General features: G+C 61.2%; 231 protein-coding genes, 1 other RNA gene, 3 riboswitches and 2 other annotated features (2 of these 237 running past the window's edge). Of the genes, 55 read left to right on the forward strand and 177 right to left on the reverse strand.

The window, feature by feature from the left end; all coding sequences use genetic code 11:
* The 22 genes from Q4T40_09360 to Q4T40_09465 form a co-directional block, all read right to left on the reverse strand.
* Positions 1 to 147, reverse strand: the 5' portion of a protein-coding gene (locus Q4T40_09360) for a DUF4264 family protein (GenBank protein MDT8901446.1). The gene continues 54 nt to the left of window position 1, outside the view; the window shows 147 of its 201 coding nt (coding positions 1–147); its start codon is at positions 145 to 147; its stop codon lies off the left edge, out of view.
* Between the two features lie 7 nt (positions 148 to 154).
* On the reverse strand, positions 155 to 733 hold the full coding sequence (locus tag Q4T40_09365; protein MDT8901447.1) for a phosphate propanoyltransferase: 579 nt from the start codon (positions 731 to 733) through the stop codon (positions 155 to 157).
* Positions 734 to 762: 29 nt separating this feature from the next.
* Positions 763 to 1,110, reverse strand: coding sequence for an ASCH domain-containing protein (locus Q4T40_09370; protein ID MDT8901448.1), 348 nt, complete (start codon positions 1,108 to 1,110; stop codon positions 763 to 765).
* A gap of 27 nt (positions 1,111 to 1,137) precedes the next feature.
* On the reverse strand, positions 1,138 to 2,301 hold the full coding sequence (locus Q4T40_09375; protein MDT8901449.1) for an LL-diaminopimelate aminotransferase: 1,164 nt from the start codon (positions 2,299 to 2,301) through the stop codon (positions 1,138 to 1,140).
* A gap of 127 nt (positions 2,302 to 2,428) precedes the next feature.
* Complete coding sequence (gene gltA / locus Q4T40_09380) at positions 2,429 to 3,826, reverse strand: NADPH-dependent glutamate synthase (protein MDT8901450.1); 1,398 nt, start codon at positions 3,824 to 3,826, stop codon at positions 2,429 to 2,431.
* Complete coding sequence (locus tag Q4T40_09385) at positions 3,814 to 4,650, reverse strand: sulfide/dihydroorotate dehydrogenase-like FAD/NAD-binding protein (GenBank protein ID MDT8901451.1); 837 nt, start codon at positions 4,648 to 4,650, stop codon at positions 3,814 to 3,816. Before Q4T40_09385 ends, gltA begins: the two co-directional genes overlap by 13 nt.
* 67 nt (positions 4,651 to 4,717) lie before the next feature.
* The gene (locus tag Q4T40_09390; protein ID MDT8901452.1) at positions 4,718 to 6,010 is read right to left on the reverse strand and encodes an amidohydrolase; all 1,293 of its coding nucleotides are present in this window, start codon (positions 6,008 to 6,010) and stop codon (positions 4,718 to 4,720) included.
* Positions 6,010 to 6,675, reverse strand: coding sequence for a class II aldolase/adducin family protein (locus Q4T40_09395; protein MDT8901453.1), 666 nt, complete (start codon positions 6,673 to 6,675; stop codon positions 6,010 to 6,012). Before Q4T40_09395 ends, Q4T40_09390 begins: the two co-directional genes overlap by 1 nt.
* 27 nt (positions 6,676 to 6,702) lie before the next feature.
* Positions 6,703 to 7,944 carry an adenosylhomocysteinase gene (locus Q4T40_09400; protein MDT8901454.1) on the reverse strand — a complete coding sequence of 414 codons (1,242 nt, stop codon included), beginning with the start codon at positions 7,942 to 7,944 and terminating at the stop codon, positions 6,703 to 6,705.
* A 1-nt stretch (position 7,945) separates the two neighbouring features.
* Positions 7,946 to 8,995 (reverse strand): S-methyl-5-thioribose-1-phosphate isomerase, encoded by a 1,050-nt coding sequence (gene mtnA, locus Q4T40_09405; protein ID MDT8901455.1) that lies wholly within the window; start codon positions 8,993 to 8,995, stop codon positions 7,946 to 7,948.
* Between the two features lie 14 nt (positions 8,996 to 9,009).
* Positions 9,010 to 9,804, reverse strand: coding sequence for an S-methyl-5'-thioadenosine phosphorylase (gene mtnP, locus Q4T40_09410; GenBank protein MDT8901456.1), 795 nt, complete (start codon positions 9,802 to 9,804; stop codon positions 9,010 to 9,012).
* 212 nt (positions 9,805 to 10,016) lie between these two features.
* Positions 10,017 to 10,628, reverse strand: coding sequence for an acetate uptake transporter (locus tag Q4T40_09415; protein MDT8901457.1), 612 nt, complete (start codon positions 10,626 to 10,628; stop codon positions 10,017 to 10,019).
* A 145-nt stretch (positions 10,629 to 10,773) separates the two neighbouring features.
* Entirely contained in the window at positions 10,774 to 11,418 is a 645-nt protein-coding gene (locus tag Q4T40_09420) for an HAD-IA family hydrolase (GenBank protein MDT8901458.1), read from the reverse strand.
* Positions 11,419 to 11,538: 120 nt separating this feature from the next.
* The gene (locus Q4T40_09425) at positions 11,539 to 11,955 is read right to left on the reverse strand and encodes a TIGR04086 family membrane protein (GenBank protein ID MDT8901459.1); all 417 of its coding nucleotides are present in this window, start codon (positions 11,953 to 11,955) and stop codon (positions 11,539 to 11,541) included.
* Positions 11,956 to 11,991: 36 nt separating this feature from the next.
* Positions 11,992 to 12,753 carry a 5'/3'-nucleotidase SurE gene (gene surE / locus Q4T40_09430; GenBank protein ID MDT8901460.1) on the reverse strand — a complete coding sequence of 254 codons (762 nt, stop codon included), beginning with the start codon at positions 12,751 to 12,753 and terminating at the stop codon, positions 11,992 to 11,994.
* Between the two features lie 87 nt (positions 12,754 to 12,840).
* Entirely contained in the window at positions 12,841 to 13,563 is a 723-nt protein-coding gene (locus tag Q4T40_09435; protein ID MDT8901461.1) for a 7-carboxy-7-deazaguanine synthase QueE, read from the reverse strand.
* A gap of 7 nt (positions 13,564 to 13,570) precedes the next feature.
* Complete coding sequence (queD, locus tag Q4T40_09440) at positions 13,571 to 13,939, reverse strand: 6-carboxytetrahydropterin synthase QueD (protein ID MDT8901462.1); 369 nt, start codon at positions 13,937 to 13,939, stop codon at positions 13,571 to 13,573.
* 120 nt (positions 13,940 to 14,059) lie between these two features.
* Complete coding sequence (locus Q4T40_09445) at positions 14,060 to 15,343, reverse strand: glycosyltransferase family 2 protein (protein MDT8901463.1); 1,284 nt, start codon at positions 15,341 to 15,343, stop codon at positions 14,060 to 14,062.
* Between the two features lie 290 nt (positions 15,344 to 15,633).
* Complete coding sequence (pssA, locus tag Q4T40_09450) at positions 15,634 to 16,308, reverse strand: CDP-diacylglycerol--serine O-phosphatidyltransferase (GenBank protein ID MDT8901464.1); 675 nt, start codon at positions 16,306 to 16,308, stop codon at positions 15,634 to 15,636.
* The gene (locus tag Q4T40_09455) at positions 16,305 to 16,943 is read right to left on the reverse strand and encodes a phosphatidylserine decarboxylase family protein (GenBank protein MDT8901465.1); all 639 of its coding nucleotides are present in this window, start codon (positions 16,941 to 16,943) and stop codon (positions 16,305 to 16,307) included. Before Q4T40_09455 ends, pssA begins: the two co-directional genes overlap by 4 nt.
* Positions 16,944 to 17,057: 114 nt before the next feature.
* Entirely contained in the window at positions 17,058 to 17,804 is a 747-nt protein-coding gene (locus Q4T40_09460; GenBank protein MDT8901466.1) for a WecB/TagA/CpsF family glycosyltransferase, read from the reverse strand.
* Between the two features lie 57 nt (positions 17,805 to 17,861).
* Entirely contained in the window at positions 17,862 to 19,895 is a 2,034-nt protein-coding gene (locus Q4T40_09465; GenBank protein MDT8901467.1) for a PBP1A family penicillin-binding protein, read from the reverse strand.
* A 120-nt stretch (positions 19,896 to 20,015) separates the two neighbouring features.
* Here Q4T40_09465 and Q4T40_09470 point away from each other — a divergent pair, with 120 nt between their 5' ends.
* Positions 20,016 to 20,930, forward strand: a complete 915-nt coding sequence (locus tag Q4T40_09470) for a polysaccharide deacetylase family protein (protein ID MDT8901468.1) — start codon at positions 20,016 to 20,018, stop codon at positions 20,928 to 20,930.
* Positions 20,931 to 21,009: 79 nt separating this feature from the next.
* Here Q4T40_09470 and Q4T40_09475 read toward each other — a convergent pair whose 3' ends face one another.
* The 9 genes from Q4T40_09475 to guaB all read right to left on the reverse strand — a co-directional run bounded on the left by Q4T40_09475 (position 21,010) and on the right by guaB (position 32,008).
* Entirely contained in the window at positions 21,010 to 22,323 is a 1,314-nt protein-coding gene (locus tag Q4T40_09475) for a Na+/H+ antiporter NhaC family protein (GenBank protein MDT8901469.1), read from the reverse strand.
* 35 nt (positions 22,324 to 22,358) lie between these two features.
* A complete protein-coding gene (locus Q4T40_09480) occupies positions 22,359 to 23,960 on the reverse strand; it encodes a D-aminoacylase (protein MDT8901470.1) in 1,602 nt (533 codons plus the stop codon).
* Between the two features lie 155 nt (positions 23,961 to 24,115).
* Complete coding sequence (locus Q4T40_09485; protein MDT8901471.1) at positions 24,116 to 24,484, reverse strand: DUF3870 domain-containing protein; 369 nt, start codon at positions 24,482 to 24,484, stop codon at positions 24,116 to 24,118.
* 121 nt (positions 24,485 to 24,605) lie between these two features.
* Positions 24,606 to 25,451 (reverse strand): methyl-accepting chemotaxis protein, encoded by an 846-nt coding sequence (locus Q4T40_09490; GenBank protein MDT8901472.1) that lies wholly within the window; start codon positions 25,449 to 25,451, stop codon positions 24,606 to 24,608.
* Positions 25,452 to 25,557: 106 nt separating this feature from the next.
* Positions 25,558 to 26,901, reverse strand: a complete 1,344-nt coding sequence (locus tag Q4T40_09495) for a TIGR00366 family protein (GenBank protein MDT8901473.1) — start codon at positions 26,899 to 26,901, stop codon at positions 25,558 to 25,560.
* Between the two features lie 37 nt (positions 26,902 to 26,938).
* Positions 26,939 to 27,883, reverse strand: a complete 945-nt coding sequence (locus tag Q4T40_09500) for a 3-hydroxyacyl-CoA dehydrogenase family protein (protein ID MDT8901474.1) — start codon at positions 27,881 to 27,883, stop codon at positions 26,939 to 26,941.
* Between the two features lie 10 nt (positions 27,884 to 27,893).
* Positions 27,894 to 28,715: a 3-keto-5-aminohexanoate cleavage protein gene (locus tag Q4T40_09505; GenBank protein MDT8901475.1), complete on the reverse strand. Its 822-nt coding sequence runs from the start codon at positions 28,713 to 28,715 to the stop codon at positions 27,894 to 27,896.
* 206 nt (positions 28,716 to 28,921) lie between these two features.
* Positions 28,922 to 30,460, reverse strand: coding sequence for a sigma 54-interacting transcriptional regulator (locus tag Q4T40_09510; protein ID MDT8901476.1), 1,539 nt, complete (start codon positions 30,458 to 30,460; stop codon positions 28,922 to 28,924).
* 90 nt (positions 30,461 to 30,550) lie between these two features.
* The gene (gene guaB, locus Q4T40_09515; GenBank protein MDT8901477.1) at positions 30,551 to 32,008 is read right to left on the reverse strand and encodes an IMP dehydrogenase; all 1,458 of its coding nucleotides are present in this window, start codon (positions 32,006 to 32,008) and stop codon (positions 30,551 to 30,553) included.
* Positions 32,009 to 32,189: 181 nt separating this feature from the next.
* Here guaB and Q4T40_09520 point away from each other — a divergent pair, with 181 nt between their 5' ends.
* Positions 32,190 to 33,320: an amidohydrolase gene (locus tag Q4T40_09520; GenBank protein ID MDT8901478.1), complete on the forward strand. Its 1,131-nt coding sequence runs from the start codon at positions 32,190 to 32,192 to the stop codon at positions 33,318 to 33,320.
* Between the two features lie 7 nt (positions 33,321 to 33,327).
* On the opposite strand, the gene Q4T40_09525 is transcribed toward Q4T40_09520, so the two are convergent.
* Positions 33,328 to 36,264: an N-6 DNA methylase gene (locus tag Q4T40_09525; GenBank protein MDT8901479.1), complete on the reverse strand. Its 2,937-nt coding sequence runs from the start codon at positions 36,262 to 36,264 to the stop codon at positions 33,328 to 33,330.
* A 118-nt stretch (positions 36,265 to 36,382) separates the two neighbouring features.
* Positions 36,383 to 37,015, reverse strand: coding sequence for a 3D domain-containing protein (locus Q4T40_09530; protein ID MDT8901480.1), 633 nt, complete (start codon positions 37,013 to 37,015; stop codon positions 36,383 to 36,385).
* A gap of 7 nt (positions 37,016 to 37,022) precedes the next feature.
* A riboswitch (cyclic di-AMP (ydaO/yuaA leader) is annotated at positions 37,023 to 37,159 on the reverse strand.
* Positions 37,160 to 37,367: 208 nt separating this feature from the next.
* Here Q4T40_09530 and Q4T40_09535 point away from each other — a divergent pair.
* Positions 37,368 to 38,738, forward strand: coding sequence for an FAD-dependent oxidoreductase (locus Q4T40_09535; GenBank protein MDT8901481.1), 1,371 nt, complete (start codon positions 37,368 to 37,370; stop codon positions 38,736 to 38,738).
* The gene (locus Q4T40_09540) at positions 38,735 to 39,022 is read left to right on the forward strand and encodes a 4Fe-4S dicluster domain-containing protein (protein ID MDT8901482.1); all 288 of its coding nucleotides are present in this window, start codon (positions 38,735 to 38,737) and stop codon (positions 39,020 to 39,022) included. Before Q4T40_09535 ends, Q4T40_09540 begins: the two co-directional genes overlap by 4 nt.
* 5 nt (positions 39,023 to 39,027) lie before the next feature.
* Here the strand turns inward: Q4T40_09540 and Q4T40_09545 are convergent, their stop codons facing one another.
* From Q4T40_09545 to Q4T40_09575, 7 genes are all read right to left on the reverse strand, one after another.
* Positions 39,028 to 39,525: a hypothetical protein gene (locus Q4T40_09545; GenBank protein MDT8901483.1), complete on the reverse strand. Its 498-nt coding sequence runs from the start codon at positions 39,523 to 39,525 to the stop codon at positions 39,028 to 39,030.
* Between the two features lie 59 nt (positions 39,526 to 39,584).
* Positions 39,585 to 39,773, reverse strand: a complete 189-nt coding sequence (locus Q4T40_09550; protein MDT8901484.1) for a 2-hydroxymuconate tautomerase — start codon at positions 39,771 to 39,773, stop codon at positions 39,585 to 39,587.
* A gap of 158 nt (positions 39,774 to 39,931) precedes the next feature.
* Positions 39,932 to 40,579: a hypothetical protein gene (locus Q4T40_09555; protein MDT8901485.1), complete on the reverse strand. Its 648-nt coding sequence runs from the start codon at positions 40,577 to 40,579 to the stop codon at positions 39,932 to 39,934.
* A 132-nt stretch (positions 40,580 to 40,711) separates the two neighbouring features.
* Complete coding sequence (locus tag Q4T40_09560; GenBank protein MDT8901486.1) at positions 40,712 to 41,398, reverse strand: TVP38/TMEM64 family protein; 687 nt, start codon at positions 41,396 to 41,398, stop codon at positions 40,712 to 40,714.
* 116 nt (positions 41,399 to 41,514) lie between these two features.
* Positions 41,515 to 41,721 (reverse strand): hypothetical protein, encoded by a 207-nt coding sequence (locus Q4T40_09565; protein ID MDT8901487.1) that lies wholly within the window; start codon positions 41,719 to 41,721, stop codon positions 41,515 to 41,517.
* Positions 41,722 to 41,994: 273 nt separating this feature from the next.
* Positions 41,995 to 44,046, reverse strand: coding sequence for an ATP-dependent DNA helicase RecG (gene recG, locus Q4T40_09570; GenBank protein ID MDT8901488.1), 2,052 nt, complete (start codon positions 44,044 to 44,046; stop codon positions 41,995 to 41,997).
* Between the two features lie 6 nt (positions 44,047 to 44,052).
* On the reverse strand, positions 44,053 to 44,247 hold the full coding sequence (locus Q4T40_09575; protein MDT8901489.1) for a DUF1858 domain-containing protein: 195 nt from the start codon (positions 44,245 to 44,247) through the stop codon (positions 44,053 to 44,055).
* 183 nt (positions 44,248 to 44,430) lie between these two features.
* On the opposite strand from Q4T40_09575, the gene rpmB reads away from it, so the two are divergent.
* Positions 44,431 to 44,622 (forward strand): 50S ribosomal protein L28, encoded by a 192-nt coding sequence (gene rpmB / locus Q4T40_09580; protein MDT8901490.1) that lies wholly within the window; start codon positions 44,431 to 44,433, stop codon positions 44,620 to 44,622.
* 42 nt (positions 44,623 to 44,664) lie between these two features.
* Here rpmB and hslO read toward each other — a convergent pair whose 3' ends face one another.
* The 28 genes from hslO to Q4T40_09720 form a co-directional block, all read right to left on the reverse strand.
* Positions 44,665 to 45,537, reverse strand: a complete 873-nt coding sequence (hslO, locus tag Q4T40_09585) for an Hsp33 family molecular chaperone HslO (GenBank protein MDT8901491.1) — start codon at positions 45,535 to 45,537, stop codon at positions 44,665 to 44,667.
* Positions 45,538 to 45,590: 53 nt separating this feature from the next.
* Positions 45,591 to 46,145 (reverse strand): phosphodiesterase, encoded by a 555-nt coding sequence (gene yfcE, locus Q4T40_09590; GenBank protein MDT8901492.1) that lies wholly within the window; start codon positions 46,143 to 46,145, stop codon positions 45,591 to 45,593.
* A 30-nt stretch (positions 46,146 to 46,175) separates the two neighbouring features.
* On the reverse strand, positions 46,176 to 46,640 hold the full coding sequence (gene ribE / locus Q4T40_09595) for a 6,7-dimethyl-8-ribityllumazine synthase (GenBank protein MDT8901493.1): 465 nt from the start codon (positions 46,638 to 46,640) through the stop codon (positions 46,176 to 46,178).
* Between the two features lies 1 nt (position 46,641).
* Positions 46,642 to 47,853, reverse strand: a complete 1,212-nt coding sequence (locus tag Q4T40_09600; protein ID MDT8901494.1) for a bifunctional 3,4-dihydroxy-2-butanone-4-phosphate synthase/GTP cyclohydrolase II — start codon at positions 47,851 to 47,853, stop codon at positions 46,642 to 46,644.
* Positions 47,854 to 47,865: 12 nt separating this feature from the next.
* Positions 47,866 to 48,525, reverse strand: a complete 660-nt coding sequence (locus Q4T40_09605; protein ID MDT8901495.1) for a riboflavin synthase — start codon at positions 48,523 to 48,525, stop codon at positions 47,866 to 47,868.
* On the reverse strand, positions 48,488 to 49,639 hold the full coding sequence (ribD, locus tag Q4T40_09610; protein MDT8901496.1) for a bifunctional diaminohydroxyphosphoribosylaminopyrimidine deaminase/5-amino-6-(5-phosphoribosylamino)uracil reductase RibD: 1,152 nt from the start codon (positions 49,637 to 49,639) through the stop codon (positions 48,488 to 48,490). Before ribD ends, Q4T40_09605 begins: the two co-directional genes overlap by 38 nt.
* Before the next feature lie 149 nt (positions 49,640 to 49,788).
* Positions 49,789 to 49,900: riboswitch (FMN riboswitch) on the reverse strand.
* Positions 49,901 to 50,104: 204 nt separating this feature from the next.
* Positions 50,105 to 50,752 carry a ribulose-phosphate 3-epimerase gene (gene rpe / locus Q4T40_09615; protein ID MDT8901497.1) on the reverse strand — a complete coding sequence of 216 codons (648 nt, stop codon included), beginning with the start codon at positions 50,750 to 50,752 and terminating at the stop codon, positions 50,105 to 50,107.
* A 1-nt stretch (position 50,753) separates the two neighbouring features.
* Positions 50,754 to 51,629 carry a ribosome small subunit-dependent GTPase A gene (gene rsgA / locus Q4T40_09620; protein ID MDT8901498.1) on the reverse strand — a complete coding sequence of 292 codons (876 nt, stop codon included), beginning with the start codon at positions 51,627 to 51,629 and terminating at the stop codon, positions 50,754 to 50,756.
* 57 nt (positions 51,630 to 51,686) lie between these two features.
* Positions 51,687 to 53,564, reverse strand: coding sequence for a Stk1 family PASTA domain-containing Ser/Thr kinase (gene pknB, locus Q4T40_09625; GenBank protein MDT8901499.1), 1,878 nt, complete (start codon positions 53,562 to 53,564; stop codon positions 51,687 to 51,689).
* 3 nt (positions 53,565 to 53,567) lie between these two features.
* Complete coding sequence (locus Q4T40_09630) at positions 53,568 to 54,974, reverse strand: penicillin-binding transpeptidase domain-containing protein (protein ID MDT8901500.1); 1,407 nt, start codon at positions 54,972 to 54,974, stop codon at positions 53,568 to 53,570.
* Positions 54,967 to 56,223: an FtsW/RodA/SpoVE family cell cycle protein gene (locus tag Q4T40_09635; GenBank protein ID MDT8901501.1), complete on the reverse strand. Its 1,257-nt coding sequence runs from the start codon at positions 56,221 to 56,223 to the stop codon at positions 54,967 to 54,969. Before Q4T40_09635 ends, Q4T40_09630 begins: the two co-directional genes overlap by 8 nt.
* Before the next feature lies 1 nt (position 56,224).
* A complete protein-coding gene (locus Q4T40_09640) occupies positions 56,225 to 56,935 on the reverse strand; it encodes a Stp1/IreP family PP2C-type Ser/Thr phosphatase (protein ID MDT8901502.1) in 711 nt (236 codons plus the stop codon).
* Between the two features lie 5 nt (positions 56,936 to 56,940).
* On the reverse strand, positions 56,941 to 57,417 hold the full coding sequence (locus Q4T40_09645; GenBank protein MDT8901503.1) for an FHA domain-containing protein: 477 nt from the start codon (positions 57,415 to 57,417) through the stop codon (positions 56,941 to 56,943).
* Between the two features lies 1 nt (position 57,418).
* Complete coding sequence (locus Q4T40_09650; protein MDT8901504.1) at positions 57,419 to 58,177, reverse strand: DUF3662 and FHA domain-containing protein; 759 nt, start codon at positions 58,175 to 58,177, stop codon at positions 57,419 to 57,421.
* Positions 58,178 to 58,306: 129 nt separating this feature from the next.
* Entirely contained in the window at positions 58,307 to 59,368 is a 1,062-nt protein-coding gene (gene rlmN, locus Q4T40_09655) for a 23S rRNA (adenine(2503)-C(2))-methyltransferase RlmN (protein ID MDT8901505.1), read from the reverse strand.
* Entirely contained in the window at positions 59,365 to 60,708 is a 1,344-nt protein-coding gene (rsmB, locus tag Q4T40_09660; GenBank protein MDT8901506.1) for a 16S rRNA (cytosine(967)-C(5))-methyltransferase RsmB, read from the reverse strand. The genes rlmN and rsmB overlap by 4 nt, the downstream gene beginning before the upstream one ends.
* A gap of 174 nt (positions 60,709 to 60,882) precedes the next feature.
* Positions 60,883 to 61,644: a DUF116 domain-containing protein gene (locus Q4T40_09665; protein MDT8901507.1), complete on the reverse strand. Its 762-nt coding sequence runs from the start codon at positions 61,642 to 61,644 to the stop codon at positions 60,883 to 60,885.
* A 13-nt stretch (positions 61,645 to 61,657) separates the two neighbouring features.
* The gene (fmt, locus tag Q4T40_09670) at positions 61,658 to 62,599 is read right to left on the reverse strand and encodes a methionyl-tRNA formyltransferase (protein ID MDT8901508.1); all 942 of its coding nucleotides are present in this window, start codon (positions 62,597 to 62,599) and stop codon (positions 61,658 to 61,660) included.
* Positions 62,596 to 63,057: a peptide deformylase gene (def, locus tag Q4T40_09675; GenBank protein MDT8901509.1), complete on the reverse strand. Its 462-nt coding sequence runs from the start codon at positions 63,055 to 63,057 to the stop codon at positions 62,596 to 62,598. The genes fmt and def overlap by 4 nt, the downstream gene beginning before the upstream one ends.
* 120 nt (positions 63,058 to 63,177) lie before the next feature.
* Complete coding sequence (priA, locus tag Q4T40_09680) at positions 63,178 to 65,589, reverse strand: primosomal protein N' (protein ID MDT8901510.1); 2,412 nt, start codon at positions 65,587 to 65,589, stop codon at positions 63,178 to 63,180.
* Positions 65,590 to 65,806: 217 nt separating this feature from the next.
* A complete protein-coding gene (locus Q4T40_09685; protein ID MDT8901511.1) occupies positions 65,807 to 66,034 on the reverse strand; it encodes a heavy-metal-associated domain-containing protein in 228 nt (75 codons plus the stop codon).
* Positions 66,035 to 66,249: 215 nt separating this feature from the next.
* Positions 66,250 to 67,443, reverse strand: a complete 1,194-nt coding sequence (metK, locus tag Q4T40_09690; GenBank protein ID MDT8901512.1) for a methionine adenosyltransferase — start codon at positions 67,441 to 67,443, stop codon at positions 66,250 to 66,252.
* A 57-nt stretch (positions 67,444 to 67,500) separates the two neighbouring features.
* Positions 67,501 to 67,605, reverse strand: a riboswitch (SAM riboswitch).
* 51 nt (positions 67,606 to 67,656) lie between these two features.
* Positions 67,657 to 68,859 (reverse strand): bifunctional phosphopantothenoylcysteine decarboxylase/phosphopantothenate--cysteine ligase CoaBC, encoded by a 1,203-nt coding sequence (coaBC, locus tag Q4T40_09695; protein ID MDT8901513.1) that lies wholly within the window; start codon positions 68,857 to 68,859, stop codon positions 67,657 to 67,659.
* A 9-nt stretch (positions 68,860 to 68,868) separates the two neighbouring features.
* Positions 68,869 to 69,075, reverse strand: a complete 207-nt coding sequence (rpoZ, locus tag Q4T40_09700) for a DNA-directed RNA polymerase subunit omega (protein MDT8901514.1) — start codon at positions 69,073 to 69,075, stop codon at positions 68,869 to 68,871.
* A gap of 16 nt (positions 69,076 to 69,091) precedes the next feature.
* Entirely contained in the window at positions 69,092 to 69,712 is a 621-nt protein-coding gene (gene gmk, locus Q4T40_09705; GenBank protein ID MDT8901515.1) for a guanylate kinase, read from the reverse strand.
* 24 nt (positions 69,713 to 69,736) lie between these two features.
* Complete coding sequence (locus tag Q4T40_09710; GenBank protein MDT8901516.1) at positions 69,737 to 70,006, reverse strand: DUF370 domain-containing protein; 270 nt, start codon at positions 70,004 to 70,006, stop codon at positions 69,737 to 69,739.
* 68 nt (positions 70,007 to 70,074) lie between these two features.
* Complete coding sequence (locus Q4T40_09715; protein MDT8901517.1) at positions 70,075 to 70,959, reverse strand: YicC/YloC family endoribonuclease; 885 nt, start codon at positions 70,957 to 70,959, stop codon at positions 70,075 to 70,077.
* A gap of 414 nt (positions 70,960 to 71,373) precedes the next feature.
* Complete coding sequence (locus Q4T40_09720; GenBank protein MDT8901518.1) at positions 71,374 to 71,958, reverse strand: hypothetical protein; 585 nt, start codon at positions 71,956 to 71,958, stop codon at positions 71,374 to 71,376.
* Positions 71,959 to 72,184: 226 nt separating this feature from the next.
* Here Q4T40_09720 and Q4T40_09725 point away from each other — a divergent pair, with 226 nt between their 5' ends.
* Positions 72,185 to 73,252, forward strand: a complete 1,068-nt coding sequence (locus Q4T40_09725) for an HD-GYP domain-containing protein (protein ID MDT8901519.1) — start codon at positions 72,185 to 72,187, stop codon at positions 73,250 to 73,252.
* 44 nt (positions 73,253 to 73,296) lie between these two features.
* On the opposite strand, the gene Q4T40_09730 is transcribed toward Q4T40_09725, so the two are convergent.
* The 3 genes from Q4T40_09730 to Q4T40_09740 all read right to left on the reverse strand — a co-directional run bounded on the left by Q4T40_09730 (position 73,297) and on the right by Q4T40_09740 (position 78,386).
* Entirely contained in the window at positions 73,297 to 74,532 is a 1,236-nt protein-coding gene (locus Q4T40_09730) for an LL-diaminopimelate aminotransferase (protein ID MDT8901520.1), read from the reverse strand.
* Positions 74,533 to 74,756: 224 nt separating this feature from the next.
* Entirely contained in the window at positions 74,757 to 75,605 is an 849-nt protein-coding gene (dapF, locus tag Q4T40_09735; protein ID MDT8901521.1) for a diaminopimelate epimerase, read from the reverse strand.
* 39 nt (positions 75,606 to 75,644) lie between these two features.
* The gene (locus tag Q4T40_09740; protein MDT8901522.1) at positions 75,645 to 78,386 is read right to left on the reverse strand and encodes a cation-translocating P-type ATPase; all 2,742 of its coding nucleotides are present in this window, start codon (positions 78,384 to 78,386) and stop codon (positions 75,645 to 75,647) included.
* Between the two features lie 253 nt (positions 78,387 to 78,639).
* On the opposite strand from Q4T40_09740, the gene Q4T40_09745 reads away from it, so the two are divergent.
* Entirely contained in the window at positions 78,640 to 80,394 is a 1,755-nt protein-coding gene (locus tag Q4T40_09745) for an NFACT RNA binding domain-containing protein (protein MDT8901523.1), read from the forward strand.
* Between the two features lie 158 nt (positions 80,395 to 80,552).
* Entirely contained in the window at positions 80,553 to 81,053 is a 501-nt protein-coding gene (locus Q4T40_09750; GenBank protein MDT8901524.1) for a GNAT family N-acetyltransferase, read from the forward strand.
* On the opposite strand, the gene Q4T40_09755 is transcribed toward Q4T40_09750, so the two are convergent.
* The 21 genes from Q4T40_09755 to Q4T40_09855 all read right to left on the reverse strand — a co-directional run bounded on the left by Q4T40_09755 (position 81,050) and on the right by Q4T40_09855 (position 98,517).
* The gene (locus Q4T40_09755; GenBank protein MDT8901525.1) at positions 81,050 to 82,243 is read right to left on the reverse strand and encodes an NADH:flavin oxidoreductase; all 1,194 of its coding nucleotides are present in this window, start codon (positions 82,241 to 82,243) and stop codon (positions 81,050 to 81,052) included. The genes Q4T40_09750 and Q4T40_09755 overlap by 4 nt on opposite strands.
* 197 nt (positions 82,244 to 82,440) lie before the next feature.
* The gene (gene pyrR, locus Q4T40_09760) at positions 82,441 to 82,992 is read right to left on the reverse strand and encodes a bifunctional pyr operon transcriptional regulator/uracil phosphoribosyltransferase PyrR (GenBank protein MDT8901526.1); all 552 of its coding nucleotides are present in this window, start codon (positions 82,990 to 82,992) and stop codon (positions 82,441 to 82,443) included.
* Positions 82,993 to 83,079: 87 nt separating this feature from the next.
* Positions 83,080 to 84,006, reverse strand: a complete 927-nt coding sequence (locus Q4T40_09765) for an RluA family pseudouridine synthase (protein MDT8901527.1) — start codon at positions 84,004 to 84,006, stop codon at positions 83,080 to 83,082.
* Positions 83,981 to 84,454 (reverse strand): signal peptidase II, encoded by a 474-nt coding sequence (gene lspA, locus Q4T40_09770; GenBank protein ID MDT8901528.1) that lies wholly within the window; start codon positions 84,452 to 84,454, stop codon positions 83,981 to 83,983. The genes Q4T40_09765 and lspA overlap by 26 nt, the downstream gene beginning before the upstream one ends.
* Before the next feature lie 28 nt (positions 84,455 to 84,482).
* Entirely contained in the window at positions 84,483 to 84,848 is a 366-nt protein-coding gene (locus tag Q4T40_09775) for a methylglyoxal synthase (GenBank protein ID MDT8901529.1), read from the reverse strand.
* A 102-nt stretch (positions 84,849 to 84,950) separates the two neighbouring features.
* On the reverse strand, positions 84,951 to 85,118 hold the full coding sequence (locus Q4T40_09780) for a 4Fe-4S binding protein (GenBank protein MDT8901530.1): 168 nt from the start codon (positions 85,116 to 85,118) through the stop codon (positions 84,951 to 84,953).
* Between the two features lie 78 nt (positions 85,119 to 85,196).
* Positions 85,197 to 85,898 carry a TVP38/TMEM64 family protein gene (locus tag Q4T40_09785; protein MDT8901531.1) on the reverse strand — a complete coding sequence of 234 codons (702 nt, stop codon included), beginning with the start codon at positions 85,896 to 85,898 and terminating at the stop codon, positions 85,197 to 85,199.
* A 98-nt stretch (positions 85,899 to 85,996) separates the two neighbouring features.
* Positions 85,997 to 86,224 (reverse strand): hypothetical protein, encoded by a 228-nt coding sequence (locus Q4T40_09790; GenBank protein ID MDT8901532.1) that lies wholly within the window; start codon positions 86,222 to 86,224, stop codon positions 85,997 to 85,999.
* A 192-nt stretch (positions 86,225 to 86,416) separates the two neighbouring features.
* Positions 86,417 to 86,770 carry a TraR/DksA C4-type zinc finger protein gene (locus Q4T40_09795; protein ID MDT8901533.1) on the reverse strand — a complete coding sequence of 118 codons (354 nt, stop codon included), beginning with the start codon at positions 86,768 to 86,770 and terminating at the stop codon, positions 86,417 to 86,419.
* Between the two features lie 11 nt (positions 86,771 to 86,781).
* Positions 86,782 to 87,312: a nitroreductase family protein gene (locus Q4T40_09800; GenBank protein ID MDT8901534.1), complete on the reverse strand. Its 531-nt coding sequence runs from the start codon at positions 87,310 to 87,312 to the stop codon at positions 86,782 to 86,784.
* Between the two features lie 16 nt (positions 87,313 to 87,328).
* Positions 87,329 to 87,634, reverse strand: coding sequence for a DUF5665 domain-containing protein (locus Q4T40_09805; protein MDT8901535.1), 306 nt, complete (start codon positions 87,632 to 87,634; stop codon positions 87,329 to 87,331).
* A 333-nt stretch (positions 87,635 to 87,967) separates the two neighbouring features.
* Entirely contained in the window at positions 87,968 to 89,092 is a 1,125-nt protein-coding gene (locus tag Q4T40_09810) for an MFS transporter (GenBank protein MDT8901536.1), read from the reverse strand.
* Between the two features lie 189 nt (positions 89,093 to 89,281).
* Complete coding sequence (locus Q4T40_09815) at positions 89,282 to 90,133, reverse strand: methyl-accepting chemotaxis protein (GenBank protein MDT8901537.1); 852 nt, start codon at positions 90,131 to 90,133, stop codon at positions 89,282 to 89,284.
* Between the two features lie 116 nt (positions 90,134 to 90,249).
* On the reverse strand, positions 90,250 to 93,042 hold the full coding sequence (gene ileS / locus Q4T40_09820) for an isoleucine--tRNA ligase (protein MDT8901538.1): 2,793 nt from the start codon (positions 93,040 to 93,042) through the stop codon (positions 90,250 to 90,252).
* A 281-nt stretch (positions 93,043 to 93,323) separates the two neighbouring features.
* Positions 93,324 to 93,524: a binding site (T-box leader), on the reverse strand.
* 48 nt (positions 93,525 to 93,572) lie between these two features.
* The gene (locus Q4T40_09825; GenBank protein ID MDT8901539.1) at positions 93,573 to 93,884 is read right to left on the reverse strand and encodes a DUF167 domain-containing protein; all 312 of its coding nucleotides are present in this window, start codon (positions 93,882 to 93,884) and stop codon (positions 93,573 to 93,575) included.
* Between the two features lie 2 nt (positions 93,885 to 93,886).
* On the reverse strand, positions 93,887 to 94,339 hold the full coding sequence (locus Q4T40_09830; protein ID MDT8901540.1) for a DivIVA domain-containing protein: 453 nt from the start codon (positions 94,337 to 94,339) through the stop codon (positions 93,887 to 93,889).
* Between the two features lie 298 nt (positions 94,340 to 94,637).
* Positions 94,638 to 95,423, reverse strand: a complete 786-nt coding sequence (locus Q4T40_09835; GenBank protein MDT8901541.1) for a YlmH/Sll1252 family protein — start codon at positions 95,421 to 95,423, stop codon at positions 94,638 to 94,640.
* Positions 95,420 to 96,241 carry a pyrroline-5-carboxylate reductase gene (gene proC / locus Q4T40_09840; protein MDT8901542.1) on the reverse strand — a complete coding sequence of 274 codons (822 nt, stop codon included), beginning with the start codon at positions 96,239 to 96,241 and terminating at the stop codon, positions 95,420 to 95,422. Before proC ends, Q4T40_09835 begins: the two co-directional genes overlap by 4 nt.
* Positions 96,242 to 96,274: 33 nt before the next feature.
* Positions 96,275 to 96,724 carry a cell division protein SepF gene (locus tag Q4T40_09845; GenBank protein MDT8901543.1) on the reverse strand — a complete coding sequence of 150 codons (450 nt, stop codon included), beginning with the start codon at positions 96,722 to 96,724 and terminating at the stop codon, positions 96,275 to 96,277.
* A gap of 14 nt (positions 96,725 to 96,738) precedes the next feature.
* Entirely contained in the window at positions 96,739 to 97,434 is a 696-nt protein-coding gene (locus tag Q4T40_09850; protein MDT8901544.1) for a YggS family pyridoxal phosphate-dependent enzyme, read from the reverse strand.
* Positions 97,435 to 97,686: 252 nt separating this feature from the next.
* The gene (locus Q4T40_09855) at positions 97,687 to 98,517 is read right to left on the reverse strand and encodes a hypothetical protein (protein ID MDT8901545.1); all 831 of its coding nucleotides are present in this window, start codon (positions 98,515 to 98,517) and stop codon (positions 97,687 to 97,689) included.
* A 473-nt stretch (positions 98,518 to 98,990) separates the two neighbouring features.
* Between Q4T40_09855 and Q4T40_09860 the strand changes: the two genes are divergently transcribed.
* The 11 genes from Q4T40_09860 (at position 98,991) to Q4T40_09910 (ending at position 107,777) form a co-directional block, all read left to right on the forward strand.
* Entirely contained in the window at positions 98,991 to 99,344 is a 354-nt protein-coding gene (locus Q4T40_09860; protein ID MDT8901546.1) for a carboxymuconolactone decarboxylase family protein, read from the forward strand.
* A gap of 195 nt (positions 99,345 to 99,539) precedes the next feature.
* The gene (locus Q4T40_09865; protein ID MDT8901547.1) at positions 99,540 to 101,360 is read left to right on the forward strand and encodes a PAS domain-containing protein; all 1,821 of its coding nucleotides are present in this window, start codon (positions 99,540 to 99,542) and stop codon (positions 101,358 to 101,360) included.
* A gap of 81 nt (positions 101,361 to 101,441) precedes the next feature.
* Positions 101,442 to 101,606, forward strand: a complete 165-nt coding sequence (locus Q4T40_09870; GenBank protein MDT8901548.1) for a hypothetical protein — start codon at positions 101,442 to 101,444, stop codon at positions 101,604 to 101,606.
* A gap of 71 nt (positions 101,607 to 101,677) precedes the next feature.
* Positions 101,678 to 102,166, forward strand: a complete 489-nt coding sequence (locus tag Q4T40_09875) for a CBO0543 family protein (GenBank protein ID MDT8901549.1) — start codon at positions 101,678 to 101,680, stop codon at positions 102,164 to 102,166.
* 179 nt (positions 102,167 to 102,345) lie between these two features.
* Complete coding sequence (locus tag Q4T40_09880; GenBank protein ID MDT8901550.1) at positions 102,346 to 103,203, forward strand: hypothetical protein; 858 nt, start codon at positions 102,346 to 102,348, stop codon at positions 103,201 to 103,203.
* Between the two features lie 214 nt (positions 103,204 to 103,417).
* Complete coding sequence (locus Q4T40_09885) at positions 103,418 to 104,797, forward strand: NAD(P)H-dependent oxidoreductase (protein ID MDT8901551.1); 1,380 nt, start codon at positions 103,418 to 103,420, stop codon at positions 104,795 to 104,797.
* The gene (locus tag Q4T40_09890; protein MDT8901552.1) at positions 104,794 to 105,465 is read left to right on the forward strand and encodes a TetR/AcrR family transcriptional regulator; all 672 of its coding nucleotides are present in this window, start codon (positions 104,794 to 104,796) and stop codon (positions 105,463 to 105,465) included. Before Q4T40_09885 ends, Q4T40_09890 begins: the two co-directional genes overlap by 4 nt.
* Positions 105,466 to 105,481: 16 nt before the next feature.
* Positions 105,482 to 105,904, forward strand: a complete 423-nt coding sequence (locus Q4T40_09895) for a hypothetical protein (GenBank protein ID MDT8901553.1) — start codon at positions 105,482 to 105,484, stop codon at positions 105,902 to 105,904.
* A complete protein-coding gene (locus Q4T40_09900) occupies positions 105,868 to 106,536 on the forward strand; it encodes a 4Fe-4S binding protein (protein ID MDT8901554.1) in 669 nt (222 codons plus the stop codon). The genes Q4T40_09895 and Q4T40_09900 overlap by 37 nt, the downstream gene beginning before the upstream one ends.
* A gap of 185 nt (positions 106,537 to 106,721) precedes the next feature.
* Positions 106,722 to 107,204 (forward strand): hypothetical protein, encoded by a 483-nt coding sequence (locus Q4T40_09905; protein MDT8901555.1) that lies wholly within the window; start codon positions 106,722 to 106,724, stop codon positions 107,202 to 107,204.
* A 12-nt stretch (positions 107,205 to 107,216) separates the two neighbouring features.
* The gene (locus tag Q4T40_09910; GenBank protein MDT8901556.1) at positions 107,217 to 107,777 is read left to right on the forward strand and encodes a MerR family transcriptional regulator; all 561 of its coding nucleotides are present in this window, start codon (positions 107,217 to 107,219) and stop codon (positions 107,775 to 107,777) included.
* Here Q4T40_09910 and Q4T40_09915 read toward each other — a convergent pair.
* Positions 107,743 to 108,399 carry a DNA alkylation repair protein gene (locus Q4T40_09915; GenBank protein ID MDT8901557.1) on the reverse strand — a complete coding sequence of 219 codons (657 nt, stop codon included), beginning with the start codon at positions 108,397 to 108,399 and terminating at the stop codon, positions 107,743 to 107,745. The genes Q4T40_09910 and Q4T40_09915 overlap by 35 nt on opposite strands.
* Before the next feature lie 29 nt (positions 108,400 to 108,428).
* Positions 108,429 to 109,319 carry a LysR family transcriptional regulator gene (locus tag Q4T40_09920; GenBank protein ID MDT8901558.1) on the reverse strand — a complete coding sequence of 297 codons (891 nt, stop codon included), beginning with the start codon at positions 109,317 to 109,319 and terminating at the stop codon, positions 108,429 to 108,431.
* Positions 109,320 to 109,443: 124 nt separating this feature from the next.
* Between Q4T40_09920 and Q4T40_09925 the strand changes: the two genes are divergently transcribed.
* Both Q4T40_09925 and Q4T40_09930 read left to right on the forward strand, forming a co-directional pair.
* Positions 109,444 to 109,785 carry a cupin domain-containing protein gene (locus tag Q4T40_09925; protein ID MDT8901559.1) on the forward strand — a complete coding sequence of 114 codons (342 nt, stop codon included), beginning with the start codon at positions 109,444 to 109,446 and terminating at the stop codon, positions 109,783 to 109,785.
* Between the two features lie 103 nt (positions 109,786 to 109,888).
* On the forward strand, positions 109,889 to 111,286 hold the full coding sequence (locus Q4T40_09930) for an aminotransferase class V-fold PLP-dependent enzyme (GenBank protein ID MDT8901560.1): 1,398 nt from the start codon (positions 109,889 to 109,891) through the stop codon (positions 111,284 to 111,286).
* 38 nt (positions 111,287 to 111,324) lie between these two features.
* On the opposite strand, the gene Q4T40_09935 is transcribed toward Q4T40_09930, so the two are convergent.
* Positions 111,325 to 112,449: a ParB/RepB/Spo0J family partition protein gene (locus Q4T40_09935; protein ID MDT8901561.1), complete on the reverse strand. Its 1,125-nt coding sequence runs from the start codon at positions 112,447 to 112,449 to the stop codon at positions 111,325 to 111,327.
* Positions 112,450 to 112,617: 168 nt separating this feature from the next.
* Positions 112,618 to 112,862: a binding site (T-box leader), on the forward strand.
* A 55-nt stretch (positions 112,863 to 112,917) separates the two neighbouring features.
* On the opposite strand from Q4T40_09935, the gene Q4T40_09940 reads away from it, so the two are divergent.
* Positions 112,918 to 114,366, forward strand: a complete 1,449-nt coding sequence (locus Q4T40_09940) for a tryptophanase (protein MDT8901562.1) — start codon at positions 112,918 to 112,920, stop codon at positions 114,364 to 114,366.
* Between the two features lie 47 nt (positions 114,367 to 114,413).
* Here the strand turns inward: Q4T40_09940 and Q4T40_09945 are convergent, their stop codons facing one another.
* Positions 114,414 to 114,974, reverse strand: coding sequence for a nitroreductase (locus Q4T40_09945; protein MDT8901563.1), 561 nt, complete (start codon positions 114,972 to 114,974; stop codon positions 114,414 to 114,416).
* Positions 114,975 to 115,111: 137 nt separating this feature from the next.
* On the opposite strand from Q4T40_09945, the gene Q4T40_09950 reads away from it, so the two are divergent.
* From Q4T40_09950 to Q4T40_09975, 6 genes are all read left to right on the forward strand, one after another.
* Positions 115,112 to 115,783, forward strand: a complete 672-nt coding sequence (locus tag Q4T40_09950; GenBank protein ID MDT8901564.1) for a superoxide dismutase — start codon at positions 115,112 to 115,114, stop codon at positions 115,781 to 115,783.
* Between the two features lie 329 nt (positions 115,784 to 116,112).
* Entirely contained in the window at positions 116,113 to 118,104 is a 1,992-nt protein-coding gene (locus Q4T40_09955; GenBank protein ID MDT8901565.1) for a methyl-accepting chemotaxis protein, read from the forward strand.
* A 232-nt stretch (positions 118,105 to 118,336) separates the two neighbouring features.
* Positions 118,337 to 118,543, forward strand: a complete 207-nt coding sequence (locus Q4T40_09960; protein ID MDT8901566.1) for a hypothetical protein — start codon at positions 118,337 to 118,339, stop codon at positions 118,541 to 118,543.
* A gap of 190 nt (positions 118,544 to 118,733) precedes the next feature.
* Positions 118,734 to 119,471: a hypothetical protein gene (locus tag Q4T40_09965; protein MDT8901567.1), complete on the forward strand. Its 738-nt coding sequence runs from the start codon at positions 118,734 to 118,736 to the stop codon at positions 119,469 to 119,471.
* A gap of 38 nt (positions 119,472 to 119,509) precedes the next feature.
* A complete protein-coding gene (locus Q4T40_09970; protein MDT8901568.1) occupies positions 119,510 to 119,944 on the forward strand; it encodes a DUF488 domain-containing protein in 435 nt (144 codons plus the stop codon).
* A gap of 227 nt (positions 119,945 to 120,171) precedes the next feature.
* Positions 120,172 to 121,347 carry an MFS transporter gene (locus Q4T40_09975; GenBank protein MDT8901569.1) on the forward strand — a complete coding sequence of 392 codons (1,176 nt, stop codon included), beginning with the start codon at positions 120,172 to 120,174 and terminating at the stop codon, positions 121,345 to 121,347.
* A 69-nt stretch (positions 121,348 to 121,416) separates the two neighbouring features.
* On the opposite strand, the gene Q4T40_09980 is transcribed toward Q4T40_09975, so the two are convergent.
* Positions 121,417 to 123,324, reverse strand: a complete 1,908-nt coding sequence (locus tag Q4T40_09980) for a sigma 54-interacting transcriptional regulator (GenBank protein ID MDT8901570.1) — start codon at positions 123,322 to 123,324, stop codon at positions 121,417 to 121,419.
* Positions 123,325 to 123,565: 241 nt separating this feature from the next.
* Between Q4T40_09980 and larA the strand changes: the two genes are divergently transcribed.
* Both larA and Q4T40_09990 read left to right on the forward strand, forming a co-directional pair.
* A complete protein-coding gene (gene larA, locus Q4T40_09985; protein MDT8901571.1) occupies positions 123,566 to 124,828 on the forward strand; it encodes a nickel-dependent lactate racemase in 1,263 nt (420 codons plus the stop codon).
* 17 nt (positions 124,829 to 124,845) lie between these two features.
* A complete protein-coding gene (locus Q4T40_09990) occupies positions 124,846 to 125,961 on the forward strand; it encodes a 2-keto-3-deoxygluconate permease (protein ID MDT8901572.1) in 1,116 nt (371 codons plus the stop codon).
* A gap of 66 nt (positions 125,962 to 126,027) precedes the next feature.
* On the opposite strand, the gene Q4T40_09995 is transcribed toward Q4T40_09990, so the two are convergent.
* Together Q4T40_09995 and Q4T40_10000 are read right to left on the reverse strand one after the other, a co-directional pair.
* Positions 126,028 to 127,431 carry a nickel-dependent hydrogenase large subunit gene (locus tag Q4T40_09995; protein ID MDT8901573.1) on the reverse strand — a complete coding sequence of 468 codons (1,404 nt, stop codon included), beginning with the start codon at positions 127,429 to 127,431 and terminating at the stop codon, positions 126,028 to 126,030.
* Complete coding sequence (locus Q4T40_10000) at positions 127,428 to 128,306, reverse strand: hydrogenase small subunit (protein MDT8901574.1); 879 nt, start codon at positions 128,304 to 128,306, stop codon at positions 127,428 to 127,430. The genes Q4T40_09995 and Q4T40_10000 overlap by 4 nt, the downstream gene beginning before the upstream one ends.
* A gap of 185 nt (positions 128,307 to 128,491) precedes the next feature.
* On the opposite strand from Q4T40_10000, the gene Q4T40_10005 reads away from it, so the two are divergent.
* From Q4T40_10005 to Q4T40_10025, 5 genes are all read left to right on the forward strand, one after another.
* Positions 128,492 to 129,535 (forward strand): hypothetical protein, encoded by a 1,044-nt coding sequence (locus Q4T40_10005; GenBank protein ID MDT8901575.1) that lies wholly within the window; start codon positions 128,492 to 128,494, stop codon positions 129,533 to 129,535.
* A gap of 141 nt (positions 129,536 to 129,676) precedes the next feature.
* Complete coding sequence (locus Q4T40_10010) at positions 129,677 to 129,934, forward strand: hypothetical protein (GenBank protein ID MDT8901576.1); 258 nt, start codon at positions 129,677 to 129,679, stop codon at positions 129,932 to 129,934.
* Positions 129,931 to 131,319 carry a spore germination protein gene (locus Q4T40_10015; GenBank protein MDT8901577.1) on the forward strand — a complete coding sequence of 463 codons (1,389 nt, stop codon included), beginning with the start codon at positions 129,931 to 129,933 and terminating at the stop codon, positions 131,317 to 131,319. Before Q4T40_10010 ends, Q4T40_10015 begins: the two co-directional genes overlap by 4 nt.
* On the forward strand, positions 131,306 to 132,391 hold the full coding sequence (locus Q4T40_10020; protein ID MDT8901578.1) for a GerAB/ArcD/ProY family transporter: 1,086 nt from the start codon (positions 131,306 to 131,308) through the stop codon (positions 132,389 to 132,391). The genes Q4T40_10015 and Q4T40_10020 overlap by 14 nt, the downstream gene beginning before the upstream one ends.
* Positions 132,392 to 132,395: 4 nt before the next feature.
* Positions 132,396 to 133,586 (forward strand): Ger(x)C family spore germination protein, encoded by a 1,191-nt coding sequence (locus Q4T40_10025; protein MDT8901579.1) that lies wholly within the window; start codon positions 132,396 to 132,398, stop codon positions 133,584 to 133,586.
* A 2-nt stretch (positions 133,587 to 133,588) separates the two neighbouring features.
* Here the strand turns inward: Q4T40_10025 and Q4T40_10030 are convergent, their stop codons facing one another.
* Together Q4T40_10030 and Q4T40_10035 are read right to left on the reverse strand one after the other, a co-directional pair.
* Positions 133,589 to 133,792 (reverse strand): hypothetical protein, encoded by a 204-nt coding sequence (locus tag Q4T40_10030; GenBank protein ID MDT8901580.1) that lies wholly within the window; start codon positions 133,790 to 133,792, stop codon positions 133,589 to 133,591.
* Between the two features lie 296 nt (positions 133,793 to 134,088).
* Positions 134,089 to 134,283: a DUF378 domain-containing protein gene (locus Q4T40_10035; protein MDT8901581.1), complete on the reverse strand. Its 195-nt coding sequence runs from the start codon at positions 134,281 to 134,283 to the stop codon at positions 134,089 to 134,091.
* A 181-nt stretch (positions 134,284 to 134,464) separates the two neighbouring features.
* Between Q4T40_10035 and Q4T40_10040 the strand changes: the two genes are divergently transcribed.
* Positions 134,465 to 135,001, forward strand: a complete 537-nt coding sequence (locus tag Q4T40_10040; GenBank protein MDT8901582.1) for a hypothetical protein — start codon at positions 134,465 to 134,467, stop codon at positions 134,999 to 135,001.
* On the forward strand, positions 135,001 to 136,491 hold the full coding sequence (locus Q4T40_10045; GenBank protein MDT8901583.1) for an AAA family ATPase: 1,491 nt from the start codon (positions 135,001 to 135,003) through the stop codon (positions 136,489 to 136,491). Before Q4T40_10040 ends, Q4T40_10045 begins: the two co-directional genes overlap by 1 nt.
* 201 nt (positions 136,492 to 136,692) lie before the next feature.
* Here Q4T40_10045 and Q4T40_10050 read toward each other — a convergent pair whose 3' ends face one another.
* From Q4T40_10050 to ssrS, 5 genes are all read right to left on the reverse strand, one after another.
* Positions 136,693 to 137,520 (reverse strand): methyl-accepting chemotaxis protein, encoded by an 828-nt coding sequence (locus tag Q4T40_10050; protein ID MDT8901584.1) that lies wholly within the window; start codon positions 137,518 to 137,520, stop codon positions 136,693 to 136,695.
* 191 nt (positions 137,521 to 137,711) lie between these two features.
* Positions 137,712 to 138,194: a GNAT family N-acetyltransferase gene (locus tag Q4T40_10055; GenBank protein MDT8901585.1), complete on the reverse strand. Its 483-nt coding sequence runs from the start codon at positions 138,192 to 138,194 to the stop codon at positions 137,712 to 137,714.
* A complete protein-coding gene (locus Q4T40_10060; protein MDT8901586.1) occupies positions 138,187 to 138,675 on the reverse strand; it encodes a MarR family transcriptional regulator in 489 nt (162 codons plus the stop codon). The genes Q4T40_10055 and Q4T40_10060 overlap by 8 nt, the downstream gene beginning before the upstream one ends.
* A 133-nt stretch (positions 138,676 to 138,808) precedes the next feature.
* A complete protein-coding gene (locus Q4T40_10065) occupies positions 138,809 to 140,140 on the reverse strand; it encodes a DEAD/DEAH box helicase (GenBank protein MDT8901587.1) in 1,332 nt (443 codons plus the stop codon).
* A 167-nt stretch (positions 140,141 to 140,307) separates the two neighbouring features.
* A non-coding RNA gene (gene ssrS, locus Q4T40_10070) (6S RNA) lies at positions 140,308 to 140,475 on the reverse strand.
* A 166-nt stretch (positions 140,476 to 140,641) separates the two neighbouring features.
* Between ssrS and Q4T40_10075 the strand changes: the two genes are divergently transcribed.
* Positions 140,642 to 140,944 carry a zinc-ribbon domain containing protein gene (locus Q4T40_10075; protein MDT8901588.1) on the forward strand — a complete coding sequence of 101 codons (303 nt, stop codon included), beginning with the start codon at positions 140,642 to 140,644 and terminating at the stop codon, positions 140,942 to 140,944.
* Positions 140,945 to 141,275: 331 nt separating this feature from the next.
* On the opposite strand, the gene Q4T40_10080 is transcribed toward Q4T40_10075, so the two are convergent.
* The 6 genes from Q4T40_10080 to Q4T40_10105 form a co-directional block, all read right to left on the reverse strand.
* Positions 141,276 to 142,472, reverse strand: a complete 1,197-nt coding sequence (locus Q4T40_10080) for an IS256 family transposase (protein ID MDT8901589.1) — start codon at positions 142,470 to 142,472, stop codon at positions 141,276 to 141,278.
* Positions 142,473 to 142,718: 246 nt separating this feature from the next.
* Positions 142,719 to 143,435 carry a hypothetical protein gene (locus Q4T40_10085; GenBank protein ID MDT8901590.1) on the reverse strand — a complete coding sequence of 239 codons (717 nt, stop codon included), beginning with the start codon at positions 143,433 to 143,435 and terminating at the stop codon, positions 142,719 to 142,721.
* A gap of 499 nt (positions 143,436 to 143,934) precedes the next feature.
* Positions 143,935 to 144,351 carry an NAD(+)--rifampin ADP-ribosyltransferase gene (gene arr, locus Q4T40_10090; protein MDT8901591.1) on the reverse strand — a complete coding sequence of 139 codons (417 nt, stop codon included), beginning with the start codon at positions 144,349 to 144,351 and terminating at the stop codon, positions 143,935 to 143,937.
* A gap of 106 nt (positions 144,352 to 144,457) precedes the next feature.
* Positions 144,458 to 146,041: a DHA2 family efflux MFS transporter permease subunit gene (locus Q4T40_10095; protein ID MDT8901592.1), complete on the reverse strand. Its 1,584-nt coding sequence runs from the start codon at positions 146,039 to 146,041 to the stop codon at positions 144,458 to 144,460.
* A 5-nt stretch (positions 146,042 to 146,046) separates the two neighbouring features.
* Entirely contained in the window at positions 146,047 to 147,069 is a 1,023-nt protein-coding gene (locus tag Q4T40_10100) for an HlyD family secretion protein (GenBank protein ID MDT8901593.1), read from the reverse strand.
* A gap of 36 nt (positions 147,070 to 147,105) precedes the next feature.
* Positions 147,106 to 147,462, reverse strand: coding sequence for a PadR family transcriptional regulator (locus Q4T40_10105; protein MDT8901594.1), 357 nt, complete (start codon positions 147,460 to 147,462; stop codon positions 147,106 to 147,108).
* 270 nt (positions 147,463 to 147,732) lie between these two features.
* Between Q4T40_10105 and Q4T40_10110 the strand changes: the two genes are divergently transcribed.
* Positions 147,733 to 147,927 (forward strand): hypothetical protein, encoded by a 195-nt coding sequence (locus tag Q4T40_10110; GenBank protein MDT8901595.1) that lies wholly within the window; start codon positions 147,733 to 147,735, stop codon positions 147,925 to 147,927.
* Positions 147,928 to 148,014: 87 nt separating this feature from the next.
* On the opposite strand, the gene Q4T40_10115 is transcribed toward Q4T40_10110, so the two are convergent.
* The 3 genes from Q4T40_10115 to Q4T40_10125 all read right to left on the reverse strand — a co-directional run bounded on the left by Q4T40_10115 (position 148,015) and on the right by Q4T40_10125 (position 150,560).
* Positions 148,015 to 148,770: a hypothetical protein gene (locus Q4T40_10115; protein MDT8901596.1), complete on the reverse strand. Its 756-nt coding sequence runs from the start codon at positions 148,768 to 148,770 to the stop codon at positions 148,015 to 148,017.
* 235 nt (positions 148,771 to 149,005) lie between these two features.
* Positions 149,006 to 149,620, reverse strand: a complete 615-nt coding sequence (locus Q4T40_10120) for a LysE family translocator (protein MDT8901597.1) — start codon at positions 149,618 to 149,620, stop codon at positions 149,006 to 149,008.
* Between the two features lie 7 nt (positions 149,621 to 149,627).
* Positions 149,628 to 150,560 (reverse strand): DMT family transporter, encoded by a 933-nt coding sequence (locus tag Q4T40_10125; protein ID MDT8901598.1) that lies wholly within the window; start codon positions 150,558 to 150,560, stop codon positions 149,628 to 149,630.
* Between the two features lie 160 nt (positions 150,561 to 150,720).
* On the opposite strand from Q4T40_10125, the gene Q4T40_10130 reads away from it, so the two are divergent.
* Positions 150,721 to 151,239, forward strand: a complete 519-nt coding sequence (locus Q4T40_10130; GenBank protein MDT8901599.1) for a hypothetical protein — start codon at positions 150,721 to 150,723, stop codon at positions 151,237 to 151,239.
* A gap of 45 nt (positions 151,240 to 151,284) precedes the next feature.
* Here Q4T40_10130 and Q4T40_10135 read toward each other — a convergent pair whose 3' ends face one another.
* The 3 genes from Q4T40_10135 to Q4T40_10145 all read right to left on the reverse strand — a co-directional run bounded on the left by Q4T40_10135 (position 151,285) and on the right by Q4T40_10145 (position 154,409).
* Positions 151,285 to 151,419, reverse strand: coding sequence for a hypothetical protein (locus tag Q4T40_10135; protein MDT8901600.1), 135 nt, complete (start codon positions 151,417 to 151,419; stop codon positions 151,285 to 151,287).
* 414 nt (positions 151,420 to 151,833) lie between these two features.
* Entirely contained in the window at positions 151,834 to 152,649 is an 816-nt protein-coding gene (gene pgeF, locus Q4T40_10140) for a peptidoglycan editing factor PgeF (protein ID MDT8901601.1), read from the reverse strand.
* Complete coding sequence (locus Q4T40_10145) at positions 152,646 to 154,409, reverse strand: TIGR03960 family B12-binding radical SAM protein (GenBank protein ID MDT8901602.1); 1,764 nt, start codon at positions 154,407 to 154,409, stop codon at positions 152,646 to 152,648. Before Q4T40_10145 ends, pgeF begins: the two co-directional genes overlap by 4 nt.
* 184 nt (positions 154,410 to 154,593) lie before the next feature.
* Here Q4T40_10145 and Q4T40_10150 point away from each other — a divergent pair, with 184 nt between their 5' ends.
* Both Q4T40_10150 and Q4T40_10155 read left to right on the forward strand, forming a co-directional pair.
* Positions 154,594 to 155,028: a DoxX family protein gene (locus Q4T40_10150; GenBank protein ID MDT8901603.1), complete on the forward strand. Its 435-nt coding sequence runs from the start codon at positions 154,594 to 154,596 to the stop codon at positions 155,026 to 155,028.
* A gap of 100 nt (positions 155,029 to 155,128) precedes the next feature.
* Positions 155,129 to 156,592: an amino acid permease gene (locus Q4T40_10155; GenBank protein MDT8901604.1), complete on the forward strand. Its 1,464-nt coding sequence runs from the start codon at positions 155,129 to 155,131 to the stop codon at positions 156,590 to 156,592.
* A 37-nt stretch (positions 156,593 to 156,629) separates the two neighbouring features.
* Here Q4T40_10155 and Q4T40_10160 read toward each other — a convergent pair whose 3' ends face one another.
* Both Q4T40_10160 and Q4T40_10165 read right to left on the reverse strand, forming a co-directional pair.
* Positions 156,630 to 156,773, reverse strand: coding sequence for a hypothetical protein (locus tag Q4T40_10160; GenBank protein ID MDT8901605.1), 144 nt, complete (start codon positions 156,771 to 156,773; stop codon positions 156,630 to 156,632).
* 233 nt (positions 156,774 to 157,006) lie between these two features.
* Positions 157,007 to 157,633, reverse strand: a complete 627-nt coding sequence (locus Q4T40_10165) for a LysE family transporter (GenBank protein MDT8901606.1) — start codon at positions 157,631 to 157,633, stop codon at positions 157,007 to 157,009.
* A gap of 216 nt (positions 157,634 to 157,849) precedes the next feature.
* On the opposite strand from Q4T40_10165, the gene Q4T40_10170 reads away from it, so the two are divergent.
* On the forward strand, positions 157,850 to 157,999 hold the full coding sequence (locus Q4T40_10170) for a hypothetical protein (protein ID MDT8901607.1): 150 nt from the start codon (positions 157,850 to 157,852) through the stop codon (positions 157,997 to 157,999).
* Between the two features lie 125 nt (positions 158,000 to 158,124).
* On the opposite strand, the gene Q4T40_10175 is transcribed toward Q4T40_10170, so the two are convergent.
* Positions 158,125 to 158,868 (reverse strand): hypothetical protein, encoded by a 744-nt coding sequence (locus Q4T40_10175; GenBank protein ID MDT8901608.1) that lies wholly within the window; start codon positions 158,866 to 158,868, stop codon positions 158,125 to 158,127.
* A gap of 154 nt (positions 158,869 to 159,022) precedes the next feature.
* Here Q4T40_10175 and Q4T40_10180 point away from each other — a divergent pair, with 154 nt between their 5' ends.
* A complete protein-coding gene (locus Q4T40_10180; protein ID MDT8901609.1) occupies positions 159,023 to 159,787 on the forward strand; it encodes a hypothetical protein in 765 nt (254 codons plus the stop codon).
* Between the two features lie 48 nt (positions 159,788 to 159,835).
* Complete coding sequence (locus Q4T40_10185; GenBank protein ID MDT8901610.1) at positions 159,836 to 160,267, forward strand: hypothetical protein; 432 nt, start codon at positions 159,836 to 159,838, stop codon at positions 160,265 to 160,267.
* A 73-nt stretch (positions 160,268 to 160,340) separates the two neighbouring features.
* Here the strand turns inward: Q4T40_10185 and Q4T40_10190 are convergent, their stop codons facing one another.
* Positions 160,341 to 161,567 carry a GGDEF domain-containing protein gene (locus Q4T40_10190; protein MDT8901611.1) on the reverse strand — a complete coding sequence of 409 codons (1,227 nt, stop codon included), beginning with the start codon at positions 161,565 to 161,567 and terminating at the stop codon, positions 160,341 to 160,343.
* 153 nt (positions 161,568 to 161,720) lie between these two features.
* Here Q4T40_10190 and Q4T40_10195 point away from each other — a divergent pair, with 153 nt between their 5' ends.
* Complete coding sequence (locus Q4T40_10195; protein ID MDT8901612.1) at positions 161,721 to 162,245, forward strand: spore coat protein; 525 nt, start codon at positions 161,721 to 161,723, stop codon at positions 162,243 to 162,245.
* A gap of 152 nt (positions 162,246 to 162,397) precedes the next feature.
* Positions 162,398 to 162,757, forward strand: a complete 360-nt coding sequence (locus tag Q4T40_10200; protein ID MDT8901613.1) for a PepSY-associated TM helix domain-containing protein — start codon at positions 162,398 to 162,400, stop codon at positions 162,755 to 162,757.
* A gap of 47 nt (positions 162,758 to 162,804) precedes the next feature.
* Here Q4T40_10200 and Q4T40_10205 read toward each other — a convergent pair whose 3' ends face one another.
* Both Q4T40_10205 and rsgA (Q4T40_10210) read right to left on the reverse strand, forming a co-directional pair.
* Positions 162,805 to 163,068: a hypothetical protein gene (locus tag Q4T40_10205; GenBank protein MDT8901614.1), complete on the reverse strand. Its 264-nt coding sequence runs from the start codon at positions 163,066 to 163,068 to the stop codon at positions 162,805 to 162,807.
* Between the two features lie 241 nt (positions 163,069 to 163,309).
* Entirely contained in the window at positions 163,310 to 164,389 is a 1,080-nt protein-coding gene (gene rsgA / locus Q4T40_10210) for a ribosome small subunit-dependent GTPase A (protein MDT8901615.1), read from the reverse strand.
* Positions 164,390 to 164,837: 448 nt separating this feature from the next.
* Here rsgA (Q4T40_10210) and Q4T40_10215 point away from each other — a divergent pair, with 448 nt between their 5' ends.
* The 4 genes from Q4T40_10215 (at position 164,838) to Q4T40_10230 (ending at position 169,331) form a co-directional block, all read left to right on the forward strand.
* Positions 164,838 to 166,364: a glycosyltransferase family 39 protein gene (locus Q4T40_10215; protein MDT8901616.1), complete on the forward strand. Its 1,527-nt coding sequence runs from the start codon at positions 164,838 to 164,840 to the stop codon at positions 166,362 to 166,364.
* Between the two features lie 843 nt (positions 166,365 to 167,207).
* Positions 167,208 to 167,399 carry a hypothetical protein gene (locus Q4T40_10220; protein ID MDT8901617.1) on the forward strand — a complete coding sequence of 64 codons (192 nt, stop codon included), beginning with the start codon at positions 167,208 to 167,210 and terminating at the stop codon, positions 167,397 to 167,399.
* Positions 167,400 to 167,467: 68 nt separating this feature from the next.
* Entirely contained in the window at positions 167,468 to 168,073 is a 606-nt protein-coding gene (locus Q4T40_10225; GenBank protein ID MDT8901618.1) for a lactate utilization protein, read from the forward strand.
* Between the two features lie 172 nt (positions 168,074 to 168,245).
* Entirely contained in the window at positions 168,246 to 169,331 is a 1,086-nt protein-coding gene (locus tag Q4T40_10230) for a hypothetical protein (protein MDT8901619.1), read from the forward strand.
* Positions 169,332 to 169,433: 102 nt separating this feature from the next.
* Here the strand turns inward: Q4T40_10230 and Q4T40_10235 are convergent, their stop codons facing one another.
* The 8 genes from Q4T40_10235 to nrdR all read right to left on the reverse strand — a co-directional run bounded on the left by Q4T40_10235 (position 169,434) and on the right by nrdR (position 176,275).
* Complete coding sequence (locus Q4T40_10235; protein ID MDT8901620.1) at positions 169,434 to 169,868, reverse strand: DoxX family protein; 435 nt, start codon at positions 169,866 to 169,868, stop codon at positions 169,434 to 169,436.
* 247 nt (positions 169,869 to 170,115) lie between these two features.
* A complete protein-coding gene (locus tag Q4T40_10240) occupies positions 170,116 to 170,778 on the reverse strand; it encodes a hypothetical protein (protein MDT8901621.1) in 663 nt (220 codons plus the stop codon).
* 135 nt (positions 170,779 to 170,913) lie between these two features.
* The gene (locus Q4T40_10245) at positions 170,914 to 171,168 is read right to left on the reverse strand and encodes a hypothetical protein (protein MDT8901622.1); all 255 of its coding nucleotides are present in this window, start codon (positions 171,166 to 171,168) and stop codon (positions 170,914 to 170,916) included.
* A 534-nt stretch (positions 171,169 to 171,702) separates the two neighbouring features.
* On the reverse strand, positions 171,703 to 172,020 hold the full coding sequence (locus Q4T40_10250; protein ID MDT8901623.1) for a hypothetical protein: 318 nt from the start codon (positions 172,018 to 172,020) through the stop codon (positions 171,703 to 171,705).
* A gap of 302 nt (positions 172,021 to 172,322) precedes the next feature.
* Entirely contained in the window at positions 172,323 to 172,607 is a 285-nt protein-coding gene (locus tag Q4T40_10255; GenBank protein ID MDT8901624.1) for a hypothetical protein, read from the reverse strand.
* Between the two features lie 608 nt (positions 172,608 to 173,215).
* Complete coding sequence (nrdG, locus tag Q4T40_10260; GenBank protein ID MDT8901625.1) at positions 173,216 to 173,746, reverse strand: anaerobic ribonucleoside-triphosphate reductase activating protein; 531 nt, start codon at positions 173,744 to 173,746, stop codon at positions 173,216 to 173,218.
* 20 nt (positions 173,747 to 173,766) lie between these two features.
* The gene (gene nrdD / locus Q4T40_10265; protein ID MDT8901626.1) at positions 173,767 to 175,785 is read right to left on the reverse strand and encodes an anaerobic ribonucleoside-triphosphate reductase; all 2,019 of its coding nucleotides are present in this window, start codon (positions 175,783 to 175,785) and stop codon (positions 173,767 to 173,769) included.
* Between the two features lie 13 nt (positions 175,786 to 175,798).
* Positions 175,799 to 176,275, reverse strand: coding sequence for a transcriptional regulator NrdR (gene nrdR / locus Q4T40_10270; GenBank protein ID MDT8901627.1), 477 nt, complete (start codon positions 176,273 to 176,275; stop codon positions 175,799 to 175,801).
* 459 nt (positions 176,276 to 176,734) lie between these two features.
* On the opposite strand from nrdR, the gene gnd reads away from it, so the two are divergent.
* Both gnd and Q4T40_10280 read left to right on the forward strand, forming a co-directional pair.
* Positions 176,735 to 178,150 carry a decarboxylating NADP(+)-dependent phosphogluconate dehydrogenase gene (gene gnd, locus Q4T40_10275; GenBank protein ID MDT8901628.1) on the forward strand — a complete coding sequence of 472 codons (1,416 nt, stop codon included), beginning with the start codon at positions 176,735 to 176,737 and terminating at the stop codon, positions 178,148 to 178,150.
* A gap of 81 nt (positions 178,151 to 178,231) precedes the next feature.
* Entirely contained in the window at positions 178,232 to 179,317 is a 1,086-nt protein-coding gene (locus tag Q4T40_10280) for a sugar kinase (protein MDT8901629.1), read from the forward strand.
* 352 nt (positions 179,318 to 179,669) lie between these two features.
* On the opposite strand, the gene Q4T40_10285 is transcribed toward Q4T40_10280, so the two are convergent.
* The 16 genes from Q4T40_10285 to Q4T40_10360 all read right to left on the reverse strand — a co-directional run bounded on the left by Q4T40_10285 (position 179,670) and on the right by Q4T40_10360 (position 194,693).
* Positions 179,670 to 179,903, reverse strand: coding sequence for a YlmC/YmxH family sporulation protein (locus Q4T40_10285; protein ID MDT8901630.1), 234 nt, complete (start codon positions 179,901 to 179,903; stop codon positions 179,670 to 179,672).
* A gap of 104 nt (positions 179,904 to 180,007) precedes the next feature.
* Positions 180,008 to 180,313 carry a DUF6506 family protein gene (locus tag Q4T40_10290; protein MDT8901631.1) on the reverse strand — a complete coding sequence of 102 codons (306 nt, stop codon included), beginning with the start codon at positions 180,311 to 180,313 and terminating at the stop codon, positions 180,008 to 180,010.
* A gap of 76 nt (positions 180,314 to 180,389) precedes the next feature.
* The gene (locus Q4T40_10295) at positions 180,390 to 181,409 is read right to left on the reverse strand and encodes an NAD(+)/NADH kinase (GenBank protein MDT8901632.1); all 1,020 of its coding nucleotides are present in this window, start codon (positions 181,407 to 181,409) and stop codon (positions 180,390 to 180,392) included.
* A 60-nt stretch (positions 181,410 to 181,469) separates the two neighbouring features.
* Positions 181,470 to 182,438 (reverse strand): alpha-ketoacid dehydrogenase subunit beta, encoded by a 969-nt coding sequence (locus tag Q4T40_10300; protein ID MDT8901633.1) that lies wholly within the window; start codon positions 182,436 to 182,438, stop codon positions 181,470 to 181,472.
* A gap of 27 nt (positions 182,439 to 182,465) precedes the next feature.
* The gene (locus Q4T40_10305) at positions 182,466 to 183,425 is read right to left on the reverse strand and encodes a thiamine pyrophosphate-dependent dehydrogenase E1 component subunit alpha (GenBank protein MDT8901634.1); all 960 of its coding nucleotides are present in this window, start codon (positions 183,423 to 183,425) and stop codon (positions 182,466 to 182,468) included.
* 39 nt (positions 183,426 to 183,464) lie between these two features.
* Positions 183,465 to 183,830 carry a Lin0512 family protein gene (locus Q4T40_10310; GenBank protein ID MDT8901635.1) on the reverse strand — a complete coding sequence of 122 codons (366 nt, stop codon included), beginning with the start codon at positions 183,828 to 183,830 and terminating at the stop codon, positions 183,465 to 183,467.
* 316 nt (positions 183,831 to 184,146) lie between these two features.
* Positions 184,147 to 186,159: a sigma-54-dependent Fis family transcriptional regulator gene (locus Q4T40_10315; protein MDT8901636.1), complete on the reverse strand. Its 2,013-nt coding sequence runs from the start codon at positions 186,157 to 186,159 to the stop codon at positions 184,147 to 184,149.
* A gap of 135 nt (positions 186,160 to 186,294) precedes the next feature.
* Positions 186,295 to 187,155, reverse strand: a complete 861-nt coding sequence (locus Q4T40_10320; protein ID MDT8901637.1) for a DMT family transporter — start codon at positions 187,153 to 187,155, stop codon at positions 186,295 to 186,297.
* 23 nt (positions 187,156 to 187,178) lie between these two features.
* Positions 187,179 to 187,742 (reverse strand): glycerol-3-phosphate responsive antiterminator, encoded by a 564-nt coding sequence (locus tag Q4T40_10325; protein ID MDT8901638.1) that lies wholly within the window; start codon positions 187,740 to 187,742, stop codon positions 187,179 to 187,181.
* Positions 187,743 to 187,761: 19 nt separating this feature from the next.
* On the reverse strand, positions 187,762 to 188,106 hold the full coding sequence (locus Q4T40_10330; GenBank protein ID MDT8901639.1) for a hypothetical protein: 345 nt from the start codon (positions 188,104 to 188,106) through the stop codon (positions 187,762 to 187,764).
* A gap of 17 nt (positions 188,107 to 188,123) precedes the next feature.
* On the reverse strand, positions 188,124 to 188,477 hold the full coding sequence (locus Q4T40_10335) for an EamA family transporter (GenBank protein MDT8901640.1): 354 nt from the start codon (positions 188,475 to 188,477) through the stop codon (positions 188,124 to 188,126).
* Between the two features lie 41 nt (positions 188,478 to 188,518).
* Complete coding sequence (locus Q4T40_10340) at positions 188,519 to 189,625, reverse strand: SDR family oxidoreductase (GenBank protein MDT8901641.1); 1,107 nt, start codon at positions 189,623 to 189,625, stop codon at positions 188,519 to 188,521.
* 86 nt (positions 189,626 to 189,711) lie between these two features.
* Positions 189,712 to 190,755: an ABC transporter ATP-binding protein gene (locus Q4T40_10345; protein MDT8901642.1), complete on the reverse strand. Its 1,044-nt coding sequence runs from the start codon at positions 190,753 to 190,755 to the stop codon at positions 189,712 to 189,714.
* Between the two features lie 31 nt (positions 190,756 to 190,786).
* On the reverse strand, positions 190,787 to 192,469 hold the full coding sequence (locus Q4T40_10350; GenBank protein ID MDT8901643.1) for an iron ABC transporter permease: 1,683 nt from the start codon (positions 192,467 to 192,469) through the stop codon (positions 190,787 to 190,789).
* 309 nt (positions 192,470 to 192,778) lie between these two features.
* Positions 192,779 to 193,825 (reverse strand): extracellular solute-binding protein, encoded by a 1,047-nt coding sequence (locus tag Q4T40_10355; GenBank protein ID MDT8901644.1) that lies wholly within the window; start codon positions 193,823 to 193,825, stop codon positions 192,779 to 192,781.
* A 40-nt stretch (positions 193,826 to 193,865) separates the two neighbouring features.
* A complete protein-coding gene (locus Q4T40_10360) occupies positions 193,866 to 194,693 on the reverse strand; it encodes an HAD-IIA family hydrolase (GenBank protein ID MDT8901645.1) in 828 nt (275 codons plus the stop codon).
* Between the two features lie 197 nt (positions 194,694 to 194,890).
* On the opposite strand from Q4T40_10360, the gene phoU reads away from it, so the two are divergent.
* On the forward strand, positions 194,891 to 195,568 hold the full coding sequence (gene phoU, locus Q4T40_10365; protein ID MDT8901646.1) for a phosphate signaling complex protein PhoU: 678 nt from the start codon (positions 194,891 to 194,893) through the stop codon (positions 195,566 to 195,568).
* A complete protein-coding gene (locus tag Q4T40_10370) occupies positions 195,558 to 196,229 on the forward strand; it encodes an MgtC/SapB family protein (GenBank protein MDT8901647.1) in 672 nt (223 codons plus the stop codon). The genes phoU and Q4T40_10370 overlap by 11 nt, the downstream gene beginning before the upstream one ends.
* A 134-nt stretch (positions 196,230 to 196,363) precedes the next feature.
* Here the strand turns inward: Q4T40_10370 and tnpA are convergent, their stop codons facing one another.
* The 29 genes from tnpA to Q4T40_10515 form a co-directional block, all read right to left on the reverse strand.
* Positions 196,364 to 196,831 (reverse strand): IS200/IS605 family transposase, encoded by a 468-nt coding sequence (gene tnpA / locus Q4T40_10375; protein ID MDT8901648.1) that lies wholly within the window; start codon positions 196,829 to 196,831, stop codon positions 196,364 to 196,366.
* 326 nt (positions 196,832 to 197,157) lie between these two features.
* Positions 197,158 to 198,390 carry an ATP-binding protein gene (locus Q4T40_10380; protein MDT8901649.1) on the reverse strand — a complete coding sequence of 411 codons (1,233 nt, stop codon included), beginning with the start codon at positions 198,388 to 198,390 and terminating at the stop codon, positions 197,158 to 197,160.
* A 55-nt stretch (positions 198,391 to 198,445) separates the two neighbouring features.
* Positions 198,446 to 199,339, reverse strand: coding sequence for a lipoyl synthase (gene lipA, locus Q4T40_10385; protein ID MDT8901650.1), 894 nt, complete (start codon positions 199,337 to 199,339; stop codon positions 198,446 to 198,448).
* Positions 199,336 to 200,025 carry a lipoyl(octanoyl) transferase LipB gene (gene lipB / locus Q4T40_10390; GenBank protein ID MDT8901651.1) on the reverse strand — a complete coding sequence of 230 codons (690 nt, stop codon included), beginning with the start codon at positions 200,023 to 200,025 and terminating at the stop codon, positions 199,336 to 199,338. The genes lipA and lipB overlap by 4 nt, the downstream gene beginning before the upstream one ends.
* Positions 200,001 to 201,395 carry a dihydrolipoyl dehydrogenase gene (lpdA, locus tag Q4T40_10395; protein ID MDT8901652.1) on the reverse strand — a complete coding sequence of 465 codons (1,395 nt, stop codon included), beginning with the start codon at positions 201,393 to 201,395 and terminating at the stop codon, positions 200,001 to 200,003. Before lpdA ends, lipB begins: the two co-directional genes overlap by 25 nt.
* A 25-nt stretch (positions 201,396 to 201,420) precedes the next feature.
* Positions 201,421 to 202,704 (reverse strand): dihydrolipoamide acetyltransferase family protein, encoded by a 1,284-nt coding sequence (locus Q4T40_10400; protein ID MDT8901653.1) that lies wholly within the window; start codon positions 202,702 to 202,704, stop codon positions 201,421 to 201,423.
* Between the two features lie 39 nt (positions 202,705 to 202,743).
* The gene (locus Q4T40_10405; protein MDT8901654.1) at positions 202,744 to 203,721 is read right to left on the reverse strand and encodes an alpha-ketoacid dehydrogenase subunit beta; all 978 of its coding nucleotides are present in this window, start codon (positions 203,719 to 203,721) and stop codon (positions 202,744 to 202,746) included.
* Complete coding sequence (locus Q4T40_10410) at positions 203,718 to 204,719, reverse strand: thiamine pyrophosphate-dependent dehydrogenase E1 component subunit alpha (GenBank protein ID MDT8901655.1); 1,002 nt, start codon at positions 204,717 to 204,719, stop codon at positions 203,718 to 203,720. Before Q4T40_10410 ends, Q4T40_10405 begins: the two co-directional genes overlap by 4 nt.
* Before the next feature lie 279 nt (positions 204,720 to 204,998).
* A complete protein-coding gene (locus Q4T40_10415) occupies positions 204,999 to 206,291 on the reverse strand; it encodes a TRAP transporter large permease (protein ID MDT8901656.1) in 1,293 nt (430 codons plus the stop codon).
* A gap of 2 nt (positions 206,292 to 206,293) precedes the next feature.
* Positions 206,294 to 206,761, reverse strand: coding sequence for a TRAP transporter small permease (locus Q4T40_10420; protein ID MDT8901657.1), 468 nt, complete (start codon positions 206,759 to 206,761; stop codon positions 206,294 to 206,296).
* A gap of 78 nt (positions 206,762 to 206,839) precedes the next feature.
* Positions 206,840 to 207,859: a DctP family TRAP transporter solute-binding subunit gene (locus Q4T40_10425; GenBank protein ID MDT8901658.1), complete on the reverse strand. Its 1,020-nt coding sequence runs from the start codon at positions 207,857 to 207,859 to the stop codon at positions 206,840 to 206,842.
* A gap of 26 nt (positions 207,860 to 207,885) precedes the next feature.
* Positions 207,886 to 208,860 carry an alpha-ketoacid dehydrogenase subunit beta gene (locus Q4T40_10430; GenBank protein ID MDT8901659.1) on the reverse strand — a complete coding sequence of 325 codons (975 nt, stop codon included), beginning with the start codon at positions 208,858 to 208,860 and terminating at the stop codon, positions 207,886 to 207,888.
* Position 208,861: 1 nt separating this feature from the next.
* Entirely contained in the window at positions 208,862 to 209,836 is a 975-nt protein-coding gene (locus Q4T40_10435; protein ID MDT8901660.1) for a thiamine pyrophosphate-dependent dehydrogenase E1 component subunit alpha, read from the reverse strand.
* A 148-nt stretch (positions 209,837 to 209,984) separates the two neighbouring features.
* Positions 209,985 to 211,958: a sigma 54-interacting transcriptional regulator gene (locus tag Q4T40_10440; GenBank protein MDT8901661.1), complete on the reverse strand. Its 1,974-nt coding sequence runs from the start codon at positions 211,956 to 211,958 to the stop codon at positions 209,985 to 209,987.
* 210 nt (positions 211,959 to 212,168) lie between these two features.
* Positions 212,169 to 212,315 (reverse strand): hypothetical protein, encoded by a 147-nt coding sequence (locus tag Q4T40_10445; protein MDT8901662.1) that lies wholly within the window; start codon positions 212,313 to 212,315, stop codon positions 212,169 to 212,171.
* An 88-nt stretch (positions 212,316 to 212,403) separates the two neighbouring features.
* Positions 212,404 to 213,003, reverse strand: a complete 600-nt coding sequence (spoIIR, locus tag Q4T40_10450; GenBank protein ID MDT8901663.1) for a stage II sporulation protein R — start codon at positions 213,001 to 213,003, stop codon at positions 212,404 to 212,406.
* A gap of 184 nt (positions 213,004 to 213,187) precedes the next feature.
* Positions 213,188 to 213,961: an RNA polymerase sporulation sigma factor SigG gene (gene sigG, locus Q4T40_10455; GenBank protein ID MDT8901664.1), complete on the reverse strand. Its 774-nt coding sequence runs from the start codon at positions 213,959 to 213,961 to the stop codon at positions 213,188 to 213,190.
* Between the two features lie 222 nt (positions 213,962 to 214,183).
* Positions 214,184 to 215,077 (reverse strand): glycine betaine ABC transporter substrate-binding protein, encoded by an 894-nt coding sequence (locus Q4T40_10460; GenBank protein ID MDT8901665.1) that lies wholly within the window; start codon positions 215,075 to 215,077, stop codon positions 214,184 to 214,186.
* 15 nt (positions 215,078 to 215,092) lie between these two features.
* A complete protein-coding gene (locus Q4T40_10465; GenBank protein ID MDT8901666.1) occupies positions 215,093 to 215,938 on the reverse strand; it encodes a proline/glycine betaine ABC transporter permease in 846 nt (281 codons plus the stop codon).
* Positions 215,935 to 217,116: a glycine betaine/L-proline ABC transporter ATP-binding protein gene (locus Q4T40_10470; protein MDT8901667.1), complete on the reverse strand. Its 1,182-nt coding sequence runs from the start codon at positions 217,114 to 217,116 to the stop codon at positions 215,935 to 215,937. The genes Q4T40_10465 and Q4T40_10470 overlap by 4 nt, the downstream gene beginning before the upstream one ends.
* A 479-nt stretch (positions 217,117 to 217,595) precedes the next feature.
* Positions 217,596 to 218,315, reverse strand: coding sequence for an RNA polymerase sporulation sigma factor SigE (sigE, locus tag Q4T40_10475; GenBank protein MDT8901668.1), 720 nt, complete (start codon positions 218,313 to 218,315; stop codon positions 217,596 to 217,598).
* An 8-nt stretch (positions 218,316 to 218,323) separates the two neighbouring features.
* Complete coding sequence (locus Q4T40_10480; GenBank protein ID MDT8901669.1) at positions 218,324 to 219,238, reverse strand: sigma-E processing peptidase SpoIIGA; 915 nt, start codon at positions 219,236 to 219,238, stop codon at positions 218,324 to 218,326.
* A gap of 348 nt (positions 219,239 to 219,586) precedes the next feature.
* The gene (gene ftsZ, locus Q4T40_10485; GenBank protein MDT8901670.1) at positions 219,587 to 220,621 is read right to left on the reverse strand and encodes a cell division protein FtsZ; all 1,035 of its coding nucleotides are present in this window, start codon (positions 220,619 to 220,621) and stop codon (positions 219,587 to 219,589) included.
* Between the two features lie 39 nt (positions 220,622 to 220,660).
* Entirely contained in the window at positions 220,661 to 221,830 is a 1,170-nt protein-coding gene (ftsA, locus tag Q4T40_10490; GenBank protein ID MDT8901671.1) for a cell division protein FtsA, read from the reverse strand.
* A 243-nt stretch (positions 221,831 to 222,073) separates the two neighbouring features.
* The gene (locus Q4T40_10495) at positions 222,074 to 222,403 is read right to left on the reverse strand and encodes a small basic family protein (protein MDT8901672.1); all 330 of its coding nucleotides are present in this window, start codon (positions 222,401 to 222,403) and stop codon (positions 222,074 to 222,076) included.
* Positions 222,400 to 223,095 (reverse strand): DUF881 domain-containing protein, encoded by a 696-nt coding sequence (locus Q4T40_10500; GenBank protein MDT8901673.1) that lies wholly within the window; start codon positions 223,093 to 223,095, stop codon positions 222,400 to 222,402. The genes Q4T40_10495 and Q4T40_10500 overlap by 4 nt, the downstream gene beginning before the upstream one ends.
* 6 nt (positions 223,096 to 223,101) lie before the next feature.
* Positions 223,102 to 223,872 carry an FtsQ-type POTRA domain-containing protein gene (locus Q4T40_10505; protein ID MDT8901674.1) on the reverse strand — a complete coding sequence of 257 codons (771 nt, stop codon included), beginning with the start codon at positions 223,870 to 223,872 and terminating at the stop codon, positions 223,102 to 223,104.
* A 429-nt stretch (positions 223,873 to 224,301) separates the two neighbouring features.
* Positions 224,302 to 225,561, reverse strand: coding sequence for an arsenite methyltransferase (gene arsM, locus Q4T40_10510; protein MDT8901675.1), 1,260 nt, complete (start codon positions 225,559 to 225,561; stop codon positions 224,302 to 224,304).
* On the reverse strand, positions 225,558 to 225,647 hold the end of the coding sequence (locus Q4T40_10515; GenBank protein ID MDT8901676.1) for a thioredoxin family protein. It continues 147 nt past the right edge of the window; the window shows 90 of its 237 coding nt (coding positions 148–237); its start codon lies beyond the right edge, outside the window — the gene reads right to left on this strand; it ends in the stop codon at positions 225,558 to 225,560. The genes arsM and Q4T40_10515 overlap by 4 nt, the downstream gene beginning before the upstream one ends.

Here is a 225,647-nt window from a genome sequence, read left to right on the forward strand (position 1 = left end):
GCCGGCTTTACTGACCCCGAAGACATAGCCTTCCCTCTTGAGCGCCTTATTGAGGAAATCGACCACGTCCACCAGTCCGGCGGCGGCGGGAAAGGCTCTGGCGGCGATCATTTCCAGCGTTTTACCGCCGGCGTTCTCCCCGTCCATTTGCGTCTTACCCGACTATTTCCGCAAAATCGCCTGTCTTCGCGCCGCACGCGTTGCCCTCGTCGGTATCGACATGCATTTCCAACGCGAAGTTTTCGTGGACGCGCACCAGTACCTTGTCGAATATCAGGCAGCGCTCGGCGTCGCCAATCTTGACGGAAACGAACTGCTTATCTTTCACGCCGAACTCGGCCGCGTCGGCAGGCGTCATGTGAATATGGCGGCAGGCGGCGATAACGCCGGTACCGAGCTTAACTTCCCCTTTGGGACCGACGAGCGTCAGTCCGGGTGCGTCGCGGTGATCTCCCGAATCCCGCACCGGAACCTTCAGTCCCAGCTTCATGGCGTCGGTGAGCGCCAGTTCCACCTGAGTATTAGGCCGTACCGGCCCGAGGATGCGCACCTGCTTGAAACTGCCTTTCTCGGTCACCAGATCGACCCGTTCCTCACAGGCGTACTGGCCCGGTTGCCCGAGGTCCTTGAACGGGTGAAGCTGGTGGCCTTTACCGAACAGGATGTCGAGATGCTCCTGGCTGATATGGAGATGGCGGGCTGAAATACCTACCGTAATCTTAGGTTTGGCCATTGTTCAGAAACACTCCTTGCAAGATTAATCTATTCGATGATCTCCGAGAAATACACGACCGTGACCGTGTCGGTAAGGGTCAGGGGCTTGTCATAGATCGACCGCAGAAAGACGAGCAGATCGTCGACATTGGCCAGATCCGGATTTTCTCCCTGCAGATCCTCGGCGGTAAGCTGGCAGATCGGCTTTACCAGCACCCGGTCGATGGCGGCGGTGTATATCTTCTTTTTCTGGGCGAAGCGCTTGCCAACCGTCACCCAGACTATATCACCCTCAGCATACTTGTGGGTCTTGTCCCCCAGCCTGATGGTGCAGGTTTTGCGCCGGCACACGAGCTGGCTGTGGTAGTTGGACGAGTAGAAGTTCAGCGCGCGCATATCACTTTTCCTCCCCTGTCGATTATCCTATCCCAGCCACTTGCGGATGCGGTCGACAGCCTCGCGAAGCCTATCCTGCGGCTGCACGAGCGCGATTCGCACATACCCTTCGCCATAGGGGCCGAACCCGACTCCGGGTACAACGACCACCCCGGCGTTTTCTATAAGACTGGCGGCGAAGGAGAACGAATCTTGCTTGGTCGGCACCGGCGCCCATACGTACATCGACGCTTTAGGACGGGTAACCTTCCAGCCCATGCTGTTGAAACCGTCGACGACGATATCGCGGCGACGCGCATACTCGTCCGCCATGGCGGCCACGCAGTCCTGGGGCCCGGTCAGGGCAGCAACCGCGGCCTGCTGAATGGGCAGGAAGATGCCATAGTCGAAATTCGACTTCACGCGGCCGAGAAGCTCGATCGCCTGAGCGTTGCCGACAACAAAACCGACACGGCAGCCGGCCATGCAGAAACTCTTCGACATCGTGTGAAACTCTACCCCGATATCTTTCGCCCCAGGCAGGCTCAGGAAGCTGGGCGGCCGGTAACCGTCGAAGCACAGTTCGCTGTAAGCGAAATCGTGGCATACGAGGAATTTGTACCTTTTGGCCAGTTCCACCACCCGGCCGAAAAACTCCACTGTCGCGGTGGCAGCCAGCGGGTTATTGGGATAGTTGAGAATCATCATCTTGGCCCGCTTCAGGACGCTCTCCGGGATTGCGTCCAGGTCGGGCAGATAGTCGTTCTCAGGCGTCAGCGGCATCAGGTAGAGTTCGGCGTCGGCGGAGACCGGTCCGGCCGTATAGATGGGATAACCGGGGTCAGGCACCAGCACGACGTCGCCGGGATTGGCGAAGCACAGGGAAATATGGGCGAGCCCGTCCTGGGAACCGAGGAGGGAATGAACCTCGGTCGCCGGGTCGAGGGCGACGCCGAACTTGGACCCGTACCAGTCGGTAACCGCCTGCAGGAATTCCGGCGTGCCCTTGGAAAGCGCGTAGCCGTAATTCTTCGGGTCGGCGACGCCTTTCAGGAGCGCCTCCATTACGTGCGGCGCCGGCGGCACGTCCGGGCTGCCAAGGCTGAGGGTAATAACATCCTTGCCGGCGGCGACCGCCTTTTTGCGCATATCGTCCACCTGGGTGAAGATTGCCGACGACATGCCCTGCATACGTTTGGCCTGATCGAGCATAATACCCCTCCCTATCTAGTGCGGTTGCCGAAAATACATCTGCATTATCCTCCGCGAGCGGCAACCTTTTCACGTTCCATACTGAATATCTTCTAAGCGAAATATTCCAGCCGGAGGGGCGGGATTCCTACCTGGCAGCCTTTTTATTTTGCACATATTCATGGATTTTAGCAGCGGCCTTCTTGCCGGCGCCCATCGCCAGAATGACGGTGGCAGCGCCAGTGACGATATCGCCGCCTGCGAACACGCCCGCCTTCGAGGTCGCGCCCGCTTCGTCGGCCACGATGTTACCCCGTTTATTAACCGCCAGGCCGGGAGTGGTGTCCTGTACCAGCGGATTGGGGCCCTGACCGATGGCCATTACCACCGTTTCCACCTCAAGGACGTAGTTCGAGCCTTCGACAGGCACCGGCTTGCGCCGGCCCGACTCGTCCGGCTCGCCCAGCTCCATCTTGATGCACTCGATCCCTTTGACCCAGCCCTTGTCGTCGCCCAGCACCCGGACAGGGGCGGTCAGCAGACGAAACTCGACGCCCTCTTCCTTGGCGTGTTCGAGCTCCTCGTGCCTGGCCGGCATCTCGTCCTCCGAGCGACGGTAAACGATATAGACCTTCTCGGCGCCAAGGCGGAGAGCCGTGCGGGCCGAGTCCATAGCTACATTGCCCGCCCCGATGACGGCGACCCTGTTGCCCACCCGCACCGGCGTGCCGGTCTGCGGGAATTTGTAGGCTTTCATAAGATTGACGCGGGTCAGGAATTCGTTGGCGGAATACACGCCGTTGAGATTTTCGCCGGGAATGTCCATGAAGTGCGGCAAACCGGCCCCCGTGCCGATGAATACGGCGTCGAAGCCTTCCTCGTTCAGGAGTTCGTCGATAGTGTAGCTTTTACCGATGACAGCGTTCACCTGGATATCGACCCCCAGCTTGCGCAGGGCGGCGATTTCCCGCTGAACAATGGCCTTCGGGAGACGGAACTCGGGAATACCGTACATCAGCACCCCGCCGGGAGCATGGAGAGCTTCGAAAACGGTCACCTTGTAGCCGAGACGCGCCAGGTCGCCGGCGGTGGTCAGCCCGGCCGGGCCGGCGCCGATGACCGCCACCTTGCCGAGAACCTCGGCAGGCAGAGCGGCGCTTTCCTCGCGTTCCTTAGCCATAGCGCAGTCGGCGGCAAACCGCTCCAGCCGGCCGATACCGACCGGCTCGCCCTTCTTGCCCATTATACAGAATTTCTCGCACTGGTCTTCCTGCGGGCAGACGCGACCGCAGACCGCCGGCAGGTTGTTTTTGGTCTTGATCTCGTCGATGGCGGCGTCAAAATCGCCGTCTTTGACGTGCTTGATAAATTTCGGAATATCGACCTCCACCGGGCATCCCTGGCGGCAGGGGGCGGTTTTGCACTGCAGGCAGCGGGCGGCTTCGGCCCGCGCGGTCTCCGCCTCGTAGCCGAGAGCCACTTCGTTGAAATTGCGGCGCCGTTCCTCTGCGGCCTGCTCCGGCATCTTATGCTTTACTTGTTGCATTTGCAGCTCCCTCCCCCGCACCGCTCCATCTTTTCGTGGTCGTGGTACATCCGCTGGCGGGCCATCAGCCCGTTGAAGTCGACCTGGTGGGCGTCGAATTCCGGGCCGTCGACACAAGCGAATTTGTTCTTTTCGCCGACGCTGACGCGGCAGCCGCCGCACATGCCGGTGCCGTCAACCATGATCGGGTTTAGGCTGACTACTGTGTGAATATTGTACGGCCGGGTGACGTCGGCGACGCTCCGCATCATAATTACCGGGCCGATGGCCATAACGACGTCGATCTTTTCGCCGGCGTCGATCATCTCCTGCAGGGGGTGGATTACGAGGCCCTTGCGGCCTTTGCTGCCGTCGTCGGTGGTAATGATAAGCTCGTCGCTGACGGCGGCCATTTCCTTTTCAAGGATGAGAAGGTCGGCGTTTCTGGCGCCGATGATGGAAACCACCTTGTTGCCTGCTTGCTTGTAGGCGCGGGCAATCGGGTACACAGGAGCGACGCCGATGCCGCCGCCTACGCACACGACGGTGCCGAATTTATCGATATGGGTGGCTTTACCGAGCGGGCCGACGAGGTCAAGGAGCCCGTCGCCTTTGTTTAGTGTCCCGAGCTGGCGGGTCGTGTGGCCTACCTCCTGGAAAATCAACGTTATGGTTCCGGCCTCGCGGTCAAAATCGGCGATGGTCAGCGGAATGCGTTCGCCGTCCTCGTCAATGCGCAGGATGACGAACTGTCCGGGCTGACATTTCTTGGCGATCAGCGGCGCCGCGACGTCGAACAGCAGAACGCCGGGCGACAGCACCTCTTTCTTGACGATTTCGTACAATTCCCATACCTCCTAAACGTAACAATTTATCCATTAAATTCAATTATAGGTCAATAATTACCAATTCCTACGGTTTCCTACCCGATTCTACAAGCCGCAGGCCACGGGCGCCCGCTTCGCGTTTCACCCGCTCCTCGTCGATGGTCGTCAGGCGGCCGGCATCGAGCAGCACCTTGCCGTCCACCATAACGGTATGAACATCGGCGGCGGCGGCGGAATAAACGAGGAGCGACAGACGGTCGTGGCGCGGATGCCAATGGCTCGCCGCCATGTCGACGATGGTGATGTCGGCCTTGAACCCGGGCGCCAGTTTGCCGGTCACCCCGCCCAGGCCCAGCGCCTCCGCCCCCATGGCGGTCGCCATGTCAACAGCCTGGCCCGCCGGCACCGCCAGCGGGTCGAGGGTGGCGACCTTGCTCAGGAGCGCCGCCAGCCGCATCTCCTCAACCATATCGAGATTGTTGTTGCTGGCCGCGCCATCGGTGCCGATGCCGACCGTCACTCCGGCCGCCAGCAGCGACGGCACCGGCGCCGCCCCGCTGGCCAGCTTCATGTTGCTGCCCGGATTGTGCGCCACCCGCACCTTCTTCTCTTTGAGAATGGCGATATCCTCGGCCGACAGGTGAACGCAATGGGCGGCCAGCACGCCGAGGTCGAACAGCCCCAGCTCGTTCATCAGGGCGATGGGGGACTTGCCGTGCTCCTTGACGCACCCCGCCACCTCGCCGGTAGTCTCCGCCAGGTGGATATGGATCTCGGCCCCCAGCTTGGCGGCCAGGGCCGTAACTTTCTTGATATAATCGGGCGGGCAGGTATAGGGAGCATGCGGTCCCATCATCACCGTTATCCGCCCGTCGGCGCCGCCGTGCCAATCGCGGTAGAACGCCTCGCTCTCCGTCAGCGCCTGCGCGGCGGTCGGCGCCACCCCGGCCATGCCGCGCGACAAAGCCGCCCGGACGCCGCTCTCGGCCACCGCCCTGGCGACATCGTCCATGAAGAAGTACATATCGGCAAAAGCGGTCGTGCCGCTCCGGATCATCTCGGCAATCGCCAACAGCGTCCCCCAGTAGACATCATCGCCGGTCAGTCTGGCCTCGGCCGGCCAGATCTTGGTCTCCAGCCACTCCATCAGCGCCATGTCGTCGGCATAACTGCGGAAGAGGGTCATCGCCGCATGGGTATGGGTATTCACAAACCCTGGCAGAATCAGCTTATCGGTGCAGTCGATCACCCGGTCGGCCTGCCAGCCGGCGGCAACCTCCCCCACCCCGGCGATCACCGAGCCGTCGATAGCCACGTCGGCCTTGGTCACGCTGCCGTCGGCGTAAACCTCGCCGTTTTTCAGCAATATCCTCGCCATCACTCTTCTCCTTCCTGACGCCGCCGGTAATGCTCCACATAAAAGCGGCGCATCGCGGCGACATCCCCGTCGCTGAGTATCTGTGCCCCGCCCAGGAGGTTGGCGTATATGTAAATCTGGGCGCCCTTCTCGACAAGCTCGCAGGCTAAGAGCGCCTCGGCGGACGTCCGGCCGCAGCCTACCGCCCCGTGATTGGCCAGCAGCACCGCCTGCCGGTCGGCCAGCGCGGCCACGGCGTTCGCCGCCAGTTCCTCCGTCCCCGGCAGCGCGTAAGCGGCCACCTCGATCGTCCCGCCGGAAAGCTGCACCAGGTCCTCGATGACCGGCGGCAACGGGCGGCGGGCGGCGGCGCAGGCGCTGGCGAAAATGCTGTGGGTATGGACGATGGCGCCGATATCGGGCCGGGCGGCGTAGATCGCCAGATGGAGGGGCACCTCGGTCGACGGCGTAAGCTCGCCGGCTGTCTGCTTGCCCTGTAGATCGACCACGGCAATGTCTTCGGGGCGCAGGTTCCGGTAGTCGCGGCCCGACGGCGTCACCGCCACCAGTTCCGTCCCCGGCACACGGATGCTCACGTTCCCCCATGTACCGGCCACCAGGCCGCAATCTAGCATCGCCCGTCCCGTCCTCACTACCTCGGCCCTTACCGCCATTAGCTCGTTCATGCGCCGATCCCCTTTCCGTGATAACCCTTACGCTTTGTTAAGATAATCGGTCTGGACCGTCGACAGTTCGTCGATGGCGATGCCCATCGCCTTAAGCTTGAGGGACGCCACCTTGCGGTCCAGCTCGTAAGGCAGCTTGTAAACCTGTTTTTCCAGCTTCGCATGATTTTCGAGGATGTAAAGAACGGACAGCGCCTGGATGGCGAACGACAGGTCCATGATCTCGGTCGGGTGGCCGTCGCCGGCCGCCAGATTGACCAGCCGGCCCTCGCCCAGCAGGTACACCTTCTTGCCGTCCTCGAACACGAACTCCTCGATATTCTTGCGCACTGTGCGACTGCTTACCGTCAGCTCTGCCAGATGCTCCTTGTTGATCTCCACATCGAAATGGCCGGCGTTGGCCATGATCGCCCCCGGCTTCATCGCCTTGAGGTGCTCGCGGCAAACAACGTCGCGGCAGCCGGTTACGGTAACGAAGAAGTCGCCCTTGGCGGCCGCGTCCAACATGTTCATCACCTGATAGCCGTCGAACAGCGCCTCGGCCGCTCTGATGGGGTCGACCTCGGTCACGATGACGTTGGCCCCCAGGCCCCTGGCCCGCATCGCCACGCCCTTGCCGCACCAGCCGTACCCTGCCACCACCACCGTCTTGCCGGCCACCGTCAGGTTGGTCGTGCGCATGATGCCATCCCAGGTCGACTGGCCGGTGCCGTAGCGGTTATCGAACAGATACTTGCAGTACGCGTCGTTGACGGCGATCATCGGAAACTTCAGCTTGCCGGCCGCAGCCAGCGCCTTGAGCCGGTGGACGCCGGTCGTCGTCTCCTCCGAACCGCCGAGGATGTTAGCCGCCAGGTCGGCGCGCTCACCATGCAGCAGCGAAACCAGGTCGCCGCCGTCGTCAATGATGATGTCCGGCTTGGTGTCGAGCGCCTTATGGAGAAAATGCTCGTACTCCTCGGCGGTCGTGTTGTGCCAGGCGAACACCTTGACCCCTTGGCTGGCCAGCGCCGCCGCCACATCGTCCTGGGTCGAGAGCGGATTGGAGCCGGTAACGGCCACGCTCGCCCCCGCGTTCGCCAGCACCATGCCCAGATAAGCCGTCTTGGCCTCAAGGTGCATGGTTATGACCATCCGCTTGCCGGCCAGCGGCTTGGTCGCCGACAGCTCGGCGTTCAGCACGTTCAGCACCGGCATATGTTCTTTTACCCAATTGATCTTATCCATACCCTGGGGAGCGAGCTTGACGTCCCTGATGATCGATTCCATATTAATTGCCACCTTTCTTGTCGCGCAGCGCGGCGATTGCCTCCCGGTAGGGAGCCCGCAGCACGCCGTGTTCGGTTATGATAGCCGTCACCAACCGGTTGGGGGTGACGTCGAACGCCGGGTTGAAAACCTCGATGCCGTCAGGGGCGGTGCGCACGCCGCCGAGGCTGGTAACCTCGGCCGGGCCGCGCTCCTCGATGGGGATGTCCGCTCCGCTGTCGAGGGAAAAGTCAAAAGTGGATACTGGCGCTGCCACATAAAAGGGGATGCCGTGCTCCCTGGCCAGCACCGCCACCGAATAGGTGCCGATCTTATTCGCTACGTCGCCGTTGGCCGTTATCCGGTCGGCGCCTACGATGGCCGCCTGCACCATGCCCCGCTGCATCACCCAGCCGGCCATATTATCGGTGATCAGCGTCACCGGGATGCCCGCCTGGTGCAACTCCCAGGCCGTCAGCCTGGCCCCCTGCAGCAGCGGCCGCGTCTCATCGGCGAATACGCGGCTGATTCTCCCCTGCCGCCAGGCCTCGCCGATAACCCCCAGAGCCGTGCCGAACGCCACCGTCGCCAGTGCGCCGGCGTTGCAGTGGGTCAGAACGGCGCTCCCCGGCGGAAAAAGCGCCGCGCCGTTTTCGGATATGCGGCGGTTGACGGCCTCGTCCTCGCGGGCGATGGCCACCGCCTCTTTCTCCAGCGCAGACATCACGGCCGCCGGCTCGGCGTCGCCGCTGCAGCGGTCTGCCGCCGCCAGCATCCGGTCGATAGCCCAGAAAAGGTTGACCGCCGTCGGCCGCGTACTCCGCAGTTCCTCGGCGACCTTAAGCAACGCGGACCGGAAATCCCCCGGCCGCCCGACCAGTTCCCGCGCCCCGAGCACCAGGCCAAAAGCCGCCGCCGCCCCGATGGCCGGCGCACCCCGCACCTCCAGGCGGCGAATCGCCTCCGCCACCCGGCGCCAGTCGCGGCAGTCGATATACTCCGTGCTTCCCGGCAATGCCGTCTGATTCAGCAGTCTCAGGCAGTCTGTCTGCCACGCCAGCGATCGCACCAAAAACAATCACCTCACTATAATTTGAAGCCGCCGTACTCGGCCAGCGCCCGCCGGCACGCGCAGGGCGCCTCGGGATCGAGCCCCGCTATGGCCGCCATTACCAGCTTCTTGAAATTCTCCACATTGGTTCGCATGGCGTCGAGCACCTCGCCGTGAGTCAACGGCTGGGTAGAGATGCCGGCAGCGAAATTCGTCACCATCGACACCGTCGCATAGCACATCTCCGCCTCCCTGGCCAGTGTCACCTCCGGGACATTCGTCATGCCGACGATGTCGCCTCCCAGCAAGGCGTAAGCCTTAATCTCGGCGGGCGTCTCGAAGCGCGGCCCCTCGGTGCACACATAAGTGCCAAAGTTATGGCACGGGATGCCGTTTTCCGCAGCCGCCGCGTTGAGAACGGCCCTCAGCGCCGGGCAATACGGCTCGGTTACGTCGACATGTACGACCCCGCGGTCGCCGCCCTCATAGAATGTCGACACCCTGTTCTTGGTGAAATCGATGAACTGGTCGGTCAGCACGAAATGGCCCGGCGCCATCTCCCGTTTGAGAGATCCCACCGCCGTCGTGGCAATGATGCTCTGCACGCCGATCTTCTTCATCGCCCAGATATTGGCGCGATAATTGATGAGATGCGGCGGAATCGAGTGCTTGCTGCCGTGGCGGGGGATAAAAGCCACCGCCTTGCCGGCGTACTCCCCCACCTTGTACTCCACCTCGCCGTATGGCGTGACCACCCTTTCCTCACGGACGTTGTCCAGAATGCGCGGGTCATAAAGCCCAGTACCGCCGATAATCGCTATTCTCGCCATTTCTTTACCCCCAGAATTAGCTGCTTTTCTCTCACTATAATATGTACCGAATAATACTGGTCAACAATAGGTTGTCCAAAGTGTTATATATTGGACTTTATGTCCCAATTCTCCTTCCTTTAGTGCGAAGATAAAGCGCAAAAGTCCAGCGCCCGCCGGAAAACGAAAATACGAAAAAGTCCCCGCTGTCGCGGGGACTCCTGAAAACCATTTTATTTGAAAATCCCGAACGGTTTACCCATCGGCATGAACGGCTTGCCGAAGTGCGTGTTCAGCACAACCGCGCAGCAGGCGTAGAAGGTCACGAACGAAATCACCAGCTCGGTCCAGGCGGCGATAGCATGCGAAGCATGGGCGGCGATGCCGAACGCGTTCAGAGCCAGCGCGCCGAGCAACACGTCGATCAGCACCATGATGACGAAGATAACCTTGTTGACTTCCATCGCACCGACGGTCATCAAAACCGAGAAAATGAAATAGCCCGTGAAAGCCCAACCGAGCTGTTGCACATCTGCGGCCCCGGCCAGAACCGTGCCGAAAACGCCCATCTTCATCAGCCAGGCGGTGGCGATCGCGTACCAAAAGAAAGCATACGCGCCAAACACGGTGGCGCCCCAGATATTATTATGGAAGAAATCGAAGATCGACGCCACGAGTTGGGCGGTTGCCCCCAGGAAGATTGCGTACACGATAACGAACGATAACCCCGTGGTCCACCCCAGTTTCTGCGATGCCGCCACCATCGTCACCATTGCCAGCCCGAAAAGTCCCAACCCTGTCGGATTAGCGAGCACCACCTGGGTTTTCTGCGGCCCTTCTGCCATTTTTTACACTCCTCCCCATAAATAAAAACAATACAACAAAATTAAACACTTTATAAAGTAACATATACGGAGAGGCGCGTCAATCGGCCAAGTCGATATTTCAAAAACTTATAACAATATAATTTTTACTTTATATTTTCAAAACCTAATAATCCTTTATACCGCACAGCGCAACCAGCTCCGCCATATCCTCGATTACATGATCGGGGCCGGCGGCCGCCACATCTTTCCAGGGCACATACGTCCAGCGCACCGCCGCCGTTTTCACCGCCGCCGCCCTGGCGCTCATAATATCGTACGGGCTATCTCCCACCATCAGGCAATCGCCCGCAGGCAGGCCGAGAGCCGTCAACGCCCTCAGCACCGGTTCAGGGTGGGGCTTATGCTTCTGGCAATCCTCATGGCCGATCACCACCGGAAAATACTTGTCGAGATCGAACAACCGCAAGCCCCGCACCGACGTAACCCGCGTCTTGGAGGTCACCACCGCCAGCCTTACGCCTTCGTCGTAGAGCTTCCGCACGACCTCGACCACCCCGGTAAACACCTTCGCCAGTTCGTCATGGTAGCGGATGTTGTATTCGCGATAAGTCTTTATCATCGCCTCCGGGTCGTCCCCCATGAGGGCAAGCGCCTCGATCAGCGGCCTGCCGAAGGTCGACTTGACGAGCTCCATATCCGCGTCGCAGCCCCGGTGAGTCATGATGGTATGCTGGAACGATTTGAGGATCAGGTCGGTCGTGTCCAGCAACGTCCCGTCAAGATCAAACAGAATGCCTTTATAGCTCATAGTATCCCCCCGTTATCCTTGGCCTGTCCACATTGACCAGAAATTAACGCCAGCCCTACCAGTCGCCTGATAAAGCTGGCGTGATTCTTTTTCGCCTTCCGGTGCGACAAATCCTCTCGGCTAAAGATTTACCCCCACCAATCCTCCCAAAGCTCCGGCGGCTATCCCCGCGAACGCCTTGTTCGCCAAAACCAGCAACGATACCGGCTCCTGAGTCATTTCAAGCCCAACTCCGACCGAGATCAACACATACATAAAACCCACAGCCATACCGACAAGCAGGCCCGCGCCACCCGCCCGCCGGGCGGCGAATGCGCTGCCGATGAAAATGCTCGTAACCGTGACCGCCACCATGATGTACCGCAAATAACTCTCCACGAACAGGCTTTCCGTGGCCAGACTGACCACCGACAAGAACACTATTGCCACCAGCGACACAATCAAGCTGACCAGCACCCCTGCGCCGATCGCCATCACTGCCCCCGGCAGCCTTTGCGTCGGGACATTAACCCGTGTGCGTCTGGTCACCTTAGCCACAGTTTTCCCCCCTCAAGGGTTTTACTGTAATTTATGCTAAGTGGCCAGATTCCATTCCTCGATAAGCTTAATGATTCCGTAGTTCGTAAGATCGAAATGAATCGGCGTCACCGAAATTTTTCCCTTCTTGAGCGCCATGACGTCGGTGCCTTCCTCATTGCCGCTGTCCTTCAGGCTGCCGCCCATCCAGTAATAAATCCGGCCCCGCGGGTCCTGGCGGCGCTCGAAAGTATTCTCGTACTCGATTACCCCCAGCCTCGTCACCTCTACCCCGGTCAGACTGTCGGCCGGCAGCGGGGGTACGTTGACGTTCAACAGCGTATCCGGCGGCAGCGTCCGCTCAGTCAGCGTCAACACGAGCTTGCGCGCGAACACCGCCGCCGGGCCGAAATCCGCCGGTTTGGAAGTGGCAAGCGACACCGCTATCGAAGGTATGCCATGGAGCGCGCCCTCGATCGCCGCGCTCACCGTCCCCGAATACAGCACATCAGTCCCCATGTTGGCACCCTGATTGATCCCCGAAACGACCACATCCGGCTTCGCCGGCAGCAGCGCCTCGACTGCCATCTTCACACAGTCGGTGGGCGTCCCGCCCACTCTCCATGCGCACAGTGGCGGATCTTCGATGCAAAACTGATCGACACGAATCGGGTGATGGACGGTGATCGACTGGCTGGTGGCGCTCCGCTCGCTGTCAGGAGCCACCACCGTCACGTCGCCGATCGCGGCCAACTCGCGCCACAGCGCCTGGATTCCCGGCGCGTTAATCCCGTCGTCATTGGTCAAAAGAATGCGCAAAAAAATACCTCCCAGTTTCAAGACCTTTTTAAAAGCCAAGCAACAAGACGCGATGAACACCGCCAACTGAACTTTTAAAACGGTCGGCTACAGTTGCCCCATCATCTTATGCGTCTGCGGTATAACCCGCACGTCGTCCACCATCTCCAGCGCCGCCGCCATCAGCCGCAGCGCCGCCTCCGGGGCGATGCCGGCCACATTGTTGACTGGCGATACAGGCTGCAGAACGACCGGAATGCGCCTGTCCACCGCCGCCACCAGGGTCAGAGCCCGGCGGAACTCATCATCGCCCGTCGCCGCTGTCAGAACGACCTTAACGAATACATCCCGCCCCGCCGCCAGCCGGAGGAAACGCTCATGCTCGCCCCACCACTCGCGGCCGCTCGTCGACGGCAGCTTGATATCCATGCTAACGATATCGATATATGGCAGCACCACCGCCAGTTCGTCAGGCATCGTCCCATTCGTCTCCAGATACAGACGGCCGGCCAGTTTAGGCGCCAGCTCGGCAAGTTCCTCCGCCTGGCAAAGCGGTTCGCCGCCTGTCAGGCTGACCGAATGATGCGGCGCGCGGAGCAGACTGTTGACATACCCGGCCAGCGCATCAGCAGCCAAAGGATTGGCGACCGCGAAGAAATCGCGTCCTCCCGGCGTAGCCTCCACTCTTCCCTCCATCGCCGCCTGACGGGAAGCCGGCGTATCGCAATAATCGCAGGCGAGGTTGCAGCCCGCCAGACGCACAAACACCTGACGACAGCCTACATACCTGCCTTCTCCCTGGATCGAGGAAAAAACCTCGACAATCTCCACTATGCCGTCACCCCTCCCGGTACACCGCCGCAGAATGCGGCGACTCCCATACCTTCACCGCCTGCACCGCCACTCCGGCGGGCAGACGGCCGGCAAGCTCGCGGTACACATACGCGGCGATGTTCTCCGCCGTCGGGTTGACGGTGCGGAAAGGCTCGATCTCGTTCAGATAGTAATGATCGAGCGTCTCGATAACCCGCGTCACCTCCTGCTTGAGAATGCGAAAATCGATCAGCATCCCCAGACCGTCCAGACCTGCCCCGGCCACCGTCACCTCCACCCGCCAGTTGTGGCCGTGGAGCCGGCTGCACTTGCCGGGATAATCGGCCAGCCTGTGGGCGGCCTCGAAATCGACGATCGTCGTAAGCTCATACATAGTCAATCCCTCCTTCTCTATGATACGCCCGCGGGCTCGTCCGTACTCGCCGGCAGACAAAAATAGATGAGCCCCAAGACTCATCTATGAAACAGCGCGAACATCCAATTGGCTGACTGGCTACTTCGCCGCGTGCTTGCTCAAATAGTTCTCCTTGGGGAAATCGTCGGCGGTCGCCAGCGCCACGTCGCGGTAGCTCAAGCCGCGGGTATGCTGGGTATGGCTCCATTCGCGGTCGTTGCGGTGCAGAAAACCGATGAAGGTAATGGGAATCCAGCTATATACGAACAGCGGATAAAGGACCATGTACCACCACGCCTTCAGCGGAGCGCGGATTTTCGCCAGAACGACGACCGGGAAAAGGTATTGGCCGATGGCGATCATCTTCCACACCTCCACAGGCATGACCATGAACAGGATGTCGGTGTAGAACGGGATTAAATTGTTTATGTACGTGCAAGCCACAAAGGTTGTCGACAAAATCAGGAAGTGAGGCTGGAAAAGATGCAGCACGCCGTCGAGTATCCGGATGTCCCGTTGTCGTATCCCCTCGTACAGCAGGCGCGGGACGTAGCGGCTGGCAACGTCGAAGTGCCCCTGGGCCCAGCGTTTTCGCTGATTCCACGATTGCTTGAAGGTCAGCGGCTTCTCGTCGTAGACGATCGCATCGTGGCACCAGGTGGTGCGGATGCCGAGCAGCAACGCCTTCATGGTAAACTCCATGTCTTCGGTCAGACAGGTCGCCCCCCAGCCGAATTTATGGAGCACGTCGGTCGAAATGCACATCCCCGTGCCGCCGAGAACGCTGGAGAGGCCGAGGTTATACTTCGCCAGATGCCAGATATGGTTCACCACCCAGAAAGAAAGCGCGAAGGTGCCGGAAATCCAGGTGTCGCACGGATTCTTGGCATCCAGATAGCCCTGGATGACCTTCTCGCCCTTGCACAGGCGGTTGTTCATTTCGAGAAGGAAATTGGGATGTACCAAGTTGTCGGCGTCGAAAACGGCCACCGCGTCGTATTTGCGCGGCAGACGGAACAGCTTGGCGAAAATCCACTCCATCGCGTAGCCCTTGCCGCGCTGCTCAAGATTAAAACGCTCGTACACTATCGCGCCCGCCGCCCTGGCCAACTCGGCCGTCCGGTCCTTGCAGTTGTCGGCCACGACGAAAATATCGTACAGGTGGCGGGGATATTTCAGTACATGCAGGTTTTCGATGAGTTGGACGATTACCTGCTCCTCGTTATGAGCGGCTATTACGACCGCAAACGACTTCTTGGGGGTCATTATCTTGATTTCCCGGCGACGCCAGACGCCGAAGAAAGCAAGCGCGAAGTAATAAAGGGTGAAAAATACGATTATGAGCTGCATCGGAACCATTATGTAGTCAAATAACTGAATCATGGGCCGATCTCCTTTTCCAGGGCAAAGTCCTTTGCCCCACCCGTTTCGGCAACTAGCTGGCTAAACTGCTAAGTCTACGGCAGCGATTACACAAATTACATTTTAAATTTGGCAAATCTTACTGTCAAGCCAAAAAAAACCGCGAAAAACGGCCCTCATTTCCATAATCAGGAATGGCGCCTATTTTCGCCGGCGTGAACCGGTTTTCCTGCTCCTGGCGACAACAGGCTACCATTAATATAACCAAGAAATGACTTCATATCCTGGAAAACCGGAACAGGTCCTAAACGTTACGTCTGATTGCCCTCAAACGCCGCGAAAAGGTTGTTGAGCAATCCGAACACAGCGTACGCGAAGAACGCGGCGAACAACACCCCGGGCGGCGACAGGAAAATAAGATAACCTCCGACCAGCACCGCCAGCACGGCCGGCACCAGTCGAATTTTCTCGCCCTTGCCCTTGAAATCCGGATACTTCACCTTACTGACCATAAGGTACGCGAACACGGCCACCATCAAGGCAAAGAGCCAAGCCGGCGGCTTGAGCCCGGTCATGACGAAAGTCGCCACCGTACAACCCGCGGCCGGTATCGGCAGGCCGAGAAAATAACCCTTCACCACCCCGGTCATGATGTTGAAGCGCGCCAGGCGGAGCGCCCCGCAGGTTGCGAACGCGGCGCAGATCACGGCGCCCGTCCAGCCGAAATCCTTTAACATATATGCGTAGGCCAGAAACGCGGGAGCCACCCCAAACGAGCCGGCGTCGCACAGTGAATCGAGTTCCTTGCCGAATTCGCTGCTCACACCAAAATAACGGGCGACGCGGCCGTCCAGCCCGTCGGCGACCATCGCCACGACAACCAGCATCGCGGCGGCAACGAAGGAGCCCTGGTAAGCCGCCACCATCGCCAAAAAGCCAAAAACCAGATTGGAACACGTGAGCAGATTAGGGATCAAAGTTCTCACTCGCGCAACCTCCCAATAACCGTCTCGCCGCCCCGGACCCTGTCGCCTTTCTTGACCAGTATCTCCACCGACCGGGGAACGACGATCTCCGTGCAAGAACCGAACTTGATCATGCCGTAGCGTTCACCGCGATCAAGAAAAACACCCAACGTCACCCAGGAGACGATCCGGCGAGCCAGTATGCCGGCGATCTGGGTCACCAGCACCTTCATCTTCTCATTCTCCAGGCCGATGGTATGCCGCTCGTTCTCACAACCGGCGGATTCCTTGTAAGCCGGGCGGAACCTCCCGCAGGTATACTGCTGGAATTTGATCTCGCCGGCGATAGGGCTGCGGTTGACATGGACGTCAAAGACAGACAAAAATATCGTAACCTTTATCCCATCCTGCTCGAGGAACTGGTCCTCGTACACCTCGCTGACCCCCATCACCCTTCCGTCGGCCGCCGACACAATCAGCGTATCGTCGCCTGGTATCGCCCGCCGGGGATTTCGGAAAAAAAAGGTGACAAAAGCGGCCAGTACACCGGGGATGATGGCCCAGTAAGGGTCAAGAGTCAAAGCGGTGAGAAAAGTGATAAGCACGAGAATGCCGATATACAGAAAACCTTCTCTAACGATAGGAGTCTGGGTCATCAAGCCACCTCCTTCCGGTCGACCATCGCCTTCCCTCACAAAACAAAAAGCAAGACAGAAATCCGCCCTGCCTTATTTTCCTAAATCATTATAATATACTCGCCAGACGCTTGTCTAATGTTTTTTGGCAGCCAACACCCTCATGACGAAGCGCGGCAAAGCCATCATCCGCCCGATGCGTTTCGGGTCGCAGCCGAGACGGTACAGCCACTCCAGGCCGGCCCGCTGCATCCACAGCGGCGCGCGTCGCGTTACGCCGGCCATCACGTCGAAAGTGCCCCCGACGCCCATCGATACAGGCACCGCCAGCGTCGTGGCTTGTGCTGCCAGCCATTTTTCCTGCTTGGGTACTCCCAAAGCGGCCAGCAGGATGTGTGGCTTGCTCGCCCTGATAGCGGCGGCGATGGACGCGGCCTCCTCCGGAGCGAAATAACCGTCGCGCACGCCGGCGACAGTAAGCCCCGGCCACTTTGCCGCCGCGGCTTCACTGGCCTTGGCGGCGATTCCCGGCGCTCCGCCGAAGAAGAACACCCGCCAACCCTCCGTCGCGGCCCTGGCCAACAGCTCCTCGGCCAGATCGAAGCCGGCCACCCGCTCGGGCACCGGTTGCCCGAGATGGCGCGCCGCCCAGACAACCCCCGCGCCGTCCGGCACCACAAGCGCGGCGTCGGCCAGGATACGGGCCAGCTCGCGGTCCCGTCCGGCCGCCATAACCATCTCGGCATTGGCGGTCGCCACCAAATGCGGCCCTCCCTCGGCGATAAAGCCCTCCACCGTCCGCACCGCCTCAGCCAAGGTCACTGCATCGATTTGGACCCCCAAAACATCCACCCGCACTAGCGTAAACTCCTCGAAACGCATATTTTAGCGGCAAACGACAGTAGCCGCTCCAGCTTCTCACATTATTTTATCACAACCTCAAAATCCCGGCAATCGCAGCCAGGAAGGCAGCTTCCAGCCCGGCTTCCGTTCCTGCTCCTTCTGTCCGCCCTGCCCGGGACGGCCTTCCCGCTCGGGCAGCTTCTGGCCCGGCCTGGTGCGGGGATCGATAGCCGTCGGCTCGCTGCCCCTGACGAATGCGCTATACTCCGTCTCCTCGCAGCCGCCGCTGGCCAGCATGCCCGAATCGGCGCACACCGGCACCCCCGTTACGACCCCCGGCGGCACGGGAAAATCGGTCGCCTTCGTCCCCTCCACCGCCTTAACCATCATCTGGCCCCACAGAGCCGAAACCTCCGTCCCGGAAATACCCACCGGCGTGCGGTTGTCGTTGCCGATGAAAATCCCTGTCAACAGTTCGGGCGTATAGCCAACGAACCAGGCCGTCTCGTAATTGTCGGTCGTCCCCGTCTTACCGGCTGCCGGCCGGCCGAGATTTGCCGGCGTAGCCGTACCGTCCTGCAACACCCCCTTCAGGATATCGGTCATGATATAAGCCACCTCGGGCGACAACACCGACTGCTGAACCACCCTCGATTCCTCCAGTACCTGGTCGTTCTCGTCCAGTACCCTCAGCACGGCCACGGGGCGTGAAACGACGCCCCCGTTCGCGAACGCCGTATAGGCCGTGCAAAGCTCCATCAGGCTCACGCCCTGCGTCAGCCCGCCCAATGCCGACGCCAGGTTATCATCCTCCGGCACCAGCGTCGTGATCCCCAGGCTGCGGGCGAGATTAAGCACGTTCGCCATTCCCACCTGCCGCCCCGTCTTGACCGCCGCCACATTCACCGACCAGCGCACGGCCTTCTTCATCGTTACCGGCCCGCGATACTTTTTGTCGTAATTCTGGGGCGAATAACCGCCGAAATTTATCCGCTCGTCGATAATGATCGAATTGGCCGCCTGGCCCTGCCCCAACGCGGTTGCGTACACGAACGGCTTGAAGGCCGACCCCGGCTGGCGAACCTCTGCCGTCACGCGGTTGATCTGGCTCTCCTCGTAATTCCGCCCCCCCACCATCGCCCGAATATAACCGTTCCTGGGATCGAGCGACAGCACCGCCCCCTGAAACTTGCCCAGCACCGCCTCCGCCGCCTGCTGCAGATTAATGTCGAGCGTCGTATAGACCTTCAGCCCCCCCTTATAGACACGATTGGCCCCATATCGCCCTACAAGCTCCTTGGCGACATAGTCCAAAAAATACGAAGCCTGCACCACCCGCCGTTTCTTGCCTGCCAGGACGATTGGCTCGCGCTGGGCTGCTTCGGCCTGCTCCTGGCTGATATAGCCGGCGTTTGCCATCCCCTGCAGCACCGTGCCCCGGCGCTTGAGCGCCGCCCGCATATCGGCGTACGGCGAGAAAATACCCGGCCCCCGGGGCAGCCCGGCCACCAGCGCGCTCTCAGACAACGAAAGTTCGGCCGCGTGTTTACCGAAATACACCTGTGACGCCGCTTCGACGCCATAAGCGCCCTCGCCGAAATAAACCTGATTAAGATACGCCTGGAGGATCTCCTCCTTGGAAAACTTCCGTTCGATTATCAGCGCCAGCAGCGCTTCGTTGAGCTTGCGACTTAGCGTCTTCTCCTGGGTCAGAAACATCTCCCGCGCCAATTGCTGCGTGATCGTACTGCCCCCCTCCACCAACCCGCCGTAGCGAAGATTGACCCAGACCGCCCGCAAAATACCGATCGGGTCGACGCCGAGATGATGATAAAAGCGGATATCCTCATTAGCGACGATCGCCTGCGGCACATATTGGGAAACATTGCCCAACGTCACCACTATCCGGTTCTCCTCGAACAATTTCGCGATCGGCTGCCCTTTGACATCGAAAACCTGCGTCGCCGCCTTCATTGTCAGATTCTCCAGATTATCGGTGCGCGGCAAGGAAAAAAAGGCACAGCCAGCCGCTGAAAATAGCACCATCGCTGACGCCACGATCAAGGCGTCGACGGCATACTCCCGCCAGACCGCAAATAGCCCGCGGCGCCGGCGGCCATGATCGTTCATGCCTTCATCACTCCTTTACCGTTAGTATGCCCCAGAGCTTAACAGCTAATTGCGCGGCAGGAATCGTCACCGATAGCGCGAAAACTACATAATAAACTACATTGTCGTAAGGAAACTGCCATGACCAAAACTACCGCCCTCCTGCGCACCGCCTGCTACGGCGCCGTTATCCTCCTGCTGCTCCTCCTCTGCGGCCCCCCCGCCCTGCTCGCCTTTCACCGCCCGCCGCCGGCTCCCGTGCAAAAATCCGCCCTTACGCCAGCACCGGACGCCAAGCCGACCAAGCCTGCCAAGCCAGCTACCCGTGCCGCGGCGGACGGCTTTGTCCCCGCCCCGCCCGGCGGCCCCTTGTACGACACCCTTACCGTCAACCGGCGGCGCGCGTCAAACCTCCCCACCGAACTGCCGGCAGCCGTTCCCTACTACGGCGAACGCACCGTCTATCTAACCTTTGACGACGGCCCAGACCCCGACGTAACCCCCGACGTTCTGCGCATCCTACGTCAGGCCGGCGTCCCCGCCACCTTCTTCGTCGTTGGCCTCGAGGCGGAAAAGTCCCCTGACCTCCTTCGCCAGATATACCGCGACGGCCACGCCATCGGAAACCACTCCTACAACCACGTCTACCGCGACCTCTACCGCTCGCCGGCCGCCTATACAGCCCAGCTCCGCCGCACCGACGACATCCTTATGAAGCATCTCGGCGTCCGGCCCCGGATATCGCGCGCTCCCGGCGGCTCAGCCGGCAGCTTCACCGACGCTTACTGGTCGGCCCTCGCCACCGAAGGCTACCGCGATATCGGCTGGAACGTCAGCGCCGAAGACGCCTCCCGGGCAAACGGCGCCGAGATCGCCGCCACCGTCGTCCGGCAAATGGACGACGGCAAATACCTCTGGAGCCACGCCATCGTCCTCATGCACGACGGCCGCGGCCACGAAGAAACCGCCCGCGCCCTTCCCGCCATCATAAAATACTTTAAAGACCGCAACTTCGAATTCAGGGTGGTAAATCTCGAAACCCCGCCGGCCTGGTAACGCAGAAAACCGCCCCGGAAAAATTCCGGGGCGGTTTTTAACGCGTTTTTTCCTATTAAAATAGCTTATAAAAAATAACTTACGCAACAAATAGCGCGTAGATAATCAACAACCCAGTCTGAGCGATCGCCACCGCCCAGCCGTTGCGGATCATCGACCCGAGGTCCTTAGACTGCGCGAAGCCCATCATGGCGACCATGTTGCTCCCCGGAATAATGAAATTCGTAACCCGCGTCGCCACAATCAGCGCCACCGTCCAGGCGATCATCGAAACCCCGTACTGCCCTACCAGCGAAACAAACATCTTGTGGAGCGTCATCAACTCGGCCACCACCGCCCCCGAAATCCCGAAGGCGCCGATGGCGCCGCCGGCGATGACAACCGCCGTCTTGCCGCCGATCTGGATAAGCGGCATGAGCAGATACGTTATCGCCTTAAAACCGCCGGCATGCTCCACGTATTTTATCAGCAGCTCAAGAAGGATAAACAGCAGGAAAAGACCGACATTGCCGGCCATGCCCCGAACGACGCCGCGGCAAATATCATCGAACTTCATCTTGCCGACGAACCCCACCACGAACGCCAGGATCAGCATCACGGAAATAACGTACGGCGTCGCCGCCTTGATGAAAATACCATAGGCGATAAGGGCAATGAAAAGCCAGATGAAAACATTCGTGGCCCGGCGGCTGGTTTCGGTGGGAGTAAACCCAGCGCTGCTGGACTTTATCGTGTCGTCGTACGGCGACTTCTCGGCAGTATCGCGCTGGATGCGCCACATCATCACCCATGCGGCAATCATCGTCACAACGGCGACCGGGATTGCGGCGGTGACAAGCATCGTGCCGTAGTCAAGCTTGGTCAGGCCGAGCAGCGTCACCACCGGCGGCGTAAACGGCCCCAGCGTCAAAGCTTCCTCGCCCACGCTCTGATACATCACCGCCACCATCGCCGGCGACAACCCCACCGCCGCCGCGATCGGATTTACGATCGGCGCGATAATGGCGATCCCGCCGGCCATAGTTCCCAGCAGGCCGACGATGACCAGCGACGCGAGCATTATTCCCAACGCCGCCTTGCGCTGCGAATTAACACCGATGCCGTACATGATTTTATAAACCAGGGTATGGGCGACCTTTGTCTCGGATAATATCTCCCCCAGACCTCGTCCCAGCATGATGATGAGGCCGACCAGCCCGAGGAAAGAGCCCATCGCCTTCGATAGATCCGCCCCCACGCCTACCAGGCTTTTGGCGTTGATAACCGCGCCGATCACCACGCAGATCACCGTTGCCGGCAACGGGTCCATCTCCCGCAGCACCAGCACCATGTAAACCAGAAGCGGGATCAGGCCTACCAGGCCCCACCACAAATTGAAGCTCCCATCAGCCATTGGCTTCCCTCCTTATATTAATTTGGCCTCCCCGATTATCCCCGCCTGCGCAGCACCTCCCCCCGCCCGTCCCCGGTCAGCCGCCCGGCGGCGACCGCCGGCACGCCGTTGACAAACACATGCTCAATCCCCTCGGGATAGCGGTGGGGATCGGCGAAGTCAGCCCGGTCGCGAATGCGCCCGGGGTCAAATGCCACGATATCCGCGTTATACCCCGGCTGCAACAGACCCCGGCCGCGGATGCCGAAAATAGCCGCCGGTAAAGCCGTCATCTTGCGCACCGCCGCTTCGAGAGACAGCAGACCCTGCTCGCGAACATAGCGTCCCAACACCCGCGGGAAAGTGCCGTAATTGCGGGGGTGAACCATCTTTCCGCCGTCCTTGGCGGGGTCCAGACCGCTGCCGTCGCTGCCCACCGCCACGAAATCACTGACTATTATGCCTTCCAGGTCTTCGCTGCTGAGCGAAAAATAAATCGCCTCAACCGCGCCGCCTTCCTCCTTAAGCAGAGCCACCACCGCATCCTCGGGAGCCAGCAGGCGGTCCCAGGCCAGTTCGGCAATCGACCGGCCGACATACTTCCCGTTTGCCCCGGTCCGCAACGAAGCGATTCTGACCCGCTCCGGCCCGCCCCGTACCGTCATCTCCTCACGAACCGCCTGGCGGATACGGGAATGAAGGTCGGCGTCAGCCAGCCGCCAAAGCATCGCCTCAGTCCCGCCATCCTGCACCCAGCCTGGCAGTAGAGCGGTCAGCGATGTAGACGTGGCCTCGTAAGGATACTGATCCGCCCACACATCCACCCCTTGGGAACGGGCCTCATCGAGCCTGGCCAGCGCCGCCCGCCCCTGCCCCCAGTAGGGCTGGCCGATGGCCTTGAGGTGAGAGATCAACACCCGCGCTCCGCTGGAAGCGGCAATCGACACGGCTTCTTCCACCGCCGCCGGCAAAGTCTTGCTCTCGCCGCGGATATGGCTGGCGTATACCGCCCCGTTAGCAGCCAGCACGCCGGCCAGTTCGGCAAGCTCCGCCGTGGCCGCGAAACTGCCGGGAGGATAGATTAACCCCGTCGACATCCCCCACGCTCCCTGCTTGAGCGACCTTGATAGCAGCGTTTTCATCTCATCCATTTCGGCCGCGGTCGGCACCCGGTCGTCTGACCCCATTACCGCTATTCTTAGAGCCCCGTGCGCCACCATGGGAGCAAGGTTGCGCCCCGGCCCGATCCTTTCTACTGCGCTGGCGTAACCGTCCATATCTTCCCAATCGATCCCTCCCGGCGGCAACTCCCCCTCCATCGTCGCCAGGTATGTCTCCAGCTCGCGCCGGCGCCTCCCGGCGCCGACAGGGAAGAGACCGATACCGCAGTTGCCCATCACCTCGGTCGTCACGCCCTGCATCACCTTGCTAGGGCCGAGCGGCGCGTGGAAAACCGTACGATCACTGTGAGTATGACTGTCTATAAAGCCTGGGGCCACAACCAGGCCGTCGGCGTCAATGACCTTAGCGCCGGCGGCCGAAAGCTGCGGCCCCATCGCGACAATCTTCCCCTCCGCCAACAGCACATCGGCCCTCGCGCCCGCACGTCCGCTACCGTCCAAAACCAAACCGTCTTTCAAAAGATAATTCACAGCCATTCCCCGCTTTCCTAAAAAATAAAACCAGCAAAACAAGCCCACCCCCATTGGTAGATGGCTGTCTTGCTGGATTTCACCTGCGTAAGGCAAATGAAGCAGCGTCAATATTGAACTGTAACTATAAATTAGCAAAAAAACCGGAAACTGTCAACACTTTAGCGCTTGCGCTGAAAATCTTCCTGCCGGGTCAGGTGATCGCCTCTCAGCCCTTGCTTATAAAGACGGTAGCGGCGCTGAGCCTCCTTGAAGGCCACAATAATCGCCTTCTGCGAAGCCCCGAAATAGCGGTTCTCGATCTCACTGCGGATCGCCTCCCCGTCAGTGAGCATGTTTCGCCCCTTGAACAGACTGTCGAGAAAATCATACGTGCTCTTCATCATAACGGAGCTGCCGCAGCTTTCGATAACATCGGTGTCGCGGTCGATCACTAAACCGAGCATGAACCGACCATACTGCTGGGTGATGGGATTACTCATCTGCGATTTGGAGTCACCGATAATGTAGACGGTATTGGGAGAATACATACCGCGGCCCCTCCTCCGGAAGATTATGCTACCCATTCGCCGCCGGCCGCGTTTCTCCTTCCCGGCATAAAAAAAAGCCGCCCCCGAAGGAACGGCTGGGGAAACATTGTCTGCCGCAAACTCAGACCTCTGCCGTCAGCAGCGACTCAGCCATGCCGTCAAGCTCGCCGGCCAACTCGCCGATCTGCTCGGTTTCTTTGGCAACATGAGTAATAGCGCCGGCCACTTGGGTAATAACTTCCTTAACCTCGTGCATCTGGCGGTAATTATCCTCGCTATCCGCCTGCACCGTGCGGATGATCCCCTCAATACGCTTGACGGAGTTCCCGCTCGTGGCCGCCAACTTGCGGATCTCTTCCGCAACCACGCCGAACCCGCGGCCCTGCTCCCCGACTCTCGCCGCCTCGATTGCCGCGTTGAGCCCCAGAAGATTGGTTTGCGCCGTAATATCCTTAATAACCTGCAGTACCTCGTCAGTCTCCCTCACCCGGGCGGCCGACACGGCAGCGGTTTGGGCCACCGTCCCGCTGATATCGGCGATCTGTTGCGTCTGCGCCGATATTTCCTCCGCGGTCCCCGCCAAAGTGCTTATACTGTCGGTCAGCTTATCCGCCATCTCTTTCAGGCGTTCCTGCCTGTCCACCGGTTCCGCCACCGAAATCGCGCCGATAGCTTCCCCTTGGCTGTTGCGAATTGGATAGGCATAGGCGATATAAGGCACCCCAAACAAGGATTTATCGCCCCGGACCACGAACCGGCCGTTCTCGGCCACCGCCTTCGCCACCGACGTTCCCGGTTTCAAAGGAGTGCCGGGTGTGATATTAAGATTTATTTTTGCGCTCGGCTTAGCCACGAGATACTTTTCCTTGTCGGTAACAGCAACGCAAAAATCGTTGGGCAACAGGTCGGTCAATATCGGCGCTACTGTCAGATAATGGGCCAAATACTCTTCATCGGCCATAACCATTGCTTCCTATTCCTCCTTCCGACCGGGCGCCAGCCGCAGCCGGCCGCATCGGCCGCCAGCCGTTAGAAAGCCTGCCTCACGGCAGGCTTTCTAACGTGATGAACTTCTACATCATAATTTTCGGCAGGATTAGGAGACCGGCGGTGACGATTACCAGCCAGAACACGCAGATGAAGGCCATGAAACCCCAGACTTCCTTCAGCTTCATGCCCACGAGCGCCAGAGCGGGGATGACGTACAGCGGCTGGATGAGGTTGGTCACCTCGTCGCCGTGGACGAAAGCGTTCATTACCAGCGGGATGTTGGCGTTCAGAGCCTTCGCGGCCTCCATGAGGATCGGCCCCTGGACGATCCACTGGCCGCCCTGGGACGGGATGAACAGATTGGCGAACGCCGCCGAGAAGAACGACCACGCGTAAATAGTATCCGCGGTCGCCACCTTGATTAGCAGACCGGCGATGACCTTGGCGAGACCGGACGAGGTCATCATGCCCATGATGCCGCCATAGAACGGGAATTGCAGCATAACTTCGGCCGCCGGACGCATCATGTCTTTGAAAGCGGTAACGAATTTGCTGGGGGTGTTGTAAAGGAAAGTGTTCAACGTCAGGAACATGAAGATAACGAAGTTGAAATTGAGCGACTTAATTATGCCCTTGGTCATAAAACTGTCAATGATGACCGCCAGTCCGGCCAAACCGATGAGCAGCATCAGCACGCGGCTGCTGTTCATCTTGTCTGCCAGCGTTTCCTGCTCGTCCCTGGCGACAGTTGCGGCGATGGCCGGCTCTTCTTTAGGTTGATAGGTTATCAATTCGTTGGCAGGCGGCTTCGTGTATACGCCCAGCAGTATGACCGTGACAACCATCACGAAAAACAGCACCGTATTGATCGGGTTGTAAACCGTCACATCCTGGGTCCAGATGCCGATGGCTTTCTCCATGAAGTGCCCCTTGGTCGCCACCAGGGCGTACACACTCGCACTCGGGCACCAGGTCTGGCCAAGCACCATGGTGGTGTAACCGGCCGCGATCGCCAGCGGGAAGTGCAGGCCCTTGACGTTGCGCGACAACTGCATCGCGAAGATCGGCGTGAGGATGGATGAAAATGCCCAGTTGATCAAACTGGAAACAAAGCCGAAGACAAGCATGACCACCATGGCCACCGACGCCGAACTCGGCATCCTGGCCACCCGGGCGAGAAACCTCTCGACCAGCGGCGCCTTGGCCGCCGCCCCGCAGCAGATGACCATGAACGACATCTGGAACGCGAAGCCGATCATCGTCCACAGGCCGTTATACCAGCCAAGCACCAGCTTCAGAGGTCCGCCGTCGCTCACCACCAGGCCAAAGACAAAAGCCAGCAAGGTGAGAATGACGCAGAACACGAAAGAATCGGGGATGTACCGGTCGGCAGCGAACTGGAACGCCCTGGATATCCTCCACAGCATAGAATCAGCCCTCCCTAAACATTATAAATTCCGGGAATTACACATAAAATTCCGAAGCCTTCAACTGATGAATAAGTTTCTTCATAAACTTCTTTCTGATCGCGGGAATCTCATCCTGCTTATAAGTATAAAATCCCTCGCCCGTCTTGATGCCCAGCTTCCCCTCCTTCACTTTTTCACGCAGCAGCCTGTTGGCTTCCTGCGAGTTATCCATCACCTTCAGCAGGTTATCGCCTACCACGCACCAGATGTCGAGGCCGCCGAAATCGGCCACCTCCAGTTGCCCCGTGGTGGCATAGCGGAACGCCGGCCCAAACTTGAGCGCCTTATCGACGTCGGCCGGTTCGGCTATCCCCTGCTCGATGATCGAAAACGCCTCCCTCGCGACACCCTGCTGGATGCGGTTGGCCACCAGCCCGGGCACATCCTTGAGAACCTTGACCGTCTGCTTCTTGATCGACTTGTACAAAGCCTCGACTTCCTGATAGATTTCCGCCGGCATATTGCCGAAAAAGGACAGCTCGGCGATCGGCATCAGATGGCCGGGATTGTACCAGTGGCAGACCATCATCCGTTTCTTGCGTTCCTCGCCGACGAACGCCATCATTTCGTTCAGCGCCAGGCTGGAAGTGTTGCTGGCGATAATGGCCTCAGGCTTGCAGTATTCGTCCAGCTGCTTGAACAGTTTCTGCTTGAGTTCGATGATCTCGGGGGCAGCTTCGATGATGTAATCGCGGTCGGAAACCGCCGCCTTAAGATCGGTGCATGGCTTTATCCTGTCGAGGGTGGCCTCCACCTCGGCCGCGGCGATGAACTCCTCCTCGGCAAGCAGCTCAAGCTCTTGCCGGATCTGCTCCTTCGCCTTGGCCAACACTTGCTCGCCGGTATCGAACATATTCACATCATAGCCGTAAAGCGCAAACGACTCGGCGATAGCGTGCCCCATCGTTCCCGCGCCCACGACGCCGATTTTCCTTATCATAACAGGCCACCTACTTTCTGAGATTGAGAATGGTCCTTGCGTCGTCGGCTGTCGCTACTTCCTTGTTGGCCTCCTTGATCAGGCGGACGGCCCGTTCCACGAATTCGGCGTTGGACTTGGCCAGCCGGTCCTTGGCATAAAGCACGTTGTCCTCCATCCCCACCCGTACATGACCACCGAGGGCGATCGCCGCGTATAAGATGGGAATATGGCCGGCGCCGATGCCGAATGCGGACCAGGTCGAACCGGAAGGAAGCAGGCTCTTGAGATACACCAGGTTCTCCACCGTCGCCGCCGTGCCGCCGGCCGCCCCCAACACGAACTGGTAATGACCCGGCGAGGCTATTACGCCCTTCTTCATGTAATACACGGCGTTGTACAGCATGCCGGCGTCAAAAACCTCGATTTCCGGCTTCACCCCGATTTCGGTCATCGTCCTGCCCAGCTTTTCGAGAAACTGGGGATGATTGATGAACAGGCTGCTGTGCATCCAGTTCATCGACCCGGCGTCATAAGACGCCATCTCCGGCTTCAGCTCGATAAGATGGGCCATCCGCGTCTCGTCGGTGGCGTTTAGGTCGCCCGACGTAGTAAGATTGAGGACGATATCGCACTTCTCGCGGATCAGACCGACCGTTTCGGCAAATTTCTCCTTGCTCATCGTCCCCTTGCCTTCGTCGTCGCGCATGTGAAGGTGGGCGACAGCCGCCCCCGCCTTCCAGCACTCGTATACGTCGGCGGCGATTTCCTTCGGCGTCATGGGAACGTTGGGGTTGTGCTCCTTTGTGGGCCAGGCGCCGGTAGGCGCGACAGTCACGATCACTTTTTGCATCCTTGTCACCTCGAAGTATTATTTGGGTTCGCCCCTAACATATAGCAACAACCGTGCCAAGAGCACAAACCGCGCTGCACCGGCCTTGTTGAAAACAAAAACCGGGAGGGCGATGAAATTTTTCATCGCCCTCCCGGTGGGAATAATGCAAAATATCTGAAAAATAACCCTATTGAAGGTGATGACAATTAGCATCAGAAGTGATGCTAATTGTCATCACCCAGCTTCAGGCCGAATTTCTTCGCCTTCTTGACAATCGTCGACTGATCGACCTTCAGCACCTTGGCAGCCTTACGGGTACTGCCATAGAGGCCCAGCACCCTTTCCAACGTCTTTTTTTCGATATTCGCCACTATTTCTTTAAGGCCCGCTTCCCTGGTCATCGGCTCGCCGCTGCCAGGATAAACGTTCAGCAGGGGGGCGAGCTGTTCCCCGCCGATTACCGCCGCCGGCTCGGCCACGATCACCAGCCGCTCGACGATATTCTGCAGCTCGCGGATATTACCCGGCCAAGAATAATGCTTCATTATTTCCAATCCCGCATCTTCGATGACCGTAACCTTGCCGTATTTCGCGTTGTAAAGCGCGAGAAAGTGCTCGGCGAGCGGTTCCACGTCCTCCGCTCGCGCCCGCAGCGGCGGGATGACGATCGGAAACACGTTCAGGCGGTAATAAAGATCCTCCCTGAACCGCCCCTGCGTCACCAGCGACCGCAAATCGCAATTAGTCGCCGCGAGTATCCTGACATCCAGCTTGAACGGCCTCGTGCCGCCGATCCTGGTAATCTCCTTGTGTTGAATCACCCGCAGCAGCTTCGACTGCAGCTCCAGCGGCATATCGCCGATCTCGTCGAGCAGCAGCGTCCCCTTGTCAGCAAGCTCGAACAACCCCAGCCTGCCGGTGCCAGCCGCGCCGGTGAAAGCGCCCTTCTCATACCCGAACAGCTCGGCTTCCAGCAGATTTGCGGGGATGGCCGCGCAGTTCACCTTTATGAACGGTCCTTTATTGCGCGGGCTGTTCGTATAAATCTCGTTGGCGACGACCTCCTTACCCACCCCCGTTTCGCCGGCGATCAGCACGGTGACGTCAAGGGGCGCCACCTGGCGGATCGCCTCGATGACCTTTGCCGTTCCCTCGCTGCGGCCGATAAGACTCATGTTGAGGTTCTGCCGCCGCAGATGCTCAATCTCCATGATACTCTTGGCCTTGTCAGCCTCGACGGCCTTCATCTTTTCCTGCGAGGCGTCCAGCTCGGCCTTCATCGTCAGCAGGTCGGTTATCTCGCGGTCAATAACCACAACGTTCTTGACATTTTCCTCCGCGTCAAAAACCGGAATGCCGGTTATTAGCATCTTTCGGCCGCTGCGCAGGCTCACGCCCACCGAGTTGACCCGCTTTTTCAGTCTGATTACCTCCGGGGTCACGGCATTTTTATAAAGGCCGGCAGCCTCGCATTCCTCCACATACCTGCCGACGACCTCCTCCGGCGCGATACCGGTTATCCGCGTGTAGGCTTTGTTGACGTACAGCGTCTTACCCGCTCCGTCGGCGATGTAGATGCCGTCGTAAACATGGTCGCCGAGCTCGCGGAAGTCGAACTCCGCCGTGCGGCGTAACTCTTCGAGGACCTTGCCCAATCCCGCTGCCACTTGTTCGCTCTCGCACCGTTCGCAGCCGCCGGCGGCGACCCTGGCGATCAGCTCCTCCAGAAACGCCTGGGCCGTAAACTTGTCCCGTCCGCCCACATCGCCACCCCCCTCTACCCCCACTATAAAGCAAGAAGCGTGCCGGCACAACAGGAAAAAAGAAAGCCGCCCCGCGGGGCGGCCTTATGTTTATACGCTGTAATTGGGGGCTTCCTTGGTGATGCTGATGTCGTGGGGATGGCTCTCTTTCAGGCCGGCCCCGGTAACTCTCACGAAGCGGGTCTTGGTGATGAGTTCTTCGATACTCTGCACGCCGCAGTAGCCCATCCCGGCCCGCAGGCCGCCCACCATCTGGTACAGCGTGTCGGCCACCGCCCCTTTGTACGGGATGCGGCCCTCGATCCCCTCAGGCACCAATTTCTCCATATTCTCCTGGAAGTAACGGTCCTTGCTGCCCTCGACCATCGCGCCCAGGGAGCCCATGCCACGGTAGATCTTATAGCTGCGGCCCTGATAGATGATCGTCTCCCCGGGGCTCTCTTCCGTACCGGCCAGCAAGTTGCCGATCATGACCACGCTCGCCCCGGCGGCGATCGCCTTGGTGATATCGCCCGAATACTTGATGCCGCCGTCGGCAATTACCGGCACGCCGTGCGGCCGTGCCGCCGTGGCGCAATCATACACCGCCGTGATCTGCGGCACGCCGATGCCGGCGATAACCCTGGTCGTGCAGATCGAGCCGGGACCCATGCCCACTTTAATCGCGTCCGCCCCCGCCTCGATAAGATCGCGGGTCGCGGCGCCGGTCGCCACGTTGCCGGCCATTAAATCGACCTCGGGATAATGGCTCTTGATATACTTGACAGCCTCGATCACCCCGCGCGAATGGCCGTGGGCGGTATCGACCACCAGCACATCCACCTTCGCCTTCACCAGCGCGACCACGCGGTCGGGCATGTCCTCACCCACCCCGACGGCCGCCGCCACCCGCAGGCGGCCCTTGGCGTCCTTGGCCGAATTCGGGTACTTCTGCGCCTTCTCGATATCCTTGATGGTGATAAGGCCCTTGAGAAAGCCCTGAGCGTCCACCAGCGGCAACTTTTCGATGCGGTGCTGGCGGAGCAGCTCCTTAGCCTCCTCCAGCGACGTGCCCACCGGGGCGGTGATCAGGTTCTCCTGCGTCATGCACTCCTGAATTTTCCTGGTCAGATCGGTCTCGAACCTAAGATCGCGGTTGGTGAGGATGCCGACCAGCCGGCCGCCCTCGACGGTAATCGGCACCCCGGAGATGCGGTAACGCTCCATAAGGTCGTGGGCGTCCTGGAGAGTGTTGTCCGGCGCCAGGAAAATCGGATCGACGATGATGCCGTGCTCCGATCGCTTGACCTTGTCGATCTCATTGGCCTGGCGTTCAATGGACAAATTCTTGTGGATGACACCGAGGCCGCCTTCCCGTGCCATGGCGATCGCCATGCGCGCCTCGGTCACCGTGTCCATGCCTGCGCTGATAATAGGGATATTAAGTTTGACATTCCTGGTGAGATAGGTTGCTACATCGACATCCCGGGGCAAAATCTCCGAGCGGTTGGGAACGAGGAGGACATCGTCGAAGGTTAAGCCTTCCGGGCCGAACTTGTCGTCGAACATTGCGGATTACTCCTTTCAGCGGTTGTCTACACGTATTTTGAATATAATACCATAACTCACCGGACGAATCCACCTTTTTTGTCCCCTGCGGCGAAAAATTCCCCGCCGCCGTTCGCGCCACGGATACAAACTATTTTCCGGTCCCACACTAAACTTATCATGCTCACCCGGAGGTGCAAAAATGCTGGCAATCCGCGGCGCAACTGTTCACACCGTCAGTCGCGGCACCCTGGAAGGCGCCGTAATCCTGCTGGCCAACGGCAAAATCGTCGCCGTCGACCGGCACCTTCCCATCCCTGCCGACGCGCGCATCCTCGAAGCCGCCGGCAAAGTCGTCACCCCTGGACTCATCGACTGCCACACCCACCTTGGCATCGCCGAGGAAGGGGTTGGGGACGCCCATGTCGACAAAAACGAAACCGCCGACCCGGTCTGCCCCCACCTACGCGCCCTCGACGCCGTCAATCCCGAGGACGAAGGATTGGAAGACGCCGTCGGCGGCGGCGTTACCTCCATCATCGTCACCCCCGGCAGCGAAAACGTCATCGGCGGCCAGAGCATCGCCATCAAAACCCGCGGCCGCGTCATCGACGACATGGTTCTCCGTCAGCCGGCAGGCGTCAAAATCGCCTTCGGCGAAAACCCCATCAAAATGTACGGCGGCAAAGGCAAAGCCCCCTCCACTCGCATGACCGTCGCCGGCCTTATCCGCGAAAACCTCGTCGCCGCCCGTGACTACGCGCAAAAGCCGCCAGCCGGGCGTGATCTTCGGCTGGAAACACTCGCCCGGGTATTAAACGGCGAAATCCCCCTCAGAGCCCACGCCCACGCTGCCGACGACATCGCCACCGCCCTCAGAATCGCCGCCGAATTCAACCTGCGGCTGACCCTCGAACACGCCACCGCCGGCCACAAAATCGCCGACCTTATCGCCGCCCGCGGCGTCCCCGCCGCCGTCGGCCCCTCCATCACCGCCCGCGTCAAAGTCGAGCTCCGCGACCGCACCTACCGCACGCCCGCCATCCTCCACGCCGCCGGCGTTAAAATAGCCCTCATCACCGACCATCCCTTCCTGCCGATCGGCGGCCTGCGTCTCGAAGCCGCCCTCGCCATCCGCGAAGGGCTGCCGGCTGCCGCCGCCCTGCGGGCCATAACCCTCAGCGCCGCGGAAATAATCGGCGTCGCCGACCGCGTTGGCAGCCTCGACGCAGGCAAAGACGCCGACCTCGTCATCTTCGGCGGCGACCCCTTCGCCGTCGCCACCAAAATAGAACAGGTGTTCATCGACGGCCAACCGGTTTACGGCCGTTGACGAACACCTACAACATATACTCCCCGTCCAGGCAGCGCCGCCAGTCCGCTAGCGCCCTGGCCAGCTCGCCCGCGGCCAACACCGGCGCGGCCAGCATACCGGCCGCCTGCAAAGGAGCGACACACACCCGCCCCCCCCAGTCGGCCTCAGGAGCATAACCTTCCAAACCGCGCCCCGCAACAAACTCGCCCGCGCACCGCCAGTGCATCAGCCAAGAGTCCGGGCCGTCCGCCAGCTGCCACACGACCGGCCGGCGCTTGAACTGGGCGACATGACGCGGAAAGAACCCGCGCTCCAGCCAGCGGTCGAGTGCGACGCCGGTTACGGCGGCGAAATCGGCGGCAAATCCGGCTGGAACGCACCTCTGCGCGACAAGTTCATCAAGCGCCGCCCGCACCGCCGGGATGGCCATTATGCCGGGGTCGGCGGCCGCCGCCTGCTCCGGCCAGGCATGGCCATGCAGCGTCAGCACCGCCGCGCTGACGAAATCCAGCGCCATTTCCTTCTCCAGCGGCGGACACCGCCAGCCCTCCTCCACGATCCCCTCACATAAAAGATTATATACTGTTAGGGGATGCAATCTTATAAATGCCACTAATTTTATGAAGAATTCCTCCGGCAACTGGCCGCGCTTCGGACCCTCCCGGTACAAAAGGCTCAGTCGCTCTTTCAGGACTGCCAGTTCTTCGCCGCCGCACTGGCGGACACTGGCCGGCCCCGGCAGCCTGTCGTCCGCCAGCTCCGGCGGCAGCGTCTCGTACCCGGCCAGCGCCGGCCACTCGTCCGGAAAGCCTCCGAGCTCTTCAGTCAGCGCCGCCGCCTCGGCCGGCGGCAGGGCTAACGCAGCCGCCAGCAGTCGGTCGACGGCGGCTGCGGCCAACACCTGCCTCAGGGCCGCCAGCCATAGCCGGACCGCCCGTTGCGCCAGCGTGGCCGAGAGCGGCAGGAACTCCGCCGGCGCGAAGCGGTAACCCCGGTCGGTCGGCTCCAGCGTCCGCAGTTCGTCCGCCGCCGCCGCCGCCACCAGCGCCAGCCGGCCGATCTCTTGCCGAGTTGTCGCCGACACGGCCGGCAAAGGCAGTCGCTGGAGATCGACAGGCTGATAATTGACCGTCGGGTTGAACACCTTCAGCAGCCCCTGACAGAGCTTGGCGTTAAGAAGGCCGAGCAGAAAAGGCGTTTCCTGCGGGTCGTGAGCGAAAACGCAGCTGGCGGCCATATCGGTCATGCAGCCGGCCGGCAGCAGCTTGGCCGTGAAAGCCTTGCTGCTCACCAGTCCGTACGCCAGCCCCTCACGGAACCAGTACTTCGTGTTGGGAAGCTGAGCGGAATAATAGCTCCCGTAATATCGCCGCGCGCCCTCCGTCCAGCGCACGTAATGAGCCGCCCGGCGCGCGTAGCGGAACCCGCTCGCCTCCTTTTCGTACGGTACCCACCCGTCCGCCGCGCCGTCCGGGCCCCAAATCTCCCACCAGCGTCGTACGAACCGCGCGTTGTCCGCCGTCTTCATCCCCAGCACGACATCGGCGGCCTCCTTTAGCGGCCGCGCTTCCGTCAGCGCCGCCCGCAGCCCGTCCCCCAGCCAGTAGGCCAACGGCCTCCCGGGCAAGGCGGTCGCCTCGGCAACCGTGCGAACGAACACCTCCGGCCGGCGCTCGCCGGCGTTATGCCCCCGCACCGCCTCCGCCAGCGCCTCGGCCTTTCGCGGCGCCGCCAACAGCTTGATATAAACGCCTTTTTCGGCTGCGGCCCCGTTTACGGCCAGCACGAACAGCGCCGCATCCACCACCGCATCGGCGAAGGCCCCCAGCCCCAGGTGGGCCAACGTGCGAATCGCCGCCTGGCCGAAAACTTCGCCGCGCAACTTCGCGTAACTTTGGAGGTAAAGAAAAGACTGCGGCGTAACCATCGCCACGCACTCCTCCGCCAGCGCCAGGCAACGCGTAATGAAAGCCGCGTAAAGATTGCCGGCGGCGACGGGGTAATGCCGCCGCAGATACGCCCGGACCGTTGAGGCGTAATCGCGCTTGTCCAAATAAGGCGGATTAGTCAGCACCACCGCGTAGCGGCGGCCCAGCAGCCGGCCGAGCGCCCCTGCGGCGTCCGCCGCCGTCAGCAACGACCCCAGTCCGCCGTCCCGCTCGTCAGCCGCCACGACATTGGCGTACAAACCCGGCAGCGCGGCAAGCTCGATAGCCGGCGCCCTCTCCTTTGCCCGCAGCCACAGGACCGCGCGGGCGACCGCCACCGCCCGCTTGTCGATATCCGCTCCGAAAAGATTGCCGTTCACGATCGACGCGCAGATCACCGCCGGATCGTCAGCCCCCTCCTCGCGATACATCCCGTATAAAAGATCGAACGCCGCCAACAGAAAATTACCCGCACCGCAGGCCGGGTCGCAAACCGTCAGCTCCCTCGCCCGGCGTGGCCGCCCCCTGCTCTCGTCCGGCAAGCCGACGCGATAGCGCCACCCGGCCGCCAGCGCCGAGTCCGGACGCCCGGCGAGCCACAGCGCACCGAGGGAATTTTCCGCCAGGAAAGCCGCCATGTATGGCTCGCTGTACACCTGGGTCGCGGGCACCAGCGCCCCGGCGCCGATCTTCGCGCACTGGTCGCCGCGCGTCCGGCCAGCCAGCCCTGCCCGCTCACCGCTGTGCCAGAACTGGTTCAGCCACCCGAGCGCGGCCGGAGCGGTCAATAGCTCCCCGCAGCCGGCCAGAAGCTCGCGGCCGCGTTGCTCCGCCGCTGGCAGCACTCCCGCCGTTCCTCCGAAAAAAGCCGGCGCCGGACCCGCCACCCCCCGCGCGGCCATCGCAGCCTCCAGAGCCAGCGTCATCCCGGCGTGCCACGCCTCAGCCCCGGCCGCTTCGCCCGTCCCGTCCTCCAGCATCCGCCGCAGCAGAGTAACCGTTTCCCGCAGTTTTTTCCGCGCCCCGTTATCCATAGCAGCCCCCAAACGGCCAATAATATCCATTGCTTCGCCGGCCCGGAGGCAAACTCCTACCATGGCCGGACGCCAAAAAAGGCCCGGGATTACTCCCGAGCCTTTCCAGCCGCTGCGCTTACAGCACGTACACCTTTACCTTCTGCATGCCGAACTCATATGCTTCGTCGACCGACCCCATGGCGATGTCGATGCGGTTGCCCTTGATGGCGCCACCGGTATCCTCGGCGGTCGCGTATACGCCGCGGCCGTCGGCGAACTCGATATACACCCGTGCGCCGAGGGGGATAACCCGCGGGTCGACGGCGATAATGCCGGGACGGACCCGGGTGCCCAGGTGAGTCAGGCTGCCCCACTTGCCGTTATCGTGCGGGCCGGACGCGTACGCCGTCGCGACGATGTCAAGCGCACGCTTATGGCTGTCAGGCGCCGCGCCCTGCTTTACCGCCGCGCTCTTACCGGTCAGCGCCGTGATGACGCCCAGATCGGCAACGCCGTCGGCCTCGATAGCAAGCGATTTTTCCAGCTTTTGAACCGCCGCGGCGGTACGGCTGCCGTACACGCCGTCCCGGTCGCCGGTGCCGAAGCCTTTCTCGGCCAGAGCGGCCTGAAGCTGACGCACGTCATCTCCCTGGGTGCCCGGGGCAAGCTCGCGCTCGCCCAAAGCCGCCCACGCCAGCGGCGTAGCCGCGCCCAAAGCCAAAGTGAACATGGTGAAGGTACATACAATAATCTTGTTGATGTTTTTCATTTTAAAACACCCCTTTCTATCGTGCCTGCGGGGTTAGCTGACGGGTTCGGATGAAAAGGTAAGACCCTACCGCCTGTTGGCGGATTCACCCCAATTGCTTGGTTCCCCCACTTTCCCGATCGGGAAACTTGGCACAGGCCATAATGATACACGATCAACCCGCACAGGACAAGCCCGGCCGGCCGCCCTGCCGGACCGTTAACGCCGCCTGTCCCCGGTATGCACCGCCATCCTCGCCGATAAGACGCTATACGGCCGCCGGCGGATGAATCCCCCCTCCGGTGCTAAAACTAGAACAGCGCCGGCAAAATAGCAACCGCCGGCAGCATAACGACGGGTCGGGTAACAGCGCATGCTCAACGAATGGTTCAAAACAAAAAAACCGCATAAACTGCCACCGCGCACACAAGCCGCGAGCACCGCCGCCGCCCCGCGAAAATACGACGCCATCGTCGTCGGCGCCGGGCCGTCCGGCGCCAGTGCCGCATGCTTCATGGCCCGCGACGGCCTTGATGTCCTGCTCCTCGAACGCGGCCCCTTCCCCGGCGCCAAGACATGCGGCGGTGCGGCCGTCATCGCCGAACAAATCCACGAACTCTTTCCCAACTTCTGGGAAGAGTGCCGTTACGAGCGCATCGTCACCCGCCTCGACTACTGGTGGCTCAACGACGATTCGGCCGTCACCGCCGGCTTCACCAGCGGGCGCCTGGCCGCTGCCCCGTACAACCGCCTGTCCGTGAAACGCAAAAACTTCTACTCGTGGCTGGCCGCCAAGGCGGTATCCGCTGGCGCTACCCTCCTGCTCGGCCACACGGTCGACGACGTCCTCCTCGACCACGGCCGGACCGTAGGCGTCCATGTGTCCCCGCCCCAGAACACGACCTTTCTCGCCGACATCGTCATCCTCGCCGACGGCGCCAACTCCCTCCTCGCCGAACGGGCCGGCCTCAACTCCAGCGTAACGGCAAAAAACCTCTCCCTGTACGCCAAAGAAACCATCGCCCTCCCCCCCGAAACCATCGAGGAGCGCTTCAACCTCCCGCCCGGCCAGGGCGCCGCCATCGGCCTCATCGGCTACCCCACCGCCGGCTTTAACGGCACCGGATCAATCCACCTCTTCCGCGACGGCGTCAACATCAACGCCGGCATGTCCGTCAGCGACTTCGCCGCCGGTGGCTTCGGCCCCGGCGACCTCCTTGAGCGCATAAAAAAACACCCCCGCATCCAGCCTCTCCTGGCCGGGGGCGTAACCGCCGAATACGGCGCCGCCATGATCCCCGAAGGCGGCTACCACGCCATTCCACCCCTTGTCCATCCAGGTCTCCTCATCGCCGGCGACGCCGCCTCGCTTGTCAACGGCACCCAGGGCATCAACCTCGCCATGTGGTCTGGCTTCTACGCCGCCAAAGCAGCCTTTGAAGCGAAAAAAAGCCGCGACTTCTCAGCCCGCAAGCTTTCACTCTACCGCACCCTCCTGGACGAAAGCTTTATCCTCCAGAACATGCGCGCCAATGCCAAAGCCGCCGCCCTCCAGCGCGACAGACCCTACCTCTTCGACCTCTACAGCCGCATGGCCAACGAGGCCGCTTACCAAATGGCCCGTGCCTATCCCATGCCCATGAATGCCAAGCGCAAATTCATCTGGCACAAAGTCACCAGCCTCCAACCCGTTGGCAAGATAGCCGCCGACCTCTGGCAGGTCCTCAAGGTGGTAAAAGGATGACCAGCACCGCCGCCAAAGTGTCCCTCATCGAATTCCGCCCCGACGACGACTGGCAGCACATCGTCATCGCCGATCAGGAAGAATGCCGGCGCTGCCCGGACAAAAACTGCCTGCGCGTCTGCCCGGCGGGCGTCTTCGCGTGGGACAACCACCCCGGACACCCGGTCCTCGTCCGCTACAAGCAATGCGTCGAATGCGGCGCCTGCCGGCTGGCCTGCCCGCAGGGCGCGATCGAATTCTCATACCCCCGCGGCGGGTACGGCGTGGTATTCCACCAGGGCTAGCACGTTCAATCCTTCCCTAAAACGAACGGTGCGAACCCCACCTCCGTCCAGGCCGCGTTGTAAAGCTGGCGCAGCAGACCGTCAAGGCGACGCCGCAGCATCCCCTTCACCTCGGCCATTGAGCTGAAAAACAGCCTGGTCGCCGGATGGGCGCTGTTAAGCGCCGCCTGCTGATAATACTGCCCCGACTTTTCCGTCAGCACGATCAAAAACCACAACGACGCGAGCCCGACGACCGTCGACTCCCTGGACGTCCCCAGCCCGGCCAAGGCCTCCTGCCAGACGCTGTCCGGCCCCAAAAGCCCGGCGGCGTTCACCTCCGGATAACGGCCGCTGTCCACGTCCACATACTGGGCGCGATCGACCAGCAGTTCGATCCCCGCCTGGAACGTGCCCACAGCGGTCACCGCCGCCTGCAGCTCAGGCGTCGACTGAGCCATCACCAGTTCCACCTCCTGGCGGATCTGCGCCTCAAGAACGGCGGCGAACTGAAAAACCTTCATCTGCCTTCCCTCCGTCAAAACAGCCCGGTCCGCGGTGGCGGACCGGGCTGTCAGCATTGTTACTTCCTATCGGCCATCAACACGCCAGCTTTGGCGATATTCGTCTTCGCCTGATCGCGGATAATGATCGTAACAGCCTCAGGCGGGCACTTTCCGGCCTCACAGACGGCCGCGGTTACCTTTTCGGCCAATTCACGCTTCTGTTCCACGCTGCGGCCTTCGACCCAGTCAATCTGCACAATCGGCATATATTCGTATCCTCCCCACTAATTTTAATTAGTTTAATTCGCCGCAGCCCGTATTATCCCTGCTCACACTCTGCCGACAGGCAACAAAATCCATCCGGCGAGACCCTGCCCGGGCAACAAAAACCGCCGGCTGATCGCCGGCGGTCGGCTGTGTAACTTTAAGGCAGCAGCACTCCGGTCAGGGCCAGGAGATTGACCCAGGCGCGGAACGTCCCCACCATTGGCTGAACGCCGCCGACAAGCGCCGGGCCGAACACGTTCAGCGCCCCGATGGTGATCAGGAGCGGCGAAGCCGTGGTCCCCGGTCCAAACAAAGCGACGCAGTGGAAAACCTCGCCAAGCTGGCCGCCGATCACCCAGCCGCCAACGATAACGACACCGGCATTCTGCCCCTCCAACTCCTCAAGCTCTTCGATCAGCTCGCTCTGCTGGCGGATCATCCCCTTGCCCGTCTTCACCTGCTGGCCGCCGTACTTGCCGCCTGACGCCAGTTTGCCGGTTTCGCTGATCGGCGGAAAAATGAACGGCCCCTCGACAGCGACCGCAATATTGCAAACATCCACCATAAACTCGCTCACGAGAATATCCACTCCCGGCAGAGTCGGGTTTGGCGGCCGGAACCTCACCGCCGTCACCCCCACGATGCCGACCGCCGGCAGTACGGTGATAATACGGTCCTCCAGCCTGCCAAGGCGGCCGAATACGGCGGATCCGTCGATAAGCAGCAGCAACACATTGCGGTCCCTAAGGCCGCGCAATTCTGCGACCAACTCACGGTTGCAGTAACAATGCAGCGGAGTATCCATACGCAAAAGCCTCCTTTTACACTTTCCTATATTTATCTTATGGAAACTTTGTAAAAGATGTTACTTTCACGCTCAATTGCGGTTCCCGACGACCGGCCAAAAAAAATAAACGGTCCCGCAAAAAGACCGTTGTCACTCCCGTTCCGGCTGCCCGTCCTTCCTCGGACCGCGCCGCCGCCACCACAGCCAGCCGTACAACGCCACCACCAGCGCCACGACCGCCACCAGGCGGGTCAGATTTTCACCGGCGAACACGATATCGTGGCCCAGCAAAACCTTCACGATCACCGGCGGCAGTTTGCCGATAAAAGTAGCCCAGAAAAAATCCCGCGCCGATATACGGCTCACAGCCGCCACCGCGGTTATTATTCCCGACGGCGCCAGCGGCAGCAGCCGAGCGATCAGCAGCGCCTTGAAGCCGTTCGCCGCACTGTAATCGTCCACCTGCTTGAGATACGGACTGTGGGCAATCCACCGCTCCACCGCCTGCCGGAAAAAAAAGCGGGCGAAAACGAACATGATAATCGCGCCGATAACCTCGCCCGACCAGGAAATGAGCGTGCCCCACGCCAGGCCGTAAACGATGCCCGCCGCGCCCGACAGGATCATGAACGGAAAAACGATCGTAAAGGTCATCACCACAAACAGGCCAATGGTCACCGCCACTCCCCAGGCCCCGAAAGAGTGGAGATACTCGGCCAGGGCGGCGATGTCGCCCTTCCTGATGATTCCGTAGGCATGTTGAACGATATCCGGCTGCCACCAATAGAACAAAGCGCCGGCGGCGATTATAAACAGCCAACCCAAAATTTTGCCCATCTGTCTCGTCCCTGAAAAAAATAATCGTATTCCGCAATAAGCATACTAGAATCGCCCCCAAAAGGCAACCATAAAAGAAAAACAGCACCGCGGCGGTGCTGCATGCTGCTATACGTCTACCCCTGCCACTGTCCCAGCTCGCTGCGGAAAATGCGGCACGAGCCGCCCAGCCAATGGACACAATCCGGGCAGCGGCGCGCGAACCCCGCCTCCGAAACGTTGAGCATCGAATACCCGTAACCCATCGCATTGATAACATGCTCGAACTCCCGGCATTCGCCGGCGATACCCCGCACCTCTTCCTCGGTAAACCTCTTCTCCATGTCGCACCACCTCAGCCGCAATATAGCCTTAGTGTGCGCCAGCAAACCGTCATTATTCCCGCTACATAAAGAGAATCGCCGCCGGTGCCCGTAAAATAGCCGTTCAGCCGCTCTCATCTCATTCCAGTCTACGAAAACGGCCCCATAACCCCCGCCGCCAGTCTCGAAAAAAAAATTTTCCCAGCTATGTATAAGCGGCGCATATCGCGGGCACAATGATAACGTAAAATTTTCTCCTCTCCCATAATTGGCGGCACCAGCCGCCGCTTTTTTTTACCCCTGAAAAATCATCCCGAAATGGTCGCCGAATCGTTTGCCCAACACCGGGCGCACCGCCGCGAACAAACCAGGCGCCGCCACCGTCCGCTGCGCCGCCTGGCGCGCCTCCAGCAGCACCCCCGTGTCCTTGACGATATCGGCGATCTTCAAATCGGGCATGCCATGCTGGCGGGTGCCGAAAAACTGTCCCGGCCCCCTAAGCTCCAAGTCCTTCTCCGCCAGCACAAACCCGTCCTGGACTTGCGCCATTATCGCCAGCCGCTCCCGCGTTTCCGGGCTCTGATTATCCGACAGCAAAATGCAATACGACTGATGCTCGCCGCGTCCGATACGGCCCCTGAGCTGATGGAGCTGGGCCAGGCCGAAGCGGTCCGCCCCCTCCACCGCCATCACGGTGGCGTTGGGCACGTTAACCCCCACCTCGATCACCGTCGTCGCCACCAGCACCTTCACCTCGCCGCCGTAGAAAGCGCGCATCGCCGCTTCCTTCTCCGTCGCTTTCATCCGGCCGTGCACCAGCGCGCAGGATATATCGCGGAAATACGTCCCCTTCAATTGCTCGTACAGTTGGGTTGCGGCCTGCACCTCCAACTTGTCTGACTCCTCCACCAGCGGACAGACCACATACCCCTGGCGGCCGGCCGCAACCTCCTTCACAATAAAATTATACACCCGCGCGCGCATATCGCCGCCGACCGCGTACGTCTTCACCGGCTTGCGGCCCGGCGGCAGCTCGCGGATCACCGACACGTCCAGGTCTCCGTACACCGTCAGCGCCATTGTCCGCGGGATGGGCGTCGCCGTCATCACCAGCACGTCCGGCGTCGGCCCCTTGGCCTGCAGCAGCGCCCGCTGCCGCACCCCGAAGCGGTGCTGCTCGTCAGTCACCACCAGCCCGAGGTGCCGGAAAATAACATCCTCCTGAATTAACGCATGGGTGCCGACCACCACGTCCACCAGGCCGTCGCGCAGGCGATTCAGCACCTCCTCGCGCGTCCGCTTCGTCAGACTGCCGGTCAGCGCCGCGATCCTCACACCGTGCGGCGCCAATAGCTGGGCGAGCGTATGGCAGTGCTGCTCGGCCAAAATCTCCGTCGGCGCCATCATCGCCCCCTGGTAGCCGTCGGCCGCCGTCTTGGCCAGCGCGATCGCCGCCAACACCGTCTTGCCCGAGCCGACATCCCCCTGCACGAGTCGCTGCATCGGCCGGGCGTCCTCCATATCGGCCTTGATCTCAGCCAGCGCCGTCCGCTGATCCTTCGTCAGCGCGAACGGCAGCGCCGCCTCCACCTTCTTCACCAACGCGTCGTCAGGCCCGTGCTTGATCCCCGCGCCCTCCTGCCTGTTCAAGCTCTTAAGGTACAACAGCCCGCACTGCAGCAGATACAACTCCTCGAACACCAGTCGCCGCCTGGCCGCCTCCAGCGCCGCCGCATCGGCCGGAAAATGGATATTCTCCAGCGCCGCCCGGCTGCCCATCAGCTTATGCTGCGCCAGCACCTCCGGCGGCAGAAACTCAGGCCGGTCGCCCTCCGCGTCCAGCGCCTGACGGATCAGCGTCCTAAGCCAGCGCTGGCCGACGCTCTCGCTCGCCGGGTAAACCGGCACGATCCGCCCCGTATGGAGCAAGTCCGCGCCGTCGACCACCTCGACCTCCGGGTGGGACACCTGCACCTGTCCGTAGCGCCGCTCCACCTTGCCGGAAATTATCAGCTCCATCCCCGGCCTGAACCACTTCTTCACATACGGCTGGTTGAACCACACCATCTGCGCGGTGCCGGTCGCATCCCGCACCGTCAGCTTCGTCAGCGTCAGGCCCCGCCGCGGCCGCGAATCGGTTACCGCTCCCACGATCGCCTGAAAAGTCTGCAGCTCGCCGTCGGCCAAAGCCCGTATCGGCTTCAACTGGCTGCGGTCCTCATAGCGGCGCGGATAATGCTCCAGCAGGTCGCCGAGCGTGAAGATGCCCAGCTTGGCCAGCATCGCCGCCTTGGCAGGCCCCACGCCCTTAATGAATTTTATGTTCGTATCTCGTCCTATAGCCAATATAATCTACTCCTGAGCGGCCTTATTAAGCTCCGCCAACAGCTTCTCCACATCCACCTCATGCATGCGGGCGCCGCCGGCCACCGTCTCGTTGGCCGCTCCCATGCAGCCGATACAGCCCAGGCCGTGGCGGGCGAACACTTCCCGCGCCGCGGGGCAGCGCCGCAAAACCTCGCCGATCGGCGTCTCCTTCGTGATCACGCTTGCCGCCTCCTCTCCCGCTACTTTTTGCGGTTCTACTTCCATACATTATGATAAAAATCCTCCCCCGGACACTTTGAGGGATTTTATTGTTCCAGGCCTTGCATATCGAACGGCAACTGTGTTAAAATACTGATGTTATCGTCTTATGTATGTCTCGTCCCGTCGAAGGAGGTGGAATTAATGGCCAACGTTTGCGAAATCTGTGGCAAAGGCGAGAGCAGCGGCATGAATGTCAGCCACTCGAACCTCAAGACCAAACGCACCTGGAAACCCAACATCCAACGCGTAAAAGCCCTCGTCCAAGGTGAAATAAAGAGAGTCAACGTCTGCACCCGTTGCCTGCGTTCCGGTAAAATCCAGCGGGCGGTGTAATATTGCACAGAGGAAATCCCCCGGCATAAGCCGGGGGATTTTTTAATGCTTGTCTGGCACCGCGGCCAGCAGCTCGTGCAGCCGTTCGCCGGTAATATCATACTTCTCGCCGCAGAAATGGCAGCGAACCTCTGCCTTCCCTTCCGCGGCCATATCCGCTAACTCATCCCGTCCCAGGCTGACCAGCATAGCCTCCACCCGCTCGGTAGAGCACTGGCAGTTGAACGCCAGCCGCGCCTGCTCGAACACCGTCGCCTCCAGGCCGGTGAAAACCTTCAGCAGCATCGACGCCGCGTCGGCCCCGCCGCGCACCAGCTCGGACACGGGCGGCAACGCGGCCAGGTTGGCCTCCACCTTCGCCAGCACCGTGTCCTCCGCTCCCGGCAGCGCCTGAACAACGATCCCCCCGGCGGCGCCCACCGAATAATCGGTATTCACAAGCACCCCGAGAGCGACCGTCGACGGCGTCTGTTCGCTCACCAGCAGGTAATTGGCCACATCGTCGCCGATCTCGCCGCTTACCAGCTCCGCAGTGCCGGTGAAGGGCTGCTTCATGCCCGTGAATCGCGTCACATGGATATGACCCCTCCCCACCGCCTGCCCGACCGGCAGCTTGCCGCCAGCCAACGGCAGGTCCACGTGGGGATTGCGCACATAGCCGCGCACCGTGCCCTGGGCGTGGGCGTCGGCGATCACCCCGCCCAGCGGGCCGTCGCCGGCGAGGCGGATGGTCACGTATTCGTCGGTCTTCAGATTGGCGGACAGCAGCAGCGCCGCCGTCATCGTCCGCCCCAGGGCTGCCGCCGCCACCGGGAAACAGTCGTGCCGGCGCCGCGCCTCCTCCACGAGCTCCGTGGTCACGGCGGCGAACGCCCTCACCCCCGGAACAGTGGCTTTAACCAGATGATCCTGCATATATACCTCCAAACAATCAGCGGAAAATGCAGCTTCTGCAAGCTGCGGGCTGCCTATAGTTCCTCGTGGGCGAACACTTCGCCGGTCACGATATCTATTATCTCGATTTTCCCGGCCGTTATCCGCGCCACCGTGCCATGCCCGTCCAGCCGCTTCGACATCGCCGGCGAGCCGGGGTTGAGCAGCGTGACGCCGTCGCGCTTCGTCAGCTCAGGCACATGGGTGTGACCGGTTACCAGCACCGCCGCCCCCAACCGCTTGGCCAGCGCCCACCGCCCCGCCTCGTCGAGGCTCTGGCCGTGATGGACGATTATGCGGCGGCCGTCCGCGAACACATAAGCGTACGGCGCCTGCACCGGCATATCCAGCACCATTGCGTCCACCTCGGCGTCGCAGTTGCCGGCGACGATAATCACCGGCACTGGGCAGGCGTTAAGCTCCTCCGCCAACTCCTTGGGATTATACTCGGCCGGGATGGGATTGCGCGGCCCGTGATAAAGCACGTCCCCGGCATGAAGGATGAAATCGCAGTCGGCGAAATACCGGCGGTAAACTTCCCGCCAGGTCTCAACACAGCCATGCGTATCACTGACAACACCTATTTTCATCCGCACCAATCATCCATTTCCTGGAAATATTTACAATCCCTTGAGCAAATTAGCCATCTCGATTGCCGCCACCGCCGCGTCGAACCCTTTATTCCCGGCCTTCGTACCGGCCCGTTCCACCGCCTGCTCGATCGTCTCGGTCGTCAGCACGCCGAAAATCGTCGGCACGCCGCTGGTAAGACCCACGTGGGCCACCCCTTTCGAGACCTCGGCGCATACATAATCGAAATGAGGCGTGTTGCCGCGGATCACCGTGCCCAGGCAGACAACCGCGTCGTATTTCTTGCTCTCCGCCATCTTCTTGGCTACCAGCGGGATTTCGAACGCCCCCGGCACCCAGGCCACCTCGATATCGTCCGCGGCCGCTCCGTGCCGGGTAAGGGCGTCCATCGCCCCGCCCACCAATTTATTGGTGATGAACTCGTTGAACCGTGCGGCCACCACGCCGAACTTCAGACCCTCGGCCACCAGGCCGCCTTCGTAAATCTTCGCCATCTTATTGCGCCTCCTCCGTCTTTTCGAGTATATGTCCCAGCTTCGATTTCTTCACCGACAGGTAACGCTGGTTGAACCGGTTGGCCTTCATCTCCAGCGGCACCCGCTCGGTGATCGTCAGCCCGTAGCCCTCCAGGGCGACGCGCTTGCGCGGGTTATTGGTCAGCAGATTGATGCTGGTCAGCCCAAGATCGCACAAAATCTGGGCGCCGATGCCGTAATCCCTGAGATCGGGGGCGAAGCCCAGCAACTCGTTAGCCTCCACCGTATCCTTGCCCCGGTCCTGCAGCGCGTATGCGCGGATCTTATTCGCCAGACCGATGCCGCGCCCTTCCTGGCGCATATACAGCAACACGCCCGCCCCGGCGTCGTTGATCCGCTTAAGCGCCGTCGCCAGTTGCTCGCCGCAGTCGCAGCGCAGCGACCCGAGCACGTCGCCGGTCAGGCACTCGGAGTGGACCCGCACCAGCACATTCTGCATGCCGGCCACCTCCCCCTTCACCAGCGCCACGTGGCACTGGTTGTCGAGCTCGCTCTCGTAAGCCACCAGCTTGAATTCGCCGTACTTGGTCGGCAGCCTGGTCTCGGCCACGCGCACTACGAACCGCTCGTGATGCTTACGGTAGCGGATAAGGTCGGCGACGGTGATCATCTTCATATTGTGCCGCTCGGCGAACTCCAGCAACTGCGGCACCCGGGCCATCGTGCCGTCCTCGTTCATCACCTCGCAGATCACCGCGGCGGGATACAGTCCGGCCAGCTTGGCCAGGTCGATCGACGCCTCGGTGTGGCCAGTCCGCCGCAGCACCCCGCCCTCGCGGTAACGCAGGGGGAAGATGTGCCCTGGACGGCGGATATCGGCCGGCGTACTGCTCGGGTCGAGCACCGCCTTGACCGTCATGGCCCGCTCGTGCGCCGAAATGCCGGTTGTCACACTCTCGGCGTCGATCGACACCGTGAACGCCGTGCACATCGTATCGGTGTTGTCGGTCACCATCAAACCGATGTTAAGCTCGTCCAGGCGGCTGCCGATCACCGGCATGCACACCAGCCCGCGGGCGTTGGTGACCATGAAATTGATCGCCTCCGGCGTAACCTTCTCGGCCGCGACGACCAGGTCGCCCTCGTTTTCGCGGTCCTCGTCGTCGACGACGATAATCATCTTGCCGTCCCTGATATCCTTGATCGCTTCTTCGACAGTACTGAATCCCATGACAAATCCCTCCTAAAACGTAAAACCATGTTCGGCTAAAAAACCAGCGCTCAGACCGACCCGGCCGCCGGCATCCTGCGGCGGCGCCAGTCCCAGCAGCTTCTCCACATACTTGCCGATGACGTCGGCCTCAAGATTAACCGGCGCCCCAACCCCTTTGAATCCCAGCGTCGTCACCGACGCCGTATGGGGGATAAGGGAAACGGTGAACCAGTCCGGCCCGGCCGCTACCACCGTAAGGCTGATGCCGTCGATCGCGATCGAACCCTTGGCAACAATATACCGCATCACCGCAGCCGGCGCTTCTATGCGAACGATAACGGCGTTATCGTTCGTCTCCTTCGACCGGATGATACCCACGCCGTCGATATGGCCGCTGACGATATGGCCGCCCAACCGGTCTCCGACCCTGAGCGTGCGCTCCAGGTTGACGACATCGCCGTTTTTCAGCCCGGCCATCGCCGTCCGCTCCACCGTCTCGGGCATCACATCGGCCGTGAACCAGCTGTCGCCATAGTCCGCCACCGTCAGGCAAGTCCCGTTGACGGCGATGCTGTCGCCCAGCTTCACGTCGCCCATAATCGCTTTCGCGCCCACCGTCAGCCGTACCGACCGGGCGCCGCGCGTCATCGATTTAACCCTGCCCAATTCTTCCACAAGCCCGGTAAACATCGCGTCCCTCCCTTGCCGCCGGATAGGCGGTTATCAGTAAATCGCCGGCCACGGGCTCGGCGCTCATATCCTCCAGCAGCACCGCTTCGTCCACCGCGTCCGCGCCCGCGCCGCCCACCGGCCCCGGCGCCTCCGCGCCGCCGAAAATCTTCGGCGCGACGAAAGCGTAAATCTTATCGACGACGTTGGCGGCTAGAGCACTCGCGTTCACCGCCGCCCCGCCTTCCACCAACACACTGGTCAGCTTGCGCTCCCCGAGAACGCGCCACAGGGCCCTGAAATCGACGCCCGTCGCCCCCCAGGGTAAAACAAGCACCTCCGCGCCGGCGGCCCTCAGCGCCGCCACGCGGTCGGCCGGCGCAGCCTCCGTCACCGCGATCAGCGTGGGCGCCAGACCGTCGGCCGCCACCTTGGCGGTCGGCGGCGTGCGCGCCATACTGTCCACCACCACCCGGAGCGGATTCTTGCCGCCGCCCTCCGGCAGACGGGCGGTCAGTTCGGGATCGTCGGCCAGCACCGTGCCCACGCCGACAAGAATGGCGTCGCACTCGTCGCGCAGCCGGTGGACCCTTTCCCGGGCCGCCGGCCCCGTTATCCACTTCGACCGGCCGCTGCGGGTGGCAATCTTGCCGTCAAGCGTCATCGCCGTCTTCATTATTCCGAACGGCATCCCGGTCGTCACCCACTTGATGAACGCCTCATTAAGCCTGGCGGCCTCGTCCGCCAGCACTCCCTCGACGACCTCGACGCCGGCGGCCCGCAGCCTGTCGAGCCCCTGGCCGCACACCTTCGGGTTGGGGTCGGTCATCGCCGCCACCACCCGCTTCACCCCGGCGGCGATCAGCGCGTCGGCGCACGGGCCGGTGCGGCCGAAATGGCAGCACGGCTCCAGCGTCACGTACACCGTCGCCCCGCTGGCCGCCTCGCCTGCGGCCGCCAGCGCATGCACCTCGGCGTGCGGCGTGCCCGCGCACAAGTGGCAGCCTTCGCCCACCACCTGTCCGTCTTTCACGACCAGCGCCCCCACCAGCGGGTTGGGGCTGGTGCGGCCGCACGCCCGCCGGGCGATCTCCAGGGCCTTACGCATAAAAGCCTTATCCTGTTCTTTGTACATTCTTAACAAACACCTCTAATACCCGGTTCGTCTCAGCTACTATTTTACCCGGAAAATATAAACAGGCTGTCCGGAAAGCAGCGCTTTCCCAACAGCCTTTGCGGGCAACGGAAACACACGGGGACGCAGGCCTCTCCCAGGCCTACGCAACCAGCCTTTTTCCATCCAGACTATACTGTCGGCCCCGGAATTCCACCGGGTCTGCCGTATATACGGCTCGCGGGCTATAAACCGCCGATCGGGAATTACAAGACGGCCGTTGATAAGCCTCCATCTGCTTTGTTGCTCCTGCGGTCCTCCGCTCCGACGTACAAACCAGTACGTCTCCGCTGCGGTCCTCGTCGCGCCTCGCATCTGAAGGCTTCTGAACGGCCTTTCAGCCGTCCAGGGACGCCTCGTTCACCCTGCCCCAAAGGCATTGTATGCATTTGTCAATAAATATACTAGCACTTTCCTCCCGGCAGGTCAAGACCCCCGGAGAGCGCGGATGGCCGCCGCCATATCGGGCGCGCCGTAAACGGCCGAGCCGGCCACGAGGATGTTGGCCCCCGCCGCCGTTACCTGGCGGGCGTTGTCGGGTATGATGCCGCCGTCCACCTCGATATCCACCGCCAGCTTGCGCGCCTCCACCATCCGCCTTAGCCGCCTGATCTTGTCGACCATCGTCGGGATGAACTTCTGGCCGCCGAAGCCGGGATTGACCGTCATCAGCAGCACCATGTCCACGTAATCCAGCACCTCTTCCACCGCCGACAGCGGCGTGGACGGATTAAGCGACACCCCTGCCCTGGCTCCCTGCTCGCGGATGGTCTCCAGTAGCCTGTGGAGATGCGGGGCCGTCTCGGCATGAACGGTCACGATATCCGCCCCCGCTTTGATGAACGGCGTCACCATCTCCTCAGGATTGGTAATCATAAGGTGCACATCGAACGGCAGGTCGGTCGTCTTGCGAATGGCCGCCACCACCGGCGGGCCGATGGTCAGATTAGGCACGAAATGGCCGTCCATCACATCGACATGGATAAGGTCGGCGCCAGCCGCCGCCACGCGGCGGATCTCGCCGCCGAGGTCGGCGAAGTCGGCCGACAGGATCGAAGGAGCGATTTTTATCATCTCAGAAGCCTTTCTTGGCGGCGCGGATCTCCTCCAGCACCTCCAGGTAAGAATCGTAGCGGCTGCGGGCGATCCGGCCTTCGGTCACCGCCTGCTTGACGGCGCACTGGGGCTCCTTCACATGCAGGCAGGTGGAAAACTTGCAGCCCGCCGCCGCAGCGGCGATATCCGGAAAGTAATACGGGAGCTCCGGTTCGCCGATAGTGGCGAACTCCGTCAGGCTGAAACCGGGCGTGTCCACCACGAAGCCGCCTCCGGCCAGCGGCAGCAGCTCGGCAAAACGGGTCGTATGCTTACCGCGGCCGATCTTGCGGCTCACCTCGCCGGTCACCAGCGACAGCCCAGGCTGCAGAGCGTTCAGCAGGCTCGACTTGCCGGCCCCCGAAGGCCCGGCAAACACCGTGATGCGGTCGTACAGACGGCCGCGCAGCTCCTCCATCCCGCTCCCGGTCTTGGCCGACACCATGAAAACAGGGTAACCGACCGCGCGATAAAGCTCGGCCAGCGGCGCCAACGCCGACGTGTCGGCGATATCGGTCTTGTTGACACACAGAACGGCCTCCAGCCCCGACCACTCGGCCAGCACCAGGAACCTGTCGACCAGCGCCGTGCCGATATCGGGATTGACGGCGGCGAAGGTCAGCACCACCTGATCGACATTGGCCACCATCGGCCGCCGGAGTAGACTGCGGCGCGGCATGATCTCCTCGATGACCCCCTTGTCCGGGCCGGCGGCACTGTAAGCGACCTCATCGCCCACCAGGAGGGAAAAGCGCTCCTTCTTGAACCGCCCGCGCAGCGAACAGGCCGTCACCTTGCCGCCTGTTTGGACGTAGTAATAGCTACTATAGGCTTTTACCACTATACCTAGTAGCATAATACCTCCAGCGCTTAACATTAGGAACAGCGATGCAGTTGGGCTTTCCGGGCGGGACTACAGCACCTGCTCCTGGAACAGCACCCCGTTGATATACACCTGCACCCTCACCTGGCCGACGCCTTCCACCGTTTTGTCGATGCGGTCGCCGGGCCGGTGAACATTTTCATAAACCACGCGGCGGCCGTTGCTATCGGTCACCACGATCTGGATACCCTGGCGAATGGGGCCTTCAGGCACGGTAACCTGCACCACCGCCCGTTTGACCGCCCCCGAAACGCTCCTTGCCGCCTGCAGATCCACCGACGACCCCTCAAGAACCTCGCTACCCGGCGACGGGTTCTGGCCGATGATCGTGCCTGGCGGATAACGGTCGCTCGGGCCTTCCGACACCGAGCCGACCTTGAGCTTCAGACTCTCGATCTGGGTCGTCACCGTACTGAGCGGCGTACCGCGGAAATCGGGCAGAACGATCTTACGCGGCCCGGCCCCCTTACTGATCGTAAGATCGATGGGCGTCCCCTTGCCCACCTGGGCAGGCGGCCGGGGATTCTGGGCGATGACGGTGTCTGCCTGCGTATCGGCCGCGTACTGTTCCTCCACACGGCCGAGCGTCAGGCCGGCGTTCTTGATCGTAAGCTCGGCGTCGCGTCGTTTCATGCTGCGCACATCGGGGACGACGGTGATCTCCGGCCCCTTGCTGACGACGATCATGACGGTGCGCTGTTCCTTCACCGTAGCCCCCGCCTCGGGGCTCTGCGAAATAACGTAACCGGCCACAACCTTTTCGTTGAAGGCGTCGGTGACCGATACGCGGAGATTACTGCTCAGGAGAATATTGCGCGCCGTGTCGACCTGCTTGCCGACAACGCCGGGCACAACAACCTCGCTCGTGCTCCAGAACTTGCCGAACGCCAGGAAGGCGCCAGTGGCGAACGCCAGCACGAGCAGGCCGGCCAGCGCCCACAGCCAGGCCCGCTTGCCTTTCCCGCCCGGCGGCGGCCCCTCTGCCCCGCCATCTTCGGCCGGCGGCTCCGGCACATCCACCCGCGGCAACACCTGGGTGGGAAAATCCTCCTTAGCCAAACGGCGGGTATGATCATCCCGCAAGTAATGCTGAGCCGACCGCAAATCGGCGATCATCGCCCCCACATCGGTAAACCGCTGCTCGGGATTCTTGGCCATCGCCTTCAACACCAGGGCCTCCAGGATTGGCGGCACCGCCGGATTGATCTCCCGCAGCGGCTGCGGGTCGTCCTGCAGATGCTTGATCGCAATGCTGATCGGCGTCTCGCCGGTGAACGGCACCGCCCCGGTCAGCATCTCGTACATCACCGAACCTAGCGAATAAATGTCCGACTTGGCGCTCACCGGCGCACCCTTGGCCTGCTCGGGCGAGAAATAATGCACCGAACCGATGATCGTGCCCGTCTGGGTCATCGTGGCCGAAGTTACGGCGCGGGCTATGCCGAAATCGGTCACCTTCACCCGGCCCGTCCGGGTCATGAGGATATTGTGAGGCTTAATGTCGCAGTGGACGATATTGTTCTGATGGGCGTGCTCCAGCGCCTCGGCGATCTCCAGGGCCACGCGGACGGCGGTCTCCACCGGCAGCGGCCCCTCGCGCACGATCCTGTCCTTGAGCGTCTCGCCCGATATATACTCCATCACGATATAATAGCTGTCTTCGTCACGGCCGACATCATAGATATTCACGATATTGGGATGGGAAAGCCTTGCCGCCGCCTGGGCCTCGCGACGAAAGCGGGTGACGAACTCCTCGTCGTCGGTGAACTGAGCCCTTAGCACCTTCACCGCCACCGAACGGTCGAGCAGCTTGTCGTGGGCGCGAAAAACGTCGGCCATACCGCCGCCGCCTACCCGTTCCAAAATCGTGTAACGATTATCAAGTGTCCGATTTATCAAGACCCTCACCCCCTATCGCAATGCTCTCGCTATTACTTGCCTGGCGATCGGCGCCGCCGCCTCGCCGCCCGAGCCGCCGTTCTCCACGACGACCGCGATCGCGATCTCGGGCGCGTCAGCAGGCGCAAAACCGATAAACCAGGCGTGGGACGCGCCGTGAGGATTCTCCGCCGTTCCCGTCTTGCCGGCCACCTTCACCCCGGCTACGCGGGCCGCATAGCCCGTGCCGCCGCTGACCACCTGCTGCATCATCCGGCTTACCTCCGCCGCCGTGGCCGGGCTCGTCGGCGCGGCGAACTCCGTACTGCCGAACTGTCTGAGCACCGCGCCGTCTGGCGCGGTTACCCTGCTCACCAAAAAAGGCTTCAACAGAGTCCCCCTGTTGGCGAACGTCGCCGCCAGCATCGCCATCCTCAACGGCGTCACCAACAGGCTGCCCTGGCCGATGCCGGTCTGGGCGAGATCGCCATCCCCCAGCCGGCCGAAATCCGGCAGGCGGCTGGAAACCTCGGCGATATCGCCGCCAAGGGGCCGGGAAAAAGCGAACCGGTCGAACGCCTTGGCCATCCCATTACGGCCCAGCTCCAGCGACAGGCGGCCGAAGGTAACGTTGCAGGACACCGCCAGCGCCTCCTCCAGATCCACCTTGCCGTGAGCCACATCGTTAGCTTCGTGCAGCACATAATCGGGGCCGATTTTGAGCGAACCCTGGCAATCATATGTTTTCCGTTTATCGGTTATTTTCTCCGTCAAAGCCGCATCGGCAACCAGCACCTTGATCGTCGAGCCGGGCGGGTACAGGCCCTGCGCCGCCCTGTTTAAAAGCGGACTGCCGGCCGCGCCGACGATCTCCTTCCAGTCGTCGTCCAACGCCTCCGGGTCGAACGCCGGCCGGCTTACCATCACCAGCACCGCGCCGCTGCGTGGCGCGATCGCCACCACCGCCCCGCGCCGGTTGCCCAAAGCCTTATAGGCCGTCTCCTGCAACCTGCCGTCGATAGTCAAAGTCACGTTGTTGCCAGCCTTCGCCGTCCACAGTCCGGTTATCGGCCCGAAACGGCGTTCGGGGTTGGCCATGCCGGAAAGCTCGCCGTTGAAAGCGCTCTCCGCCCCCGACTGGCCGTAGCGCGGGCTCGAGTAGCCGACGACATGGGCGGCTACCGCTCCGTAAGGGTAGCGGCGGACATACCTGCCTTGGCCGTCCTTTTCGCTGTAGGCCAGCTTCTCGCCCCGGCGGTCGAAAATCGTCCCCCGTTCCACTTTTTCGGCGGCGGCCGCAGTGCGGCGGTTGAGGGGATGCCCGGCGAGATAATCGCCCTCGATCACCTGGATATACGACAAATAAAGGAATAGTACCGCCAACAGGCCGAGCAGGGCGAACGCGACGCGGCGGATGCTGGCGCGAAGACTGTCAAGCACCGGTCGGCCTCTTTTCCGACATGGCCAACACCATGCCCAGCAAAATGAACGTCGCCACGACCGAACTGCCGCCATAGCTCACCAGCGGCAGCGTCACACCCGTCAACGGCAGAAACTTCGTCACCCCGCCGACGATCACCAGCACCTGCAGGGCGAGCAGCACCGCCAGTCCGCCGGCAAGCAGCGCCCGGAAGGGCGAAGCCGCCAGCAGCGCGGCGCGGAAAGCGCGATAGACCAACAAAATATACAGCAGCATCACCGCTCCCGCCCCCGCCAGCCCCAGCTCCTCGCCGATGGCGGCAAAAATGAAATCGGTGTGCACCTCGGGGACCAGGCCCGGAAACCCGTAGCCCAGACCGCTGCCGAGCGCCCCGCCCGAGCCGAGGGCAAACAGCGACTGGATTACCTGATACGCCCGCCCGCTCGGGTCGGCCCAGGGATCGAGCCAGATATCGATGCGGGCCCGCACATGAGGGTAGATGGCGTACGCCAGCGACGAACCGACGAGGAACATCCCCGCCCCCCATAACAGGTATCCGGGCCGCCCGCTCGCCAGGTAAATCATCGCCGTCGCCGTTCCGAAATACAGCAGCGCCGCCCCCAGATCCCGCTGGCCGACGAGCATCAGCATCGCCAGGCCCCACACCGCCAGCAGCGGCGCCATAATCCGCGGCTGGGGAAGGATCAGCGGCCCGTAACGCCTCGTCGCGAACGTCAGCACCTCGCGGCGCTCGTTCAGATAAGCCGCCAGGAAAAGCACGATGAACAGCTTGGCGAACTCGGACGGCTGGAAATGCACCGGCCCTATGAACAGCCAGTTCCTGTTGCCGCCGATATCCACCCCGAACAGCGCCGTCGCCAGCAACAGGGCGATACCGGCCAGGCCCCAGAAATATTTGTATTCCGACCACCGCTCCGCCTGGCGGAAAAAGAACGCGGACCCGAGATACGCCGCCAGGCCGAATGCGGCCCACAGTGCTTGTACCATAAACAGGCCGGGCTTAAGACGCAAAACCATGATAAGGCCGAGCGCCGTCAACACCGCCGCCAGCGGCAGCAGCAGCCCGTCGCCCAAATGGCCCGCCCGCCTGAGCGCGAAATGAGCCACAGGCCAGGCCAGCGCAAGGCCGGCCGCCGCCCCCAGGGCCCGGAAATTGGGCGCACCGCTCACCAGGCTAACCGCCAGCACCCCGGCCAGCAGAATGGCTCCGGCCAGCAGCAGCAGGCAACATTCCCGCTTCGTATCCATCTCAGACCGCCTCGAAACACACGAGAATAGCGGTGATATTATCAAGCCCGCCGGCGTCGTTCGCCCTAGCCACCAGCTGAGCCAGCAGCGCCGCGCCGTCGCCGTCCCGGCTCAGGGCGGCGGCGATCTCGCCGTCGGTCACCATATTCGTCAAACCGTCGGTACACAACAGGACCTTGTCGCCGGCGGCCAGCGTCAGACTGCCGGTGTCGACCTTGACCCTGTCGCCCGTACCCACCGCGCGGGTGAGGATATTGCGGTGCGGGTGGATAAGGGCCTCATCGGCGGTTATACTGCCGTTCCTGACCAGCTCTCCCACCAGCGAATGGTCCTCAGACACCTGCGAAAGAACGCCGCCTCGCAACAAATAAAGGCGACTGTCGCCGACATGCCCCCAGTACAGAACCGAACCGGCGACAAACGCCGCCGTCAGCGTCGTGCCCATGCCGGCGCGCTCACTGTCTTCCTGGGCCAGGCGGTAAACCTTGTCATTGGCGTCGATGATCGCCTCGCTCAGCAGCGCCGTCGGTTCCTCGCCGCCGGCGCCGGCGAACCGCGCGCTCACCGTATCCGCAGCCACCCGGCTGGCCACCTCGCCGGCGACATGGCCGCCCATCCCGTCGGCGACGACAAACAGCGGCGGCTGGCACACAAAACTGTCTTCGTTTGTTTCCCGGACCTTACCGATGTCCGAAAGTGCATAGGCCAGCAATATCGTCACCTCTCAAAGCGGAAAGTAACCGCGCCGACGGCGATCAGATCGCCGTTTTTCAGAAGAACCTCGTCCGCGACCCGGCGGTTGTTATGCAGCGTACCGTTGGTGCTGTTTAGGTCGGTCAGCCAGAAAGCATGCTTATAACGGGTAATGAGGGCATGCTCGTGGGAAACAAAGTTGTCGGCGACGACGATATCGTTGCCCTCGCCGCGCCCGATCGAAACGGTCTCCGCCAGCTCATACGCTGGCCGGGCCATAGCCACGCTCCCCGCGTCCACCACCACCAGCCTGGCGGCGTCACTCTCCGCCGCCGCCGACTCGTCGGCGGCCGACGGCCGGAGGCGCACCTCAGAACGCTCGGCCCTGAGATCGCTGTACACCGCCCGCAGCACCTTGAATAAAAAATAATACAGCAGCGCTAAAACCGCGTACTGCAAGGCGATCCCGATATAATTCAGCACCATGATCTTGCTAGGCAAATCACTTCACCTCATATAAGATGACCGTGTTCCCCACCTTGATGCGGTCGCCGGCTTTCAGGCGCTTGCGGGTGACGCGGTGATCGTTCACATACGTGCCGTTAAGACTCTTGGCGTCGTACAGCGAATGGCCGCCGTCCTCGAACACCACATACGCGTGCAGCCGCGACGTATTCATATCAGTCAAGGGCAACTCGTTGCTCTCGCGGCGGCCGATATTGGCCCGCTCCGCTCCCAGATCAACCTGCAGCCCGGTATCCAGCCCCTTCACCACCGTCAGCAGCCCGGCGACCGACGCCTGGCGGCTCACCGGCGGCGGCAACTTGCCGAACACCCTGGTGTCTGACAACTGCACCGGACCCGTCGCCTCCCGTTCCGGCTCCTCAGGCAGCGGCTCGCTGTAGTGGCTCACCACTCGGAACTGCCCCCGCCCGCCCGCCTCATCGCAGAAAATATCCACGATCGGCTTGCCGACGATCGTATAACCCTTGCGTTTCGCCTCCGCAGCCACAAAAACGGCCAGCTCATCGCGGATCGCCTGACCGTAAGGCGTCAGCCGCTCGTAATCCTCTTTACCGAGGAAAACGCTGTACTGATTAGGCACATAGATCAGGGAAATGCCCACCGTCCGGTCGCTCTCCATCTCCCGCGCCAGGCGTTTGGCGATCTCCACCGGCTGCAGTCCGCCGGAAAAACGGGCATTAAAAAAGCCCTCGATATACTTCTCGAAGAAATCCTCCAGGCGGCGCACAAAGTCCACGGCATTACACTCCAAAGATTATCGTCATATTATTATACGACATTTAGCCAAACTAGTCAAAATTACCCATCGTGAGCAGGCAGAAAAAAGCCAGCCCAATGTTACAGTTATTTCCACTTTCGCGGCAAATCATTCCCTTCCCTCTTCAGAGGCCAGCACGGCATGGCGGAGCTGTCCGCAGGCCGCGCGAATATCGCCGCCCATCTCCCGCCGCACCGTCGCGTTGACCTTCCTGGCCTCCAGCACCGCCAGAAACCTTCGCACCCGGCCGGCGTCCGGGCGCAGCAGGCCGCGCTCCGGCACAGGATTCACGGGGATAAGGTTGACATTCGCCAGCCGCCCCTTAAGCAAAGCGGCCAAGGCCGCCGCCTGCTCATCGTCGTCGTTCACCCCGGCGATCAGCGCATACTCGTATGTAACCCGCCGGCCGGTCGCCGCCGCGTAACGATCGCCGGCCGCCAGCACCTCGGCCAGCGGCCAGGTGCGGTTCACCGGCATCAGCCGCGTCCTCAGCCCGTCGTCCGGTGCGTGCAGCGAAATCGCCAGCGTCACCGGCAATCCCTCGGCCGCCAGACTGTCGATGCCCGGCACCACTCCGGCGGTCGACAGCGTAACGCTGCGATAGCTAAGACCGAGACAGTACGGCTCGTGACACAGGCGGATGAACTTCACCACATTATCGTAATTGGCCAGCGGCTCCCCCGACCCCATGATGACGACCGAATTCACCTTCTGCCCGCTCCCGGCGAGCCTCTCCTGGGCATACAGCACCTGGGCGAGGATCTCCCCGGCCGTCAGGTCGCGCTCCACCCCCCGCAGCGTCGAAGCGCAGAAAGCGCAGCCCATCGCGCAGCCCACCTGGGTCGAAACACACACACTGTTGCCGTAATCGTGGCGCATCAGCACCGTCTCCACAGCCAGGCTGTCCGCCAGCGCCAGCAGGAACTTGCTCGTCGCCCCGTCGGCGGCCTGCTGCTCGGCCTTCAACGTCACCGCCCCGACAGCAAAATGCGCCGCCAGAACCTCCCTCGCCCCCTTGGGCAAGTCGGTCATAGCGGCGAAATCGCGGACATGACGCTGATAAAGCCACGCCGCCACCTGGCGGCCGCGATACTTCTCCAGGCCGTAAGGCGCCACCGCGGCGGCCATCTCCCCGGCCGTCAGCCCGAAAAGATTCACCCTGTCCGTCATACCGGCTCCCGCCTTCTCTCCATCCGGGCGATGAAAAACCCGTCCACCCCGTCGACGTGCGGCCACAGCTGCACCATCTCCTCCGCCCGCGGCACAGGCAGCAGCGCGCCCGCGCTCACGAGGGCGAAATCGTCCCGTCCGGCCAGAAAAGCGCGGACAACCGCCTCATTTTCCTCCGGCTCGGTCGTGCACGTACTGTACACTAGCACCCCGCCCGGCTTGACGCACGCCGCCGCGCTCGCCAAAATGGCCGCCTGCAGCACCGGCAGGTCGCGCAGCATGCTCGCGCTCTTCCGCCAGCGTGAATCGGGCTTGCGCCGCAGCACCCCCAGCCCCGAGCACGGCGCGTCCACCAGCACCCTGTCGGCCTGGCTGGCGTACGCCGTATCAAGTTTGGTCGCGTCGAACACCTTCGTCTCGATTATCCCCAGCCCCAGGCGAACGGCGTTCTCCGCCGTCAGCTTCAGCTTATGCTCGTACAGGTCGGTCGACAGCACCCGGCCCCTGTTGCCCATCAGCGCCGCCAGGTGAGTACTCTTGCCCCCCGGCGCCCCGCAGGCGTCGATCACGAACTCCCCCGGCTGCGGCCCCACCACGTGGGCCACCAGCATCGAACTCTCGTCCTGCACCTGGAAAAGGCCCTCCTGCAGCGACGCCAGCCTGGCCAGCGCGGGATATTCCCGGCACACCACGCCCTCGGGCGTCCAGCGCGACGGCTCGCCCGCCGCCCCTTCGTCCGCCAGGCGGACCAGCAAATCGTCGCGGCTGATCCGGAGCGTATTCGTCCTCAGCGACAACGGCGGCGTCGCGTTATCGGCCGCCAGCAGCGCCTCGCAGGCCTCAAACCCCAGCCTGGCCAGCCACCTTTCCACCAGCCACTCGGGGTGGAAATACTTCAGCGCCAGATAACGCGCCGGCTCCTTGTCCGCGTCGGGATACACCGCCTTGCCCGGGTCGCGGGCGGCGCTCCGCAGCACCGCATTCACGAACTTCACCGTGCCCGCGTGGCCGTGCTTCTTCGCCAACTCCACAGCCTGATTGCAGGCCGCCGACACCGGCACGCGGGACAAAAAAAAGATCTGGTACACGCCCATGCGCAAAATATTGCGGATCACCGGATCGATCTTGGCCAACGGCCGGCTGCAGTAATGGCCGAGCAGCCAGTCGAGCGTCGCCCCCGCTTTCACCGTCCCGTAAACAAGCTCAGTCACAAACCGGCGGTCCTGATCGGACAGCGGCCGCCTCCCCAGCTCGCGCGCCAGCGCGATATTCGCGTAAGCGCCCCCGGTATCGACTTCGTTTATGATTTTCAGCGCCACGTCACGCGCGTCAACAGCCATGGAACCATATCCTTCCGAAAGAAATATCCCAGGACCTAGGGCCGTTCAGAAAAGCCTGGATGCTAGGCGGACCAAGCAGTTTTCTCCGCGACCAAGTATGTTTGCGCGGTTTGCGGGCGACGGGTTAGCAGCATCGCCGCGATCGTCCGCGCCAAGTTTCGCTTAGCAACGGCCCTACGCGAGGAAGTTCTTCAGCGTGGCCTCCACCTTGGCCATATCCACCGTCGTATTGCAGCACGGCCCCTCCGGCCGCTCGTTCAGCACCCCAATGACCGGCAGGGGGAAAACGTCCTGGATACCGCTCGTCAGATCGCGCTCGCAGGCGATCGCCAGCACGGCGTGCGGCCTGATCTCCTTTACCACCTTGCGGGCCAGCGTCCCGCCCGTCACCACCGCCACATGCACCCCATACTTATCCGACAGCGCCAGCAGGTCGCTCACCCGGCACTTGCCGCAGGAGCGGCAGTTGTGCACATCACGGGTTATTTTGAAGGGGCAAGACTCGTGCTGGATGCAGTGGGGCGTCAGGATGAGCAGCTTGTCCGCCCTCACCCGGACCCTCTTCTGGCGCACCAGTTGGTTGCTCACCTCGATAAACGAGCGTTCCACCCGCTCCTTGTCAATATCGAACAACTTGCCGATACGGATGGCCAGCGGAAAAAGCAACTGGATGGCCGACCAGGCCACCCCCCGGAAAACCGCCAGCGTCGGATAGCCGAGCAGCGCCAGCACGATGCTGCCCACCCCGGCGATAGCCGCCAGCACGACCGCGGCCAGCAAAAATCCTATCACCAGCGGCAGGTAAGCGCTGATGTTGGCCAAACCCGGAAAACTGACGTGCCACAGAACATAGCCCGCCAACACCGCCAACGCCATACTAACCAGAATCAAACCGAGAAACAGGCGCTTGCGCGGCCGGGCCACCGCTTCCATCATAACCATACCACCTTTACTCCAGGGTTTCGCCAACCGTCAGCCCGTAACCGCGGATATACTCGTCCATCCCCATGCGCCGCCGGTTCTCCGGCTGCACCTCCGTCAAACGCACCGCGCCGTCGCCGGCGAGCACCACCGCCCCGGCGTCGCCGGCCGCTATCACCCGGCCGGGCCGGCCGCTGCCGCGCTCCGTCGCCACCACCTCGCTCCGCCAGACCTTCAGCGTCCGGCCGGCGTGGAGACAGTACGCCCCCGGCCACGGACTCAGGCCGCGCACCAGATTGTGCACCGCCGCCGCCGGCCGGCCCCAGTCGATGCGCTCCACCGCCCGCGTCAAAAGCGGCGCGTAGCTCGCCGCAGCCCCGTCCTGAGGCATACGCGGCGCCGTGCCGTCAGCCAGCCTGGCCAACGTCGCGGACAAAACAGTCGCCCCCAGCTCCTTCAGCCTGTCGTGCACCTCACCGGTAGTTTCGTTGGGACCAATCGCGACCTCGGCCTTTAATATCATATCCCCGGTATCCATACCGGTATCCATCAGCATCGTCGTAACCCCGGTCGACGACTCTCCGTTCATCACCGCCCAGTGGATGGGCGCCGCCCCGCGGTAACGCGGCAGCAGCGAAGCATGAACATTCACGCACCCCAGCGGCGGCAGTTCAAGCATCGCCTTCGGCAGGAACTGGCCGAACGCCACCACCACGATGACCGCCGGCGCGAGCGCCGCCAGTTGGGCCTGAAACTCCGCCGCGCGGATCTTCTCCGGTTGCATCACCGCAAGGCCGTGCCCCAGGGCCGCTTCCTTGACCGGCGACGGCGTCAGCTTTTGGCCCCGCCCCTTTGGACGGTCGGGCTGAGTAACAACCGCGGCCACCTCGTGTCCGTCGGCCACCAGTCTGTCCAGGCAGGGAACGGCGAAATCCGGCGTCCCCATGAACACCACCCGTAAGCGGCTCATTCCTCCTGCCCCTTATAAAGAGTAGTAGCCTTCTCGATGAACAGCACCCCGTTCAGGTGGTCGATCTCATGCTGGAGAGCGCGGGCCAGCAACCCCGTGCCGCTCACCGTCACCTTGCGGCCCTCGCGGTTCAGGCCCTCCACCGTCACCTTGGCGTAGCGCTCCACCTGGCCGTACACCCCCGGGACGCTCAGGCAGCCCTCGGTGCCGGCCTCGCAGCCCTCGCCGGCGACCACCGCCGGGTTGACCAGCTCGATAAGTCCTTCGCCGGCGTCGACGACAATAACCCGCAGGGAAGCCCCCACCTGAGGAGCGGCCAGGCCCACCCCGCTCGCCTCGTACATCGTCTGGGCCATATCGTCAAGCAGCTTCTTGATCCTGCGGTCGATCTTCGCCACCGGCGCCGCCTGCTCCTTGAGCACCTTATCGCCGGCCTTTCTGATATCAAGCACAGTCACTGGAATCGCCCCCTTTTTTCAACCCAATGATAGCATAAATCGCGACAAAAATCACTATTGGGGGCGCCGATAAGGCCCCCTCTGCTGAACGGCCCGGCAACTCAGGCGTTATTAACCTGTCTACATTACATTGACCGGGTCCACATCGATCGCTATATCGCTGCGCTTCTCCAGCCCCAACGCCTTGAACGCCGCCCGTGCCGCCGCCGTGTCGGTGGTCTTTATCAGTATATGCAGGCGGTAGATATCGCTGATCCTGGCAATCGGCGCCGCGAACGGCCCCACAACCATCGTCTTGTCCGGCAGGCGGGCGCGCAGCGCCGCCGCCGTCTCTTCGGCCTGACGGCGGGCCTTCACCTCATCCTCCCCCTGCACCGTCAGCTTAACGAGCGACGCGAACGGCGGATAACCCAGCTCCCGCCGGCAGGCAAGCTCCTCCTCGTAAAAAGCCGCGTAGTCGTGACGGGCGCCGGCCTGGACGGCGTAATGCTCCGGACTGTAAGTCTGCACCACCACCCGCCCCGGTGCGCCGCCGCGCCCGGCCCGTCCCGCCGCCTGGGTAAGCAGCATGAACGTCCGCTCGGCGGCGCGGAAATCCGGCAGATACAGCGACGTATCGGCGGAAATCACCCCCACCGCCGTCACCTGCTTGATATCGTGCCCCTTGGCCACCATCTGCGTGCCGAGCAAAATATCGTACCGGCCGGCCGCAAACGCCGACAGGATGCGATCATGAGCCATCTTGCCGCCCGTCGTGTCCTGATCCATCCGCACCACCCGCGCCGCTGGCAGCAGCGCGGCCAGTTCCTCCTCCACCTTCTGCGTGCCGGTGCCGAAATAACGGATATAACGGCTGCCGCAGGCCGGGCACACATCGGGCGCCGGCTGGCAGGCCTGGCAGTAATGGCAGCGCAGCACGTTGCCGGCGGCATGGTACACCAGCGACACCGCGCAACGGCCGCAGCGCATCACCTCGCCGCAATCGCGGCAAAGAACGAACGTCGCGTACCCGCGGCGGTTGAGGAACAGAATCGCCTGCTCCCTTCTGTCCACCGTCTCGGTAAGCAGCTCGCGGAGCGGCGCCGAAATCACGCTCCGCCGCCCGGCCTTCAGCTCCTCGCGCATATCCACCACCTGCACCACGGGCAGCGGTGACCCGTCCACCCGCGACGGCATCGCCAGCAGTCGGTGCCGGCCCGCGCAAGCGTCGTGATAAGTCTCGACCGCCGGCGTCGCGCTGCCCAGCACCACCGCCGCCCCGGCCAGCGCGGCCCGTTTCAGGGCCACCTCCCTCGTGTGATAACGGGGCGACTCCTCCTGCTTATAAGTAAACTCCTGCTCCTCATCGATAACAAACAGACCCGGATCGGGCACCGGCGCAAACACCGCCGAGCGGGCCCCGATCACTATCCCCGCCGTTCCGCTCCGTAGACGCTGCCAGGCGTCGTAACGCTCGCCCACCGACAGCTTACTGTGCGCCACCACCACATCGTCGCCGAACCGCGCCTTGAACCGTGTCACAATCTGGCCGGTCAGCGCGATCTCCGGCACCAGCACCACCACCTGGCGGCCGGCCGCGCGGGCGGCTGCCGCCGCCTCGATATAAACCTGCGTCTTGCCGCTGCCCGTCACCCCGTGAAGAAGAAACGACTCAAACCGTTTGGCCTGCACGGCGGGCAGGAGCGCCGCCAGCACCGCCCGCTGCTCTTCCGTCGGCGCCGGGATCAACGCCCCGGTCGCCGCGCCGGCGTAGCTGTCGCGGACCACCGCCTCACGTTCGGCCGCCACCAGCCCCGCGGCCTCCAGACTTTTCGTCGTCGTCGCCGCCACCTTCAACCGCTTCAGATCCTCGGGACCCAGCCGGCCGTCCGCCAGCAGCGCCGCCAGCAACCGTCCCTGGGCCTGCCGGCCCTTCAAATTAGCCAGAAACGACGTCGCCGCCGCCTCATCGACCGCCAGCCGCCAGTACGTCCTGTATTGGGTGCGTGCCGTGCGGCGGGCAGTAGCCTTGGCGGCCACCAGCCCATGGCGGACCAGCAGGCGGAGAACAGCCGCCGCGCCGCTGTCGAACTCGCCCGTCAACTGCGCCAGCGTCCGCGGGCCGGCGCTTACCGCCGCGTACACCTTGCCCGCCAGTGGCGGCCGGCCGGTCAGGAATTCCTCCGCCGCCAGCCCCGTCGCGCGGTACACAGTCGCGCTCTTGATCCCCGCCTTGCCGGGCACGAACAGACGCATCGCCTCAGCCGGCGTACACAGATAATACTCGCTGATCCACGCCGCCACCGCCAGCATTTGGTCCGTAAACCACGGCCCGTCGTCGATGGCGTCCATGATAGATTTAAGCTCCGCGTCCGCGGCAGCATCCGCCTCACCCACGCTGACCACGAACCCCTCGGCCTTGCGCCCGCCGAACGGCACCAGTACCCGCCAGCCCGGTCCGATCTGTCCGAGCTCGTCGGGAACGAGATAGGTGAACGAATGATTAAGCCGGCGGGCCGGCAAATTGACGAACACTTCCGCGATCAGCGCCATAATTACTCCCCCTGCGGCCAAGCCGCAAAAGAAGAGGGACACATCTCTGTCCCTCTCGGTTGTATATCCCATATTTCGCTTTTCTGCGCGTCAATACCTGCTGTTCTCCTCTTCCTCGGCAAAATCCGGACTTTCCCATTCAACGTCCGGCGGCGGCTGCCGGCGGAACCGTCGGGCCGGGCGTCTGCCCAGCGGCGCAAAACGAAGTCCCATCGCCCTAACCCTGGATAGAGTAGCCCAAGGATTGCAACGTCTCCTCGATATACCCGCTGGGGATGACATCCGGGTCATAGGCCACCTTTACCTCCCTGGCGCCCAGATCGACATCCACCCCGGCCACGCCGCCAAGATGAGAAAGCGTATGCTCGATGCGGTCGCGGCAATGATCGCCCTTAAGGCCGCCGACCCTGTAAACGGCTGTTTTCCTGCCTGCTGTTGTTGCCAATATATCTACCCCCTGTCAATCTTCAAATGGCCGGCAGAAATAGTATGCCCTCGGGCTTAATCCAGATACATGAAGACCGCCTCGAAAGTCCATCCGCGGCGTTGCTCCTCAGAGCGTTTGCCGGCGTACGTCTTATGTACGCCGGCAAACGCTCTTCCGGTACGCCTTGCATCTGGACCTTCGAGACGGTCTCGACAATTCTTATATTCTTTTCCTTACTTCAGGCCCGCTTCCTTGCGGAGAATCTCCGCCTTATCCGTCCGTTCCCACGGCAGCTCGACATCGGTGCGGCCGAAATGGCCGTAAGCCGCCGTCTGCCGATAAATGGGGCGCCGCAGATCCAGCGTCTTGATGATGCCGGCGGGCCTCAGATCGAAATGGGCGGCGATCAGCTCGGCGATCAGCGCCTCGTCAACCTTGGCGGTGCCGAAGGTCTCCACCAGAACCGACACCGGGCGGGCGATACCGATAGCGTACGCCAGCTGAATCTCGCACTTGTCCGCCAGGCCGGCGGCCACCACATTCTTGGCCACATAACGGGCCGCATACGCCCCCGAGCGGTCGACCTTCGTGGGATCCTTGCCCGAAAACGCGCCGCCGCCGTGACGGGCCATGCCGCCGTAGGTATCGACGATGATCTTCCGCCCCGTCAGGCCGGCGTCGCCCTGCGGTCCGCCGACCACGAACCGGCCGGTGGGATTGATATAGTACTTCGTCTTGGCATCGAGAAAACCGGCCGGCACAACCGGCGTGATAACATGCTCGATAATCGCCTTCTCGATGTCCTTCAACTCGATATCCGGGCGGTGCTGGGTCGAAACGACGATCGTATCGATCCGCACCGGCTTGTCGCCCTCGTACTCCACCGTCACCTGGGTCTTGCCGTCCGGGCGCAGCCACGGCAGCACGCGCGTCTTGCGCACCTCGCTCAGGCGGCGGGCCAGCTGGTGGGCCAGCGAAATCGGCATGGGCATCAATTCGGGCGTCTCGTTCGTCGCATAACCGAACATCATCCCCTGGTCGCCGGCGCCGATGGCCTCGATCATATCGTCCTCGCCCTTCTTGGCCTCCAGAGCCTTATCCACTCCCAGAGCGATATCGGCCGACTGCTCGTCGATCGATGTCATGACACCGCAGGTTTCGCCGTCGAAACCGAACTTAGCGCGAGTGTAGCCGATCTCCTTGACCGTCTGGCGGACAATCTTGGGGATATCGACATAACAATTGGTCGTGATCTCGCCCACCACATGGACGATACCCGTCGTCACCAGCGTTTCGCAGGCCACGCGCGCCATCGGGTCCTGAGCGATGATCGCGTCAAGGACGCTGTCGGAAATCTGGTCGGCAATTTTGTCGGGATGACCTTCGGTCACCGACTCGGATGTGAACAATCTGCGCATCTTCTCCAAAATCTTACCTCCTCAGCATCGGCAATAAAAAAACCCTCCACGGGAGGGTAAACCACTCTCCCATCTCGCGGGCATTACCCCGCCGGAATTGGCACCGTTCCCCCATAGGGGTGGTTGCCGCGGTTTCATCGGGCCAGTCCCTCCACCAACTCTTGATGAGTATAACATATGTAGTTTTACCGTAAAAAATTGTATCGGAAACCAACGAAAAAATCAATGCCTATTTGTTAACAAAACGCAAATTTTATCTAAAATTATCCCAGCCAACTCATCCTTGGCCGTACGTCCGTACTCCTCCACCCGGCCGTCAGGGTACAGCAGCTTGACAATGTTCGTGTCCGCGCCGAAGCCCGCGCCCGGCAGCGTCACATCGTTAGCCACGATCATATCGAGATTTTTCCGCGTCAGCTTATCGCGGGCGTGACCGACAAGCTCCTCCGTCTCCGCCGCGAACCCCACCAGCAGCTGGCCCTGCTTCCTGCGGCCCAACTCGGCAAGAATATCGGGGTTCTTCACCAGCGTTAGCGCCAGCTCGTCATCCCGCTTCTTGATCTTTTGCCCGGCGGGCGCCTGCACGCGGTAATCCGCCACCGCCGCCGCCTTCACCACAACGTCGCAGTCGTCAAACTCGGCCAGCACCGCGGCCATCATCTCGGCCGCCGTCTCCACCCGCGCCACCCTAACTCCCGGCGGCGGCGCAAGCTCCGTCGGCCCCGTCACCAGCACCACGTCCGCGCCGCGTGCGGCCGCCGTCCTGGCGATGGCGTAGCCCATCTTGCCGCTCGAATGATTGCTGATATACCGGACCGGATCGATCGCTTCGCGGGTCGGGCCGGCCGTAACCAGCACCTTCCTCCCCGCCATTCCACCGCCGGCCCCCAGCAGCGCGGCCACCTTGTCGACAATCGCCGCCGGCTCCGGCAGCCGTCCGGGACCTTCCACCCCGCAGGCCAGCAGCCCCTCATCAGGCGGGATGAAATGATACCCCAGCCCGGTAAGTTTGGCGATATTGGCCTGTACCAGCGGGTTCAGATACATATTGCAATTCATCGCCGGCGCCAGCACCACCGGCGCCTTCGTCGCCAGCAGCGTCGTCGTCAGCATATCGTCGGCGATGCCGGCCGCGAGCTTGCCGATAACATTGGCGGTCGCCGGCGCGACCAAAAACAAATCGGCCCGCGTAGCGAGCGCGACATGCTCCACATTCCAATTTTTCGGCTCATCCCACATCGAAGTCACAACCGGGTTACCGCTGATTTCGCGAAAAGTGAGCGGCGTCACGAATTTAGTCGCCGCCCGCGTCATCACGACATAAACCGACGCCCCCTGCTTCCTCAGCCGGCTGGCCACCTCAACCGCTTTATAAGCGGCGATGCCTCCCGACACACCCAGGACGACGCATTTCCCTGCAAGCATGAAACTCACCTACTTGATGCCCGACTTCGTCCTCTCGTACACGATCCTGCCCTGGGCAACCTCTTCCAGAGCAACCGTCACAGGCTTGTTGGAACGCGAATCCACCAGCGACTCCTCGCCGTCCATGATCTCCCTGGCCCGCTTGGCGGCAAGCACCACCAGCGTATACTTACTGTCGACCTTGTCGACAAGCGTATCCAAAGACGGATGAATCATAAAAGCCCCCCTCTACTCAATCTATGCTGCCTCTCTTGCCGATAGCCTCAATCAAATCGCTGTTACGCTCCATACGGCACTTCTCCGCGACAATAATCGCGGCGATCTTGGCCGTCGCCGTCGCCACCTCGTCATTCACCACCGCATAATCATACTGCGTGGCAAAACCCAGTTCACCCTGCACGCAGCCCAGGCGCTTGGCGATCACCGCCGGGCTGTCGGCGCCGCGCTTGACGATACGGTCCTCCAGCTCCTTCAGCGACGGGGGAATAATGAAAACGAACACCCCTTGGGGAAACTTCTTCTTAATCTGCATCGCACCCTGGGTATCGATTTCCAGAACGACATCGTGGCCGCTCCACAGCATATCCGACACCCAGCGGCGAGGAGTACCGTAACAGTTGCCGTAAACCTCGGCCCACTCCAGCAGTTCATCCTGCTCGACCATCGTACGGAACTCGTCGGGGGCCACGAACCAATAATTAACCCCGTTTACCTCCCCGGGGCGGGCAGAGCGGGTCGTAGCCGAAATCGAATAATGCAAATTTTCGTTTTGGGCAAGCAACTCTTTGCAAATAGTGCCCTTACCGGTCCCTGAAGGACCGGAAAGAACGATCAGAATACCGTGCCGCGCCATAGATAAGCTACTCCCTTCGGCCACCTACTCCGCGGCGTCGTCGCTGCTCGATTCCTTGCTCACCAGGCGATGAGCCACCGTCTCGGGCTGAACCGCCGACAACACCACATGATCGCTGTCAGAGATAATCACCGCACGGGTTCTACGGCCGTAGGTCGCATCGATAAGCATCCCGCGGTCGCGGGCCTCCTGGATGATGCGTTTAATGGGAGCCGACTCGGGACTGACGATAGCGACGATGCGATTGGCTGACACGATATTGCCGAAGCCGATGTTGATTAGCTTGATATCCATACCCTTGAATTCCTCCCAGTCGTTTATATAAGACCCTATTGGCCGAAATCGCCGCGATTTACCCTATATTACTCTATGTTCTGGATTTGCTCTCTGACCTTCTCGATCTCACTTTTAATTTCGACCACCACATTCGCCACCGTAAAATCATTGGCCTTCGAGGCGATCGTATTCGTCTCCCGGTTCATCTCCTGGACAATGAAATCCAGTTTGCGGCCCACAGCCTCCCCGGAAGCCAACGTATCCTTGAACTGGCGCAGATGGCTCCTCAGCCTCACCAACTCCTCGGCGATACTGATCCGGTCGCCGTACAGCGCGGCCTCCTGGAGCAGGCGCGCCTCGTCCGGCTCGGCCCCCACCGCCGCCAGCAGCTCACGCATCCTGCCCAGCAGCTTCTCGCGATACTCGCTCAGCACCTGCGGCGCCCGTTCCTCCACGGCATCCACATACCCGGCGATAGCGTCGATCCGGGCCGCCATATCCTGCTCGATGCTGGTCCCCTCGGCCAGGCGCATCGCCATTAGATTCTGCACCGCCGTCTCAACCGCCGTCTGCAGCTTGGCCCATAGCCCATCGACATCGGTCGAAACCTCTTCCACCCGCAGCACATCCTGGTAGCGGGCGACCTGGTGGACGCTCTCCTCCACAGGCGCACCGAGAAGCTCGCCGAGCTCTTTCAATGCTTTATGGTAAGCGATTGCCAATTCTTTGTCAACCCTTACCCCCCGGTTCTTTTCCCCATACTCGTCCACTGTCACGAAAACGTCGATCCGGCCCCGCTGCAACGTAGCGGCAACCGTCTTGCGGATCTTGTCCTCCAGCGAACCGAGATTTTTCGGCATGCGGATAACGATCTCATTATAGCGGTGGTTAACCGCCTTCACCTCGACAACCAAACGATGTTCGGCATCCATAAACTCTCCCCGGCCGAACCCCGTCATACTCTTAAGCACCCGATGCACCATCCTTTAGCATCTATTATCTGCGATAACCGGCAGTTTAATCAGCCGCGGCGAGGCTCCCCGGCAGAGCTCCCGCCCCGGCGGGCGGCCCCCATATTGTATCCTATACGCAACGAAAAAATCGCCTAAACCCGATTTTTCCAATTTTACTTCGCCCTAGCTGCGTATAAATCCTTTTTTCAACCACAAATAAAACAGCCGTTGATAAAACCCCATGATGCGCAGGCGGCTCGCTCTTCAAGCGGGAAAAGCGACCGCATCGCCACTAAGTGGCGTGCGCCTGCTATTCCGGGCGCTGGCTCGGCTTCCTGACCGGAACAGCCTGCGCATCCTCGGAGCAACCTAGCATATGGGACTTCTCAACAGCCTAAATCTTTTCTTTATCCTTGAAAATCTCTTTTTCGTCTACCTATACCCTGCGAACGGAATCCCAAAAACCCGTTTGCGGCCGTCAGCCGCCGCCACCGTCAGCTGCGCAGGCTTTTCCGTCGCCACATCCCGGCTGGCGAAATACAAATACACCATCGCCTGATAACCCTCCGCCGCCTCGACCGCCACCGGCGGCGCGTGCACAAGCTTCGGGCGGAAAGTCTTCCGTCCCTGGCGGAGATTGGCGGACACCCTGCCGGCGAAATCGGCCCTCTCTCCGGACAGCGTAACCCCGAAAATGACATATCCCTTATAATCGGCCAGTACCTTCCCGGCGTCGGAAACTGTCACCGCCTCCCCGGCCGCCGTCCGGTCGCGGGCGTCCGACGCCAGCAGGAGAAAAGGCGTATAAAGGCAGACCCTCTCGGTCATGTCATCCAGCCGGGGCGCGTTCTCCTCATACACGGTCCACGGCTGCAAGAACAGGGGTAGCGGCATATCCGCCTTGCTCCGTCCATAATCCTGGGCAGCCTTGACCATGTTCTGGTCAACCGGCGCCACCGCCAGTGCCGGACAGGTCAGCAGCAGCATCATCGCCACCCACAGAGCGACACTTCTCACGATCCCCACCTCCCAAGCACATCTCGGCTAATATATATGCCCCCGCGCGAAAAACTTGCCACTTTTTCCGGACAGCCCGCTTCCCCAAGAGCAACATAATATGTTTTTATTCTGCGATAATCAAATAGTAATACCAAAAAAATACCCCAAAAATCATTGTCTAATATTGTCTAACAATGTAACTTTCGGTAAGATATAAGGAAAGATGTCCATTAAGGAGGACGCCATGCGCCAGATTCCCCTCTCCGAGGCAAAACCCGGGATGCTCCTGGCCCGATATATAATGAACGGCGCCGGCACGATACTTCTTGCCCCGGACGTCACCCTGACCGAGGAATACCTCCGCAAACTTACGGCGCTCGGCGTGAGCACCATCTTCGTAAAAGACCCCGACCATCCCGACATTCACACCCCCGAATACCTCTCCATCCAAACGCAGCAACGGGCGCTGGCCGTCCTCGACACCACCATGAAGCAGATCGCCCGCGGCGACACCTTCGCCCCCGACGCCGTCGACAGCGTCGCCTCCGACATCGTCGAAGACCTCCTCATGCAGAAGAACCTCACCATCCACCTGTCAGGCATCATGACCCACGACGACGACACCCTCGCCCACAGCCTCAACTGCTCCATCTACTCCGCCATCCTCGCCAGAATCGCCGGCTTCACCATCCCCCAGATCAAAGAAGTGGCCGCCGGCGCCCTCCTCCACGACGTCGGCAAAATGTTCATCGAAAAAATCATCCTCAACAAGCCCGGCCGGCTGACCGAAGAGGAATACGCGGTCGTTAAAGTCCACGCCGAACAAGGCTTCAAATCCCTCATCTCCAGGCGGGGAGAGCTTTCCAGCCTCGTCGCCCACATGGCCTGGCAACACCACGAAAGAGTCAACGGCCAGGGTTACCCCCGCCAGCTTCAAGGCTCCGAGATCCTGCCCTACGCCAAAATACTCGCCATCACCGACGTCTACGAAGCCATCACCGTCAACCGTCCCTACCGGCGTGCCATGGCCCCCGACGCCATCTACGACACCATCCACTCCGGCCTGGGCAACGAATTCGACGCCTACCTCGGCGAGCTTTTCCTCTCCAAGCTCGCCATCTACATCGCCGGCATGCGCGTAATGCTCAACACCGGAGAAACAGGCATCGTTGCCGCCGTCCCCGAGGAAACACCGCAGCGACCTGTCGTCCGCCTCATCGCCCACCCCGACGGCAGCCCCTACACCCCTGCCAGGGAAATCAGCCTCGCCGACCACCCTAAAATCCAGATCCTCGCCACAAAAACAACATAAAAGCGGCCCGCGCAATGCGGGCCGCTTCTCAATTATCCTATATCCTACAGCTTCAGCCGCGTCTTGATCCGGCTGATCGCCTCTTCCGTGGTCTCGCGGTTGCCAAACGCCGTGAGGCGGAAATAGCCCTCGCCCGACGGGCCGAAACCGCTGCCGGGCGTACCCACGATATTGGCCTCGCCGAGCAGCTTGTCGAAGAACGCCCACGAATCCAGGTTGTTCGGCGTCTTCAGCCAGATATAAGGCGCGTTCACGCCGCCGTAAGCCTCCAGGCCGGCGCTCTTCAAACCCTCGCGGATGATGGCCGCGTTCGTCATATAATAATCGACCGTCGCCTTCACCTGCTCCTTGCCGGCCGGCGAATATACAGCCTCGGCGCCCTTCTGCACGACGTACGGCACCCCGTTGAACTTCGTCGTCTGCCGCCGGTTCCACATCTTATTGAGCTGCTGGGCCTCGCCGGCCTTCGTGTACCCCATCACCGTCTTGGGCACCACGGTATACGCGCAGCGGGTGCCGGTGAAGCCGGCCGTCTTCGAGAACGACCTCAGCTCGATCGCAACCTCCTTGGCCCCCTCCACCTCGTAGATGCTGTGCGGCACCTCGGGCTCGCGGATATAAGCCTCATACGCGGAATCATAGATGATGACCGCCTTATTGGCCTTCGCCCAATCCACCCACTTCTTCAGTTCCGCCTTCGGCAGCGCGGTGCCGGTCGGATTGTTCGGCACGCACAGATAAACCATGTCCACCTTCACCGCAGGCAAAGCGGGCAGGAAACCGTTCTCGGCCGTGCACGGCAAATAAACGATGCCCTCGAACCGGCCGTCGCCGCCCAGTGCGCCCGTGCGCCCCGCCATAACGTTCGTGTCAAGGTAAACCGGGTAAACGGGGTCGGTGATCGCCACCGTATTGCCCACCCCGAAAATCTCCTGGATGTTGCCCACGTCGCTCTTCGCGCCGTCGCTCACGAACACCTCGTCAGTATCCAGCTTGATGCCGCGAGCGGCATAGTCGTTCTCGATGATCTTCTCGATCAGGAAGGAATAGCCCTGCTCAGGCCCATAGCCGCGGAAGCTCTCAGACTTAGCCATCTCGTCCACCGCCGCGTGCATCGCCTCGATAACGGCGGACGGCAGCGGCCGCGTCACATCGCCGATCCCCAGGCGGATAACGTTGGCCTCCGGGTTGGCGGCTTTAAAAGCGGCCACGCGCCGGCCGATCTCCGCGAACAGGTAGCTGCCAGGCAGCTTGAGATAATTCTCGTTAATCAAAGCCATCGAAAAATCCCCCCAAATTATTATCCTAAAAATATTATCTCGCTCATACTGTACGAAGGTGTCTAGAAAGCTCCAGATGCACGTCCTGATTACCCCGTAGCCAGTCGTGGATAATCGCTCGTGCAATGTGCAGGCCGCCCCGAGGACGCGCAGCGTACACGAACGTACGCTGGCAAGCGCCCGCAGGGGCAACACAGCAGATGGACTTTCTAGGCACCTTCCCTTTATATTCTAAGCAAGAACTCGCCGCGGAATACCTCCACCGCCGGGCCAGTCATAAACACCCGGTCATCCTCGGCCCACTCGATCGTCAGATCGCCGCCGTCGAGATGCACCTGCGCCGTCCGGTCGCAGCGCCCGCTCAAGGCCCCCGCCACCACCGTGGCGCACGTCCCCGTGCCGCAGGCCAGCGTCACGCCCGCGCCCCGCTCCCACACCCGCATCCTCAGTTCGCCGCGGCTAAGCACATTGGCGAACTCCACATTCGTCTTGCGGGGGAAAAGCGCGTCCGTCTCGATCTTCGGCCCCGTCACCGGCAGCTCGACCTTCCTCACATCCTCGTCGAGGAAAATAACGAAATGGGGGTTGCCCATATTCACGCCGATGCCGTAATACGTCCGGCCGTCGACCGTCACCGGCACATTCACCGCCCCGTCCTCGGCCGGTCCACTCATCGGAATCTCGCCGCGCTTGAAGCGCGGCTTGCCCATATCCACCCGCACCCCGCTCACCTTGCCGTCCGTGAACACCAGCTCCGGCCTGATCGGCCCCGCCAGCGTCTCCAGCGTCACCTTCGTCTTGTCGGTCAAGCCCTGCTCATACAAATACCGGGCGACGCAGCGGGTCGCGTTGCCGCACATCTCCGCCTCGCTGCCGTCCGAATTGATGATCTGCATCCGGAAATCGGCGCTGTCCGACGGCAGCACGAACACCAGACCGTCAGCCCCCACGCCGAAATGACGGTCGCACACCAGGCGACCGGCGGCGGCCAGATCCAGCCCCGCCACCTTCTCCTTAAACCCGTTCACGATCACGAAATCGTTGCCGGCGCCATGCCACTTAGAAAACTGCATAATATCCCTCCGTCAAAAACGAAATGCTTCTTATCTATATTATACCCGGCTGAAGGCGGAACGCACCGGCGGCCGCCGCCGCAAAAGCAGATGGCGCAGACCGCCGACCAGCGCCGTCCAGCCGGCCACGATCAGCACGATCGCCCACTCCTTAAGTCCCAGCGGCACTGTACCGAAAATCGCGTTCAGCGGCGGCAGATGGATCACCGCCGTCTGCATCAGCGCCGAACAGCAGGTCGCCAGCAGGAGATACTTATTGGTAAACACGCCGAGCTCGAAAATCGTCAGAATCTCCGACCGGCAGTCATAAACATGGAACAACTGGCAGAACACCAGCGTGGCGAACGCCATCGTCCGCGCCAGCGCCAGATCGCCCTTCGTCAGATAAACGCCCGCGAACACCAGCACCGTCGTAAGCCCGATCTGGACGCCGCGGAAAACGATCTTGCGCGCCAAACCGCGGGAAAAAACGCTCTCCGCCGGATTGCGCGGCGGCCGGTACATCGTATCCGGCGCCTTGGGGTCCACCCCCAGCGCCATCGCCGGCAACCCGTCGGTCACCAGATTCACCCACAGAATCTGCAGCGGCAGCAGCGGCAGCGGCAGCCCCGCCAGCGCGGCCAGGAACATCGTCAGCACCTCGCCGATATTGCACGCCAACAGATAACGGATAAACTTCCTGATATTGTCGTAAATGCCGCGGCCTTCCTCCACCGCCGCCACGATCGTCGCGAAATTGTCGTCAGCCAGCGTCATCGCCGACGCCTCCCGGGTCACGTCAGTGCCCGACAAGCCCATGGCCACGCCGATATCGGCCTCCTTCACCGCCGGGGCGTCGTTCACGCCGTCTCCCGTCATAGCGACGATATGGCCCTTATTCTTCAGCGCCTTCACGATCCTGAGCTTATGGGCCGGCGACACCCGCGCGTACACCGTCGTCCTGGCAGCGGCCGCCGCCAGCTCGCGCTCGCTCAGCGCATCCACCTCAGCCCCCGTCAACGCCTGCGACGAGCCGTCGCGGAACATCCTCAGCTCGCGGGCGATCGCCACCGCCGTATTCCGGTGGTCGCCGGTGATCATCACCGTCCCGATGCCGGCCTGGCGGCACAGGGCGATTGCCTCCTTCACCTCCGGGCGCGGCGGATCGATCATCCCCGCCAGCCCGGTGAAAACCAGCTCCCGTTCCGCCTCCTCGGCCACGTGCGCGGCCTCGGCCGGAGCCAGGCGGCGGTACGCCAGCGCCAGCACCCTCAGAGCCCCGTTCGTCATCGCCTCATTGGCGGCGGCGATGCTTGCGGCAAGCTCGGGCGTCAGCGGCCTTTCGACAGTTCCGTCGAACCAGTAACGGCACAACTCGAGCACAGTGTCAGGCGCGCCCTTCACATACAGCACCGCGCCTTCCGGCCCGCCGTAGGCCACCGCCATCCGGCGGCGCTCCGCCTCAAACGGAATCTCCGCAAGACGGCGCTCCCGCTTCTCGATATCGGCCCGCCAGACGCCCGCCTTGCCGGCGGCCACCACCAGCGCACCCTCGGTGGGGTCTCCCTCCACCGACCAGCCGCGGGCGCCCTTCTTGCGCCACAGTCCGGATATGCCTACACTGCCCTGCTTCAGCACGCTGTTGTTGCACAAACAGCCGACAGCCAGGCATTGCAGTAAACATTTATCCTTTTTGGCATCGAATTCCTGCTTGTCGAGGAAAAATTCGCCTTTGATTTCGAAGCCGGCCCCGCTCACCTCGTACGTTTTCCCGCCGCAGTAAACCTGCCGCACCGTCATCGCGTTCTGGGTCAGCGTCCCCGTCTTATCCGAGCAGATCACCGTCGTGCAGCCCAACGTCTCCACCGCCGGCAGCTTCCGCACGATTGCGTTTCGGCGGATCATCCGCTGCACCCCGAGCGCCAGCGCCACCGTCACGATCGCCGGCAGCCCCTCGGGGATGGCCGCCACCGCCAGGCTGATACCCGTCATGCACATCAATAGCAGCGGCTCGCCCCTGGCCACCCCGGTAGCCACCACCACCAGGCACACCCCCAGGCAGCCCCACACCAGCCACCGCCCCAGATGATCCAGCCGCCGCTGCAAAGGCGTCTCGTCTTCCGTCGCCGACTGGATAAGCGTCGCGATCTGTCCGACCTCGGTATTCATCCCCGTCCCGCACACGACCGCCGTCCCCCGGCCGCGGGTAACCACCGTCCCGGCGTACACCATATTCTTGCGGTCGCCCACCGTCACATTCTCGTCATACACCCGGTCGGCCAGCTTGCGCACCGGCAGCGACTCGCCCGTCAACGCCGACTCCTCGGCCTCCAGATTGGCAGTCTCCGCCAACCGGCCGTCGGCCGCCACCACGTCTCCCGGCTCCAGCAGCAGAATATCGCCAGGCACCAACTCGCGGGCCGGCACGTGCTGGATGCAGCCGTGGCGGACAACGCGGGCCGTCGGCGCCGTCAGTTTCCGCAAGGCGGACATCGACTGCTCAGCCCGGTGCTCCTGCACAAACCCCAGCACCGCGTTCAGCACCACGATCGCCAAAATCGTCACCGCGTCGGCATACTCGCCCAACAATCCGGAAATCAGCGTCGCCGCCAACAGCACCAACACCATGAAATCCTGGAACTGGGCCAGCAAACGCCGCCACCAGGCCGGCCGCTCCTTCTCCGCCACCTCGTTGTACCCGAACAGCTTCAACCTCGCCGCCGCCTCGGCGTTCGTCAGTCCCTCGCCGCTGTCGGTGCGCCAGTAGCTGATAGCGTCGTCCGCGCTTCTCGCATGCCACATCTCCACAGTTTTTCACCCCTTGTACGTGGCGGCCGTTGATAAACCCCCATCTGCGTCGTTATCCGCCAAGCGCTTGCTAGCGTACGGTCGTACGCGTCGCGGCACGCTTGGCAGAGCCGCCTTGCATCTGGGGGTTTCTGAACGGCCTTTCTCTAACCATGATATTCCAAAAAAGGAGCCGCTATGCCTATTTGACCCTGCGCAGCGGGCGGTGCTATACTGTATTGAGAAAACCTGGCAAGCGGAGGTTCCCATGAACATCGACGGCCTCTCCTTGCGGTCCCTGGTAGCCGAACTCGACAGACGGCTGGCCGGCGCCCGCATCGACAAAATATCCCAGCCCGATAAATTCCGCCTCGGCGTCTGGCTTCGCCAGCCGGGCGAAAACATCGCCCTCCTCCTGTCCGCCAGCCCCGAAAGCGCTGGCGCCTGGCTGCCGTCCGCGCTGCCAGAGAACCCGGCCGTACCGCCCGCCTTCTGCATGCTCCTCAGAAAGCACCTCGAAGACGGCCGGATCGCCTCCGTCGCCCAGCACGGCCTCGACCGCGTCGTCGCCATCGCCGTCGACACCCGCGGCGAAGGCGGCCTCATCGTCACCAAACAGCTTATCCTCGAAATAATGGGCAAACACAGCAACATCATCCTTGTCCAGGACGGCCTAGTCCTCGACGCCATTCGCCGCGTCGGCGCAAGCATCAGCCGCGTCCGCCATATCCTTCCCGGCCGCCCCTACCTCCTTCCCCCCGGCCAGCCCCGCGCCGACATCCTCGCCACGGAGCCGGCCGCCTTCGTCGCCGCCCTGCGCCGGGAACACGGCACCCTCGGTCTCGCCAAAGCCATCGTCGCCGCCGCCGAAGGCGTAGGCCCCGTCACCGCCAGGGAAATTGCCTGGCGCGCCGGCCTCCCCGCCGACCACCCCGTCGCCGCCCTCGACGGCGCCGACGCCGCCGCCCTCGACGAAGCCATCGCCAGCATCGCCGCCCCCCTCGCGGCCGGCGAAACTCAGCCCACCGTCGCGCTCAGCGCCGACGGCGGCAAACTTCTCGCCCTCGCCGCCTTCCGGCCCGAGCACCTCGCCGGCGATTTCCGCCCCTTCCCGACCATGGCCGCCGCCGTCGAATACGCCGCCAACTTTCAGGGCCAGCCCGCCAATCCCGAAAAAACCGTCCTCCAGAAACTCCTCGTCCAGGAAACGGCCCGCCTCGCCCGCAAGGAAGCCATCCTCGCCGCCGAGCTCGCCGCCGCCGACGAAGCCGATAAATACCGCGTCTACGGCGACCTCCTCATGGCCAACCTCCACACCGTCCCGGCCGGCGCCGCCCAGGTCATCCTCCCCAACCTCTACGACGAAGCCGCCGCTCCTCTCGCCATCCCCCTCGACCCGCTCCTCAGCCCGGTCGCCAACGCCAAACGTCACTACGTCAAATACAACAAAGCCAAACGGGCCCAGCAGAGCCTCGCCGCCCAGCTCGCCGAATGCCGCGCCGACCTCGCCTACCTCGACAGCGTTGCCGTATCCCTCGACCAGGCCGCCGTCCTCGACGAAATAAGCGAAGTCCGCCAGGAGCTCGTCCAGGGCGGCTACATCAAAGAAAAAAGCAAACGCCGCCCCGCGCCGCCCGCCGCCCCCCTAGCGGCCGCGGCCCCCGACGGCACACCCATCCTCATCGGCCGCAACAACCGCCAGAATGACCTCGTCACCTTCAAGCACGCCGGCCCCGACGACCTGTGGCTCCACACCAAAGACATCCCGGGCTCCCACGTCATCCTCAAAACCGCCGGCCGCGAACCCGCCCCCGAGGCCCTCGCCGCCGCCGCCATGCTCGCCGCCTACTACTCCAAGGCCCGCGCCTCGGCCACCGTCCCTGTCGACTATACCCGCCGCCGCCACGTCAAAAAACCGTCCGGCGCCAAACCCGGCTTCGTCATCTACGACCGCCAGAAAACCCTCTACGTCACCCCCGACGAACAAGCCGTCAAACAAATGCTCGTAAACAAAAAAGGCTAAGACATCGCATCGTCTTACCCTTTTCTCAACCGTTATTTTCTTTATGGTTTTATGATAAAATACTATTAGATCATATCGGATAAACGCTTGCCGACAAAGATGTCCAAAGCACCTTTTGGATATCTTTTTTGTTCCGCAAGCAATCGGAGGCGTTAAACATGCAAAACTACCGCTTTTACGAAATGGAAGAGCGGCACCTCGACAAAGTGCTGCAAATCTACACCCATTACGTTCTGAATACCACCGCGACATTTCATGCCCGTCCGCTGACCAAACAGGAAATGCGGAAAATCGTATTCTTCAGAAACGACAAATACCGGACCTTCGTGATATGCGACGAAAACGAGCTTTGCGGCTACGTCCTGATAACCCAGCACAAAAACCGGGAAGCCTATGACGGAACCGCCGAAATCACCGTCTACCTCAACCCGGACTTTATCGGCAAAGGCATCGGCAGCCTGGCGATCAAGCACGTCGAGGTTTACGCCCGTAAACAGCAACTGCATGTTCTCGTTGCCACAATATGCGGCGAAAACACGAACAGCATCAAGCTTTTTGAGCGAAACGGCTACTTCAAGTGCGCCCACTACAAAGAGGTGGGGCAAAAGTTCGGACAACTGCTCGACGTCGTCTCCTACCAAAAGATAATCGGCCGCTAGTCCTTCCCCGGCAACCGTCCGTAATAGCACTTCAGCGGGTTCGCGCCTACCCCGATCAGGCAATAGTTGCAGTTGATGCACCGCGACCCCGCCTGACGGCCGTCGCGCATCTTGGCCACGATATCAGGCTCGATCACTAACGGCCGGCACATCGATACATAGTCCGCCTGCCCGGCGGCGATAATCGCCTCGATCGCCTCCAGCCGCCGGATGCCGCCCACCACGATCACCGGGATACCCGCAGCCGCCCTGATCGCCGCCGCCGCGGCCACATTGTAGTTCTCCTGCTCGTCGTACGTCGTGAACATCCGCGGGATCAGCAGCGCCGCGATTTTCTTCTTCAGCCACGACGCCCCCCTGAGGGCCGGCGACAGCTCCACGATCGCCTCCACCGGCACCTTGGGCGACCTCACCACGCAAAACCAGTTATCGTTGCCGCACGACACCTCGATCGCGTCCACCGTCGCCTCGCGGCACAACTCCGCCAACCGCGCCGACTCCTCCAGCCGCATCCCGCCGTCGTCGAAATCGTATGCGCTCAGCTTCACCAGCAGCGGAAAATCGCCCACCGTCGCGCGCGCCCGGCTTACGATCTCCCTAACGACGCGGAACCTGTTGTCCGTCGACCCGCCCCAGCGGTCGCGCCGCCTGTTCAGCGCCGGCGACAGAAACTGCGCCAGCAGGTACCCGTGGGCCGCGTGCAGCTGCGCCCCGTCGAACCCGCTTCGCCAGGCGCGGATAATCCCCCGCACGAACGCACCCACGATCGCCTCGATCTCGCCCTCTGTCAGCTCCCGCGCCGTCGTTCCGGCTCCCTTGTAGCGGTGCCGCGACGGCGCTTTGGCCTCTTCGCCGGTCACCGCCGGCTCCGTCCGCCCCCCGCCGTGGGCGAGCTGCATGATAAGCGGAACCCCGTGCGGCCTCACCGCCTCCGTCACCTCCCGGTAAGCGGCCACATACGCGTCGTCGTCGATCATCAGCATATTCGGCCACGCCCGGCCGTCCCGGCTCACCCCCGCGTACCCGGTGATGATCGCCCCCACGCCTCCCTGCGCCAGCCGGATATACCGCTCCGCCAGCCGCGCGGGGAAATCCTCCCGGTCACCCAGCCCTTCGTGGGTCGCCGACCTTATTATCCTGTTCGCCGGCCTCATCCCGGCCAGCGCCGTCCTCTCGAAAACCGTCGCCATTTCGCAACACCTTCCCGCATATCACTCATTCCGAACATATCGTACTGGAAACCGCTTCCACCGTCAACCCCCCACCGGCAAAAAGCATCCCGACGCACAGCGCCGGGATGCTTTTTGCCGTAATCTTATCATCGGCCGTTACGGGCTACGTAGAAAACGCAGCCGTAAAGCCCGCCAGCCGCGGCGGCGTCCGCCCGTTACTCGGCGATCTCCTGCAAAACCACCTGCTCCGCACCGTCCGTATCGCTAAGCTGCACAGCCACAATCTCCTTGCGCGACGTCGGCACGTTCTTGCCCACGAAATCGGCGCGGATCGGCAACTCGCGGTGGCCGCGGTCCACCAGGACCGCCAACTGAATGACCCGCGGCCGGCCGATATCGGTCAGCGCCCCAAGCGCCGCCCGGACCGTCCGTCCGGTATACAGCACATCGTCCACCAGCACGATCTTCTTGTCGTTGATATCGAAGGGGATCTGCGTCTCGTGCACGATCGGCTGATAACCAAGCGTGGACAGATCGTCGCGGTACAGAGTAATGTCCAGCAGCCCCACCGGCAGCCGCGCGCCCTCGATCTTCTCGATCTCCACCGCCAGCCGCTTGGCCAGAGGCACGCCGCGCGTCCTTATCCCCACCAGCGTAAGATCCCTGCTGCCCTTATTTTTCTCGATGATTTCGTGGGCGATGCGGATCAGCGCCCGGTTGATGCCCTGGGCGTCCATCAGAACTGTTTTGTCGACAAGCTTAACCACGACAACTCCCCCTCTCGATTGCCCCCAAAATCCGTCCGCTTCCTGCTGCAAAGCGCCTTTCATCCGGGCAAACCCTAAATCTCCTTATCATCCCTTGCTTCTGCGCAGCTTCGCCAAAATCCCGTCCATATCCGCCGGCAGCGGCGCCGTGAAAACCATCTCCGCTCCGCTCGCCGGATGGCGGAAAGTCAGCTCGGCCGCGTGCAGCGCCTGCCCGTCAATCGGAAAGGGCGAACCCTTCGGCCCGTACTTCGGGTCACCCACCACCGGATGGCCGATATACGCCATATGTACCCTGATCTGGTGGGTCCGCCCCGTCTCCAGCTTGCACGCCACCAGCGTATACCCCGCGAACCGCTCCAGCACCCGAAACCGCGTCCTGGCCTCACGGCCGCGCTCGGCATCCACCGCCATCTTCTTGCGGTCGGTCCGGTGGCGGCCAATCGGAGCGTCGACCAGCCCCTCCTCCGCCTTCACATTGCCGTGAACCAGCGCCAGATACTTTCGGCCGGCCGTCCGGTCCTTTATCTGTCTGGCCAGACTGGCATGGGCGCGGTCGCTCTTTGCCGCCACCATCACCCCGGAGGTATCCTTATCGAGCCGGTGCACGATCCCTGGTCGAACCTCGCCGCCCACCCCCGACAAATCGTCGCAGCGGGCCAACAACGCGTTTACCAGCGTCCCACGCCAGTTGCCGGCCGCCGGATGAACCACCATCCCCCGCGGCTTGTTCACCACCACCACCTCGGCGTCCTCATACACCACGTCGAGCGGGATGGCCTCGGCCTCCACCGCCACCGGCTCGGGAGGCGGCACCGTCAGAGACACCGTCTCACCCGGCTGCACCTTGTGGTTGGCCTTGGCCGGCCGGCCCTGCACCGTCGCCAGCCCGTCGGCGATCAGCCGCTGGACGCGGGAACGCGACAGCTCCGGCGCCTGGCGGGCCAGGAACACATCAACGCGCTCCCCTCTATCGGCCTCAGTCGCCTCAAACAGGCGCGTCTCCCCCGTCATCCTCATCAGCCTTTCTTCCGGGCGGGAACAAAATCGAATACACGATCAGCGCCACCCCGACAACAATCGCTATATCGGCCACGTTAAACACCGGCCATACGCGAAAATCGAAAAAGTCCACCACATATCCCGTCTTCAGGCGGTCGATGGCGTTGCCGGCCGCCCCGCCCGTCTGCAGGGCCACGCCGAGCCGCAGCAAACCGTAGCCCGCCGGTATGCGGGGATACAAATACACGATAACGGCCAGCAGCAGCAAAGCCACCGCCACGAAAAACCACCGCTGGTGCTCGAGAATTCCGAACGCCGCCCCGGGATTCAGGACATAAGTAATGTGAAAAATGCCGGGAATCACCGGAACCGACGCACCCGGCGCCATATTCGCCTGCAAATAAGCCTTGGACACCTGATCGAGAGCAATCACCGCCAGGGCCAGTATAATGATCGGCACGCGCTATTCTCTCCTATCCTTCCACCTATCACAAAGCCTTCAGCAACAGCGCCGCCGAAGCCTCGTTCGTTGCCACCGGCACATTATGAACGTCGCACACCCTCAGCAGCGCCGTAATATCGGGCTCATGCGGCTGGGCCGTCAGCGGATCGCGGAGGAACACCACCGCATCCACCGCCCCGCAGGCGATCAGCGCCCCGATCTGTAAATCGCCGCCCATCGGGCCGGACAAATACGCCTTCACCGCCAGCCCCGTCTCCCCGGACACCAGACCGCCGGTCGTGGCCGTGGCGATCAGATTATAGCCCGCGAGCGACTCGCGGTGCGCCGCCACGAAGGCGAGCATCTCCTGCTTCTTACGGTCGTGCGCGATCAACGCAATCGTTTTCCTCATCCGTAAACCTCATTTATTTTTTCCCTGGCATATCCATAATACTCAATTTTAGCCACAACGTAAAGAAGCGTAGCTCCAGCTACGCTTCCGACACGACCCCTATTACTGGCCAGGGCTGATAGCCCCCACCGGACAGACCGCCGCGCAAGAGCCGCAATCAACACACTGGTCGCCGATGACGTATTGGGCGTCTCCCTCGGTAATCGCGCCTACCGGGCAGGTTGCCGCGCACGCGCCGCACTTGATGCACTCGCTGCTGATTACATACATGAGTACTATTCACCTCCTGAAACATCGCTGAAAATATTATACCAAATCAATGGAAAAAAAACCATGGACAAATACAAATCATTCCTTATGGGAAAAAAGCCGCTGCTCGATCTCGTTGCGGTAATAATAAACCAAACCACTCACCAGGAGCAGCAGCGTCGTAATCACGATCGCCCAACGGATTCCGCGGGTCAGGTGCTGCCCCAGGAACGAATACAGCACGATCGCCGGCGTCTGGCCGATACCCGTCGCCAGCACATACTGCTGCAGGCTTATCGCCGTAAGCCCAGCCCCGTAGCTTATCACCTTAAAAGGGACGACCGGCGTAAGCCTGGTCACGAACACCGCCATCACCCCGTGCCGCTTGAAAAACTGATCAGTCATATCGAGATACTTCGGACGCACGAACTTCTCCACCGCCGGCCGGCCATACCAACGGGCGATGCCGAAATCCAGCACAGCTCCGGCCAGCGCCCCGATCCACGAATAAAGCGCCCCGTACTCCCAACCGAAAATCCAGGCGTTCGTAATCGTCACCGCCAGCCCCGGCACCAGCGGCACCATCGACTGCACCGTCATCAGCGCGATCGACGTCAACGGCGCCCACACACCGTAAGCGAGAATAAACAGCCTCAGCCCCTCGAAATCGCGATGGTGGAGATAGCCGACACCCGTCGCCACAAACTCCCTCACCCCGGGCACGAAAAAATACGCCGCCACGGCGCCGGCCAAAACCGCTCCCTTCATAACATACAGGCTTCTGCACGTCGGCTCGGCCACGACACGCGCCCCCCGCTTCGCCTTCCGCTATATATTAGTCGCCGTCGGCCGATTCGTGCCGCCGGCACGCAAATAATCGCACCATACGCCGGTACGGACTACTTGCCGCGCCCCTTCCTGCCAGCCGGACCCTTAGCGTCCTTCGGCGCACTGCGCCGCTTCAGCCAGGTAGTCGCCCACAGCGCCACACAGCCGACCGCAAAACCAACCATCAGCAGCCACGGGATATTGACCCCTTCGCCGCCTTTTTCGCTAGACCACAACGCCAGCCCGCCGATTATCACCGTCGCGATACTGACGATAAAATTCCGCAAAACGACATTCACGCTATAAACTCCTTTTCCTTCACATCCTAAAATAGTTTATCCGCGCCAACCGTAAAATCCTGCCGGTCTTGCGCAAGAAATATGCAAGAAGAACCCGCCCGCCTCCACCATATTCCCCACGCCCTATCTTTCTACCAATCCGGTAGCCTTTGGCATATCCGGGCTAAACCTCCTCCCCCAGCGACGGAGCGCCTAGCCGGGCCGCCGGCAGGCGACGCAGCGCGTCTCCCAGGGTAACTCCTCCAACCGGTCGGCGTCGATCTCCCGGCCGCACCTCCCGCACACCCCGAACGCGCCCCCCGCAAGCCTCTCCAGCGCCGCCTCCACCTCCGCCAGCAACACACAGGCGTTTTCCCTCAGCACCGCGCGCTCGAAAACCGCCACGCCAGCATCCGCGGGGTGGGTAGCGCACACCGGCGGCCCGCCCGGTGAAACGCTTGCCGTATCGCCTATGCCTGCCTCCTCCATCCGGGCGATCGCCAACAGCAGCCGCTTCCTCGTATCCTCCAGATCCTCGCGAAAATGCGCCAGCATCTGCCGGTCCAAGCCAATCCCTCCTAGTGCAAAACCTTAGTCACATCCGCCACCCGCAAACGTTCCTTCGCCTCATCGTCGTTCTCCTCATTACTGTAGCCCAGACAAACGATCGCCACCGCCCTCAGTCGCGGCGGCGCCTCCACCAGTTCCTGCACCAGGCGCTCGTCGAACGCCCCCACCCAGCATGTCGCAAGCCCCAGCCCCGTCGCCGCCAGCAGCATATTCTGGGTCGCCGCCGCCGTATCCTGCAGACAGTAAAGCTGCGCGCCCCGCTCCCCGTAGCGCTCGTTCGACCGCGCCGGATCGGCCATCACCACCACCACCGTCGGCGCCTCCGCCACCTGGTGCTGCCCGTGGCACGCGTCCGCCAGCCGCCGCTTCAGACCGGAGTTCTGCACCACATAAAAATACCACGGCTGCAGATTACCGGCGCTCGGCGCCCAGCAAGCCGCCTCCAAAAGCCGCGTCAGCGTCGGCTCCGGCACCGGCACGCTCGTGAACTGCCGTACGGAATGAGCCTCGCGCATCGCATCGAAAACATCTTTTGTCACAAACATTCCTCCCAATTCAAAATCTGCCTTGCCCGTTCGTCTGCTCCACAATCCTCATAACCTCGGCCACAAACCCGCCAATACCGGGAATATTCAAAAGAATCACCCGGCGCATCAGCTCCAGCATCAGCGCGAAAATCAGCGTCGCCCCGATCGCGATCCCCAGCCCCCTGGCCAGCCCGGCCGCGAAATTAAGCAGCAAAAGTCGCACCGGTCGCTGCATCAGCTCCACATACCCGGCGACGTTCATCTTTTCCAGATACTGCGCCAGCCGCTCGAGCTGGGCGGCGATCACATCCGCCCTATCTACGTTCTGCGCCATCGGCATACCCCCATATTGCCTAGTATCCCCGTGCGCCAGCAAATAATAAGGCGGCCGGAATTTCTCCTCCCGCCGCCGCGCTCAAAGCCGCTTTTGTGATTGCTCGCCTTGCTGAGATTAAGAAAGAGAGCCTGCGGTCACCCCGCAGGCCCTCTAAAGGAGTGTATGCGTATATAATCCGGGAGCTTACGGTCCTAGGACGGTACAGCCCGTTCCCAGAACTTTGGGTCCACGGTTATATCCCTAAGCACCGGCGTAAAAGCCCGCCTAACCCGCTAAAACCCGCCTTCGCTTCCTCCGCCCAAATGAAAACCGGGGCCTCCGCCCCGGTTTTCATCCTTCCAAATGCTTATCCTCGATCCGCGAAAACAGCCCCCCGGCGATAAGCCCTGCACCGAGAATAATCATCGTATTCGCCACCGACCAATCCGCCAACAGGCCAATCAACGGATTGACCGCCACGATCGCCAACGTCCGGCACATCGAGGTCGCCGACAACACCGTCGCCCGCTTGTCTGAGGGGATGTGCCGATTCATATACGCGCTGAAAACCGCCACCCGCGGCAAGCTGAAAGTGAAGCCCGCCACAATCAGTACCGCCACCGCCGCCAGACTGTCCGTCAGCCCCAGCAGTACGTACGCAACGCCCGCCGTCGTCACCGACGCCGTCAGCAGCCGCCGCTTCGACCCCAGCACCCCCTCCAGCCGCTCTACATTGCTCAAAAACCCGATCTGGCCCAGGCACGCCGCCGCATGGACAACCCCGTAATACGCCACCGGCAACCCAGCCGCGGCCAACAACGGCTGATAGAGCCAGATAAGCCCCCACGCCAGCGCGCTAGTCACCGCCAGCTCGGCCGTAAGCAGCAGCAGTGCCCGGTTGGTCGCGAAAAACCGTCCTCCCTCGCGAAGGATCGTCATATAGCCCTGCCTGGGTGCGCCCGCCTCCCGCACCGGCGGCTCCTTTAGTGAACAGGCCAGCGCGAGCGCAGCCAGCGCCGGCAGCACGTAAAACCGCAGCGGCGCATCGTAGCCGAAATGTCCCGCGATGAAGCCGCCTGCAACAGCCGCCACAACAATGCCCCCAAGCTTGAACGACTCCATCGCCGCCAGCGTCCGTTTCGCCCCGCTCTCCAGCCCGGAAGCCTTCAGGCTGTCGTAGGCCAGCGCCTCGTCCGCCCCCGAATGGAGCGTAAACGCCGCGGCGAACAACACCTCGGCCGTCAAAAAAACGTGATAATCAGGTTTGCTCACATATAACAGCGCCGCCACCGCCGCGATAAGGCTACCCGCCATCAGCGACGCCCGTCGGCCGAGAAAATCAGCCACCGTTCCGGTAGGCACCTCAAGGAGAAAAATCCATAGCATGAACCACGAATTCAGGAACAGCACCTGCGAAAGCTTCAAACCGCCCCACTCGGTATAAAAGGGGATCAAGACCGCCGAGAAAAAGTGCATCCAAAAAAACAGCCGGATACCCATCAATTTCCAAATATTAGCTTCATATCCATGCTGCGGGGACATCTATCCCCCCTCCTTTCCGCAGGGCAATTTTTCCAATTATAGACCGAATCCCCGCCCCCGTCAACCCTCCTCCGCTCAAACAAAAACCGGGGCCTCCGCCCCGGTTTTTCAATCATCGTCCTGTCACTCCGTAAACTGATACATCTTCAGCGACGCATCCTGCAGATCGCGGGCGAGCGTGGTAAGCTGCTCGCTCTCCTTGGCGATCTCCTGCACGGACGACGCCTGATCGACGATATTCGCATCGATATCGTCCACCATGCCGCCGAGATTGCCCACGCCGTTCTGGATGCGCTTCAGCGACGCCGTGATGCTCTTCACCGACTCGGCGCTAACCCCGGCCAGCTTGCGCACCTCCTCGGCCACCACCCCGAAGCCCCGGCCCATCTCGCCCACCCGCGCCGCCTCGATGGCGGCGTTCAGACCCAGCAGGTTGGTCTGCTCGGCCACATTGCGGATAAAGCTCACGATTTCGTCCGTCTCCTTGGTGAACTTCAGCAGCTCGCCGCTCAGCTCCTCCAGCTTCTTGCTGGCCGCGGACAGCTCGCTCGACTTCGCCGCCAGCTCTTCCAAATTGGCGTTCATCGTCTCCGAAGACTGGGACAGCTTCGCCGCCCCACCCGTCAACCGCAGGTAGCCCTCCACCGTTCCGGTCGTCGTCACCACCCCGGCCGCCCTGTCCCCGTCCATGATCGGCATCGCGCAGACAACATAAGCCACCCCGTGGGCCGACTTCTCCTGCGGTACCAGGCGGACGATCCGCCGCTTGCCTTCCATCGCCTCGGCGGACACCTTGCCCTTCATCTGCTCGCCGGCCTTATACTTCAGGTCGAGATCGCCCCCCGGCGCGTACGCGGTAATGATCCCGTCCTTTACCACCGACACCCCCAGGCTCAGCGGGGTAGCGTCGTCGAGATACGGGGCAACGATCTTGAACGCCTCCAGCACCTCTTCAGCCGTATACTCTTCTGCCATGTCAGCCTCCCGTGCAAAAGTAATCCTCGACATAATTCGCCAACCGTTTCCATTTTCCTGCAAAACCGGCAAAAAACGAGAAACCCCGGAGGATCGTTGCCTCCGGGGTTTATATCCTACAACTGCTTCACTACGGCCGCGCACCTTGGGCACAGCGCCGCGTGCTCGGCGTCGGCGCCCACACTCTCGCTGTAGATCCAGCACCGCTCGCACTTCGCGCCGCCGGCCGGCGCCACCGCCACCGCCAGCGCCAACTCCTCGGCGCGGTAAGCGTCCTGGGGAGCCCGCTGAGTTCCCTCGGTCACCTTCACCTGCGACACGATCAGAATGGTCGCCAGATCGTCCTTCACCGCCATCAGGTGGCGGTAATCGTCGCCGTCCGCCCACAGCTCGACCGCCGCATCCAGTGAATGGCCGATCGTCTTCGCCCGGCGGGCGTTCTCCAGCGCCTTCGTGATCTCGCCGCGGAGCGCCAGAATCTTATCCCACTTCGCCTCCAGGCCGGCATCCAGCCAGTCGCGCCGCTCCTGGGGCCACAGCACCATCTGCACGCTCTCCGGCATACCCTTGGCCTTCGGCATATGCTGCCAGGCCTCCTCGGTCGTAAACGACAGCACCGGCGAAAGCATCGCCACCAGCGTCACCAGGATATCGTACATCGCCGTCTGCGCCGCCCGCCGCTCCACCGAGCCCGGCACCGACGTATACAGGCGGTCTTTGAGGATATCGAGATAAAACGCCGACAGATCGACGGCGCAGAAATTGTGCACCGTATGATACAAAAGATGAAACTCGTAATCGTCGTACGCCTTCGTCACCTTCTGGCGCACCCGCTCCAGCCGCAGCAGCGCCCAGCGGTCGATCTCCAGCAGCTCCTCGTACTCCACCCGGTCCCTGTCGGGGTCGAACCCGGCCAGATTGCCGAGGATAAAGCGGAAAGTGTTGCGGATCTTGCGGTAAACCTCGGCAAGCTGTTTCAGGATGTCATTAGAAATGCGGATATCGGTCTTGTAATCCGCCGACGCCACCCACAGACGAAGGATCTCCGCCCCGTACTGCTTGATGACCTCCTGCGGATAAATCACATTACCCAGCGACTTCGACATCTTCCGGCCCTCGCCGTCCACCACGAACCCGTGGGTCAGCACCGAACGGTAAGGCGCCTGGCCGCGCGTCGCCACCGACGTTAAAAGCGACGACTGGAACCAGCCGCGATGCTGATCGCTGCCCTCCAGATACATCGACGTCGGCCATTCCAGCTCAGGCCGCACCTCGGCCACCGCCGCCCAGCTCGACCCGCTGTCGAACCACACGTCCATGATATCCGTCTCCTTGCGGAATTCCCCGTGGCTGCAGTGCGGGCACTTGAAGCCGGCCGGCAGAATCTCCGCCGCCTCGTACTTCCACCACGCATCCGACCCCTCGCGGCCGAAAAGCTCCTGCACCGCGCCGATCGTCTCATCGTTCACCACATGCTCGCCGCATTCCTTGCAATAGAAAATCGGGATCGGCACGCCCCACACCCGCTGGCGGGAAATACACCAGTCCTGGCGGTCGGCCACCATATTATGCATCCGCTCCTCGCCCCACGGCGGAATCCACTGCACATCGTCGATCGCCGCCAGCGCAGCCTCGCGGAAGCCCTCCACCGACGCGAACCACTGCTCCGTCGCCCGGTAAATCACCGGGCTCTTGCACCGCCAGCAGTGCGCGTACTGGTGGCGGAGCGACCCCTTGCCCAGCAGCAGGCCCCGCTGGGCCACCTCCTTCAGAATCGGCACATTCGCGTCCTCCACGAACATCCCCTTGAACATGCCGCCCTCGGCCGTGAACTTACCGGCGTGATCCACCGGATTGATCACCGGCAGACCGAACTTGACCCCCGTACCGAAGTCCTCCACCCCGTGCCCGGGAGCGGTATGCACGCAGCCCGTGCCCGCGTCCAGCGTCACATAATCGCCGGTCACCACCCGCGACTCGCGGTCAAAGAACGGGTGGCTGAACAGCATCCCCGCCAGCGTCTCGCCCTTCATCGGCTCGCCCAGCAGCGTATACTCGCCGAGCTTATTCGCCTCGGCCACCGTCTTCACCAGCTCGGCCGCCATCAGGTAAACCTCGCTGCCGAACTGAACCCACACATAATCGAACTCCGGATGAACCGCGATCCCCGTATTCGCCGGCAGCGTCCACGGCGTAGTCGTCCAGATCACGCAGTATACATTCGCGGCATCCACCCCGACCGGCAGATTGCCCTTATCGTCGATCAGCGGAAACTTAACGTAAATCGAATGCGACTTCTTCTCCGCATACTCGATCTCCGCCTCGGCCAGCGCCGTCTCGCACGTCGTGCACCAATAAACCGCCTTCAGACCCTTGTAAATGTAACCCTTCTTCGCCATCGCGCCGAAAACGCCGATCTGCTTGGCCTCGAACGACGGATGAAGCGTCACGTACGGATTGTCCCAGTCGCCCTGCACCCCCAGGCGCTTGAAATCCTCCCGCTGCATATCCAGGCACTTCAGCGCGTACTGCTTGCACTCGCGCCGCAGATCGAGAGCCTTCAGCTCATGGCGGTTAAGGCCGAGAATCTTGATCGCCGCATGCTCGATCGGCATCCCGTGCGTATCCCAGCCGGGAACGTACGGCGCGTCGTAGCCGCGCAGCGACTTATACTTCACGATAATATCCTTCAGCACCTTATTCAGCGCCGTACCGATATGGATGCTGCCGTTCGCGTACGGAGGCCCGTCGTGGAGGATGAACTTCGTCTTGCCCTTTGACGCCGCCAGCTTCTTATTATAAATATCGTTCTTCTCCCAGTACGCCAGAAGCTCAGGCTCCCGCTCCGGCAAACCAGCCCGCATCGGAAAATCCGTCTGCGGCAAATTCAAAGTCTTGCTGTAATCCATCCCAGCCACCTCCGTAAAATATAGACCAATAAACTTTTAACCCCGGCGTCCTTACCGTCCGCTCTCAACATTAATGCGCCGCGGCCGTTCAGAAGGCCGTAGATGCAAGGCGCACCGGATAAGCAGACACACAACGCTTTAGCGTTGATGTGGTCGCTTATACCTGAAAGGGTGCGAGCGCGCCGCGCCGCGTACTCGGACGTACGCAAGCAAGCGATCTGAGGAGCAACGCAGCAGATGCGGCCTTATCAACGGCCGCCAAAATAAAAGAGCCTCGCCCTAAAAGGGACGAGGTTATCTCGCGGTACCACCCTACTTGCTCACGCCACTTAAAACGTCTAACGCCCGTCGCGCGGCGGAGCCTACTGCCTTCGGTCCGCGGCTCGGGAGGGATCTTCGCCCCATCCGTCCTGCCGGGCTTCCACCGCCCCCGGCTCGCTGAAAAGATAAGGACAGGCTACTGTCTCCGTCATCGCCTTTAGTTATATACGAATACTGTATGCACAATATTATATACGAACGCGTCGCTTTTAGTCAAACTTTACCGTCGCCAGCGCAGCGAAAAAAGCCGCCTTGCCCACGCCGGCCACCCGCACCGTCTTATCCCGGCTCTTCAGCCCGGCCACGATGCTCACCCGGCTCTTGGCCACCCTCAGCAGCTCGGCGAACAACGCCGCACACGCGGCGTTAGCTGCGCCCTCCACCGGCGGCGACGTCAGCGCCACCCGGACGGCGTCCCCCGCCAGGCCGGTAACGGCGGAACGCGACGCGCGCGGCTGCACCCGCACCCGGAAAGTCACGCCCTCCGGCCCCTCTCTTACATCCAGCGCCGCAAAATCCACCGCTAGTTATCGTCCTCTTCCGCTTTCTGCAGCATCTCCAGCTGGGCCTGCAGCAGCGTGCGCATCCGCGTCCGGTAAATCTGGTACTGCTTCTGCAACTCCTCATACTCGCCATGCAAGCGGCGAACCTTCGACATCGCCTCGTCCACCAGCTTCTGGCCGCGGATCTCGGCCTCCTTGATCTGCAGCTCGCTCTCCTTGCGGGCGTTCAGCTTAACCTCCTCGGCCGTCTCCTGCGCGATCACCAGCGTGCTGTGGAGCGTATTCTCCATATGCTGGTAATGCTCAAGCTTGCTGTTCACCCGGTCGAGCGTCTCCTTCAGCTCGATGTTCTCGCGGTACAGCTTCTCGTAATCCTTGACAACCTCGTCGAGAAAGCCGTCCACCTCTTCCTCACTATAGCCGCGGAAGCCGCGTTTGAATTCTTTGTTGTGAATATCCAGCGGTGTAAGCATCTTTTCACTCCTCTTTCTTGGGCGGCGTCTAAAAAGTCCATCTGCGTTGTTGCTCCTGCGGGCGCTTGCTAGCGTACATCCAAGTACGCGCGATGCTGTTAAACCCGTCCTCTGCAAACCAAGCATACATACCTGGTCGCGGAGGAAACGGTGCTACGCGTCCTCGGGCGGCCCGCACATTGCACGAGCGATTATCAACGACTGGCGAAGAACGCTGATAAGGTCGGGGTAATCAGGACGTGCATCTGGAGCTTTTTAGCCAGCCGCCGGCAACCCGGAGATTTTAGCGCCGATACTCCTAAATAAACCTCTTCAAATAAATGCTCGTCCGGCCCTTCTTCGTCTGGCCGAGGATCTCCACCACCTCGACCCGGCCACGGCCGCGCATCGAGATGACATCCCCCGCCTTGATCGTCTGCGCGGGGCCCTTGGCGTCCTGCCAGTTCACCTTCACCTTCGCGGCCTCGATCTCCTCCGTCATCTGGCTGCGCGAAGTCCCGTAGCCGGCTGCCGCGATCGTATCCAGCCTGAGCGACGCCACCGTCGCCCGGATCTCCTTAACCTTCTCCTCGCGGGGCGCAATATCGGCCAGCGCGATCGGCGCTAGCTCCACCGGCGCCGCCCCGATCTTACGCAGATTGTCCTTGATAAACCCGGCCAGCGCCGCGTCGCAGACGATCTGGCAGCCGCGGCCGCCCATGACGATATCGCCCACCACCTCGCGCTTCACGCCCAGAGCCAGCACCGCCCCCAGCACATCGCGGTGGCTGATGCTCCAATAGCGCACATCCACCTCCGCCGCCAGGGCCGCCAGCTCGAAATCCGGCGTGCCGCGAAAATCCTCCTCCACAAACGCGGCCCGGACCCGTTCCGCTCCCTGATAGCCGCCGTCCGCCTCCAGCTTCACCCGCGGGTAATGGGCGGCCACCGTCTCGGCGATGCTGTAGCCGAAAGGATCGAGAAACTCGCTCACCTTATACCGTCTGCTCTTCAAAGCGCCCTCGGCCAGATCCACCAGCCGCGCGGCCAGATCCGACTCGCCGCTCGCGCGGTAAAAGCGCAGAATCTTTTCCCGTTCGCTCATTTATGCTTCTGCCCCATCTCGCGCGAGCGCTCCGCCGCCGCCACCACCGCGTCGATCAGCGCGGCCCGGACACCCTTTTGCTCCAGCACGTGCACCCCGGCGATCGTCGTACCCGCGGGCGACGTAACCATATCCCTGAGCTTCGCCGGGTGTTCGCCCGTCTCCAGCACCATCTTCGCCGCCCCGTAGAGCGTCTGCGCGGCCAGCGCGATCGCCGTCTGGCGGGGTAAACCCACCCGCACCCCGGCGTCCGCCAGCGCATCGATCATCACATATGCAAACGCCGGACCGCTGCCCGACAACCCGGTCACCGCGTCCATGGCGTCCTCTTTCACCGTCACCACCCGGCCCACCGACGCAAACAGCGCCGCGGCCGTCTCGCCGTCCCGCTCCGTCGCGTGGCGGCCGAGCGCGATCGCGCTCATTCCCGCCCCCACCGCCACCGGCGTATTCGGCATAACCCGCACGACCCGCAGCTCCGGCAGCATCTCTTCGAGCGCCGCAAGCTTGACCCCCGCGGCCACCGACACCACCAGCGTCGACTTCGCCACCGCGGGCGCAAGCGTCGCCAGCACCTCGCCGATAACCTGCGGCTTCACCGTCAGGAACAGCACATCCGGCCCGGCAGCGGCCGCCGCGGCCGAATCCCGCGCCGTCGCCACCGCATACGTCCTGGCCAAATAATCAAGGCGCTCAGCCGCCACATCGCATACCGTCAGCTGCCCGGCCTCGACCAAGCCGGCCTGCAGCATCCCGCGCACCAGCGCCTCGGCCATCGCGCCGCCGCCGACAAATAAAAACCTCTTATCCTTCAACATCTCTGTCCTCCTGAATCCGGCGGCCAAAAAACACTACTGCTTACTGTTCCAGGGCAGGATCATCCGCTCCAGGCTCTCCTCGCGGCTGTTGTAAGCAACATCGACATTATTGGGCGCGCACAAAAAAATATTATTGCCAATCTTCTGGATCGTCCCCCCGAGAGCATACGTCGTGCCGCTGATGAAATCGATCATCCGCTTGGCCACTTCCTTATCCGTATTCTCCAGGTTGATAACCACCGGCTTGCGGTTCTTCAGATGGTCGGCCACATGCTGGGCGTCGTCAAACACGAACGGCTCCACCACCATAACCTTCATCTGCTTGGGTTGGGCTGTCGGCAAATTCACGATATTCCCACCCTTCTTACCCTTGCTCTCGGGCTCCTCCTGGCGGGGGCGCTGCTGTTGCTGCTGGTCCTCCTCCACCGTCTCCACCGGCTCGAAAAGACCCAGGCTGCCCCAAACCTTCTCCATAAATTTCACGACGCTTCCCCCTTTTAGTAATGACGCGGACCGAAGATGGCCGTACCCACGCGCACCAGGTTGGCCCCCTCCTCCACCGCGACGCTGTAATCATTCGTCATCCCCATCGACAGCCACTCGATCGCCGTATTCGGCAGAGCGGCCGCCTTCAGGTCGGCGTACATCCCATATAGCTCCCGGAAAACCGGCCGGGCCAGCTCGGCATCCTCGTAAAAAGGCGCCATCGTCATCAAGCCGCACAGCCTCAAATGCTCCAGGCCGCTCACCAGCCTGGCCAGGTCCGTCAAACCGCCGGGCGCTATGCCCGACTTCGTATCCTCCCCAGCCACATTTACCTGGATAAGCACATCCTGGCGCTTGCCGGCCTTGGCCGCCACCCGCTCCACCTCCAGCGCCAGCTTCTCGCTGTCCAGCGAATGGATCAGCGTGAAAAGCGGCACCGCCTGGCGGACCTTATTCGTCTGCAGATGGCCGATCAGGTGCCACTCGGCCGGCGGCAGCAGCGCGGCCTTCGCCGTCGCCTCCTGCACCCGGTTCTCGCCCAGCGCCGCGGCCCCGGCCGCCAGCGCCTCGCGCACCTCGTCGGCGGAGTGATTCTTCGTCACCGCCACCACCTTCACCAGCGGCCCCGTCACCGGCGCTTCCCGCCGGCGGGCCACCGCAAGGTCGACGTTATGCCTGACGAGAGCCAGGTTTTCGGCGATAGACATGGACAAACCCCCTAATATTCCTTTCTATTCGCCCATAAACATAATTTTCCTCTTCTAGTCTCTCCTTGACATAAAAAAAACTTACATGAAGATGCGTAGAAAATCCATCTGCGGCGTTGCTCCTCGGATGTCGCGCTCGGCGTACGCACCCAAGTACGCCTGCGCGCGCATCCTCCGGCACGCCCTGCATCTGGAGCCTTCTACGCACCTTAACGTGAAGTTATGGAAAACGTTATGTAGTGTTTTCATATTTTAATGCAGTTTAATACCAACCTTAGCTGCTTTCGCAATTAGATAATTAACAAATGAAGAGCAAGCACATAGCATGAATAATGAATCTGTTGCATCAACAGTTGGTTCATCCATTAACTTGTGACGAACTCCCTTCTCGTCACTTGTATAAGCATAAATCTTTTGGAAACCTGCTTCTAATGCACCATGAATTGGTACCTTTTCTTTCAATTTTGATATAGCTTCATGTAAATCTGCGCCAGGTTTATTCGCAATTAGACAACATACGGCTTCTACTGCACTTATTGACTCTTTTATTGAGTTTCTGTAGTCTGGATTCTTCCGGTCGGAATAAAGTTCTAAAGCTCTATGTATATGAGTTTTAACTGCAACTATTGGCGTTTCAAGCGCATCGGAAATTGAGACCATTTCACTATTATCAATAATTGGGGTAATCAACTTTTCAATAAATCTATATCCTGCAACTTCTCTTTGTAATACTTTATTTACTCCTGTAATATATCTTGAAAGTTCTTCGCTACTAGGGTAGTGATTAGCAACAAATTCATGAAAATCATAGATGTCATCCCAATTCGCAGTTTTATGCCTATTTTTTAGATACTCTTTTGTATCGCCTGTAAAATCTGGCATTTCATCAATTGGTTGTTTGAAAAAGTTTATCCAAAGATTCCTCATTAGGAGTGCTACATATACTCCTCGCCTTTGGTCTAAATATTTTCCGCAAAAATTATCATAAAATATATTCCACAAACTATTTCGTAAATCATCATCCATAGATTCAATTTGAAGTACTTTTTCTTTCTTATATCCGTACCTTTGAGAAAAATTCATTTATAATCCCTCCGCTTGATTCTAAATATTGTCTTTCAATAAAACAATTGTTGTTCCTCCTTTGCGCTTACTAAAGCACACCAATAGCTCTTAGCATGCAGTTTTCCCCCCGGCGTTCATGGGTTCAGCCACCTTCAAGCGAGGCGGCGGCCGCTACTTGGCGAGAGAGCCGGTAACGGCGACCGGCGCGAGCCACGGACGGCGAGCGAGCCGCTATCGGTCAGGAGACCGTTAGCGGCGTACGGCCAGCCGTCGGCGACGAGCCTAGTAAGACCGCCGCCGCAGCGGGTGGTGAACCCATAATGCTGAGGAGAACTACACAAAGCTATCCCATTCTGTGACCCCTGCTCCCCGAAACCCTGCGCTACCCGCGCAGGGTTTCTCTTATACCGCCAACACAGCAAGAAAATACAATAATTCCCTCTCCCCGCCTGCGAAAATTGAACCGAACAACTACGAAGGGAGACAATAAAATGAAAGAACTCGAACAAATCCTCACCCGCCGAGCGGCCAACCGCGAGCGCCTCGAAAAGGAAGCCCCCGACCTTTTCGGCGGCTTCAACGAACTGATGAAGTACTACTACAAACCCGGCGCCCTCACCCGCCGCGACAAAGAACTCATGGCCGTCGCCGCCTCAGTCGCCACCCGCTGCATCCCCTGCCTCGGCAACCACCTCAACAACGCCATCGCCGCCGGCGCCACCCGCGAACAAGCCTTCGAAGCCGCCTCCATCGGCGTCGAATTCGGCGGCGGCCCCTCTTTCGTCGTCGTCCGCGACCACATGCCCGGCATGCTCGACGAAATCTTCGCCGCCAAACAGCCCTGAAAACCTCGCTCCTGCAACCCCGCCCCGCGCCGCCGGCGCGGGGTTTTCGTTCGCCCGCCGACGGAACCAACGGGAAAATTTCACCATATGGAACGTCCTTCGACGTTTTCCGACATTCTGCAGGTAAGTGTAAATAAATGTATAAATACTTACATAAAATCCTTCAACGCTTTTCCCCAATAAAGGAGGACAGCCTTGAAACGGTCTTTTAAAAACCCTCCCGTCCGCGGAGATGCTCCCTTCCCCGGCGACCCCGCCGCCCTCCTCGACGCCCTGCCGCTCGGCGTCCTCATCACCGACAAAGAAGGCCGCACCCTCCATGCCAACCTTCTGGCGCACGGCCTCCCCGACGAAGCCGCGCACGCCGTCGAAAGAATCCTCGCCAAAGTAAAAAACAGCCAGCCCGCCTTGGAAACCGTCGAACTCGCCAAGCCGGACGGACGGCAGCTCAACCTCCTCATCTCCGCCACCGCCCTTCGCGACCGCCGAGGCGAATTCGCCGGCGCCGTCGTCGCCATCGGCGATATCTCCAGGGAACGTGAGCAGGAACGGGAAGCCGCCCGCCGCAACACCCAGCTCGAATCCCTCCTCCGCCACGCCCCTATGGGCATCGCCCTCATCGACGAAAACCTCCGCTACACCGCCTTCACCAGCGTCCCCGAGCCTCTTGGCCAGCCTCGCCAGGTCATGAACGGCGGCAAAATCGAAGACAGCGTCAAACCGCATCATTCCCCCGAAGTCGCCGCCGAAGTGATAAAACTCCACAAAACCGTCCTGGAAACAGGCATACCCGCCAAAGGCACGGGCTGGAGATTCACCCGGCCCGACGGCAGCCACTACTACGCCGACTGGGAACTGCGCCGCGTCAGCGACGGCAGCAAAGTCCTCGGCCTCATTGGCACGGCTGTCGACGTCACCCCCCACATCGAAACCCGCAATGAACTCGAAAAACTGAAAGACAACCTCGAGCAAACCGTCAAAGAACGCACCGCCGAACTCGCCCGCGCCAACGCCACCGTGGCCACCATCCTCGAAACCATCGCCGACGGCTACTTCGCCACCGACGCCGCCTGGCGCGTCACCTACTTCAACCGTACGGCCGAACTGCTCACCGGCATCGCCGGCAGCAAAATCACCGGCAAACGCCTGTGGGACACCATCCCCGCCACCCCCACCTTCCGCGAGCCGCTGCGCCGCGTAATGGCCGACCGCCGGCCCGAATACTTCGAAACCGCCGAATTGCACCGCGGCAAATGGCTTGAATTCAGCGTCTACCCGAGCGCCGACGGCGGCCTGATCGTCTCCCTCCGCGACATAACCGCCCGCAAAACGACCGAACAGGAACTCCTCCGCCTCTGCTCCCTCGACCTCGTCGGCCAGATGGCCGCCGGCATCAGCCACGAAGTCCGCAACCCCCTCACAACCGTGAAAGGCTTCCTGCAGCTCTTGGCCCGGAAACCGTCCTACGCCGGCGACAAAGACGTCCTCGAACTGATGATCTCCGAAATCGACCGGGCCACCGGCATCATCACCCAATTCCTGTCCGTCGCCAAGACCACCCCCGGCGAAGCCGTCGTTGCCGACCTCAACGCCATCATCGCCAACCTCCACCCCCTGCTGGAAAGCGCCTGCCTCGAACACGGCAAAAACCTCGTCCTCTGCACCGATCAGGCCATCCCTACCCAACTGGTCAACGAAAAAGAAATCAGGCAACTGCTCCTCAACCTCGTCAACAACGCCATCGAAGCCATGCAGACCAAAGGCCGCCAGGTTACCGTCGGCACCGTCAGGCTTTCCCGCCGCGAAGCCGCGCTGTTCGTCAGAGACGAAGGCACGGGCATCCCCGCCGACATCACCGCCAAAATCGGCACCCCCTTCATGACCACCAAAGACAAAGGCACCGGCCTCGGTCTCGCCACCTGCTACGCCATCGCCCGCCGCAACAACGCCTCCGTCGAATTCACCACCTCGCCCGCCGGCACCACCTTCTCCGTCCGCTTCAAAGCCGGGCGATAAACCGCCTTCCCGCGCCGCCGACAGCGGCGCATAATTTTTTCGCCTGCCGCGGGGGAAAATAGCCCCGGAGGTGAAAACCGCATGACGTACAAGCGCAAATCCCCCTGGTCGGCCGTCGACAAAGACCAACTCGGCTACGAATCCAGCTTCAACCCCACCGGCCATTTCCATGACGGCCCCCGCACCGCCGACAACGACAAAACCCTCGCCGTCGACAACGCCGCCGACAACGGCCAACTCACCTAATCCCCGCCGGCGCAATAATCTTTCACCCCGACGGCCATACTAAAAAAAACCGGTCGGGAAGGGGCTTTGCCGTGGCATTCACCGAGCAGATCATCACAATAACATCGGCGGCGATAGCCCTCCTCCTGCTCATCTTCGCCGTCGACTGGCGCTACTTCCGCGACTGGGTCGTAGTCTTCCTCTTCAAATGCACCGTCGATTTCCTCTGGGGCAGCGCCGTCGTCTCCCTCAAGCTGATCGAATACCCGGACCGCCTCTTCCCCCGCTATTATGACACCAGCATCCTCTTCGAAATATGGGTATTTCCCGTCCTCTGCATCCTTTACAACCAACTCACCCGCACACGCGGCCTTACGGCCGCCGTCGGCTACGCCCTCCTGTTCAGCGCCGGCATCACCGCCCTCGAATACCCCCTCGAATACTACACCAACCTTATCGAGTACAAAAACTGGACCTGGTTCACCTCCTTCTACACCATCACCGCCACCTTTCTCATATCCCGCGCCTTCATCGCCTTTTACCGGTGGGGGTGCGACCGCTTCACCCCCCGACGGTACTGACGTTGACAACCCGTTCTCCCGCCCAAACCCCGCGCTCCCTGCGCGGGGTTTGGTTGTCTCCCGCCGCGCAAGCAGGATTTCCCGCCCGGAATGGGGAATAATTCTAATCACGCAACTTCAATCACCCCATCCGCGCGAAATCATCCAGCGGCTGGCGCTTATCGAGGAGAGTGACTAATATGCCGCGATCAGTACGATACACCCTCTTCCACCTCATCCTGCTGCTAACCCTGGCCCTTGTGCCGGCGGCGGCTCACGCCGCAGGCCTCTGGGTCACGACCGACAAAGGCTATAAAGTATGGGACGAACAGGCCTTTTCCGACCACATCGTCACCTGGACCGGCCAAGCCGACCCCGAAGGCTATGCCACCGGAAAAGGCATCCTTCGCTGGTACACCCTCAGCCACAACCCCCTCTACAAATATGAGGGCGAAATGCGCAAAGGCAAGCGCGACGGCAAGGGCACCCTGACCTACGAGACCAGCGGCGCCAGCTTCACCGGCCTCTGGCGCAGCGACAAAATGAACGGCTACGGCGTCTGGATCACCGAAACCGGCGACCGCTACGAAGGCAACTGGGTCAACGGCTTCCAGCACGGCAAAGGCAAAATAATCTGGACCAGCGGCGACCGCTACGAAGGCGACTGGGTAAAAGGCGAACGCACCGGCAAAGGCGTCTTCACCTGGGCCAACGGCGACCGTTTCGCAGGCGACCTCGTAAGCGGCGCCCGCACCGGCAAAGGCGTCTACACCTGGGCCAACGGCGACCGCTACGAAGGCGAATTCAAAAACAACGAACTAAACGGCAAAGGCGTCTACCTCTGGATAACCGGCGCCCGTTACGAAGGCGGCTTTTTCAAAGACAAGCGCCACGGCAAAGGCACCCTCAAATGGCCGAACGGCGACCGCTACGAAGGCGAATGGGCCAACGGCGCCATGCACGGCTACGGCACCATCTACTACGCCAACGGAGCCGTCCAAAAAGGCCGCTGGGCCAACGGCAAATACATCGGCGAAAAGGCAAACAAAGCCAAATAAGCAAAACCCGGCGCACCATTCCAGGCTGCGCCGGGTTTTTTCTTACTTTGCCCGCGCTCGCGGGACCTGCCTGCATAATAACGCCTCGCCGCCTCACCCGCCCACTTTACCCTCCGTCTACTGCCAGGTGTTGACAATTATCTATAACATCGTTATACTAACAGTACGTATAACAGCGTTATAGAGCCGTCTCCGCGGCCAAGGAGGTCACAAAATGGAAATCCTCGTCCTGAACGGCAGCCCCAAGGGCGACCTCAGCGTCACAATGCAGTACGTCGCCTTCCTCGCCAAAAAGAACCCCGGCCACACCTTCCCCATCGTCAACATCGCCCAGCGGATCAACCAGCTCGAAACCGACCCCGTCGCCTTCGACGCCGTCGTCGCGCAGGTACGCAAAGCCGACGCCGTCCTGTGGGCGTTCCCCGTATACTACATGCTCGTCCACGGAAATTTCAAACGCTTCATCGAGCTCGTCCACGAACGCGGCGCCGCCCCAGCCTTCGGCGGCAAATACGCCGCCTCCCTCTCCACCTCTATCCGCTTCTTCGACCACACCGCCCACAACTATATCAACGCCGTCGCCGACGACTGGGGCATGCGCTACCATGGCCGCTACTCGGCCAAAATGAGCGACCTCTTAGACCCTGCCGAACGCGATCGCCTGGCCGCCTTCGCCGCCGCCTTCCTCGCCGCCGCTGCCCGCGGCCTGCCCACCGCCCGCGCCCACCAGCCCCTCGTCCCGGCCGGCGGCCGCTACACCCCCGGACCGGCCGCCGCCCCCGTCGACACGGGCGGCCGCAAAGTGCTCCTCGTCACTGACGAAGGTCCGGACGACGCCAACCTCGCCGCCATGACCGCCCGGCTCGCCGCCGCCTTCACCGGCCCGGTCGAAACCGTCAACCTCCGCGACCTCGACATCAAAGGCGGCTGCCTCGGCTGCTGCCGCTGCGCCTGGGACAACACCTGCGTCTACGATGGCAGCGACGGCTTCACCGCCTTCTACCGGGAAAAGGTCGAACCGGCCGACATCGTCTTATACGCCGGCGCCGTCCGCGACCGCTACCTCTCCGCCAAATGGAAATCCTACTTCGACCGCACCTTCTTCAAAAACCACGTTCCCACCCTCAGCGGCAAACAATTCGCCTTCCTCGTCAGCGGCCCCCTCGCCCAGCTCGCCAACCTCCGCCAGATCCTCGAAGCCTACGGCGAATTCCAGCACACCGGCTTCCTCGGCATCGTCACCGACGAGGGCGACCCCGCCCACACCGACGCCCTGTTGGACCGCCTGGCCGCCGACGCTGTCGCGCAGGCCTCACAGAGGTACCTCCCGCCCCCCTCCTTCCTGTCCGTCGCCGGCGGTAAACTCTTCCGCGACGAAATCTGGTCCCGCATGCGCTTCCCCTTCGTCGCCGACCACAAATACTTTAAAGCCAACGGCCTGTACGACTTTCCCCACCGCGACCGGGCCGACCGCCTCAGAAGCTTCCTCTTGTACTGGCTGGTCCACATCCCCGCGGTCCGCAAACAAGTCTACGGCCCCCAGATAACCACCCACATGATCGCCCCCCTCAAAAAGCTGGTCGACAGCCTATGACCACCGCCGCCAGCCCTGACACCCGCGACGCCATCCTCAAAGCCGCCCGCGTACTCTTCCTCACCCGCGGCTACCACAAAACCGCCATGCGCACCATCGCCCGGGCCGCCGGCATCTCCACCGGCCCGCTCTACTTCCACTTCGCCAACAAAGCGGAAATCTTCTTCCACATCTGCCTCCAGGCCAACAACCGCCTCCTTGCCGCCTTCACCGCCGCCGCCGGCAGCGGCGAAGCCGCCGGGCTCAGGCTGCGGGCCATGTTCCTCGCCCACTGGGACTTCTTCACCACCGAACCCGAGCTGTTCGCCATCCTTCACCTCGCCGAAAACCCCATGGCCGGCATCGACCTGCCGCCCGAACTGCGGGAAAAACTCACCAGCCTCCGCCATCAGCTCATCGCAGTCATGGAGACGGTCATCCGCGAAGGCATCGCCGCCGGCGAACTCCGGGCCTTCGACCCGCCCGCCCTCGCCCTCTTACTCCACTCGGTCGCCGACGGCGTCTTCCAGAGCCACAAAAGCGGCGCCCTCAAAGACGCCGGCGTCGGCCTCGACGCCCTCATCGCCACCGCCATCGGCGTCCTCGGCCACGGCATGGTCCTCATCCCCCGCACCGGCGCGGCGTTAACACCCTCTTCCCCAGAATCCGCCCCCCGCGGTCCAGCCTGAAAACGGAGTGAACAACATGTACCAAGCCCTCCAGGCCTTCTTCATGACCGGCACCGGCAACTCCTACAAGGTTGCCTGCTGGTGCGCCCAGACCGCCGGCCGGCATGGCCTCGACAGCAACCTCGTTCAAATCAGGGCCGGCGAACCGAGCCTCTCCCCGCCCCCCGGCTCCCTGGCCGTCTTCACCTACCCCACCCACGGCTTCACCGCCCCCTGGCTGATGATGAAATACATCTGGCGCCTGCCGCCGGGCGGCAACAGCCACGCCGTCGTCCTGCCCACCCGCGCCGGTATACGGTTCAAAGGCATCCTCGTCCCCGGCCTGGAAGGACCGCCGGCTACCTCATCGCCCTGCTGCTCAGGCTCAGAGGCTACTCGGTACGGGGCGTGCTCGGCGTCGACATGCCCAGCAACTGGACCGCCCTCCACTGGGGCCTAAGCGGCGAAAACGCCGCCGTAGTCACCGCCGTCGCCGAAGGCAGAGTCAAAAGCGCCCTCGACGCCTTCCTCGCCGGCAAACGCCACTACGACGGCGTCGTCCAGCTTTTCTTCGGCCTGCTGCTGGCGAAAATCTCCCTCATGTACCTCATCCTCGGTCAGCTCTTCTTTGCCAAACTCTTTTTCGCCGACGACACCTGCACCGGCTGCGGACTGTGCAAAACCATCTGTCCCAAACGTGCCGTCCGCCTCGCCGGGAGGCCGCCGCGCCCCTACTGGACCTATGCCTGCGACAGCTGCATGGCCTGCATCAACTTCTGCCCCCACAAAGCCATCCAGGTCAGCCCCCTCGTCGCCATCCTCATCTACTACCTCGCCACCGTCCCGGCCCTCGCCTGGGCGATGGCCCTCGCCTCCGCGCGGCTCGGCTTCGACCTGGCGTCCGTCCCCCTGCTCGGCTTTTCCGTCCAGTACGCCTACACCCTCCTCGCCATCGCGGCCGCCTACAGCCTGCTCCACCTCGCCTTCGGCAGCCGGCTGCTCCGCTTCCTCGCCGCCCGCCTTTCCCATACCCGCTACTTCCGGCGCTACACCGCCCCCGGCGTATCCCTCGCCGACATCCACAAGCAATAACCCGCACCACGGCACGGCCAAAGCCGTCCTGCGAAAAAAAGGCCCGGGCCGCCGTCAGAAGAATCGTAAAGCCGCCAAAATTCTGGCGGCTTTTACTTATGCAAAAAAAACAGACGGCTATTGACCCGACCACAACTTTATACTTTAGACTTACTAACGGAAAACGATAACGAGGAGGAAGGAATATGACTCCCTTTCAAGGAAAAAGGATAACACTGCGCCACACCATGAACATCGCCGCCGCTCCCGCCGCCGTCTTCCCGCTGCTCTGCCCCGTGCGGGAGTATGACTGGATCGAAGACTGGTCCTGCGAAATGATCTGCTCGCAGTCGGGAGTGGCCGAACTCGATTGCGCCTTCAAAACCGGTTTCCCGGACGAAGGCGAGGCCTACTGGGTAATGAGCCGCAATAATCCCCCCGCAGAAGCGGAATACATCAGATTTGTCCCCGGCCTGATGATCGTCAGGCTGCATCTGACGCTGCGGCCCGCAGGCCACGACGGCTGCTTCATCGATGTCGCCCACACCTTCACCGGCCTCAGCGACAAGGGCAACGCAGCGATCACCGAAAAAATCCCGGCCAAACACGCCCAGGACATATCGCGTCTCGAACAGCGCCTTGATCACTATGTCCGCACCGGCAGCATGCTGAAAACCCGCGGCAGCTAGGAGGGCCCGGCCTTGTACACCATCGGGCAGTTGGCGAAAAAATTCAACCTGGCGCGCAGCACGCTCCTCTATTACGGCGCCATCGGCCTGCTACCCGGCTCCGGTCGCACCGCGGCCAACTACCGCACCTACACGGAGGCCGACTGCCAAAAGCTCGGGCAGATTTGCGCCTATCGCCAGGCCGGGCTGCCGCTTGCGGACATAGCCACCCTGCTAAACGGGCCCCAGACCGCGGCTGTATCGCTCCTGCAGAACCAGGTCCACAACCTCAGCGGCGAAATAACCAAACTGCGCGAGCGCCAAAAACTAACCGTCAGGCTGCTGCTCAACTGTCTGGCGCAGGAGAGCCGCGGTCCCCTGAACAAATCCGCCTGGCAGGAACTCTTCAAAGAAGCGGGCTTCAGCGACCGCGACCAGTGGCAGTGGCACCGCGACCTCGAGCTTGCCAGCCCCGACAAGCACACGGCCTTTCTGGCGTCCGTCGGCTTCGACGCCGCCGCAATCGCCGAAATAAAGGCCTGGGCGTTGGGCAGCCAGCCTATGTCAAATACTTGCTCCCCTCGCGCACACTAAGCGGGTGCAGCTTGTGGCCGGCGACGAACGCCCGCACCCACTCCCTGTCCGTCTTCGAATACTCCCTCAGCGCCCAGCCGATCGCCTTGTTGAGGAAAAACTCCTTCGTCCCGCACGTATTGCGAATTACAAGACCGAGCACCTCCGTGTCGGTCTTTTCCTTATACTTGAGCTGAAACAGGATCGCCGTGCGCGCCAGCCAAAGATTCTCCCCCGTAGACCACCCCACTACATAGCTGCCGACCAGCTCCGGGCGCCGGGCGCACAAATCCCCCACGATCACCGCCGCCAGAGCGTCCACCGTATCCCACCACGACTTCGCCGTCACCAGCCCCGCCAGGCGGCCGATATCGTCCGCCGCCACGCGGCCCTTAACCGCCGCCAGGTAATCGCACGCCAGGTACTGGAACTCCCTCTCCGGCAGCGCCCACAGCCTCGCCACCAGCCCCCAGTCCACCGCCGCCGCCTGCCGCGCTCCGCGCAGGAAATCGCGCTGCAGCGCCGCCCTCTCCGGCTTGCTTATCCCCAGAAACGGAAACTTATCCTTCATATACGCCGCCATGAAACCCGCCTTCGCCGGATTGCGTTGCGCGTAGAAAGCCGCTATCAGCTCCTCGGTCATATCGTCACCGCTTTCACTTCGTTTTTATCTTACCGGCCCCGCTTCGCCAGGCGGCCGAACAGCTCCACGATATTGCCGGTGGCCGCGGAGGCCAGGGCGGGGTTGTAGAGTAGCGCCACCTCGGCCCGCTCGGGGATGCCGTCCAATTCGACATAACGGAGATTGAGCCTGTATCCCTCGCGCACCCCCGACGGCACCACCGAATAGCCGAGCTTGCTCTCCACCAGGCGAAGAATGGTGTTGATCTGGCTCGTCTCGTGCGCCTTGCGGGGCGCAAAGCCGGCGGCGCGGCAGATGGCGAAAATGGTGTCCACCATCGCCGGTGCGCACTCGCGGCTGAAACAGATGAACGGCTCATCGGCAAGATCGCGGAGGGCGAGCTCGCTTTTGGCCGCGAGGGGATGGTCGGCAGAAATCACCAGCGAAAAAGTCTCCGAAAGCACCGGGAAAGAGACCAGCCGTTCGTCGGCAACCGGGCTGCGGACAAGCCCCAGGTCGATGCGTCCGGCCCTGAGCGCCTCCACCTGGGCCTGGTTGGGCATCTCCTCCAGCATTGTGGATATTTGGGGGTATTCCCTGCCAAGCTCGGTCAGCAGCGACGGCAGCAGCGAATGCATCACCGCGCCGACATAACCGATCCTCACCTGTCCGAGCGTACCCTGCCCGACCAGTTTCACCCGTTCCTCCAGGGCGGCGATCTGTTCGAACAGCAAAGCGGTCTCGCGCCGGAGGAACTCGCCCGCCGGCGTCAGCTTCACCGTGCGCTTGGTGCGCGCAAAAAGCTCGGCCCCCAGCTCCTCCTCCAGCCGCCGGATCTGCCGGCTCAGCGGCGGCTGGGCGATGAAAAGCCGCTCGGCCGCCCGGGCGAAATGGAGTTCCTCGGCCAGCACGAGGAAATACCGCAGCTTCTTGAGATCCATAAATACCTCTACAGTATTAATATAGCGCAAATAATATATTTCCCACGATTTTCCCGCTTGCTTATAATGATAGCAGAAGCCGGCCGCAATGGCGAGACCTTGCCGGCAACCGGGAGGGACGACAATGGAAAAAAACTATGGGCATATGCAGATCATCAACCTGGCAAGCATCGCGGACAACTGCCGCGAAAAATGGGCCAACTTCACCCTCAGCCGCGTCAACGGCTCACTGGTGCGGCTGGGCATCTTCGAGGGCGAATTTCACTGGCACAAGCACGACCGGGAGGACGAATTCTTCTTCGTGGTCAGCGGCGAAATCCACATCGACCTCGCGGGAGAAACGGTCAACCTCAAAGCCGGCCAGGGGTACACGGTGACGCAGGGCGTCTCTCACCGCACGCGAGCCGACCGCCGGGCGACCGTCCTGATGGTCGAGGCGGATACCGTCAACCCGCGCGGGGATTAGCCCGGCCCAACCCGGCCTTCCATCTCCGGTTTGACCGCCGGCCCTGCCAGAATTATACTATTTATAGCGCGGTAATCCCGCATCCGTTAAGGAGGAACCCACCATGCCCACCGAAACCATCTCCGACCGCTTCCGGCGCCATGCCGAAGACTGGGCCCTGTTCGAACAGGCCAAAGAATACGCCCTCGACTACATGCGCACCGTCGCCGACCGCCCCGTTTACCCCGGCCGCGAGGCCGTCGCCGGGCTAGACGCCTTCCGCGAACCGCTGCCCGACGCCCCCGCCGACCCCCGCGACCTCCTCGCCCGCCTCCACCGCTGCGGCTCCCCGGCCACCGTCGCCCAGACCGGCGGCCGCTACTTCGGGTTCGTCAACGGCGGCGTCATCCCCGTCGCCCTCGCCGCCAGATGGCTGGGCGACACCTGGGACCAGAACGCCGCCCTGTACGTCATATCCCCCGTCACCGCCGTCCTCGAGGAAGTCTGCGAGGGCTGGCTCGTCGACCTGCTCGGCCTGCCCGCCGGCACCGCCGCCGGCTTTGTCAGCGGCACCTCCACCGCCAGCCTGTGCGGCCTCGCCGCCGGCCGCGACTTCCTCCTCCGCCGCAAGGGCTGGGACGTGGGCGCCAACGGCCTGTTCGGCGCCCCCGAGCTCCGCGTCGTCCTCGGCGCCGGCGCCCACTCCACCGTCTACAAGGCCCTCTCCATCCTCGGCCTCGGCAAAGACCGGCTCATCAAAGTGCCGGTCGACGACCAGGGCCGGATGCTGGCCGACAAACTCCCGCCCCTCGACGATAACACCCTCCTCATCCTCCAGGCAGGCAACGTCAGCACCGGCGCCTTCGACCCCTTCGCCGCCATCTGCCCCCGCGCCCGCGACGCAGGCGCCTGGGTCCACGTCGACGGCGCCTTCGGCCTGTGGGCCGCCGCCTCCCCCGAACTCCGCCCTCTCACCGCCGGCGTCGACCTCGCCGACTCCTGGTCGGCTGACGCCCACAAAACGCTCAACGCCCCCTACGACAACGGCATCGTCTTCTGCCGCCACCGCGACGCCCTCGCCCAGGCGATGAGCATGACCGGCTCCTACATCGTCTACAGCGACCAGCGCGACGGCATGATCTACACCGCCGACATGTCCCGGCGGGCGCGGGCCGTCGAACTGTGGGCCTCCCTCCTCGCCCTCGGCCGCACCGGCGCGGCCCAACTCGTCGGGGACCTCTGCCGCAAAGCCCGCCGCTTCGCCGCCGGACTCGAAAAACAAGGCTTCCGCATCTTAAACGACGTCTGCTTCAATCAGGTCCTCGTCGCCTGCTGTGACGAAGCCGCGACGAAAATAACCCTCGAAAAACTCCAGCAGTCGGGCGAGTGCTGGTGCGGCCCCGCCCAGTGGCAGAACGAAACCGTAATCCGCATCAGCGTCTGCTCCTACCGCACCACCGACGAAGACATCGACCGCTCGATCCAAGCCTTCGTCAAAGCAAGGGGCCGCGCGGAAACCTAAACACACAAAAAGCCGCCGTGCACCCACGGCGGCTTTTCCTATGCCTCTTTCCCCTGCTCCAGCGCGGCCTTCAGCCGCGCCAGCTCCGCCGCGCGGGCCTCAACGGCCGCCAGCAGCCGCTCCCGCTCCGCGCCTTCCAACGCGCCCAAAGCGGCCAGCGCCTCCGGTGTGAGCGCCTCGACCGCCGGCACAGCCAACAACCGCGCCACCTCAGCCGCAACAGAGGCGGCCTTGGCGTCCCCGTCCGCGGTCAACCCTGCGGCCGCTTCCGACCCGTCCGGTTCCGCCGCGGCCCCTGCGCCCGCCGGCGCCGCCGTCGCAGCCACAGCCGCCTGCGCCGGCGCGCCGGCACTCGCCACGTCCGCCGCCGGCGCCGTCTCAGCCTCCGCATTCCGGGCGGCCGCGGCCTTCGCCAGCTCCTGACGGCGCTCGGCGTCCACGCTTAAAGCCACCAGCTCATGGCAGGGCATCTTCAGGAACCGCTCCTTCGTCGCCGCATCAAACCCCTCGTCCATAAACAGGCCGGCGATCCGCTTCGCGTCCCTCGCGCTCCGCTGGTCCCTGGCCACCTTTAGCGCCAGATGATCGCGGTACGCCAGCGGCACATCCTTCATACCCAGAGCCTGGTCCTCCGACAGCTTGCCGGCGAGAATCTCCGGCCCGGCGTGGATTATCTTCCTGACCTCCGGGCCGAACACCAACAGGGCCAGCTTATTGGTGATATACTTCTCCGACTTGCCCAGCCGGCTCGCCAGAAACTTCTTCGAAACCTGCCACTTCTCCCCGTCGAGCAGCTTCTGGAAGCCCTCCGCCTCCTCGATCGGCGTGAAATCCCGCCGCTGGATGTTCTCGGTCAACTGCTCGAAATAAATATCCAGCTCGTCGGTATTATCAGACAGGATGCACGGGATTTTCCGGAAGCCCAACAGCTTCAGCGCCTTGTAGCGCCGGTTGCCGAACACGATCTTGTAGCGGCCGTACTTCGCCTTATAAACCTTGATCGGGTTCAGAAGCCCGACCTCGCGGATGCTCTCCGCCAGCTCGTCGATCGCCGTCTTATCGAACTCGCGGCGCGGCTGCTCGCTATCCTCGTCGATCAGATTGATATCGATCTCCACCAGTTTCACTGCTAATATCCTCTCCCGCTTGTCCCGTTTCGCCATTCATTTCGACGGCCCCCCGCTTATTCCTGCCCGCCCGCCGCCGGCCGCCGGAAAATCAGGGCTCGCCCCATTCCCCGCAGCCGCGCCAAAGACCTTCGACCCGTAAATGTTTCCCAGGGGATTGACACCCCGCAGGTTCCTGCTATATAATTGCTGTAAATACATACCAAAAATGCCATGATCGGGAGAAGTAAGTTTTTCGGGCCCTCCAGAGAGCCGGTGGCTGGTGCGAACCGGCGGGCAGACTGACTGAAATACACCCGTGAGCAGCAGGTCGAACCTTCCAGTAGACCGCGCCGGACGCCACCGTTAACAGGCTAGGGTATCGGAACCCTTAGGTTCCCGCACCCGAAACGAGCGGCTTGCCTCCAAGCAAGCAGGGTGGTACCACGGCTTCATATCCCGTCCCTGTAGAAATACAGTGACGGGATTTTTTATTTGCCAAAACAAAAAAAGGAGTGGTTATCGATGTCCATAGTCAACTTCTATCAGGGCGAATCCATCCCCCTCGAACTCCACAAGGTCCGCATCGTCCAGAAACTCTCCCTCGTCCCCGTCGAGCGCCGCCTCGCGGCCATCGCCGAAGCCGGCAACAACACCTTCCTCCTCAAAAACAACGACGTATTCCTCGACATGCTCACCGACAGCGGCGTAAACGCCATGAGCGACAGGCAGCTAGCAGCCATGATGGAAGCCGACGACAGCTACGCCGGCTCGGCCACCTTCACCAAGCTCGAAGCCAGAATTAACGACATCTTCGGCAAAAAATACGTCCTCCCCGCCCACCAGGGGCGAGCCTGCGAAAACATCATCTCCCAGGCGTTCGTCCGGCCCGGCACCATCGTGCCCATGAACTACCACTTCACCACCAGCAAAGCCCACGTCGTCATCAACGGCGGCGCCGTCGAAGAACTCATCATCGACGAAGGCACCGCCGTAACCAGCGACCACCCCTTCAAAGGCAACATGGACACCGGCAAACTCGCCGCCCTCATCGAACAGCACGGCGCCGACAAAATCGCCTTCGTCCGCATCGAAACCGGCACCAACCTCATCGGCGGCCAGCCCCATTCGCTCGCCAACCTGCGCGAAATCCGCCGCGTCTGCGACCGATACGGCGTCATCATCGTCTTCGACGCCAGCCTCCTGGCCGACAACCTCCACTTCATCAAAACCCGCGAGCCCGAATGTAAAGACATGACCATCCGTCAGATCAGCCGCGCCATCGCCGACCTCACCGACATCATCTACTTCTCCGCCCGCAAGCTCGGCTGCGCCCGCGGCGGCGTCATCTGCACCAACAGCGAAGAAGCCTACCTCAAAATGCGCGAACTCGTCACCCTCTACGAAGGCTTCCTCACCTACGGCGGCATGTCCGTGCGCGAAATCGAAGCCATCGCCGTCGGCCTCGACGAAACCATGGACGAAGACATGGTCAGCCAGGGCCCGCAGTTCATCGCCTTCATGGTCGAAGAACTCGCCAAACGCGGCGTGCCCGTCATCACCCCTCCCGGTGGCCTCGGCTGCCACATCGACGCCCGCCGGTTCCTCCCCCACGTCCCCCAGCAGCAGTACACCGCCGCCGCCCTCGCCGCCGCCGTCTACCTGGCCGGCGGCATCCGCGGCATGGAGCGCGGCACCATGTCCGAAGCCCGCGACGAACAGGGCAACGAAACCTTCGCCAAAATGGAGCTCGTCCGCCTGGCCATGCCACGGCGCGTCTTTACCCTCTCCCAGGTCAAGTACGCCGTCGACCGCATCGCCTGGCTCTACGACAACCGCGCCCTCGTCGGCGGCCTCGCCTTCACCGAAGAGCCCAAACTCCTGCGCTTCTTCTTCGGCAAGCTCGCCCCCGTCTCCGGCTGGCAAGCCGAACTCGCCGCCAAATTCCGCCAGGACTTCGGCGAAAGCCTCTAACCAGCAAGCAAAGACCGGCCGGAACACCGGCCGGTCTTTTCATACCCTCACCTGATAATCGTCACCGTGCCCTCCCGGCGCGGCGCCGCATCCGGCAACCCCGCGGCCGGATAACCGAACGCCCCCGACGCGTACACCCTGTACCCCGGCGGCAGCGCCAGCTCGGCGGCCAGCGCCTTGCCGTCCGCGCCGTCGAAAATGAACTTCACCGCGTGAATCCAGCACGACCCCACCCCCAGCGACGCCGCCGCCAGAAACATATTCCCCAGCGCCAGCGCACAGTTCTCCACCGTCGTCAGCGCCTGCTCGTCGCCCGACACCACGATCAGCGTCGGCGCGCCGTAAAAAACGCTGAACCCCTCGGCCCTGGCCCGCTCCTCGAACACCTTGTTTCCTGACCGCAGAAACCCCTCCCGGCAGGCCTCGTTGATCCTGTCCAGCAGCTCCTTGCGCTGCACCACCGAAAAATGCCACGCCTGCTGGCCCATGCCGCTCGGCGCGAACCGGCCCGCCTCCAGAATGGCTTGCAACTCCTCCGGCCCGATCTGCTCCGGCCGGTAAGCCCGAACACTGCGCCGCGCCGCGATCGTCCGCAAAGTCTCGTTCATCGCTTTCCCTCCTGAACCCATTTCCCCCTATTATCCGCACCTGCCGCCGTCCTATACCAGCCGCCCGTCACAACCCTCCCCCTCGCGAATACCATATAACATAAACACCCATTATCGCTACGGGAGGGTTGAACACCTTGGAAACCGACACCCTTAGGCATTACGTCCCCGCCGGCAAACACCGCCTGCCTCCCCTACCCTATCCCTACGACGCCCTCGAACCCGTCATCGGCGCCGCCACGCTCCGCTTCCACCACGACCACCACCACAAAGCCTACGTCGACGGCCTCAACAAAGCCGAGCTGGCGCTCGTCGACGCGCGAACCGGCGACGACTTCGCCTATGTGAAGTACTGGGAAAACGAACTCGCCTACAACGGCTCGGGGCACATCCTCCACAGCATCTACTGGACGGTCATGGCGCCCCCCGACTGCGGCGGCGAGCCCGGCCCCTGCGCCACCCGGGAAATCGAAAAATACTTCGGCGGCCTCGGCCCCTTCTGCCGGCAATTCGTCGCCGCCACCGTCAAAGTCGAAGCCTCCGGCTGGGGGGTGCTCGCCTGGAACCCCGCCTGGCATCACCTGGAAATCCTCACCGCCGAAAAACACCAAAACCTCACCCAGTGGGGCGTCGCCCCCATCCTCGTCGCCGACGTCTGGGAACACGCCTACTACCTCGACTACCAGTACCGGCGCGAGGAATACGTCCGCGAATGGCTCAAGCTCATCAACTGGTGCGAGGTCGAAAACCGCCTCCTCCTAGCCATGGAAGGCCGCCTGCCCCTGCTGGCGGCAAACCTCGCCGACTGACCCGTGACCGGCCGGACTAATCCGGCCGGTCCTTTTCCGGCGCTCATCACGCGCCAGCCGTTCCGCAGGCCTCTCGCCCCATCCCGCCTCCGCCTTACCTCATCGCGACAATTACTTTTTTTCATGCAGGAATTTCCCTTCTCAAGAAGAATAGAAAAATTCATCAAAAACCCGAAAAACCCGGTGATATCGCTAAAACACTAGGTTTTACGACAAAATCCGACCAATATTGCATCGGCAGCCATTATTTCTGAGGATGGCAACACTGGCAGTCCTTGCTTTTTTTATTATTGGCAGCAAAAATCATAACATAAACAGGGGGAATATTCATGGCAAGTTTCGGGTTAAAGGGTAAAATGCTGCTGCTGTTGCTAGTGCCGGTGATTATCGTCATCTCCGCGCTGAGCATTTACAGCCACCATGCAGCCAAACAGGCGCTTGACGACCAGATTGCGAAGACCGCCAAGTTCAACACCGGCAACCATACCAACAGACTCAACGCGAAACTGGTCGACAAGGAAGAAGCCGCCGCAAACCTCGCGGCAATTATCGGTTCGCGGCAACTAAGCCCCGAGGAATTGGCCGGTCTCTTGAAAGCGGTCAAAAGCGCGAACAAAGAAATCCTGAACGTTTTCATCGGTCTGGAAACAAAACAATACATGGAAACGAACGGTTGGGTGCCGCCGGCGGCATACGATCCGACCAAGCGGGACTGGTACAAGAAAGGCATGGCGGCCAACGACGTCGTCTATTCCGACGTCTACGAAGACGGAGGCACCAAGCAGTTGCTTGTCAGCGTGGTGAAAAAGGTTGTCTATAACGGCCGGCCCATCGGAGTCGTCGGCGTTGATCTCGACATGAAACAATACTCCGCCCTAGCCCAGGAAGTCAAAGCCGCCAAAACCGGCTACGCCTTTATCATCGATCCCAAGGGCAACTACATATACCATCCCACCCTCAAAATAACCGACAATATTTTCACCATCAGCAACGGAGCCTTCGCCAACGCGGCCAAGAAATTCCTCAGCGGCGAAGAGACCATGCAGCAATTCGCCTTCGGAGGTATCGAAAAAATCTTCAATTCGGCCCCTATCGGCCGGACAGGCTGGGTCCTGGTGATTTCCGTGCCGGTCGCCGAACTGCATGCGCCGATAAATGCCATGGCGTGGACCTCGATCGCTGCTGGAACGGTATCGATCATCATCCTTGGCTTGCTGATAATCTTCATCACCCTTAAAATCACCCGGCCCATCCGCGAGCTGGCAGATGTAACGGCTCGGATTGCGCAAGGCGATCTCACCATGGATACCGCCCGTCTGGCCGCCAGCGCACCCAGGGACGAGATCGGCAGCCTCATCCAGGGCTTCCACACCATGACGGGCCATTTGCGCCAGCTCATCAAGCAGCTGGCGGCCGCCGCCGAGCAGGTGGCTGCTTCGGCCGAACAGCTTACCGCCAGCGCAGACCAGTCGGCCCAGGCTGCCAATCAGGTCGCGGGGTCCATCACCGATGTGGCCCGCAATACCGACAAACAACTGAACGCAGTCAACGATGCCACCTGTATCGTCGAACAGATGTCGTCCGGTATTGAACAGGCGGCCGCAAATGCCAACACGGTAGCCGCTCAGACGGCCCAGGCGGCCCAGACGGCCCAGGAAGGCAGAAACTCGGTCGAACAAGCGGTCGGACAGATGACTTCGATCGAACAGACGGTAAATATGTCGGCCCAGGTAGTGGTGAAACTGGGCGAACGCTCCAAGGAAATCGGCCAAATCGTCGACACTATTTCCGGCATCGCCGGCCAAACAAACCTGCTGGCACTCAACGCCGCTATCGAAGCGGCGCGGGCAGGCGAACAAGGCCGCGGTTTCGCGGTCGTCGCCGAAGAAGTGCGCAAGTTGGCCGAACAGTCGCAGGACGCCGCCAAGCAGATCGCCACCATGATCGGCGAAATCCAGAGCGATACCGACAAGGCGGTGGACGCCATGGGCGCCGGCACGCGGGAAGTAAAAGTCGGCGCGCAAGTCGTCGCCACCGCCGGCCAGTCTTTCCAGGCAATCGTAAAACTTGTCACGGAAGTTGCCGCCCAGGTACGGGAGATTTCCGCGGCGATGCAGCAATTGTCCGGCGGCAGCAAGCAAATCGTCTCGTCCGTACGGGCAATCGACGAAATGAGCAAAACGGCGGCCAGGGAAGCGCAAACCGTATCGGCCGCTACCGAAGAACAGTCGGCCTCGATGGAAGAAATCGCCTCCTCCAGCCAGAACCTCGCCAAGGTCGCCGAAGAACTCCAGCAGGCGGTCAGCAGATTCCGTCTATAACAAAAGCCCCGCCGGAGATGTCAAGCGCGCGGTTTTCCGCCCGCTTGACATCTCAGCTCAGAAATGTTAATCTTATAAAGATTATTGTCCATCAATCTTAGAAAGCAAGGTAAAATCTGCCTCCCCAGGTTTTCTTCATTCTAGTGAACGGTTGGTAATAGTCTGAGGTAATTGCGGCTGATAGCGCCCCGGCGCTATAATTACCATCTTAGTAATTACGGAGGAAGAAAAAATGGAGTTCAACATCATCAAAAGACTCGTCAAGCGCCTCGCTTGGCTGGGGTACACCGCCTACGAGATCAGCGCCATCGTTAGGGACGCCGTCGGCGACGACGGCATCGACGACGACATCTGCGTTGACAAAGCGGCCCTGGTCATCAGCCACCTCAGGCGGTACGAGCGCCTTGGCGCCGATTATTTGCTCAATTACAGCAAATAACCCAGACAGACAAAATCACATCCACCCAAACGGGAGGGCGAAAAGCCCTCCCGTTTCCTTTTCCCGTAAAACCGCCCATCGCATACTCATCCCCCGCCGGCCTGTTTTTCCGCTCCCCTGGCAGGAATTACCCGCGCGGAAGTTTAATTACGTCATAAATATACACCAAATTACACCGGGAGGACCGCCAATGCCGCGCAAAATCATCTGCATCGCCGCCTGTCTCTGGCTGCTCCTCATCGCGCCGTGCGGCGCGGAGGAAAAGAAAGAAGAATGGGCCGACAAATCGTGCGACTTCACCATGATCAGGACGGTCGCCGTCCGGCTCGCCGTCGACGACGGTCTGAACATCAGCGAAATCGAACGCCGAAAACTCAACGACCTTGTCGACTCGCGGATAATCAGATCCGGCGACCAGCGGGTCAAATTCATCGCCGCCAGCCAGCTCGAAGAAAGCATCGGCAAAACCATCGGCGCCGACCTCGGCCTGCTCCGCTTCGAAAACAGGGACAAGTACGCCGCCGTCATGCGCGAATACGCGCCCCAGTTCGCCGACGCCGTCCTCACCGTCGCCGTCAAAACCCTCTCCACCACCCAGGTCTATGTGCCCGAAAGCATCCGCTACTACACCACCTACGAAAAGCGGTACATATCCGTCCCCGCCTACACCCACCGCGGCACCGTCTACTACACCACCCAGGAAATCCGCGTCCCCGTCCAGCGCAGCGAAGTCCAGCCCGCTCACTACGAATACTTCGGCCACGCCGGCGCCGAATTCGCCCTTGCCAGAAGCAGAGACGGCAAAAAAATCTGGCTGCTCCTCGACATGCGCGACGGCCAGTCCAAAGTGCCGATCGAAATGACCGAGCGGATCTTCAAGCGCGCCATGGACCGCTTCCGCGCAGTGGCCGACAACCGGCTCCCCTGACCTCCGCCGCCAGACCACAAGAAAGGCAGGACGACCGCATGACCCTCTACACCATCGGCTCCGGAAAAAAATCCGCCCGCGACTTCTTCACCCTCCTTGAGCAGCATGGCGTCAGACGGGTCATCGACATCCGCCTGAGCAACACCTCCCAGCTCGCCGGCTACACCAAAAAACCCGACCTCGAATACTTCCTGACCGCCATCGCCGGCATCGGCTACCTTCACCTGACCGATTTCGCCCCCACCGAAGACCTCATGGACGGCTACAAGACCAAAAAAATCGGCTGGCCCGAGTACGAACGGGAATACGCCCGCCTGCTCGAAGCCCGCCAGGCCCTCGGCAAAACCGACCCCGCCCTGTTCGACGGCGCCTGCCTGCTGTGCAGCGAACCGTCCACCGCGCGCTGCCACCGCCGGCTGCTCGCCGAACACCTGGCAGCGAAAACCCCCGGCCTCAAAATAGTCCATCTCTGAAAACCGTTCACCCGCCGACAAAAACCGCGAATATCGCGGTTTTTCGTTTGTAAGTGGCGACGGGCGGCATAGCGGGTTTTTCCGCCCGCAAACGCGATTGTCGGCGCAATGCGCGCCTTTCGGCCGGTTGTAATCCGCCGGCCCCGGGACTATAATTGAATCTGAATTCCGGCCGCCGGTACCCCGTCATGGCGGGCCCGCCGGCAGCCGATCCCGAAGGTGCGCTCATGTCCTTACTGCCCAGTTTGTTCGCCAACCGCCAGTTCCAGATCATCGTCATCGTGCAGATGCTGATGGTCTTCAGCAACAACCTGCTCAACCCCGTCCTGCCCGTCCACTTTCAATCAATCGGGCTGAACGAATCCCAGATCGGCTTCGCCATGGGCATCGTCTCCCTCGGCGCCCTGCTCCTCAGGCCCTGGTCAGGCATGAGCGCCGACGTGCGCGGCAGCCGCTTCACCCTCCTCGTCGGCCAGTTCCTGATGTGGACCGGCTTCGCGGCCTACCTGTGGGTTACCGGCTTCTGGCCGCTGCTGTTCGTGCGCTTCTACCAGGGGGTCGCCATGTCCTTCTACGGCACCGGCGCCGTTACCTTCGCCAGCACCGTCGGCACGCGGGAAACCGCCACCGCCGCCATCGCCTACTTCTCCCTCTTCACCATGATCGGCCTCGGCGCCGGCACCAGCGCCGGCCCCTTCCTCTACCAGGCCGTAGGCTTCACGCCCCTGATCGCCGTCAGCCTCACCGCGGCCGCCTGCGCCGCGGCCGTGACCTGGTTCGGCACCAAACCCGCCCCCGCCCGCGCCGGCGAAGGACGCGCGCCCTTCCGCGCCGTCCTGGCAGCCAAAATCGTCCTCGCCCCCTCGGTCTGTCTGTTCGCCTCCAACTTCACCCTCGGCACGATGTTCACCTTCGTCCCCCTGCTCGCGCTTGCCCGCGGCATCGGCGGCTACTCCGTCTTCTTCGTCTCCTTCAGCCTCGCCGTCGTCCTCGCCCGCCTGGGCGTCCGGGCGGTCAACGACTGGTTCGGCCCCGTCAAAACCTCCGTCGGCGCCAGCATCCTTAACGCCGCCAGCGCCCTCCTCCTCGCCGCCGCCCCGTCGCCGGCCGTCTTCGCCGTCGCCGGCGTCCTCGTCGGCTTCGGGTTCGGGACCATCTATCCCACCCTCGCCGGCTACCTCGTCCAAAACGTTAGGGAAGCCAACAAAGGCTCCGCCCTCAGCATCCTCTCCGGCGCCGGCGACATCGGCAACGCCCTCGGCGCCTCCGTTCTCGGCGTAGTCGCCCACGCGTTCGGCTTCACCGCCGTATTCTCCGCCGCCGCCGCCGTCATCCTCGTCTGCGCCTTCTACTTCCACACCGCCCTCGTCGGCCCCGCGCGCACCCCCACGCCATCCGCCTGACCCTCCACCCCGACAAAAGCAAAAAACCGCGAAACGCGGTTTTTTTTATTGCTGAAATAGTCTCCGTCCTCACCTGTTCTTCGCCTTGTCGAGGCGGTAAGCCACCTGATAATACTTGATATCGTACCCCTGCTGGGCGAGCGCCCGGGCAATCTTCCTCGCCCCCATGCCCAGCTTCCGGTACTCCTCGACCAGCGGCCAAGCATCCCCGGCAGTCGGCCTCGTCACGCGCGCCTGCTTAGCGGGAACGCTCAGCACCGCCGCCACCTCCTGGCGGCCGATCTCCGCACCCGGCGACAGCAGAACAAGCCGCTCCACCACATTGGCCAGTTCGCGCACATTGCCGAACCAGGGATACTCCCGCAGCGCCTCGATCGCCTCCGGAGTGAATCTTTTCGCCGGCCGCCGGTGAACCGCCAGGCTGCGGGCGAAATGCTCCGCCAGACAGCCTATATCCTCCGGGCGTTCCCGCAGCGGCGGCAGTTGGAGCGGCAGAACATTGAGCCGGTAAAACAGATCCTCCCGGAACCTGTTCATCGCCACAAGACGGGTCAGATCCTGATTGGCCGCCACCAAAATACGGACATTGACCATATTGATCCTGTCCCCGCCCAGCCGCATAACCTCCTTCTCCTGGATCATCCTCAAGATGCGGGTCTGCAGCGCCAGCGGCATCTCGCCGATCTCGTCGAGAAACAGCGTCCCGCGGTGGGCAAGCTCCACCAGGCCGATTTTGCCGCCCTTCCTCGCCCCCGAAAACGCCCCCTCCTCATACCCGAACAGCTCGCTTTCCAGCAGGCTTTCCGGCAGCGCGGCGCAGTTGACCGCCACAAAGGGCGCGGCGCGGCGCGGGCTGAGATTATGGATACCCTGGGCGAAAAGCTCCTTGCCGGTACCAGTCTCCCCCGTTATCATCACCGTCGAATCGGTCGCGGCGTACGTGCGGGCCAGCTCCTTCGCCTTGCTCAGCGCCGGGGAATCGCCGACGATCTGATCCAGGTGAAACCTGGCCGTCAGCCCCTTGTCGTAAAGCTTCCGGCGGATCGACTGCTCGAACTTCTGCAGCTGCGACACCTCCTGGAAGGTCGCCACCACCCCTGTCACCTGATCGCCCGTCCTTATCGGGATGCGCTTCGTGGCGATCTGCCGTTTGCCGATTATCTGCAGCTCGCCGATCTCCGCCTCACCGGTGCTCAGCACATGGGGCAGACGCGTATTGGGAATCACGTCCGCCACCGGCCGCCCGGCCGCCTGCTCCTGGCCGAACCCGAAGATATCCTCCGCCGCCTTGTTGAACAGCGTTATGCGGGCAGCCTCGTCGACAGCCACAATCCCGTCGGTCGACGAATCGATGATCGTCCTCAGCATCTCCGTACGGGCCTGCTCACGCCTGCGCACCCTCACCACCGACTCGGCCTCCCTGATCGCCTTATAGATCGACGCCTTGCCCGACTCGATCAGGATGCACGAAATGCCGGCCGTATTGGCGAACCTTATCGCCAGCGCGTCGCCCACCAGGATTTGGATGCCCTCGTCCACCGCCTGCCTCATCCCCGCATCGTCGCAATCGTCGAGAATCGTAACCAGGCGAAGCTGGGTGCCCAGAAAATCGTACAGACTCTCGCACTCGTAGATGACGTTCCTGAAGCCAGCCAGACCGATGGTCGAAGCATCCTTGCCCGCCTTGTTGAACGCCCGCAGCATATCGAGGGCGGTCACCTCGATCTCGACCACGGGGATGTCGGTATGCTCGGCGATATACGCCGCCGTCCCCCCGCGGCTCACGATCACCTCCGCGCCCCACTCCTGCGCCTTGCGCAGCTCGACCAGGCTGTCCTGAAACCCGGAGATATCGCAATGCGAAGTTGACACCACGATATCGCAGTTGGCCAGTTCGCGGGCCCGCTCAGCCACCACCTGCTCAGCCACCGCCTGCATCGAAACGAACGGCGTGATAATCCACATTTTTATATTCATGCCGCCTATCCTTTCCCTCCGGTCTCTATATCCATTATACAGCAAACTCCGCACACCAGATGTAAGAATGTTTCTTCTAACATTTATGACAATTATTACATTTTTTGGTTACCGAAGCACCGCCGCCCAGCCGGCCAAAAACGGGATAAAGCATATACGGCCCGCATTGGCACAGGATGTGCGATAAACCAATCCATATGTCAGCCGGCAACAACAAGCGAACCGAAAAGGAGAGGCTGCAATGAAAAAAGTCAGACTCGCGTACGGCAAAACCGGATTGGAAATCAGCGTCCCCGACGCCGCGGCGGTAATCGAGCCCCATCACCTCCCCGGCCTGACCGACGAAAAGCAGGCCGTCCTCGCCGCGCTGCGCGCCCCGATCGGCGCCCCGCCGCTCCGCTCGATGGTCCGCGCCGCCGACACCGTGGCGATAGTCATCTCCGACCTGACCCGGCCCACGCCCAACCACAAGCTCGTGCCGTGGCTGCTCGAAGAACTCGGCCACGTGCCGCGGGAAAACTTCGTCATCATCAACGGCCTCGGCTCCCACCGGGCCAACACCAGGGACGAACTCATCCTCATGCTCGGCCGCGAAGTGGTCGACACCGTCCGCATCGAAAACCACGACGCCTTCGACGACGCCAGGCTCGTCCGCGTCGGCCGCAACACCTACGGCTCGGAAGTATACCTCAACAAAACCTACGTCGAAGCAGCCTTCAAAATCGTCGTCGGCTTCATCGAGCCCCACTTCTTCGCCGGCTTTTCCGGCGGCCCCAAAGGCATCCAGCCCGGCGTAGCCGGCATAAAAACCATCCTCGACTTTCACAACGCGCACATGATCGGCCACCCCAACAGCACCTGGGGCGTCATCGACGGCAACATCCTCCAGGACGCCGCCACCCAGAACTGCCTGCTGGCCAAGCCCGATTTCATGCTCAACGTCACCCTCAACGGCGACAAGGAAATCACCAACGTCTTCGCCGGCGACGTCATCGAAGCCCACCGCCTCGGCTGCCGGTTCGTCAAGGAAAGCGCCATGCACGCCGTCGACCGGCCGTTCGATATCGTCGTCACCACCAACTCCGGCTACCCGCTCGACCAAAACCTCTACCAAACCGTCAAAGGCATGAGCGCCGCGGCCCAGATCGTCCGCCAGGGCGGCGCGATCGTCAGCGCGTCCGAATGCTCCGACGGCGTGCCCGACCACGGCAACTACGCCAAAATCCTCCAAATGCGCGAAACCCCCCGGCAACTGCTGGAAATGATCGAAGACCCGGCGTTCAGCATGTTCGACCAGTGGCAAGTACAGGTGCAGGCCATCGTCCAGCTCAAAGCCGACTGCTACCTGTACTCCACCCTCGACGCCGCCACCGTCGCCAATGCCAAATTCACCCCGATAAGCGACCTCGGGCAAACGCTGGCCGCGCTGGCCGCGAAATACGGCCCCGCCCCCCGCATAGCCGTTCTCCCGTACGGGCCGCTCACCATCCCCTACGTAAAATAAACGCGAGGAGTGAAAAAATGCAAATCAAGCGAACGATCGAAAAGGTTCCCGGCGGACTCATGGTTGTGCCCTTAATGTTCGGCGCCCTGATGAACACCATCGACCAGCTGCACGTCCCGTTCATAATGTCGTTCCTCAAATCCCTCGGCGTCGCCCCCGTCAAGCCCGGCGTATACGAATTCCTGCGGATCGGCGGCTTCACGGAATCATTGTTCAAAAACGGCGCCATGACCCTCATCGCCCTCTTCCTTTTCTGCTGCGGCAGCCAGATGAACCTGCGGGTCGGCGGCATAGCGCTGAAAAAAGGCGTCCTCCTCACCGCGTCCAAATACTTCACCGGCCTGATCGTAGGCGTCATCTGGGGCAAGCTCTCCGGCGACATGATGAACGGCTTCCTCGGCCTGTCCACCATGGCGATCATCGCCGCCATGACCAACGGCAACGGCGGCATGTACGCCGCCCTCACCGGTCAGTACGGCAACCGCTCCGACGTCGGCGCCGTCGCGATCCTCTCCCTCAACGACGGCCCCTTCTTCACCCTGATGGCCCTCGGCATGCTCGGCGCCAACTTCCCGATCATCGCCTTCATCGCCGTCCTCCTGCCCATCGCCATCGGCATGGTCCTCGGCAACCTCGACCCCGAGATCCGCGCCTTCCTGAAACCGGGCGAATCCCTCCCCATCCCCTTCTTCGCGTTCGCGCTCGGCGCCGGCATGAACTTCGCCAACTTCTTCAACCCCAAAGTAGTCGTCGCCGGCGTCACGCTCGGACTCATGACAACCATCCTGACCGGCCTCACCGGCATCCTCGTCTTCATGCTCTTCCGTGAAAGAAGCCAGATCGCCCCCGTCGCCGAAGCCTCCACCGCCGGCAACGCCGCCGCCACCCCGGCCGCCATTGCCGCCGCCGCCGCCGTGGCCATGGGCGCCGGCATGATGTCCCCCGCCGAAGCCCAGTCGTACAAGAACCTCGTTGAAATCGCCACCGCTCAGGTATCCCTCTCCACACTGACCACCGCCATTCTCTGCCCCATCGCCGTAATCCTCATGGACAAATGGCAAAAGAGCCGCGGCATCGACGCCAAAATCGAATACCCCGAAAGCGCACAGCCGGCGGCAAGCCGCAAAGCCTAGTCCGTCAAACCCACCTCGCAAAAATAACCGGCCGGAGCCCGCGCTCCGGCCGGTTATCTTTTTGCCTCACGCCCCGGCGCCCTTCTCGCCGTCCGCGCCGCGCGCCAGCAAATGGGTAGCGCACGACATGCATGGATCGAACGAACGGATGATCCGGCCAGGCACCACATACCTTAGCTCAGGCGTCGGTATCGTCGCCCCCACCAGGGCGGATTCCACCGGCCCGCGGTTGCCGTACGCATCCTTGGGGGAAAAATTCCACACCGTCGGAGTAATGATATCATAACGCGCCACCTCTTCCCCCTGCACGCGGGCGCAGTGGAGCAGCGCCCCCCGCATCGCGTCGGTCGCGGCGACAGCCTGGGTGCGGACGATATCCTTCTTCCGGCAGATCGGCGCCTCGCCCGGTTCCAGCCTCCCCAGCCACTCCCCGGCCAACTCCGCGATCAGGTGCGCCTCCAGCGAACGGGCCACGATCCGGTCCATCGTCGACGTGCCGCCGTCATAAAAACCATTCATCAGCATGCGGGCCAGCGGCCCGCACTCATAGTGCCGCCCCCGGTACAACACCGCCTTCGTCCACGTATAGGCTCCCGGCTTGCGCGGCGCGGGCCTCGTCTCGCAGTCGTCCCCCTCATCCCGTTCGTACCAGGCGCGGGTTACGTCCTCCTCGATCAGATCGAATCGCGGCGCGCTCAAACCGCCCTCGTCGACGACCCCGGGCCGCCACAGCATTGCGTCGTTCCTGGACCCGAACTTGAACAACCCAAAAGACAGGAACCGGCCGGGCGTCCTGCCGATATGGTAGTAATCGTCGTAGCAGCGGGCGATCAGGTCCGTGTCCGGAAGCAGGAACCGGCATATGAAATCCCGGATATCGCCGATAAGCGCCGCCGCCTGAGTGATCTTATCCACCGTCGGCGCGACCGCCACACCGCCGTGCACGAAACTGTGCTGGTGAGGCGCTTTGCCGCCGAACAGGGCAAGCACTTGATGGCTCTTCTCCGCCGCCTTCACCGCCTCGACATAATGCCCCGCCAGCCGCCGGTTGTCAGCCTCGTCGAGCCGGCAGTCGCCGCAGTTCTGATTCAGGAACGGCGCCCCCGCCGGCATCACGACGAAATCCGGCAGACTGAAAAAATAAAAATGCCGGATATGGTTCTGGAGAAAATCGGCCGCGAACATGATGTTGCGCATAAGCTGCGCGTTCTCGGCAATAGCGTTGTCGTACAGGCAGTCCAGGAGATAGCTCGCCACCGCGCCGTGGGCCGTCGAACATATCCCGCACACCCGCTGGGTAAGGTAGACCGCGTCCGTCACGTGCCGCCCGCGCATGATATATTCGAAACCCCGGAACAAAGTGCCGCTCACGTCCGCCTCGACGATCAGCCCGTCGTCCACCGCCAGCTCCACGGTCAGCGGACCGCTCAGGCGGGTCACGGGGCTAAACAGAATCTCCCGCCGGCTCATCGCTCTGCCCCCTTTACCGCCGCCGGAGGCTCATCGCCCGCGGCGGCACCTACCTTGTTCTTTTCCGGCAACGGCGTGAAAAAGGGCGACGAACCATCCGGAAAATCGGGGTTGGTGCAGCCGATACAGGGCGTGTTCGCCTTTACCGGCCAGCTCACGTGGTTGATCCACTGCCGGTACGGACAGTCTGCGCCTGTGCGCGGCCCCGCACACCCCAAAGAAAACATGCACTCTTTGTCGCCCAGCTTCTCCGCGAATTCCTTTTGATCGAAATATGACCGGCGCTGGCAGTGGCGGTGAACGGTGGCGCCGTAAAACAGCCGCGGACGGCCGAATTCATCCAGCTCCGGCTCCCCGTAAAGCAGCAGATGAGCCAGCGTCCCCACCAGCCAGTCGGGGTTCACCGGGCACCCGCTCACGTTGATCACCGGCCGCCCAAGCACCTGGCTAACCCCCACCGCGCCCGTCGGATTGGGTGCGGCTGCCGAAGCTCCACCGAAACTCGCGCACGTCCCCGCCGCTACCACATACCGGGCGGCCTTCCCCAGCCGCCGCACCGCCTCCAGCGCCGTCACCGGCCCCCTCCTCGTCACGGCTATCACGCTGTAAAGCCCCCCGTCCGCCGTCGGCACCGCGCCCTCGACCACCAGCGTGAACCGCCCGCGGTAGCGCGTGATCGCCGCCTCCAGCAGCGCCAGGGCATCCTCGCCCTGAGCCGCCATAAAGGTATTGCTGTACAGCAGCTCGATCATATCGGTGAAAACCCGGTTAAGATAAGGACTGGTCGTATTCATGAACGCGATATTGTTGTCCCCGCTGTCGCTCGTCTCCAGCCACACCACGGGAAGCCTGCCGGTTAACGCACAATCGTCCATCTTCGTTCGCCTCGTTTCCCGCATTTATATCCATCATATGCAGCGGCCGCCGGTTTAGTTTTCCCGCCGGCACCCCGCGGCGGTGAGGCAGGAATTCCCGGCGAATTATCGAAGTGGTTGGTAAAGACTGCCACTCTGGCGGGAAACCCGGCCACCCGGCCGGGCACGCGAACGGGGGGAAGCTTATGAGCGAAATCCTCTTCCAGCCAATAACCGTAAACCGCACGGTGATCGTCAACCGACTCGCCTTCGCCGCCGCCAAGGACTATCTCGACGGCGACACCGTCCGCCGGCAGGCGAGATACGCCACGGTCGCCGCCGGCGGAACCGGCCTCATCATCGCCGGCGCCGCCGACCTCGGCAACCGGGACGGCTGGCGGGCCGTCGTCGGCGCCGTGCACGCCAACGGCGGCAAAATCATGCCCCAGCTCGCCCCTCTTCCCAGTGACGTTAGTGCCGAACAGCCGAGCCGACTGAGCGGCGGAGAAATCGCCGCCATGATCTGCCAATACGCCGACCAAGCCGCCGCCGCCAAAGCGCTCGGCGCCGACGGCGTCGAAATCCACGCCGCCCATAATTCGCACTGCGCCCGGTTCCTGTCGCCGCTCACCAACACCCGCCGCGACGAATGGGGCGGCAGCCTGGAAAACCGCCTCCGCCTCCACAGGGAAATCTATACCGCCGTCAGGAAAAAAGTCGGCGACGAGTTTCCCGTCATCATCAAGCTGGGGATCGAAGACGCCCAGCCGGGTGGCCTGAAGTTCGCCGAGGGCAGGCAGGCGGCGGCCATCCTGGCGACTCACGGCTACGACGCCATCGAAGTCAGCCTCGGCCTCCGGGACCACCATACTGCTCCGCCCTTCCCGGCGACACCGCCGCAAAGCTTCATCATAAAATCCCACGGCGAAGCCCGCCTGCGCGAATGGAGCAAAGACATCAAGGCGCTGGTCAAAAAGCCGCTCATCCTCACCGGCGGCATCACCAGCCCCGTGGTCGCAGCCCGCCTCGTCGCCGACGGCTATGCCGACATCGTCGGCATGTGCCGCGCCGTCATCAGCGAACCGCGACTCGTCGCGCGCTGGCATGACGGCGACCTCTCCCCCGCGCCCTGCAACTCCTGCAACAAGTGCGTCACCGAGCTTTACGCCAAAGGCCTGCCGCTCGAATGCCACACCGCGAAAAAGTCCCTTGCCGAACTTCTCTTCACGCCCCCGCCGCCCTGCGGATGAGGGGTAAAGCGCAAAAACCGGCCGGAGATAACTCTCCGGCCGGTTTTTGCGCCCGCCTTCCGGGCCATAATAATAATCTCCTTTGGGAAAAATTTCAGCAAGATTATTAATCGGCGAACAACGCCTCTGAAGGACATTGCTATGGGCAACTTAGACGGAAATGCCATCCGCGTGAAGCTCCAAGAGTTAAAAAAGTTAATCGCCGGCGCGGACGATGTAAGCCAGGACATTGAGACCATCGCCAGAACGCTCAGGGAACAGTATATCGAAAGCGAGATCTATCCTCTGTCGCCTGTCCTGAGCGATAACCTCGCAAACCTGCGCAAAATATTCTCCGGCAGCGATGACATCCGCTTCCGCGAGCTCTGGGCCGTCCCCCTGCAGCTAAGGCGACGTTGATATTTCTGGACGGCATGGTCGACGAGGCGGCGATCAACGAACATATCATCGAGAAACTCACACAGCCGCAGGCCGTCCGGTCTTCCGCTCCGCAGCCGCTCAGCCTGGCCGACACCGTGCGGCACACCGTCATCACCGCGGCGTTAACCACCGAGGAAACCGAGATGGAGCCGATCGTAAATCGGATTCTTTCCGGGGACGCTGCCCTGTTCATCGATACTCTCCCCGCAGCGATCGTCGTCGCCACCCGTAAGCTCGAAACGCGCGCGATCACCGAACCGGAAACGGAGGCCGAACTGCAAGGCCCCCGCGACGGCTTCACGGAAGAGCTCCGCGTCAATATAACGCTGATCCGTCGCCGGATCAAAAATCCCAACCTCGTCGTCACTAGACGGACCGTCGGCATCCGCAGCCGAACGGATGTCGCCATCGTCTATTTCCGCGGCATCGCCGCTTTCAAACTCGTCCGCGAGGTCGAAAAACGCCTTGAAAAAATAACGGTCGATATCCCCGCGCCGTCCGGAATACACAGTCTGTTCGAAGACTCCCCCTTCTCGATCTTTCCCACAATGATGAGCACCGAACGCCCCGACAAACTCACGGCCGCACTGGCCGAAGGAAAAATCGGCATAATGTTCGACGGTACGCCGTTCTGTTGCGTAGCCCCCACCACGTTCGTTGACTTTTTCAAGTCAGGCGACGACTACTACGAGAAATGGCTGCCCGCCGCCCCGATCAGGTTTACCCGCTATATATCCGCCTTTTTTGCGCTGACCATGCCCGCCCTCTATGTCGCCATAACCAGCTTCCACCCCGGCCTCCTCCCCATGCCGCTGACCCTGACAGTCGGCACATCGCGCGAAGGGGTACCCTTTCCCACCTTCATCGAAGCGTTCATCATGGAGGGTTTGCTTGAGATCATGCAGGAAGCTGGCATCAGGCTGCCCAAGCTGATCGGTCCGGCGGTGAGCATCGTCGGCGGCCTGGTCATCGGCGAGGCGGCAGTGCGGGCGGGACTTGTCAGCCCGCCGCTCGTCATCGTCACCTCCTTCACCGCCATCGCCACCTTCAGCATCTCTAGCTACCGGATGGGCCTTCCTTTAAGGTTGCTCAGGGTTCCGCTGATGATCCTCGCCGCCGCCCTCGGCATGTTCGGCGTGATGTGGGGCCTGATAGCCATCGCCATCCATCTCAGCAGCCTCGAAAGCTTCGGCGAGCCCTACCTGGCGCCGCTCACCCCCAGGTCCAGCGCGAACCTCAGCGACCTCAAAGACACCGTCGCCATGCTGCCCGCCACCCGGATGACCGAACGCCCCGCTTACCTCGAACCCCAGGACGCCGTGCGTATTAAAGAGGAAAAAAGTGGACGCGATGATGAGGACTAGGTGGGTCTCCCCGCTGCAATTCATGGTGATAGCGGTCAACGCCATGTTCGGCACCAGTTTGCTCGTGCTCCCCCGACGGGTCGCCGACAGTGCGCACCAGGACATGTGGCTGGCGGTTCTGCTGGCAAGCGTGTTTATCGCCGTATCCTTCCGGATCGCCGCCGCCCTGGCCGCCCGCTTCCCCGACCTGACCGCCATCGAATACCACCGGATCCTGCTGGGAAAGTTTTGGGGCAACGTCTTGAACGTCGCTATGCTGGCCCTGATGCTCGCCGTCATCGCGCAGACGATCAGGATTTCGCGGATCGCCGTGAAGATTTTTCTGCTGGACATGACCCCGTCCCAGGTAATCGTCCTCGCCTTTCTGCTGCTCGCCGTGTACGCAGCCCAGAGTGGGCTCGGCCCCGTCATCCGGGTGCAGCAGCTCCTGCTCCTCTTCGCGCACTCGGCCTTCGTCGCCCTGGTGCTCCTCGGCCTGCTGGAAATCGAAACCGAGCATTACACGCCGCTGCTAGCCGAAGGCGTCATGCCGGTGCTGAAAGGCAGCCTGTCCTGTTGGACAGCTTACAGCGGGCCGGAGCTGATAATAGGGCTACTCTATCCATTCCTCGTCCGCCGGGGAAGCCTCGTCCGCTTCGGCCTGGCCGGCATCGGGGCGGTAACCATCTTATTCGTACTCATATCGGGAATCACGCTGGGGATTTTGGGACCGGAAGAGACCTCCCACCTGCTGGTCCCAACGATCATGGCCTACCGGGCGATCGAAATCCCCGACACCTTCATCGAACGGATCGACGGCTATCTGATGATTGTCTGGATCGCCGTCAGCTTCACGGCCCTGGTCAACTGGCTGTATTTCACCGGCTTTGCCGCCGCCCGCCTGATGAGGCTGGAAAACGCCCGCCCGGTGATGGCCCTGCTTGTTCCCGTGATCGCTTACCTCGTCACCGTGCCGCCGGACTTTTACTCGGTCGTCATCGTCAGCAAATGGATAAATTACGCCGGCCTGGCATGGGGTCTGGGCGTCCTGCCGCTCTTACTGGCGCTGGCCTGGCGGCGGAAAGAGGGGTGACGCGGTGCGGAAAACATTAAGGCGATTGCTGCTGGCCGCCGCGCTGCTGATAATTATCCTGCCACTCGGCGGCTGCTGGGACCGCAAGGAGATCGAAAACCGCGGCTACGTGCTTGGCGTCGCCATCGACCACGCACCCGCCGGCGAAGGGACCGGCAAAAAAGAATTCCTGGCTGCGCCACAGGGGGCGGGACGGCGGAAGTACCGTGTGACCATGGAACTACCCAAATTTAGGAAGGAAGCTAGCAAAGAAATTTCCAGTTCCCAACAGCACCTCCTCTGGTCGGCCGAGGGTGAGTCCATGCTCGCCGTCGCCCGCGCCATCAACGCCAGGGTCTACTTCGGCATGTTTTTCGAGGATATCCAGATCATGATATTCAGCGAGGCGGTGGCCAGGGAAGGCATCGGCGGCATCCTCGACTTCTGGCTGCGCGACGCCGAGATCCGCCGCAAGGTCAAGCTGCTCGTCGCGCCCGGCCACGCCGAAGACGTCCTCAAGGCCAACTTCCAGGTCGACGAGGTGAACAGCGTCTTCATCGCCAAGCTGCCGAAAAACGCCGACCGGTCGCCATACTTCCCGAGCAAGGCGACCGTCGGCGAAATATCGGAAGCGATCAGAGCCAAACGCTCCTTCGTCCTGCCGTTTGTCCTGGTGGAAGGCAAGGAGGTGAAGCTGGCGAAAGCGGCGGTGTTCGACAAGCGGCAGCGGATGATCGGCGAGCTGGACGAATTCGAAGTATATGGCGGGAAACTGATCAGGCGCGAACTCAAGCAGGGCGTGGTCGTCGTCGCCAATCCGGCCGCCCCCGGGAAAATCGCCGCTTTCGAACTGTACGAGGCCGACACCAAAGTCACCCCCCACCTGGAAGACGGTAAGCTGCGCTTTTCGCTGGAAGCAAAGTTTATCGGCACGATCGGAGAAAATCAAGTAACCGGGCAGGACGCCCTCGACCCTGAATTCACCACCGCGATGGAACAGGCTGTGGCGACCGAATACACGCAGATTGCGCGAAAGAGCTACGACAGGCAGCAGGCCCTTAAAGTAGAGATATTTGGTTTGGGCAAGCTGGTCTACAACCGCTACCCACAATACTGGAAAAGCGTCAAGGACCGCTGGGAAGAGGAAGTTTTCCCCTCCACCCCGATCGACATCAAGATTGCGGTAAGTGTGCGAAGACCCGTTCTGAAGCGCTGACGCTAACTCATGATCAGGATGCCGACCCCCGCCACTATGTAGCACCAGCCGGCAATGCGGGCCACCTTCGCGCCTCTGAGGCAATTCTGTTGCGTCGCCTGCCTCACGTTGATCAACAAGGAATAAACGCCGACAAGGATGACCATTATGGCAAACGAAGAATCGAACGGGTTCGTCAACAGGTTGAACACTGATTGATCGCCCATCATTATCTCCTCGACTAATACACGCAGCTGACCGCAAACTGCGACCAGATCATTTGTAATATTATCCATACTGTTGGGATTAATTCATACTCTTGCCCCAAGCAGTTTCCCCTTGGCGCATAGCACTTGCTCGCCTTGACGGACTGCCCACCTCTTTATAGATCTCAGAAATTCCCCTATTCGCTCCTGATCAATAAAAATAATCTTTCTCTTGCACGAATTATTCTTTATAATATTTGACATATGATCGAGACATAAAAAGACCGGAGAATACTCCGGTCTTTTTATGTCTCATCTTAGCCCCTGCCGCGTTCGCGGAAGAGCAGCGACAGCGACCACAGACCACCGAGGCCGACCGCGGTGTAAACAACCCGACTCATGAATGAACCCTGGCCGCCGAAAATGGCGGCGACAAGATCAAACTGCAGCAACCCTACCAGCAGCCAGTTCAGCGCTCCCGCGATAACCAACAGCAACGCTATTCTATCCAAGAATTAGACCTCCTTTATGTTATATTCCAAACGCAGTTTTATTATGCCCAAGGCTTGTGGCAATTAGTACATGTACCGCAAGCCCCTTTCGGATGCTATAATGTTATGTAAAGTAAATGCGTGTAAACGCTGCCTGTGGCAAGCAACATGAATATTGGAAATACTCAAGGGAGGGAGCGCCATGAACTTCAAGCGCGATAACCGTCTTGCCTTCGTCATTGCTTTGGCCGTGACGGTGGCGACCCTGGTCGCCGGCCAGTTGCTGTGGCAGAAGTACGCGGTCGCCAGGCCGCTCGACTCGGGCCTGCAGGGCATCGCTGGCGTGACCGCCGCCAGTTGGGACGAGAGCAAGAACGGCGACATCACGATAAACGTCACCCTCGGCGGCGTCGACAACTTCGCCAAAACCTACGGCGAAATCGGCGAAACCGCCAAAACCATCCTCGGGAAGCGGCCGGCCCGCATCAATCTCGTAGACAGCCGCACCCCCGAGTTGGAGACGCTTTTCCACGCCGTCCACTTCCACCTCCAGGAAGCCGTCGCGACCGGCAATTTCTCGGCCATGGCGGAACGTGTGGATGCCAAGGCCCGCGCCGCCGGCGCGGATGCCACAATGTACGTCGACGCCCGTAACGTCTACCTGCGGCTCACTAGAGGGGGCGCGTCCCTGTACGCCGTCGTGCCCCGCCCAGAAGCCGCCGCCCGGGAGGTGAAGTGATGCGTTACGCCCCGATAGCGGCCGGCGTCGGCGCCGGCAGCGTCATCTTTCTCGCCTGGCGGGGCGTCGACGTCCTGCCGATCCTTTTCTTCGCCGGTCTCGTGGCCGTGCTCGCTTACTACGGCAACACCAGGCTCGGCGGCGGCAAGCCCTCCTTCGCCGTGATGGGCGGCGACGGCGGACGCCAGCCGGCGGTTGTCTTCGACGACATCGGCGGCCAGGAGGTGGCCAAGAACGAACTGCGCGAGGCGCTGGAGTTCATCCGCGACCTCGACGGCATCCGCCGCCTCGGCATCCGCCCCTTGAAAGGCATCCTCCTCGCCGGCCCGCCGGGAACGGGCAAAACGCTGCTCGCCAAGGCGGCGGCCCGGTTTACCGACTCGGCCTTTGTGGCCGCCAGCGGCTCGGAATTCGTGGAGATGTACGTCGGCGTCGGCGCCCAGCGAATCCGCCAATTATTCAAGCAGGCCCGCTCCCTCGCCCGCAAGCAGGGCAAGGCGTCGGCGATCGTATTTATCGACGAGATCGAGGTGCTCGGCGGCAAGCGGGGCCAGAACGCCGGCCACCTGGAGTACGACCAGACCCTCAACGAGCTGCTCGTTCAGATGGACGGCCTCGCCACCGACGACGAGGTGCGCGTCCTCCTCATCGCCGCGACCAACCGCGCCGACATGCTCGACCCCGCCCTCCTGCGCCCCGGCCGCTTCGACCGCCAGGTGCAGGTCGATCTGCCGGACAAGACCGGCCGCCTCCAGATCCTCGGCCTCCATGCCCGCAACAAGCCGCTGGCCGCCGACGTCGACCTGGCGACCGTCGCCGCCGACACCTTCGGCTTTTCCGGCGCCCATCTCGAAAGCCTCGTCAACGAGGCGGCGATCGCCGCCCTCAGGGACGGCGCGCAGGAGATATCCGCCTGCCACCTCAAGGGGGCGATCGACAAGGTCATCCTCGGCGAAAAGCTCGACCGCCTGCCCGGAGCGGAGGAAAAGCGGCGCATCGCCGTCCACGAGGCCGGCCACGCCATCGCCGGCGAGGTCCGCCGGCCCGGCTCGGTGGCCAGCGTGAACGTCGCCGCCCGCGGCAAGGCTCTCGGCTATGTCCGCCAGACCCAGGCCGACGACCTTTACCTTCACACGGCCGACCAGCTTAAGGATAAAATCGTCGTCGCTCTTGCCGGCGCGGTGGCCGAGGATATCGTCCTCGGCGGCCGCAGCACCGGGGCGGGCAACGATTTCCAGCAGGCCGCCGCCCTCGCCCGCCAGCTCGTCCTCGGCGGCATGTCCGAGCTCGGCATAGTGTCGGCCGAGGACCTGCCCCAGGGCACCCTCCACATGGCGGTCGCCTCCCTCCTGCAGGGCCTCGAAGCGGAAACCCACGCCCTGCTCGCCGCCCGCCGCGACGCCCTGGAGCGCGCGGTCGCCGCGCTGCTCGCCAGCGAAGGGATGAGCGGCGACGAGTTCCGCGCCCTGCTGAACGCCCCGGCACACTGATGAAAAAGACGCCTTCCCGTTAACGGGAAGGCGTCTTTTTAGTTTCCGTAAAGTTTTTACATATATCTAAAATTACGTCGACTTACCCTGACATTTTCCCTGACAAATTCGTACATTTTCTCTGGCGGATTTTCTGGCATCCAGTCTGACGAATGGCCGGCAGGATGATGGTAGGCGAGGAAGGGGCGGAAATATGAGCGTTTATTTGACGATTTCGTCGGCGATCTTGTCGAGTTCCTCGGCGAGGGCGCTGGTTTCCCGGATGGAGCCGGTGAAACGGCCGATGTCGGCGGCGATGGCGGCGAGCGTGTCGCGGATGTCGGCGACGGCGGCGTCGGTCGCTTTGCTGTCGGCCTTGACGGCGGTGATTATTTCGGCGATCTTGCCGATCGATTCGGCGCTGGTCGCGGCCAGTTTGCGGATTTCCTCGGCGACCACGCCGAAGCCCCGGCCCTGGTCGCCGACGCGGGCCGCCTCGATGGCGGCGTTGAGGCCGAGGAGGTTGGTCTGGCCGGCGATCGACCTGATGAGGCCGAGCACCTGGTCGGTTTCCGCGACCCGCTGCTGGGAATGGAGGTTGGCCGCGACCATGTCCTCGGCGGCGGCGGCGATTTTTTCCGTGCGGCCGAGAATCTCGCCGGTGGTTGCGGTCAGACCGCCGAGGTCGCCGCTGAGCCTGCGGGCCAGGCCCTTGAGCTTGTCCTGGCGGTCGACCGGCTCGGTGACGGCGAGGGTGCCGATGACGCCGCCCTGTTCGTCCGTCAGCGGGATGACGACGGTGATGAAGGGCTGGCCGCTGTAGGAGTTGTCTTTGCGCATGACGACCCGCCGGCGCTCGTGGATGGCGGTGTGGGACGCCATGCCGGGCTTGACGGGCAGGCCGATCTGCATTTTGAGGTCGAAGCTGCTGCTCGGCCGGTAGTAGACGATCTGGTCGCGGTCGGTGACGAAGACGCCCACGTCGAGGAGGTCGACGAGGCAGCCGGCGAAGCGGGCGTAATCATCAATGATGAGCGGCGAAGCGGACAAAAAATAATCCCCCTTTGCTTTTGGGTAGCGGCGGTTTTTGGGCGCAGGCAATTATTACGAATAAATACTTTATTTTCTTATTCTTCTTATTTCTCGCCAGGACGGGATTTTCCTCCGCATTTCGGCAGCAAATCGTCAATTTTTGTCGGAAATATTCGCGCGGCGGAAGTGTCCCGCCGCGCGAATGATCGCTATAAAGAGTATTTGTAGAAGCGGGTGTCCACCTTCATCACCGGGAAGGCGGCCGGCAGGTCCTCGCGGGCGACCGGGGCGAAACCGCGCTTTTCGTAGAAGCGGTGGGCGGCGAGGAACTGCGCGGTGGTGCCGAGGTATATCTCGCCCAGGCCTTTTTGCCGCGCCCAGGCGAGGAGCGCCGCCAGCAGCAGGCCGGCGGTGTTGCGGCCCGCGCCGCGGTAGTCGGGGGCGACGAACATCTTTCTGAGGGCGGCCTGGCGGTTGCCGATGTCGATGAGGGCGATGGTGCCCACGACCCGGCCGCCGTCGAGGGCCAGCCAGAAGTTGCCCGCCCCGGTCCGGTAGAAGGTTTCGATGGCGTCGAGGTCGGGCTGGTCGGCGCGGGTGATGGCGATGCCGAATTCGTCCCGCTGGATGGCGAGGATGTGGGCGACGACCTGCTCCCGGTAGGGCGCGGAGTATTCTTCGATGTTAACCAACGCTCTCCTCCCCTCCCCCGCCCTTTTTCCGCTCCAGCCATTCGCGCTCGATGTTGGCCCGCATCCTGGCGAGGAGGTCTAAGGCGGCGGCACGCTCCCCGGCGCTGAAGCCGGCGAAGCAGACGTCGATGCTGCGGTTTTCCTCGGCGATTATGCCGGGATAAACATCGCTGGCAAGGTCGGACGGGATGAGCCGCCACATCCTTTTATCGACGGCGTCGCGTTCCCGCTGGACGTAACCGGCGGCCATCAGCTTCTGGACGGCTTTGGTGGTGGTCGTCTTATCGACCTTAAGGAGCGCGGACAGCTCGGCGAGGTTGAGGCCGGGGCGCTCGACGATGCGGGTGAGAAAAACGAACTGGCCCCGCTGGAGGCTAAGCTCCCGGTATTTGAGGTCGAAAAGAGTATGGACGCAGCGGGCCAGCGCCCCCACCTCGCGCAAAATTTCATTCTTGAGGCCGTTGATGGCGGACACCTCCATTGGATAAAAATAGTTGAAACTTCCACTAATCCCATTATAGCGGGATATAGTAGAAATTTCAACTAAATAAGCAAAGGCAATCGCATAAAATCTCGACTGTTCCCCCGGTATCCGCCTGCCATTCCGGCAAGGGTTAGGGGCGGCTCCGCCGGGTTTGCCTGCCTTTGGCCTCATGGCGCGGCGAGGGTGATGTTCCGTCGTCTGTCTTGGGCTTGCGACGGCTTCGGAGGTTAATTCCGCCATGACGGGGAGGATTTTTTCCTAGCGGCTTTTTGGGGCGGGGAGCGACAGCAGAGGGCTTTGGCGGGGCCAGTTGGGCGCCGGCATCCCCGTTGTCCGCGATACCCCTCGCTTCCTTGGATTTCTGCTTCTTAATAGAGGCGCGGATGCCTTGCTCGATTATCCGCAGATACGGTTGTTCCCCGGGAACGACAAATGTGACGGCTGTGCCGGTCTGGCCCGCCCGCCCTGTTCGGCCGATGCGGTGGATATACGATTCGGCGTCATGCGGAATATCATAGTTGAATATGTGGGTAACGCCCTCAATATCGAGGCCTCTGGCAGCAATGTCCGTGACAACCAGTATTTGAAGTTTTGCCGCGCGGAAACGCTTCATTACTTGCTCGCGCTTTGACTGGGACAGATCGCCGTGCAGTTCATCAACTTCGTAGCCGCGTTGGGCAAGAGCAACGTTAAGAGAAATGGCGCGCTGCTTTGTATGACAAAATACCATCGCAAGATAGGGGCGGTATTCATCTATCATGCTGCAAAGTCTGTCGAGCTTTTCTTCCTGGGTGGTCTCCACAATAATTTGCCTGATTTCATCTAGCGTAACATTGGTGGTCTGAACACGGATATCGATAGGTCTTTCCATGTATCGCGCCGCCAGCGAACGGATTTTCGGCGGTATTGTCGCCGAAAATAACATTGTTTGATGCTTGCTGGATGTCTGGTTTATTATTTCTTCGACGTCGTCAAGAAAGCCCATCTGCAGCATTTGATCCGCTTCATCCAATACAAGTTTGGAAACCCCGGAAAGGCTGAGTTTTTTGCGGCGAAGGAGATCAAGCAGGCGGCCCGGCGTTCCGATTACAAGGTGCGGGGCGTTTTGCAGCTGGTTAACCTGCTTGTGCAAAGTATGCCCGCCATATAAGGCCAGAACATTGACAGCGAGCTTATCGCCCAGTTTCTTGGCTTCTTTGGTAATCTGCAGCGCCAGTTCTCTGGTAGGGGTAACGATTAACGCCTGAATATACGGCTTGTCCGGTTGAATGCTTTCCAGGATGGGCAGCAAAAAGGCCAACGTCTTTCCCGTGCCTGTCTGCGCCTGAGCGACCAGATCTTTTCCCGCCATCGCCATGGGAATAGCTTTCGTTTGGATGGGTGTAGGCTCGGTAATTCCCATTTGCTGCAGAAAGCTGTTCACTTCCCGCCGGATACCGAGTGTCAAAAAGTTGTCGGACATTAAAATATACCTCTGTTTTTTATAATTACTGTTATTCCCTTAGTCTGTGCAGGCCATTGCCACGGTATGCTCGGGAGCATCGGGCTACCGCCGTCCGTCCGGCAGGAGGAGGCCGGCTGATGCAAAAAAAGACTTACCTTTCGGTAAATCCATAATTGCGAAAACATGGGCAGCCCAGAATGTCGTTTCTTTGTATGTCCAAACCCGCTACTCGCAGGTGGGCATCATAGTATGGTTTTTGTCATCCACTCGCTGGTGCCGCGACAACTTACATAGCATTGGATTCCCTATATATCTTGTAGACATATTAAAGATGACGTGCATCACAGGCTACTTACTTATGCTAGCACACTAACCGGCGCAATGCAAACTAAATTACCCAGGGCTGGTCGAATAAAGGTCCTATATTATTCGGCCATTATCTGCAAGGTATCCGGATCATATAATGCGTAAAGAATATAGTAGAGAAATAGAACTGCAACCTTAATGGGGGGATTAACTATGGCGCAAGACAAAACGCTAACTTGCCGGGATTGCGAGAGGGAATTCACCTTCAGCGCATCAGAACAAGACTTCTTTGCCGAAAAAGGCTTCACCAACGAACCCGGACGCTGCCCCGATTGCCGCGCCGCCCGCAAACAGCAGAATCCGGGGGGCGGCTATAACCGTGGGGGCGGGTTTCAGCGACGGGAGATGCATCCGGCTACCTGCGCGGAGTGCGGACGGGAAACGCAAGTCCCCTTCCGCCCCAGCGGTGACCGGCCCGTCTACTGCAGTGATTGCTTCGGCCGGAACCGCCACTAGTAAAAATTATATCTGATCGTTAGCATATAGCGAAAGGCAGCGGAAGAAAAGAATATGGCTAACATGTTCAGATGGACATTTTACTTGGATTCGCGCGACAATTGGCGCTGGAAGCGCAAGGCATCTGCAAATCAAGGAGTCGCGTATTCGGAGGGTTTCCGGAATAAAACGATCCGTTTTCGGATGTCCGGCGTCCGGACCCCGAATAACGTGTACGATGGTAAAGCAAAAGACTTCACTTTCCTAGTGAAGTCTTTTGCTTTGGGGAAAGGCCGGATAGGGGCGCAGGGGGGTCTGTCAATAATTTTGTGCTCTAGCCCCTTGCCGCCAGTTAACGCAAATGAGATCGCACCTTTTCTGGGAAGAAGATGGATAGTTGCAGAAGAATTTGGCCCCAGTTCTGAATTCTGCCCGTCCATTTCCGCATAACATCCTGGGTTGCTAGATAGAGCATTTTTAACAGAGCATCGTCCGACGGGAAGATGCTCTTTCCTTTTGTGACCTTCCTGAGCTGCCGGTGATAGCTTTCGATCATGTTGGTTGTGTAGATGATCTTGCGAATTTCGGGCGGGTACTGAAAGAAGGTGGCGATTTCGGCCCAGTTGTTCCGCCAAGACTTTACGATGAGCGGATACTTGGCTCCCCAGATGCTTTCGAATTGGTTCAAGGCTTCCTGCCCGGCCGATTCCGTTGCCGCCGTGTAGATGGGCTTGAGGGCTGAGGTAATACGCTTTACGTCTTTGTAAGACACATAGCGAATAGAGTTACGGACCTGGTGGACGATGCACTTTTGCACCCGTGTTTCCGGGTAAGCGGCGCCGATGGCTTCTGTAAACCCGGTCAGGTTGTCCACCGAAGTGATAAGGATGTCTTGTACGCCCCGGTTCCTGAGTTCGTTTAGTACGCTGAGCCAAAATTTAGCTGACTCGTTTTCGCCGATCCAGATGCCAAGTACGTCCTTGGTGCCGTCCAGGTCGATGCCGATTGCCATGTAGGCGGCCTTGTTGACGATCTGGCCGTCCTGCTTGACCTTGAAGTGAATGGCGTCGAGGAAGACAACGGCATAGACGCATTGCAGCGGCCGGTTTTGCCACTCCTTAATCAAGGGCATGATTTTATTGGTGATATTGGAGATCAAGGCCGGCGAAGCCTCGATACCGTACAAGTTTTGCAGATGGTCCTGAATTTCGCGGGTACTTACGCCTTTGGCGTAAAGGGCGATAACCTGGTCTTCGATACCTGTTACGCTCTTTTGGTGTTTCTTGACGACAAGGGGGTCAAATTCGCCTTCGCGGTCACGGGGGATATCCAGCTCCACGTCGCCGAATTCGCTGCGCACCGTCTTGGGGCTATGGCCGTTCCGGCGGTTTGACTGTTCCGGCGTCCGTGAACCGTTTTTCTCATAGCCAAGGTTTTGGTCCATTTCCGCTTCGAGCATTTCCTGCAATACGCCGCCGAACATGTCTTTTAGCAGGCGCTGGACGTCCTCCGGGGTTTTAAGGTTCTCTTCCTTGATGAGGCTACGCATCTGTTCCCGACTGAGCAGTTGCTTTTTAGGTTCTTTTGGCATGTGCTTCCCCTGCCTCTCTTTCCCATTTTACCGGATTTTCTATGGGAAAGGGCAAAAGCACAATTTATTTTACAGACTCGCGCAGGGGTAAACGGCCAGGGCTATTCCCTGCTCCTATCTGCCTATTATATACCATGCTTACCATTTTAGAGCCGTTTCTGTTTGATCACGAAGTCTTTGTCACGTGGTAAGGTTAAAATATTTCTATACAAATACTAAACCGTAACCATCACCAATTGAATACACAATTTCTTCGTCCATAATATAAAGACAATCCCAAATTCCACACCCATCTATATCAAACATCACATTAATGTTAATAGCTTTATGCGGAATTTCAATTAAATTGCATTGCTTATATGACCCTAGTCTTTTACGAGCGCGTTTGTATACGTCAAAACTTTCTTCATTACTAAAAACATCCGAGTATACCACAAGAAAATTCTCTTCCAATCGTTCTAACGGATAATTTAATCCTACTCCCGTTTTCATGCTCTTATTTCCATGAATTGCCCACAAGTCAATCCCTTGCATAGGGGTGATACCCTCACTCAGTTTTTTTTCGTTACAGCGAAAGACTTCCAAAAAACTATAAAACCGTTCTGCCGGCCAATATATTGAGCCGTAATTAAGTATGTAAGCTCCTGTGATTAACCTGCTTCTAGCTGTAACTAAAGGTTGCTTCCATATAACAGTGTCTCCACTTTTCAATATCTGGACATATCCTCCACTACTACACCCAACTGTAAAGCATTCTTCGCAAACATCAATTTGTAGAAGTTCATTTTCAAATTCAACATATGGTATATTTCGCGACGCCAACTTACCATTAAGATATAGCTTGTAGCTTTGAATACTATTCAACCCTGCAGAAGTTAGCCCAGATGTCCAAGAAATAAGTTCAAGGTTTTCCACTTTCATTTTATCACCCTTATTGGCAACGTCCTATCTTCTCCGAAATAGTTCTATTATATAGTTAGTCTTAGTACCATATTATTCCTGCTACTCTTTTACTACTTCTATTAAGCCGACAAAATCAATGATTTGCAGAAAAACAGTGGAGTTTTAATTTTGCTGGGGCCAAACGACGCGAACCGCTAGCCTCCTCGATGTCAACGAGGCGCTCTTTTCTCTCGCCTTTAAACGCCTTCGGATGGTGGCCCGCTCTTCGCTCTGTCACGATAAGTTAAACGCCCTCGCCGGAGGCGGCGGGGGGCGCGGGCGTGGGCGACGTTGCGGAGGGCGTTACGCGCCGTTGGCGAAGCGGAGCGCGCCGCCACACGCGAGTCCATGGACGGACGAGCGAGGAGCCATCGGCCATGGACGGCCGTTGGCGACGGTGGTCGCGGGTGCGCGGCGCAAGCCTTACGGCGCGTTCGCCCAGAGCTTCGGCGCGTAGCCCGCGTTCTCCGCAATCTGGTTAATCGTATATTACATTTTTCCCTTCTTCACTTAATTTTTTTAAAGATGAAAGCATATGATTTATTTCTTCATCGGAATGTCTTTCCCATGAACCTAATTCGGCTATTATTTTCAGAGGGGATTTTGACCGATAAGAACGGGTTGGGTTGCCGGGAAATCTTTTGTCGGTCAGGTTCGGGTCGTTTTCAAATTCGCCTAACGGTTCTACAAGATAAATTCTTTCCTTCGCCTTAGATTTCGCTAATTCAGCACCCCATTTAGCGGCATCTAACGAAGCGGTAAAATATATATGGTTGGCTTTTTTATCCTGGTAATTTGATAAATGCTGCGGTTCTAATAAATCGCCAATTTTTAAGTCGGCTTTAGTACCATGAAAGAAAGGACCTTTATCGAGGACATCTTTGTTGTCATTCATGCCGATACACCTCTTATATGTTTTTAATTTGTGTATAGCATTATCATATCCGTAGCGTTAGAAAAAAACCCGCGGCCCTACTAGGTAGGACGCGGGCTTTCTGGCTTTACTCGTTTGTTACCGCGACAAGGTTCTCGTCTGATTCTTCGCTCGCTTCCTCTTCCGGGGCGGGTTTTTTGTCGCTTTTGATGAGGGTGGCGGCGAGGACGCCGAGGGCGGCGATGAAGGCGACGATTTTGAAGACGTCACCGTAGGCGATGACGGCGGCCTGTTTGGCGATCATGCCCTGGAGGACGGCGAGGGCGGCGCCTTTGGCCTGGACGGCCGGCAGGCCGCTTTGCATGAACCCGCCCTGGAGGGCGGACAGCATCTGGGACGCCGCCGATGACGCGGTGTTGACGTATTCGGCGAGCACGGCGGCGTGGAAGGTGGTGCGGGTGTCGAGGAAGGTGCCGAAGATGGCGATGCCGACGCTGCCGCCGACGTTTTTGAAGAGGTTGAAGACGCCGGAGCCGACGCCCATTTTCTCTTTGGGCAGGGTGGCCATGGCGGCGTTGGAGAGGGGCGACATGGTGAGGGCGAGACCGACGCCCATGAGGGCGAGGCGGACGGCGATGAAGGGGTAGGCGGTGTCGGCAGTCATGGTGTGGAAGGAGTACATGGCGACGGCGAGGATGAGCATGCCGAGCATGGTGGGCGTCCTCCCCCCCGTCCGGTCGGCGAGCTTGCCGCCCATGGGGGCCATGAGGATCATGGCGCCGATGAGGGGGAAGAGCGACAGGCCGGCGCGGATGGGCGAGTAGCCGAGGATGTTGCGGAGGAAGAAGGGGATGAGGAACAGGCCGCCCATGAGGGCCATGAAGGTGATGAAGCCGACGAGGTTGGCGACGGTGAAGGTGGGATTTTTGAAGAGGCTGAGGTCGACGAGCGGCTCGGCGACGCGGCTTTCGATGCGGACGAAGGCGGCGAGGCTGAGGACGGTGAGGGCGGAGAGGCCGAGGATGTAGGCCGAGGTCCAGCCTTCCTTGCCGCCCTGGCTGAGGGCGACGATGAGGGCGCTGAGGCCGGTGACGAGGGTGATGCCGCCGAGGTAGTCGATTTTCCGCGAGACGGCCTGGCGGGGCGATTCTTGGAGGACGAGGACGGCGAGGAGGATGCCGGCGCCGGCGATGGGGACGATGCTGTCGAACAGCATCCGCCAGTTGACGTATTCGACGATGTAGCCGCCGACGGTGGGGCCGAGGACGGCGCCGGCGGCGGCGAACGCGCCCCACATGCCCATTGCCTGGCCCCGTTCTTCGGGCGGGAAGGCGTCGGCGACGATGGTCATGGCGTTGGGGAAGAACATGGCGGCGCCAAGGCCCTGGAGGATGCGGAAGGCGATGACGGACGCGCTGTTCCAGGCGAGGCCGACCAGCATGGTGGCGGCGGTGAAAACGACCAGGCCGGCGACGTAGACTTTTTTGCGGCCGAACTGGTCGCCGAATTTGCCCATGATGGGCAGGGTGGCGCCGTAGGGGATGGAGTAGGCGAGCAGCACCCAGGTGACGTTGTCCATGGTGAAGCCGAAGGTGTTCATGATGTTGGTGAGGGCGATGTCGAGCGAGCTGGCGACATAGCCACTGAGGACGGTGCCGAGGGAGACGATGGCGAGGACGAGGTATTTATTGGGATGGAGGGTGTCGTTCATGGCGCTCACCTGCCCGCGCGGATGGCGACGACGGCCGACATGCCCGGCTTGAGGTCGGCCTGGCCGCTATCGGTGATTTTGATTTTGACGGGGATGCGCTGGGTGACTTTGGTGAAGTTGCCGGTGGCGTTGTCGGCCGGCAGGAGGGCGAACTGGGAGCCGGTGGCGGCGCCGACTTCGGCGACTTCGCCGGCGAATTTGCGCCGCGGGTAGGCGTCGACGGTGAACTGGACGGCTTCGCCGCTTCTGATGCGGCCGATGTTGGTTTCCTCGATGTTGGCCTCGACCCAGGATTCGGCGGGGTCGGTGATGCTGTAGACGGTCTGGCCGACGGATACCATTTCGCCGGGGTCGACGGGCCGTTTGGCGACGATGCCGGATACGGGGGCGACGATGGCGGTGTTTTCGAGCTGGAGGCGGGCGTTTCTGAGGGCGGCGGCGGCCTGGGCCACCTGGGCGCGGGCGTAGTCGACGTCCTGGGCGGCCGCGCCTTCGGAGGCGAGGCTGAGGCCCTGGCGGGCGGCTTCGTGCTGGGCCTGGGCGACTTTGAGGGCGGTGAGGGCGGCGTCGCGCTGCTGGGCGGAAAGGGCGCCGTCTTCGTAGAGTTTCGCGGTGCGCTCGTAGTCGCGACGGGCGTTTTCGAGGCTGGCTTCGGCCTGGGCGACGGCGGCCTGGGCCTGGGCGACCTGCTGGGGACGGCTGCCGGCCTCTAAGGAGGCGAGCTTGGCCTGGGCGGCGGCGTGGTTGGCCTCGGCCTGCTCGACCTGGATTTTGAGGGCCTGGCTGTCGATGCGGGCGATGACCTGACCGGCCTCTACCCGGTCGCCTTCCCTGACGGCGAGTTCTTCGATCTGGCCGGGGACTTTGGTGCTGACGTTGACGATGCTGCTTTTGATTCTGGCGTCGTCGGTGGAGACTTTGCCGCTGGCGGCGAACCACCACCAGCCGCCGGCGAGGGCAAGAACGCCGGCCAGCGCGGCGGCGGCGGCGATGAGTTTGCGGTTGGCGATTTTTTTCGGTGCGCTCATGATGTTCCTCCTTGAATTTTGACTGGGATTTTCCGCTCAGTCGGCGAGCAGGTATTCGCGGATGGCTTTGTGGCGCCGCTCGAGCTCGAGCATTTTGGCCCGGGCGAGGTCTTTGAGCGATCCGAGGTAGGCAAGCCCGCCGGGAGTGATGGTGTAGACGCGCTTACCGCGGGTAGCGGGGTTTTCCCAGTGGCCGGCGACGTAGCCCTTTTCCTCGAGCTGGCGGAGCAGCGGGTAGAGGAAGTTGGGGTTGGGCCGGACGGCGTCGCCGGTGAGGCGCTTGATCTCGCCGGCGATGCGGTTGCCGTGGGCGGCTTCGCTTTTGAGGATGGTGAGGATGAAGAGGGCGGTGACGAGTTTGATCCAGGTTTTGGCGTCAGGGCGGCTGAACAAGGCTGAAGACCTCCTTTGCGAGGGCTTGTAGTTTGCAATAACTTTGTGTTTATGTTAACACTAACATTGTTAATATTAATAGGTTTTGGGGCGGCCGTCAATTTGGGATTGCCGGCAATAATGGGCAGGGCTGCCAGGGGAACGGGAAAAAGGGCCGGCTGCGGGAGGGTTTCGGGGGGCGGGCGGCGAAGGGCGAGAGGGACAAGGCGGCGGGGGAAGATTGCCCGGCTGGTATAATGAGCCTTAGAGGCGACGAGGAGATGATGCGGGATGTGCAATGCGCAGGGCTGCTTCGAAGGGGTGTACGAGGCTTTTGAGAAGAGGCTGCTCAAGGATGGGGTCGCGGTGTGCTTCAACGCGCTGACGGCGGAAAAGTTCGCGGCGAGGCTGGCGGCGAAGGGGATCAGGGCGGCCAGGACGGAGACGGGCGGGAAGCGGCACGAATTCCGGCTGGAAGGCGAATAATGCGCATAACGAAGCGGCCCGCCGGGAGGCGGGCCGCTTTGCTGTGCGGGGGGAAGATTTATACAGAGGGATTCGCGCAGGGTGGGCTTACGATTTCGCGGCTTTGACAACGACGCCTTTGTCGTCAAATTCCACGGTTGTGCCGGCTTCGTAAACCTTAATATAACCCGACGGCGAGAGCAGCTTGGTGTCCTTGTTCAACGTGCCTTTGATAACTTCGCACTTGTCGTTCAGGACAAGCCGCGTCTCTTTCCTGAATTGGACGAGACCGGGAAGAAGCTCCGTGCTGGTGTTGTTTACATTCATTATCTGCCGCCAGCCGACAGGACGTAAGTATGTTTTGTAATTTAAGGTGCAAGTGGCAATCATCCCGTTTTCGTGAAAACTGACCTCGGTATTATCCGATAACCTTATATAATCCGTTTGACTAACGGGAATCTCTATAAAGTTCCCAGTAACGGTTCCTTTAATAACTTCCCCCTTACCGTTGAAGGTCACTCTTGTGCCTGCCTTAAAATCTAGGAGCCTGTTTGGCTTAAGCTCAATACCACCATAGGGAATCCAGGTATAATAGAACGGACCTCCGGCAACACACGGAAGACGAACTGACGACGCTAATGTACCTTCAAGAACTTCGCCGTTTTCGTTCAGGGTAACAACCGTGCCTTTTTTAAATTTTATGCCCCAGTCCCCGTGAGCCGCTATAACTCCGGGTGGCGTAATGAGGGTATCCTCGTCCAGCGTCCTGGTGCTCGGGGCAGCGGCGGCGCATGCACTGAGGCCGAAAATGATGAACGCCATCACAAAAAACTTGGTTAATACTCTCGATCTAATACTTTTCACAAGACCGCACCTCCCAGAAGTTGCTATTCCTTAACTTCGACGGGAGGAAAATAATTCCTTGTAAATTCTTCGCTTGCGGTTATGCGGTTCCTAACTTCCATGGACTGCCGGGACCGTTCAGAAGTGCCCAGATGCAAGGCGCACCGGAAGAGCGCGCCGCGACGTGTACTCGGATGTACACTAGCAAGCGCTCTGAGGAACAACAACGCAGATGGGCGCTTATCAACGCCATGTATTAGGATAATAACTGCCAGCCTTCGTAGAATAAGCAGACGGCAAGCACAAACAACAACCCCGCCAGCGCCCGCATTACGAGTGTGTATCTCGGGCCGGTGAAGGCGTGGCGCGATTTGGCGACCAGATAGGCGAGAAGGATTTTGGCGCCGACGAGGCTGGCGTAGAAGCCGGCGAGGAAGGCGACGGCGTTGGCGGGGCTTTCGCGCCAGCCGCCGAGGAGCAGCGGGCCGCCGACGGTGAGCCAGAAGAGGTAGGGATGGGGGCTGAGGAGGTTGACGACGGCGCCGCGAAAGACGGAGTTGGCGGCGACGGCGGTGTCGGCGTCGGCGGGGGGCGGGCCGGAGCGGGCGTTTTCCCAGGCCATGTGGGCGACGAACAGGCCGCCGGCGAGGGCGATGAGGCCGAGGATGTGTTTGTAGGCGGCGACGGCGGACAGCAGCCAGACGGCGGCGACGATGACGGGCAGGTCGGTGACGAGGGGCGAGCAGGCGGCTTTGATGCCTTCGCGGCGGCCGTATTTCACCGTCTGGGCGATGACGAGCGCGAACAGCGGGCCGGGAGAGAGGCCGGCGGACAGGCCGAGGGAGGCGCCGGCGAGGAGGAAGGCGAGCATTGTCGGTTCAACCTTTCCGGGTGCGGGTGACGGCGGGCGGCGGGAGGGCCGGACGGCGGGAGAGCCACAGGCCAAGGAAGATGATGACGGCGCCGGCGGCCTGGAGGAGGCCGAAGGTTTCGTCGAGGAAGAGGCCGGCGAAGACGATGGAGATGACGGGGCAAATGTTGGGGAAGAGGGAGGCTCTGGTGCTGCCGAGGGCTTTGACGGCCCATATCCAGGTGATGTTGGCGAGGGCGAGGGCGAAGACGGACGAGAAGACGACGCTCTGCCAGGCGGCGGCCGGGACGGCGGCCCAGTCGGTGCGGGCGAGGTCGGGAACGGCGATGAGGACGAAGAGGACGGCGCTGACGGTGAAGGCGCCGGTGATGATCTGGTAGAGTGAGTAGCGGTCGGTGAGGCGGCGGAAGCTGACGGTGTAGTAGCTATAGCCGAGCTGGCCGACGAGGATGAGGGCCGCGCCGGTGAGGTGCGGGCCGGTGAGGCTTATTTCGCGGCCGGCGCCGAGGACGGCGAGGAGGACGCCGGCGAAGGAGACGACGATGCCGGCGGCGGTCCGGGGGGAGAGGGTTTCGAGGCCGAGGACGCGGTTGATGAGGGCGACGTTGACGGGCAGGGTGGCGAGGACGAGGGCGGCGTTGCCGGCGGTGGTGGCGTTCATGCCGTAGATGATGAAGACTTGGTTGACGAACAGGCCGAAGACGCTGATGGCGGCTAGATGCCGGAGGTCCGGGAGGGACATGGGCCGGTAGCCGTGGGATGCCACGAGGGCGACGCCGGATATGAGGGCGGCGACGACGAGGCGCAAGGCGTTGTAGACGAGGGGGTCCATGGCGCTCAGGCCGATTTTCATGACAGGGGTGTTGACGCCCCAGATGAAGACGATGGCGAGCAGGATAAGTTCTACTTTGCGGGCTGGGTTTGGTGCGGCCGGTGTCAAGTTATCATCTCCTGTGGTTGGGCCATGGTTTGTTTTATTCCACATGACGGGCCGGCTCCCCTCCAGCGAAATGAAAAGGATTTCGGGGGGCGGCGCCGAAGGTTATGGGCGCCGGCGAAAAAGGGGCCGGTGATGTGGCCGGGAAGGGGCGGTCGGGCGTATGGCTGACAGTGAAACGGAGCTTTGGAGAATCGAGGCGCGGGCGTTCCGCGTCCCGCTCGTGCCGTTTACGCATAATTTCTGGGCGCTGGTGGACGCGGGCGGCGCGGTGGTCGAGCAGTTGCACGGCCTGGCGGTGGATCCGCGCACGGGGAAGGCGAAGGCGATCGGCTGGTCGGCACATTTGCTGCTGGCGGTGCGGGGGGCGGGCTTTTTGTGGGCGCTGCAGCCGGGTCAGCCGACGGCGGTGTGCGCGCGTGGGCGCGAGGCGGAGGTGATGCCGCGGTGGCTGGCGGCGGCAGCGGCCATCCCGGCGATGAACGCGCTGGGGCTGCGTTATCCGAATTTGTGGCAGCACGGGCTGCGGGCGAATTCGAACAGTGTTTTCAGTACTTTCGGGCTGATCATGGGGTTCGACGCGCCGGCGCGGCTGCTGCCGACACTGGCGCCGGGGGTGAAGCTGGTGGTGTCGCGCGAGCTTGTGGAGCGGTACCGGTTCCGGCCGCCGTCGACGGGCTGAGGTTTTTCGCCCGGGTGGAGCCGGACGTGGAAAAGCCGGCCGGGGTTAGTCCCGGCCGGCTTTGTCGCGTTCAGCGGCGGCGAAGATGTTGTCGGTGAACCAGCGGGCGAGGAGGGGCAGAAGGATGTAGACGGGGAAGCCGTAGTGGAATTTACATTTGAGCGGTAGGTATAGTCCCAATATTTCAAGTGTCGGCTCGAAAACGAAGGCGAATACGCCGGCGGCGACGACGGCCGCGGCGGCGAAGGCCCGCCAGCGGGGAAGGTGTTTCGGTGGCGTGCCAGTTTTCGACGCGGGCCCGGGTGAGCTGGCGGGTCAGTTCGGCGATTTGGGCGTCGCTGGGCGCGCCGGGCATGGTTATCCCCCCTTTGCGGCATTAGTATCTGCCGCGAGGGGGGATTTTGATGCGGGGGCGGGGACAAGCACCCCTCTCCCCCACCCTCCCGTTCTACCTTGAATTGCCGGGGCCGTTCAGAAGTGCCCAGATGCAAGGCGCACCGGAGGCTGACACCGGAAGCGTACACGGAAGTACGCTGAGGATGGCAGCCGAGGAGCAACGCCGCAGATGGGCGCTTATGGGCGGCCCCACTGAAATTATAAGGAGATAATAGCACCCATGCGGCCGGTGGTGCCGCGCTCGGCCCTATGCGAATAAAACAGCTCGGTGTTTTCGGCGGTGCAGACGCCGCTGATGTCGATGTGGGCGCGGGGGACGCCGATTTCTTCGATCTGGTCGCGGTTGGCGTGCCAGAGGTCGAGGAGCCATCTGTCGCCGCGGGGGACGACGAGGTGGCGCCAGGCGGGGCCGAAGGAGGCCCGGAGGGCTTCGACGACGGGGGCGTCGACTTCGTAGCAGCAGGGGCCGATGGAGGGGCCGATGCCGACGAGGCAGTCGGCCGGCCTGGTGCCGTAGTGTTCGCCCATAGCGAGGACGGTTTTGGCGGCGATTTTGGCGACAGTGCCTTTCCAGCCGGCGTGGCTGAGGCCGATGGCCCGCCGGACGGGGTCGAAGATGAGGACGGGGACGCAGTCGGCGTAGAAGAGGATGAGGGGCAGGCCGCCCTGGTCGGTGATGAGGGCGTCGCTGGCGGGGACGGCGGCGGCGTGGTCGCGCGCGCCCCGCCCGGCGTCTTCGGCGCCGGCGAGGTGGATGCGGTCGGCGTGGACCTGCTGGCAGGTGACGGCGCGGGCGTAGTCGACGCCGACGGCCTGGCAGAAGAGGTCGCGGTTGAGACAGACTTTGTCGGGGTCGTCGCCGCTTTTGAGGCCGAGGTTGAGGGTGGCGTAGGGCGGGGTGCTGAGGCCGCCCAGCCGGGTGGAGACGCCGTGTTTGACCCCGCGGTGGGCGAGGTGGGTGAACAGGCCGTACCATACGCCGTTGGCGGCGCGCTTGAGGACGAATTTGCTCATGGGGTGTTGCCTCCTCCCTCCCCCTGGCTAGGCCGGCAGACACCGCAGCGGGTGCAGCCCGGCTGGCAGGGGGGGGTGTATTTTTCAGCGCGGGCGCGGTCCAGTTCCTGGCGGAGGTAGCCGGGCTCGAGGCCCATGTCGAGGTGGTGCCAGGGGAGGGTTTCGCCTGCGGGGCGTTCACGGTAGAGGTAGAAGGTTTCGTCGAGGCCGGCGGCGGCGAGGGCCTTGGGCCAGTGTTTGGGGCCGCCGGCGCGGTGGGCGGCGAGGAGGACGGGGCCAAGGCGGCGGTCGCCGCGGGAGAGGACGCCCTGGAGATAGGCTTCTTTGGGTGGTTCGACGAGGATTTCGGTGTTTTTGTCGGCTTTGAGGGCGGCGCGGATGGCGGCGAGCCTGTCTTCGACGACGGGCCGGGGGGCCATGGGCAGCCACTGGAAGGGGGTGAAGGGTTTGGGGATGAAGGGGTTGATGCTGAGGGTGAGGCGGCCGCCGCTGCCGTGGGCGGCCATGTGGCGCCGGGTGGCGCGGGCGAGTTCGGCGATGGCGGCGATGTCGTCGTCCTGTTCGCCGGGGAGGCCGACCATGATGTAGAGGCGGACGTTCGGTATGCCGGCGGCGGCGGCGAGGGCCACGGCCCGTTCGAGGTCGGCGGCGTCGATGCCTTTGTTGATGATGCGGCGGAGCCGGTCGCTGGCGGCTTCGGGGGCGAGGGTGATTGTTTTGTGGCCGCTGGCGGCCAAGGCTTCGGCGAGCGCGGGGGTGAAGGAGTCGGCGCGGATGGAGGCGACGGAGAATTTGAGACCCTGGGCGCGGATGAAGGCGACGAGGCGGTCGATGTCGGGGTGGTCGGAGACGGCGGCGCCGACGAGGCCGATTTTGTCGCGGTATTGTTCGGCGCGGCGGATGGTTTCCTCCAGACCGGCGAGGGAGCGGGCGCGGGGCCGGCGGAAGCAGTAGCCGGCCATGCAGAAGCGGCAGTGGCGGCCGCAGCCGCGGGCGATTTCGATGAGGTACATGTCGCCGAATTCGGTGTCGGCGGTGACGACGGCGGTCTGGCCGGGGTGGGCGTCGAGGTCGCGCACCCACCGGCGGCTGATGACGGCCGGGACGGCGGCGGCGGGGGTGAGGGCGGCGAGGGTGCCGTCGGGGTTGTATTCGTCTTTGTAAAAGGCGGGGACATAGACGCCGGGAATAGCCGCGAAGGAAAGGAGCATGTCTTCGCGGGCCAGCCCCTCTTCCCTGCCCCGCTGCCAGGCGGCGAGGATTTCGCGGATGACTTCTTCGCCTTCGCCGATGACGAAGGCGTCGATAAAGGCGGCGAGGGGTTCGGGGTTGAAGGTGGCGCAGGGGCCGCCGGCGAGGACGATGGGGTGCTCTTCGCCGCGGTCGGCGGCGAGGAGGGGGATTTTGCCGAGGTCGAGCATGGCGAGGAGGTTGAAGTAGTCGATTTCGAAGGAGACGGCGAAGCCGACGAGGGGGAACTCGTACAGGGGCCGCTGGGTTTCGAGGGTCATGAGGGGGGTGTTGGTGCGATGGTGCTCGGCAAGGTCTTTTTTGCCGGGCAGGAAGACGCGTTCGCAGGCGGCGAGGCCGCTGGCGTTGATTTCGCGGTAGATGATGTGGAAGCCGAGGTTGGACATGCCGACCTGGTAGGTGTTGGGGAAGGCAAGGGCGAAGCCGGGGCGGGAGCCGGGGGCGTGGATGACAGCGCCCTGCTCGGCGGCGAGCTGTTTTTTGAGTTTTTCCTTGAGGGGCCAGGACATGGGCGTCACTTCCGATTGTTTAGTATGCCACAGGAGTTATTACACGTTGTTATAGTTTTTCCCTGCCGGCGGGGCGAACATGAGGGAAAGTTGGCCACATAGGGAGCTTGTGGATGCCGCCGGCTACTTGGGGTGTTATTTGGGCCTCAGCTATGCAAACTATATTTGAAAGGAGTGATCCGCAATGTTGTGTTCCGGCTCGGACAGGTTCCGCGACGGAGGCCTGCTGCTGCTGAGGGTGGGCCTGGGACTGATGTTTATGTACCACGGGTGGCCGAAGGTAACGGGCGGGGTGGCCGCGTGGACGAAGCTGGGGATGTCGATGAGTTTCGTGGGGATCGGGTTCCTGCCGCCTTTCTGGGGTTTCATGGCGGCGGCGTCGGAGTTCGGTGGCGGGCTGCTGCTGATCGTCGGCCTGTTTTTCCGTCCGGCATGCCTGCTGTTGGCGGTTACGATGGCGGTGGCGGTGGCGATGAAGTTCGGCACCGGCGCCGGGCTGGGCGGCGCTTCCCAGGCGCTGGAGCTAGGGATAGTCTTTGTCAGCCTGCTGTTTATCGGGCCGGGGCGGTACAGCTTCGACGCGCGCCTGTGCGGCCGGAGGGGTAGGGCCCTACGATAGGGGCCGCCGCAGGAAGCGCGCGGGCCGCGGGCAGGACGCCGGATACGGGCGCGGCGGACCGGCCATACTTAGTGGAAAGACAGGATAAGGAGGCGGCCGGATGAGGCAGGAGAGCGGGTTGACCGCGTGGCAGTTGACGATGCTGGCGCTGGGAACGGTTATCGGGGGGTCTTTTTTTCTGGGGTCGGCGGTGGCGATCCGCAGCGCGGGGCCGGCGGTGATCGGCGCTTTTCTGCTGGGCGGGGCGCTGGTTTATATTATTTTGTTCGCGCTGTCGGAGATGACGGTGGCCGACGCGGCCCCCGGCTCGTTCCGGACGTTCGCCGAGCGGGCGTTCGGCCCGGGAACGGGGTTCACGGTGGGCTGGGTTTACTGGACGGGGCTGGTGCTGGCGATGTCGAGCGAGGCGACGGCGGTTTCGATTTTTATCAAGAGCTGGCTGCCGGCGTTGTCGATACCGCTGACCGGGGCAGCGATCATCGCGGGGGTGACGCTGCTGAATCTTTTGGGAGCGGACAGGTTGAGCCGCCTGGAGAGCGGCCTGGCGGCGCTGAAGCTGCTGGCGATCGTGGGGTTCATCGCGCTGGGGGCGGCGCTGGTCGCCGGGCTGGTGCCGGGGGCGCAGGCGGTGGGCGCGGGATCGCTGGCGACGGAGCCGCTATTGCCGGCGGGGGTGGGCGGCCTCGCGGGGAGCATGCTGATCGTGGTTTTCACGTACGCGGGGTTCGAGATCATCGGTCTGGCGGCGTCGGAGGCCCGCGATCCGCACCGCACGGTGCCGAAGGCGATCGGCATGACGGTGGCGGGGCTGGTGGGGCTGTATGTGCTGGCGCTGACTGCGCTGCTGCCGCTGGTGCCGACGGGGACGCTGACGACGGAGGTGAGCCCGCTGGTGGCGGCGCTGGCGGCGCGGCAGCTGGCGTGGGCCGGGAATGTGATGAACGCGGTGCTGGTGTCGGCGATTCTGTCGACGATGCTGGCGGCGATGTTCGGCCTGGGGCGGATGATGCGCTCGCTGGCCGAGGAGGGGCACGCGCCGGCGTGGCTTAAGGATGCGGGCGACGTCCCCTACCGGGGCATTCTGTTTTCGGGGGCGGGGATGCTGGCCGGACTGGCGCTGGGGTTCGTGCTGCCGGAGCAGGTGTATCTTTTTCTGGTGAGCGCCGGGGGATTTTCGCTGCTGATGGCGTATGTGGTGATCCTGGCGACGCATTATAAGTTCCGCCGGACGCACGGCTGCCCGCCGAAGGGCAACTGCCAGCTGCCGGGCTACCCGTATACCTCGTGGCTGGGGCTGGCCGGCTGCGTGGCGATCATCGCCAGTATGCCGCTCATCCCCGGCCAGGGGGCGGGGTTGGCGGCCGGGCTGGGGCTGCTGGCCTTCTTCGCGGCCGCGTACCTGGTGAAGCGGCGCGTGGCGTCGCGGGCTCCAGGGACGGAGGCCGGGGGGCAAGACCTGCTGCTGAGGCTGCAGCTTGAGCTGGCGGAGGATTTCGCCCTGGACGGGAAGCGGGACAGACGACCGGACATAGAAGGCGAAAAGGAGAAAGGCCCTCAGAAATGAGGGCCTTTTGGCTGGGCGGCTTTATGGACGACCGATATCAGTCGTTGGTCGTCTGGTAGCCCCTCGCCTTCGTCCATTGCTCGTCCTCGTCGCTCTTCACGAGGGGATTGTGATCGGCGATGATTGCCGACAGGTTCTGCTCGTCTTTGGTGAATTTAGTTTTGTCTTTGTCTTTGGCCATGTGCAACACCTCCGGGGTTAGTTTGCCCGGCGGCGTCTGTTTTAGGCGGAGGTCGGCATGAGGGGTTGCCGTTCAGCCGCCGAACCGCGTGTTGACGAAGGAGGCGGCGATTTCCTCCATCGCCGCGGCGGCCTCGGGGAAGAGGGGCGCTTCCCCGTTTTTCGGCAACAGAATATTTCGCCGCTGGTCGCGGACATGAAAAACCCGCGCAGGCGGCTGCGCGGGCTTTCGGGTCAGATGCCGGAGTCGGCGGCGGCGATGAGCTTCACTCCTAATAACCCCATGACGGTTCCGGCGGTGCGGTCGAGGGCGCTTTTGGCCCGCATGTAGGCCGCCCGCGGCGCCGACGCCGACAGGAGAAGGGCGACGATGCTGTACCAGCCGATTTCGATGAGGAATACGGCCAGGGGCAGGAGGATGGTGAAGAGCGGGCCGGGGCTGGCCGGCAGAAGGGCTGCGAAGATGCTGCCGTAGAAGACGGCGGTCTTGGGGTTGCTGAGCTGGGTGGCGGCGGCCATGGCGAAGGCGCGCAGCCTGGTGTTCCGCACCGCGTCGGCGGCCGGGAGGTCGGCAAGGGGGCTGGCCGCGCCGCGCCACATCTGGATGCCGATGTAGACGAGGTAGGCACCGCCGCCCAACTTGATGAGGCTGTATAGCCAGGGGAAGCCGGCGAATACGGCTTTGAGGCCGAGGAGAGCGAGGATGGCATAGGCGAAGCCGCCGACGCCCATGCCGGCGGCGGCGGCGAGGCCGCTCCGGCGGGAAGCGGCCATGGAGGTGCGGGCGACGAACAGGAAGCTGGGGCCGGGGCTCATGGCGCCGAGGGCGACGGCCAGGAGGATGCCGGCGAGCGCGAGCATGGTTTCCACAGGTTATCACCTTCCGGATTGGAGAGTGTTTTGATGTTTGACTAAGGGCTTATGCGGACGCGGGTCCCCACAAGCCCCGGGCGGCGAGGCTGGCGCGGGCGTTTGGCGCCCGGTTCGCGGAACCGGAATTCAGGTGGCGGCAGGACGTCGCTTTTATACAGGTCTAACGACTGACGGGCGGTCTTATGGTCGTAGGCGTTGAGGAGCTTGATGATTTCGCAGGCGAATTCGACGGCGCTTGCACCGTTTAATGTCTTTCTGCGTTATGGCGAGGTTTTCCTGCCGGGCCGCTATTTTGCACCGGCGTGTGATTATAGTAATTACCGTATGTATTGGGCGGTTATCCCGGAAAAATGAGACTTTTGTCCCTACGTTCACTCTTTAACAAGAGTTATAATATGGTAAATAGTAGTAGTTGAACGAAATACGGCAAGTATTAACGAGCAAAAGGGAGGAAACGAAGGATGAAAAGGGCGTTTGCGTTACTGTTGATCTTTATATTTGTCGTCAGTTGCGCGCTGGCCGTCCAAACCGATATCGCGCTCGCCGGTGGCGGTGGCGGCGGCGGCGGTGGCGGCGGTGGCGGCGGCGGCGGCGGCGGCGGCGGCGGTGGCGGCGGCGGCGGTGGCGGCGGTGGTGGTAGCGACGGCGCTGGCGGTGGAGCCGGAGGGGCTTCCGGCAACGGCAGCGCAAGCCAGAGCCAGAGCCAGAGCCAAAGCCAGAGCCAGAGCAAAGGAAAAGGCCAGAACCAGAACCAGAACCAGAACCAAAATCAGAATCAGAACCAGAACCAGAACCAAAATCAGAATCAGAATCAGAACCAGAACCAGAACCAGAACCAGAATCAGAACCAGAATCAGAATCAGAACCAGAATCAGAATCAGAATCAGAACCAGAATCAGAACCAGAATCAGAACCAGAATCAGAATCAGAACCAGAACCAGAATCAGAACCAGAATCAGAATCAGAATCAGAATCAGAATCAGAATCAGAATCAGAATCAGAATCAGAATCAGAATCAGAATCAGAATCAGAATCAGAATCAGAATCAGAATCAGAATCAGAATCAGAATCAGAATCAGAATCAGAATCAGAATCAGAATCAGAATCAGAATCAGAATCAGAATCAGAACCAGAATCAGAACCAGAATCAGAACCAGAACCAGAACCAGAATCAGAATCAGAACCAGAACCAAAACCAGAACCAGAATCAGAATCAGAACCAAAATCAGAACCAGAATCAGCTATAACGGCCGCACGAGCGGACAGGCACGCCCCGGGGTGAACCCGGGGCGTTTTTTCGCGGGCGCGGCGGGAGCGGCAGGATTTCGCGTCCGCGGGCAGAAATACCATTAAATGACTTTGCGCGGAGGGGATGAGATGTTGAGATCGAGGGTCGCGCTGTTTTCGGCCCTGGCACTGCTGCTTTTGCTGCCCTTGCGTGCCGGGGCGGCAACGGCCGCCCTGACTGCGGACACCGAGCTCCATCCGGTGAACTGGGCGACGGGAACGGTGAAGTTCAAGAAGAATACCGAGGCGGTAACGAACGAGTACGGCGAGGTGGTCAGCGGGGTGCTGGCGCGGGATACGGGTCTCCGCCCGGCCGGTTGGCAGCGGGTGATGTTCGATTTCACGATGGAGAGCGGCTATGCGCCGGTGACGTCGTCGTCGTCGGGCGGCGGCTTTAGCTTCGGCGGCGGCTCGTACAGCTACGCGGTGTCCGCGGAAAAGCACCTGCTTTTCAAGGGCGGCCAGGCGGTGACCTTCAACGAGCAGGGCGAGGTAGTCGCCGGGACGCTGGACAAGCCTGCGTACATCAGGCTGGTGGAGGGTAAACAGGGCTATGTGTGCTATAGGGAAGATACTGCGCTGTCCTTCCACGCCAACGGCGTTGTGGCTGTGGGGACGCTTAACTTCGACACGTGGCTGAGGCCGACGGGCTGGCAGGAGATATTGGCGGCCAATGGCGGGGCTGGGTTCCTGAAGTTCAGGAAGGGAACGGTCATCAGTTTTTCGCCCGAGGGGCTGGTGACGGCGGGGACGCTGGCGGCCGAGGCCAAGCTTAGCGCCGCTGGCGGGGTTGTGAAGATTTACCCCGCGGGGACGGCGATGAGGTTTACCGCAAAGGACGAACCGGCGCCGTGAGGCCGAAAGGTGTAGTTTCATTTTACGATATAATGTGAGTGGGAGCAGATGATGTTATATTACATGGCGATTGGCCTTACTGTTGTTTCTAATGTCCTTTATCACGTGTTTCTGAAGGTGACGCCGGCGACGGTCAACCCGATCCTGTCGCTGGTCGTGACTTATCTTACGGCGGCGTCGGCAACGGCGGCCATTTATTTTCTTTCTCCTGACAAGGTGTCGCTGACGACCGGCCTGAGGGAGCTGAACTGGGCGAGTTACGCGCTGGGGCTGGCGATCGTCGGTCTGGAGGTGGGGTTCATGCTGGCGTACCGCGCGGGCTGGAATATTACGCTGGCGGGCCTGGTTTCGAGCACGACGGTGTCGCTGCTGCTGATTCCGGTGGGGCTGCTGTTTTTCCGGGAGTCGCTGACGGCGGTGAACGCGCTGGGGATCGCGCTGTGTCTGGCGGGGCTTGTACTGGTGAATTACAAGGGATAGGTTTTGTTCAGGCAAGCGAAAAGCCCGTATCCGGAGGGATACGGGCTTTTGGTTGCGGTTTTCAGGGCGGGGTTTATTGCCCGGCGCTGAAGCTAACCTGGTTGCGGCCGCCGTTCTTGGCCTGGTATAGCGCTTTGTCGGCGCGGCGGTAGAGGTCGTAGACGGTTTTGTCGCCGGGTTGGGCCTGGGCGACGCCGATGCTGACGGTGAAGGCCGGGGCTGGAGGCGTCGATTGTTCGAAGAGGCGGCCGCACTGCCCGCGGAGGCGTTCGGCGATGGTTACGGCCTTTTCGCCGTCGGTGCGGGGCAGCAGCAGGGCGAATTCTTCCCCGCCGGTGCGGCCGAAGCTGTCCCGCTCGCGGATGATGTCGAGGATGTGGGCGCTGAAGGTCTTGAGGGCGTCGTCGCCGGCGTGGTGGCCGAAGGTGTCGTTGATGGCTTTGAAGTGGTCGATGTCGATGACGAATAGTGACAGGGGCGAGTCATCGAGGGCGCGGACGGCGAATTCTTCCTCAGCTCGCCGGAAGAAGCCGCGGCGGTTGAGCGCGCCGGTGAGTTCGTCGCGGGTGGCGAGTTCGGCGAGTTTGTCGCGCGTGACCGCGTCCTGGTGGCGGCCGAGGTATTCCCGGCGGCGCGACGTGTAGTAGCGGGCGGAGAAGTAGAGGCCGATGATGTTGACGATGAGGAAGGAGGCGACGAAGATAAGGACGATGGCGGGCTGGTCGACTATTTTGATGAGGAAGAAGATGGCGAAGTGGCCGGCGGTGTACAGGAGCGCCGGTATGACGCGGTTCCAGAAGGTGCCGGGGACGACGACGTATATGCTCATGATGAGTAGGATGTCGACGGTGTAGTAGTTTATGTAGGTGGGCGGGCGCAGGAAGGCCTGGAGGAATAGGATGCAGGCGGCGGCGACGAGCCACATGAGGAAGGTCAGCCGGTCGTACTGCGCCGGGCTTACGGAGCGGCCGAGCCTGACGACGTAGGCGGTGATGGCGACGAGAAGTATCCCCCTGACGGCGAGCGACTGGGGAAGCAGCGGTCCGCCGTCGAGGACGAGGAAGTCGACATAGACGAAGAACAGGTTGATGGCGACCCAGAAGGCGGCCAACAGCTTTGCGATCAGGGCGTCGCTGTGCAGGTAGCGCGTCCTGTAGGCGCGCTCAAGGCGTTCGTCGAGGCGCGGTTCGAGTCTGTTTTCGATTTTTCGGGCGAGAGCGAGCAATTTGCAATCATCTCCAGGCGTAAGCAGTAACAGTATCTTTTCGCCTTCCACCGGCATATTTCCTTTTACTGGCACATAATTCTCCGCTGCGGGGCAAAGCGGCCCGGGCGAAGGACGTTGGGCCGGCCCGGAGCGGAACTGCCAGATAATGGCGGCCGGCTATTTTTCTGGGAGGAATGGAATTGCCCGCCGTAGGGTAAACTAGGGCAAACGGCAGGAGGTGGATATATGACGTTACAGTTGACGCAGAAGGAGAAGCAACTGCTGAAGGATCAGACGTCCCACGAGAAGGTGTGCATCCAGAAGTACCAGCAGTACGCCTCAAAGGCGGAGGACCCGCAGCTTAAGCAGTTGTTCCGGTCGTACGCCCAGCAGGAGCAGACGCATCTGGATACGCTGAACTCGCTGCTGAACGGACAGGCGCCGAGCATGAGCCAGCAGGGTCAGAGCCAGGGACAGGGTCAGCAGGGGATGCAGTCGCAGGCAGGCCAGAGCCAGCAGGCGAACGGGCAGAGCGGCGCGCAGGCCACGTCGCTGACGGGGGCGGCGCAGGCGAGCCAGGCGGATGCGATGCTGTGCAGCGATATGCTGATGACGGAGAAGTATGTTTCGGGGGCGTACGATACGGCGATTTTCGAGTTCACGGACGCGAACGTGCGCCAGACGCTGAACCATATCCAGAAGGAGGAGCAGCAGCACGGCGAGGGTATTTATAATTACCTGAGCAGCCACGGGATGTATAGTACGCAGTGACGACAAGAACCCGGCGGAGGAAGGCTCCGCCGGGTTCGCTGTTTTTTCAAAGGATTTTCCTATGGTTATTTTTTCAAATTGTATTATATAATTTTACTGACTTCGTGAGAAGTGTATAATATGCGCAGGATTCCGGTTGCAGGAGGTGGCGGGTGTTGTATCGGTTGGTTCGGAAGGTGCATTTGTGGGTCGGGTTGATTTTGGCCGTGGTTTTGCTTGTCGAGGCGGTGTCGGGGCTGATCCTGGCGGAGCCGGGATGGTTCGGCGCGGTAAAACAGAAGCCGCCGGGGATTCAGGCTTCGACACAGGGTACCCAGGGGCAGGCGGCGCCTGAGCGGGCGAAGAGCGCCCCCGGTGTTTACGGTTTGGCTAAGGGGCTTCACGAGGGCAGGGTGGGCGGTCTGGACCTGAGGTGGGTTATCGATGTTTCCGCGGTCGGCCTGGTGGTGCTTACGGTGACGGGGGTTTGTCTGGCGGTGCCCGCTCTTCGCGCGCGCGGCCGCAGGCGGTAACGGTGCGAAAAAGCCCAAGCGCGCCGCTTGGGCTTTTTATGGGCAGGCTATGCCCCGTAGCGTTTCCAGGGTATCTGGTTGAAGGGCAGGCGGGCCAGGAGGGTGACGATGTCTTTGTCGCCGTAGTAGGTGGGCGACCCGGTGAGATCCTGGGCGATGAGGACAACCGGCAGGCTGGGGAAGTATTTTTGGTACGAGTTTACGGCCTGCTCCGCCGCTAAGGTGTTGTCGCTGTCGATTACGCCTCCTTTTACCGCCACCACCGCATAGGTAACATCCCGTTCCTTGATAACCGCGCCGTCGAATTCCATAATCACACCCCACCTTATTACGCTGTTTTCGCGGGAGCGGGCAAGGCCGGCAGCGGCCCCTCTCCCCCGTCCGCTTCTTTTGCTGTCATTAATTCCAGGGCTTGCGGGCAAAACCCTGCATTTTTTTGCCGGGTTTTCTGTTTGCGCCATAGGTATTTTGGATGGCCGGCCGCGAGGCTAGTCACTTTTGCGGGGAAAACTGCGATTTTTGGGGGCCGGCTTGCGCCGGCCCCCTTCACGTTTATCTTTTGTGTTTGTTTTTTGCGTTCCGCATGACCTGTTTCATTTCTCCCAGGCCGCCGAACATTCTGCGGATTTTTTCCTGCTCCAGTTGGCGGGAGTTGAGGCCCTCGTAGCCGATTTCCTTTTGCAGTTTTTCGTAACTGGCAAGGCGTTCCGCGGGCAAGGCGCCGGTTTCGATGGCTTTGCGGACCGCGCAGCCGGGCTCTTGGGTGTGGGAGCAGTCGTTGTATTTGCAGTTCGCGGCCAACGCTTCGATGTCGGCGAAGGCTCCGGCCAGGTCGCCGTGATCGAGCTGCAGTTCGCGCATGCCGGGGGTGTCGATGACGATGCCGCCTCCGGGAAGCAGCAACAATTGGCGGTGGGTGGTGGTGTGCCGCCCTCGGCCGTCGTCCGCGCGGATTTCCCTGGTGGCGAGGAGTTCCTTGCCCAGGAGGCGGTTGATGAGCGTCGATTTGCCGACGCCGGACGAGCCGATGAAGGCGATCGTCTTTCCTGCGCCGATATAGGGGAGGATATCCCGGTGGCCGCCATCCTCTTTGCCGGAGGAGACGACGGTATCGGCGCCGACGGCGACGGCGGAGACTTCGGCGAGCCGCGCGGCCAGGTCTCCGCAGAGGTCGGCTTTGGTGAGGACGATGACCGGTGCGGCCATGCTGTCGAAGGCGACGGTGAGGTAGCGTTCCAGGCGGCGCAGGTTGAAGTCGGCGTTGAGGGCCATGCAGATGAAGACGGTGTCGATGTTGGCGGCGATTATCTGCGTGGCGACGGCCGTGCCGGCTGCCTTGCGGGCGAACAGGCTTTTGCGGGTGAGGATGTGGCGGATGACGGCGGTACCGGCGGAGTCGTCAGCCCTGTCGGTCATGACCCAGTCGCCGACCGCCGGGAAATCCGCGCCGCCGGCGGCGCTATAGGCCAGTTTGCCGGCGACGGCGGCGTTGTATTCGCCCCGCTCGCCGATTAGTTTGTAGAGGTCGCGGTGCTGCTCGGTTACCCTGGCGATGAACAGACCCTCGTAGAGGGTGGCTTCCTGGCTGAACCGCGGGGTCAGCCCGTATAGTTCCAGATTTATGTTTTCCATTTCTGCCTCCAAAATTCGCATTTACGCTTTTGGAGGGAAAATGGCCTTTAGTTCGCCCGTTTTCCCTCCGGGACGAACACAAGCTCCAAGTTCGGTTTTTTAGACATATTGCATGCCCCCTTTCACCAGGTATCATAGACCGGATACGGCCGGTTGTCAAGGTTTGCCGGGCGCAGGGCGGAATTTTTTGGGCCGGCTCCGCCGGCCCCCCTCTCCCCTGTCTTTAAACCCTTCGATAGAATCACCGGCTAATAAAACACCGGCTGAAAATGCTGCGCCTTTATCATCAGCTAATTAACATTACGCTTCCTAAGCGGCTTTTTCCTAACTCCCGTTGCCCAGTTTGACGGTTTGAGAGGAAGGTCAATTTTGTGGTTGGGAATAAAGGAAATATACCGGATAACGAAGAAAGAATTAAGGAATTTTTCGTAGTAATGAGGTATTACTTTTGAAAAGTAGCCATGCGATTCTGCGCTGGGGTTTTAGCTCCTGGCTGGCTGTCGGCATTGCCGGTATTTTAATAACCCCGGTTCTTTATTTGTTCAGCAACGGTTTTGGCGAGCAAGGCGAGGTAACGTTTTCTACCGTTTCCTGGTTGTTGGCAAATGGTAACCCGTTATATGTGGGCCCGGATTCAGCCGAGCGTTACAGCCTGCAGCACGGGCCAATAGTTTATTTTGTCGTCGGCTATATTATGAAAGCGTTCGGTCCAAGTTATCTGACAGCGAAGGTTGCCACTGTCGGCGCTCTGATGCTTTCGATTGCGTTTTCCTGGCTGCTGTTTAGAAAACGTCTTTCGAGAGTGGACAGCGTCTGCTTGCTGGGTCTGGAAGCATGGCTTTTTATGCACTGGCCTTACACATATCTGATCCGCCCGGATGCATTGATGCTTTTGTGCGTAACTGCGGGCCTTTATTTTGTCGAAGCTTTGCAGAAACGGTCTCAGTTGATCATTGTCATCGCCCTACTTTTGGGGTTGATGATAAATCTTAAGATACACGGCTTTATATATTTTTTGCCGATCTTATACCTCGTGTACAGGAGCTTTGGGGCAAGAACCGTTGCCGTTATCGGCGGTCTATCAATATTATTGGCCGTTGTGCCATTCTTATCGCCATATGTATCACTGACAAATTATTTATTTTGGCTGTCAGGCTCGATTAATCACGGTATAATGGTCGGTCGAATTGTCGCCAAGATATTGCTTGTTGCTGCAATCGTTATATTGCCTGTCGCGGTCGGGAAATTATGCGGCATTAACTTGCGATCATTTTACTTGAGCCACAGGCCCCTTCTTCTCGTTGTATTTGTCGCCACGGTTTTGCCGTCGATAATAGGCTCAAAGGTAGGAAGCGGCACTAACCACCTAATACCGCTTATTCCCACGTTTATGTACTTATATATGCTATTTATCGGTTATGTCAGGCAAAAACAGGCCTCTTGGCAGCCGTCAGCCGTTTCTCCGGGGGCGCGATACTTGAGCGTCGCGCTGATAACGCTGATTGTTGTCATTGTGACTATCGGCGGCATCAATCCCCAAAAAAGAATGGTTGAGAAAATAAAGGCTAGCGGCGGGGAGACAATTATCCAAGATCTACGGCGCCTGGAGGCTGATTATGCGGGATGTACGCTAGCTATCGGCTATGGAGAAAAGGATAGTATGCTTTACAGCAATATTACTCCTTTGCCGGTTTTTCACGGAAGCCCGTATCTCATCGATATGGTCGCCCTAGGGGATATGGCAGGCTCGGGCGTAACTATACCGGCCGCAACGGCCCAGAAACTGAACGACGGCGCGATAAGGGTCTGGCTTATTCCCAGGGGGGAAAAACCCTTCGCTTATTATTTGTTTAACGGCTCGTTTAGAGATAATTTTTTAAATCACTATCAAATGGCTGGTAAAACCAAATACTTCGATGTCTGGGTTTACCGCAGCATGGACAGAGCTAAATTAAACTCCAATCAGGCATTTTGAGGTTGGCCCAGGCCTGATGTATTCGGATAAAAGGAAGATATGGGTCCAACCAAAAGCCCGAGGGCCGGCCTAAAAGCCGGCCCTCTAATAATAGAACCAGCCCCGTAAATCTATAGTGTGCTAAATTTATGTTTTCCATTTCTGCCTCCAAAATTCGCATTTACGCTTTTGGAGGGAAACTGGCCTTTAGTTCGTCCGTTTTCCCTCCGGGACGAACACAAGCTCCAAGTTCGGTCTTTAGGCATAGTAAATGCCCCCTTTTCCCGGTATCGCAAACCGGATGCGGCCCGGTTGTCAAGGTTTGCCGGGCGCAGGGCGGAATGCGCGTTGTACCCGTTAAAGGATTTTTTCCCTTAGTTGTATAATCATGGAACTGAGGTGATTTATTATGTTTGAAGTAAAGACAAGCCTCTTCTTCCAACGCTGTTTGTTTTTTGCCTTTATCATTAGCTCAGTCGTATTGATAAATTTTCTTGCGAAATTAGGGGCAGGGTTGTTCGGACTTATGGGAGTGCTAAATCCGGACGATAGTACTGTATTGGTAGTAAGTGTGCTTAAAGCCCGGATAAGAGAGCATCTGACGATTTGTTTCGATGCTTTTCTGCTGGTCGTGTTTGTGGGAATGGTAAACCATTTGCTATATTCGTGCTGGCTGACACAAGCCGCGGCAAATGCCGCGAGAATTAAATCATCCCCCGCGACGAGCGGATATCCGCCTATAAACTGTTTTTCGGTTTGTTGGTGCCAATATTGAATTTATCATTCATAAAACACGCATTCACGGACATTCGCTCACGCTTCGACTGTGATAAGAAACATGTCAGCCCCTCACAGGTTAAGTGGTTGACGGACGCGGTCATCACCGGTTATCTGTGCGTAGGCGCGGGAATTGCCCTCTGGTTTTGGGGTTATTACGGTTCTTCAATTTACCTGCTGCTTTGCGCTGTTTTGCTGGGATTTATCTCCGTTTATCTCGCCGCGCAATTGGCCATCGCGGTGGATAATTTGATGAACGGTGGCGGGCAGGAAGGATGACGAAGACCCGGGAGGGTTCTGGTGCCGGGGGGGGCCAAACAGAAGGAAAGCGGAGGCGGGGGAAGGCTGTGGATTTCGACCGGACGATTGCCGCGCTTGAGAAGAACGGCTACCGGGTAACCTGCTTCGCAACGGCCGAGGACGCGGCCCGCTATCTGGAAGGCGGTATAACCGGCAAGTCGGTAGGGTTCGGCGATTCCGACACTTTGCGGCGCATGGGGCTGTTCGAACGGCTCGCCGCCCGCAACAGGGTCGTCGATCCCCAGCACTGCGCCGCCGGGAAGTCGTTTACGGATACGGCGAGGGAATGCCTGACGACGGAAGTTTTTCTGACATCCGTCAACGCTTTGGCGGCAACCGGGGAGCTGGTAAATATCGACGGGACGGGCAACCGTCTGGCCGGTTCGCTGTTTGGCCATCAGAAGGTGTATTTCGTTGTCGGCGCCAATAAGATCGCACCGACGCTGGAGGCGGCCGTGTGGCGCGCCCGCAACGTGGCCGCGCCCCGCAACGCGGCGCGGCTGGGGCTGAGGACGCCCTGCGCCCGGCGCGGGGACCGCTGCTACGATTGCGCCAGCCCGGACCGCATCTGCAACGGGATGTTGATTCATTTCAAGAAGATGAACGACATCGATATGGAAGTGGTGCTGATAGACGAAGAGCTTGGCTTTTGAACGGCTAAGGCAAAGGACAATCCCTGCAACGCGCTTGCGGGGATTCGTCTTTTTCGGGGGGATGTTGAGGGCCGGCTTGACGCTCGGAAAAAGGTCGGGAGGTTGTAGTGCGAAAAAGGAATCGCGGGTAAAATGCCTAATATTATCATTATTGGAAAAAGGAGGTTATGGGATGCGTATTCTGATTATCGCTGCCGTTGTCCTGGTATTGGTTTTTTCGGCGGGGATGACGGCCTCGGCCAATCCGGCGGAGGGTGCGGCCGAACAGGGCAAGGTTTCCGTAATCGTGTTTTTGGATAAGTTATACCGGGAAGATACCAAGTGTATGGATATTATCACGAAAGGCCTGGAGAAACGATTCGGCGCCGACAATGTCGCCATTTTCGGCGGCAGCAGCGCTAAATCGCCGGCGTTCATGGAGTTCGTGGAGAGTATCCAGTCTTACCCCGCCAACGAAAAGGCGGTATTGGTAGTTCCCGATAAGTTCTTTTATAAATACGGTGAAGACACGGGGGCAAGCCACGTTGTATTTGTCGTCATCAGTTCGGGCGAGTATGACCGCGGGGGCTGGGACGCCAGGCAGAAAACACGGGTTAAAACGGATATTACAGTGTTCTCAGTAAAGGCCAAGAAGGTTCTCATGAATAAAATTGTTGACACCGGCGAGAAGCTGCTCCCGTTCCGGGAGAGTATTCAACTTGCGGCGGACCAACTGCAGAGCGACTTCAAATGGACACCAGCCGATGCGGAAAAAATCAGACCCGCGCCGGTCAACAGCATTTCGGTGCTGACGTTTTTGCCGCGCGCTGTTATGGACAAATCCGAGCTTTTCTCCGCGGTGACGAAGGCAATCACCGAAAAAATGCGTGACGCCGATATTACCAACTATGGCGACTACCAGTCCAAATCACCGGAATATATGGAGTTTATCGTCAAAGTCGTGGACGATAGCGCGAGGCAGAAGGCTTTGGTCGTCAAAAAGGAACATTTGCTTCAGTTCGGCAAAGACTCCGGCTACCGCACCGTGGTATTGTTCAGAATGTATTATAGTGACAAAGGAAATAGTTTCGGCGGAGCGACCTACAGAGTTAAAAACGATATCACAGTGCTTTCGGTGGATAGCGGCAAATACCTGGGGAATTTCATATTCGACACCGAGAAGCAGGTAAGCCTCGCCGAGGCGATCGAATTGCTCACCGCCAAGTTCAAGGCCGGATTCAGAATGCCGGTCGCGGCTTATTCGACCGGGAGCGAATGAAGAGCTTCGAGGGGGCCGGCTTGACGCCGGCCCCCTCTCTTCTGTCCTATCGTGTGTTGGACTCTTGGTGCGTGCCGGCCAGGGCGGCCGGGCGCTGATTATTTAGTTTGGCCCGAACCACTTGCGGTCGAGGCTGTATTTGCCCGCACCCACCGCCATGAGGACGATCATGAACAGGGCGTCTTCGGTGGCGGGCGCGGCGGCGAAGAGACCTTTGGTGACGAGCATGAAGGCCGCGCCGAAGACGAGGGTGGCGAAGATCAGGAAGGCGCCCAGGCGGGTGAAGAGGCCGAGGCCGATGAGTATGCCGCCAAAAAATTCGCTCGCGGCGGCGATAAAGCCGAGCAGGACGGGCATGGCGGTGATGCCGAGGACTTTGAGCAGCGAGCCCACTTCCAGCCATTTCGCCGGACCGCCGAAGAGCTTCGGCCCGCCGTGAACGACGACGAACATAAAGCAAAGCCCCAACCGGGCGAACAAAAGCGCCTCGTCCTTGTAATTTTCCAGGAAGTTAAAGCGTCGAGCCAGCTTGGTCATATGGATTCCTCCTTTTTGCCGCTGTAATCGTCGGCTAACGTGTAAAACAAGTTTTTATTTATTTTTATTATAATATAATATTCATTATTAATAAAGATATTTTTCATATTATTGCCTTTTACGCTGACAAAAAAAGCCGCCCTCTGATGCTTGTTCGACCCCAAGGCGGCTCGTCATACTGAGCGAGAAATATTCAAAAGGCCGGCTTTACGCCGGCCCCCTCTCCCCTGCCCTGTTGTTATTACTGCTAAATTTTTTGCGGATACCCGGATTCATTAAACTGCAGTGTCGTACCTGCCAGATATGTTATTCCTTTTACCGTAATATCATTTGCGATCGTTCCTTTTATAACCCGCGCATCGGGGCCGAAAACGACTTCTGTTCCGGCCTTGAATGTCAAAAATCCGGCATTATTGGGTGAGAATATCTTCGAACCGGCAGGTCGTAACAGGGCATCTTTGTTTAGTACACCCTTTGACACATTTCCATTTTTGTCAAACAAAATAGTCGTACCGCCTTGAAACTTGACTTCGGGCTCTGACATGTAAATCAAATATAAATATGTATCGTCTGTTAGTGTTCCGGAAATTACAAGGCCATGTTCGTCGAACGTTATTCCGGAGTCGGCTTTGAAGTTTAAATAGTTCGAGGTAATATGACTTCCAAGAGGATAACCAAAAAAGCGGCCCCTACCCAAGGAGTGCAACACTTCATTATATTTTAATACGCCAGAGATCACTTCCCCTTGTTCATTGAATTCTACAGAACTGCCTTGTTTAAACTTTAATGTTCCAGAAGTCCACCCTTGGGGGTGCAGGTCTGCATCTTGATCTAAAATCTTCGTTGTGGAACAAAGCGCGACTACCGGAAAAAGCATGCAAGCTAAAAAGATAACGAGTATTTTCTTCATGCACATACCTCTTACAAAGAATTATTATATTACCGAGATATTCAAGGGTCGCGTACCGCCGGTCCCTCTCCCTAGCCCCAAAATTCACTAAGGGCTACAAATTAAGGCTTTTGTTCGCATCGGGATTATTTCAAATCAGTTTGGATAAATACGAGTAATGTAATGACGCCAGAAATCACGCCAGTCATGTTCTTCCCAAATTAAGGTAGTTGGGCTTATCTGTTTCAGTATTCTATTCCACTTCCCATATGCATATGCATGCGGTAAATCAGTTTTATGTATCCCAAATATATCAACATTCTTTGGTATTTCCTTATACGGGCCGTATTCAACCATGATGTAATCATAGTCTTTGTAATCTTTTAGATTATCGACCAAGCTGGCTTTCATGATAAACACCAGGCCAATGCAATCCCAAACACCCTCAATTGGGTCTAATGCCTGCCTTCAAAATATTTTTTTGTAATCTGCTCTTTCGTTAGTCCCGGAAAAGGATTTTCCGCTGCATAAGTAATCCCAGTAAAAGCAAAGAGCAATAACAGAATTAAACTTAAGCTGAATATTTTTTCATACTAACTCCTCCTTGTTTCTGGGACCGTCTCCTTTTATCGGGCCGTAGCCGTTGGGCCTCACACCGCCGCGCGCGTGGCCATGCGAGAAGCATTCGGACACGGACGTCCGTAGGCGACGGTGCGCGCGGGCTTGCTCTTTTTTCCTGCTGTTATTTCATTTCGCCGGGATAAATACGGGTATAAAAGCGGTCTTCGGTGCATCTGCCGGAACTAGTTAATTTTTCCACGCCATAATGCAAGGCGGTCGTACTCAGCAAGCGGAAGTCATGGTTCAACTTCCCCCGCTCGAAAGTGAAGGAATACAGGGTTTTGCGGATGCCGACAACCTCGGTCTCCTCCGAAAGGGCATATTCTATCTCAAGGTAATCTTGCTTGTCGTATTTTTTTGCGTGTCTATCAAGGCGGTTTTGAGGATTATCTGCAAGTCTTTTCGCTCGTCAAGCCAAATCCCTTCGATCGGGTCCAACTGCCTCCCCGCAAAATATTTCTGGATAATTTGCTCCTGCGTTAGCCCCTTGAAAGGGTTTTCCGCTGCGCAGGCGACCCCGGAAAAGATGAAAACAAGGAGTATCATTAAGCTAATCAGTAATTTTCTACCCATCATCATACCCCCATTTAATTTATAAATAATCCTTCTCTCTTTTCCTGTTTTTCCCTGCAAAGTATTCATACAGACGATCTTAACGGACATGCTTTAGGGGCCGGCGAATAGCCGGCCCCCTCATCCCCTGCCCTATTGTTACTTAGTAATCGTCGAGTAGAGTTAATTCTTGTGCTTTGTTGCGTCATTAAGTACATAGGTTTCCCCAGGTCTCTGCCCCGGAGGAAGCCGGTTACCTTCAGTTGAGGTAATCTCACGGCCGGTATTTCCTCCCCGTGGCCCAAGAACACCATATTGACCAGATTTTGGAGTTGGAGTTCCAGGGGGTAATCCTTTTTTAGACATAGTTCACTTCTCCTTTCATAATTAAACTACCCTACTTTTTTATTGCAGATGGGCCTGTATTCTAAAATTAGCTGCTTTTCTCTTTCATCTGCATATGGTGTTACCTCTGCGACCCAATGGGTGGGATTCTGATAGAGTATGCTAGGGTTGTCTCCGTTAAGATGGTCCAGCAGGCGTTGCCGAATATCACCTTTTCCGATATATATCCAAACTCTTTGTTTAAAAATTCCGTACACACCGTATTGATTCGGGTATAGATATTCGACCTGCACTTTATTATATATTTTTGGATTTTGCTGAATGAACGGCATTTCTATATCCTCTCACTTTCTTAGATTCCTGCGGAATTATAGCAGGAATTAGTTATTTTGTCGCGAACTGATGATAACAAGATATTCGATTAGTGTATCCCTTAAATGGTCTTTGGGGTAGACTAACCCTAGGACTTTTTGAAGTGAACAAACACTAGCTCGAATATTGAACGGGCGAGCGACAACTCCGTTCTCCAAATGCATTTATTTCATCAGGAAAAGCGCAGCTGCAACTGCGTTTTTTCCTGTTATAAAGGGATAATAGTTCGTCTCACATTCCTCCTTTCATCGCTATTAATTTCGCCGTATATTGTGTAAATCCTGCATATTACCAAACGTAAGTTCGGCTTTTTGGTAATTAAAGCCTGAAGCGCATATTCCGGCGCTTCAGGCTTTTTCAGTCTTGCGTCGGTAAGTATCCGATGAAAGTCCCTCGTGTACTATACCGTATCTACTTTGATTTGCCGGGGCCGTTCAGAAGTGCCCAGATGCAAGGCGCACCGGAGGATGACACCGGAAGCGTACTCGGGTGTACGCTGAGGATGGCAGCCGAGGAGCAACGCCGCAGATGGGTGCTTATCAACGGGCCCCCCATAAGAGCGGGACGATTAAGCGAAAAGCTTGTCCCCTGTGTCGAGCTCATCCCACTCCACAGCCTGTCCCGCTAACAAAGACCTAGGCACATCAATAAGCCTTTGATTGGCGGACCCGCGGAACGCCAAACTTATATCCCGCTGGGCGGCGACGTATTTGCCGTCGACTAGTATGTCGCTGGCGGCGAGGAGGTCGCGGATGTTTTTGTCGCGGGCGGCGAGGGCGTAGAGTTCTTCAAACCGGTAGCCGCTGTAGGTGACGAGGCCGAGGCCGAGGGCTTTGACCTGACGGGCGAGCTGGGCGAGGGGCGCGGCCTGGAGGTAGGGTTCGCCGCCGGAGAAGGTGACGCCGCGGATGAGTTTGGCTTTTTTTATTCTGTCGAAGATTTCGGCGAGGTCGACGAGGTCGCCGCCTTCCCTGTCGTGGGTCTGGGGGTTGTGGCAGCCGGGGCAGTTATGTTCGCAGCCCTGGGCGAAGAGGACGAAGCGGATGCCGGGGCCGTCGACGACGCTTTCGGGGGTGTAGCCTGCGAGACGGATTTTCATGGGCGGTTACCTTCTTGTCGTTAGACTTTATGGATGATGCGGTGTTTGAGTTCGGAGACTTTGGCGTCGTTGAAGCGGTCGACGGTGCTGAGGTAGCCGGTGATGCGGCGGACGCGGCGGATGGAGGTGGTGCCGCAGGAGGGGCAGGCGTCGGTGTCGATGACGCCGAGGCGGCCGCAGGAGTCGCAGAAGTCGATGGGGAAGTTGATGGCGGCCAGTCCCATGTCGCAGTTTTTCATGTGGCGGATGATGTCTTCGACGGCGCTGAGGTTGTTGACGGGGGGGGCGTCGAATTCGACGTAGCTGATGTGGCCGGCGTTGGTGTATTTGTGGTAGACGCCTTCAAGGCGTATTTTTTCGAAGGCGCTGATGGGGAAGCTGACGGGAACGTGGAAGGAGTTGGTGTAGTAGTCTTTGTCGGTGACGCCGGGGATGACGCCGAATTCTTTGCGGTCCATGCCGATGAAGCGGCCGGAGAGGCCTTCGGCGGGGGTGGCGAGGAGGGTGTAGTTAAGGTCGTAGCGTTCGCAGGCTTTGTCGATCTGGTTGCGCATGAAGGCGACGATTTCTTCGCCGAGGGCCTGGGATTCCTCGCTTTGGCCGTGGTGGCTGCCGGTGAGGGCGATGAGGGTTTCGGCGAGGCCGATGAAGCCGACGGAGAGGGTGCCGTGCCTGATGACGTCTTCTATGTAGTCGCAGGGGCGGAGGTTTTCGGAGTCGAGGTAGAGGCCCTGACCCATGAGGAAGGGCATGTCTTTGACTTTGAGGCCGGCCTGGACGCGGTAGCGGTGGTGGAGCTGGTCGGCGGTGAGTTCGATGAGGTCGGCGAGGCTCTGGTAGAATTTCATGAGGTTGCGCTCGGCTTTGATGGCGAGACGCGGGAGGTTGATGGAGGTGAAGCTGAGGTTGCCGCGGCCGTCGGTGACGGCGGGGCCGCGCCGGTTGGCCATGACGCGGGTGCGGCAGCCCATGTAGGCGACTTGGTCGCCGAAGGGGGTGTTGAAGGAGGAGTCCATGAAGCTGAAGGTGGGGTTGAGGCGTTTGGCGGCGACGCGGATGGCGAGTTTGAAGAGGTCGTGGTTGGGGTCGCCGGGGTTTAGGTTGACGCCTTCTTTGACGCGGAAGATGATGTTGGGGAAGATGGGGTTTTCGCCGCGGCCGAGGCCTTTTTCGAAGGCGAGGAGGATGTTTTTGATGACCATGCGGCCGGCGGGGCTGGTGTCGGTGCCGATGTTGAGGCTGGAGAAGGGCACCTGGGCGCCGGCGCGGCTGTGCATGGAGTTGAGGTTGTAGATGAGGGCTTCCATGGCCTGGAAGACTTCGTCTTCGTCGGCGGCGTTCGCGACGAAGGGGGCCATGTCGCGGTCGAAGAAGCCGAAGGATTGGCCGCCGTGCATGTCGTTCTGGGAGCTTTGGAGGATGATGGCGGCAAGGGCGGTGGCGGAGGCGGGCCGTTTGGGCGGGCGGATGAAGCCGTGGCCGTTGTTGAAGCCGCTGTTGAGGAGCCTGCCGAGGGGGATCTGGATGCAGGTGAGGGTTTTGCCGTAGAAGTCGAGGTCGTGGATATGGAGGTCGCCGCGCTTGTGGGCAATGGACATGGTTTCGGGGATGAGGCGGTTGAGGTAGTAGGCTTTGCTGGCGGCGCTGGCGATCTGGAGCATTTTGGCGGAGGGGGAGTTGGAGACGTTGGCGTTTTCGCGGTTGGTTTCGACGAGGATTTCGGCGACGGCGTCCATGAGGTCGGATTTGGCGTCGCGGATGCGGGTGCGTTGGTTGCGGTAGATTATGTAGGCTTTGGCGGTGCGGGCGTGGCCTTTTTCGATGAGGACTTTTTCGACGGCGTCCTGGACGTCTTCGACGCCGAAGAGGCCGCCGTTGTATTTTTGTTTGAGGTAGCGGAGGACGTCGAGGGTGAGTTCGATGGCCATTGCTTTGTCGGCGCCGCCGACGGCTTTGGCGGCTTTGAAGATGGCTTCGGTGATTTTGGCTTCGTCGAAGTGGACTTCACGTCCGTCGCGTTTGAGTATTTTTGCGAACATTTTATCTTTCACCTCATTTAATTTGGCTTTTCACCGACTGCGTTTTCATTAGCGTTTCGAGTTCCTGCATGAAGTTGTTGATGTCGGCGAATTGCCGGTAGACGGAGGCGAATCTGACGTATGCCACTTGGTCGATGTCTTTGATGTGGCGCATGACGGTTTCGCCGATGTGGCGGGAGGATACTTCACGCTCCATGAGGTTGCGCAGTTCTTTTTCGACTTTGTCGACGACGGTTTCGACGACGCTGAGGGGGATGGGCCGCTTTTCGCAGGCCCTGAGGATGCCGTTGAGGAGTTTGGTGCGGTCGAAGAGTTCGCGCCGGCCGTCTTTTTTGATGACCATGAGGGGCGATTCTTCGACTACTTCGTAGGTGGTGAAGCGGCGCATGCACTGCAGGCATTCGCGCCGGCGCCTGATGGAGCTGCCTTCTTCGGCGGCCCGCGAGTCGATTACTTTGCTTTCGCCATAACTGCAGAACGGGCAACGCATGGGGCTTGTCCCTCCTACTTCCGTTTGGTCGTGCGGTGTGGTAAAATGGTGTCCTAAGAGCGATGGCTTGTCCGGAGTCTAAAAGAGGACTACTATATTTAGTAGGTCCTAATAATAACTACGCCACATATTGTGTAAATCCTGCTTGCTGAAGAAATTTCTACATAAAAATTGAATATTTTACAAATTAAAAATTCGACAAAAATCCGCTGACTTTCTGGCTTGGTCGGCGGTGTTATTTTTTTCCGGGGCGACGGCTGGCGACGGTTCGACACCGGTCGCCAGGTTCGCGGCCGGGGGGTTGTTACATAAGAAGGGATTTTGCGGGGGGCCGAAAAGAATGGCCGGGACGGGTTTCGCATATGATGGGAGGTTGGGTGGGAAAGGCTTGGGTTGCCGGACGGGTGGCGGGGTTTTATAATTGAAGGTAGATGTGTAAAAGTATTGGAGGGGATTGTTTTGAAGGCACTTTGCGACATCGGGTTGATCGGTCTTGCCGTGATGGGCGAAAATCTTGTTCTGAATATGGCCGGCAAGGGTTTTCAGGTTGCTGTCTTCAATAGGACGACAGCGCGGGTGGATGAATTCGTGAATGGCGCTGCGGCAGGATTTCCCGTGAAGGGAACCTATTCCCTGGCTGAATTCGCAGCGTCACTGTCGAGGCCGCGGCGGGTGATGCTGATGGTCAAGGCGGGCAAACCGGTTGATGATATGATCGAGCAAGTGCTCCCGTTCCTGGAAACGGGCGATATCATCATCGATGGTGGAAATTCCTTCTTCCAGGATACGCGGCGGCGCTATATCTTTCTGAAAGACAAGGGGCTCCGGTTTGTCGGCATGGGGGTGTCAGGCGGGGAAGAAGGCGCTCTGCGCGGACCCAGTCTGATGCCGGGCGGTGACCGGGCCGCCTATGATGAAATCGCGCCGATGTTCACGAAGGTGGCGGCGCAGGTCGCTGACGGCCCGTGCTGCTCGCTCGTGGGACCCGACGGGGCGGGGCATTACGTGAAGATGGTACATAACGGCATCGAATATTCCGATATGCAGCTCATCGCCGAGGCTTATAATATCCTGCGGCAGGCAGGCGGTCTTTCGGCAAGCGAACTGCATGAAGTATTCGCCGGCTGGAACTCCGGACCCCTCGATTCCTATCTGATTGAAATCACGCGGGACATTTTCGCAGTCACGGACCCGGAGACCGGACGACCGCTGGTGGAGATGATTCTGGACAAGGCCGGACAAAAGGGGACAGGCAAGTGGACCTCGCAGAACGCCCTGGATCTTGGGGTTCCGACGCCAGCCATCACGGAGGCCGTTTTTGCCAGGTGCATGTCGGCTGTCAAGGAGGAGCGCGTAAAAGCGTCGGCTATGCTGGCCGGGCCGCAGGGCAAATGGGAAGGCGACAGGGAAGAGTTGATCCGGTCGGTGCATGATGCCCTGTATGCTTCGAAGATCTGTTCATATGCGCAGGGTTTTGCGCTGCTCAGGGCCGCCGGGGAAGAATACGGATGGCCGCTGCGGTTCGGTGAAATCGCCCTGCTGTGGCGCGGCGGCTGTATCATCCGCGCCCGTTTCCTGGATAAGATCCGCGATGCGTTTGCGAAAGAGCCCAATCTTCCGAACCTCATGCTGGATCCTTTCTTCACGGAGGTCCTTGCCAGGGCACAGACCCCGTGGCGGTCGGTGCTGAAGACCTGCCGCGACCTGGGGATTCCCACGCCGGCCTTTAATGCATCGCTCGACTATTATGACTCTTATCGGCAGGCGGTGCTGCCTGCCAACCTCATCCAGGCCCAGCGCGATTATTTCGGGGCGCATACTTATGAACGCGTGGACCGTCCCGGTGTGTTCCACACCGAATGGATAGCCAAATAGCCTGCCTGGCGCCAGGTTGCCACAGTTGCCCCCATGTTTGCCGAGTTTGAAGAAAAAAAGCATATCGCTTGAGGAGGAAAAATGATGAGTACTGGATTGAATATCCGCCCGCAGGGAGCTCTGGATTTTTTGTCGCTGGGCGCTCTGGTTCACCGCCTTGATACTGGGATCGTGCCGTTCCGCAAGGCGACAGGATGCCAGATTCATGTCAGCGGTGGAGAGTTCAACTGCTCTGCCAACCTTGCCAATTGTTTCGGGATGAAGACCGGTGTGGCGACAGCGATGGTGAACTATCCCATCGGGGAAATGATCGCCGAGCGGGTCAGGGCGATGGGCGTCAAGCCGTATTATAAGCATTTCAAGCACAATGGCGTCAACGGTCCCAACATGGCGACGGTATACAGCGACCGCGGCCAGGGCGTGCGGCCGCCGGTGGTTTTTTACAATCGCGCGAATGAAGCCGGTGCTTTGCTGAAGCCGGGGGATTTCGACTGGAAGGGCATCTTTGCCGAAGGGGTACGGTGGTTTCACAGCGGCGGAATCTACGCGGCGCTGTCTGAAACCACCGCTGAACTGATCATCGAGGGTATGCAGGCGGCAAAGGCCGCAGGGGCGATTGTGTCGTTCGACCTGAATTACCGGGCCAAGCTCTGGAACATTGTCGGCGGGGAAGAACGGGCGGTGGCCGTGTTGGACCGGATCCTGAAAAATGTGGACGTGCTTGTGGGCAACGAGGAAGACCTTCAGAAAGGGCTTGGCATTCCCGGCCCCGAAGTGGCTGCAAAATCAAAGCTCGACCCCAGTGCCTTCTTCGGCATGATTGACGATGTCATCCAAAAGCATCCGCAGATAAAAGTGGTTGCCACCACCCTGCGCGAAGTCCATTCCACCAACAGGCACAGTTGGAGTGCCGTGGCTTGGGTCAATGGCAAGACGTATATCGCACCCACGGCTGAACTGGATGTTTATGACCGGGTCGGCGGCGGGGACGGCTTTGCTTCCGGTTTCTTCTATGGGCTGTTGACCGGTGAAGCACCGGAAGAAGCCCTAAAGCTCGGCTGGGCGCACGGCGCTCTCCTGACCACTTTCCCGGGGGATACAACGATGGCGAGCCTGGAGGAGGTCCGGGCCTTTGCCCAGGGCGGCTCCGCGCGCATCCAGCGGTGAGAATTCCCAGCGCTTTGGCTTTCTCGACAAGTTCGAGCAAGGCCCTGCTGTCCCGATGGACAGCAGTGGCGGAGAACGCGGGCACACTGCGCCGTTGTGGAGGCAGATACGCGCCGTTGGCGCAGGGCCGGTAACACGAACGTACGCCTGGCCATGGACGGCCGGGCGAGGAGCCGTCGGACATGGACGCCGTTGGCGAAGGTACGGCTGTGTCGGCGCGAGCCTTACGGCGCGTTCGGCCGTAGCTCCGACGCACAGCCTGCGCTCGCCGCCGTAAGATAATTAACAGTAAAAATCCCTCCGTTTATCGGAGGGATTTTCGTTATTTTTCGATGTGTTTTAGGTCCGCGAATTACGGGCTTTCCACCAGGATGCAGTCGACGCCGATTTTGCTGATTTTGTCCCAGGGGATGACGACGTCTTCGTTGCGGCCGAACAGGCCGAGGAAGCGGCCGGGTCCGGGCACGACGATGGCGGTGAGCCGGCCGCTTTCGATGTCTATCTCGATGTCGGTGATGGCCCCCAGACGCTTGCCGTCGACGACGTTTACCACTTCCTTGATTTTGAGGTCGCTGGTTTTTATCATGGTGCCCCCTCCGCCCTTCCCTGCTATGGTTCGTTACCAGTATATGATGGACAAGGGAAAAATGTGACTGCGGCGGCACCGGTCGGCAAGAAAAAAACGGGGCGTCAGGCGAAGATGTCGTCGCCGCTTTTGAAGCCGAGTCCGGGGTGGTTGTCGAAGCGGACGACACCGACGGCGGCTTTGCCGGCGACGGCTTGTTTTACGAGGGCGGCGCCTTCGAGGCCGAAGCCGGCGCAAAGTTCGATGGCGGCGAAGCCTTCGGCGGCCATTTGCCGCGCGACTTCGACGGCGGCGGCGTAGTTTTTGACGCCGACGGCGGTGAGTTTGACGACGGGGGTGTCGATGACGGCGCGGTGGACGGCGGCGTCGGCGTCGGGGGCGACGAAGATGAAGGCTGCTTTGAGGGTCATGGTGGTCCTCCTTTGCGATGCTTTACTATCAGATTTCTTTTGTTGGCGAAAGTTGCATCGCCGCTCACGAACAGTGTTAGGTTTGCGCCGGGGCTTCGGGCGGCAGGCGGAAGGCGCCGTTCGCGGCGGCGGCGGCGAGGGCGGCTTTGGCGTCGACGACGAGGGGGCCGGCGGCGGTTAGCTGGATGGCGGCGGTTTCGTCGGCTCTGATTTCGACTTCCCGTTCACCGTCGAGGGCGATGACGCAGGGGGTGTGGGCGACCGGCACCTGCTCGCCAAGGGCGATGGCGCGGAAGGTTTTGACGCGGACGGGGACGACGACGCCGGGGGCGATGGGGGCGAGGACGCCGGCGTCGCCGCCGCCGCCGATTTCCACGGTGAGGCCCCGTTCTTCGTGGGGGCCGACGGGGACGAGCTGGCCGCCGATGGCTGATATGCCGATGGCGTGGGGCGCGCATTGGGTGAGGACGATTTGCCTGATGGGCTCGACTTCCCAGATGGCGCGCGAGCCGATGAAGCTGCCGTCGAGGACGACGGCGTCGACGAGGGCGATGTCGGCGGGCGCGCCGTCTTTAGAGATGAGGAGTTTTTTGGCGCGGCGCAGGGCGGCCTCGCCGCCGGCAAGGCCGCAGGCGACGGCGCCGGCGGCGAGGCCGGCGATGGTGCCTTCCATCATGGCGGGAAAGACGTTGTTGGTGCCGGTGGATACGGGCAGGAGCGGGACGTCGCCACAGCCTTTGGCGACGAGGCGGTTGGTGCCGTCGCCGCCGAGGGTGACGATGCAGGCGGCGCCGTTTTCGCGCATGGCGGCGGCGGCGGCGGCCGAGTCCTGCTGGGTGCAGGTGAGGGGTACGTCGGCGGGGACAATGTCGAGCGGCGGGCGGTCTTTGCTGCTGAGCCCTTCGACGGCGCGGGGGACGATGCCGTAGTAGTCGGGCATGTAGATGACTCTGCGGACGCCGGCGGCGGCGAGGCCGAGCAGTATCCTTCTGACGATGTTGACTTTTTCCTGGTTGTCGAAGACGGTGCCGTAGGCTACCAGGCGGCGGATGTCTTTGCCGGACGCCGGGTTGGCGATGATTCCTACCGTGGTCACGTTATTCCTCCTCAGGGGCGCCGGGATTCCCGGCCGTCGTTGGCCGCCGCGCGGGCGGCTTTAGAATAGTTCTTTGACGGCCTGGATGATTTTCCCTTCATCAGGGAGGAAGGCTTTTTCGAGTACGGGGCTGAAGGGGACGGGGGTGTCGGGGGCGGTGACGCGTTTTACAGGGGCGTCGAGGAGGTCGAAGCCTTCCTCGGCGGCGACGGCGGCGATTTCGCCGCCGAAACCGCCGGTTTTGACGGCTTCGTGGACGATGACGAGTTTGTGGGTTTTGGCGATCGAGGCGAGGATGGCGGCTTTGTCGAGGGGGACGAGGGTGCGCGGGTCGAGGACTTCGGCGCTGATGCCGTCTTTGGCGAGGGCTTCGGCGGCGGCGAGGGCGCGGTGGACCATCCACGACCAGGCGACGATGGTGACGTCGGTGCCGGCGCGCTTGATGTCGGCTTTGCCGAGGGGGACGACGTATTCGCCTTCGGGTACGTCGCCGCTGAGGCCGAGGAGCTGTTTGTGCTCGATGTAGATGACAGGGTTGTCGTCGCGGACGGCGGCGGCCATGAGGCCTTTGGCGTCGGCGGGGGTGGCGGGCATGACGGTTTTGAGGCCGGGGATGTGGGCGAACCAGGCTTCCATGCACTGGGAGTGCTGGGCGGCGGCGGCGACGCCGCCGCCGCAGATGGTTTTGAGGACGAGGGGTATTTTGGCCTTGCCGCCGAACATGTAGCGCATTTTGACGGCCTGGTTGAAGAGTTCGTCCATGCAGACGCCGGTGAAGTCGATGAACATTATTTCGGCGACCGGCCGGAGGCCGGCGGCGGCCGCGCCGACGGCGGAGCCGATGATGGCCGTTTCGGTGATGGGGGTGTCGAGGACGCGGCCGGGGAATTCGCCGACAAGGCCGGCGGTGACGCCGAAGCAGCCGCCGAATTTGCCGACGTCCTCACCGCACAGGTAGACGTTGCCGTCGCGGTTCATTTCCACTCTGATGCCGTCCCTGATGGCTTCGGCGTAGGTCATCTTTTTCATTTTCGTCACCCTTTCTGTTTGCTATTGTCAGGCGTAGACGTCGGTGAGCACGTCGGCGGGCAGGGGGTCGGGACTATTTTCGGCGAAGGCTACGGCAGCGGCGACGCGGGCTTTGACTGCGTCGGCGATGGCGGCGAGGTCGGCGTCGGCGGCGTGGCCGAGCTCGACGATCTTCTGCGCCAGCCGGGGGATGGGGTCTTTGCCGATCCAGGTCTTCTGTTCTTCGGGGTTTTTGTAGGTGGCGGGGTCGCCTTCGAAATGGCCGCGCCACCGCCAGGTCTTGCATTCGATGAGGCTGGGGCCGTCGCCGCTCCTGGCGCGTTTGGCGGCTTCGGCGGCGGCCTCGTAGACGGCGACGACGTCGTTGCCGTCTACGGTGACGCCGGGGACGCCGTAGGCGGCGGCGCGGTCGGAGATGTCGCAGATGTTCATGTGGTCGCGCTGGCAGTTGGAGATGCCGTACATGTTGTTTTCGCAGACGAAGACGACGGGCAGTTTCCAGATGGAGGCGAGGTTCATGGCTTCGTGGAAGGTGCCGCGGTTGGAGGCGCCGTCGCCGAAGAAGCAGGCGGCGATGGCTCCGCTCTGCTTGTATTTGCAGGCGAAGGCGGCGCCTACGGCGATGGGCTGGCCGGCGCCGACGATGCCGTTGGCCCCGAGGATGCCGAGGTCGACATCGGCGATGTGCATGGAGCCTCCTTTGCCTTTGCAGTAGCCGGTGGCTTTGCCGTAGAGTTCGGCCATCATGAGGTCGACGTTGCCGCCTTTGGCGATGAGGTGCCCGTGGCCGCGGTGGGTGCTGGTGATGTAGTCTTTGGCGGTGAGGTTGGCGCAGACGCCGGTGGCGACCGCTTCTTCGCCGATGTAGAGGTGGACGAAGCCGGGCAGTTTGCCGGCGGCGAAGAGTTCGGCGGCTTTAGTTTCGAAGGTCCTGATGGTCACCATGGTCTGGTAGAACGCGAGCAGGTTTTCTTTGGTCAGTTGCATTTTTTTCCCTCCTTCGTTGTTGACAAGCGGGCGTTCCGCTCAGGAGTCGACGTCGATGGAGACGGTGAGGGCGGCGACGGCGATGACGATGGTGTCGCCCGTCCCGAGGGCGGGCAGGTCGAGGCCGCGCACCGCCAGGCCGCCCTGGGTCGCTTCGAGGGTTTTGGTGCCGAAGGGCACGGCGCGGAGGATTTCGTCGCCGGCCAGCCGGCCGGGGTCGGGGCAGCCGATTTTGACTGCGACGTGCATTTTGTCCGGGTCGTCGATTGCGAAAATATCGACGAGGCCGCACAGGCAGCTACGCGAGACGGCGTCCCGGACGGCCCGGCAGGCGGCCTTGGTGACGTCGCCGCCGTGGAGGTCCGCGCCGGTGCCGAATTCGACGATGTACCGCTTGAGTCCCACTTGTTCACCCCTCTCGCCTTTTTTTGCCGATAGGTTGGCGTAAATTTCCACTGCAAGGGGTGTGCCAGGCCGGCGCGGGCAAATGAAAAAACCACCCGTGAGGGTGGTTAGTTCGTCTCATTTGCGCCGCGGCCGTTCAGAAAGGCCCAGATGCAAGGCGCACCGGAGGATGACACCGGAAGCGTACACGAACGTACGCTGAGGATGGCAGCCGAGGAGCAACGCCGCAGATGGGCCTTTATCAACGGCCGCCTTTGACTGTAGCGGGTCTGTAGCGTTTGTGTTATATTCGCTGAACAATTCCCCGCTACAGTGTTTAGTTGTCAAGCCCTAGGTGGCGCAGACGGCGGTAGATTGTGCTGCGGGCAACGCCGAGGCGTTTGGCGAGCAGGCTGATATTGCCGCCGCTTTCGCCGAGGAGGGCGGCCAGTTCCTGGCGTTCGCGCCGCGCCGTCTGCCGGCGGGCCTGCTCGCGCAGGGATTGCGGGCGGAGGGTCTCGGCGGGGCCGGCGCTCTGGCGGGCAGGCGGTGCGCCGTCGCCGCAGATTTCCGGAGGTAGGTGCCAGAGGCGTACGGTATCGCTTTCGGCGAGGTTGACGGCCCGTTCGACGGCGTTGTGGAGTTCGCGGACATTGCCCGGCCAGCGGTAGCGCAGCAGAGCTTCGAGAACGCCTGGCTCGGCGGCGAGGTAACGGCCCCGCTCCCGGCCGAGCCTGGCAAGGAAGTCGTCGAAGAGGAGGAGGATGTCGTCGCCGCGGTCCCTGAGGGGCGGGATGGTGATGGCGATGACGTTGAGCCGGTAGTAGAGGTCCTGGCGGAAGGTGCCTTTGACGACTTCGTGGGCGAGGTCTTTGTTGGTGGCGCAGATGACGCGCACGTCGGCGGGGATGACGCGGCTGCCGCCGACGCGAACGAGTTTTTTCTCCTGCAGGACGCGGAGGAGGACGGCTTGCTGTTCGAGGGGCATGTCGCCTATTTCGTCGAGGAAGACGGTGCCGCCGCCGGCAAGCTCGAATTTGCCGGGACGCCCGCCGCGCGCGGCGCCGGTGAAGGCGCCTTCCTCGTAGCCGAACAGTTCGCTGCCGATGAGTTCGCGGGGGATGGCGCCGCAGTTGACGACGATGAAGGGGCCGTCGCTGCGGGGGCTGTGGTGGTGAATGGCCTGGGCGAAGAGTTCTTTGCCGGTGCCGCTTTCGCCCTGGAGGAGGACGTTGGCGGCGCCGGCGGCGGCGAGGCGGGCGACGCGCACGGCTTCGAGGAGCTGCGGGCTGGCGCCGATGATGTCGCTGAAGCGGAAGGTGGTATAGTAGCCGCTGAAGCGGTTGACAAGGGTGCGGACCTGCTTGATGGGGCGCACGACGATGACGCCGCCGCTTATCTGGCCCTGGCCGTCGGTGACGGGTTCGCCGGATACGAGGCAGTGGCTGGCGCCGTTTTTGCCGGGCAGCATGAGCTCGATGTCGGCGTAGGGCTGTTTGTCGGCGAGCATGCGGCGGGTGAAGGGGGCAAAGCCGCCGAGGAGTTTTTCGATGGGCCGCCCGACGACTTCGTCGCTGGGCCGGTCGGTTATCCGGCCGACGACGGCGTTGACTTCGTTGACGACGCCGTGGCGGTCGATGAGGATGACGCCTTCGGACATGGTGTTGAAGATGCTGGTGAGGCGCCGGTTGGCCATGGCGAGTTCGCGGTTTTTCTCGCGGATGGCGAGCTGCATGGAGATGGCTTCGGCGGCGGCGACGACCATGGCGAGGGTGTGGGAGTTGCAGGCTTGGGCGGGGCCTGAGACGTCGAGGACGGCGAGGATTTTGCCGCCCTGCCCGATGATGGGCGCGGCCGAGCAGGTCCAGCAATGGTGGCGAAGGCAGAAGTGCTCGTGCCCGGAGACCTGGATGGGGGCGCCGGTGGCGAGGGCGGTGCCGATGGCGTTGGTGCCGACGCTGACGTCCTGCCAGTCGGCCCCGGGGAGGAAGTTGATGGTGCGGGCGTTTTGGAGGGATTCGGTGTCGCCGAAGCTTTCGAGGATGTAGCCGGCGGCGTCGGTGAGGACGATGATGAAGCCGGAGGTGCGGAAGAACTGGTAGAGGTTTTGCATGAAGGGTTTGGCGAGGCTGACGATGACGCGGTTTTCGTCGACGCGGCGCCTGAGGTCGGCATGCTCGAGGACGACGCGCCCTTTGCCGTCGGCGGGGTCGACGCCGGTGCGGGCGCATTTGCGCCACGAGTCGGCGATCGGCGGGGAGACGGCGCCGGCGGCGATTTCTCCCGAGTTTACGAAGGTTTTCCAGGCCGAGGCCCTGTCAGGCGCGGACGTTCTCCTGATGACTTCCATGGCTGGTATCCCTCCTCGCGGAGATTATTTAAGCCTGTCGGCGTATCTGACAGGCTGTCTTGGCCGGGTCGGGGGCGTGTCCGGCTTGTCTTTTAATGTATATGCGGGCCGGGGGGATTTGTTGCCTGCGGCCGGTCAGCCGAGGGCGAGGGCGACGAGGCCGGCGACCATGACGCCGGCGACGGCGAGACGCTGTCGCGTGTGACCTTCGCGGAGGATGCGGGCGCCGGCGAGGGTGCCGATGAGGATGCTGATTTCGCGGGCGGGGGCGATGTAGCTGACGGGGCTGAAGACCATGGCGGTAAGGACGAGGATGTAGGCCAGGGGCGAGAGGACGGCGATGGCGGCGATGGCGAGTTTGTTGCGCCGCCACTGGTCGCGGATGCCTTGGCGGTCGCGGAGGGCGGCGGGGGTGAGGATGAGGACGCGGCCGAGGTTGGCGGCCCAGTCGTAGAGGAGCGGCGGGATGAGGAAAGCGCTGACGGCGATTTTGTCCCAGACGGTGTAGGCGGCGATGACGGCGCCGCACAGGAGGGCGAAGACGACGGGCCGCCGGTTGGCGGGGTCGCCGAGTTTGGCGGGGTTGCCGGTGAGGACGAGGATGCCGGCGCCGATGGCGAGGCCGCCGGCGACGGCGAGCCAGGACGGCCGTTCGCCGAGGAGGAGGACGGCGGCGAGCATGGCGAGCAGCGGTCCGGTGCCGCGGGCGAGGGGGTAGATGACGGATAGGTCGCCGAGCTGGTAGCCTTTGTCGAGGAGGATGAAGTAAAGGACGTGGAGGACGGCGGTGCCGGCGATGAGGCCGAGCTGCGGCAGGCCGATTTCGGGCCGGTGGGTGTGGTAGATCCAGGCGGCGACGGGGCTGTAGAGGACGGCGGATAATACGGCGAACAGCCAGATGAAGGGGATGCCCCCCGCTATTTTTTTGGCGAGGCAGTTCCAGGCGGCGTGGGCGATGGCGGCCGCCAGGACGAGGGCGAGAGCGAGTGCCGACATGGGGTCCTCCGCAGTGCGTTCGGTTATTGCCAGAGGTCGCGGTTGGAGGTGCTGACGGCGGCGGCGCCGCCGGCGAGGGCGCTGTCGATGTCGGCGCGGGTGGCGGCGAGGCCGCCGGCCAGGAGGGGCAGGCCGGTTTGGCGGGTGATTTCGGTGAATACCCACCCGGGTACGGAGGCGGGGAGGATTTCGACGGCGTCGGGTTTGGCGTGGTTGACGACTTTGACGGCGGTGCGCAGGGCTTCGGTGTCCATGATAAAGAGGCGCTGGACGACGATCATGCCTTCGTCCCGCGCCGTTTTTACTAGTTGCTGCTTGGTGGTGATGAGGGCTGCGACGCCCAGCCGGGCAAGGCATTTGACGCCGGCCCGGTCTTTGCCGACGCCGTCGAGGAGGTCGAGGTGGACGATGAGGCGCTTGCCGTGGCGTTTGGCTTCGGCGAGCAGGCCGGGAAGGGTGTTGATGTCGCCGAAGAGGAGGATGACGGCGGGGGCGGAGGTGTGGGCGAGGGCGTGGGTGAGGTCGGCGGGGGTGCGGGCGGCGGGGACGACGGGCCCGGGGCAGAGTTTGGCGATGATGTCGGCCATGCGGCCTCCCTCTTTTCTTTTATTCTTCAGCGCGTTTGCGGCTGTAGCTGACAAGGTAGACGCCGGCGGCGACCATGACGGTGCCGGCGAGGGATTTGGCGGTGAGGGGCTCGCCGAGGAAGAAGTGGGCGCCGTAGGCGATGGTAACGTAGATGACGGAGGCGCCGGCGAGGGCGACGTAGAGCGGGGTGGTCCTGAGGATCTGCATCCAGAGGAAGAAGGCGACTACGTAGAGGGTGTAGCCGCCGGCGAGGTAGAGGTTTGGTTGGAGGTCGCTGAAGCCGGCCACGGTGGTGCCCTGCTTGATGAGCAGATGGGCGGCGGTTTCGACGATTATCATGCTGGTCCAGATGAGTTTTAGCATTTTCCCCTACCTTGGCGTCATGCTACGAGGGATACGCCGACGGCGATGAGGAGGACGCCCGCCCAGGCGAGGGGCGCGACTTTTTCCTTGAGGACGACGGCGGCGAAGAGGATGAGGATCATTTCCTGGAAGCCGGACAAGGGGTAGGCGACCGAGAGGGGCAGGTGGGATATGAGGTATAGCCAGACGGCCATTTCGCCGAGGTTGGCGGCGATGCCGAGGTATATGTGGCGGTTTTTCGCCAGGCAGAGGTAGTAGGCGAGCCCGGTTTCGTGCCGGGTGCAGACGGCGGCTTTTTTGAAGGATATCTGGCCGAGGCTTTCGCAGAGGGCGGCCAGGAAGCACCAGGGCAGCCAGCTAACAAGCCACATGTCCGCTTCCCCGCTCTCCGCCGCGGCGTTGGCGGCGATAATTATTTGAAGTCATCGATCATTTGTTGGCTGACAGGGTCGTGGCAGCCGGTTTTGATGCACAGCCCGAGGTAGTCGATGAAGCGCGGCGGGGGCTCGAAGCCTTCGGCGAGCAGCCGCGCGTTGTCGAAGGTTAGGCTGAGGTTGGCGAAGTTGTAGTAGAGGTTGATGGCTCTGAGCATGAGGCGGGGGTTGCCGGGGCCGAACCATGCGTTGAAGCTGGCGAGGTTTTCGGCGTAGTGCCTGATGGTGACTTTGAGCGGCGGGGCGGCTTGGCGCCCGCCGTTTTTTCCGAAGGTGTCGAGGATCTCGCCGAAGGTGCAGCTGGCGGCGGGGCCGGCGGCGATGTGGTAGCGCGGGTGGGCGAGTTCGTCTTTGAGGGTGAGGAAGACGATCGCTCTGGCGGCGTAGTCGGCCGGCAGGACGTCGATTTTGTAGTCAAGCGGGAAGGGCGACCGCCAGGCGAGGTAGAGCATGCGGAAGATCCAGAAGATGCTGGTGGAGGGCTTGCACCCCAGCCGGGAGTGGCCGACGATGATCGACGGGCGGACGACGGTGAGGGGCACCTGGCCCAGTACGCCGGGCAAAAGGGCCTCGGCGGCGGCTTTGCTTTCGGTGTAGGGGACGAAGTGGGTGGTGGGCGCCGGGGATTCGTCTTCGCACACTACGCGGTTGACTGCTTTCGCGCCGCAGATCATGGCGGTGCCAACGTAGACGAACCGCCTGACGGCGGGTAGCCCGGCGATGACGCCGGCGAACGCGAGGGTGTCGTCGACGTTGACTTTTTTGATCGAGGGCCGGTTGGAGAAGGCGGTGACGGCGGCGCAGTTGATGACGTGGGTGACGTCCTGCAGCCTGGCGTCGTCGGCCAGCTTCGCACTTGCGCCCAGGTCGCCGAGGATTATCTGGGATTCTTCGATCCCGGCCAGGGTTATCGCCCGGGCGCCGACTTTGGCGAGCGCCGCGCGCACCCGTTCGACCCCCTGGGCTTTGCCGGCGGCCCTGACGAGGAAGAGCGGCTCGCAGCCGCGAGTATTCTCCAATAGTTCTACGGCTATGCAGCTGCCGATAAGGCCGGTGGCGCCGGTGAGCAGTATTTTGGTCTTCATTTTTTACCCCGATTCATCTGAGACGGTGACGGAAGGTATGCAGCGATATAAAGGTAATTCCGGATTGCCCCTGTTGCGAATGAGGCCTAGGCGGGGAAGATCATAACTTTGTCGACCTTGAGGCCGATCTTGTCGCCGGCTTTGTGTTCCCTGAAGGCGGCGGCGGGGGCGATGACGCGGACGGTTTCGCCGCCAATTTCGATGCGCCAGTCGACGGCGTCGCCGAGGTAGGATTTGTGGACGACGGTGCCGGCGATGCCTTCGCCGGGGGCGGCGAGGGCGATCTGCTCGGGGCGGACGGCGGCGACGGCCTGGCCGCTGAGACCGGCCGGGGCGGGAACGGTGCGGCCGAGGGCGGGGACGACGATTCCCCCCTCCCCTGCTTCGGCGGCGAGGAAGTTGACGAGGCCGATGAAGTCGGCGATGATTTTGTTGGCCGGGGTTTCGTATACGTCAGCCGGGTTGCCGATCTGCTGGATGACGCCGGCGCTCATGACGACGATGCGGTCGGACATGGCCATGGCTTCGGCCTGGTCGTGGGTTACGTAGATGACGGTTACGCCGAGTTTTTTCTGCAGTTCCTTGATTTCGAACCGCATGCTTTCGCGCAGTTTGGCGTCGAGGTTGGACAGGGGCTCGTCGAGAAGGAGGAGGTCGGGTTCGGCGACGAGGGCCCGGGCGAGGGCGACGCGCTGCTGCTGGCCGCCGGACAGCTGACTGGGCAGGCGCTGGGCGAGGCCGGCGAGGTGGACTAGTTCGAGGGCGTTATTGGTGCGTTCGGCGATTTCGGTTTTGGGCAGACCTTTGATTTTGAGGGGGTAGCCGACGTTGTCGAAGACGGACATGTGGGGCAAGACGGCGTAGGACTGGAAGACCATGCCGATGCTGCGCTTTTCGGGGGGGACGAAGATGCCCTTGGCCGGCGAGCTTACGAGGCGGTCGCCGATGTATATTTCGCCGGCGGTGGGTTTTTCGAAGCCGGCGATCATGCGCAGCATGGTGGTTTTGCCGCAGCCGGAGGGGCCGAGGATGGAGACGAATTCGCCGTCGCCGACGGTGGCGACGAAGTTGTCGACGGCTTTTACTTCGCCGAAGTGTTTGGAGACCGCTTGTATTTTTATTTCCGCCATGCTCTTTTCTCCTTTGCCGGTTTTGGCGCGTTTATATGCCGATGGCTCCCTTTGAGACCTTGCGGAGGATGAGGTTGCCGACGAGGATGATTAGGAGGATGATGACCGCGAGGACGGAGGCGTCCTGCGGGTCGGCGTAGGTCTGGAGTTCGTAGAGGAGGACGCCGATGGTCTTGGTCTGGGAGCCGTAGAGGATTATGGACATGGTGAGCTCGTAGAAGGAGGGCATGAAGACCAGGAACCAGCCGGCGACGATGGAGGGCCCGATGAGGGGCAGCATGATGTCGCGCAGCGACTGGAGCCAGGTGGCGCCGGAGTTGAGGGCGGCCTCTTCGAGGGAGGAGTGGACCTGGCTGAGGGAGGCGGCGATGGTGCGCACCGCCATGGTGATGTATTTGACCATGTAGGCGACGACGAGGATGGCGAAGGTGTTGTAGAGGTTTAGCCCAAACTCGCCGGAGAAGGTGATGATGAGGGCGAGGGCGATGACGATGCTGGGGGTGGCCCCGCCGAGGGTGGCCAGCGCGTCGGGGATGGCCCGGCCGCGCATTTTGGTCTTGACGAGCAGGTAGGCGGTGAAGAGGGCGATGACGGTGGCGATGGTGGCGGCGGCGGCTCCGGTTACGAAGCTGGTCCACAACGGCGTCATGTACTGGTCGTTTTTGAGGGCGGCCAGCCAGGTGGCGATGGTGAGGTTGTCGAGGGAGATGGGCCGCGAGAGGGATTTGATGAGCGAGGTGACGGCTATCGAGGCTAACGGCAGGAAGATGGCGATGAAGCCGTAGAGGCTGACGAGGAGGGTGAGCGGCCATTTCCATTTGCCGAGTTCGACGAGGTTGGGGCGGGTGCTCTTGCCGCTGATGGTGACGTAGTCTTTGCGGGTGAGAATCCAGGTGGAGGCGTAGAGGACGAAGTTGGCGGCGATCATGAGGGAGACGGCGAGGGCGGTGGCGTCGCGGATGCCTTTGCCGGTGCCGAGGTAGACGTAGGTGACGATGCGGGTGGTGAGGACTTCGATCTGGGCGGGCATGCCGATGATGGCCGGGATGCCGAAGGCGGAGCCGACGCCGATGAAGACGAGGACGCCGCCGGCGATGATGCTGGGGAACATGAGGGGCAGGGTGACCCGCCACAGGGTGCCGAGGGGCGAGGCGCCGGCGACCCGCGAGGCTTCCTCGAGGCTGGGGTCCATTTTTTCGAGGGCTCGCGAGATGGTGATGAAGGCGAAGGGCGAGTAGAAGAGGGTGAGGCACCAGATGAGCCCGCCCATGCCGTAGATGTCAAAGGGTGCTTTGGAAAGTTTGAAGACGGATACCAGCCAATCGTTGAGGTAGCCGACGCTGGGGTTGAGGAGCTGGGTCCAGGCGATGGCGCCGACGTAGGGGGGGATCATGTAGCTGGCGATGAAGGTGGTGCGGAAGAAGCCTTTGCCGGGGAGGTCGGTGCGACCGACGAGCCAGGCAAGGGGGAAGGAGATGCAGACGCTGGCGAGGGTGACGGAGAGGGAGATGTAGAAGGTGTTGAGGAAGGCTCGCCAGTTGGCAGACTGGGAGTATACGTGCCGGTAGGTGGCAAAGTCGAAGGAGCCTTCGACGAAGATGCTCCGCCAGATGAGGTAGAGCATGGGGAAAACGATGAAGAGGACGAGGACGGCCACGGCCGCGGTGATGGCGACCCATTTGGCGTCGAATTTTTGGCGCAGGCGGTTTATCACGGGTACCCCCTGAGTATGGGGGGATTGTTCGTCCCCCAGAATGAATGATTGCACGAAAGTTGTTCTATGAGGCAGCGTACGGCCGTAGAATATGAACTGTGCGGATGAATCGCTCATGGCCGACGAGTTGGCGATTTGCACGGACCGTTCAGAAACCCCCAGATGCCAGGCAGACCGAGCATGCGAGCGGAGGCGTACTCGTATGTACGCTGAGCGAGCACGCGCAGGGCTAACGCCGCAGATGGGGGTTTATCAACGGTCCCATAGACGGGGAGGGGAAACTTCTCCCCTCCCCTACTGTGACAAAGGTTATTTCTTCTCCAATACCTTGCTGCGGAAAGTTTCCTTGATTTTTTCGTTTTCCGCCGAGAGACGGGTCCAGTCAGGCTTGATGGCTTTGTCGATGAAGGTCTTGAGGGCGGGAGCGCCTTTGGGGGGAGCGACGTCGTCGCGGACGGAGTGCATCCAGCCTTTGACGATGACTTCCTGGCCTTCTTTGGAGAGGAACCAGTCGAGAACGGCCTTGGCGGCTTCCTGGTTTTTGGAGGTGTTGAAGATGGCGATGGGGCTGGGGATGACGATGGTGCCGTCAGCCGGGTAGGCTACTTTGACGGGTTCGCCTTTGGCGCCGATTTTGAGGATGTTTTCTTCGAGGATTATGGCGGCCAGGTATTCGCCGCGCACGAGTTTGTTCTGGATGGCGGAGTTGCCTTCTTCAACTTTGAGGCCGTTGGCTTTGAGGTCTTCGAAGTATTTCCAGCCGTATTTGGCGGACAGTTCGCCGGCGGTTACGTAGGCGGTGCCGGAGAGCAGCGGGCTGGGCATGGCGATTTTGCCGTTCCACTTGGGATCGAGCAGGTCTTTGAAGGATTTGGGGGCGTCGGCTTCTTTGACTTTGGCGGTGTTGTAGGCGATGATCATGTTGGAGATGCGGACGCCGGTCCAGTAGCCGTCTTTATCTTTGTTGATTTTGACGTCTTTGCGCACGGGGGAGTCGTATTTGAGGAGCAGGTTCTGCTTCTCGAGGGTCAGGTAGTAGGAAGGATCGGCGACCATGAGCAGGTCGGCCTGGATTTTCTTGGCTTCGATTTCGCCGGCGACTTTGGCCATTACTTTTTCGGTGCCGGCCTGGAACCACTGGACTTCGAGGTTGGGGAACTGTTTTTTGAGGGACGGTTTGATGAGCTCGATGATGTCGGGGTAGATAGAGGTGTAGATCATTACGGTGCCGGAGGGGCCTTTGGCTTTCGGGGCATCCGCCGGTTTTTTGTCGCCGCCGCCGCAGCCGGCTACGAGGGTGAGGGACATGGCGACGATGACGAGGAGAGAAATGATGAGATACGAGGGTTTTTTCACGATGCTACCTCCCTGATAAATAAAATCGGGCCTTATTTGGTCAGCCGCGGACGGGAAGTCTTTCTTCCTGTTGGTCGTCGGCGGCCAGGGCCAGCCTGAGGGTGCCAAGGTCGGCGAAGATGTAGTCGGGGGCTACGGCGGCGGAGCCGAGGTCGGCTGCTTTGGTTTCGCCGCTGAGGACGAGGATGGAGGTGATGCCGGCGTTTTTGCCGGTGGCGATGTCGGTGTAGAGGCGGTCGCCGACGATGGCGGTGGCAGACGCCGGGCAGTTCGTTTTGGCGAGGACGGCGTCGATGATGTCGCGGTGGGGTTTGCCGATGATGTGGGGACGGACGCCGGTGGAGGCGGCGATGAGTTCGGTCATGGCGCCGCAGTCGGGGATGAAGCCGTCTTCTGTGGGGCAGTTGATGTCGGGATGGGTGGCGATGAAGGGAACGCCGGCGCGGATGAGGCGGCAGGCGGTGGTGAGTTTGTCGTAGGTGAGGGTTTTGTCGAAGCCGAGGACGACGAAGTCGGGGGCGTCGGCGGTGAGGGTGAAGCCATGGGCGGCGAATTCGGCTTCGAGGTCGGGGGTGCCAAGGAGGAATACGCGGGCGGCGCGGTGGCGCCTGGCGAGGTATAGGCAGGCGGCTTCGCCGCTGGTGAGGATGTCCTGCGGTTTCGCGGGCCAGCCCATCGCGGTGAGTTTTTCGGCATAAAAAACAGCGGACCGGGACGAGTTGTTGGTGAGGAAGAGGTAGTCCCTGCCGCTATGGCTGAGGTAGCGCATAAAGTCGAGCGACCCCGGCAAGAGTTGTTCGCCGAGGTAGAAGGTTCCGTCCATGTCAAGGAGAAAGCAACGTATGTCAGCAAGTCTGCGCATCATCATGAACTCACTCTTCGATTCCGCCGTATGTTAATGGGGTGTATTTCGCTAAACTTGCCTGGCAATCCTCTCTTTTTTCGGAAAATATTATAAAAATCCGGTCCGGATGTCTAGATAATTTTTTTGTCAGAGTTGCATGATAATTCTTGCTTTACGTTGAATATATTACGAATATCCGGTTTCTGAGAGGTGGCTGTTCTATGGAGTTCGATTTCCCGGGATTGAAGAAGAATGTGCTGACGATGGGCGATAAGACGGCGGAGGCGGTCGGCCTGGCCGTGAGGGCGCTGGTGGATAACGACGCCGTGGCTGCGGCCGAGGCGCGAGAGATAGAGAAACAGGTGGATGCGATGTATCTCGCGATTAACGAGCTTTGCCTCGGCAGTCTGGCCGCCAGGCCTTGCTGCCGCGACGAGGTGAATTTCGTGACCAGCAGCCTGAAGATCGCGATGGAGCTTGAGAGGACGTGCGACTACGCCAATCAGATCGCCAAGCTGGTGCAGAAGAAGTTCGCGACGCTGAATATGGAGCCGCTGATGACGCTGCACGGGTCGGTGGCGAGTATGAAGGACCAGTCGCTGGAGATGCTGCGGGGGGCGCTGCGCTGTTACGATACGCTGGATTGCGCGCTGATGAGGCAGGTTGTCGATAAGGATAATTCGGTCGATAAACGCAACCGCGATCTGTTCCGCGATATGGTGTGCGTGTTGTCGGTGCAGCCGTGGATCCAGGAGACGATTATGGATTATCATGTGGCGATCCGCTATATCGAGCGGGTGGCCGACCGGGCGACGAATATCGCCGAGCTGGCGTTTTACATCGTCGAGGGCGAGCCGATGAAGAAGAAAGCGGCGCAAGGGGGCGAGACTGTTGGTTGACGATTATACGATGGTGACGCGCCTGGTGATTTCGGTCATTCTGGGCGGCATCATCGGGTTTGAGCGCCAGCACCGCGGCAAGACGGCGGGGCTGAGGACGCATATTCTGGTATGCCTGGGGTCGTGCCTGGTGGCGGTGCTGTCGCTGAATCTGTATGCCGGCGTGGAGGGCAAGACGAACGCCGATCCGGCCAGGTTGGCGGCCCAGGTTGTCAGCGGCATCGGTTTTCTCGGCGCCGGGGCGATCATGAAGGAGGGGCCGACGATCAAGGGCCTGACGACGGCGGCCAGCCTGTGGGTGGTGGCGAGCGTGGGCCTGGCGACCGGGGCGGGCGCCCTGGTGGGGGCGGTGGCGACGACGATGCTGGTGGTGCTGGCGCTGGAGGTGCTGCCGCGGATCGACCAGTTGTACGCGAAGCGCAGCCCGCGGGTGCAGGACCTGCTGATCAAGTCGCTGGACAAGCCGGGCCAGATCGGCCGCATCGGCTCTGCCCTGGGCGGCCTGGGGGTGGGCATCCTCCAGATCCAGATCGAGGACGCCGAGGAGCCGGGGAAGATTTATATCCCGCTGACGGTGAAGCTTTCGGAACGCAGCGAGCTCGACAAGGTGATCAAGGAGCTGTGCGGCATCGAGGGCATTCTGGATATCGATACGAAGTGAGTCACGGAGCCACCCGTTAAACGGGTGGCTTGGGTTAGCCCTGAAAGGGCATGATACTAGCTGAGTCTCAAGACTCACTGAAAGTTTGCCAACCGCATAGCGTTCTCAGTCAGCCCCTTAAGGGGCTGGCTTTTTTATGACCTTTTTACCGGTTCACCCGTGAACGGGTCAATCAATTCTTTAAGGCTCAGTTGGTCGGCAACTATATCCTCTTGCAATTGCTCCCTGATATACTTCTCAATCGCCTCTTTATTTCGCCCTACTGTATCTACAAAGTATCCCCGACACCAAAATTGTCGATTACCATACTTGTATTTCAAGTTCGCATGCCTATCGAATATCATAAGCGAGCTTTTGCCCTTTAAGTACCCCACGAAATACGCTACACTGATTTTGGGCGGTATGCTTACTAGCATATGGATGTGGTCCGGGCATGCATTGGCTTCGAGTATTTCTACCCCTTTATACTCACAAAGCTTTCTGAGTATCACCCCTATATCCGCCTTAATTTTGCCGTAGATGACCTGCCTTCTGTATTTTGGAGCGAAAACTATGTGGTATTTACAGCGCCATTTGCTGTGTGATAGACTTTGAGTATCCATTTTGGATGCGCCTCCTTTGTTATTTATGCGGTCGGCAAACCTGCATATATTTTAACAAAGGAGGCTTTTCTTTCCTCCGCATAGCTATAAGCTTTTTGATACCACCTGCTTAGCAGGTGGTTGCCGCTTACGCAACGCGAAAAAACCGCCGGGAGGCGGTTTTTTTTTGCTATGGGGGCACGATCCACCCCTATGCGAGCGGACGTTCAGAACCGTCCAGATACAAGGCGCACCGGAGGATGGCCCGCGATGGCGTACTTGGTTGCGTACGTCGAGTGGGCCATCCGAGGAGCAACGCAGTAGATGGGCGGTTCTGGGCGTCCGCCTCAGACTATTTTGCCCAATAGATGTTGGATGAATTGGCGGGCTACGCGGCCGGACCTCCCCGAATGGCTGAATTCCCACTGCAGGGCTTCTTTGTTGAGCTGTTCTTCGCCGAGGCCGATTTTGTGCTTCTGGGCGAGTTTGTGGACGATGTTGAGGTATTCCTGCTGGTCGGGGGACGGGAAGGTGATGGTGAGGCCGAAGCGGTCGGCGAGGGCGATTTTTTCGTTGAGGGAGTCGAAGCGGTGGATTTCGTCGTCGCCGCCCTGGCGGTCCTGCCAGGTTTCCTTGACAAGGTGGCGGCGGTTGGAGGTGGCGTAGATGAGGACGTTGGCCGGCCTGGTCTGGAGGCTGCCGTCGATGACGGTTTTGAGGTGTTTGAAGTCGCCGTCGGAGTCTTCGAAGGAGAGGTCGTCGAGGAAGAGGATGCATTTTTTGCCGCGGCTGCCGAGGAGGTCGCTGACAGTCTGGAGGTGGAGGAGGTCGCCCTTGGCGACTTCGACGAGGCGGAGGCCGCGGATGGCGTAGGCGTTGACGAGGGCTTTGACGGTGGAGGATTTGCCGGTGCCGCGGGGGCCGATGAGGAGGACGTTGTTGGCGGGGCGGCCGGCGAGGAAGGCTTCGGTGTTTTCTTTGAGGGTGTTTTTCTGGCGCTCGTAGCCGATGATGTCGTCGAAGGTGGTTTTGTCGTAGTGGGTTATGCCGGCGAGGCCGTTTTTGCGGTCCCAGCGGAAGGCGACGTGGTTGGCCATCTGGCCGCAGCCGTAGACGGCGTAGTGCTTGGCGAGCATGGCGGCGAGGCCGGCGGGGGTGGCCGCGCCGGCGGATGCCCAGCTTTGCTTGAGGGCGTTGAAGGCGAGGAGGTCGCTGGCGACGGTGGGTCTGTAGCCGGCGAGCAGGCCGCCGGCGAAGGCGGCGGTGGCGTCGTGGACGCGCTTTAGGATGGCGAGGTCGTGGGCGCAGGCGGTAAGAAGGCTTGCGCCGATCTGGCCGCGCTGTTTTTCGGCGGTGATGCTGAAGGTGTTTTCGTCGACGACAAGGAGGTAGATGAGGTGGTCGCCGAGGACGTTGCCGGCGAGTCCGTATTGCTCGGCGAGGGCGATGAGGGCGGCGACGGTGGCGGGCGGCAGGGCTCCCCCCTCCCCTGCCCTGTCGGCGTGGGCGAGGAGCTGCCTGACGACCGGGTCGTCGAGGAGGCTGCGGAAAATAACCAGGTTATTGAGGTCGGCGAACATGGGATCACCTCGTCCGTGTTTAGGTGTCCGCCGAGGGCGGAAACCAATATTACATCTATTTAATAACAGACGGGGTGTTTGTGTCAAGAGTTACATTTTCCGGGCCGTTTACGAAGGCGGCGGCGTGGTAGGAGCTGCGGACGAGGGGGCCGGCGGCGATATGGTCGAAGCCCAGGGAGCGGGCGGTTTCCTCGTAGCGGCGGAAGGCGTCGGGGTGAATGTATTCGACGACCGGCAGGTGGCTGTCGGACGGCCGCAGGTACTGGCCGAGGGTGAGGGCGCGGACGCCGGCGGCGGCGAGGTCGGCGAGGACGGCGCGGACTTCGTCTTCCTGTTCGCCGAGGCCGAGCATGAGACCGCTTTTGACGAGGACGGGCCGGCGGGCGGCGGCGGCGAGGAGGCCGAGGGAGCGGCGGTAGTCGGCGCCGGGACGGACGGAGGGATAGAGGCGGGGGACGGTTTCGAGGTTGTGGTTGAAGACTTCGGGGCGGGCGGCGAGGACGGTTTCGAGGCTGGCTTCGCTGCCGCCGAAGTCGGGGGTGAGGACTTCGACGCTGGCGCCGCAGGCGGCGCGGATGGCGGCGATGACGGCGGCGAAATGGGCTGCGCCGCCGTCGGGGAGGTCGTCGCGGGTGACGGAGGTGACGACGGCGTGACGGAGGCCCAGGGCGGCGGCTGCCTGGGCGACGCGGGCGGGCTCGCCGGGGTCGAGGGGGACGGGCTCGCCTTTGGGGACGGCGCAGAAGCGGCAGCGGCGGGTGCAGACGCTGCCTAAGACGAGGAAGGTGGCGGTGCCGTGGCCGAAGCATTCGCCGATATTGGGACAGTGGGCGCTCTGGCAGACGGTGTGGAGGCCGAGGCCGCCGAGGAGGCCGCTGACTTTTTCGAAGCTGCCGGGGGCGACGCGCTGGACGAGCCAGGGGGGTCGCGCGGGTTGTGAGGTGGTCACTGGGTTTCAACTCCTTGGGGCTCGCTGTATTCGATGTCGAAGACGGCGGCGATTTCGGCGGCGACCTGGGCGGCGACTTCGGGCACGGCGGCGGCGACGCCGGCGCGCGCGAGGCTGGTGACGCCGAATTCTTTGATGCCGCAGGGGACGATGGTGTCGAAGAGGGCGAGGTCGTTGGCGACGTTGAGGGCGAAGCCGTGGCCGGTGATCCAGCGCTTTACCGATACGCCGATGGCGGCGATTTTGTCGTCGGCAAGCCACACGCCGGTGTATTTGGCTTTGCGGCCGGCGGTGAGGCGGTAGCGGGCGAGGGTGCGGATGATCGCTTCTTCGAGGGTGTGGACGAACCAGTGGACGTCCTGCCGCCATTTGGCGAGGTCGAAGATGGGGTAGCCGACGAGTTGGCCGGGGTTGTGGCCGGTGACGTTGCCGCCGCGGTCGGTGTGGGCGACGGCGATGCCGCGGGCTTTGAACCAGGCGGGGTGGGCGACGAGGTTTTCGTCGCCGCCGCCGCGGCCGATGGTGACGACGGGGGGATGCTCGAGGAGGAGGAGGATGCCGTCGTAGCGTCCGTTTTCGACAAGGGCGCGGGCCTCTCTTTGGAGGACCAGCCCGGTGTCGTAGTTAACGAGACCGGGCTGGAGAAGGAGGCAGCGGTGCATCAGCTTTTGCGGGCCGGCGGCCAATGGATGGCGGCGCCGGCTACGGCGAGGGCGGCTTCGCCCATGGCTTCGCTGACGGTGGGATGGGCGTGGATGGTGGTGACGAGTTCGTCGACGGTGGCTTCGAGCCTTAGGGCGAGGGCGGCTTCGGCGATGAGGTCGGTGGCGCGGGGGCCGAAGATGTGGACGCCGAGGATTTCGCCGTGTTTGGCGCCGGAGATGATTTTGATCTGGCCGGTGCCGCCGCTTTCGATGAGGGCTTTGCCGTTGCCGGCCAGTTGGAAGGTGCCGGTGTTGTAGGCGATCCCCTGCGCCTTGGCCGCCTCTTCGGTGAGGCCGACGCCGGCGACTTCGGGGTTGGTGTAGATGCAAGAGGGAATGGTGTTGACGTGGTAGGCGCTCCGGTGGCCGAGGGCGTGTTCAACGGCGGCGATGCCCTGGGCGGAGGCGGCGTGAGCGAGCATGATGAGGCCGTTGACGTCGCCGACGGCGTAGACGCCGCTCTGGTTGGTCATGAAGTTGGCGTCGACTTTGATGCGGCCGCGCTCGGCGGCGACGCCGGCGGCTTCGAGGCCGAGGCCTTCGGTGCGCGGGCGGCGGCCGACGGCTACGAGGACCTGTTCGGCGACGATTTCCTGGGTTTTGTCGCCGGCGACGACGACGGCGGCGAGGCCGGCGTCGGTCTGTTTGACTTCGCTGAGTCGCGCGCCGGTGAGGAATTTGACGCCCTGTTTGGCGAGGTGGCCGCGGATGAGGGCGGCGATTTCGCCGTCGACGGGCGGGAGGATTTCAGGCAGCATTTCGATGACGGTGACTTCGGCGCCGAAGGACCGGTAGAGGGCGGCGAATTCTACGCCGATGACGCCGCCGCCGATGATGGCGAGTGAGGCGGGGATGGCCTGCAGGGAGAGGGCGGCGGTGCTGTCGATGACTCCGGGCAGGTCGGCGCCGGGAAAATTGATGCGGACAGGCTCGGAGCCGGTGGCGATGATGACGGCGTCGGCTTCGAGGGTGACCGGGCTGTCGCCGCCGATTTCGACGGTGCGGGGGCCTTTGAGGGCGCCGGCGCCGCGGTGGACGGTGACGCCGTTGGCTTTGAGGAGGCCTTCGACGCCGCGGACGAGTTTGGTGACGACGGCGCGTTTGCGGGCCATGACGGCCGGCCAGTCGACGGTGACGTTGTCGGCTTTGATGCCCTGGGAGGCGCCGTGGGTGATGGCGTGGTAGAGTTCGGCGGCGTGGAGGAGGGCTTTGGTGGGGATGCAGCCGACGTTGAGGCAGGTGCCGCCGATGTGCTGGTTTTCGACGAGGTGGACTTCGGCGCCGAGCTGGGCGGCGCGGATGGCGGCGACGTAGCCGCCGGGCCCGCCGCCGATGACAACAATTTTTTTCATGGGTTAATCACCTTTATAATTATTTTTAGAGCAGGAGCATGGGTTGTTCGAGCAGTTCGCGGACCCGGGCCAGGAATTTGCCGGCGAGCGCACCGTCGATGATGCGGTGGTTGTAGCCGAGGCAGAGGTTCATCATCGGCCGGATGACGATGGCGCCGTCGACGACGACGGGGCGCGGGACGGTGCGGCAGACGCCGAGGATGGCGGATTCGGGGGGGTTGATGATGGGGGTGAAGTGGTCGACGCCGTACATGCCGAGGTTGGTGACGGTGAAGGTGCCGCCGGTGTAGTCGTCGGGCAGCAGTTTGCCGCCTCGCGCTTTAGCGGCGAGTTCGCCTATGTCGGCCCGCAGTTGGGCGAGGGTTTTCTGGTCGGCGTTTCTGACGACGGGGACGATGAGACCGTCCTCCAGGGCGACGGCGATGCCGATGTTGATGGCTTTGTTGACGACGAGGCTGCCGTCGACGTAGGAGTTGTTGACCATGGGGAATTCGGCGAGCGCTTTGGCCGAGCATTTTACGATGAGCTCGGTGAAGGAGAATTTGCTGCCCTGTTGGGCGAGCTTGTCTTTGAGGTTGGTGGCTTCGGTCATATCGATTTCGACGGTGTTGTGGACATGGGGGGTGGTTTGCCAGCTGAGGGCCATGCGGTCGGAGATCACTTTGCGCATGCCGGTGAGGGGAACGGCGGCGGCGGGCGCCTGGGCCGGCATGGCGGCGCGGACGTCGGCGGCCATGATGCGGCTGTCTTTGGCGATGGCGGCAAGGTCGACGCCATGCTCGGCGGCTATTTTGGCGGCCAGGGGCGAGGCTTTGGGGGCCGCGGCCTGGCGTGCGGCGTAGGCGAGGATGTCTTTTTCGACGACGCGGCCGTTGGGGCCGGTGCCGGTTACGAGGGCAAGGTCGATGCCTTTTTCTTGGGCGAGTTTTTTGGCGAGGGGCGAGGCGATGACGCGACCGTCTCCGGCGGCGGCGCGAGCGGCCGGAGCGGGAGCGGCGGGCGCCTGGGCCTGGGCGGCCGGGGCGGGAGCGGCGGCGGCGACTTCGGCCTCGGCGGCGTCGATTTTTTCGCCAGGTTCGCCGATGACAGCGAGGACGGCCTGTACGGGGGCGACGCCGCCTTCGGGGACGAGGACGGCGAGCAGGACGCCGTCAGCGGGGGCTTCGATCTGGTTGGTGATTTTGTCGGTGGAGATTTCGGCCAGGATTTCGCCGGCGGCCACCTTCTCCCCCACTTGTTTGAACCATTTGCTGACCGTGCCTTCGGTCATGGTGAGCCCGAGCTGGGGCATCGAAAAGTTTGTCGCCATATTTGTTCCTCCTCGGATATTGTTGGTATTTTACGCCGGTTACCGGCCGAGGGTTTCTCTGACGGCGGCGGCGATGTCGCCGGGGTTGGGGTAGATGAAGTCTTCGAGGGCCGGGCTGAAGGGCGGGACGACGTTGAGGCCGGCCACTCTTTTGACGGGGGCGTCGAGGCTGTCGAAAAGGTCTTCGCCGATCTGGGCGGCGAGTTCGCCGCCGTAGCCGCCGCGTTTGACGGCTTCGTGGACGATGACGGCGCGATGGGTTTTGCGCACGGAGGAGGCAAGAGTTTCCCAGTCGAGGGGCACGAGGCTCCTGAGGTCGATTACTTCGGCGTCGATGCCTTCGGCGGCCAGGGTTTTCGCGGCTTCGAGGGCGGAGTGGACCTGGCGGGACCAGGCGATGACGGTGACGTCGCGGCCGGGTCGCCTGACGGCGGCGGAGCCGAGGGGGATGAGGTGCTCGCCTTCGGGGACTTCGCCTTTGGCGGCGTAGAGGAGTTTGTGTTCGATGCAGATGACGGGGTCGTCGTCGCGGATGGCGGCTTTGAGGAGGCCTTTCATGTCGGCCGGGGTGCTGGGGGCGATGACTTTGAGGCCGGGGATGTGGGTGAAGAGGGCCTCGAGGCTCTGGGAGTGCTGGCCGGCGTTGCGCCGTCCGGCGCCCCCGGGGCAGCGGATGACGAGGGGGACGCTGGTCTGGCCGCCGGTCATGTAGCGCATTTTTGCGGCTTGGTTGACGATGGCGTCGAAGCAGACGGGGGTGAAGTCGACGTACATTATTTCGACGACCGGCCGGAGGCCGCGCAGGGCGGCGCCGACGGCCATGGCGGTGAAGCCGGCTTCGGAGATGGGGGTGTCGATGACGCGGTTTTCGCCGAATTCCTCGAGGAAGCCTTTGGTGAGGCCGAAGACGCTGCCCATGACGGCCATGTCTTCGCCAAGAATGAAGACGTTGTCGTCGCGGAGCATTTCTTCGCGGAGGGCTTCGCTGATGGCCTGCCCGTAGGTGATGGTCTTCATCTGGCCACGCTCCTCTCGTTGTCGGCGGCGTAGACGTCGCTGACTACTTCGGCCGGCCCTGGGTAGGGGGATTCCTCGGCGAAACGGACGGCGTCCTCGATTTCGCGGCGAATTTCGTCTTCGACGGCGGCCAGTTTGTCGGCTGCGGCGGGGTCAAGCGCAAGGATGGCATCCTGCAGAAGGATGAGCGGGTCGCGTTTTTTCCAGGCGGCGACTTCGTCGGCGGGTTTGTAGATCTGGGGGTCGCCTTCATAGTGGCCGCGGTGGCGGTAGGTTTTGGCTTCGATGAGGGATGGCCCCTCCCCTGCCCTGGCGCGCGCTGCGGCGGCGCTTACGGCTTCGAAGACGGCGACGACGTCGTTGCCGTCGACGACGATGCCGGGGATGTCGTAGGCTTTGGCGCGGTCGGCGATGTCGGCGATGCTGGTGACGCGGTCGATGGCGACGGAGACGCCGTATTTGTTGTTTTCGCACAGGAAGATGACGGGCAGGCGCCAGGCGGAGGCCATGTTGAGGGCTTCGTGGAAGGCGCCTTCGTTGGAGGCGCCGTCGCCGAAGAAGGCGAGGGTGACTTCGCGGCCGCCTTTGATTTTGCTGGCGAGGGCCGAGCCGGCGGCGATGGGGATGCCGGCGCCGACGATGCCGTTGGCGCCGAGGATGCCGAGGCCGAGGTCGGCGATGTGCATGGAGCCGCCTTTGCCTTTGCAGTAGCCGGTGGCTTTGCCGAAGAGTTCGGCCATCATGATGGCGGCCCGGCCGCCTTTGGCGAGGCAGTGGCCGTGGCCGCGGTGGGTGGCGGTGATGAAGTCGGTCGGCTCTAAGGCCTGGCAGGCGCCGACGGCGGTGGCTTCCTGACCGACGCAGGTGTGGATGTTGCCGGCCATGCGGCCCTGGGTGAAGAGTTCGGCGGCTTTTTGGTCGAACTGGCGGACGCGCTGCATTTCCCGATAGAAGCGCAGCAGGGTCTCAAGGCCGTGTTGGTTTGCTTTCGTTTTCATGCGTTTCGCACCATCCTCGCTAGGCTGTCGTCTAAAGACGCAGGATTGCGGACCGGGTGGCGGAACCCGGCCGGGGTAAGGCCGGAGGTTCCGCCGCGGTCCGAGGGAGGGGGGGGGTTAGCGTTGTTATGGTCAGCCGCCGGCAATGTCGGCGGCCATTTTTTCGAGTTCTCGGGAGAGGGTGCTGGTCGACTGGGCAGCGGCGGCAATGGTAGGGGGTTCACGGCCGCGGGACACCGGCCGGCTTCGTTCCGGCCGGTTCGCCCCGGTCGCGGTTGGTTATTTCATGCCTAGGATGTTGGGCAGCCACAGGGATACGGCGGGGATGTAGGTGATGGCCGCGAGGGCTATGAGGGAGGCGATGAGGAAGGGCATGACGGCCCGCGAGATCTGTTTGAGGCTGATGTTGGCGATGTTGCAGGCTACGTAGAGGTTGACGCCGACCGGCGGGGTGATCTGCCCGATGGCGAGGTTGACGGTCATGATGACGCCGAAGAGGACGAGGTCGACTCCGACGGCGTTGAGGATGGGGATGAAGATGGGCAGGAGGATGTAGTAGGCGGAGATGGCGTCGATGAAGCAGCCGGCGACGATGAGGATGAGGTTCATGATGAGGAGGATTACGTATTTGTTGTTGGAGAATTCGACCATGGCTTTGGACATGTCCTGAGCGACGCCTTCGGTGGTTACGAGCCAGGCGAATAGTGTGGCGGAGGCGACGATGAGCATAACGACCGCCGAGCCTACGGAGGCGTCGATGAGGAGTTTTTTGAGTTTGGCCAGGTTGAGTTCCTTGTAAACGAAGAAGCCTACGAACAGGCCGTATACGGCGGCGACGCCCGCCGCTTCGGTGGGGGTGAAGATGCCGCCGTAGATGCCGCCGAGGATGATTACCGGGGTCATGAGGCCCCAGGCGGCGTCTTTAAAGGCGTCCCACAGTTCGCGCATGGTGGGTTTTTTGCCGCCGCCTCCCCAGCCGCGTTTTTTGGAGATAATGTAGCTGACGACGGCGAGGGCGAGGCCGATTACGAGACCGGGGATGACGCCGGCCATGAAGAGTTTGCCGATCGAGACTTCGGCGACTACGCCGTAGACGACGAAGGCGATGCTGGGAGGGATGATTATGCCGATGGCGCCGGCGTTGGCCATGAGGGCCGAGGCCATGGATTTGTCGTAGCCTGCTTCGGACATGGCGGGGATGAGGATAGCGCCCAGCGCGGCGACGGTGGCCGGGCCGGAGCCGGAAATGGCGGCGAAGAAGCAGGAGGTGACGACGAGGACGATGGCCAGACCGCCGGTGATGTGGCCGACGCAGACGTTGGCGAAGCGGACGAGGCGGCTGGAGACGCCGGCCTGCTCCATGACGACGCCGGCGAGGATGAAGAAGGGAATGGCGAGGAGGGTGAATTTGGCGGTGGCCGAGTACATGGTGAAAGCTACGATGTCGAGGGAGCCGCCGCTGAGGACGATGGTGATGACGCCGCCGAGGCCGAGGGCTATGGCGATGGGGGTGTTGAAGCAGAGCAGAAGGCCGAAGACGATAAATAAGAGAATGCCGGGTTCAATATCCATTGTCAGTTGCCCCCCTTCCGCCAGGCCAGCCAGCCGGCCTGGGCGAAGCGTACGAAGCAGAAGGCCGCGCCGACGGGCACAGCGATGCCCATGGTCCATTCGGGGATGCCGAGGGCCGGGGTGGTCTGTTTACTGGCGATCTGAGACTGGACCATGCCGATGCTGGTCCAGATGATGACGGCGAACATGATGAGGGCGAGTAAGGTTACGAAGAGGGCGCAAACCCGTTGCCACTTCGCGGACAGCATGTCGGTGAAGAGGCTGAGGCCGAGGTGGGCGCCGCGTTTGGCGGCGGCGGCCGCGCCGAAGAAGCAGCTCCAGACGAACAGGTTGGTGGTTATTTCTTCGGTGAAGGACATAGAAAGGTTGAGGAAGTAGCGGGAAAGGACGTTGCCGAAGTTGAGGAGCAGCATGGCCCCAAGGGTGATGGCGAGGAACCAATCCTCGATGGCGTCAAACAGTTTGGACATGGCGGCCTCCGCTTTTTAATAGTCGAGGTGGCCCGGCTATGGGCCAAGCCACCTCGCTAATGCTGTTGGTTGATGCGGCTATTTGCCGGCGTTCCGGAAGGCGTCCATCAGGTCTTTGCCGATGCTGGGCTCGTATTTTTCGTATACGGGGCCCATTTTGGCCTGGAAGGCTTTGATCTGAGCGGGGGTGAGGACGGTGACCTTCATGCCTTTGGCTTTGAGTTCGGCCAGTTGTTTGTCCGCTTCTTCGCGGTTGAGTTTGATCTGGTATTCGCAGGCTTCCTTGGCGGCGTCGCGCAGGATCTGCTGGGTTTCTTTGTCGAGGGAGTCGAACAGTTTTTTGTTGATGCCAAGCACGAGCGGGTCATAGGAGTAGTTCCAGATGGTCATGTATTTCTGGACTTCGCCGAGTTTGCTGGTGTAGATGACGGGGATGGGGTTTTCCTGACCGTCGATGGTGCCCTGCTGAAGGGCGGTGAAGACTTCGGCGAAGTTCATGGCGGTGGGATCGGCGCCGAGGGCTTTGAAGAGGTCGATGTACATCTTCATGCCCGGGATGCGGATTTTGAGGCCTTCCATGTCGGCGGGGGTGGCGATGGGTTGCTTGTTGTTGGTGATCTGGCGGAAGCCGTTTTCGCCGAAGCCAAGCGGTTCTACGCCTTTGGCGCGGAGGATCGCCTTGATTTTTTCGCCGCCGGCGCCTTTCATGGCTTTGTCAACAGCTTCGTTGCTGGGGATTATCCACGGCATGGAGATGACGCTGAATTTGGGGTCGAGAACGGAGTAGATGATGGTGGAGTGGAAGGACAGGTCGGTTACGCCGTTCTGGAGCTGCTCGATGCCTTTAGCCTGGTTGCCGCTGGAGAGCTGCTCGTTGGGGAATACCTGGATGGTGACGCGGCCTTTGGTTTTGTCTTTGACGATGTCGGCGAATTTTTGCGCGCCTTTGGTCCAGGGGGAGCTTTCCGCGGTGGTGACGCTCATTTTCATTTTGATCTTTTTCTGTTCGGGAGCTTTTTTGTCGCCGCCGCCGCAGCCGGCTACGACCAGGGAGACCGCGAGGACGAGACAGAGAACTAGGATCCACGCTTTTTTCATGTTTTTGTACCCCTCCATTTTTTCTTTTACTCACACAGCTTGGAAGCTGCGAGGGTAACGTCGTCAGCGGTGATTTTGACGAATTTCTCGAGGTTGGGGCTGAAGGGTATCGGCACATAGGGAGCGCCGAGCCGCACGATGGGCGCGTCGAGGAGGTCGAGGTTTTCCTCGGCTACGCGGGCGGCGATTTCCGCTCCTACCCCGCCGGTCTTTACGGCTTCGTGGACGATGAGGAGCCGGTGGGTCTTGGCGAGGGAGGCGTTGATGGTTTCAAAGTCGATGGGCGAGATGGTGCGAAGGTCGATGATTTCGGCCTCGATGCCCCGTTCCGCGAGCTGGGCGGCGGCTTCGACGGTGCGGTGGAGCATCATGGAGTAGGAGACGATGGTGACGTCGCTGCCCGGCCGCACGATGTTGGCTTTGCCGATGGGGACGAGGTGCTCGCCTTCCGGCACCGGCCCTTTGGTGGGGAAGAGGGCTTTGTGTTCGAAGTAGAGAACGGGGTCGTCGCTGCGGATGGCGGATTTGAGGAGGCCTTTGGCGTCAGCCGGGTTCGAGGGGATGACGACTTTGAGGCCGGGAACGTGGAGGAACCAGGATTCGAGGGTCTGGGAATGCTGGGCGGCCGCCGAGCGGATGATGCCGTCGGGGGCGCGGAGGACTACGGGGACGGTGCACTGGCCGCCGAACATGTAACGGATTTTGGCCATCTGGTTGACTACTTCGTCCATGCAGACGGTGATGAAGTCGGCGAAGTGCATGTCTACTACCGGCCGCATGCCGGCAAGGGCTGCGCCGACGCCGGCGCCGACGATGGCTGTTTCGGAGATGGGCGTGTCGCGGACTCTGTCGGTGCCGAATTTCTGGGGCAGGCCTTTGAATTGGCCGAATATGCCGCCCTGGCGGGCGATGTCCTCACCCATTACGAAGACGCGCTCGTCGCGCTCCATTTCTTCGGCCATGGCTTCGAGGGTCGCTTCGGAGAAGCTTATTTCCCGCATGTTACTTCACCCCTTCCACGTATAGGTCTGCGAATAGTTCGGATTCGTCGGGGTATGGCGCCTGTCGGGCTTCCCCGACCGCCTGCTCGATTTCGCGGGCGACTTCGTCGCGGATGGCGTCGAGGTCGGCCTGTTTGAGGAGCTTGGCGGCGATGACCTTGTTGGCGAAGTTTTTAAGCGGGTCGTTTTCGTCGAGGTGTTTCTGCACTTCGGCTTTGGTGCGGTACATTTCCGGGTCGCCGACGAAGTGGCCTTTGATGCGGTAGGTTTTGGCCTCGATGAGGGTGGGGCCGTCGCCGGCGCGGGCGCGTTCCACGGCTGCCTTGGCGGTTTCGATGACGGAGAAGACGTCGTTGCCGTCGCAGACGACGCCGGGGATGCCGTAGGCTTTGGCGCGGTCGGCGATGTCTTCGATGGCGGTGGTGGTGCGGTAGGGTGTGGTGGATGCCCACTGGTTGTTTTCGTTGACGAAGATGACCGGCAGTTTCCAGGCGGCGGCCATGTTGATGCCTTCGTGGAAGGTGCCGCGGTTGGAGGCGCCGTCGCCGAAGAAGCAGACGGCTACCTGGCCAGTTTTGCGCATCTGGGCGGCGAGGGCCGCGCCTACGGCGAGGTTGTAGCCGCCGCCGACGACGCCGTTGGCGCCGAGCATGCCGACGGAGAAGTCGGCGATGTGCATGGAGCCGCCTTTGCCTTTGCAGTAGCCGGTGGCTTTGCCGAAGATTTCGGCCATCATCGGCCGGACCTGTGCGCCTTTGGCGATGCAGTGTCCGTGGCCGCGATGGGTGCTGGTGATGTAGTCCTGGTCGGTGAGGTTGGCGCATACGCCTACGGCAATGGCTTCTTCACCGATGTAGAGGTGGACGAAGCCCGGCAGTTCGCCGCCGAGGAAGAGTTCGCCGATTTTTTCTTCGAATAGTCTGATGCTTGTCATCCGCCGGTAGAGGTGGCGCAAAAATTCGGCATCATGTTTCAAGTGAATCACCCCTCTCGTTTTTCCCAAAAACGGTTATTGTTTAATGCATTTTCCGTGCCAATAGGGAAAAATGGCGGAATGGCTTGAAACAGGGCAGTATGTCCTTGCTGAGACGCGCCGGATGTGTTCGGTTATCGATCACTATTGGTCAATTTGTGAACATTTCGTTTTCTTTCGGCACGGTTATGGCGTAGTCGCGCAGTTTGCTGTAGAGGGTGTTGCGGCCGATGCCGAGGAGTTTGGCGGCGTGGGAGATGTTGCCGCGGGTGTTGTGGAGCGTTTCTTTGATGATTTTTTTCTCGGCGTCGCGCAGGGAGAGCTGGCTCCACCCCGTGGTTTCGCTTTTTTCGCCCACGGTGCGGGGCAGGTAATCGCTGCCGATTTCGATGTTTTCGCAGATGTTCACGGCCCGTTCGACGACGTTTTCGAGTTCGCGGACGTTGCCGGGCCATTCGTGGGCCATGATGCGCGCAAGGGCGTCGTCGCTGAAGTGTTTGTCGTCGACGTCGAGCTGGTGGCACATTTTTTTGAGGAGGTAGTCGATGAGGGGCGGGATGTCTTCGAGGCGCTCGCGCAGCGGCGGGACGTAGATGGGCAGGACATTCAGGCGGTAGTAGAGGTCGTGGCGGAAGTTGCCTTCCTTGACTTCATCAGCTACGTCGCGGTTGGTGGCGGCGATGACACGGACGTCGATTTCGAGGGACCGGTGGCCGCCGACCCTGGTGATGCGCTTTTCCTGCAGGACGCGGAGGAGCTTGACCTGGATGTCGAGCGGCATTTCGCCGATTTCATCGAGGAAGATGGTGCCGCCGTGGGCGAGTTCGAATTTGCCCGGCCGCCCGCCCTGTTTGGCGCCGGTGAAGGCGCCGTCCTCGTAGCCGAAGAGTTCGCTTTCGACGAGGTTGCGGGGGAGGGCGCCGCAGTTGATGGCGATGAAGGGGCCTTCAGAGCGCAGGCTGGCGTTGTGGATGGCCTGGGCGATAAGTTCCTTGCCGGTGCCGCTTTCGCCCTGGATGAGGACGGTGGCGGCGCTGTTGGCAGCGATTTTGGCGAGGCGGACGCATTCTTTCATGGCCGGGCTGTTGCCGACGATGTCTTCGAAGCTGAATTGGGCGGTGGCGCCGACCATTTTGGTGACGAGTTGGCGGATTCGCTTTATTTCCCGGAAGATGTCGATGACGCCTTCGAGTTCGCCTTTGCTGTTTTTAAGCGGGATGGCTGATTTAATGAAGTGGAGGATGCCGCGTTTGGTTTCGATGACGAATTCTTTGTCGGTGTAGCCCTGACCGGTTTCCAGCACTCTGAGGACGACGGGCCGGAAGTCGACGAGGGTGGAGATGTGCTTGCCGAGGGCTTCGGCGGCGTTGATGTTGAGGATTTTGGCGCCGGTGGGGTTGACGAAGGTGACGATGCCCTTGGCGTCGATCATGAGCAGGCCGTCGGAGACTTTGTTGACGATGGTGGAGTGGATGCTGGCGGTCTGCTCGAGTTCTTGCTGGGTTTTCTTGACGGCAAGGTAGTTGTTGATGGCGGCGGCGGCCGATACGACCATGCCGAGGGTGTGGCAGTGGACGTTTTCTGTGCGGCCGGTGACGCTGAGGACGCCAAGGAGATTGCCGGCGGCGTCGGTGAGGGGCGCGGCGGAACAGGCCCAGTCCTGATGTTTCTGGCAGTAGTGCTCGTAGCCGGAAACCTGGATGGGGCCGCTGCCGAGGAGGACGAGGCTTATGGCGGTGGTGCCGACGAGGTCTTCGGTCCATTTGACGCCGTTGACGTACTGGATGCCGCGGTGGGATTCGAGGACTACGGAGTCGCCGATGACTTCGATGACGAAGCCGTCCCGGTCGACGAGGATTACGGCGAAGCCGGAGTTTTTCATGAGTTCGTAGAGGTTGTGCATGAAGGGGCGCGAGGCGTCGATGATTTCGGCGTTGCGGGCCAGGAGGGCCTCGAGTTCCTTGCCGTTGACGATGACGCTGCTGCCGCCGCTGCGGTAGTCTACGCCCTGCTGTTCGCATCTGAGCCAGGAGCGGACGATTTCCGTCCTTATGCTGCCGGCCTCGATCTGCCGGTGGTTGATAAAGCGTTCCCAGGCGACGCGGATTAGCTCGTCCTGGATCATGTGTGCTCCCTCCAAAACGTCCTGTAATGATACAGGAAATAAATAGTTATATTAAGCATTGGACAAAAATCGTTCGTTTCCTGCACTTGCGGAAATTTTTTGAACGATGCGATAATTTTTTTCACCGGGGAAGGACGGACGAAGGCCGCACGGCTGGCATGCCATGCGGCCCTGATGACGCCTCAGATGGGGGTGGTTTAGGGGCGGCTGCTATTTTTTGTTTGCGGGCTGGGTCATCTCGGTGGCGAGTACTTTATTGAACGATTCCTGTTTTTTGGGTTTGTCTTTGCCGGTGGTGCGGCGTTTGTCGCGGCTTTGGTTGTTGGTCGGCTGGACTTTGGTGGTGACGATGAGCATGGGTCCGCCCTCCCCTGCCGATTTTTCTTTTCACTGATTATATCGGCGGGAAGGGCGGTTTTGTTTAGGGGTATTTTTTTCGGGGGCCTTATTGACGACCGAGGGCTTCGGCCAGTTTCCAGCGGATCTCTATCTTCTCCGGCTTCGGGGAAGCGGTTTTGTCGTCGGCGCCGGCAACGGCCGGGACGGCCGTGACGGTGGTGCCGTCGATGAAGCACAGGGGCGGGAAGAGGACGCACCACCAGTTCTTGCCTTCGGCGGCGCCAAGGAGAAGACGCACGGCTTCGTAGCGCCCGGGCGGCAGGACGAGGGTGCCGTAGGTGCGGAGGGGAAATTCGAACCAGCCGGTTTCGAGGGCGACGGGGTAGTCGGCGCCGGCGGCGGCGACTGTGCTGCGGGCGATGCGGAGGATTGCTTCGCGCTGTCCGGCGACGATGCGGCGGGCGTCGTCGACGGTGGCGGCGCCGGCCAGGTGGGGGGCGAGGTGGGCGGTGACGGCGTCGCGGACGCGGTATTTGAGCTGCTGGTCGGCGGCGCTGTCGCTGTTGGCGATGATGTGGAGGCGGATGAGGTCGCGGGGGGATGCCTCCTCTCCCCTGCTTTCGCCGGCAAGGAGCAGGCTCCAGCCGCCGGCGACGAAGACGAACAGGATTACGGGCAGTACGATACGGATCAGGGTCTTATTCATTTTTTGATTCCTCTCCAATGTTGATTCTATTTTCTAATGGTTCTTCTATGGTCTGCCGGGAGGACGTTCAGAGGCCCCAGATGCAAGGCGCACCGGAAGAGCGCGCCGCGATGCGTACTGGGTGCGTACGCTAGCAAGCGCTCTGAGGAGCAACGCCGCAGATGGGGTCTATCAACGTCCTCCCCTAGACGTATTTGCGCATATGTCCGAGGGCGGCCTTTTCGAGGCGCGACACCTGCGCCTGCGATATCCCGATCTCCTCCGCCACCTCCATCTGGGTTTTGCCTTCGAAGAAGCGGAGGGTGAGGATGTGTTTTTCGCGGTCGCTGAGTTTGCGGAGGGCTTCTTTGATGGCGACGCCTTCGAGCCAGTTAAAGTCGTGGTTGCGGTCGTCGCCGATCTGGTCCATTACGAAGATGGGGTCGCCGCCGTCGTGGTAGATGGGTTCGAAGAGGGAGATTGGCTCTTGGATGGCGTCGAGGGCGAAGACGATTTCTTCGCGGGGAATTTTGAGTTCGTCGGCGATTTCGTTGATGGAGGGTTCGCGGGAGAATTTGTTGACAAGCGAGTCGCGGATCTGGAGGGCTTTGTAGGCGACGTCGCGCATGGAGCGGGAGACGCGGATGGGGTTGTTGTCGCGCAGGTAGCGGCGGATTTCGCCGATTATCATGGGGACGGCGTAGGTGGAGAATTTGACGTTCTGGGAGAGGTCGAAGTTGTCGATGGCTTTCATGAGGCCGATGCAGCCGACCTGGAAGAGGTCGTCGACGTATTCCCCCCGGTTGTTGAACCGCTGGATGACGCTGAGCACGAGCCGGAGGTTGCCGTAGATGAGTTGTTCGCGGGCGTCGACGCCTCCCGACTGCATGATTTCGAACAGCTCGCGCATCCGGGCGGCCGGCAGGACGGGGAGCTTGGCTGTGTTGACACCGCAGATCTCGACTTTGTTTACTAGCACGTATGTCCCTCCCACAAGCTTCCAACCCTGTTAATTTCCTATCAGCATTATTGCCACGGAGGGGGCGTTTTATTCGGGGCAATAAAAAAAGCCGCCACGGGGGGAGGCGGCGGAGGCCGAAGCGGTGATGGTTTTCGGGTACGGGCGCGGCAAAGGCCCGTCAGTTGACTGACGGGCCTTTGCGGCCGGCAGGGGAAAACCGATGCCGGCATTTTAGGGCGACTATTTCTTTTTCGGTATCCAGGAGTCGACGAGCTTTTCGTTGTCCTTGACCCATTTACGGGCGCTTTTCAGCGGATCGTCGCTGTTGGCGATAAGGCCCATCAGGCTGCCGAGCTGCTGGTCGTTGAGCTTGAAGTTGCGGAGGAACTGGGCCACTTCCGGCAGGTCTTTTTCGATGTCCTTGCGGGCGACCGTATGGATGTTTTCGACTTTCCCGTAGATTCCTTTGGGGTCTTCGAGGAACTTAAGCTTCCAGCGGGCGAATTTCCAGTGGGGCTTCCAGCCGGTGACGGCTACCCATTCTTTCTTTTCCACGGCGTCTTTGAGCGCCGCGGTCATGGCCGGCCCGCTGCCGGGGATGAGTTTGAAGCCGAGGCCGTAGTCTTTGATGGCTTTGTCGGTGGCTTTCATTATGCCCGCCCCGGAGTCGATGCCGATGATTTTGCCGTCGAATTTCGCCTTTGCCCCGTTCATTTCTTCGATGCTGTTGATGCTGACGTATTCGGGGACGACGAGGCCGATGCGCGCCCCTTCGAAGTTGGTGCCGAGGTCGGTGAGCTTGGCACCGTATTCTTTCATGTAGCTTTCGTGGGTTACGGGAAGCCAGGCGTCCATGAAGGCGTCGTAGTCGCCGTTGGCCACCGAGGTGAAGATCGGCGCGACGTCGGCCATGGTGATTTTTACGCTGTAGCCCATTTTATCTTCAAGCACGACTTTGGCCAGGTTGGTCATTGCCACCCCTTCGGCCCAGTTGACGTAGCCCAGCTTGACTTCTTTTTTGGCTCCCGACTGCCCCGCAGGCTTGCCGGCGCCGCAGCCGCTCGCCAAGATCAGGCTGAGACTCAATGCTGCGGTAATTGCAAGGATGGTCCATTTTTTGAAACCGTTTCGCATGTTTACAATTCCTCCTCAGGCTTGTTTGTTTTTTCTGCGGTTGATGTTTGCGAGGCTCTGGGTTATCCGGTCCAGGACCATCGCAAGGAGAACCACAGCAACGCCGCTTTCAAACCCCCTTCCGATTTTTAACTGGGTGATTCCTTTCAACACTTCCTCACCGAGGCCGCCGGCGCCGATCATGGCCGCGATTACGACCATGGACAGCGACAGCATGATGGTTTGGTTGACCCCGGCAAGGATGGTGGGAATAGCGATCGGCAACTGGATTTTGAAGAGCAGCTGCCTGGAGGTGGAGCCGAAAGAGCGCGCGGCTTCGACGACGTCGTGCGGCACCTGCCTGATGCCGAGGTTGGTCAGCCTGACGGATGGCGGCATCGAGAAGATGACTGTGGCGACCGCTCCGGGAACTTTGCCCAGCTTGAAGAAGAGCACGGCCGGGATCAGGTAAACGAAGGCCGGCATTGTCTGCATGAAGTCGAGCAGCGGACGCACCATACGGTCGAATTTGTCGTTTCTGGCGGCGCAGATGCCGATCGGAATGCCGACGATCAGGGCGATGATCGCTGATGTGAGCACCAGGGCGAGCGTCTGCATCGTCTGGGGCCATAAGCCCATGTTGTAGATGAGTCCCATGCTCAGGACGGTGAAGATGGCGATCCCCCGCCCCGCCGCCCGCCAGGCGACGACGGCCAGCAAGGCGATGATCGCAACCGCGGGGATGAAGAGGAGCGTGTTTTCGAAGGCGTCGATGAAGCCTGTCAGGCCCAACCGGGTAAGGTTGAAGAAGCCGTCGAAGTTGGCCCGCAGCCATATTATTATGGCTTCGAAGACCTTCCCGACCGGAATAGTGTGCATCATTGTTCCACCCCCATGATGCTGGATATTACGGCCGCTCTGCCGATGATCCCGCGCATTCTTTTATCGCCGTCGAGGACGACGATCGGCGTTTTGGCGTTGAAGGCCATCGGCAGGAGGTCGAAGATCCGCATGTCGGGGTCGGCGACGGGAACATCCTTGACGATGATTTCCTCGAGGTTATGAATGCCCTGCTGAACCAGGCGGGTGGCGTCCTCGATGCGGACGATGCCCTGAAATTGTCGTTCGGCGTTGACGGCATAGATGCTGGAGATCCCTTCTTCCTGCATGCGCCGCACGGCAGCCCGCGGCCCGTCCTTGGGGATGATGAGCGGATCGGGGCGTTTCATTATCGAGCTGGCTGTGAGTACTTTCGTCCTGTCGACGTCCTGGACGAATTCCCGTACATAGTCGTCGGCCGGATTGGTCAGTATTTCCTCGGAGCTGCCGATCTGGACGATCTGGCCGTCGCGCATGACCGCGATGCGGTCGCCGAGCCGCAGCGCTTCGTCAAGGTCGTGGGTGATGAAGATGATCGTTTTGTGCATTTTGGCCTGCAATTCGAGCAGTTCTTCCTGCATTTCCCGGCGGATAAGCGGGTCGAGCGCGCTGAAGGCTTCGTCCATGAGCAGGATGTCGGGGTCGGTCGCCAAGGCGCGGGCGAGCCCCACCCGCTGCTGCATACCGCCGCTAAGCTGGTCGGGCATTTTGAATTCGTACCCTTTGAGGCCGACCAGGTCGAGCGCCTTGAGGGCCTTTTCCCGGCAGACCGCCGGCTCGACTTCCTGGATCTCGAGCCCGTATTCGACGTTTGAACAGACGTTCCGGTGCGGGAAGAGGCCGAAGCGCTGAAACACCATCGCCACTTTCCGGCGCCGGATGTCGAGCAGCCGCCGGGTGTCGGCTTCGAGTATGTTTTCCCCGTCGATGCGCACTTCGCCGGCGGTCGGCTCGATCAGTCTGTTGATACAGCGCACCAGGGTGGATTTGCCGCAGCCGGACAGGCCCATGATTACGAATATTTCGCCCTGCTGCACCTGGAAGCTGACGTTGTTGATCCCGACGGTGTGGCCGGTCTCTTCCATTACCTGGCGCTTGGAGATGCCGTTTTTTACCATGGACAGAACGGACCGGGGCTGGGGTCCGAATATTTTGTACAGATTGACTACTTCTACCTTCAATATTTATCCCCCCAGACTGTTAAACAACGTTTTGACACTAACAACCCTATTATAATATATAAGTTGTTAGCGGTCAAAATATGCCTGCCTTTTCTGGGCCTTTTATCGGGGGTTTGTACGTCGATTGCCGCGAATTCGCGCATTTTCGGCCTTTGTTGGTGAAAGAGCCCAAAACAAGAAAAAAATCAACGGTTGCCCGTTGATTTTGCCGCGCTAGTAATGCGGTTTTTGCTTGGCGGAACTGTTTTTCAATGCTTGTAAGGTTTGCTTGGCCGCCTGGCTATCCGGGCAAGTCCCCATAGCACTTGTGCCGCCCTCCGCGGAAGGGCGGCACAGGTATGGGGTTCTATCTGGAGGGAGGGGGATTGGCCGTGGTGTCGCTTTCATTATGACATATCCCCGGCCAAGGTGTGTTAAGGGACTATTAACCGGTTGTTAATTGTAAGTAAAATATATCGCTTCCGTTTCGTTCTGAAAGGTCAGCTCTGTGCCTTGATGAATTTTTTCATTTTCTGGATGATGCGTTTTTCAAGGCGCGAGATATAGGACTGGCTGATGCCGAGCATGTCGGCGACTTCTTTCTGGGTTCTTTCGAGGCCGTCGCCGGCGAGGCCGAAACGAAGTTCCATGATTTTCTGCTCGCGGCCGGAAAGTTTGTTGATGGCGGTGTAGAGGAGGTCTTTGTCGACTTCTTCTTCGACGGATTTGTAGATGATGTCGTTGTCGGTGCCGAGAACGTCGGAGAGGAGAAGTTCGTTGCCGTCCCAGTCGATGTTGAGTGGTTCGTCGAAGGAGACTTCCGCCCTGGTTTTGCTGTTGCGGCGGAGGTACATGAGGATTTCGTTTTCGATGCAGCGGGAGGCGTAGGTGGCGAGTTTTATTTTTTTAACGGGGTCGAAGGTGTTTACTGCTTTGATGAGGCCGATGGTGCCGATACTGACAAGGTCTTCGATGCCTACCCCGGTGTTTTCGAATTTGCGGGCGATGTAGACGACGAGACGGAGGTTGCGTTCGATGAAGACGCTTTTGACGGTTTTGTCGCCTCTTTGCAGGCGGGCGAGGAGGAAGGTTTCCTCGTCGCTGGAGAGCGGCGGGGGGAGTATTTCGGTGCTGCCGACGTAGAATATTTCGTCGGGGTTAAGGAGGCCCAGGAATTGGAGGAGGGCTATGAAGCGGAGTTTGATGACAAGCTTGACGATCGGCCAGGTTATGCGCATATGTTCGCCACCTCTTTGTTGTCGATTGCCTTCATGACGGCCGGATGGAGGAGCGCGGCGTAGGAGCCGTCGGTCGCGAGGCGGCCGCTGTGGATGCCGACGACCACTTCGTCGGCGGTGATGCTGCCTGTGGCGGTTATGACTGTGAGGCTGTCGGGCCGGAAGCCGAGCAGGAGGCCGGAGCCGCCTATGCCCCGGCAGGGGATGATATGGACGCGGGCAAGCCATTGGGAGTCGCCGCATTGGTCGAGGTCGGCGAGCCAGGAAGCGGGCGGGGTGCGCTGCAGGTAGCCGCTTACGGCATTGCCGAGGAGTTGGTCGAGGGCGGCGCGTTCGACGAGGACGACCGGCCGCTGCCCGCCGATGGTGTAGAGGTGGTTGCCGGTGTCGAGGAGGGCGGTGAGCCGGATGCGGCGGCCGGCGTAGTCGAGGATGACGGGCAGGGAAAGGCGGCGGCGGGTGAGGCCGGCGAGGAGGCGCCGCCAGACGAGGCCGAAGAGCAGGAGGGCGAGGAGGCCGCCGACGGCAAGGTGGCGCCAGGTGACCGCGGGCCACGCCACCCCGCCCGCCACCGGGGCGGCGAGCATGAGCCAGCCGAGGATGGCGCCGCCGAGGAGGAGAGAGACGAGGTAGAAGCAGGCGGTGGCGAAGAGAAGGGAGCGCCAGGAGCGGGCGCCAAGGGCCAACCAGACGAGGGCGGCGGAGGCGGCGAGTTTGGCGGCGGGGCTGTAGAGGGGGGCGACGCCGGGGAAGAGGCCGCCGAGGGCGTAAAGGGCGCCGAGAAGGGCGGCGAAGATAAGGCGCCAGGGCTTGAAGGCGGCGCCGGCGGCCCAGGCGGTGAGGAGGAGGATGAGTCCGTTCATGATGGTGTTGATGAGGAGCAGGATGTCGGCGTAAACGTACATTTTTCACCGCCTCCCGATTTTCCAGCCGATTCGGAAATGATTGGCAGGATATGCATTTCATAACAATTTATGGCTGGCCTGTCACGGATATTCCTATTATAGCAAGGCGTTTTTCAAAAAAATGTAAATCGGTGGGGCGCGGCCGGCGACAAAATAGAAAACTCACCGCGCGATGTGCGGTGAGTTTAGGGTATCAGTGGTATGGATTTATACGGGGCGTTCAGAAGTCCCCAGGTGCGCGGCAGACCGAGGACGCGAACGCAGGCGTACTTGTGCGTACGCCGAGGGGCGCCCGGAAGGCTATCAAAGCAGATGGGGGCTTATCAACGCCCCCCTTGTTTCGGCACTTTACTTGCGCATCCAGGTGGGGATCTCGAGGTCGCCCCGCTTAAACGGCTCGACGATCGTTTCGCCTTTAAGGCGCACGGTTTTGGCGTCGAAGCCGGTGGCGATGACGGTGACCCTCACCTGGTCTTCGCAGGCTTCGTCGATGACGGCGCCGAAGATGATGTTGGCTTCGGGGTCGGCCGCACGGGCGATGATTTCCGCCGCTTCGTTGATTTCGAAGAGGCCGAGGCTGGTGCCGCCGGTGATGTTGAGGAGGACGCCCTTGGCGCCTTCGATGGAGGTTTCGAGGAGGGGGCTCTTGATGGCGGCTTCGGCGGCCGCCACGGCCCGGTTGTCGCCGCTGCCGATGCCGATGCCCATGAGGGCGGAGCCGGTTTCCTGCATGATGGTTTTGACGTCGGCGAAGTCGAGGTTGATGAGCCCGGGGACGGCGATAAGGTCGGATATGCCCTGGACGCCTTGACGGAGGACGTCGTCGGCGATGCGGAAGGCTTCGACGATGGAGGTGCGTTTGTCGACGACTTGCATGAGACGGTCGTTGGGGATGGTGATGAGGGTGTCGACCGCTTCTTTTAGTTTGGCGATGCCGCGTTCGGCCTGGCTTTGCCGGCGACGGCCCTCGAAACCGAAGGGACGGGTTACGACGCCGACGGTCAGGGCGCCTACTTCTTTGGCGCATTCCGCGACTACGGGTGCGGCGCCGGTGCCCGTGCCGCCGCCCATGCCGGCGGTGATGAAGATCATGTCGGCGCCTTTGAGGGCCTTGAGGAGTTCCTCACGGCTTTCCTGGGCCGCCTTTTCGCCGATTTCGGGATTGGCGCCCGCGCCGAGGCCTTTGGTCAGTTTTTCGCCGATCTGGATGCGGTAGGGAGCCTGGGACAGCAGGAGCGCCTGGGCGTCGGTGTTTACGGTTATGAACTCCACTCCCTGAAGCCCGGCGGCAATCATGCGGTTTACGGCGTTGTTGCCGCCGCCGCCGACACCGATGACTTTTATCGCCGCAAATTGGTCTAGATCCATGTCGAATTCAAGCATGAACAAAACTTCCTCCTTGTTTACCTTCGAGTGTCGGGACTATAAAAGTTGTTTGAGCTTTTTGAAGAAGGATCTGACAGGGCCGCCGGCGTGTTCGCCGCTGGCGAGGCGGGCGGCGTATTGCACCAAACCGTAGCCGGCGGTGTTGGCCGGATGGGAGTATTCGGCCGCGAGGCCGGAGGGACGGACTAGCGTCACGGGACGGGCGAAGATTTTTTCCGTCCATTCGCCAATGCTGGGAAGGAGCGAGGAGCCGCCGGCGAGGAGGATTTTTTCCGCTCCGTAGCGGCTTAGGGCCGGTTCGATGTAGGCGTGGAGCAGGGAGATGATTTCTTCGACCCGGCTTTCGACGATTTTATGGAGAAAGTCGTATTCGACTTGTTTGTCGGTGGTTCCAAAATCGTTGCAGTCGAGGACGACGCCGCGGCCGTTCAGGTCGCGGTCGAGTTTGGCGTAGTAACGCTTGATTTCTTCGGCGTGGAGTTTGCCGATGTCCAGGCCGTGCATGATGTCGCCGGTGATGTAGTCGCCGCCGAGCGGCAGGGAGGCTGTGAAGACGATTTTGCCGCCGCTGTGAAGGGATAGGTCGGCGAGACCGGCGCCGATGTCGATGACGAGGCAGGAGTCGGTGCCGGCGGCATCGGTTCCGCCGACGACGGCGTTGGCGAGGATGGCGGCGACGGTGATGCCTTTGTCGGCGAGGGCGGCTGTTAGCTCGTCCGCCCGGGAGGCGGGCATGCTGACGATGTGGGCTTCGACTTCTAGGCGTTTGCCGCTTTTGCCCAGGGGCGGCTCGGCGAGCGTCTGGCCGTCTAGCCAGAAGCCGATGGGGAGGATATGAAGGATGCGGTGGCTGTCGGGTACGGTGACGGCGGCGGCGGCCCGGCAGGCCCGCTCGATGTCGGCGCCGGTGGCCATGCCCGCTGAGGGCGCGACGCTGCCGAGGCCGTTCTGGGAGGTTAGATCGATGCCGCCGATGCCGAGTTGGACCGGGCCGAGGGGCGCTTCCGCGACCATGACGGCGCAGTCGACCGCTTCGCGGACGGCGGCAGCCAGCGCTCCGGCGTCTGTGACCGCGCCTTTTGCAAAGCCGGCGCCGGGTACGGTCCCGCTGCCGAGGACATTTATCCGGCCGTTATGTTTTGTGGCAACCAGGACTTTTACGGCACTGGTGCCGATATCAACCCCTAGTATGTATTTGCCGGCCATACCCGTACCTCTGTAGCATATATTGTGGTTCTCTTTCAGTTATGTTTCAACATATTTGGCTTTTTCCCTTTTTTGGGCAAAAAAAAAGTGTCAACTTGTTTGCAGATTATGAAAATATAGGTCGCCTCTCCCCCGCCCTTCTCCCTTTTCAGCCGCTCTCCTTAGCTGCGAGCGGGCGTTCAGAAGCCCCCAGACGCCAGGCACACCGGGTGCAACGCGGTTGGGGGCTTATGGGCGGAGGCCCTATTTCTTTAAAAAATACCTTCTTATGATGGCGAGGTTTTGGAAGATCCTGAGCCCGAACGCCAGTAGCGCGACGTAGTACAGGTCGATGCCGAGGCGGTCGCCGATGTAGACGAGAATGGCGGCGAGGAGGGCGTTGGTAAAGAAGCCGGTTATGAAGACGGTGTTGTCGAATTTTTCTTCGATGCCGGCGCGCAGGCCGCCGAAGACGGAGTCGAGGGCGGCGAGAAGGGCGACGGACATGAATTTGGCGTAGGCGATCGGCACGCTGATGGGAAAGGCGACGCCGATGGCGATGCCGAGGAGGAGGCCGACGATCGGGAGCATCATTGTTTCTTGTCCTCCTCGATCGGTTTGGCGTACTGGAAGGTGAAGGAGCCTTTGTAGGCCGGTACTTTTACCGTATCCTGCCTTTTGACGGTTACCTGGATGCCCCAGAATTGAAGGGTTTCGACGACGCCGCCCCTTAGTTTGAGGGAGCTTTCCAGGGTCTGCGGATCGCCGATGACGCTTATTTCGTAAGGCGGCGAGTAGCGGGAGTTGTTGACTGACAGGGTGGGACCGGCGCAGCGGATTTCGGAGTTGGCTACGAGTCGCTGGCCGTTGATGGAGATGGCCTCGGCGCCCGCCGCTCTTAGTTCGTTGATGACTTTGAGGATGTCGTCGTCGTGGATGAGGTAGAGGTTGGGGTTTTCACCCGGTTTGGTAGGCCGCTTGCTGTCGTCGATGACGACCGTTACCCCGGGTCCCTGGAGCGGAATGAGACCGGCTTTCATTTTTACGTGCTGGAGTTCACGGGCGAACGCTTCGTTTGCCGAGGCGTTGCGCAGGGCATGGACTTCGCTGAGGAGGGCGTCCCGCTCTTTTTCGGCTTTGCTGAGCTTCTGGGAGAGGTCCTCGACGCGCTGGTAGGGCACGGAGGCTTTAATGTCCTGGGTGGTGCGGAACTGGACGGCAAGCATGATGCCCAGGATGACGCACACCGCGGCTATGGCTGCCTGGCCCTGTTTGATGGGCAGCAATTTGCTTCACTCCTTGCGCGGGAACTGCCTGAATTTGATGTATGGCGAGGCATAGCTAAGATCAATATATTCGATCGCGCTTTTTTTATTGCCTACTTCTCCGAGGATGTCGCCGGTGAGTTTGGCTTTTTCGGCGAGCCGGTCGGGTGGGCCGATCCGGATGGTGACCGTCTGGACGGTGTAGGCGACGAGGTCGCCGGCTGATCTGACGTTGACTTCCGACAGTTGACCGAGGGTGGCGCCGTCGAGGTCGGCCAGATAGGCAAGGACGTTTTTGACGGCGGGGACGTCGATTTTGTCGCCGATGTAGACGTTGCCGAGGCGAGCGCCGGTGATGATGGGGACGTCGATTTTTTTGATGTTTTTGACGGCCGCCATGACTACGCCCTGCTTGTCCAACTGGACGAAGCCGTAAGAGCAGGCGATCCAGGCAACGGGCTGGCGTTCGCTTACGGTTATCACGATGGTGGCGGGGAAGCGCCGGGCGACTTCGGCCTGATCGATTCTGAGGTCGTGAAGGAGCCTGTTGCGGATGGTGGTGGTGTTGAGGCGGAAGATGTTGATTTCGGACGGGATGCCGGCGATGCCGAAGACGTCTTCGGTGGAGATGTATTTGTTGCCTTCGACGACAACGGTGCCGACGGCAAAGTAGGTGGAGTTGATGAAGAGAAAGGCGGCGACGATGACGGTGAGGGCCAGCAGCAGCAGGGCCAGGGTGGATGCGGGGAGCTTCCGCGTGGGACGCAGGCCGGACTGGCCCTCTTCCCTTGTTTCCATGCAATCCTCTCCCAAATCAGGTGTTTTTTGGAATGACGCCAAATGGTTCTGACGAATAGTTTACCATAAGTTAATGACTATTACTATCATATTTGATGATAAATAATTGCGTGTTACGCTGACGGCCGGGAGCCTTCGGCTAAGGGTTTTTCAGGGATTCTCAGTTTATTGTAGCACTACGGCAGGTGGCCAACAACATTATTTCCGAGTATTGCGGCCCTTAGCAAAAAAAGAGGATAGGCCGAGCAAAGCTCGGCCTACGGACAGTAGCTGATTTTCGTCACCCGCAGGGCAGGATGTCCTGCAGGTTGTGGTATTCGCCGTCTGAACCGGACGATGTCTTCTCTGCCGGCCAGCGCTTGTGGGCAGACGTTCCCGCACCGGCTGCCGTTAGCCATGCGCACTCCCACTTCGCAGAGCGTAGCGCGATTACTTGAGCGGCATTTTCATGGCGACGGCCACTGAGCCGCAGCAGGTGCTGACGGCGGGGCTGGCCAGGATGGCCGCCGGCACTTCGCTGCGGTCGACGGTTTCGAAGCCGCACTTTGCGAAGTAGTCGGCGGCGGTGTTGGTGAAAAGGTAGGCGGCGCCGACGCCGGCGCCTTTGGCGACCGTGGCGGCTACGTCCAAAAGAACCGCTGCGACGCCTCTTTTGCGCGCGTCGGGCGCGACGGCGAGGGAGCGGATGAGGACGGCGTCGCCGTTCTGTTCGCTGCCAACGACGCCGATGACGCCGAAGCGGTCGGCGACCAGGAAGCGGTCCAGGTTCGCGGCTATTTCCACCGCCGCGAGACCAGAAGACGCGAGCAGTTCTTCGATGACCGGCACTTCGTCCGGACGGGCGGGGCGGATGACGTAGTCTTTGTCCTTCAAGAGCCGTCGGCAGGGTTTTTTGGCCCGGATGAAGGCGCTGACGATGCTGCCGTTCAATTCCTCAAGTTCGGCCGGGGTGGCGTCGGGGAGGATTTTGCCCGCCGCCGGGCTGGTCAGGTCGTAAACCCTGGTTACGATTATTTCCGCTTCCGCGAAGCCTGCTTTGGCGAGTTTGGCGGTGTATTCCTCGTCGGTGAGCGCCCCGGCGACGCAGCCCGCCCAGGCGAGAAGGTTGGTGCGGAGCTTTTCGGGGAGCGGTCTGGTGGTGATGATGTCGGAAACGGCGATACGGCCGCCGGGCCTGAGAACGCGGAAGATTTCGCGGAAGACTTTGTCTTTGTCGGCGGACAGGTTTATGACGCAGTTGGAGATGACGACGTCGACCGACGACCTCGGCAGGGGGATTTTTTCGATGTGACCTTTGAGGAATTCCGCGTTGGTCAGCCCCGATTTTGCTTTATTGGCCTCAGCCTCGGCGAGCATCTCGTCCGTCATGTCGAGGCCATAGGCTTTGCCGGACGGCCCCACTCTTTTGGCGGAGAGAAGCACGTCCAGGCCGGCGCCGCTGCCAAGGTCGAGGACGACTTCGCCGGCGTACAGGCTGCCGAGGGCAGTGGGGTTGCCACAACCGAGAGAGGTGGCAAGGAGATGTTCGGGCAAACCCTCGATCTCGTCAGGATTGTAGAGACCGCCGCTTATCGCCCGGGTGGCGTCGCGGCTGTCGCCGCAGCAGCCGGAGGAGCCGCAGCAGCCGGATTTGGCGGTGATGGCCTGGGCGTATTTTTCTCTTACTTTTTCGCGGATGTCTTCGTTCATGATTGTCCTCCTGCCAGCCATACGGCGATTTCTTCCTGCTTCGGGGTGCGACCGGCGCACATGACGCGGCCGTCGATAACCAATGC

The organism is Selenomonadales bacterium 4137-cl (assembly GCA_032334055.1).
Taxonomy (GTDB): Bacteria; Bacillota; Negativicutes; order Sporomusales; family UBA7701; genus Anaeroselena; species Anaeroselena agilis.

What these genes read in the sequence shown, in the direction of transcription:
- arr (MDT8901591.1), bottom strand. Translation starts at nt 144,351, where the DNA reads ATGAATGACAACAAAGATGTCCTCGATAAAGGTCCTTTCTTTCATGGT.
- hslO (MDT8901491.1), bottom strand. Translation starts at nt 45,537, where the DNA reads ATGCAGGATCATCTGGTTAAAGCCACTGTTCCGGGGGTGAGGGCGTTC.
- Q4T40_09730 (MDT8901520.1), bottom strand. Translation starts at nt 74,532, where the DNA reads ATGGCTTTGATTAACGAGAATTATCTCAAGCTGCCTGGCAGCTACCTG.
- Q4T40_10305 (MDT8901634.1), bottom strand. Translation starts at nt 183,425, where the DNA reads ATGCAACTGACCAAAGAAAACCTGCTCGCGTTCTACCAGACCATGGTG.
- phoU (MDT8901646.1), top strand. Translation starts at nt 194,891, where the DNA reads ATGGAGTTCGATTTCCCGGGATTGAAGAAGAATGTGCTGACGATGGGC.
- Q4T40_09520 (MDT8901478.1), top strand. Translation starts at nt 32,190, where the DNA reads ATGCTGGCAATCCGCGGCGCAACTGTTCACACCGTCAGTCGCGGCACC.
- Q4T40_09745 (MDT8901523.1), top strand. Translation starts at nt 78,640, where the DNA reads ATGAACATCGACGGCCTCTCCTTGCGGTCCCTGGTAGCCGAACTCGAC.
- Q4T40_10465 (MDT8901666.1), bottom strand. Translation starts at nt 215,938, where the DNA reads ATGATGCACACTATTCCGGTCGGGAAGGTCTTCGAAGCCATAATAATA.
- rsgA (MDT8901615.1), bottom strand. Translation starts at nt 164,389, where the DNA reads ATGGAAAACATAAATCTGGAACTATACGGGCTGACCCCGCGGTTCAGC.
- Q4T40_09830 (MDT8901540.1), bottom strand. Translation starts at nt 94,339, where the DNA reads ATGCTTACACCGCTGGATATTCACAACAAAGAATTCAAACGCGGCTTC.
- Q4T40_10425 (MDT8901658.1), bottom strand. Translation starts at nt 207,859, where the DNA reads ATGAAAAAAGCGTGGATCCTAGTTCTCTGTCTCGTCCTCGCGGTCTCC.
- rpoZ (MDT8901514.1), bottom strand. Translation starts at nt 69,075, where the DNA reads ATGATTCATCCGTCTTTGGATACGCTTGTCGACAAGGTCGACAGTAAG.
- Q4T40_09815 (MDT8901537.1), bottom strand. Translation starts at nt 90,133, where the DNA reads ATGGCAGAAGAGTATACGGCTGAAGAGGTGCTGGAGGCGTTCAAGATC.
- Q4T40_10255 (MDT8901624.1), bottom strand. Translation starts at nt 172,607, where the DNA reads ATGCCGTTCATTCAGCAAAATCCAAAAATATATAATAAAGTGCAGGTC.
- rlmN (MDT8901505.1), bottom strand. Translation starts at nt 59,368, where the DNA reads ATGACGGACAGGGTGAATCTTTTCGGGCTGACGGCCGGGGAGATGGCC.
- nrdG (MDT8901625.1), bottom strand. Translation starts at nt 173,746, where the DNA reads ATGAAAATCCGTCTCGCAGGCTACACCCCCGAAAGCGTCGTCGACGGC.
- Q4T40_10150 (MDT8901603.1), top strand. Translation starts at nt 154,594, where the DNA reads ATGTTGTGTTCCGGCTCGGACAGGTTCCGCGACGGAGGCCTGCTGCTG.
- Q4T40_09490 (MDT8901472.1), bottom strand. Translation starts at nt 25,451, where the DNA reads ATGGTTATGGCCGATGAAGAGTATTTGGCCCATTATCTGACAGTAGCG.
- Q4T40_10065 (MDT8901587.1), bottom strand. Translation starts at nt 140,140, where the DNA reads ATGTCCGACAACTTTTTGACACTCGGTATCCGGCGGGAAGTGAACAGC.
- Q4T40_09445 (MDT8901463.1), bottom strand. Translation starts at nt 15,343, where the DNA reads ATGATTCAGTTATTTGACTACATAATGGTTCCGATGCAGCTCATAATC.
- gltA (MDT8901450.1), bottom strand. Translation starts at nt 3,826, where the DNA reads ATGCAACAAGTAAAGCATAAGATGCCGGAGCAGGCCGCAGAGGAACGG.
- Q4T40_09775 (MDT8901529.1), bottom strand. Translation starts at nt 84,848, where the DNA reads ATGAGGAAAACGATTGCGTTGATCGCGCACGACCGTAAGAAGCAGGAG.
- gmk (MDT8901515.1), bottom strand. Translation starts at nt 69,712, where the DNA reads ATGGCGCGGCACGGTATTCTGATCGTTCTTTCCGGTCCTTCAGGGACC.
- Q4T40_10100 (MDT8901593.1), bottom strand. Translation starts at nt 147,069, where the DNA reads ATGAGCGCACCGAAAAAAATCGCCAACCGCAAACTCATCGCCGCCGCC.
- Q4T40_10185 (MDT8901610.1), top strand. Translation starts at nt 159,836, where the DNA reads ATGATGTTATATTACATGGCGATTGGCCTTACTGTTGTTTCTAATGTC.
- Q4T40_09835 (MDT8901541.1), bottom strand. Translation starts at nt 95,423, where the DNA reads ATGAGCGAACGGGAAAAGATTCTGCGCTTTTACCGCGCGAGCGGCGAG.
- Q4T40_10145 (MDT8901602.1), bottom strand. Translation starts at nt 154,409, where the DNA reads ATGTCCTGGCCCCTCAAGGAAAAACTCAAAAAACAGCTCGCCGCCGAG.
- Q4T40_10165 (MDT8901606.1), bottom strand. Translation starts at nt 157,633, where the DNA reads ATGCTCGCGCTCGCCGGCATCCTCCTGGCCGTCGCCCTCGGCGCCATG.
- Q4T40_09525 (MDT8901479.1), bottom strand. Translation starts at nt 36,264, where the DNA reads ATGGATAACGGGGCGCGGAAAAAACTGCGGGAAACGGTTACTCTGCTG.
- Q4T40_10240 (MDT8901621.1), bottom strand. Translation starts at nt 170,778, where the DNA reads ATGAAGAAAATACTCGTTATCTTTTTAGCTTGCATGCTTTTTCCGGTA.
- Q4T40_09390 (MDT8901452.1), bottom strand. Translation starts at nt 6,010, where the DNA reads ATGGCGAGGATATTGCTGAAAAACGGCGAGGTTTACGCCGACGGCAGC.
- Q4T40_10315 (MDT8901636.1), bottom strand. Translation starts at nt 186,159, where the DNA reads ATGGAAGTCATCAGGAGAACGTCCGCGCCTGACAGGGCCTCGGCCTGG.
- Q4T40_10495 (MDT8901672.1), bottom strand. Translation starts at nt 222,403, where the DNA reads ATGATGCTCCCGATCGTCGGCCTCCTCCTCGGCATCGCCATCGGCGTC.
- Q4T40_10340 (MDT8901641.1), bottom strand. Translation starts at nt 189,625, where the DNA reads ATGAAGACCAAAATACTGCTCACCGGCGCCACCGGCCTTATCGGCAGC.
- Q4T40_10505 (MDT8901674.1), bottom strand. Translation starts at nt 223,872, where the DNA reads ATGGAAACAAGGGAAGAGGGCCAGTCCGGCCTGCGTCCCACGCGGAAG.
- Q4T40_09370 (MDT8901448.1), bottom strand. Translation starts at nt 1,110, where the DNA reads ATGCGCGCGCTGAACTTCTACTCGTCCAACTACCACAGCCAGCTCGTG.
- Q4T40_09995 (MDT8901573.1), bottom strand. Translation starts at nt 127,431, where the DNA reads ATGAGCCGGCGGGAGATTCTGTTTAGCCCCGTGACCCGCCTGAGCGGT.
- Q4T40_10160 (MDT8901605.1), bottom strand. Translation starts at nt 156,773, where the DNA reads ATGGCCAAAGACAAAGACAAAACTAAATTCACCAAAGACGAGCAGAAC.
- Q4T40_09505 (MDT8901475.1), bottom strand. Translation starts at nt 28,715, where the DNA reads ATGCAAAAAGTGATCGTGACTGTCGCGCCTACCGGCGCCTGGCCCACA.
- Q4T40_10445 (MDT8901662.1), bottom strand. Translation starts at nt 212,315, where the DNA reads ATGCTCATCGTCACCACCAAAGTCCAGCCGACCAACAACCAAAGCCGC.
- Q4T40_10095 (MDT8901592.1), bottom strand. Translation starts at nt 146,041, where the DNA reads ATGAACGACACCCTCCATCCCAATAAATACCTCGTCCTCGCCATCGTC.
- Q4T40_09765 (MDT8901527.1), bottom strand. Translation starts at nt 84,006, where the DNA reads ATGACGGGGGAGACGCGCCTGTTTGAGGCGACTGAGGCCGATAGAGGG.
- Q4T40_09475 (MDT8901469.1), bottom strand. Translation starts at nt 22,323, where the DNA reads ATGGCTGATGGGAGCTTCAATTTGTGGTGGGGCCTGGTAGGCCTGATC.
- Q4T40_09465 (MDT8901467.1), bottom strand. Translation starts at nt 19,895, where the DNA reads ATGAACGATCATGGCCGCCGGCGCCGCGGGCTATTTGCGGTCTGGCGG.
- Q4T40_10195 (MDT8901612.1), top strand. Translation starts at nt 161,721, where the DNA reads ATGACGTTACAGTTGACGCAGAAGGAGAAGCAACTGCTGAAGGATCAG.
- Q4T40_10180 (MDT8901609.1), top strand. Translation starts at nt 159,023, where the DNA reads ATGTTGAGATCGAGGGTCGCGCTGTTTTCGGCCCTGGCACTGCTGCTT.
- Q4T40_09550 (MDT8901484.1), bottom strand. Translation starts at nt 39,773, where the DNA reads ATGCCGATTGTGCAGATTGACTGGGTCGAAGGCCGCAGCGTGGAACAG.
- Q4T40_10020 (MDT8901578.1), top strand. Translation starts at nt 131,306, where the DNA reads ATGATGAGGACTAGGTGGGTCTCCCCGCTGCAATTCATGGTGATAGCG.
- Q4T40_10230 (MDT8901619.1), top strand. Translation starts at nt 168,246, where the DNA reads ATGCGTATTCTGATTATCGCTGCCGTTGTCCTGGTATTGGTTTTTTCG.
- Q4T40_09965 (MDT8901567.1), top strand. Translation starts at nt 118,734, where the DNA reads ATGCCGCGCAAAATCATCTGCATCGCCGCCTGTCTCTGGCTGCTCCTC.
- spoIIR (MDT8901663.1), bottom strand. Translation starts at nt 213,003, where the DNA reads ATGAATAAGACCCTGATCCGTATCGTACTGCCCGTAATCCTGTTCGTC.
- Q4T40_09920 (MDT8901558.1), bottom strand. Translation starts at nt 109,319, where the DNA reads ATGGATCTCAAGAAGCTGCGGTATTTCCTCGTGCTGGCCGAGGAACTC.
- Q4T40_09750 (MDT8901524.1), top strand. Translation starts at nt 80,553, where the DNA reads ATGCAAAACTACCGCTTTTACGAAATGGAAGAGCGGCACCTCGACAAA.
- Q4T40_09495 (MDT8901473.1), bottom strand. Translation starts at nt 26,901, where the DNA reads ATGCTGTGGAGGATATCCAGGGCGTTCCAGTTCGCTGCCGACCGGTAC.
- Q4T40_10320 (MDT8901637.1), bottom strand. Translation starts at nt 187,155, where the DNA reads ATGTCGGCACTCGCTCTCGCCCTCGTCCTGGCGGCCGCCATCGCCCAC.
- Q4T40_09960 (MDT8901566.1), top strand. Translation starts at nt 118,337, where the DNA reads ATGGAGTTCAACATCATCAAAAGACTCGTCAAGCGCCTCGCTTGGCTG.
- guaB (MDT8901477.1), bottom strand. Translation starts at nt 32,008, where the DNA reads ATGTTCGACGACAAGTTCGGCCCGGAAGGCTTAACCTTCGACGATGTC.
- Q4T40_10460 (MDT8901665.1), bottom strand. Translation starts at nt 215,077, where the DNA reads ATGCGAAACGGTTTCAAAAAATGGACCATCCTTGCAATTACCGCAGCA.
- Q4T40_09980 (MDT8901570.1), bottom strand. Translation starts at nt 123,324, where the DNA reads ATGAATATAAAAATGTGGATTATCACGCCGTTCGTTTCGATGCAGGCG.
- Q4T40_09530 (MDT8901480.1), bottom strand. Translation starts at nt 37,015, where the DNA reads ATGAAAAACATCAACAAGATTATTGTATGTACCTTCACCATGTTCACT.
- Q4T40_09710 (MDT8901516.1), bottom strand. Translation starts at nt 70,006, where the DNA reads ATGGATATCAAGCTAATCAACATCGGCTTCGGCAATATCGTGTCAGCC.
- Q4T40_10155 (MDT8901604.1), top strand. Translation starts at nt 155,129, where the DNA reads ATGAGGCAGGAGAGCGGGTTGACCGCGTGGCAGTTGACGATGCTGGCG.
- Q4T40_09930 (MDT8901560.1), top strand. Translation starts at nt 109,889, where the DNA reads ATGCCCACCGAAACCATCTCCGACCGCTTCCGGCGCCATGCCGAAGAC.
- Q4T40_09780 (MDT8901530.1), bottom strand. Translation starts at nt 85,118, where the DNA reads ATGTATGTAATCAGCAGCGAGTGCATCAAGTGCGGCGCGTGCGCGGCA.
- Q4T40_09555 (MDT8901485.1), bottom strand. Translation starts at nt 40,579, where the DNA reads ATGGATACTCCGCTGCATTGTTACTGCAACCGTGAGTTGGTCGCAGAA.
- pgeF (MDT8901601.1), bottom strand. Translation starts at nt 152,649, where the DNA reads ATGAGCAAATTCGTCCTCAAGCGCGCCGCCAACGGCGTATGGTACGGC.
- larA (MDT8901571.1), top strand. Translation starts at nt 123,566, where the DNA reads ATGAAAAAAGTCAGACTCGCGTACGGCAAAACCGGATTGGAAATCAGC.
- Q4T40_10030 (MDT8901580.1), bottom strand. Translation starts at nt 133,792, where the DNA reads ATGGGCGATCAATCAGTGTTCAACCTGTTGACGAACCCGTTCGATTCT.
- Q4T40_09605 (MDT8901495.1), bottom strand. Translation starts at nt 48,525, where the DNA reads ATGTTTACCGGGCTTGTGGAAGAATTGGGCAGGGTTAAATCGATGACG.
- ftsZ (MDT8901670.1), bottom strand. Translation starts at nt 220,621, where the DNA reads ATGCTTGAATTCGACATGGATCTAGACCAATTTGCGGCGATAAAAGTC.
- yfcE (MDT8901492.1), bottom strand. Translation starts at nt 46,145, where the DNA reads ATGAAAATAGGTGTTGTCAGTGATACGCATGGCTGTGTTGAGACCTGG.
- priA (MDT8901510.1), bottom strand. Translation starts at nt 65,589, where the DNA reads ATGGCGCTGATCGCGGAAGTGTTCGTCAATTTGCCGGCCCGCCGGCTT.
- Q4T40_09850 (MDT8901544.1), bottom strand. Translation starts at nt 97,434, where the DNA reads ATGTCTATCGCCGAAAACCTGGCTCTCGTCAGGCATAACGTCGACCTT.
- Q4T40_09740 (MDT8901522.1), bottom strand. Translation starts at nt 78,386, where the DNA reads ATGTGGCATGCGAGAAGCGCGGACGACGCTATCAGCTACTGGCGCACC.
- Q4T40_09460 (MDT8901466.1), bottom strand. Translation starts at nt 17,804, where the DNA reads ATGCGTTTCGAGGAGTTTACGCTAGTGCGGGTGGATGTTTTGGGGGTC.
- Q4T40_10380 (MDT8901649.1), bottom strand. Translation starts at nt 198,390, where the DNA reads ATGTTCGCCGACCTCAATAACCTGGTTATTTTCCGCAGCCTCCTCGAC.
- Q4T40_09400 (MDT8901454.1), bottom strand. Translation starts at nt 7,944, where the DNA reads ATGGAATCGATCATCAGGGACGTCAAGCTCGCTCCCCAGGGTATGGAT.
- Q4T40_10405 (MDT8901654.1), bottom strand. Translation starts at nt 203,721, where the DNA reads ATGAAGACCATCACCTACGGGCAGGCCATCAGCGAAGCCCTCCGCGAA.
- Q4T40_09395 (MDT8901453.1), bottom strand. Translation starts at nt 6,675, where the DNA reads ATGAACGAGCTAATGGCGGTAAGGGCCGAGGTAGTGAGGACGGGACGG.
- Q4T40_09365 (MDT8901447.1), bottom strand. Translation starts at nt 733, where the DNA reads ATGGCCAAACCTAAGATTACGGTAGGTATTTCAGCCCGCCATCTCCAT.
- Q4T40_09880 (MDT8901550.1), top strand. Translation starts at nt 102,346, where the DNA reads ATGCCGCGATCAGTACGATACACCCTCTTCCACCTCATCCTGCTGCTA.
- tnpA (MDT8901648.1), bottom strand. Translation starts at nt 196,831, where the DNA reads ATGGATACTCAAAGTCTATCACACAGCAAATGGCGCTGTAAATACCAC.
- Q4T40_10430 (MDT8901659.1), bottom strand. Translation starts at nt 208,860, where the DNA reads ATGCGGGAAATAAGCTTCTCCGAAGCGACCCTCGAAGCCATGGCCGAA.
- dapF (MDT8901521.1), bottom strand. Translation starts at nt 75,605, where the DNA reads ATGCAGTTTTCTAAGTGGCATGGCGCCGGCAACGATTTCGTGATCGTG.
- Q4T40_10325 (MDT8901638.1), bottom strand. Translation starts at nt 187,742, where the DNA reads ATGGCCGACATCATCGCCAAACTCTGCCCCGGGCCCGTCGTCCCCGCC.
- Q4T40_09955 (MDT8901565.1), top strand. Translation starts at nt 116,113, where the DNA reads ATGGCAAGTTTCGGGTTAAAGGGTAAAATGCTGCTGCTGTTGCTAGTG.
- Q4T40_10290 (MDT8901631.1), bottom strand. Translation starts at nt 180,313, where the DNA reads ATGACCCTCAAAGCAGCCTTCATCTTCGTCGCCCCCGACGCCGACGCC.
- Q4T40_09925 (MDT8901559.1), top strand. Translation starts at nt 109,444, where the DNA reads ATGGAAAAAAACTATGGGCATATGCAGATCATCAACCTGGCAAGCATC.
- Q4T40_10360 (MDT8901645.1), bottom strand. Translation starts at nt 194,693, where the DNA reads ATGATGATGCGCAGACTTGCTGACATACGTTGCTTTCTCCTTGACATG.
- Q4T40_09905 (MDT8901555.1), top strand. Translation starts at nt 106,722, where the DNA reads ATGACTCCCTTTCAAGGAAAAAGGATAACACTGCGCCACACCATGAAC.
- Q4T40_09810 (MDT8901536.1), bottom strand. Translation starts at nt 89,092, where the DNA reads ATGCACTTTTTCTCGGCGGTCTTGATCCCCTTTTATACCGAGTGGGGC.
- nrdD (MDT8901626.1), bottom strand. Translation starts at nt 175,785, where the DNA reads ATGTTCGCAAAAATACTCAAACGCGACGGACGTGAAGTCCACTTCGAC.
- Q4T40_09455 (MDT8901465.1), bottom strand. Translation starts at nt 16,943, where the DNA reads ATGACCCAGACTCCTATCGTTAGAGAAGGTTTTCTGTATATCGGCATT.
- Q4T40_10120 (MDT8901597.1), bottom strand. Translation starts at nt 149,620, where the DNA reads ATGCTCGCCTTCCTCCTCGCCGGCGCCTCCCTCGGCCTGTCCGCCGGC.
- lpdA (MDT8901652.1), bottom strand. Translation starts at nt 201,395, where the DNA reads ATGAAAAAAATTGTTGTCATCGGCGGCGGGCCCGGCGGCTACGTCGCC.
- Q4T40_10250 (MDT8901623.1), bottom strand. Translation starts at nt 172,020, where the DNA reads ATGAATACTTTGCAGGGAAAAACAGGAAAAGAGAGAAGGATTATTTAT.
- fmt (MDT8901508.1), bottom strand. Translation starts at nt 62,599, where the DNA reads ATGAGCCGCTTACGGGTGGTGTTCATGGGGACGCCGGATTTCGCCGTT.
- Q4T40_09940 (MDT8901562.1), top strand. Translation starts at nt 112,918, where the DNA reads ATGTCCATAGTCAACTTCTATCAGGGCGAATCCATCCCCCTCGAACTC.
- proC (MDT8901542.1), bottom strand. Translation starts at nt 96,241, where the DNA reads ATGTTGAAGGATAAGAGGTTTTTATTTGTCGGCGGCGGCGCGATGGCC.
- Q4T40_10110 (MDT8901595.1), top strand. Translation starts at nt 147,733, where the DNA reads ATGTGCAATGCGCAGGGCTGCTTCGAAGGGGTGTACGAGGCTTTTGAG.
- rpmB (MDT8901490.1), top strand. Translation starts at nt 44,431, where the DNA reads ATGGCCAACGTTTGCGAAATCTGTGGCAAAGGCGAGAGCAGCGGCATG.
- Q4T40_10400 (MDT8901653.1), bottom strand. Translation starts at nt 202,704, where the DNA reads ATGGCGACAAACTTTTCGATGCCCCAGCTCGGGCTCACCATGACCGAA.
- Q4T40_09855 (MDT8901545.1), bottom strand. Translation starts at nt 98,517, where the DNA reads ATGAATTTTTCTCAAAGGTACGGATATAAGAAAGAAAAAGTACTTCAA.
- Q4T40_09870 (MDT8901548.1), top strand. Translation starts at nt 101,442, where the DNA reads ATGACGTACAAGCGCAAATCCCCCTGGTCGGCCGTCGACAAAGACCAA.
- Q4T40_10085 (MDT8901590.1), bottom strand. Translation starts at nt 143,435, where the DNA reads ATGAAAGTGGAAAACCTTGAACTTATTTCTTGGACATCTGGGCTAACT.
- Q4T40_10330 (MDT8901639.1), bottom strand. Translation starts at nt 188,106, where the DNA reads ATGCTAAAACTCATCTGGACCAGCATGATAATCGTCGAAACCGCCGCC.
- Q4T40_09915 (MDT8901557.1), bottom strand. Translation starts at nt 108,399, where the DNA reads ATGACCGAGGAGCTGATAGCGGCTTTCTACGCGCAACGCAATCCGGCG.
- ribD (MDT8901496.1), bottom strand. Translation starts at nt 49,639, where the DNA reads ATGTACAAAGAACAGGATAAGGCTTTTATGCGTAAGGCCCTGGAGATC.
- ftsA (MDT8901671.1), bottom strand. Translation starts at nt 221,830, where the DNA reads ATGGCCGGCAAATACATACTAGGGGTTGATATCGGCACCAGTGCCGTA.
- arsM (MDT8901675.1), bottom strand. Translation starts at nt 225,561, where the DNA reads ATGAACGAAGACATCCGCGAAAAAGTAAGAGAAAAATACGCCCAGGCC.
- Q4T40_09665 (MDT8901507.1), bottom strand. Translation starts at nt 61,644, where the DNA reads ATGATGGAAGCGGTGGCCCGGCCGCGCAAGCGCCTGTTTCTCGGTTTG.
- mtnP (MDT8901456.1), bottom strand. Translation starts at nt 9,804, where the DNA reads ATGGCGAGAATAGCGATTATCGGCGGTACTGGGCTTTATGACCCGCGC.
- Q4T40_09990 (MDT8901572.1), top strand. Translation starts at nt 124,846, where the DNA reads ATGCAAATCAAGCGAACGATCGAAAAGGTTCCCGGCGGACTCATGGTT.
- Q4T40_09860 (MDT8901546.1), top strand. Translation starts at nt 98,991, where the DNA reads ATGAAAGAACTCGAACAAATCCTCACCCGCCGAGCGGCCAACCGCGAG.
- Q4T40_09470 (MDT8901468.1), top strand. Translation starts at nt 20,016, where the DNA reads ATGACCAAAACTACCGCCCTCCTGCGCACCGCCTGCTACGGCGCCGTT.
- Q4T40_09600 (MDT8901494.1), bottom strand. Translation starts at nt 47,853, where the DNA reads ATGGGATTCAGTACTGTCGAAGAAGCGATCAAGGATATCAGGGACGGC.
- Q4T40_09420 (MDT8901458.1), bottom strand. Translation starts at nt 11,418, where the DNA reads ATGAGCTATAAAGGCATTCTGTTTGATCTTGACGGGACGTTGCTGGAC.
- Q4T40_09970 (MDT8901568.1), top strand. Translation starts at nt 119,510, where the DNA reads ATGACCCTCTACACCATCGGCTCCGGAAAAAAATCCGCCCGCGACTTC.
- Q4T40_10300 (MDT8901633.1), bottom strand. Translation starts at nt 182,438, where the DNA reads ATGAAAAAGATGACCTACGCCGAAGCCATCAGGGACGGCATCAGAGTG.
- Q4T40_10410 (MDT8901655.1), bottom strand. Translation starts at nt 204,719, where the DNA reads ATGAAAACGAAAGCAAACCAACACGGCCTTGAGACCCTGCTGCGCTTC.
- Q4T40_09535 (MDT8901481.1), top strand. Translation starts at nt 37,368, where the DNA reads ATGCTCAACGAATGGTTCAAAACAAAAAAACCGCATAAACTGCCACCG.
- Q4T40_10415 (MDT8901656.1), bottom strand. Translation starts at nt 206,291, where the DNA reads ATGGATATTGAACCCGGCATTCTCTTATTTATCGTCTTCGGCCTTCTG.
- Q4T40_10235 (MDT8901620.1), bottom strand. Translation starts at nt 169,868, where the DNA reads ATGACCAAGCTGGCTCGACGCTTTAACTTCCTGGAAAATTACAAGGAC.
- Q4T40_09375 (MDT8901449.1), bottom strand. Translation starts at nt 2,301, where the DNA reads ATGCTCGATCAGGCCAAACGTATGCAGGGCATGTCGTCGGCAATCTTC.
- Q4T40_09755 (MDT8901525.1), bottom strand. Translation starts at nt 82,243, where the DNA reads ATGGCGACGGTTTTCGAGAGGACGGCGCTGGCCGGGATGAGGCCGGCG.
- Q4T40_09485 (MDT8901471.1), bottom strand. Translation starts at nt 24,484, where the DNA reads ATGTATTCTCCCAATACCGTCTACATTATCGGTGACTCCAAATCGCAG.
- Q4T40_09725 (MDT8901519.1), top strand. Translation starts at nt 72,185, where the DNA reads ATGCGCCAGATTCCCCTCTCCGAGGCAAAACCCGGGATGCTCCTGGCC.
- Q4T40_10280 (MDT8901629.1), top strand. Translation starts at nt 178,232, where the DNA reads ATGATGAGTACTGGATTGAATATCCGCCCGCAGGGAGCTCTGGATTTT.
- Q4T40_09900 (MDT8901554.1), top strand. Translation starts at nt 105,868, where the DNA reads ATGCCCAGCAACTGGACCGCCCTCCACTGGGGCCTAAGCGGCGAAAAC.
- queD (MDT8901462.1), bottom strand. Translation starts at nt 13,939, where the DNA reads ATGTATGAGCTTACGACGATCGTCGATTTCGAGGCCGCCCACAGGCTG.
- Q4T40_10060 (MDT8901586.1), bottom strand. Translation starts at nt 138,675, where the DNA reads ATGGAGGTGTCCGCCATCAACGGCCTCAAGAATGAAATTTTGCGCGAG.
- Q4T40_10205 (MDT8901614.1), bottom strand. Translation starts at nt 163,068, where the DNA reads ATGGAATTCGACGGCGCGGTTATCAAGGAACGGGATGTTACCTATGCG.
- Q4T40_09805 (MDT8901535.1), bottom strand. Translation starts at nt 87,634, where the DNA reads ATGGCGCAGAACGTAGATAGGGCGGATGTGATCGCCGCCCAGCTCGAG.
- Q4T40_09945 (MDT8901563.1), bottom strand. Translation starts at nt 114,974, where the DNA reads ATGAACGAGACTTTGCGGACGATCGCGGCGCGGCGCAGTGTTCGGGCT.
- Q4T40_09540 (MDT8901482.1), top strand. Translation starts at nt 38,735, where the DNA reads ATGACCAGCACCGCCGCCAAAGTGTCCCTCATCGAATTCCGCCCCGAC.
- rsmB (MDT8901506.1), bottom strand. Translation starts at nt 60,708, where the DNA reads ATGGCTGTTGACGCGCGTGACGTGGCGCTGAAAATCATAAACGAAGTC.
- Q4T40_10420 (MDT8901657.1), bottom strand. Translation starts at nt 206,761, where the DNA reads ATGTCCAAACTGTTTGACGCCATCGAGGATTGGTTCCTCGCCATCACC.
- Q4T40_09560 (MDT8901486.1), bottom strand. Translation starts at nt 41,398, where the DNA reads ATGGGCAAAATTTTGGGTTGGCTGTTTATAATCGCCGCCGGCGCTTTG.
- ribE (MDT8901493.1), bottom strand. Translation starts at nt 46,640, where the DNA reads ATGGCGAAGATTTACGAAGGCGGCCTGGTGGCCGAGGGTCTGAAGTTC.
- ileS (MDT8901538.1), bottom strand. Translation starts at nt 93,042, where the DNA reads ATGGATTACAGCAAGACTTTGAATTTGCCGCAGACGGATTTTCCGATG.
- Q4T40_10245 (MDT8901622.1), bottom strand. Translation starts at nt 171,168, where the DNA reads ATGAAAGCCAGCTTGGTCGATAATCTAAAAGATTACAAAGACTATGAT.
- Q4T40_09565 (MDT8901487.1), bottom strand. Translation starts at nt 41,721, where the DNA reads ATGGAGAAGAGGTTTACCGAGGAAGAGGTGCGGGGTATCGCCGGCGAA.
- Q4T40_10335 (MDT8901640.1), bottom strand. Translation starts at nt 188,477, where the DNA reads ATGTGGCTTGTTAGCTGGCTGCCCTGGTGCTTCCTGGCCGCCCTCTGC.
- Q4T40_10480 (MDT8901669.1), bottom strand. Translation starts at nt 219,238, where the DNA reads ATGTACGTTTACGCCGACATCCTGCTCCTCATCAACACCATCATGAAC.
- Q4T40_10010 (MDT8901576.1), top strand. Translation starts at nt 129,677, where the DNA reads ATGGGCAACTTAGACGGAAATGCCATCCGCGTGAAGCTCCAAGAGTTA.
- rsgA (MDT8901498.1), bottom strand. Translation starts at nt 51,629, where the DNA reads ATGCTACTAGGTATAGTGGTAAAAGCCTATAGTAGCTATTACTACGTC.
- Q4T40_10130 (MDT8901599.1), top strand. Translation starts at nt 150,721, where the DNA reads ATGGCTGACAGTGAAACGGAGCTTTGGAGAATCGAGGCGCGGGCGTTC.
- Q4T40_09885 (MDT8901551.1), top strand. Translation starts at nt 103,418, where the DNA reads ATGGAAATCCTCGTCCTGAACGGCAGCCCCAAGGGCGACCTCAGCGTC.
- Q4T40_10075 (MDT8901588.1), top strand. Translation starts at nt 140,642, where the DNA reads ATGGCGCAAGACAAAACGCTAACTTGCCGGGATTGCGAGAGGGAATTC.
- Q4T40_09935 (MDT8901561.1), bottom strand. Translation starts at nt 112,449, where the DNA reads ATGGCGAAACGGGACAAGCGGGAGAGGATATTAGCAGTGAAACTGGTG.
- coaBC (MDT8901513.1), bottom strand. Translation starts at nt 68,859, where the DNA reads ATGCTTGCAGGGAAATGCGTCGTCCTGGGTGTGTCGGGAGGCATCGCC.
- Q4T40_10440 (MDT8901661.1), bottom strand. Translation starts at nt 211,958, where the DNA reads ATGATCCAGGACGAGCTAATCCGCGTCGCCTGGGAACGCTTTATCAAC.
- Q4T40_10345 (MDT8901642.1), bottom strand. Translation starts at nt 190,755, where the DNA reads ATGGCGGAAATAAAAATACAAGCGGTCTCCAAACACTTCGGCGAAGTA.
- Q4T40_09415 (MDT8901457.1), bottom strand. Translation starts at nt 10,628, where the DNA reads ATGGCAGAAGGGCCGCAGAAAACCCAGGTGGTGCTCGCTAATCCGACA.
- Q4T40_09975 (MDT8901569.1), top strand. Translation starts at nt 120,172, where the DNA reads ATGTCCTTACTGCCCAGTTTGTTCGCCAACCGCCAGTTCCAGATCATC.
- Q4T40_09500 (MDT8901474.1), bottom strand. Translation starts at nt 27,883, where the DNA reads ATGATAAGGAAAATCGGCGTCGTGGGCGCGGGAACGATGGGGCACGCT.
- Q4T40_09480 (MDT8901470.1), bottom strand. Translation starts at nt 23,960, where the DNA reads ATGGCTGTGAATTATCTTTTGAAAGACGGTTTGGTTTTGGACGGTAGC.
- nrdR (MDT8901627.1), bottom strand. Translation starts at nt 176,275, where the DNA reads ATGCGTTGCCCGTTCTGCAGTTATGGCGAAAGCAAAGTAATCGACTCG.
- Q4T40_09890 (MDT8901552.1), top strand. Translation starts at nt 104,794, where the DNA reads ATGACCACCGCCGCCAGCCCTGACACCCGCGACGCCATCCTCAAAGCC.
- Q4T40_10285 (MDT8901630.1), bottom strand. Translation starts at nt 179,903, where the DNA reads ATGATAAAAACCAGCGACCTCAAAATCAAGGAAGTGGTAAACGTCGTC.
- Q4T40_09635 (MDT8901501.1), bottom strand. Translation starts at nt 56,223, where the DNA reads ATGGATACGAAGCGGGAATGTTGCCTGCTGCTGCTGGCCGGAGCCATT.
- Q4T40_09895 (MDT8901553.1), top strand. Translation starts at nt 105,482, where the DNA reads ATGTACCAAGCCCTCCAGGCCTTCTTCATGACCGGCACCGGCAACTCC.
- Q4T40_10005 (MDT8901575.1), top strand. Translation starts at nt 128,492, where the DNA reads ATGAGCGAAATCCTCTTCCAGCCAATAACCGTAAACCGCACGGTGATC.
- Q4T40_10000 (MDT8901574.1), bottom strand. Translation starts at nt 128,306, where the DNA reads ATGGACGATTGTGCGTTAACCGGCAGGCTTCCCGTGGTGTGGCTGGAG.
- Q4T40_10040 (MDT8901582.1), top strand. Translation starts at nt 134,465, where the DNA reads ATGAACTTCAAGCGCGATAACCGTCTTGCCTTCGTCATTGCTTTGGCC.
- rpe (MDT8901497.1), bottom strand. Translation starts at nt 50,752, where the DNA reads ATGATAAAAATCGCTCCTTCGATCCTGTCGGCCGACTTCGCCGACCTC.
- Q4T40_09545 (MDT8901483.1), bottom strand. Translation starts at nt 39,525, where the DNA reads ATGAAGGTTTTTCAGTTCGCCGCCGTTCTTGAGGCGCAGATCCGCCAG.
- Q4T40_10080 (MDT8901589.1), bottom strand. Translation starts at nt 142,472, where the DNA reads ATGCGTAGCCTCATCAAGGAAGAGAACCTTAAAACCCCGGAGGACGTC.
- Q4T40_10045 (MDT8901583.1), top strand. Translation starts at nt 135,001, where the DNA reads ATGCGTTACGCCCCGATAGCGGCCGGCGTCGGCGCCGGCAGCGTCATC.